Source organism: Sinomicrobium soli, from assembly GCF_003285545.1.
In the GTDB taxonomy this organism is placed as follows: domain Bacteria; phylum Bacteroidota; class Bacteroidia; order Flavobacteriales; family Flavobacteriaceae; genus Sinomicrobium.
On sequence record NZ_QLNV01000005.1, the window covers coordinates 115,343 to 346,028 of the forward strand.

Sequence of the window (230,686 nt, forward strand, 5' to 3'; positions counted from 1 at the left end):
GGCTATTTCGGCCGGGACATCGTGCTGCTCAATATAGCCTGTGCTTTTTACAATATAGGAGTGAATATCCCTGTGCTGCTCTTTGCCGGGGCGTATAACAAGAAGCGCATTGACCTGGATAAGAGTGTTTTTATGAATTACCAGGGAGCAGGTGCCGCACAATTTATTCTTATATTGCCCCTGATCGTCATCCCCGTATTGTTGTTGTGGCTGTTTACTGCGCTGGTATCTTCCGAAGTGGCCGTATATGTCATTGCTTCTCTCGGGCTTGCGGGGATCATGGCGAGAAAAGTTATCCTCAAATACCTGGTCCGTCTTTATGTGGGACGCAAATATATTGCGCTTGACGGTTTCAGGGAAAAGGAAAGTTAAACCGTTCTAAACTGTAGATGCATGATAGCGATACACCAGCTGACCAAAAAATATAAGGCCGTTCCGGTACTGGATATCGGTGAACTTTACATTCCTTCGGGCGAGAGTGTGGGCCTGGTGGGAAATAACGGTGCCGGGAAGACCACCTTGTTCAGCCTGCTGCTCGACCTGGTGAAACCAACCTCCGGATATGTGGTAAATCACGGGGTGGTGGTCCATAAGAGCGAAGCCTGGAAACCCCTGACCTCGGCCTTTATCGACGAGAGTTTCCTGATAGGCTATCTCACGCCTGAAGAATATTTCTATTTTACCGGGGAACTGAGAGGGTGGAACCGGGCCGATACGGATACGTTTCTCGGAAAGTACAAGGCCTTTTTCAACGGGGAGATCCTGGGCCGTAAAAAATACCTGAGAGACCTTTCCAAGGGAAACCAGAAAAAGGTGGGGATTGTAGCTGCGTTTATCGGCAACCCTAAAGTGGTGATCCTCGACGAGCCCTTTGCCAATCTGGACCCGTCTACCCAGATCCGTCTTAAAGACCTTATCAGGGGCATGGCAGAAGACCCGGAAGTGACCGTCCTGGTCTCCAGTCATGACCTGCTTCATGTGACCGATGTATGCCGGCGTATTGTTCTCCTGGACAGGGGATCGGTGGTCAGGGACCTGCAGACCACTCCCGAGACCCTGAGGGAGCTGGAACATTTTTTTTCCGGCGCGCCGGTGGTTCGGGATTATGGGGATAACGAACTCATTTAAACCGGGTAATGTTCTTTTTAATCGAAAAAGAAATGTATTTTTACCCGTGCAAATTACAGCTTGTTGCCGGTGAAATCCTTTGTTAACATATCCTGTACCGTTTTTGTTGTGGGCATATTGCCTTTGTGTATGCTTATGGGGTGCTCGACACAGAAAGATGCTTTTCTGAACAGGAATTTTCACGCGCTTACGGCCAGGTACAACATCCTGCACAACGGTACTGAAGCCCTGAAGGAAGGCAGGGAGGGGCTTGTTACCGGTTACACCGATGACTTCTGGGAAATATTACCCGTAGAACGTATGGAGGTGGTGGAAGAGCAATCGCTCGGAGGAGGAGCCGGAAACCCGAATTTTGAGAGGGCCGAAGAGAAGGCGGCCAAAGCCGTACAGAAACACGGGATGAATATCCGGGGGAGGGAACGCAATCCGCAGATGGACGAAGCCTACCTGCTGTTGGGGATTTCCAGGTATTACGACCAGCGCTTTATCCCGGCCATGGAAGCTTTTAACTATTTGCTGGACCGGTATCCCGACAGTAAGCGGTATGCCGAAACCAGGATATGGCGTGAAAAAACGAACATACGTCTTGAAAGTGAAGAGCTCGCTATTGAAAACCTCAAGGACCTGTTGTATCACCTCGAGCTTAAAGACCAGGATTATGCCGATGCCAGTGCAGCCATGGCGCAGGCCTATATCAATCTCGGGCATCGGGACAGCGCGGTACAGCGGCTTAAAATCGCGACCGGACTTACCCGGAAACAGGAGGAAAAAGGAAGATATCAGTTCATTACCGGCCAGTTATACGACATGGCCGGAGCCAGAGACAGTGCCAATATCGCCTACGACAAGGTAATCGCCCTGAACCGCAGGGTACCCCGGTCGTATCATATTCACGCCATACTCCGCAAAATGAGAAATACCCCTGCAGAAACGGAGGAGGAAGCTGTGGCCCGGAGGGAAATTCTGGAGAAGATGGAAAAAAACAGGGAGAATCGTCCCTACCTGGATGTGGTATATCACTATATCGCAGATTTCCATGCCGGGAATGACTCGCTTTTACTGGCGGAAGCATATCTCAACAGGTCGCTCGGGGCCAATACAGGCGACCGGAAGTTAAGGGCTACCTGCTACGAGCAGCTGGCGGAGATGAATTTCGACAGGCATAATTATAAGGATGCGGGGGCCTATTACGACAGTACACTGACACAGCTTACAAACGATCTGCGAAAAATCAGGGCGATTACCCGTAAAAGGGAGAACCTCGAAGATGTGATCAGGTATGAGGATATCGTACAGGTAAACGACAGCATACTGTACCTGGCCGGTCTGCCGGAAGCGGAGAGGGTAGCTTATTTCGAGACGTATATTGAAGGCCTGAAGGCCGAGGAAGAAAAAAAGAGGGAAGCGGGAGAAGAAGCCGGGGATACCGGTTTTTTTGACCCGTTTGACGAAACGGCAAACCGGGTACGGGGAAACGAAGGGGGGAAGTTTTATTTTTACAATACGATAGCCCTGGGGCAGGGAGAAACCGCCTTTCGGCGTATATGGGGCAACAGGGAACTGGCAGACAACTGGAGATGGTCGCGCCGGCAGGTATCGCAGAAGGAAGAAGTCGCGGCGCACAGTGAAACGCAGCTCATGGTAACCCCCGAGCAGCGCTACGATACCGGTTTTTATCTCGACCGGATCCCGACTGAGCCACGTGTACTGGACAGTCTGAAAAAAGACCGGGATTTTGCCAACTATCAGCTGGGGCTCATATACAAGGAAAAGTTTAAGGAATACCCGCTCGCCGCCGGAAAGCTCGAACGCGTACTGGAAAGTACTCCCGAGGAAAAACTGGTATTGCCGTCGAAATATCACCTGTACCGCCTGTACGAGTTGCTCGGCGATGCCCGTGTGGGCAGGATGCGGGAAGACATCACAAAAAACCATGCAGGATCGCGGTATGCGGAGATCCTCAATAATCCCGAAGCCGTACTGGCCGGGGAAAGTGATGATCCCGAGACGTATTTTACCGCGTTGCACCGGAAATTCGAAGACCAGCAGTACGAGACCGTATTGCAGGATACGGAAAAATATATCAGGGCACACAGCGGGGAAGAGATCATCCCCAGAATGGAAATGCTCAGGGCTGCGTGCCTGGGAAGGCTGTACGGCGTGGAGCGTTTCAGGGGAGCACTCAGCACCATTGCGCTGGATTACCCCAACGAGGAGATCGGGGAGGAAGCCCGGAAAAAACTGGAAGAGACCGCCGCACTGGAAAAAGATACCCCCGGAGAAGAGACAGGCCGGTGGAAACTGATATTCCCGCTGGAAAGGAACAAGTATGTCGAGATCCGCGAACTCGCGGAAACCATCGATTTTTTTTCGCTGAAATATCCGTACTACCAGAACCTCACGATCTCACGTGATGTTTATGACCAGGATACGGTGTTGCTGGTGATACACGGGCTCAGAAACCGCAAGGATGCCCTGGTATACGAGCAGCTTATCGATACCGACGACCAGTGTAAGGTGGAGGTGCCACATTTTCTCGTGCTGAGCCCTGACTACCGGACCATACAGGTGCACAAAAAGCTGGATAATTTTACAAAAGATAAAATATCCGGTAATACAGAAACGTTTAATAATTAAAATACCCCGGAATGTTTTCAGAAACCAAAAGAGGAAAGGTCATTACCGAAACCTTTCCGCAGGCTAACCGAATTGAAAAAGACACCAGTATTACCGGTGATATTGTCTCTGCCACGGATATACGTATCGATGGCAGGGTAGAAGGCAATATAAAGTCTTCCGGACGGATAGTGATCGGTAAGGACGGCATTATCAACGGCAAGATAGAGTGTGTCAATGCCGATATCGAAGGCCGTTTTACGGGTGAGCTCAACGTTGCCGAACAGCTTTCGCTGAAAACGTCGGCCTTTATCCAGGGCGAGGTGGTGGCGGGGAAGCTGTCGGTAGAACCCGGGGCCACGTTTAATGCCAGCTGTACGATGAAAGGAGGCGACGTCAAATTGCTGGAAGAAGAAAAATCCGGGCAGGGGAAATCCGGGAAAACAGCCTGATACGGCCTGGGTATAATCGCTATTGATGAAAAGACTTTTTTTCGCCTTTTTCAAGACGCTCCTTGCTTTTACCGCAGTGTTGTTCGGGGTTCAATATGCCGTGATGAACTACGGTGCCGCATCCGGAAATTTCCATATTTCTCCCTTTGCCATTTACGGCTTTCATTTTCTGAGCACCCTCCTGATCTATGCTCTCCTGCTGTATGTAAGCCGGACCGCCCGTGACCGCACCGGGCATGCCTTTATGGCCGGGAGTGTGGTGAGAATGCTGGCATCGGTGGTGTTCCTGTGGCCGCTGATGGAGAAAGACGCAGATCCTGTTGCGGATATACTGGCTTTTTTTATTCCCTATTTTGTTTTTTTAACGATAGAAGTGTTTTATGTGGTAAAACTCCTTCAGGAGGATGAGAAGTAAAAAAACGACAAAAAATCTTTAGTTGTAAACAGTAAATTGTTAATTAAATTTTTACCTTTGCGCCAAAATTTCGAGACCTGGTATTTTTTACAAAAAGAGATATGGCGTTAGCACGAAAATCAATTACAAATCTGGTTCTTTTAGCTTTTTTGATCGTCTCATCAGCGTTTGCTCAGGAGCATCATGACAATGGTGCGGAAGCAGGGGAAGAGGCTTTTGACCCCACCGGGCTTATCATGCATCACATCAGTGATTCCCATGAATTCCATATTTTCGGAGACATATCCCTGAGTTTGCCGGTGATCCTGTGGACAGAAAACGGGCTGGTGACTTTTATGTCGGGGGAATTTCATCACGACGAAACCGGAAAGGTGGTCGTGGAACGCAACGGGATGAAGTTTGTCCGCTATCACGATGAAATATATTACGCCGGTGAAAACGGAGGGGTGGAATACGATGATGAACACCACCCCGTAAACAGCAGGCCGCTTAATTTTTCCATAACCAAGAATGTTTTTACGCTTTTCCTGGCCTCGGCAATTATGCTGCTGGTGTTTATTCCCGTAGCCGGATCGTATAAGAGAAACAAGGGGGCGCCCAAGGGGCTTGCCGGATTTATGGAGCCTTTGATCCTCTTTGTGCGCAACGACATAGCGATACCCAATATCGGAAAGAAAAAATACGAGAAGTACATGCCCTATTTACTGACCGTATTTTTTTTGATCTGGTTCGGTAACCTTTTCGGGCTTATACCGTTCTTCCCTTTCACCGGAACCCTGACCAACGACATACTGTTTACGGGAGTACTTGCCGTATTCACTTTCCTGATCACTACCTTCAGCGGAAACAAACATTACTGGGGGCATATTTTTGCCACTCCGGGAGTGCCGAAGCCCCTGTTGCTGATCATGATCCCTGTTGAGGTGCTCGGTATGTTTACGAAGCCCTTTGCCCTTATGGTACGTTTGTTTGCAAACATTACCGCGGGGCATATTGTCATCCTTAGCCTTTTCTCCCTGATCTTTATATTCAAGACGGCTGCAGTAGCTCCGGTGTCTATCGCATTTGCCCTGTTCATGTTCGTACTGGAACTCCTGGTAGCGGCATTACAGGCCTATGTATTTACACTGTTGTCTGCACTGTTCATAGGGCAGGCCGTGGAAGACCATCATTAGGAAAAGGATAAAAAACGAGTTTTATTTACTAACTATTATAAATTTTTAACTATGGTTTTAGCTGGAATAGGAGCCGGATTGGCCGCGATCGCTGCGGGAATAGGTATCGGTAAAATCGGTGGTTCTGCCATGGATGCTATCGCACGTCAACCAGAAGCAGCTTCTAAAATTCAGACAGCTATGATTATTGCTGCGGCACTTATCGAAGGTGTTGCCCTGTTTGCAGTGGTTGTAGCCCTGATGAAAGGTTAATTAAAGGAAAACACACTCCGTAACGGTTGGTTGCGGGGTGGTTTTTTGATTGTTTGTAAAGAAAAGACATTAAATATCCGATAAAATGAACATTACGCATCCTGAAAGTTTGATATTTTGGACGGTTTTAGTTTTTGTCATCCTGCTTGTGCTGCTTAAAAAGTATGCATGGGGGCCTATTCTGGGTGCCGTAAAAGACAGGGAGACCTCTATAAATGACGCCCTTGCCGCTGCAGAGGAAGCCCGTAAGGAAATGCAGAACCTCAAGGCGGATAATGAGCGTATTCTCAAGGAAGCGCGTGCCGAAAGGGATGCACTGCTCAAAGAAGCCCGTGAAATAAAAGAGCAGATCATTGCCGATGCGAAAGGGGAGGCCCAGGAGCAGGGCAACAAGATCATAGCCCAGGCCAAATCGACCATAGAAAGTGAGAAGAAGGCAGCCCTGGCAGAATTGAAAAACCAGGTAGCCGGTCTTTCCCTGGAAATTGCGGAAAAAGTGGTGAAACAGGAGTTCTCCGACAAGGACAAGCAGTTGGAACTGGTAGAAAACATGCTCGGTGAAGCGGGTACCTTAAACTAAGACAAGGATGGCAGGATCGAGAGCAGCGATACGATATGCAAAGGCAGCCCTGGCCCTGGCCGGGGAACAGGATGCCGTAAAGGCCGTATACGGGGATATGGACCTGGTAAAAAACACGGTGTCTGCGAACCGTGATTTACAACTGATGCTGAAAAGCCCCGTAGTTAAGGCAGAGGTGAAGAAAGCGGTATTGGATGAGATATTTGCCGGCCTACATAAAATAACCGGAGACCTGATAAGGGTACTGGTGGTCAATAACCGGGTAGACCTCCTGGCTGGTGTAGCCGGGCAGTACATGGCGCTGTATGACGAACATCACGGGAAACAGCAGGCTGTAGTGACCACTGCGGTACCGCTCACAGACAGGCTTAAGGCCGGGGTGCTGCAGAAAGTGAAAGAACTTACAGGTAAGGAAGCCACCCTCAAAAACGTGATAGACGAGAGTATTATCGGGGGATTTGTACTGCGTATAGGTGACCTGCAGTACAATGCCAGCCTGGCACGCAGATTTTCCGATCTGAAACGAAAAATATCCTATAATTAATCAAGTATAAGTACAATTAAAAATGAGGCCGGAAAGCGGGCCTGCCGAAAAGGCGGAAATGTTCCCGGTCACTAAATACCAAAATAAAGATGGCAGAAGTTAATCCGGCTGAAGTATCAGCAATATTAAAAAAGCAGTTATCAGGGTTTGAGGCAGGAGCTTCCCTGGATGAAGTGGGAACCGTCCTGCAGGTAGGCGACGGTATTGCAAGGATTTACGGACTCTCCAATGCCCAGTACGGGGAATTGGTAGAGTTTGAAAGTGGTCTTGAAGGTATCGTACTTAACCTTGAGGAAGACAATGTAGGTGTGGTATTGCTGGGGCCTTCCAAGGAAATTAGGGAAGGGTCTGTCGCAAAACGTACCCGGCGTATCGCCTCCATCAAGGTAGGTGAAGGCATCGTGGGGCGTGTAGTGGATACTTTGGGGAATCCGATAGACGGGAAAGGAAACATAGAGGGAGACCTCTTTGAAATGCCTCTCGAGCGCAAGGCTCCCGGGGTGATTTTCCGCCAGCCGGTAAACGAACCGCTGCAAACGGGTATCAAGGCAGTAGATGCCATGATACCGGTGGGTAGAGGACAGCGTGAGCTCGTTATCGGTGACCGCCAGACCGGGAAAACCACGGTTTGTATCGATACCATCCTCAATCAGAAAGAATTTTACGACGCGGGAGAGCCCGTATATTGTATATATGTTGCCGTAGGACAAAAAGCTTCTACGGTAGCGGCTATTGCCAAGACCCTTGAAGACAAGGGAGCCCTGGCGTATACTACCATCGTAGCGGCAAATGCTTCCGACCCTGCGCCCATGCAGGTATATGCTCCTTTTGCCGGGGCAGCTATCGGAGAGTATTTCCGCGACACCGGAAGACCTGCGCTCATCGTTTATGACGATCTGTCGAAGCAGGCTGTAGCCTACCGTGAGGTATCGCTGCTGCTCCGTCGCCCGCCCGGGCGTGAGGCTTACCCCGGAGACGTCTTCTTCCTGCACTCCAGGCTGCTGGAGCGTGCGGCCAAGGTTATCGCAGACGATGATATCGCGAAGAACATGAACGATCTTCCGGAGGCGTTAAAACCGGTGGTTAAGGGAGGCGGGTCTCTTACGGCTCTGCCTATTATCGAAACTCAGGCAGGAGACGTATCGGCCTATATCCCGACCAACGTGATCTCTATTACCGACGGACAGATATTCCTGGAATCCGACCTCTTCAACTCGGGGGTAAGACCGGCGATCAACGTGGGTATTTCCGTATCGCGTGTAGGGGGGTCGGCACAGATCAAGTCCATGAAGAAAGTAGCGGGTACGCTGAAACTCGACCAGGCGCAGTTCCGCGAGCTCGAAGCCTTTGCCAAATTCGGTTCCGACCTGGATGCCGCCACGTTGAACGTCATCGAGAAAGGTAAGCGCAACGTGGAGATCCTGAAACAGGCACAGAACGATCCTTATACCGTGGAAGACCAGGTAGCGATCATTTATGCCGGGTCTAAAAACCTGTTGAGAAATGTACCCGTAAACAAGGTGAAGGAGTTTGAAAAGGAATACCTCGAATTCCTGAATGCAAAACACAGGAATGTACTCGACCTCTTAAAGCAGGGAAAACTGACCGATGAAGTTACCGATACACTGACGTCAGTAGCGAAAGAGCTGTCCGGAAAGTATAATTAGTTAGTTCAGAATTCAGCGTCATAAACTCTGAACTCCGAACTCTGAACTCATAACTAAAAAAAATGGCAAACTTAAAAGAAATACGCGGAAGAATAGCCTCGGTATCCTCTACCATGCAGATCACCAGTGCCATGAAAATGGTGTCTGCTGCAAAGCTTAAAAAAGCCCAGGATGCCATTACGGCCATGCGCCCTTATGCGGAAAAGCTTACCGAGCTTCTCCAGGGGCTCAGTGCGACGCTTGAGGGAGATTCCGGCAGTGTTTATGCAGAACAGAGAGAGGTGCGGAAAGTCCTTGCGGTAGTGGTCACTTCCAATCGCGGACTGTGTGGTGCCTTTAACAGTAACGTGATCAAGGAATCCAGGCAACTGGCCGCTGCTGCCTACAGGGAAAAGCAGGTGGATTTTGTTACCGTGGGAAAAAAGGGAGATGATGTTCTCGGAAAGCTGCATAATGTTATCGGGAACTACAATCATATTTTTGACGACCTCACTTTTGACGGGGTCGCCCTTATTGCCGACAGGCTGATGGAATTGTACAGGGAAGGTACGTATGATAAAATAGTGCTGGTGTACAACCACTTCAAGAATGCAGGGAACCAGGTCGTGAGAACAGAACAGTTCCTGCCGATTACCCCTGTGGAAGGTGACGTGGAACTGGCTACCGACTATATTTTCGAGCCGTCCAGAGAGGAGATTGTGGAGACGCTTATTCCCAAATCCCTGAAAACACAGCTTTACAAGGCCATAAGAGATTCTTTTGCTTCCGAGCACGGAGCCCGAATGACTGCCATGCACAAGGCGACAGATAACGCCACCGAACTCAGGAACCAGCTCAGGCTTACCTATAACAAGGCCAGGCAGGCCGCGATTACCAATGAGATCCTCGAGATCGTCGGCGGAGCGGAAGCCCTGAACAACTAAGCTGACAACAACGGGGAATACCCTGTTCTGTTGAAAAAATATCGTTATAATCAAAGGACTGTCTGAAAAGGCAGTCCTTTTTGTTGGGGTAAACCATCATCCAGCTGACGCTCGTTTGCGACGAGAGTCTTCCAAATATTACTGAAACCGCGATCAATTCTGAAAAGACTATCTTTACAGGAGCCGGAGTCGGATTGTCATTCAGAGCGAAGCGAACCTGCCGGCCGGCAGGCGGGGAATCTCCAACCAAGATCAAAGAATGTTCAATAGCATCACCGAAGGCCCGGACAGGGACTGCGCTCGGGATGACATTTTTTGACTGCAACTAACAACTAAGAACTACAAACTAATAAACTAAAATGAAAAAGATATTTTTTATTCTGCTCTTTTTGTCGGGGGTGTTTTTAGTACAGTGCGGCCGGTCCGGGTACGTGTTATCGTCTCCTCCCGAAGGGGTGGCAGACATGGAAACGGTAGCGGAACACTACACTGCCGGCCGTGGTGAAGGGATACGTGTATTTGTTCCGGCCGGTGTGCCGGACACCGATACCGGGATTTCGCTCGACAGTATATATTACCGGGGGCGGCGGGCAGCGCTGAGAAAGACGGAAAAAGACAGTTATGCGGTTTATATTGCAGATTTCCCCGCCACGGCCAGGCCGGACAGGGTTGTCCATTCCGATCCGCGTAAGGAATCCGGGAACCGGCCGTCTTCCGTATCTTCAGGTATTCCGTTCGACCTTGAAGACAACGAGGCGGTGGTCCGCTACACGGAAAAGGGAAAGGTGAGGTATTTCAGGATTTCCCGGGTACGGCTTGTCGAACCCGGAAGTCACTGATACTCCCCGGTTTCCGGAGGATGTTTCAGGCTTGCACACGGTTAGGCAAAGTCGTTAGTTTTCTATACTTTTACCCTGTAAATCTGTAAACCCTTGGGTGCGCTTCAGAAACTTTTCAAACATACGTTTATTTACGGGTTGGCTACGGTATTGCCCAGGATGCTCAGTTTTATCCTGGTGCCCCTGTACACGCAGTTATTGCCCGATGAGAAGGAATACGGGGAGGTCAGTATTGTCTTTACCTGGATACTGATCTTTAATGTGATCCTGGCCTATGGTATGGAAACGGCCTTTTTCCGCTTCTATAACCAGGAAAGTGACAAGAGAAAAGTAGAAAGTACTTCCACCATTTCCATCCTGATTTCCACGATATTGTTTCTTCTTGTCGCCCTGTCGTTTAGTGACCGGCTGGCGCATTGGGCAGACATAGGCACGGAGTATATTGTCTATACGATCTGGATACTGGCCCTGGATGCGTTTGTGATTATCCCTTTTGCAAGGCTCAGGGCGCTCCAGAAACCGCTGGTATATACTTATATAAAACTGGGGAATGTAGCGGTAAACCTCGGGCTCAATGTGTTTTTCCTGGTTGTGCTTCCCCGGCTGGCCGGTCAGGATGCCCCGGGGGGGCTGTGGTCGCGGATATATGTCGAAGACTTCCAGATCGCCTATATATTTATCTCGAACCTGGTCGCCAGCGGACTTACGTTGCTCGCACTGCTGCCTGCCTATTTCAGGATCAGCTGGCATTTCGACGGCGAACTGTGGCGACGGATGATGCGTTATGCCTGGCCGGTACTTATTGCGGGGATGGCCTATACCGTGAATGAAGCCCTGGACAAGATACTGCTCGACCAGCTGCTGCCGGAATCCATCGCCCGGGGAGAAGTAGGGATCTATTCGGCCTGTTATAAACTGGCGGTTTTCATGACGCTTTACGCCACGGCCTTCCGCCTGGGCGTAGAACCTTTCTTTTTCAGTTATGCCAAAGAAAGGAACGCCCCGGAAACCTATGCCCTGATCACGCAGTACTTTGTGATCTTCGGGGCGTGTATCCTTCTGGGTGTTATTGTGTTTATCGATATCCTCAAGGTTTTTATTCTCCGTAAACCCGTCTATTACGAGGGGCTGGATATCGTTCCCCTGATCATACTGGCCAATCTGTGCCTCGGCATATACCATAATCTCTCGGTCTGGTATAAAGTGACCGACCGCACCCGTTTCGGGGCTTATATCTCCGTTTTCGGGGCCCTGCTTACCCTGGTGCTGAACATGGTCCTTATCCCGGTAATCAGCTACCGGGGGTCGGCCATTGCCACCCTTGTGGCCTATGCGGGCATGATGGTACTTTCCTATATGCTGGGACAAAAGTATTACCCCATACCCTATAATCTCGGGAAAATCCTGTCCTATCTTTTGGTCTCTGTCGGTTTTTCCCTGTTGTCCTTTTATGTTTTTCCGGGTAATTTTTTAATAGGATCGGGGCTACTTTTCGTATTTTTAGCGATGGTTTTTTACCTGGAAAGACAGCAGTTAAAAAAAGTATTCTTCTCCTCCCGTAAACACTGAGGCCCGGGAAGAGCAACGATACGCAGGAAGAATTTGCACCTCCTGGTACGGAAATTGTTAAAAACACATAAAAAAATGACTGTAAAAATAATTAATAACTCCAAACATTCGTTACCCCATTATGAAACCGAAGCTTCTGCCGGTATGGACCTGAGAGCAAATCTCGAAACACCGGTAAGGCTGAAACCCCTGCAGAGGGCACTGATCCCTACGGGACTTTTCCTGGAACTTCCTGCAGGGTATGAGGCCCAGGTACGGCCGCGAAGCGGGCTGGCGCTGAAAAAGGGAATTACCGTACTCAATGCCCCCGGAACGATAGATGCCGATTACAGGGGTGAGGTCAGGGTTATCCTGGTAAACCTGTCGGATGCCGATTTTGTGATAGAAGACGGCGAGCGTATAGCCCAGCTTGTCATCGCCCGGCACGAAAGAGCGGAGTGGGAAGTGGCGGAAGAACTTTCCGGTACAGACCGGGGGACAGGCGGTTTCGGCAGCACAGGCGTGAAATAAAAGCATGCCGGGCCTGTAGGTCCGGATTTATAAACAGGAACGAACGAAAATGATAATAATACCGGGAAGGTTGCATTGCGAAGGCATATGAAAAGCTTTCGTGAATTTCTGCTTTTCCGGCTTGAAAACACAACACACAATGAAAATAATTGTACCGATGGCAGGCCGAGGCTCCCGGCTCCGCCCACACACCCTTACTGTTCCGAAACCCCTGATCCCCATCGCGGGAAAACCTATTGTTCAACGGCTGGTGGAAGATATTGCAGGGGTGTTAAAGCAGGATATCGAAGAAGTGGCTTTTATTATTAAAGACGATTTCGGAAAGGACATCGAGGAAAAGCTGCTTTCCATTGCCGGCAATCTCGGGGCAAAGGGAACCATCTGCTACCAGGACAAACCGCTGGGTACGGGACACGCCATTATGTGTGCGGCAGATTCCCTCTCCGGTCCCTGTGTCATCGCTTATGCAGACACCCTGTTCAAAGCCGATTTCACCCTCGACGAAAGTGCCGATAGTGTGATCTGGGTAAAGCAGGTCGCCAATCCCGAAGCTTACGGTGTGGTGGAACTGGACGGAGACCGGATTTCGGGCCTGGTGGAAAAACCCGAAGTATTTGTTTCCGACCTTGCGGTGATAGGGATCTACTATTTTAAGGATGGTGCCGTATTACGTGAAGAATTGCAGAAGGTTATAGACAACAATATTGTACATGGCGGAGAATACCAGATCAACGACGGTATAAAAGGAATGATGCGGAAAGGCATGAAATTTGTACCCGGGAAAGTCGGGGAGTGGATGGACTGCGGGAACAAGGAGGTTACCGTAGAGACCAATACCCGTATGCTGGGCTTTTTGCATGAAGAAGGGCATGAATTGCTGGTGTCGGATTCCGTATCACTGGAAAATTCCGAGATCATACCGCCCTGCTACATAGGAGAAAATGTAGTGCTGAAAAATGCAAAGATAGGCCCTTTTGTGTCGTTGGGGGAAGGCTGCGTGATAGAGAATGCAGAGATAAGGAACAGCCTGGTCCAGACCAGTGCTACGCTGCGGAATGTGAAGCTGGACAATGCCATGATCGGCAATCATGCCAGGTTCGACGGTACTTTTACCAGTGTGAGCATCGGAGATTACTCCGTTCTCGAATAAAGTACGGTCCGGAGATAAATTTGTGACGTGGGTCATGCAGGGTTTGAAGAGAATCCATAACTTTGATGAAATGAGACGGAAGGTTTTCACGATATGGATTGCAACAGTCGCCTTTTTTCCTGCATGGGGGCAGGAACCTGCCCTGGCCATGGAAAGTGCTGATGTGACTACCGAGGAGTACACCGACGATTTCCAGGAGCATTTTTTTGAGGCCTTGAAACAAAAGGGGATAGAAAATTACCAGCGGGCGGCTGAAGAACTGCTTCGCTGTAAAAAGCTGGATGCCGGTAACGAAGTGGTGGATTATGAATTGGGCCGGGTCTATATAAAACTCCGGCAATACGATCGTGCTGAAGCCCATTTGTTACATGCCGTAGAAAAAAAAGCCGAATTGTGGTACCTCGATGCCCTTTTCGGTCTTTATGAATTACAGGGAGAAATAGATAAGGCTGTTGCCGTGGGGGAGCGGCTTGCCCGTTCCGATAGCCAGTATAAGGAGAACCTGGTCCGGATCTTTATGGATGCCGGGCGCTATGAAGATGCCCTGCTTCTCATAAAAGAACTCAATGCCGAACTGGGCAGGTCGGAACTCAGGGAACGGCAGCAACTGTGGATGGAAACACGTATGAACCCGGGAACTGTGATAAAAACCGGGGAGGAGACCGTGAAAGATACCGCTGCGGAAGGCGGGGTTTCTGAAAGTAAGGACAACCTGGAGGAGACGTACCGCAGGATCGGCGAATATAAAAAGATTTTTAATTTTGGGGAAGTGCTGGCCCTGGCCGAAAGGGCCCTGGAAGATTTTCCTGCCCAGCCTGCCCTCTATTATCACAAGGCCACGGCGCTCAACAGGCTTAAGAAGCACGGGGAGGCCCTGGAGGTCCTGCAGGCTGCCCTGGACTACCTGATTGACGACCGCCAGCTGGAAAATGATATATACCGGGAATTTGTCATAGCCTATAATTCGCTGGGCAATGACCGGAAAGCAGAAGAATATGCCGGGAAAATCAGAAACTGACCTGTGCCCGGCACCAAAGTATGAACTCCAGACGAGTTCTGTAACAGGTTTTTGAACTATATGAGACATTTACGTAAAATAGGCCTGCTGTTGCCTGTAGTATTCATGACGCTGCATTCGTGTAAAACGGCGAATACCGTGACGGGAGGAGAGGCCGTAAGAGACCTTTCTGCAAGGCAGGTCATAAAGAGGCACTACAGGAATGCCCCCGATTTTAAAACCGTGACGGGAAGAATGAAGGTAGACTACAGTAACGGGGATATTTCGCAGGGTGTAAATCTCAGCTTCCGCATCCGGAAAGACGAGGCGATCTGGTTAAGTGCCACAATGAGCCTGGTCAAGGTATATATCACTCCGGACAGGGCGAGTTTTTACAACAAGCTGGACAACACCTATTTTGACGGGGATTTTTCTTACCTGAGCCATTTGCTGGGCACCGAGCTCAATTTCGGGAAAATACAGGACATGCTTTTAGGACAGGCGATGCTCGATCTTACTTCCGGAACCTATACCTCGGCCGTAGTGGAGAATACATACCAGCTCATGCCCGAAGATCAGATGCAGCTTTTCAAGGCGCTCTTTCGCATAGAACCTGCTCATTTTCGCATGGGAAAGCAGTTACTGACAGATCGGTCGGCAAACAGGGCGTTGAGCATCGAATATAAAAAATATCAGGAAGTGGCCGGTGTCGTTTTCCCGGAAGAGATCGATATTCTTGCGCAGGAAAACGACAGGGAGACCAGCATCCGGATAGCATACAGGAATATGGAGCTGAATCGTAAAGTCAGTTTTCCCTATAGTATTCCGAAGGGATACAGGGAGATAAAACTCGAAGATGAGTTGTAAACAGCGTTATACATGGTGACCCGAAGAATAGAACACTTGCTTTTAATGATGGTGCTGGTGCTGTCGTTTTCCCCTATGTACGGGCAGAGTGACGAACAGAAGGAGCTGGAGGCGAAAAGGGCCCGTCTGCAGGAGGAGATCAGGCAGATCAATTCCATGCTGTCGAAACAGCAGAAAGAGCGGCAGAACGTCGTTACGGAGGTAGAAGACCTCAACCAGAAGATCAGGGTCCGACAGGAACTTATCCGGGTGACCAACCGGCAGGCGAACCTGCTCAACCGCCAGGTCAACAACAATATGAAAAAGATAGGGGACCTCCGGGAAGAACTGGAGGCCCTGAAAGAGAATTATGCCGAAACCGTCCGCCAGAGCTACAGGAGTAAATCGAGGCAGAACAGGCTGATGTTCCTGCTGTCTTCACAGGATTTCTTTCAGGCGTACAAGAGGCTGCAGTACATGAAGCAGTATGCCGATTACCGGAAGGAACAGGGAGAGTCCATTAAGGAGAAAACCATTGAACTGCAGGATCTCAACAAGGCCCTTATCGTACAGCGCAAGGAAAAGGAAAATCTCGTGGCCGAAAACAAGAAAGAGCAGACCGCTCTTGAAAAGGAGCGCAGGGAGCAGCAGACACTGATAGCGAGCATCCGAAAAAAGGAATCACAGTATACCTCCCAGATCAATAAAAAACAGGAGGAAACCAGGGCTATCGACCGCCAGATAGAACGGCTGATCCGCGAAGCCATAGCAGAGTCCAATAAGAAGGCAGGGAAGAGTACGAGCAATGTTACCTTTGCCCTTACCCCGGAAGCCAAGGTCATAGCCAATAACTTTGCGGCCAACAAGGGAAAACTGATATGGCCGGTAGCCAAAGGGGTTAAAAGCAAAGGTTACGGAGAGTATTCCGATCCTGTTTACCCGGCGGTGAAGAACTTTAACAACGGGGTTATCATCGCTACCGATAGAGGAGAAAAGGCCAGGGCGGTATTTAACGGGGAGGTATCTGCCATCATAGCGGTTCCCGGGGCCAACAAGGCGGTTCAGGTAAGGCACGGTAACTATATCTCTACCTATTACAACCTCGGAAGGATATACGTTAAAAAAGGACAGAAAGTCTCTGCCAAGGCCGAACTGGGAGAGATCTTTACCAGCCCCTCCTCCGGAAAGACCGAACTGAAGTTTTTCCTGTACCGCGATGCCAACAGGCTCAACCCCGAAGACTGGATTTACAGAATGTAGCTGCCGGCCTGGCCCTATAAAGCCGATTTGAACTGGTCCAGGAAGCGGATATCGTTCTCACTGAGCATCCTGATATCCGGGATCTGGTGCAACAGCAGGGCGATACGGTCGATACCCATACCAAAAGCAAAACCGGAGTATTCCTTGGGGTCTATCCCGCAGTTCTGCAATACGTTGGGGTCTACCATACCACATCCCATGATCTCCAGCCATCCCGTACCCTTGGTCATCTTGTGGTCGGTTTCTGTTTCCAGCCCCCAGTACACATCCACTTCGGCACTCGGTTCGGTAAAGGGGAAGTATGATGGGCGGAGCCTTATCCGTGATTTCCCGAACATTTCGGTGGTAAAATACTGAAGGGTCTGCTTGAGATCGGCAAAAGAAACACCCTTGTCTATATACAAACCTTCCAACTGGTGAAAAAAGCAGTGAGACCTTGCCGAGATAGCTTCGTTCCGGTATACCCGTCCGGGTGAGATGGTCCGGATCGGGGGCTTGTTTTCCTCCATATAACGCACCTGTACCGATGAAGTATGGGTACGCAGGAGAATGTCGGGGTCGGTCTGGATAAAGAAAGTGTCCTGCATATCCCTCGCCGGGTGATATTCCGGCAGGTTAAGCGCGGTAAAATTATGCCAGTCGTCCTCTATTTCAGGCCCTTCAGATACGTTAAAACCAATCCGGGAAAAGATATCTATGATCTGGTTCTTGACAATGGATATGGGGTGCCTGGCCCCTATAGGGGCAGTAGCGGCCGGCCGGGTAAGGTCGCCGTAAATATGTGCTGCCGAGGCGCTGTTCTCCAGGGCTTCCTTCAGCTGGTTTACCTTGTCCTGGGCAGCAACCTTAAGTTGGTTGACCACCTGTCCGAACTCCTTTTTCTGTTCGTTGGGAACACTCTTGAATTCGGCAAAAAAGTCGTTCAAAATGCCTTTTTTACCGAGGTATTTGATTCGGAAGGCTTCTATTTCCGAAGCATTGTCAGAGTTAAATTGTCCTACAAGGGCTATGTGTTCCTTTATCTTCTCTGTCATGGAGCTGTTTGTTGTTTTTAAGACGGGTTCAGGGGCAAATTTACCTTTTTTTGATTATTCAATAAATTCTTTCTCTATAAAATAGTTTACAATAGCTTCTTTCATCAGCACAGACTGCTCTCCGGCCTTGAGGTGGGGTAACTGCTCCCTGGTTCTGTAATGGGGCCATCCGTCGGTATCTACAAAATCAAATTCGTAATAGCCATAAGGTTCCAGGAGCCTGCAGATAGCAATGTGCATCAGGTTTATCTTGTCGTCTTTCCTGAATTTTCTTTTCAGTTGCCCGAGTTCCTGTACCCCTATAAGATAAATGATCGCGTCGAGATCGAGCGTATCTCCGTCAGCAAACTTGTCTGATAGCCTGTGAACCAGGATATTCCATCGCTCTTTTAATTTTTCGTCTCTGGACATATTTAAGGTCTTAAAGGGGCAAAGTTACGAATAGAACTCGTCCTGAGTTCTTCCATAACCTCTAAAATCATACTTTATTTGCATATATTTGGTCGTATTAACAGAAAGTATGAACTATATAGATATCACTATAGGTGTACTGATGGTTTTTGGTGTGGTCCGGGGGCTCTACAAGGGGCTTTTTGTGGAAATTGCATCGCTGGTGGCCCTGGTGCTCGGAATATACTGTGCCATCCACTTTGCCTACGAACTGGGGGACTATCTGGCAGCATACCTGGACTGGGAAGAGCGATATATAAACCTGGCAGCTTTTATACTCATTTTCTGCGGAGTAATCATCGCGGTGTCCCTCGCGGGAAAATTATTGACAAAAATAGCGGATTTTGCCGCCCTGGGACTGCTCAACCGTATTTTGGGAGGGGTGTTTGGCGGCCTGAAAATAGTGGTGATACTCGGGGCCATTATTATTTTTTTCGAAGCTACGGACAATGTGATGAGTTTTGTGAGCGCCCAGAAGAAGCGAAACTCGGTATTGTACGGCCCGGTAAGGGAGCTGGGGGAAACCGTGTTCTTTTATGTGCTGAGAGAGAGCAGGGAAGCCGGTATCCATATTCCGGGTACAACGGAGGGAAAGGAATAGCGAAGGCCAAGCAGGTGACAACGACCTGGTTTTTTCTGTAGCCCTTGTATATTATAGAGAGGTGTAGGAAATTCGGTGTATAATTCCTACTTTGTAAGGATTAATTTTTTAAATTTATGATCCAAAATTTTAAACTCTTATAATATGAAAAAGTGGTACTTAATGGCATTGACTTTTACTTGTTTTGCATTACACCCGGTACCTTCTGAAGCACAGCTTTTGAAAAAACTGAAGAAAAAGCTGGAGAAGAAAGCAGAGGAAGTCGTAGACAGGCAGGTAGACGGGGTGTTGGGGAATGATGACACGGCCGGGGAAGACCATACGGGAGAGGAACGGTCCGGCGACCCCTTCCGGAACCTTCCGAAAACAGTTTATGATTTTGTTCCCGGGGCGGAAATTGTCTTTCAGGATGACTTTTCGGAGGACGTGGAAGGCAATATGGCCTCCAGGTGGACGAGCAACGGAACAGGAGCTGTGGAAACCCTGCCCGGTGTGCCGGGAAAGTGGCTCAGGGTATATCCGGAAAACACCTATAAGATCAAGGACCTGATGCCCATGCCGGAGAACTTTACCCTGGAATTCGACATGCTTACCCGGGCCGATAATTACAAGGACCTGGGAACTCCCGCCTTCGGGTTCGACTACAACAAGGGAGTGAGCAAACACTATTACCTGGCCGACCAGAACCCTGTAAACGCCGATCTCTCATACCAGTTCGGCAAGCTGAACTTTACGAGCAAAGAAGTGGGGAGCAACCGGAAAAGCAGTGAGATGGATTTTCCCATGTCGTATTTTGCAAATGATGTCATGCGAATACAGGTACAGGTCACCGGAAGCCGTATGCGGGTCTTTGCCAATAAATACAAGGTGCTCGATACCGAGATGGTTGATTCCGAATCGAAAAAATATTTCTATTTTGCCTCCGATGGCAATGAACACTCCAGGATTTATATCGGCAACATACGTATAGCAGTTGTCGGAAAATAGCCGTTACAGGACGATCCCGGGCTGAAACAAAAAAACCGCCCCGGTTTTTTCCGGGACGGTTACTGTATATGTGCGGAAAACGGATCAGTCGTGCAGTATTTCCTTGACGAATTCCACTTCCCCTGATTCTACGTCGTAATACCCTCCGGCAATACCGATCTCCCCGGCTTCGAACATCTCCTTGAGAACGGCACTGCGTTTTAGTATTTCATCCATGGTATGTATCACATTGTGATGTGCGACGGCCTCTACAAATTCAGGAGAACCGGTATCTGTTCCGGGCTTTTCCCTGCTGACCTCGTCAACAGAATCCTGCATCTTGCTGAGCAGGGCAGTGATATTGCCCATTTGCACGCCCTTACAGGCGCTGGTTACAGCCCCGCATTTGCTGTGGCCGAGGACTACAATCAGTTTTGAGCCCGCTACTTTACAGGAGTATTCCATGCTGCCCAGGATATCCTCGTTGATGATATTACCGGCTACACGGGCACTGAATATATCGCCGAGCCCCTGGTCGAAAATGAGTTCGGCCGAAGTACGGCTGTCAATACAGCTCAGGATAACGGCAAAGGGAAACTGTCCGTTTTTGGTATCGTTGACCTGGCTGAGCAGGTCGCGGTTCGCCCTGAGGTTCCTGATAAATCGCTGGTTGCCTTCCTTGAGAAAATCCAGTGCCCTTGCAGGAGTTACTGTAGACTGGGTTTCTGCGGTATGTGCTTTCATAGGTGTATAATCGTTATATGTTTTGAAAGTATGACAGGATACTTTGTTATTTGTCATTGATCAATTCTGAAATTACTTCTTTGTGTGAGGTGCTGCCGTTCTTTATTGCTGAAGATGAGATATCGTGTTCCACGATCACCCTGTTCAGCGAATCGTCTTTGGTATCATTATCTATCCGGTATGCATCCTTAAACCCGGTAAGGACCACCTCGATGCCCTTTTCGGGGGCGGTAAATTCCTTGAATTCCTGTATGAGAGACAATATGTCGTGGGCGATGTATACCGTATCGGAGGCATCGATAACGACCCTGGAATTTTCCGGAAGGTGGTTAAGGGTGAGTTTTATCGCCGCTTTGTTCAGGAAAGACACTTCCTGGGCCAGGTCGATACGGATCAGGTCGCCGCTTTCATATTCTTCCTTCCGGAAAAAATAGGCTCTCTTGATGTTCCCTCTCAGGATAAACAGGATACTGATGATCATTCCCAGGGCCACCCCTTTCAGCAGGTCTGCAAAGACTACGGCAATAAAGGTGACGATAAACGGGATAAACTGGTATTTTCCTTTTTCCCAGAAGTGCTTGAAGACTGCGGGTTTGGCCAGTTTATAACCGATAAGCAACAGTACGGCGGCAAGCGTAGCAAGAGGTATCTTATTCAGGATCAAGGGAATGGAAAGCACACAGGCCACCAGCAGTATACCGTGTATAATGGCCGACATCTTGCTTTTTCCCCCGGCATTGATGTTGGTCGATGTCCTGACAATAACCGTAGTGAGGGGAAGTCCGCCTATCAGGCCACAGACCATGTTTCCTATACCCTGGGCCTTGAGCTCCCTGTTGGCACTGGCATACCTCTTGAAAGGATCGATACGTATGGAGGCTTCGAGGTTGAGCAACGATTCTATAGAGGCTACCACGGCAATGGTAATGGCGGCGATCCAGACATCGGGATTGGTAATGGCACCGAAACTGGGCAGGGATATCATTCCCTGGAATTCCTCTACCGAGGTGGGCACCGGCAGGCTTACGAGGTAGTTGGAGGTCGCGGCAAGATCACTTCCCGAAAGGATGAATAGTTCATTGAGCAGCGTTCCGGCAATAACGGCTACCAGTGCCCCGGGTAACAGTTTCAGTTTTTTGAGGGCGCTTATTTTTTCCCAGGCGATCAGGATGGCCAGTGAAACGGCCGTGATGATGATAACCCCGGGTTTCACATCGCCGAAGGAAGCGATAAGGTCTGTAAATATGGCCAGTCCCGACCCTATTTCCACGTCAGACCCCAATGCTTTGGGAACCTGTTTGAGGAATATGATGGCCCCGATCCCGGCAAGCATTCCTTCGATAACATTGGAAGGGAAATAATTGGAAATGGTTCCTGCCTGTATGAATCCGAGGACAATCTGTATAAGCCCCGCCAGAACTACGGCGGTCAGGAAAACTTCAAATGCTCCGAGGTCGGTGATGGCCACGAGTACGATAGCCGTAAGCCCGGCTGCAGGACCGGAAACACTTACGTGCGACTGGCTGAGGTAACCCACGACAATACCTCCCACAATACCGGAAAGAATTCCGGAAAACAGGGGGGCGCCCGATGCCATGGCAATGCCAAGACATAGTGGTAAAGCGACAAGAAAAACTACAAGCCCTGCCGCAAAATCCGATTTCAGATTTGCGAATAACGATATCTTCTCTCTCATGAAAGTATTTTTAAAGTGAAACGGTAATGTGATGCTTGCAGAAAACCCGAAGCATGTAATGGATTCCTCCGGCTCATCACAACGGAACATCGTATTTGCGAAATACCGCTCAGGCTATTCCTTCCGGAGCAGCACGGGCCTTATGTCGCGATACGACAGTGTTTATATGAGCAAATGAAGGAGAGGTAACGGGTCTGTCAGATCGTTGCCCGTTTCTTTACGGCGTTTTACCGGTCGTTTCGGGATAATTCCCGCACATGGCAATAATTGTCGACATGGCATGGAATATCCCTGGATGACGGAGAATAAACCGTAAAAAAGATCACGGAAACAAAAATCCAGGCGTTTCCCGGAAAGATTTAAGAAAATTCAGGGGGCGGACAGAATTTGTCTGCAAGGCAGGAAGCGTGAAGGTTCTCTATGTATACCATAGTGCCTTTTCCCGATATGAATGATGCCAGAAAAGGGGTGTCGTACATGCTTTTGGCAATACGGTCGTCTACGATCTTGATGGTTTCCTTGCTCTCTTCTTCCGCAGCGGAATAGAAGAGGGAAACATCTGCGTCCTTTTCGATCAGGGTAACCACGGTAGGGGTAATTATAAATACCCCGAAGATGATGACCAGGGAAATGGCAACGCTTTTATATGTAGACCTGTTTAGTATCAATGCAAAAACTGTTGTCTTGTTTAACGTATGCAAAATTACAAGTAATTCTTTATTGTTTGTTAAGGAAAAATTAAAATTGGGTTGCCCAGGTATATTTTTTTGAATTTTTCAAAATATTACAGGGGTTTTTATGAGATTAATAATGCTTTCCTGGAATTCCTTCCTGTAGGGCACCATAAGATACCTTCCTGGATTTATAAAACCGGTTAGCGAAAAGGCCATCTTACTTTAGGGAGTAAAGCATGCGTTTATGACGGTGTATCCGGGGCAGATATTGTAAATTTGTAAAAAACGAAACAGGAATGACCAGAGAAAAGACTGCCGTTAAAGCTGTTTTTTTCAGTATAGTGAGCAATGCCGTACTCGCCTTGATCAAGGGGGTCAGCGGCGTAATCGGTAATTCCCACGCCCTTGTTGCCGATGCCATAGAGTCGACTACCGACGTCTTCTCCTCTTTATTGGTTTTACTGGGGCTGAAATATGCAAACAGGCCGGCAGATGAGAATCACCCTTACGGGCACGGCAAGGCCGAGCCCCTGCTTACATTTGTCGTCGTTGGCTTCCTGGTGATCTCCGCCACCTTTATCGCTTACGAAAGTATTAAGAATATAGGGCGGCCTCACGAATTGCCAAGGCCCTTTACCCTGGTCGTGCTGGGAGGGATCATCCTGTGGAAGGAAATATCCTATCGTATAGTGATGCGCAGGAGCCGTGATACGGGAAGCAGTTCGCTCAGGGCGGATGCCTGGCATCACAGGAGTGATGCCATTACTTCCGTGGCGGCATTCCTGGGTATTTCCGTTGCACTTTTTCTCGGGAAGGGATACGAATCTGCAGATGATTGGGCGGCATTGCTGGCTTCCGGGTTCATTATCTACAACAGCTATCTTATTTTCCGCCCTGCACTGGGAGAGGTCATGGACGAACAACTGTACGAAGGGCGTATAAGAAGGGTTCGGGAAATAGCCGGAAATGTGGAAGGGATAATAGGTACCGAAAAATGCTATGTCCGGAAAACGGGGATGAAGTATCATATAGACCTGCACGCCATAGTCAATGCAGAGATCACCGTGAGAGAAGGGCATAAGCTCGCCCACGACCTCAAGGATGCCTTACAGGAGGAAATGCCCGATACCGAACATATTCTTATTCACATAGAGCCCCACGAACGGGGCGGCATTGGGGAGACACAGCCTCTCATGGCAGGGAAAAGGGATTGAGGGGGTCACAATTCCCTGACGCTGTCGGCAGGCAACCATCCGGTCTTGCCGTCGGCCAGTTGTATGTGTTTCCAGTGATTGAGTGTTTCCAGTACCTGTACCTTGGTGCCTGCATGGAGCTCGAAGATGTTTTCGCTGCGGTCATTGGGTTCTGAACGTACGGTGATTTCTTTCGCAAAAACAATGGCATGCCGGGTATGGGTGATCTCGTGGTATTGCGCATAGGCTATATAAATGCTGATAAACATGGCAATGGTCACAATGATGCTGGCCACGAAAAAAATTCTCTTCTGAAGGGGAGAATACTTGTAGTAATACAACAGGAACAGCAGGGCGGCAATAAAAGCAGATACAATGGCCACGATACCCCAGGAGTTGTAGTGAAAACGGTGTATGAGGCGCTCCGTAAATTTTGCAAAACCCGATTTCGGGAGGGTTTCGATGACATCTATGGTCCTGTTCCGGGCAAAGGCGAGGTTGTTCCTGATATCCCGGTCGTCGGGTGAGAGCAGCAAAGCCTTTTCGTAGTAATAGATACTTTCCGGGATACTGCCGAGTTTGTAATACGTGTTTCCGAGATTGTAGTAAAGGGAAGCGGAATGCTTTCCGGCTTCGAGAATGGTCTGGTAATTTTCTGCGGCTTCTTCGTATTCCCCTTCATTGTAAAGCGCAGTGGCCTCGTCGAATAAGGTGTCGGGAGATTTGTCCTGTGCAAATCCGGGCCCGGGGAAATGAACAAGCAGGGCCAATATGGCAATGCCCTTTGTTACGAGGTCTCGTATGGGGTAAAAACCCGGGGTATCATTTGTTTTTCCAGTCGTCATCCCGTTTGCTTTAGATCTGTTTGTCCATTTTGGAGATTACCGTTGCCGCCTTGTCGTAATCCTGTTGCATGGCTACTTCCGATGCGGGGGTGTATCGCGCCAGTTCACAACTTTGCAGCAAACCGATAAACCCGTCTATGTTCTCATTGTCCACTCCCTTTTCCCGGAGTATTTCGGTGATCTTTTCCTTGCTGAATTCGGAGGTCTCAATATGAATTTTTGCCTTGAGGTAATTGTGTAGTGCCCTTTCGAGAGCGATATAGAATTCCTCTTTGCTGCCCAGGGCCTTTTTGGCGGCAGACAGGTATTTCCTGGCCAGCCTGTTGGCCTTTCTTATCTTGTTGCCCTCTACGTCGGCTGCGATTTTCTGCTTTTTCTTAACGATCATTATGGCCATCGGGATAAGCAGGAAGGGAAGTAAGAGCAATATGTAAAACAGGCCGGAGAGGAAGAAGTCTTCTCTCGTTGTGCTTACCAGGGCCGGAGACAGTTTGATAAACCTGAACTGGCTTCCGGTAGCCAGTACCTGTTGCCTGGCAGTACCGCTCTCTGCTGGGGCGGAGGCGGAAGGAAGGGGACCTTCGGTGACGTGGACTGCCTTTGCTTCCGAGGTAAGGGTCTTATAGCTTCCGCTTTGCGGATCGAAATAGGCGAACGACACCTCGGGCACCGTATACTGTCCCTTAAACTGCGGAACTACCGTATAATTGTCCGAAACGCTTCCGGACATACCCGGGAGTGATGTGGATACATTTTCCTTGAATTCGGGAGTGTATACTTCCATGGAACCGGGGAGTTCTACCTTGGGCAGGGAAAAAAGCTTGAAATTTCCTTTTCCACGGACCTCGACCTTCATCTGGAAGGATTCGGAGGCCTTCAGCGTATTTTTGGAAGCGGTGACATTAAAGTCGAACTGGCCGACGGCACCGCTGAATCCGGCAGGCTTTCCGTTTTCGGGAAGGGGTTTTACTTCCAGGGTCCTGTTGCCGGCAGAAACAGTTTTATGGGCCTGCGTATACATCCGCCTGCCGAAAAAATCTCTTTTATTGGTAGGAACATCTATGGTCACGTCAAGAGACAGCGGGGCCAGGGTCAGTTTCCCCTCTTTTTGCGGATAGAGGACTACCTGTTTCAGTACGACATAACGGTAAGGCTTGCCCTTGTAGGTGCCGTTCTTCATCTCGTAGCGGGTAATGTCTATTTCCTGGCTCCAGAAATTGTTGTAACTGGGATTGTCCAGGGCGCGAAAGTCGGAAACATTGGTGTCCGGGCTTATATAGAGTTTGTACACCAGCGTAACAGCTTCGTTGAGATAAGGACTGGCCTTGGAGAGTTCGGCAACCAGATACAGTTTGCCTTCCGTAAGGCCGGCAGGAGTGCCGTTTTCATCATTCTGAGGCACAGATGCCGTGACGTCTACGGTCACCGGCAGGGTTTTGTATACGTTTCCGTCAATTTCTATGGTCGCCTGCTTTATGGTAAACTTACCCTGGCTTATAGGGGCCAGTACGTAGGAGTAGGTCTTGGAAAAACTTCTCTTTCCGTTGACCCAGGAATGGCTGACCGACTGGTTGGGCCCCATGACCACGGTAAAACCGTCGAAGGCCGGGGGAGTAAAGTTGTCCCCGTCCTTGTTCATGGTAAACTCTACCCGGAGCCTTTCGTTGACCCCCAGGGTCTCCTTGCTGACCTTGGCTTCGAACTGTATGCTTTCCTGCTGGGCCAGTCCGCTCCATGAAAAAAGGGTCAGTAAGGATAAAATAACAATATGTTTAGTGATGCTCATAGTTCTATCATCTCATTTAAGTCCGGAAAATACGATACTTTTCCGGGCTACCAGTCTTTTTCCGATGAGGTTCCGGATTTGGTTTCCTTGGCCTTTTTGGCATTGATCTTGTCCTGAACCCTTTTCTCTTCCCTTCCCATAGCTTCCAGTAGCGCCTTTATCTGCTGGGGAGACAGTTCGCTCCTGCCTTCCTGTGGCTGGCCCTGGCCCTCCTGGGGTTCGCCCTGCTGCTCTTCGCCCTGCCCGTCCTGAGGCGATTCTTCATCTCCTTTTTCGTCCTGTTCGCCGGGTTGCTGTTCTTCGTTATCCCCTTCGTTCCCCTGGTCGTCCTGGTCCTTGTTCTGCTGGTCTTTGTTTTCCTCGTTATCGTTGTCTCCTTCCTTGCCCTGGTCCTGCTGGTCCTGGTTCTGGTCACCACCCTGGTCCTTGTCCTGCTGGTCTTTGTCCTGATCCTTGTTGTCATCCCCTCCGCCCTGGTTCTGGTCATTTTTCAGCATTTCTTTTGCCAGGGCAAGATTGTACCTGGTTTCCTCGTCGGCAGGGTTGTTGCGGAGCGCCTCCTTATAGGCCTCTACCGCTTTCTGGTACTCCTTGTTCTTCATAAAGACATTTCCAAGGTTGTGATAGGCCTTGTGCTTTTCTGTTTTACTGCCTGCAATTTCGCCTGCCTGTTTATACCTGGAAAAAGCTTCTCCGAGGTTTTCCCTTCTGTAATACGCGTTCCCGAGATTGTATCGTGCCGCGGCATTATCTGCATTTTTAGAAATGGCTTCCCTGTAATTTACCTCGGCATCTTCAAATGCGTCGGCAGCCAGTTCCGAATTGGCCTTGTATACCAGCTGTTCCGATTCCCGTACCGCCTTGTCTTTTTCCTTGTCCTGTTCCTGTGCGGAGAGGCCGCCGCCGGGGCAGCACAAGCACAACACTACGGTCAGGAAGGCCGGGGCCATGCAACGGCTGATGCTGTAAAAACGACAATATGTATAATAAAAGGTATTCATTTCCGACATGCTTTTAAAACTTAAAACCCTGAACTCATTCTGTTCCGATCGCCATGCGGCGGTTATCCTTCATTCTTTTCGTTAAAAAGGTTAAGCTTCCTCAACCAGGAAGTCTTCCGTTCCAGGAAAAGGAGGTCTAAAATTAAAAATAATAAAGCGGCACCCAAAAACCACTGGAACTGGCTTTTATAGTCGGCAAACTGCTTTGTTTCATATTCCTTCTTATCCATATTTCCGAGATAGTCCTTCATGAAGTCCACCACCCCGGCAGTATTGTTGCCGTTCATATAGGCCCCGTTACTGTTATCTGCGATTTTTTCCAGGGTCTCCTCATTCATGTGAGTGATGACTACTTCGCCCTGTCTGTCTTTCTTATAGGTCTCCGTAATGCCGTTCCTCTTTATCGGTATGGGGCCTCCCTTTGCTGTTCCCACACCTATGGTCACCACGCGTATTCCCTTTTGCTTCAGTTCCTCCAGCGGGGCGTCGATACTGCTTTCGTGGTCTTCCCCGTCCGAAACGATTACCAGTATCTTGTTGGTCTGTTCTTGGTCGTTAAAGTACCCTGCCGCCATATTCATGGCTTCGCCTATTGCCGTGCCCTGGGAAGACAGCATATCGGTATTCATGCCCTGCAGGAACATCTTGGCCGCAGCGTAGTCGGTAGTGATGGGGAGTTGCGGAAAGGCATCCCCGGCATAGGCGATAATCCCTATGCGGTCTCCGGCAAGCTGGTCGATAACGGCGGAAATGAGGCGTTTCGATTTTTCAAGACGGTTCGGGGTAATGTCTTCCGCCAGCATGCTTTTTGAAACGTCGACGGCAAATACGATATCCACACCTTCCCTTTTTACCGTTTCGAGTTTACTCCCGATCTTCGGGTTTACCAGCGCAAAGGTCAGTGCGGCAAAAGCCAGCAGCAACATCAACAGCTTGAGCAGGGGCTTGAACGACGACGTTTCGGGGCTGAGCTTTTTGAGGAGGACTGCATCTGCAAACTGTCGTTGTGCCCTTTTTTTCCATACCTGAAGGAGAACAAAGAGCAATACCACCACAGGGATGATGGCCAGCAGGTAAAAATATGTCTTTTCTTCCAGTACGTACATTTCTGTCAATGATTTTAGGCGTTACACTTTACAGCGTGCCCGCTTCGGTGTAATGCGGATACAAATTACACAAAACTCCTGAATACCGTATAACGCAATAATAATTCCAGGAACAATAATGCCCCGGCCAGTATGACCAGCGGGCGGAACTTTTCGTCGTAATTGTAATATTTGAATTCTTCTATTTCCGTGGTTTCGAGCTGATTGATCTCCTCGTAGATCTCTTCGAGTTTCTTGTTGTCGGTGGCCCGGAAATACCTGCCCCCGGTTTCCCTGGCGATATCCTGGAGCAATTTTTCGTCTATTTCAACTTTCTGCATACCATAGCGAAAGGAACCGTCGGGGTTATACGCTATGGGGGTCATGGCCATACCGTTGGTCCCCAGTCCTATGGTATAGGTCTTTATACCGTACTCCTTGGCCAGTTCGGTAGCGGTAAGGGGCTCTATAACCCCGGTATTGTTTACCCCGTCGGTGAGCAGTATGATCACCTTGCTTTCGGCCTTGCTGTCCTTGAGGCGGTTAACGGCTGTAGCCAGCCCCATGCCGATGGCAGTCCCGTCACGGAGGGTTTCGAAATCAAGGCTTTTCAGGGTGTTCAGCACCAGTGGCTTATCGCTTGTTACGGGAATGGGGGTATAGCTTTCCCCGGCATAGGCTACCAGCCCGATACGATCGTTAGGGCGGTTTTTGATAAATTCGGCAACGACCTCCTTGAGTGCCGTAAGGCGGTTTGGCTTCAGGTCTTTGGCCAGCATGCTCGAAGAAAAATCAAGGGCCATAACAATATCGATACCCCGTGTCATACTGGTTCTGGAGGTGACATCCAGGGTCTGCGGCCTTGCCATGGCGGTAATCAGCAGGGCAATGGCCAGCAGGCGGAATACGAACAGTACGGGTTTGAGTTTCGGCAATAAAGAAGCGTGGGTTTTAAAGCCCTGTGTCGTTGAGATTTTAAGGGGAGCAGCGGCCTTTTTGCGCTTCAGTATATACCATATGATAGCCAGAGGAAGCAGCAAAAGCAACCAGAAACACTGCGGATTTGCAAATTGAATATTCTCCAGCATCTTATTGGTTTTTAAAATCTATGGAATTGATGATCCTTTCCTCGATCTCAGGAGCATACCTGTCGTCCCTGTGGTACACTATGGTAACCTGTTCAAAAGCTCCTTTTTCGTTAAAATTGAGGATCACATAATTGGCCTTTACCGTTTTTTCGCTTCCCGGAACGGCAATAATGTCCATACTTCCGAAGACCTTGATCCCCTTGGCCCCCGAAGGGGTGGTAAATTCTTCCTGCTTTACGAGCATGTTTTTGGCTCCCTGCTGTTCTATGGTGGCTACGGCTCCTTTTATGGCGTCTTCTACCTTAAACTCTACCCCCTGCCTGAAAGTGGTTACACTTGCCGAGATGTGGAAACTGCCCATCAGGCTGCCGTAGGTAAAGGTCTGATTGGCACTTACCGCTTCTTTCATGGCATCGGGAATATCGACTTTCGTTCGCCGGAGTACTCTCGGTGTTTCCATGACTATGGCCGGATAGCCGTATTCGCTGCTCACCCATTCTCCGTGTAGCAATTCCCGGGTAGGATGCCCGAAAACCGTATCTTTTACCTGGTGATATCCGAAATATACGGTAGCGGCCCCTGCCAGGAGTACGACGATACAGCCCGCTGCTATGGCCAGGGTAATACGTCTTTTTTTGCGGCGTTTGCGCTCCAGTTCAGCCCTGTAGGCTTCCTGCTGCAACAGTTCTTCCTCGGTAGGTTCGGGGATGGCTTCCCGGGTACGTACCACCACATGCTCTATAATTTTCCTGTCCTCTTCCGCAACCCGGGTATCCGGCCTGGAACGCGCAAATTTTACCAGGTCGGCCTTCTGAAGAACAGCCTTGAAATTGTCGATCGTGCTTTTTTCCAGTTTCAGCTTCCCTGCCTCCTGCAGCATTTCGAGTTTGGCCACCAGTTCCTCAGTGGTGCTCTCCATGGCGGAAATGTGAATTTCCTCTTCGAGATATTCCCTGACGATATGGGTGAGCTCGGAATAGTATTCCTTGTATTGCGACTGTATGAGATAGCGCGATTCTTCCAGCTTTTTCAGACCGAGCAGGGCGCGGTCGAACGGAGGCAGCAGGGCTTCTTTCTCCTCCTCGGTAAGGGGTTTTTTACGGATAAAGAACCAGTAGACCGCTGCTGCAATGACCAGGGCTCCCAGCAATCCCCACAGCAGGAAACGGATCCACCCGGAATAGCTTCCCGAAACTTCCTGCACGGGTTTGATGTCGTACATTTTTTGCGCAGTGGTATCTACGGCGATGTCATTTACGGTGACCCGGAGTGAATCGGTATAAAACTCCCTGTTGTTGATGACCACCTTTTGCCGGGGTACGGTGTAATGACCGGAATCGAATTGGGTCAGGGCGTATTTGCGAATGAGATCGAACCGGTCTTCGGTGCGAAAGGTATCTATATCGGTAGCTTCCACCATTTCGAGGGGGGTGAAGGTCTGTCCTTCGGGAAATACGACCAGTGCGGTGGTATCTGTCTTTACCCTTATTTCAAAATGCAGTTGTTCGCCGATCTTTATTTGGGTGGTATCGATCACCGAAGATACTTCAGGCGAGGTCTGGGCCTTTATCACAGCGGGAAACAGGAAGAGTAGGAAAGCAAAAGATAAGCCTGCCGCTACAGCGAAAACGCTGTGTCTTTTTTCCGTGTCCCCCGAATTTCTGTTCATAATTTTCAATCTCATTACAGACCTGACGGTCGTTTTATGCTCGTCGTTTAAAATATCCTAACAGTTTCCTGACATAACTTTCATCCACGCGGTTGTGCAGTACACCGGCCCCGCTCCTGGTAAAGGAGTTGTGAAAGTAGTCTACGCGTTCCTTGTAATAGGCCGTATACCCGTTACGCACTTTTTTCGATGCGGTATTTACAGTGACCAGCGCTCCGGTTTCTTCGTCTTCGGCGGTAATCATGCCCAGGTTGGGAAGGGCTTCTTCGTGCCTGTCGTAGACCCTGATCCCGGTGATATCGTGTTTTTTTCCGGCGATCCGGAGCGTGTGGTTGTAATCATCGTCCATAAAATCGGAAAGGATGAATACGATGGCCTTTTTTTTCATTATGTTGGAAAGGAACTTCAGGGCCTCGTTGATATCTGTTTTTTTACGCTCCGACCGGAATTCCAGGAGTTCCCTTATAATGCGCAATACATGCGATCTTCCTTTCTTCGGCGGGATATAGAGCTCTATCTGGTCTGAAAAAAGGATAAGGCCTATCTTGTCATTGTTCTGGGTAGCGGAAAATGCCAGGGTGGCTGCAATTTCCGTGATCACTTCATTCTTGAACTGCGAAGTGGTGCCGAAAAACTGGCTTCCGCTTATATCGGCCATGAGCATCATGGTAAGCTCCCGCTCCTCTTCAAAAACCTTGACAAAAGGTTCGTTGTACCGGGCTGTGACATTCCAGTCTATATTCCTCACATCATCGCCGAACTGGTATTGCCTTACTTCGCTGAAAGTCATACCCCTCCCCTTGAAGGTGGAATGGTATTCCCCTCCAAAGATATGGTCCGACAACCGCCGTGTCTTGATCTCTATTTTCCTTACTTTTTTAAGTAATTCCTTGGTGTCCATACGCTCCGGAAAGAGAGGTTTGCAGTTTCCTGCCCCCGGGAGGGCAATGCATCCTTTTTAATTTTTCGATCTTGATGCCGTGGGTTCAGCGGAGATCAGGGAACTTCCACTTCATTGACGATCTTGTTGATGATATCTACCGAAGTAATGTTTTCCGCCTCTGCTTCATAGGTGATCCCGATCCTGTGGCGCAGTACGTCGTAGACCATGGCCCTTACGTCTTCGGGAACCACGTACCCGCGGCGTTTGATAAAGGCGTAGCATTTGGCGGCAGTGGCCAGGTTTATACTTCCCCGGGGCGAGGCGCCGAAACTTATAAGAGGTTTCAGGTCAGACAATTTGTATTTTTCGGGATAGCGGGTGGCAAAGATGAGATCGAGGATGTACTTCTCTATTTTTTCATCCATATATACTTCGCTTACCGATTGCTGGGCACTTAATATCTGCTCCAGCGATACTACCGGATTTACCTTTTCAAAGCTTCCTTTCAGGTTGGCCCGGATAATGAGCTGTTCTTCGTCCAGCTTGGGATAATCGATAACGGTTTTCAGCATAAACCGGTCTACCTGTGCTTCGGGCAGGGGATAGGTTCCTTCCTGTTCTACGGGGTTCTGTGTGGCCATCACCAGGAATGGCTTATCCAGTCTGAAAGTCTTGTCGCCTATGGTTACCTGCTTTTCCTGCATGGCCTCCAAGAGTGCCGATTGTACCTTCGCAGGCGCCCTGTTGATCTCGTCTGCGAGCACGAAATTCGCAAAAATGGGCCCTTTCTTGATGGAAAAATCATTCTCCTTGATATTGTAGATCATGGTCCCTACTACGTCGGCAGGAAGCAGGTCGGGAGTAAACTGTATCCGGCTGAATGTTCCGTGTACTGCTTGCGACAGCGTGTTTATTGCCAGGGTCTTGGCGAGTCCGGGAACCCCTTCGAGAAGGATGTGCCCCCGACCCAGAAGCCCGATCAGAAGGCGTTCCACCATGTGTTTCTGCCCTACGATAACCTTGTTCATTTCCAGGGTGAGTAAATCGACAAAAGCACTCTCCCGCTGGATTTTTTCATTAATTAAGCCAATATCTGAAGTCTTGTTATCTTCCATCGATTATATGTTTTGCGCCGTGAATATACTAAACCTGACTGTTACGATGCAAATTGAAAAATTAATTTCAAACAGGGTAGTTAATTAATAGTTAAAAAATAGCGCCCGAAGGAAGTAATAACGAACTGTTTATAAAATTTTAGTACAAATTAACGAATATGTGTATTTCGGGCAGGAAAGGGTGGCTTCAAAATAAAATATTACTTTTATGCTGCAAAGGGATGTTGTTACCTTAAAATTAAAGCTATGCATAAAGAAAAGGGAGTGGATAAGGATCTCACCGCATTTATCACGGGGGCAACCAGTGGTATAGGAAGGGCTACGGCCCAGGTATTTGCCCGGCAGGGAATACGCCTGGTGCTTTGCGGGCGGAGGCAGGAACGCCTGGAAAACCTGAAGCTGGAATTGTCGGGATTTACCGATGTACACGTTCTGCAATTTGATGTGAGCAACAGGGACGATGTTTTTGAGGCGGTCAACAGTTTGCCGGAGCGCTTCTCGGAGATCGGGATCCTCATCAATAATGCGGGTAATGCACATGGGCTTGACCCTATACAGGAAGGAGATGTCGATGACTGGGATGCCATGATAGACAGTAATGTAAAAGGGTTGTTGTATGTGTCCAGGGCCATCCTTCCGCAGATGGTGCGCAGAAAGCGCGGGCATGTTATCCATGTGGGGTCTATAGCTGCCAAGGAGGTATATGCCAACGGGGGAGTGTACTGTGCCAGCAAGCACGCCGTAGACGCGATCAGTAAGGGGATGCGTATCGACCTGAATGCCTATGGCATCAGGGTGGGAGCCATTCACCCGGGGATGGTGGAGACGGAATTCAGCAGGGTGCGCTTCAAGGGCGATACGGAACGGGCAGATGCCGTGTACAGCGGTATAGAGGCCCTTACTGCCGAAGATGTTGCCGAGATCATATACTTCATGGTCTCCAGGCCGCCCCATGTGAATATTGCCGATCTGCTGGTGCTCCCCCTGGCCCAGGCTTCCGCCTCGGTAACACACCGGGAATAAACCGGACTTTCATCCTGTTTTACAAAGCTGTAGATAAGAAATTCGCAGCAGTTTAGCTCTGCACTGTCATGATCAATAAACGCCTTTTAGTAAAAAATCTTCTCGCTCATAATGATGAAAACAGTTTTTATGACAAAAAACGGTTTGTCAATATCGGGGAAAAGGAGGGGAAGGCCAAGTTCCTGAAGCACGTCTGTGCGCTGGCCAATTCGAACCCTGTAAACAATTCCTTTATTGTAGTAGGTGTGGAAGATGAAGATAACGAGATCGTGGGGACTGATTTTTTTGACGACAGCAAGATCCAGAACCTGGTCAATGCCTATCTCGATCACGCCCCTCTTATTTCGTACGAAAACGTTCCGTTTCCGCATCTTCCCGAAGGAAAAGTGGTAGGACTGGTAACGATAAGGTCTACGGGTAAGCTGTGCTCGCTGCGGAGAAACATATGGAAGTATTACGGGGGGTCCGTGTTTTTCAGGGAGGGCAGTATGAGCATGCCCAGGGTTTTTGATACCGAACTGAGGGACACCAATTCGGCTGTGGTAGCCGAAATAGAACTTCATGCACAAAATAATATCGAGCTCACCCTGAACGGGGTTATTGACTTTTTGTACCACAGGCACAGAGACCTGGAAGGGCATTACAAGGTGTTTAAGGAGCAGTTTGTAGTATGCTGGGCCGGGATCGTCAAGAAAGTGAACGGAAACAGGAACGGAGGGGAGGAAAAAACGTATTATTCGCGGGTGGATATCGAGTTGATCAACGAACAGGTCAGGTTGTTCTATTCGGCACTCGACGAGGTGGAGATCAGGGTGAACGAACATGTGTTCTCTACTACTGAATTCATACAGCTGGGGCTGAATGACCACCAGAAATACTACCCCCTGGAAACCGTGACCATCACCTTTAATGACAACGGATCATACAAGATAGACAGCACCCTGATCTTTGACCCGCCCGAATACGACCGGAAGGTGCTGTACCATGTGTACAATACCAATAATGTGCTGTTGCAGAAGCTGAAAAAGGGGGTGCCGTTGACGGTGAGGGAACAGAAGGATATGGAAAACCTCCCGGCAACCTATCTCATCTGTGCGCTGAACGGTTTTGACGATGCGCGGGAGAAGCTGGAGCAATACAGGGAAGTGGTAAAAGCTTATGACCGCAAGGTGTACGCGTCGCTGAAGGAATCGCTGAGAGTGCTCAGAAAAGTGAAGTATAATTAAGGGCCGGTCTTGCAGCGGTGGAATGTTTCCCGTAGCCGGAGCACCCTGACTAAAAAAAGAACTATATATTTACTGGTGTGGAGAAAACTTTTGTAGTCGGAGATATACACGGAGGGTACAGGGCTCTTGAACAGGTTTTGAATGCTGTGGAGCGGAAACCGGAGGATACTTTTATTTTTCTCGGAGACTATGCAGACGGGTGGAGTGAGACACCGCAGGTGCTGGATTTCCTGATGGAGTTTCGCGAAAGACAGTCCTGTGTATTTGTCCGGGGAAATCACGATACCCTGTGCAGGGACTGGCTTGTGAAGGGATCGAGCAATGACCTGTGGCTTTTTCACGGCGGAGAGGCTACGGTAGAGGCATATCGCGGAATAGGGGAGGAGACCCGCAAAGCACACGGAGATTTCCTGGAACAGCTTACCGATTATTATATCGATGAAAAGAACAGGTTGTTCCTGCATGCCGGCTTTACCCATACACGGGGGGTGGAACACGAGTATTTTCCGGAGATGTTTTACTGGGACCGCAGCCTGTGGGAAACGGCCCTTGCCCTCGATACTTCGATCCCGGAGGAATCGTACAGGTACCCGGCACGCCTTTCGCACTACGCAGAAATTTTTATCGGGCATACTCCCGTTACCCGTATAGGAGAGAAAACTCCGGTAAATGCCGGAAATGTGTGGAATGTAGATACCGGGGCCGCATTTAAAGGGCCGCTTACCGTAATGGATGCGGGAACCAAGGAGTTCTGGCAGAGTGCCCCTGTCTGGACCTTATACCCTGATGAAGAGGGTCGTAATTAAAGACAGTTTCTCAGATCTTTCGCTCCCTGAACTGTTGTTGCAACAGCTTGTAATCCACTTTTCCCGAAGTCATTTTCAGGTGGTCGAGGATAATGACGGAACGCTGTATTTTCAGGGCTTCATTTTTTATTTTGCCTATCATCTGGATCAGCGTTCTTTTCTTGCCCGGGGGCAGGGCTTCGAAAAACCCGGCCCCTTCCGGGTCACTGTCCAGTACGGCCTGAAGGGCTTCATCCATGGGAGTGCCGTAATCAGAGAGGTCTTCCTCCGTTTCAACGTATATGGCGTCGCCGGTTTTGAGCCCGAGCTGTGCCATTTCCTTTTTGCTCAGGAGTATGAAGAACGAACCGTCTCCCGACGGCATCAGGGAGGTGTGTTTCTTTACCTGCCCGTCAAAACGGCAAATCACTCTCCTGCTTCGGGATAGCTGCTTTGCGGCTTCGTCCGGTACGGGGATAATATACGTCCATATCGGAGAGTCCATCTTTGCAATATGAGAAGAGAAAGAGATCATTTCATGTGATACTCATTTAGGTAAAAAGTGCCTTGAGCTCTGTGGCCTCATCGGGTTTCATCTTTCCCGCGAGCACGAGACTCAGCTGTTTTCTCCTTAAAGCAGCTTCGAAACGCAACTTTTCGAGCTTCGTTTCGGGAGCCAGGGCAGGAACTTCAACGGGTCTTCCGGTTTCGTCAACGGCCACAAAAGTATAAATAGCCTCATTGGCTTTGGTCCTGGAGCCGTTTTCACGGTCTTCTATCCACACATCTATAAATACCTCCATCGAACTTTTAAACGACCTGGAGACGGCGGCCTCTACGGTGACCACACTACCCAGGGGGACGGCCCGGTTGAAGGCTACGTGGTTTACCGAAGCGGTCACCACGATACGTCTGGAATGCCGGCGGGCGGCAATACTTGCTGCACGGTCCATCCTCGCCAGGAGCTCTCCTCCGAACAGGTTGTTCAGGGGGTTTGTCTCGCTGGGAAGGACCAGGTCGGTCATAATGGTTCTGGATGCTCCGGGAGTCTTTGCTTGCATTCGGTCTGTGGCTATAGATTTTATGCAAAGTTACTATAAAAATCAGAATAGCCTGAAAGCATCTGCGCTGTTACATTTTCTCCGACGGTGCGGTCCGGGGAAAAGAAGACATGGAATATTAGTTTTCCGATACGAGCAACCAGGCTTCCGGAGCTTCCTTCTTTATCCTGTTCAGGAAATTGATGGCTTCTCTGGCACTGGTGTAACTGTTAAAGGCTACCTGGTGAAGTCCGTGGCCGGTAGGTTCGAGGCGTTGCGGCTCGTATCCCCTGGCTCTGAGCTCCTCCATTTTCTTGTCGGCATTTTCCTCCACACGAAAGGCTCCGGCTACCACATAGTACAGCGGCTTTCTGGTGGCATTCAGTGTGATGGAAGGCAGGTTTACGGGAGTGGTGTCAAAAAAGGTGGCCTTCTGTATGCTTTGCTGTAACTGCTGCTGTGCCTGCTGCTCGGCAAGCTGTATCTGCTGCTTCTGCGATTCCATGCGTTGCGACTGGTATACGACAGCGCCTGCGGATACCGAAAGTAACAGTATGGCGGCGTATTTGAGGTATGATTTCCTTCTCGAAGGTATCCCGGTAAGGGTACGTACTTCCGCAGACGGGGAGCCGGTCCCTTCGGGTATGGGAAGCCGGGCGATTTCCCGGGCCCCGGTAGAAGCCATTCCGAAAGAGGAGGTGAGGTAATTGATGTCGGTAAACGGTTGGAACTGTATGCTGTTTTCCTTGTTCAGCCATAAAAGACCGATCTGTTTCAGGGAGAGTTTTTCCCCGTTTTCCATACGGTCTTTCCATGCGATCACTCTTTTCCGTACCTCAACAGACGCCTTTTCATACGGAATACCGAGGGAATCGGAAATATGCCTGATCAGCAGGCCGTCGTTGGAAACCAGCTGGGCATTGAATGAAATGGCCTTGGAAGGAGGGAAAAATGTATGATTGTGGATACGCGCCGACCGCAACTGGGTCAGGAATGAACCGAATTCCGGTACGGTAACGCATGAATACCTGTACAATAACTCGCCGATGTAGTGTTCTAACTGCATAAAACAAAGATGGTGATTTTTTTGGTGTGAGAAAAGAAGGGAGGCGGGAAAATTATCAACAGAAAGTAAAAACTTTTTATTTTGAAAGAATAATCTTATATTTGCTTCGTAATCGAGATTTAAACCTGACGGCAGTATGTTATGAAAACCATACCCGATCTGCTTTACGTGCTCGCCCTGCAACACGCCAGGGGAGTAGGAGATATCATGGCCAAAAAGCTTATTGCCCGTTGCGGTAGTGCAAGGGCTGTCTTTGAAGAACGTCCCGACAGGCTTCTGGGGATCAACGGAGTGGGGAGGCGTGTCCTGGAAAATATCCGTAAGAAGGAAAACCTGGAAGCGGCGGAAAAGGAGTTGCGGTTCCTGGAAGATCACGATATCGGCTGCAGTTATTTTGAACAGGATCATTATCCCGAACGGCTCAGGTATTGTGCAGACGGGCCTATACTCCTGTTCCGCTCGGGGAGCGCCGACCTGAACAGCAGGAAGGTGATCAGTATAGTAGGCACGCGCAATATTACCTCTTACGGGAAGCGGTTTTGTGAAAAGCTGGTAAGCGACCTCGCTTCCTTTGACCCTCTTGTCGTAAGCGGTTTTGCCTATGGTGTGGATATTACGGCACATAAAGCGGCCCTTGCCTGCGGCTTGCAGACCGTAGGCTGCCTGGCACATGGGTTAAACCAGATATATCCGCGGGCACATAAGCCCTACGTATCCGGGGTAGAGGCACGCGGCGGGTTTGTGACCGATTTCTGGAGCAGCAGTATGCCGGAACGGGAAAATTTCCTGAAGCGCAACCGCATCATCGCCGGCCTGTCGGAAGCTACGGTAGTCGTGGAATCGGCAGCTAAGGGAGGGGCGCTCGTCACCGCGGGGATCGCCCACTCCTACCATCGGGAGGTCTTTGCCGTACCGGGCCGTACCGAAGACCGCTACAGCGAGGGATGTAACAACCTGATACGTTCGCACAAGGCGCATATACTTACTTCGGCCGAAGATCTTGTATACCTCTTAGGATGGCACCGGGAGCTGTTGCTGGCACGGCAGGAAGCTTCTTTGAAAAACAGCGGGCAGGCCTCTCTTTTTCCGCAACTCGATGCCACGGAGCAGAAGGTATATGCCTTTTTGTCGGAACACGGCAGGGAAATGCTGGACATTATTGCGCTTCGCTGCGAAATTCCCGTGTACCGCCTGTCTCCGGTATTGCTCGCCATGGAGATGAAAGGCGTGGTAAGGCCGTTGCCGGGAAAGCTTTTCGAGGCGGTTTTTTCTGCCTAATATCCTATCTTATCCCGTACCCTCTGCAGTACTTCCCCTGCTACTTTCCGCGCTTTTCCGGCGCCTATGGCCAGGGCTTCGTCTACTTCACCGGGATGTTCCGCATAATAGTGGAAACGTTCGCGTTCCGCAGCAAACTTTTCCGTGATAAGCTCGTAGAGGGCCTGCTTGGCATGGCCGTAACCGTAGCCTCCGCCAAGGTAATTCTGTCTCATGGTGCTCACCTGGGCTTCACTGCCCAGTATGCTATACAGCGCAAATACATTACAGGTATCGGGGTTTTTCGGGGCTTCCATCGGGGTGCTGTCGGTCTCTATGCTCATGATGCGTTTGCGAAGCTGTTTGTCCGGCAGGAAAAGGTTGATGGTATTGCCCCTGGACTTGCTCATTTTCCCACCGTCGGTACCGGGAATGTATTGGGTATTCTCCTGTACCTTTCCTTCGGGGATCACAAAAGTCTCCCCCATTTTACGGTGAAACCTCTGGGCCACGTCCCGGGTTATTTCCAGGTGCTGCATCTGGTCTTTGCCCACGGGAACGATCTCCGCGTCATACAGCAGTATGTCTGCCGCCATAAGCATGGGATAGCTGAACAGGCCGGCATTGACATCTTCCAGCCGGTCGGCCTTATCCTTGAACGAATGCGCAAGGGTAAGCCTCTGGAAGGGAAAAAAGCAACTCAGGTACCAGGCGAGTTCGGCGGTTTGGGGCACATCGCTCTGGCGGTAAAAAACCACTTTTTCGATATCGAGCCCGAAAGCCAGCCAGGTGGCAGCTACGTTTCGGGTGTTCTGCCGCAATTCGTTTCCGTCCTTTATCTGCGTGAGGGAATGCATGTCGGCAATAAAAAGAAAGGAATCGTTGCCGGGTTGTTCCGACATTTGTATGGCCGGCAGTATGGCCCCTAAAATGTTTCCGAGATGAGGTGTTCCCGTGCTTTGTATACCTGTGAGTATTCTTGACATTTAGTTTATTAGTTTGTAGTTCTTAGTTGTTAGTTTGGTTCATAACTCTGAACTGGTTATAGTTGTCATTCCCGGGCATCGGGGGAGGTCGGGACAGGCACTACGGTCCGGATGACACAACTCCCGACCATTTCCGTAAAGCAGGATTGTTATTTTTGCAAAATAAAGGCAAAATAAAAACATTTGCCGCAGATAGGGAAGATAAATTTCGGAAGGGGGGTAAGCAGGGCCTGTAAAAAACCGCTTTTGCGAAACGTAAAAGCGGTAGGTGATTTGAGATGATAATTTTTAAACGGGGAAGCTATCTTTTAAATAGTCCGACAATAAAGAGCACGACAATGGCACCGATAACCCCGGTGATGAGGTCTCCTATTATGCCGGAGCCTATGCTTACTCCCAGGGCCCCGAACAGCCAATGGCCTACAACGCTGCCAAGGATGCCCAGAAGAATGTTAAAGAGGATTCCGAATCCCCCTCCTTTCATGATAGTTCCGGCGAGCCACCCGGCGATGGCTCCGATAATTATTGCGTATAACATAACGGATTGTTTAAAAGTTTTCATCTAAATATATGAATTTTTTTTAAAAGATTAACTTTGGCACATGATGAAATTACTGAAATACCCCTTTATAATTCTCTGGCGGATCTGGTTTTATGTACTTATGTTTTGCACGATTATCGTGTTGTCGCCCGTGTTTCTTGTGCTCACCTCGTCAGACAGGTATTATCACCAGCTTTTCTGGGTGGTGCGCAATATATGGGCCAATGCCATTCTCTATGGTATGGGGTTTATCCCGGACATCAAAAGAGACCAGCAGATGGAAAAGGGAAAGAGTTATGTGCTGATCGCCAACCATACCAGTATGACCGATATCATGCTGATGCTGAGGGCCTCTCCCAACGCGTTTGTGTTTGTGGGAAAGCAGGAACTGGCGAAGATCCCGATCTTTGGTTTCTTCTATAAACGGGCGTGTATCCTGGTAGACCGGAATAATGTAAAAAGCCGTACGGCTGTTTATGAAAGGGCAAAAAAAAGACTGGACAACGGATTGAGTATCTGTATTTTTCCCGAAGGGGGGGTCCCCGATGAAAAGATCCGCCTGGACGAGTTCAAGGACGGGGCGTTCAGGCTGGCCATTGCCTACCAGATCCCCATAGTGCCGATGACCTTTGCCGATAACAAGAAACGCTTTTCCTATACTTTCCTCAGCGGTAGCCCGGGGGTGATGAGGGCAAGGGTACATCCTTTTATAGAGACCAGGGGCCTTACCACAGACGACCGCGCCGCCCTGAAGGCACAGTCCAGGGCGGTTATTTACCGGCAGTTGCGCGATTATGGCAAGGATGGAAAGCCTACGGAAAACCGAAAAACCTGGTAATATACTCCCAGGTCATCACCGGTCGGGAAAATGGCAAATTCCCGCTGCCATATTGATCAGTGAAGAGACCCTCAAAATCGAATTTGGAGCACAAAAAGCAGAAACTCGTCATCTTCAAACCCTTCCCGAATTTTCAGGAGGGCTATCCGTATCTGGGTTTCTACCGTCCTGACAGAGATATCCATTCGCTGGGCTATTTCCTTTTGCTTTAGCCCTTCCAGTTTATTCATTTGCAGTATACGCCTGCATTTCGGGGGCAGGTGTTCCACCAGCTCTTTCAGCCGCTGCATCCGTTGTTCTATAAGGTCTTCATCATCCTTGATCCGCTCCTGTAGGGCACGTTGCTTTAACTCGTCAAAAAAAGTGTCCCGGCGTTTTAGCTGCCGCTGTTCATCGATATAAATATTGTGGGCTATCATATATAAATACCCCTTGGGCGACCGCTCCGTATCCAGTTTATGGCGCTGTGTCCACAAGGTCAGGAAAGCCTGTTGCGCAATGTCTTCAGACTGTTCCTGGTGGTGCGTAAAACTGGTCACATAAGCCAGCAACCGCTGGTAGTAACGTTTAAAAAACTGCTGAAATGCAGGCTCATCGCCCCGGTGTATGGCTTTGGCCAGTGCTATATCATCCATAAGTTTCAGAGTATACCCGTGTAATTCCCTCGTAAAGATTAAAAAAAAATTAAATTGTCGTTACGGGATTTTTGTTTTTTTACCGTATAGGGGGTAGATTAAGTTAATAAGTTATTGAGTTACTGAGTTATTTGGGCAACCTGCCCTTCGGCTCCACTCAGGGAACTGTAACCTGTAACCAAAAACCTGCAACTCAACAAGCCCATGAAAAACCTGATCGCAAAATTTATAACCAACACCATTGTCGACGAGGAGCTGAAAACACTCCGGGAGTGGTTGGCGGACCCAAAGCATCAAAAAACCTTTGAAGCCTACGTCCGCGACTATCATGACCTTAACCTGGCCATGACCCCTGTAGACCTTCAAAAGGCCTACGGCAAACTGCGAAATATGATGGACCAGGAAAAACATAAAGCCAGGCCGGTTAAAAAACTCTGGGCACCGTTGGTAAAATATGCCGCTGCCGCTCTGGTATTGCTGAGCCTTGGTTATTTGTATGAACAGGGACATTTTAGCTCACAGCAGGAGGATATTCTGATCCCTGGGAACGAAGCCGTGACACTACAGTTGGATAACGGTGATATCGAGGTCATAGACCCTGAAAGCTCCGGGAATGTAACCGATACTCATGGCCGTATTATTGGAAAGCAGGATAAAAACAAGATCACTTACGACAAAGCAGCTAACAGCACGGAGGCCTACAATACCCTGAAAGTACCGTACGGCAAACGTTTTGATGTGGTGTTGTCCGACGGTACCACGGTATATTTAAATGCGGGAACCTCTCTAAAATACCCGGTTCAGTTCCCTGAAAAGGGCAACCGGCAGGTCTATATCACCGGGGAAGCCTTTTTTGACGTGGCCAAAGACCCCCAACATCCCTTTGTCGTCAATGCAGACGCCTTACATGTACAGGTATTAGGCACCCGGTTTAACGTGGCGGCCTACCCGGAAGACCCGGCTATCGATGTAGTACTGGTAGAAGGCTCCGTAAGCATGTACTCCCGGGAATACAGTACTGAATCACAAAAAAAGATCCTGTTAAAACCCGGGTATATAGGGGTGTATAAGCCTGCTGAAAATAGCCTTACCACCAAGGAAGTGGTTACCGGGGTGTATACGTCCTGGCTGGATGGCGAGCTTGTATTCCGGAACATGCCGCTTAAAAATATCCTGAAAAGACTGGAAAGACATTATAATATTACCATTACAAATCACAATGCTGCACTCGCTGACAAAGAGTTCAACGCCAGCTTTGGCAGCGAACCTGTTGAAAAAGTACTGGAGTATTTTAAGATATCCTACGGCATAGATTTTAAGATAGAAGACAACAAGGTGATTATCAAATAAAAAACAACCGAGCCTATGAAACACAGCTAACCAGAACACACGTCTCAAAAAAAACCGGGAAATGGTGGAGCATTTCCCGGCGGATAAGATGTGATTAATCAAAGCTAACCACAAACGAATAATTAAAAGTATGAAAAAACTTCTTAATAGTACAAGAAGCCCTTATCTGTATTTAAAATTTGATCTGAAGATGAAAATCAGTGCCATATTCATGCTGGCAGCGCTGTTTACCCTGCAGGCCAATACCTCGTATTCACAGAAAAAGATTTCTCTGGATCTGAGTAATGTGTCTGTAGAACGTCTTCTGGATGAAATTGAAAATCGCACCGACTTTAAATTTGTGTATAAGACCGAAGATGTAGACCTGGCACGTACGGTATCCATCAATGTAAGAAAAGAAAAGATCACTGCGGTGCTGGATCGGGTGTTTAGTTACACTACCACCGCATATAAGATTATAGGATCGCAGATATTATTAACCTCTTCCTTAGGTGTCAAGACACCTGCAATCGGAACAAGCTTACGGGAAGGAACCCAGCAACTCCGGGTAAGCGGAACAATTACCGATCCCAATGGTATGCCCTTGCCCGGAGTTAATATTATCGTCAAAGACGCCAAAAGAGGAACCATGTCGGACCCCGACGGAAAATACGACATCCGGGTAAACCCTTCGGATGTGCTGGTGTTTTCGTATGTCGGGTTTAAGAAGCAGGAACAGGCGGTAAACGGACAGGAAGTTCTCGATGTGGTGATGGAGGAAGATGTGAGTGCCCTGGATGAGGTAGTGGTGAATGCGGGGTATTATAAAACTTCTGAAAGGAATAGAACCGGGAGTATTGCTAGGGTAACTGCTGAAGAAATACAAGATCAACCGGTAACCAGCCCATTAATGGCTTTACAAGGCCGGGTTCCCGGATTGGAGATTTCCCCCTCAAGTGGTACTCCTGGAATAGCTCCCAAGATTAGAATACGTGGAGAAAATAGTCTGAGAGTGCAAAAAGTAGGGGTTGCTTCTATACCTGGATTGGTAGGAGGGGAGGAAGGTGGCCTCCCTTTATATGTTATAGATGGTGTGCCTGTAGCATCTGGTAGGATTCTCTCGGTAGGAGGTGATAATTTCGGAGGTTATAATTTTGCTGGTGGCTATGATCCTTTGGCAGCACTTAATCCTGAAAACATTTCCAGTATAGAAGTTCTTAAAGACGCTGATGCAACAGCAATTTACGGGTCGAGAGGTGCTAATGGTGTAATATTGATTACTACAAAGCAAGGACGGGGTATGATAAGAGAATCTACGGATATCCAATTGAGTTTTTATAGAGGGATAGGCAAATATTCGGGAAGAGCAGACTTATTAAATACTGAAGAGTATTTGATGATGCGTCATGAAGGGTTGGTCAATGATGGGATTGATTTAGAAAGTGCCAGCCCGCTTATAAAAGGATTGCTTTATCCGGACTTGACCTTTTGGGATCAGAATAGCTATACGGATTGGCAAAAGGTATTAATGGGAGGTACAGCGAATATTACCGATATCCAGGGAAATCTTTCCGGTGGGAATGGCACAACTTCCTACCGAGTAGGAGGAGCTTATCATCGGGAAAGTCTTATTACACCGGGAGATTCTTATTTCAGTAGAGCCACAGGGCATATGAGTGTTAATCACATATCTAAAAATAATCGTTTTCGCGCTAATGTTTCTGTAAATTATGGTATTACCAAGCATGATGTAGCCGGGGGAAGTATGGTTTCTCAGGCCATGACACTACCACCTAATGCCCCGGAACTATACGATGAAAATGGAGAATTGAACTGGGAAATACATCCGGATTTGGATCGGGAGACCTGGACCAATCCTCTGGCGAGCACAAAGGTTAATACCACCTCTGATAATCGGAATCTAGTAGCCAATGCAAATATTAGTTATCAATTATTAAAAGGCTTAGACGCTAAAGTGAATCTGGGGTATACGGAACTAAATGGAAGAGAGATTAGAAGAACCCCACTATCCTCAATGGCTCCAAGATTGCGTTATAATTCACAAACAGGTAGTGGTAATCGCCCTAGTGCTCAATTTAACGATAATCATAGGCAAAGTGTCGTTATAGAGCCACAGTTAAATTACCAAAGACGATGGGGAAACCATAGTTTGGAAGCGCTGGTAGGGGGTACTTATCAGCAAAGCAAGGATGCAAGGAAATGGTTACAAGGTTTAGAATATACAAATGATGCGTTTTTGGGGTCATTAATAGGGGCTGGAGTGATTTATGTACTGGTAGATCAAGAAGATGAATATCGTTATGCTGGCGGATATGGGAGAATAGGTTATAGATACAAGAATCGTTATATTCTTAATGTCTCTGGTCGTAGGGATGGTTCTTCCCGCTTTGGACCTGGCAAACGTTTCGGAAATTTTGGCGCTGTTGGTGCGGCCTGGATATTCTCAGATGAACCCTGGTTAAAAGAACATTTTTCTTTGTTAAGTTTTGGTAAACTTCGAGGAAGTTATGGTAGTACAGGAAACGATCAGGTAGGGAATTACAGGTATTTGGATTTATATCAGCTAAATTCCATATCCTACCAAGACCAGCGGGGACTTCTACCTTATGCATTGTTTAACCCGGATTATAGCTGGGAAAGGACTAAGAAACTCGAAGGAGCATTAGAGTTGGGGGTATTGGACAACCGTTTATCACTTCATGTAGCATGGTACCGTAACAGATCTTCAAATCAGCTTATCTCCAGGGTTTTGCCCTATACAACCGGGTTTGACTCGGTTATAGATAATTTTTCGGAAGCGGTCATCGAGAATTTGGGTTGGGAATTCTTAATTCGCGGAGAACCTATTCGTTCTAAAAATTTCCAGTGGGATATTTCTTTTAACCTATCAGTCAATCGTAACAAACTGGTATCATTTCCCGGAATAGAAGATTCTCCTTACAATACAGTATTTAAGGTTGGAGAGTCATTATCCATACAGCGGTTATATACATGGCTAGGTGTAGATGCGGAAACCGGGGAACATCAATTTTTAGATGTCAATGAAGATGGGATCATTAATGATGATGATAGACAATTTAACAATGCTTTAGACCGTGATTTTTATGGAGGTATAAACCAAAACCTCAGATACAAAGGGTTTCAATTGTCTTTTCTTTTTCAGTTTTCAAGGCAAAATGCTCGCTATCTGAGTAATCAGATGCCTGGAAGAATGTTCAATCAACCTGAATTGGTCTTACAACGATGGCAGCAACCTGGAGATGTCACCGATATTCAACGTTTTTCTGCTAGTAGTTTAGGTTCAGATTACACATTTTTATTTCGTCAAAGTAATGCGGATATAGCCGATGCTTCTTTTATACGGTTAAAGACTTTGAACCTGTCCTATAGATTTTCAGATCATGCACTAAAGTATATAGGTGTAAAGCAGCTTCGGTTGTTTATACAAGGGCAAAACCTGTTTACTATTACAGGATATGAAGGTCCCGATCCGGAGACTGGTTATGGTGCACCTCCTATTCGGATGCTGACCAGTGGAATACAAGTAACATTTTAAGGAAGTAGCGATGAAGAAATTTAAATTAAATATAGCTATAGTGTTTTTCAGAAGAAGAAGTTTTGTGCCATTTTGTACTATAATATTCTTAATATCCGGTTGTGAATCTTTGGTAGAGGTAGATATGCCTTCGGTTTCTTTAATGGAAAAAGGGACTGTATTTTCAGATGCTTCTAATGCCGAATTGGCTGTCATTGGATTGTACAGTCAAATGCGTAATAGTTCACACCCGTTTTATGGAGACAGCGATGGTTTGTCGGATTTAGCCGGGCTCTATGCCGATGAATTATTTTATACCGGGATGGATATTGCAAGACTACAATTTCAAGAGAGCTCTTTACAGGCAGATAACAATATGGTATTAAACGTATGGAGTCAATTCTATGAAACCATTTCCTCCGCTAATATGCTTATTGAAAACCTGGAAAATGCTGAAAATATTCCGTTGGATACACGAAATCAATTGATTGGTGAGGCCCTTTTTATCCGTGCATTGAACTTTTTTAATCTGGTTAATCTTTTCGGAGAAGTCCCCTTGGTTTTAACGAGCGATTATCGGGTAAACGCCAATATCCCACGTACATCTCTTGAAGAGGTTTATGAGCAAATTGAGGAAGATTTGTTGCAGGCAAGTGAAATGATGACTTGGGGTTATCCAAATGAAGAACGTGTCAGGGCTACAGATATGACTGCTAAGGCTCTGCTTTCCAGGGTGTATTTATACCAGGAAAAATGGGAAGAAGCAGAAATTATATCTTCGGAAGTTATCAATAACACCGATTATGGTTTGGTAGCTTTGGAAAGTATTACCTTATCTAATAATAGGGAAGCTATTTTGCAATTTTCACCATCAGGACAGTCTATAACTTCTGTAACACCGGAGGGTTTGAATTATGGAGGGAATAGTTCTGTAAATGTTTTACAAGAAGATTTTGCCGAAATTTTTGAGCCAGGAGATGAACGCAAGAGCAATTGGATGAGACAAAATAATTCGCTATTACAAGTCCCCTACAAATATAAAGTTGGTGTTTCAGGTGGCACCTCCCGACTTGAATATACAACAATTTTTCGTTTGGCAGAACAATATCTCATACGTGCGGAGTCCAGAGCAGAGCAGGAAAAACTGGCTGAAGCTGTCTTAGATATAGACGTTGTACGTGGCAGGGCCGGTTTAACTCTTATATCAGAAACGAATCCGGGAATACCCCGGGAGGATTTACTGGATGCTATTATGCAGGAACGAAGGGTGGAATTTTTTTCCGAATGGGGACACAGATGGTTTGATTTAAAGCGTACCGGAAATGCTCTTCAGGTTCTTCAAGTAATAAAACCGGACTTTAATTCAAATAAGCTGTTATGGCCAATTCCACAACAGGAGATAAATAACAACCCCGCCCTCCGAGATCATCAAAATACAGGATATTAATAATTTCAAGTAATTATTTATGAAATTAATTTCGATATACTGTACATTTTTGGTTTTTTTTCTGGTTCTTCAGTCCTGTTTTAGTCAACAAGATACGTTACCAATGGATCCTGATTTGCGTTATGGTAAACTGAATAATGGATTTGCCTATTACATCCGAAAAACAAAAGATGTGTTTCCGGAAGATGGAGTGTATATTCGTTTAGTGGGTAGAGCAGGCGCATGGTTAGAAACTAAAGATCAGCAGCATTTAGCACATCTAATGGAACATATGAATGTGTTGGCTCCTTCTAGCTTGGGTAGTTTTAAGTATTGGTATATGAACTCTATAAAGCATAAGGTAATTACATCTGCTCATAGAATTAGTACTGGTGATGATTTTGTACAGTATGGCATTGGTTTAAGAGAGGTTGAAAAAGGATTGTTGGAAGATGTTTTTCGAAGATACCGGGCCTTGAGTTTTAACGAAAAAATGCTTTTTAATTTAAAAGACTCGGATTTGGTAGATGAATTAGGGCGACGGACAATTTTGGAAGAAATTGAACCGGGGAGTAACTATGGAACAATCTTATCGGGAGAGAAATATCACACTTTAGGGGAACCTGAACAAAAATTCTATGACCCGAATAATATATTGAAAAGTGTATCAAATATTCGAACATTTAAATTGAAGTCTTTAGAAAAATTCTATACAGATTGGTATCGTCCGGATATGCAGGCTTTAATTGTAATTGGTGATATCCCTGATGTAGATTGGGTAGAAGATCGGATCAAATTTTATTTTTCGGATTTAAAACTTCCAAAGAGCAGCGTACAAAGATCACTTTCCAATTGGTATGATTCTTTAGAAGTTTCTTTGCCGGGAACAAACCGGATAGTGTTGACCAAAGATTCAATTAAGAATAATAATCTATTAGCTTTTAACATCATTCGCTCTATCCTTTCACCAACGGAACGAATGGTGACCTATGAACAGTATCGAGAAGCATTGATTGCAGACCTTTATTTATCGGTCTTGGGGGTACGCCTAAATGCATTGACCCGACAATATCGTTCTTCTATTCCCTCTACGGTTCAAGTTCGAATAAAAAATGAACTTCGAGTGGCGTTTCACCGAATAAGTGTTCCATTATTTAAAGATACTGATATTCGAGAGATCACAAATACTTTGGTAAGGGAAATGGAACGGATAAAACGTTTTGGATTTTCTAATGATGAATTGCTTATAGCCAAAGATGTTGTTCAAAAAGAACGTTTAAAACAAATGGTCTATGATGGATTAGGTCTTTTGGTAGATAGTTATAAGGATCATTTTATGAAAGGAGTACCTGCTATGTCGTTAGATGACCAAACTGAGTTTGTTGCCAAATTGTTGACAGATATTGAAGTACCCGACATTAATGCTTATGCCCGATCCTGGTGGGATGAGCCCAATAAGGTGTTATCTGTTACTACATCTGATAAAGCTTCATTAAAAAATATTCCAACCGATCTTGAATTTAATGAACTATTAGAAAGCATCCATAATGAAGATTTAGGTCCCTGGGACATGCCTGTCTCAGTCCCGGAAAAGCTACTACAAAACAGTAAAATTCCAGAGCAGCTAACCGCTGCAACGGCAGAGGAACAAATACCAAATGAAGGGAATGCATATCGTTTGAAATTCTCCAACGGGATATCCGTAATATTAAAACCGCTTCCCAATTCCAAAAACGGGGTGGCCCTGAAGGGATATAGTGCTCATGGAGCTAGTTCTTTTAATAATCCTTCAGATTATGCCAGAGCTACCGAAGCTGCAAATATTATTCAATACAGTGGTGCAGGAGATTGGGACAAATTTCAAATAAATGCTTATCTGAAAGAATATAAAATCGGTTTTTCTATGCGGATAATGAATGAGTCAAGTACGATAAATGCCTCTTCTTCTCCTGATCAGATCGAAGCTATGTTGCAATTAGTATACTTGTACCTAACTAAACCACGCAAGGATGCTTTAGCATTTATGGATTGGAAAACCAAACATGTTAAAAGACCTACTGTGGAAACAAAAAAAATGAAATATAAAAAAATTACGGATTATCCATTATGGGATTTGTTAGGGGTAGAGTCCCCGGGTAAGAGTTTTCATCTTTCCCCAATATCCATAGATTGGAAAAAAGATGATTTAGATGCAATTCATTCGGTCTATCAACAATTGTTTTCCTCAGACGCCATGACATTTGTTATAACAGGTGATTTTGATGTAGACAAAATCAGACCTCTTCTGTCTGTATACTTTGGAAACCTTCCTATGTCGTCCTGCTTCATAAAAGAACAACCTATTACTGAAGTGATCAAAAGACCAATTCAAGGATTGGACAAGACTTTTTTCACCAGTAGGGACAATTATGGGATAAGCTACAATTATGTTGGTAATCTCAAAACAAAAAAAGATGGCCTGCTATTGGAGTTACTTGAGAGATTACTTGATAAAAATATATACTCAACTTCTCAAAAATCTGAATTCTACATAGGCCTGTTTATGAATTTGAGTTATAATTCAGATAGTTATCGTTTTTTCGTGGGCGATAATTACTCAAATAATCGCACCATGCTGGTAGATAGTATTGTACGCTCTTGTGTGAATGATGTTAAGGAAAACTTGTTAGAAGAAGACCAGTTAAATGTATTAAAGCAAGTATATAAGCAAGAACTAACTGCGCTTAAAAATGAAAATAACCCATCGGCATGGGCTGAATACTTGTTGGAGCAGGAACAGGATAGTTTTGGAAAGTACAGCAGGGCTTGGGAGTATTCAGGAATGTTGGACGCTGTTACTTCGCAAGACATCCGGGATGCGGCAAGAACATATCTGTCTGATGACAATATCAGTATTATCAAGGTTTTTCCAAAAGAAGAACAAATTCAATCGAAATAAAATAGAAAATAAATAGTATGAAAAATTTTAGTAAGAAATTTAGTGTTTTTATCATCATGTTATCAATATGTGCTATGGGAATGGCACAAAAGAAAGTACCAGTAAGAGTAGAAAGTAGTAATAAGCTCTTTAATCCTGGACTAGATATGACGAACGAATACGTGAAAAAGCATATGGAAAATCCGGATTGGAATTGGGTGCGTCAGGAATTTACCAGAAAATACCCTGAAATGAATGTAGATAGTTTAACCCATTTTACCCAGGCGGAGTATTATTTAATGACAGGTGATGAAAAAAACAGACTAAAGGAATTAGCCTATTTGGCAAATACCTATGGGCAGACGTGGAAACCTGAACAGTTGACACATTTTGCGGGTATTGTAATCAGGGAAGATATCGGTTTGGAGCCTGATGCTGTAAAATGGACAAAAATGGCATTGGAGAAGGAACCTGACACCCTAATGGGAAAACATTTAGCTGTGACGTATGCTTATATTTTGGCTAAAAAAGGAAATAAGAAGGAGGCTTTGCGCCTAATAGGAAATGCCCTTCATATCTACCCTCCCGATCAACCATATTTAAAGATAGATAGAACGATGGGATATGGTTTACAAAAAAAACGTGCTATGTGTAATTTGTTTGAGGTGGTGGCAAATAGGGCAGTTTGGTTAAATGAAAAACAAAAACGTAATCGTTATAAAGGAAAAGTAAACTTTGAAAAAGATAAGTTTTATTGGAATAATGTAAGAGATGAATACCTGGTAAAAGAGTTTGCACCTAAAGCGGCAGACAGTGTTATGCTTTTGGGGGCCATGTATTATTACGAAAGTATATTAAATGATACTATAGGATGGGTGGCTCCTTTTGTAGAATATTCAGAAAAATATAATAATAGAACGATAATTGATGAAAATAATAATGCTTGGGAAGTACTTACAAAAAGTAAAAAAAGAGAAGAGTTAGAAAAAGCATTAAAATGGAGTGAGACTACTCTACACGAAAAACAATACCAAAAATATACCTATCATACTTATGCCGGACTACTATATAAAATGGGCTATAATGAAAAGGCTATAACATATCAGGAAAAAGCACTTGTTTTGGTTGCTAATAATATTAAGAAAACGCAAGAATATCAAGACATGTTAGATAAAATGCGAAAAGGGAAACCTATTGATTAGTCATTATAATAATTGTCGGAGTAGAAAAATTTAGAGGAGGCCGTCTAAAAAGTTTTAGGCGGTCTTTTTATATTTAGGCTATTTTCTTGCTTTCAACCTACAAGGTGCAAGAGTTGCGTGTTAAAAAGTTAATGAGTTAATAGAAGTTGTGGGATTACGCCCTTAACCCAACCTTTTTAAGATTGTGTGCCATAGCCACAAGCCCTATTTCGGTTTCCACTTTATCCAGTCCTCTGAGCATAAAGCGCTTGAAGCCCATATTCTGCTTTATATTCCCAAAGACAGCCTCCACCTCCCAGCACCTCCTTTTTCGGTGGGCAATGCCCTGTTCTGAGAGCAACAGTGCTTTGGCCTTGGCCTTTAACCGTATTAGCTCATGTTTTCTCTGGATGGTCCGGTTGCCTTTGGTTTTATGACATAAGCCCCTTAGAGGGCAACCCCTACAGTTTTTGGCCCGGTAGAGGTCGTAGATTTGCAGGTAGCCATTGGCCGTCTTTTTTTTACGCTGGCCAACATGCTCCATGGCTTGTCCCATAGGACAGTAATAGGTATCGGTTTCTTTGTTGTAATAGAGCTTGTCAGGGTGGAACGGAGCTTTGTCCACTTTTTCTTTGGCCTGCCTTTGTTCCTTATGGAAGTAGTTGTACTTGACATAGGCATCAATATCCTTATCCTCCAGAGCCTGGTAGTTTTCCTGGCTTCCATAGCCGGCATCGGCCGTTAAGCTTTCCGGGGTTTGGTCATAGCTTTGTTCAACATCTTCTATATGGTCTATCAAGGTGGAGGTGTCGGCCGTGGTCTGGGCCAGGGTGTAGTTCACGATAAACTGGTTGTTGGTCGAGGCCTGTAGGTTGTAACCGGGCTTGAGCTGCCCGTTTTTCATGTGGTCTTCCTTCATCCGCATAAACGTGGCCCCGGGGTCGGTCTTACTCATGCTCCCACGATGCCCTAACTTCTTTTGTTGATCGTTGTATTTGGCGATCTTATCAGGCCAGTTCTTCTTGGCATAGCTCAGTTTTTGCTTGACCTTTTTGTCTACCGCTTTGCCTTCCAAAGCCTGGTTGATCTGATCAACGGTAGCCGATACCTTCTTAGGATCGATAGCCTCGAACTCCGGAGTGTTGGGCAGCTGTTCCTCATCAGCATAGACTTTTTCCACATAGCTCCACAGTTCCCTGAGCTGTTTTTCAATACGCTCGCGGGAGGTCTTGATGCTCTTGGCCCATACAAAGGTGTAACGGTTGGCATTGGCCTCGATCTTGGTCCCGTCCACATAGAGCTCCTTCAGACTTAAATAGCCCTGTTCAGCCAAAAGTACCACTACTTGGTTGAAGATCTTCTTGAACTTGTCCTTTAGCTTGCCACTGCGGAAGTTACTGATGGTATTGTGGTCAGGTTTGGCTCCGCCACTGAGCCATATAAAATGGATGTTTTCATGTAGGGCCTGCTCTATTTTACGCGAAGAATACAGGTTGCGCAAATAGGCATACACTAAAATTTTTAGCAATACTTTGGGATGATAGCTCGATGTACCGCCTCCACGATAGGTCTTTTCCAGGTTGCTCAAGTCTACCGAGTCCAAAATCGTGTTGACAATACGTACAGGATGGTTCTGAGGAACTAGGTCATCATAACTGGGCGGAAGCAGGCTCAACTGCCCTTGGTCGTAGATCTTCCAGGTGACTTTTCGGCTCATGCTTAAATTTACAAACACAGACATATAACAAAAAAAAGAGGCTGCCTTTTTAGACAACCTCCTCTTTTGTTATTAGACCAAAATTACAGAATTTATTCGACCTCTAACAACTCAAAAATTGTTATAGATGGATTTACCGGAGAAGCGGGTATTGGCTCTCCATTGTGAAATAGTGGTGTAATACATCCGGCTTCTAGGTAAGTTACACTGGAAGTTTGCTCCCCTTGCAATTCCGTATCAACAATAACTTTACACGGATTTTGAGTCTGATCGTTACAAGTGGCATCCAATGCCACACAGTCACTTGGGCCGTCATTTGAAGCCTTAACATAAACCGGAGTAGTGAAGTAGGTAGAAGCAACGGCACTACCTACAGCAAAAACCAATACTAGGCTTCCCATAATTACTTTTTGAATTTTCATAATGAATAAGTTTTAAGATTAAACATGGTGCTTACTTTGGATTATCCAGGTGTTCAGCTTAGTCCTGGTCTTTTACCGGTAAAAAATTGTGTATATCATTGTATTTTTTATTCAGTTGTTTAATGTATAATTTTGAAAAAGAGAACTATTTAGAATATCATAAGAGATAAGATATTGGTCTTGAATGGTTATTAGCTTGTTGTTAATGATTTTAAAATCGGAGATTCCTTTGTTTTTGTAAGGAGGTAGATAAAAACTGAGCAAATATTCTCCTTTGGTTAAATCGTAAACATCAACAACACTATTTTTTGTAAATTGATCCTCATCCTCATTTTGAGCAAGTACCCCCGAATTGATATAAAGATATTTACCAGATACAGAACTCATCCTTTGGGTTAGGGCAGGTTGGGAGGTAAGCTCAAAAGAATTTTCAGAGTTAACCTTTTTTACCTGTACATTGGCTTGGCTAATGGTATCTAACGTATTGTATCTTTTCAGAAGATTCAGTTTTTTATCCATTAACATATATTCGTTACGATACTTATACAAATAAATTATTTTATCTAGATCTTTGCTGTAATGGAGCATGCCGTCTACACTAAAAAAGCCTTCCGCTTGTTTTTGCAATAGATTATGGTTATATCTGAAATATGGACTCTCTGCTGTTTCTACCCCTAGTTCATAAGAGTCTTGGGTTTTACTGTAATATCGTACAGCAAATGCATTAGAATCTATAGGAACTGCAGAAGTAAAATATATGCTGTCAGGCATAAAGCGATGAGCTTCCCACTGGTCTACTTTACCTCGTAATAAAGCAGGGGCAATACCATGTGCCATATAAAAGTAGGGAGGCTCTATTTTGGTTCGAAATTGTTGCGAACGTACAACACTGTCCAATCCTTTAATTTTTAATTGTATATGTTGGGTGTCTTTGAGGGAAATATTCATCCTTAGCAAATGACGTATGGCAGTATAGTTACTAAGATAAACTTCATCCTCTGTGAGTCCGGAGATATAATAAGAATTTACCCCCAAATCCAATATAGCTTTTTGGATAATGGTGTTCTCAGGGGTAAAATCCCTGGAGAAACTACCTCTGTATATTTCACGGTTATTTAAGGGAGAGATAGCATATAGGCCTACTAATACTAATAACATACCTAAAGTACACAGGCTTAAAAGGATCATAGATTTTTTATCAGTTTTTTTCATAATTAGGGGTATTCGGTTATTGGGTTAACGAGTTACTGGGTTATTAGGGAGACCTTCGTATATAAATTACTTATGCCAAAGCATAGGAATGTGCATGAGATTGCTCCCTGTTGTACAGGAATATCCCAAACACAGCCAGCAGGGTAAAACCTATATTAAAGAAAAAGTGTTCGGTCCAGCCCATGCTGCTGAGGATGCCCCCGCAGGAACAAGGTACATACGGACTGAAATTCTGTATGATAAAGATGTAACCTGTGAAGGCTAACATCAATGAAAACGAAGCATAGAGTCCTGTAAGGCGCAAACGTGGTACAAAAAGGAATATGGCTACGATAATTTCCAGGATAGGAACACCCCAGGCCAATAATCCGGCAAACTGTGTAATCAACGGAGATTTGGACATCTGTACCTGGAATTTCTGTACATCCATCAGTTTGCTGAATGCGGCATACAGGAACAGGAATATAAACAGGTAACAAATGGTTTCCAGGATGATATTTCTTTTCCTGAGCACAAAACGAGGTAGGGTTAAAACAGCATTTTTCATCTTTTGGGGCGAATTAAAAGGTTGTTTTTATCGTTTCGGGGTCAGGGGTCATGGTTGCCGGCAAAACGCTAAACCTATCCGGGCTTTCGCACAACTCCTAACGCCAAAACTGCTATAGTAAATGGTTGGTTAGTTTCTTTTCTTACGAAGCATACGGGGTAAAATGGTGTACGGGATTTTACCCCTGTGCTTCGGCGGGGAATTCCCCGGATGTCAAAATTCTTTTCATTTTCATCATTTCTTTTCTCCTTTTTGACTATGGTAAAGTTCTGCATATTAGGAGGTTTCCAAGGTGGCCTAAACGAAGTATTTAGGTCGCTGATCGGAAAAAACTATCGCTTAAACAGTAGCTAATCGGAAATTTCTCATATTACATGCCTGGTATTTTCCGGTAGCAACCTGCATAACTACTGCTGTTCGCGATACTCCTTGGGAGTACAGCCAAAATGTTTACGAAAAGCCCGGTAAAAACCCGATTTCGATTCAAATCCGAGCTGCTCGGCGATAGCTATATTGGTGAGATCGGTATTTTGGAGGAGCTCCCGCGCTTTTTCCATCCGGAGTTCGTTGACGTATTCGTTGATGGTTTTGTCGAAGTACGCTTTGAAATCGGTTTTTAGGCGCTGCTGATTTACGCCCAGCAAACGGGCCATTTGCTGTATGGTGGGCAGGTTATCGCCGATAACAAACGTGTATAATTATTTGCAAACAAATATAAACGAAAGCAAGTGGTTAACTACCGGCTAATTGAATATTGGCGTTATAAGTTTGTACTGCCGGATATTTCTAAATTCGGGAGTATTAACTGTTTAACATTAAAAATGTAGTATTATGAACGCCATTAAAAACAAAGTACAGTTGATTGGAAGATTAGGGCAGGAGCCCGAGATTTTTAGTTTTGATAACGGGAGCAAGATCGCCCGGTTCCTTATGGCTATCGATGACGGCTATAAGAATAAAGAAGGCGAAAAAGTAGAGCGCACCTATTGGCACCAGGTAATTGTCAGGGAAAGACTGACCAACATCGTGGAAAAATATCTGGGCAAAGGCAAGGAAGTGGCTGTATCGGGTAAACTAACTAACCGTTCCTGGGAAGACGATGAGGGCCGAAGGTACTTTGTTACCGAAGTCGTTTGTAGTGAGTTATTATTGCTTCGGGGGTAAAAGTTTTTATAAGCGCTCTTTACATTAAAGCAACTAAAGATGACACTGGTAAAAACATTCGGAAGTGCATTACACGGAGTGGATGCCTTCCCCATTACCATAGAAGTAAGCATTTGCAGGGGAGTCGGCTACAGCATGGTTGGCTTGCCTGACAATGCCGTAAAGGAGAGTTTGCAACGGGTAGAAACGGCTATTCGCACCATAGGTTTGCATATGCCGCGGTACCGGATGGTAATCAATCTCGCTCCGGCAGACGTAAAGAAAACAGGCGCAGGCTTTGATCTCCCTATTGCCCTGTGTATACTGGCCGCATCAGGCCAGCTCAAGTATCCGCATCGCTTGGCCAGCCACGTGATCATGGGCGAACTTGCATTGGATGGCACCATTCTACCCGTTCGGGGCACCCTTCCCATGGCCATCCGTGCACGGGCCGATAGCATGGAGGGCATGCTCGTGGCCCGGGAAAATGAGTGTGAAGCCGGGATGGTCAACAAGCTGAAGGTATACGGCCTGAAAAACCTGGAGGAAGCCGTCGATTTCTTTAACAACCCTTCCATAGCGGCAGAGCCTGTAACCGTGTATACCAGAGAAGACTTCCTGGAGCGGCACGACCGTTATGAGGTGGACTACCAGGACATCAAGGGCCAGGAAACGGCGAAAAGGGCGCTACAGGTAGCTGCCGCCGGGGGGCATAATGTATTACTTATCGGTCCGCCGGGAGCGGGAAAAACGATGCTGGCCAATCGCCTTCCTACGATCCTGCCCCCGCTTACCATGAAGGAATCACTCGAAACCACCCGTGTGCACAGCATTGCTAACCTGCCCGGGTGTACCGGGGGACTTGTAGCACAGCGCCCGTTCCGTGCACCTCACCATACGATCAGTAATGTAGCCCTGGTAGGAGGAGGCAGTATACCGCAGCCTGGTGAAATATCCCTGGCGCATAACGGGGTGCTCTTTCTCGATGAGTTGTCAGAGTTTCGTCGGTCGGTACTCGATGTTATGCGGCAGCCACTGGAAGAATGCAAGGTGAGTATCAGCCGTGCCAAAATGAGCCTGGTTTTCCCGGCCGATTTTATGCTGGTGGCGGCCATGAACCCTTATACAGGCCCTGCGGCCCACATAGACCGTTTTATGAACAAGGTCTCCGGGCCACTGCTCGATCGTATAGACATACAGTTAGCGGTAAAACCGGTTCCCTTTTACGAGATGGAAAATATGGAAACAGGACTGTCGTCCCGGGAGATGCGCAAAAAAGTGCTGCAGGCCAGGGCCATACAACAAAAGCGTTTTTCCGATCATCCTCACATAAGCACCAATGCCGGAATGAGCGGCAAATTGGTCCACGAAATATGTAAACTCAAAGAGGCAGGAAAACGCCTGCTCTATAAGCATATGGAGCGATACCAGCTTTCTGCAAGAGCCTATGACCGTATTCTTAAGGTAAGTCGCACCATAGCCGACCTGGCCGGTAGCGATACCATAGAAACACCCCACGTGGCCGAAGCCATTTATTATCGGAAACCGGATGCCATTCAGGGGCATTGATGCAGAATTACAAGCCATTGGTTTGGATTTGTATATATGGCATCGACAACTATCGGGGGGTATTGGCTATTTTTGCTAAATATTCACCCGTCTGCCGGACGGGCAGGTTATAGCTTTCAAAATTTTTACGGGATTTTCCTTTTTTATACGTATAGGAAGTAGCAACCGTAAAAAAACGGACTCTCCACATTATTTAAAACAATGTAAAATGAACACGAGAAAAGCAATATTGACCTTTCTAAGCCTTATGGCAGGCGTTTTTTCCCTTTCCGCTCAGGTCTTAGATCCGGTACACTGGAAATTCACGGCTAAAAAAACAGGAGACAACATCTACGAGGTTTACGCCACCGCAACCTTGGACGACCCCTGGCATATCTATTCGCAATACACCGACGAAGGCGGGCCGGTTCCCACTATATTGACCTTTGAGGATAACCCGGATGTGGTGCTTAAAGGCAAGCCCGACGAGGAAGGTTCCCTTATCGAAAAATACGAAGACGTATTCATGGTAGATACCCGCTACTATGCAGAACAGGTGAGCTTTGTGCAAAAATTGGAAAAACAAGGTATGGGTACCGCCACCCTGAAAGGCAGCGTCACCTTTATGGCTTGTACGGATGAGCAATGCCTGGTTCCGCAGGAAGTAGAGTTTGTGGTGGCACTGGAATAATTTAGCAGGTTTGGAAAAAATATCCGGGCCGGGGCTAAAAGTGTCATTGCCGGCGGAGCTTTGGTAATCTCCGGGCTGGAATTCACCAGGCCTTCGGAGTATGATAGTACTAACCCTTTGTTAAAATGCGATAGAAACAGGAAATCGAATATGTATATGATACACATCAAAAGAATCAAGACCAAAACCAAACCTTGTTCCCATGTTTGATTTACGTTATTTGAGTTAGCTATCCTTCTTTTGATGTAGCACGGGGCCATCGTTCGGCATTTTAACGCCCCGTGCTTTTTATAGGACCGAGCGTTAAGAAAAGGTATAGTGTACCTTTTTAGAGAAGGGGCCAGATGGCGCGCCGGCAACAAAATGATGATTTTGTAGGTAATAGAACAACTCAAGACGAGTTCAGCGCTTGTCCTGGTATTGGTTGTTGTTATTACGGTATTGTCCGGGGTGTTTTTAGAATAGGTCAACGAAAGAAAGTTTTCACGATAATTACGTCACACAAAGAAAACTGTATTATGTTTACATGATATGGTATTCATATATAAAAACTTTACATGAGGACATGAGCCATTTAATTAAGGATATGCCCTGCAATACATTGCCGCCATTACCGGTAGCCCATTCTGCACTGGAGACGGTGCCTGTATTGAGGCAGGTGACCAGGTGGGCAATCGCGTTGGCAGAACTGAAGGGTCTGGCCCATACATTGCCTAACCCGTCAATACTGTTGAATGCGGTGATCCTGAAGGAAAAGCCCGGACAAGTTCGGAGATTGAAAATTTGGTTACCACGCACGACAAACTCTATCAGGCATTATCTGCCCGGGGGATAGCCCGGTACTTTACCTTAGCGATTACATCATCCGGAATAAGAACGACTACTATCGGCTCCTACAGGAGGCACGAACGGGCGATAAATGGGAAGATTGGGTGTTGTTTGCAGAAACACAGGAGCTCATCAAGACCAGGGCAGCGAAACTTTATTATAAGGAGTTGCTGGAATTGATCTTTGAACAACCCTACAGCAAAATCGAATTTGTTACAGAACGGATGGGCGTATCCAGGGTTACGGCAACGAAATATTTGAAGGGCCTGGAGCAGATTGGTGTCTTCTCCTCCAGGAAAGTGTGGAAAGAAACTTTATACATTAATGGGGCACTGTTCGATCTGCTTAAAGGATAATTACGACAAAACGGAACCGGTATTCCGACAGCAATGCCGGTTTTTTTTAGACCGTATCACCGTAGCTACGCACGGTATACGGAGCGTATGTAAACAAACAGCAGCACAAAGAAGTAGAACAATAGATGACTTATTTATAAACATAAACCTATATTTGTAATGAGAACACGCGTTCAAAAACTAAAAAAGATGAATACAACAGCACCTCATTATGGCCGCCGGATAGCATTACTGCGGGGTCTGTTTAAACTGACCCAGGCCCAATTGGGAGAATCGGCCGGTTTTAAGCAACAGGATGTTTCCGATATGGAAGGTAAAGCGGAATTATCGGATGAAGTATTGTTGCGCTTGCTGGAACCAATGGGTGTGAAGCTGGAACGGTTTAAGGAAATGGATGAGAGTGCGATGGGGGCTATGATATTTCATACCCGGGACCAAAGTGTTGGTCATTTCGGTTTTAATAATACGTATAATCTAAACCCCCTTGAAGAACTATTAAAGGCAAAAGAAGAAATCAAAAACCTCTATGAACGCCTGCTCGAAGCTGAGAAGGAGAAGGTTGCCTTTTTACAACGCCAGCTAGACAGCAAATAAACCCGGGCGATCCCGGGATGTTTTAACCGGCTGTTCTTTGGCCTGGTTAGGATGTTTCTCAAAACCATAGCAAGTATACGTCATTGCCAGCCCTTCGGGTGTGGCAATCTCATGGAGGCTGGAAGCATACCCCAAATGGTCTGCGCATATTTTTGGGGAGATCGCCGCCCCCTCGCTTTAGCCTGTCCTGAGCCCAGCCAAAGGGCTCGGCATGGCGATGACGCTTTCCTTATGGAATTTACATATCTGCTGGCAATCGGGCGTCCAGGACTGGCGCTTATTTAAGCAAAGTGGAAACAACCACTGGCGTAACTTCATTGGACCCGGGAACTCCAAAACTCCCAACTCCAAAACTTTTATTTAACCCCATGAATAAGTTTAAAGACAGGACCAAACCATTCTTTCAAACGATACACTATCAACTCACCCGGAAACCCTACCGTTTTTACCTGCCCTATCCGGTACGGTACCATGAAAAATACCTTGGGCCGCCGCTGGCTTTTTTTGTGGGGATCTTTATGGTACTGTATGCCTCGGGCTATGATTTCCGGACGGCCGTGGGGATGCGGGCGTTTTGGGTAGCCGCCATCCCCAGCATACTCGCGGCCTGGCTGATGATACGCTATATCGTAGAGCGTACCTGTATGCTGGACCGGAAACATCCGTGGTATGCCACCTGGTTTCCCCGGCCCTTAAAGCGGGTGGGGTGGCAGTTGTGGCACGGTATCGCCGTTCCCGGCTTTTCCGTGCTGATCTTCTACGCCTTCTACTTTGTGATCCGCCACCGGGCGGAGTTGTTCTGGCGCTACCTCGCGGAAGATTTTCCCTTTGTGCTGCTGCTACTTTCCGGTTTTAACTTTCTGCTTTGGGTGTACTACCGCCTGCAGGCCGTAGAGATTGTAAGGCACTGGAACCTGACCCGGAAACGAAAGGTGGATAAAGCCGCGGCATCCAAACTTCGTCCCGGTGTAGTGGTTATCCCCTATGGCGAGCAGATCAAGGACAGTGTTGCCCTGTTTGAACCAGGCCTGCAGAAAAACAAGACCGGCGTCGTGGGCTTTGACGGCCAGACTGGCGTGGATTTCCGTACGCTGACCGAAATTATGGAAGAAGTACGCGGTTACCACTACTATATGGTACACCGGTCACTGATCGTCAACCGCGGTATCATCAGCGAGCTGCGCAAAACGGATAAAGGGGTGTTTGTGGTACTGGATGCCCCACGGAAAGGGGAGGAGGTACGGGTAAGCAACAGGCGGACGGCGGGATTTTTGGAGTGGTATGAGGAGGTATTGCCTTCGGATAGAGAAGGCTTATGAACCTTGCAGTTTTTTTTCAAAGATTACACAGTGATTTATTTTTCCCGTTCAATTTTTTCCGGATTTTGACGAGTGTCAAATAGACCCCTCAACTTCCGATGGTTATCAGGAGACGCCTTCCTTTCTGGCAGTTGTATACACCCGCCGGTAACCGGGACTAACGGAGGCATTCATAGATAACCATTAAACAATTACCCATCCATCCCGGCCTTACTACATTCATCCTTAGTGAATAAAATAAATCCTTGATTATCAATATGCAGTACGCATACTTTTGCGCCGTTGCCGGGCAGGGTGCCTGGCCGTTAACATCATCTAAACAAATAGTATTATGGAAAAAAAATGTATGAAGTATGCGTTTACCGCAGCGGGGGTAGCTGAATGGCAGGCTGATCTTACCGGGGCTTCCGGACCGGTCCGCAATGCAGAGGCCACCCTGGTGGAACAGGGGCTCCATACCTACCTGCCACAGCGGTTTGACCTGAATGCCCAGCAAGCGGCCTACCTGGATAGCCTCGACCCGGGCATGTGCGGGCTGTGGGCTGCACAACTGGCCTATGCCGTACGCCGCGGTATTCCCGTATCATTGGAGAAACCCGCGGGCAACGGGGGGATAAATACGATGAATACCAAGTTTATCGTAGCGGAAGGCAGTTCGGGCAACCGGCCTGGGCAACCTGGCCTGGCCGCCGGCGGGGAAAGCGGGTATTTCCTGCGGTTTACGATTAGGTATTAGGTTATTAAGTTAATGGGTTACTAAGTACTGCCTAAATAATGTAATAACCGAACTCATCATAACATAGGGCTCCTCCCTTTTGATAAAGGGAGGTGGCACACCGTAAGGTGTGACGGAGGGTTAGAAAGCCCAGGCCATAGGAAAAACACAAAAGACTGGGGTAATCCCCAGGGCCTGGGCTGGGTCAAACTCCCCGAGCCACTAAAGTGGCCCACCCCTCTTCATCTGAAGAAGGGAGCCCTAAAAAAAGTCAAACTCAAAAAAAGAAAACCAATGCAAATAGAACGAAATGCACAATGGTGGAACGACACCGCAAGCGTACACCGGCTGCACAGCAGCTTCGGCATACGCCTTCGCCGGTGGGTGGGAAAGCTGCCGGTGATCCTGTTGACGGATGTGCTGGCAGTGCTGCCGGCCCTGGCGCTCTTCCTGTGGAGCGGCCCGTTACTGCGGTTGTGGGATACCACGGCCGGGGTGCTGGATGCGGGCATCCTCAGTATGCTGCCGCTGGCGCTGCTGGTGGTGGCCCTGGCAAGGATGGCTGCCGCAACGGCCTGTCGATCGATGGTTAAATCCTTAAATGAATTGACGGTATGGCAACGCACCTTATGCCATGGCTGCCTCTGCTTGTCCTATTTCTGGGCGGTGGTCCTGGTGGTCCTGGCTTTATTGTAAAAGATAGCAGACAAGGGGAGGTCAGCGACTTGGCCGCTGTGTACCACTCGGAGGTCGGCGTACGCGAAGCCACCGGCCGTAACGACGGACCGCGAATAGCGGAATACCTGCGGTATTGTGGGCTTCCGGAAAGACATGAATGGTGTGCGGCCTTTGTAAGCTGGTGCCATGGCAGGGCGGGTTACCCGGAGCCGAGGAATGCATGGGCTGCCGCGCTGTTCCCTTCGGGCCGTATCGTCTGGCGTGTGGCTGACCGATTACCCGGAAGCAGGTGGACGGCCACCGGTGATCGGGCAGCTCCGCGCCGGGGCGATGTATTCGGGATTTATAGCGCCCGTAAAAAGCGCATTGCCCATTGCGGCTTTGTGGACGGCTGGGACGGCAAATACTGCCTCACGGTAGAAGGGAATGTAGACGATGCCGTGGTGCGTAAACGGCGTCCCGTCCGTACCGTTGCCCTTATTGCCCGTTGGACGGTTGATTAGACCTGCTATAGAGAACCTTTGTGAATCGCTGTGAAACCTTTGTGTGTCTCTGTGTGTCTCTGTGAAATAAGCTATTACACAAAGTTGCACAGAGGACCGCAGAGAGCTACAGAACAAAATGCTTAACATCAAAAAACTTAAAAAAATGCGAACACCAAAATTAATCACGAACTATGGCCATTTGAGCGATACGGACCTTGCGGCCATGGCCACACGCACGGCAGATGCCCTGCGTACGAATACGAACTTCCCCGAACTGGACCCGGCATTCGAAGCATACGAACCCGTGGCGCTGGATTATGTGGCCAAACAGGCCATCACGGCTAGCGGGCGTGCCAGCGGCGTACAGAAGGAAGAGAAAGATGAGGCCCGGGAGCGGTTGCTGGTGATGATGCGTAAGGTAGCGGGCTATATCAATAACTTTACGGAAGTGAGCTCCGTTCAACTGAGTTCGGGCTTCCTGCCAGTCAGCTCGCCGAAGACCTCCCGGGTGCCACGGGCCTCGGCATGGGCACGCCTGGCGGACTCCAACCGGCCGGGGGAGCTACTGCTGAAATTCGAAGCCATCCGGGAGGCTTACCTGTACGAAATGCAGATTGCCTCCCGGTTGGATGAAGCCGGGGAGCCGGCCTGGGAAGACCTGGACCCGGCGCCGCGGGCCACGGGCAATTTCTATGCGCCGGTCACCGACGGGGTCACCTATTACTTCCGCGTACGCTCGCGCAATAAGAAGGGCGTAAGCCAATGGAGCCCGGTACATGCATTGCGGGCACGGGTAAATAACTGATGCGGCCATGAGATCCTTGTGGATATTTTGGGCAGTCCTGGTCCCGGTAATTACCGGGATCGGGGCCTGTTCCGCCTTAAAAGAGCAGCATACGGAAAGCCGAAGCGCGTCGTCGGCCGGAGCAGTCCTGAGTCGCCGGGACAGCCTCCTGCGGAGGGATACGCTGGTGCAGTGGTACGCTAGGCAGTTCCGCGCCGGTAGCGAATTGCTGACCATCACACCGGTAGGTGATTTTACCTATCATCCCGATTCGGGTTTTTCCGGGCGGGCTGCCAAACTGCTCGTATACCGGCAACAAACAGTAGAAAAGGCCACCCGGCAGGGCCGGCAGGGCATTGAAACAGGCCGGACCACCCGGCAACAAACAGATATGCGTAAAGCAGAAAGCGGCAGTACCGTGAAAAGCCGCAAATCACGGACGGCCTTCCGCTTCCCCCGGTGGTGGAGCATCGGCGTACTCGTGCTGGGGATTATAGCGTTCCGGTATTTCAGGAAGGTGCTGCATACACGGTAATGTTTTATACCGGTACGGTAGCGTCTCTTACCGGAACGTCATGGTTCCGGATCATCGGGAAACCCCGGCCATACGCCGGGGTTTTGTTGTAGACGTCATGAAGATTGCGATGGCAGGAAAGCTGTTTCCTGCCAATGATCATACATGCCTTTCGACCGGTCACGGTAGGGTTTCCGTGAGCCACGGTATCGTTCATACCGGCAAGGTGTTTGTCTCTGGTGGTTGCATACCGGTGTCGGCTGGTTGCGGTACGGTTTCTTTTAGCCGCCTACTCCTTATGGCCGGCCATGATATTGTTTTTACCGGAACTATGTTCGTTTCTTATGGTACTGTGTTCGTCTTGACGGATGATGGTATGGCGCTGACCGGGAATCTCACCGTTTTCAATGGTCAGATGTTCGTCCTGGCCGGGCTCGCGACATACAGCAAAAGTGCTTTTCTCATCATGATATGTCCCTGCTCATGCAGGAATGGAGGGTAGGCCGGCCTGCAAAAAAGGACCGGATATTCCATAGTTGTAAGATGGGGAGCGGTATGGATTATTAAAACAAAACAATAGGTATTCATAAAATTTACTTAATATTGTTTCAGATTCTAAAGGTTCTTTTTATCAAACCAGACCCATGCCAACAGATCGGGCACATCAGGAAAAATTGTTGATCAGGTTGCTCTCCGGAGGCAATGAAAAGGCTTTCGAACAGCTCTTTGATACCTACCGTAATATTTTGTACAAATACAGTTACAGTATGTTAGGGTCTAAACCCCATGCTGAAGAAATCGTACAGGATGTCTTTTTAAAGGTGTGGCAGAAACGGGAAACGTTAAGTCCGGAATTATCCTTTAAATCTTATCTCTTTACCATAACCAGAAACAGGATCATTACCTTTCTTAAAAAGGCGGCTAAAGACCAGGAATTGAGAGAAGTGATCTTTTACAGCAGCCGGAAATTCACTGACAGTACCGATCTGCATATACGTGAAACCGAGGTGGAAAAAATAAAAAAGGAAGCGCTGAACCTGCTACCTCCCCGCAGACGGCAGATCTTTGAAATGTCGCGTTACGAAGGCAAAAGCTATGAGGAAATAGCTAAAGAACTGGGGCTTTCCAAAAACACGGTAAGAAACCAGATGAGCATGGCTCTGGAAACACTTCGCGATTTTCTTTTAAAGCACAAACACATCTCCATTATCCTTTTCCTTTTTTACAAAAACTGGTTGTAAAAATTCCAATATAGCTTTTGGTTTGTTTATCCCTTGTAATCAGTAATATAGATTGTTTTGGAGGTGAATATGTGTTAGGTTTTTGCAATCTCCGGCAAAAAAAATGAAATACGCATGGTACTTTTTTTTGTTTCGGGAGTATTACAGGTACAGCACAGTTAAAATGCGTACATACATATGCCCCTGGTGTAATCCATGTCCTGTGAACTCCGTAAAGCTTAAAAAATGAAGGAATTATTTATCAAATACGTCAACCGGGAATGCACCGAAGAAGAAGTACAACAGATCGTATCCTATTTTCAGCATTCCGAAGATTTTTCAGAGGTCCCCGCTATCGAAGCCATAGCGGAACTGCTGTATAAGTATCCCGATATGGAAGACGCATCGGCAGCGCGTATACGCAAGCAGTTGTTAAAGGCTATGCGAAAAGATCAAAAAGCGCCGCAGAAAAGGAAAACACCTTATTGGAAATATGCCACGGCCGCGGCTGTTGTTATGGGGATGCTGGCCACGGGCTATTTCCTTTCGAATCACCTTTTTACCGGAAACACAGGCCCGGTAATTGTAAACAACAATATCCGGCCCGGTACCGATCGGGCAGTGCTGACTTTGGAAGACGGGTCTGAAGTTTCGCTGCAAAAGGGAACCGTTTATCAGACCAGAAGCGCCAGCAGTAATGGGGAAGAGATTGTTTATCAGGAAGCAGGAAAGCCGGACAGGGCGGAGCCAGCCTTTAATACCCTGACCATTCCCCGAGGCGGCCAGTTTGTGGTAACACTGTCAGACGGTACTACAGTCTGGCTTAATTCGGAGAGCCGGTTAAAATACCCGGTTCGTTTTGCCGATGGCCGTGTCCGCCGGGTAGAACTGGTTTACGGGGAGGCGTATTTTGAGGTATCCCCGAGTACGGCGCATAAAGGTTCGACATTCAAGGTGCTTAACCAAAACCAGGAAGCGGAAGTACTGGGAACGAAATTTAACATCAAGGCCTATAAAGGCGAAAGCCATGTCTACACCACCCTGGTAGAAGGTAAAGTAGCTGTCAGTACCACTGCGGCAAAAGAGATGCTGGCCCCCGGCGAGCAATCTGCGGTACCTGTTTCAGGAAGCAATATCACGATTGGCCCTGTCGATGCGAATAGGGAGATCGCATGGACCAGAGGGGAATTTGTATTACAGCGCAAAACCCTGAAAGAGATCATGACCGTATTATCGCGCTGGTACGACATGGAGGTCACCTTTGCCGACAAGGCCCTGGAAGAAGTGCGCTTTGTAGGGGTGTTGGGTAAAGACCAGAACATTGCGGATATCCTGAATACCATTAAAAGTTTTGGGGTCATTAACGACTATGAGATCCGCGATAAAAACGTAATACTAAAATAAAAGAGAGCGAAGTCCAACCATTTCCACGTGTATCAAACTTCGTCCCTCTTAGCGTGCATCATTAAACCAACGTCTAACTAACACATTGCAAATTTATGGAAATTAAATTAACCAGGGGCCGTAACCACCTACGAAAACGGCTGTTACCATGTATTATGAGAGCATTCATTTTCTTATTCTGCACCACAGTTTTCAGCTTTACCATGGAAAACGGCAGGGCACAGGAAAAAGTGACCATTGATGCCGATAAGGAAGTTACCGTGGACAAGGTGTTTGAAATGATCATTGACCAGACCCAATACCGTTTCATATACCCGGAAAACCTGTTCAGGGATATCCCGAGGGTACAGCTTAAAAAAGGAAGGATCAGGGTAGATAAGCTATTAGCGCAAAGCATTTCAACTGCAGAGTTTAGCATAACCCTGACAGCAGACCATACCATTATTATTAAGCCCAGGCAGGAAGCATACCCCAGCCTGAAAAATATACAGCAAAGAGAACAACAGCGACTGATATCCGGAACGGTTACCGACAGTAACGGAGAACCGTTAGGAGGTGTAAACATTGTAGTCTCCGGCAAAGGGCAGGGTACGATCTCCGGTTTTGACGGTTCCTATTCCCTTACGGCCATCCCGCAGGATACCCTGGTATATTCGTTTGTAGGGTTTAAAACACGGAAAGAAAGCGTAGGGGAGCGGCTTACGCTAAATGTGGTATTGCAGGAGGATGTCATGGCCTTGGGTGAGGTTACGGTCAATGCCGGGTATTATACGGTAAAGGACAGGGAAAGGACGGGGAGTATCAGTAGAGTGACATCTGAAGAAATTGAATTGCAACCTTTGGCCAATCCCGTACAATCTCTTCAAGGTAGGATGGCAGGAGTAGAAATAAATCAGTTTAGTGGTGTGCCAGGTTCTTATACTGGAATACAAATAAGAGGACGTAATAGTTTAGGGCGTGACAGTTTTCCTTTATATATTATAGATGGGGTTCCTGTGTCTTCCGATCCCATATCAACCAGAGGGTTGATGCCTGCAGATCAAGGAATTGATCCCTTACAAACCATTAATTTGAACAATATAGAAAGTATTGAGGTATTAAAAGATGCTGATGCCACTTCTATTTATGGTTCTCGCGGGGCCAATGGTGTGGTACTCATTACCACTAAAAAGGGAAAAGGTGCGGAAGAAACGATTTATGATTTTAACCTATATACCGGGGTAGGTAAGGTATCAAACACCATGGACTTGCTCAATACCGGGCAATATTTGGAAATGCGCCGGGAAGCCTTTGCCAATGACGGTATTACGGAATACCCGGCTATTGCTTACGACATTAATGGCACCTGGGATCAAAATCGTTATACAAACTGGCAAAAGGAATTCATTGGTGGTTCTGCCAATATTACCCATATAAACGGTAGTGTTTCCGGAGGTAGTGCCCGTACTTCTTTTTTGCTGGGAGGCTCTTACCATCAGGAGACGACCGTATTTCCGGGTAATTTTGGGTATCATAAACTTACCGGGAATTTAAACCTGAATCACAGGTCCAATGATGACCGTTTCCAGGCGGTACTCTCCCTTAATTATGGTGTAGACCATAATCGATTATTTGCTGATTTAAATTTAGTTGGACAAGCTATTTGGCTACCTCCAAATGCTCCTCGTATTTATAACGATAGAGGGGAATTAAACTGGGAAAATGAAACGTGGTCCAACCCTTTTGCGGGTCAGCAAAAGGAACAGGAAATTAAGACCGATAATTTTATTGTTAATTCTTCTTTAGAATACTCTTTTTTCTCTGATTTATCTTTAAAAGTTAATTTGGGATATACCGATTTGAATGTAGAAGAAACGGTAAAAATTCCCAAGAGTAGTTATAGGCCCAGAGACCAATCAAGAGTTTCCCATAGTTCTCAACATGGTAATACGAAAAGAAAGTCATGGATTGTTGAACCCCAGTTATTTTACGCAACAACTTTAGGTCATGCAAAACTGGATGTATTAGTGGGGACTACCTTTCAGAAAAATGAATATGTTGCACTATCTCTGAACGGGGAAGGTTACGCTAATGAAAGTTTAATAGGTAATTTGGGTGCAGCAGCTAATGTTTCCGCAAAACAAAACAATTCGGAGTATGCATACACTGCAATTTTTGGTAGAATCGGTTTTAATTGGAACAAAAAGTACTTTATTAACTTGACCGGACGTCGGGATGGTTCAAGTCGGTTTGGTCCCGGAAACCGTTTTGGTAACTTTGGTGCGGTAGGTACTGCATGGATTTTCTCCGAAGAAACTCTTTTTAGGAAGGTCTTACCTTTCATAAACTTCGGAAAGTTACGAGGGAGTTACGGAACCACGGGGAACGATCAAATTCCGGATTATGGCTATTATGCTATTTACCAACCTACTAATGGACCTGGCGGTTTATATCCCACACAGTTGGCCAATCCGGACTATGGCTGGGAGGTCAATAAAAAACTGGAAACGGCCCTGGACATCGGGTTCCTGGAAGACCGGATCCGTACCGGGATAGGATGGTATTATAATCGTTCTTCCAATCAATTGGTAGGTTATCCCTTACCAGATGTCACCGGGTTCTCCTCCGTCCAGGCCAATATGCCGGCTACGGTTCGCAATACGGGCTGGGAACTGGAAGTACATACGCTAAACATTAAATCTGCTAACCTTAGTTGGAATACTTCTTTTAATATCACCTGGCCCAAAAACACCCTTGTAAAGTATGATGATTTAGAACAGTCTTCCTATGCCAATCGATATAGGGTTGGGCAACCGTTAAATATTGTCCTGGCCTATGAGTATACCGGGATAGATCCTGAAACAGGTTTATACCAGGTGCGTGATGTGAATGAAGATGGCAGGTATAATTATGATGACCGTATTATGACCATTCCCTTAGGACGAAAGTACTATGGTGGGTTAAATAACACGTTACAATTCAAAAATTTTCAACTTGATTTTTTGCTGGAGTTTGTGAGACAGAAAGGAGTAGCCAATCGTTTTGTTCATAACTATGCTTCAGGTAGGGGGCCAAACAATTCAGGAAATATAGCTGAAGAACTATGGAATAATCCCAACACTCAAAACTTTACAACACTTCTTTCAAATAATACATTATACGGCTATGCGAAAAGTAGTGATATAGGTTACAATAGTGACGCTTCTTTTATCCGTTTAAAAAACATATCGTTGTCTTATACCTTACCGAAAGCCTTCATTTCGAAAATTGGTATGAAATCCTGTAAACTTTATTTACATGCACAGAACCTAATTACCTGGACCAATTTTATAGGGTTGGATCCGCAATATGCTACCAGGGGGACAGATGTTTTACCAGCCCTTAAAATGATTACCGGGGGTGTACAATTAAAATTTTAACATAATGAAAACCAAATATAGTTTTAAAACGATAGGCATCTTAATTTTTTGTTTCTCTATAGTCGGATGTAAGGACTTTGTAGATATTGAACTGCCTAACTCCATGATTGTTGACGAGATTGTTTTTGAGAACGACGAAACTGCTATTTCAGCAGTACAAGGATTATACTATGGCTTGTTTAATGCTAACAACTTTGCCAGTGGTGGCCCTAATTCCGTAACTGTAATAAGTGGTTTGGTAGCCGATGAAATAGAGTCCGGTTTTACCACTTCCGATACCGATATTGAATTTAATCAAAATGATATAACTATAAATAATTCGGGAAATGGTTATCTGTGGTCTTCGGCCTATAATACAATTTACATGGCGAATGCCATTTTGGAGGGATTAGCAACTTCAAAAGGGGTTACCGAGGAGGTGAAAAAACAATTGCAGGGGGAAGCATTGTTTATTAGGGCTTTTACGCTCTTTCACCTTGTAAATCTTTATGGCAATGTTCCTTTAGTGTTTACTACGGATTACCGGGAGAATGCTTTGATATCAAGGACTTCGGAAACAGAAGTGTATACCCAAATTATAACAGATTTAGAAGAAGCCAGAGGATTTCTGAGTATAGCGTATATAGGAGAGGATCGTACACGACCCAATTACTATACAGCGACAGCTTTATTGGCAAGAGTCTACCTATACATTGAAGAATGGGAAAAAGCCGAGACGATGGCCGAAGAGGTTATTGGTGCCACGGAAATATATGAATTATCAGATGATATAAATCTGGTTTTTTTAAAAAATAGTCATGAAGCTATATGGCAGATAAAACCAGTATTAGCGGGTTCTACGAAGGAGGGGAATTTGTTTATTATTGAATCTTCATCCCCTCGGTTTAAGCTTAGGAAAGCCTTGGTTAATTCTTTTGAAGATGAAGATTTAAGATTAATGAATTGGATTGGAACCTATACAAATGATGAAAATCAACCTATCTTTTATTATCCTTTTAAATACAAAGTAAAGCTGTCTACTGGAACTCCATTAGAATATTCTGTTGTTTTACGATATGCCGAGCAATTCCTGATTCGTGCTGAAGCCCGGGCGCAACAGGAGAAGTTGGATGAAGCTATTGCTGACCTGGACAAAATACGGGAGCGGGCAGGAATACCGCTTATTGTTGATGTACAGCCAGAAATAACCAAGTCGACTTTACTCGATACCATTCTACAAGAACGTCGTAAAGAGTTTTTTACCGAATGGGGTCACCGTTGGCTGGATTTAAAACGGACCAATACCGCAGATGCCGTTTTAGGTACACTAAAACCGACCTGGCAGGCCACAGACATCTTATTCCCAATTCCGGAAACCGAAATCACCAAAAACCCCAACCTTAAACCTAATAATGATGGCTATTAAACTCAATGTGCATATTATGGAAAAAGCCATGCCATTTATTCTTTCCCTGATGGTAGGCTTGTTTCCCCGGACAGAAATCATATCGCAAAACCTGGAAGCTCGTTTGATCTTGGACTCTTTACCCTTAAATCCGGATATTACTTATGGGAAACTCGATAATGGTTTTACCTACTATATTTTTAACAACAAAGCATCAAATAGTGGTGAGGTATTAATGGCATTTGTGGTTAGAGCAGGATCTCGTAATGAAACTTTAAACCAAAATCAAATAGCCCATGCCATAGAACATATTCCCTTTACAGGGACTTTACATCATCCAAATGGAATATGGCAAGATATTGACTTTGTCAATTTGGGGATGAGGGGTAAATACGATACCAATGCTCGCACATTTGGAGATTATACCCAATATGATTTTAACTTTCGGGGAGCTAATAGGAAGGCTTTTATCACTGGAATTACATATTTTAGGGATATTGCCGGTAATCTTTATTTTTCTGGCAAGAATACAGTACAGGTAAAAAACGAAGTGTTGCAAGAATTTCAAAAAGGATATAGAAGCCCATTGGATACTTTAGGATCTGTGCCAATTTTATTTCCCGGTAGAAAAAGCCACTTCAATCTATCTGAACTTATGAAGGATTATACCGTAGAGGATTTCTATGAATTCTATAAGCATTGGTATATACCTGAAAAAATGGGGTTAATTATTGTGGGAGATTTAAAAATGGGTACCAATGTTATCATTGAAGAAATTAAAAATCGGTTTTCTGATTTAGAACCTTCCGATTACACAGGAAATCAACGAAACTATGCTGAAGAATATTTAAAAAATAAAGAGCAATTTATAATTATTGAACATCGAATTCTGCCAAACCCAAAGTTGAAACTTTATCTCAAGCAACCAAAAGAAAGTCAAATAATAAAGAAAATAGACCTAAAAAACAGGATGGTTAAAAATGTAACCGGAGCTCTATTGAAAAGGCGGTTACAACAAATCAAAAAACAATATAACTCTGGAGTAATTGGTATAGATGCTAAATTTCAAAAAGACTATCCCGTATTTGTAATAGATTTGGAAACTACTGATTTGCCTTCGATTCAATCAATGCTAAAATCGGCTATAATAGTATTAAAGCAAGTTAAAGACCATGGCTTTACGAAGAGTGAATTGGTGAGTATCAAAGAAGCGTTAATCAGCGAAATTAAAGCCAAAGACTTTTCGAATAATGAAATCGTATTAGAAGAATGTCTAAGTCATTTTATTACCAGGGAAGCTTTTCCGAAGGATAAAAAGGAATTGCAAATAGATCTGGTTGATAAAATATCCCTTAATGAAGTTAATGGGGAATTTGGGAAAAGATTCGGTCCCGATACATCTACAGACCTGGTGCTTTTAAGTCCCGGTCCTATTAAAGATTTGGATAGTGCTTCCATAAGAAGTTGGATAGATCAAGCCTGGAGAACTAAAGTTTCTCCCTATAAAAATGATAGTTTACCTAAAAAAATAATGGCGGAAACGGATATTGATAAACTTGCCGCTAAACCATATAAAATAAAAGAGGGAGAAGAAGTAACAGAGTTAAAACTAAATAATGGAGTTAAAGTGATATTAAAGCCGTTAAAAAAATCAAAGAGAATTTTTGCACATGGTTTTAGTCCGGGAGGAGCATCTTTATATACATCTGAAGATTATTTTTCTGCTTATAATGCTGCCGGGATTATTTTACATAGTGGGGTAAATAGTATAGACTATTTTAAATTACGGGAATATCAGAAATCTAAATCTATAAATTTAATGCCTTATATAAACCATTCCGAAGAAGGGATAAAAGGCTCATGTGGTAAAGATCAATTTTTAGATTTTATGCAATTAATTTATCTGTATTTGACTCATCCTAATTGTAATGAACAAGCATATAAAGATTGGTTTAATAACGAACGGCAATTTTTAAAAGGACAGGTAACAGCTAAAGAGAGATTTAATGATACCATTGCCCATATTATAGGAGATCATAATACATTGGGTTATTCCACCAGGTTAGCAGGATTGGCCCAAACAGATTTTAAGAAATCCTATCAAATCTACAGGGAGCGGTTTTCAACTGCCGAAGATTTCACTTTTGTTTTTGTTGGGGATTATGATTTAAAAAATGTTATTCCTATCATTAATCTTTATTTAGGGAGCCTGCCAAATTTTAATAAGAGTAATAAGATGAATGCTGAAGTACAGCGAATAGCTATACATGGACCAAAAACTGTTAAAGTTAAGGAAGACTATGATGGAGCATTGGTTGAGATGTGTTTTACCAAAAGTATCCAACACACTGTACAAAATGAAACGAAATTTAAAATACTTGCAACGATATTGAATCGAATAATTTTTAATCGGTTGCGTAGCGATGATAATATATCTTATGACCCTCGTGTAACACATAAATTCTATAGGAATCCCGACTGGATAAAATTATCTATTGTATCTGAGTGTAAAATTGGAGAAGAAGAAACAGTACAAAAAGCTGTTTTTGAAGAATTAGAAGAAATAAAAGATAATGGGATTAAGGAAAAGGACATGAGTTATGCCGTGCATGCTTTAAATCGAATATATTTAATTTATAAAAGGAAGGCAAATCTACGCCTATCAGATTTAGTAGGTCAATACAGAGATGGTGATGAAAGTGATGATATCTTTTCTCTTCGAAACAACGCTTTAAACAATGTTACATCTGGTGACATTCAAAATTTTGCCAATGAAATTCTGGATGAAGCTAACTTAATTACTTTTACCCTGAGTAAGAATTAGATTTTTTAAATGTCTGATGATGTTAATATATTAGAATTGGGGGAAGTAAGTCCCCCAATTCATTAGACAATTAAAAGTCTTCGTCAATAGGAATAGGAGTAGAAGTTGTCATCCTAAACGGTTGCGAACAAACTGTTTCTGAATCCTGTATTTGAAATACGAAAGCAGTATTCTCCGTAACCGTGGATTGAACTTCACAAAGAGGGTCTTGTGAAGAAGAGCTATCACAACCTGCTGTGATATTCCTACACTCCCCGGTCAATTGAATATACTCTGTTTGCAGAGTATCATCCTTTATGGATATGGAAGCAAACGACATTCCAATAGCCATTACAAATACCATTGCTGGTAAAATAAACTTAAAATTTTTCATGATAATAACGTTTAAAAAATTAATAAATCAGTGAGTACAGGCGGTTATTTATACAGGGGCCTATAACCCTGTACTTCTCGCGCGAAAAATGTTGTTGGTATCGTTATGTAAATTCATTGTATACGCTATAGAGTACCAGGTGTTGCCCATATAAGGCCAGCAGGTAATCCCCGATCACATAAAAGCGGGATACCCGTTGTTCCCGGTAGGGGGGTAGGTAAAAGCTAAAGGCATAGTCCTGCCGTACCAGGTCGTAGACATCAATAACAGTCTTGTGTTCAAAGTCTTCCGGCTTTTCGTTTTTAGCTATGAGGTTAGACTGTACATATAAGAAGTTCCCGGAAGTGGCCCCGTTGTTGTTTACCACATACGGTGGGGAGGCCAGTTTTTTGGTTTTGCCGTCGTTAATGGTTCCCGTTTTTATCCGTACCCTGGATATGGTATCTATGGTATGGGCACGGTGCTGTACCGTTAAGGTGGTATCAGTTACGATATACTGGTTGCGGTAGTAGTATACATACACCATTTGGTGCAGGTCCTGGTTGTACAGCATTTTTCCGTTGGTACAGAAAATACCGTCCAATTGCTTTTCCAGTACTTCGGGCACCAGCCTTACATGAGGCTCGGTATCGGTCTCTATACCCAGGCTGCGCTCTTTAGTTTTGTTGCTAAGAGCATCAATAAAGAGGGATGCACTGCCAAAAGGTACGGCCGTAGAGAAAAAAGCTTCGTTATACATAAAGTCACGGGCCGTCCATTCGTTCAGTTTTCCTCTTTTCAACATAGGGGTAACCCCATCCATAAGATAGAAATAGGGAGGGCGTATGGCCACTTCCGTATTCTTCCGGAATTTCATTTCCGGCTCATCCACCCGGAGTTGGATATGGGTGGTGTCCAGGTCAGGTAAACTTACCTTAACAAGGTGTAACGGAGCGGTATAATTACTCAGGTACACCACATCTTTGTCCGTTCCGGCTACATAATAGGAATTGTAATTCAAATCCATAGCCTTCACTTTAATAGCCGGATGCGGTGGCAAGAGCCGGTAAAACCCATTGTCTTTACGGGTTTTTTGCCGGGACCAGGCAAACAGCCCGGCCACGACCAGTATACTGAGTATAAAACAGGAGCTTATGGTAAGGAGCGTTGTTTTCATGTCGCGGTTAGTTATGGTGAGCTTGTAAGGGTTCGGAGTTTCCGGTAACAACACCGGGTTGTTTCCGGGAGAGGAGCAGTATGCCGGTAAGGGCCAGCAGCATAAACACACTGTTAAACACCAGGTGTTCTTCCCAGCCCATTTTTTCGAGGATACCCCCGCAGGAGCAGGGGACAAACGGGCTATAGGTAAGGATGATAAAAATATAGGCCGTAAACATGGTCATCAGGCTAAAGGCGGCGTACAATGCCATAAGCCGCAGGCGGGGCACCACCAGCATCCCGGCAATGACCAGCTCTGCGGCAGGCACTGTCCAAACCAACCATGAACCGATGGACGTTAGTATAGGGGACTGCCCCAGCTGTACCCGGAATTTTTCATATTCCATAAGCTTGGTACAGGCGGCGTACACAAAGAGGAGGATAAACAACAGGCAGATGATGTCTACAATCCAAGGCCTATATCTCAAAATAAAACGCATAATCCTATAGTTTTACGAGACTTATACTGCTAACGGTCCCTTTTGCTACTGTAAAATTAAAGGGGGCATTTGGGGTTTTAAAGGAGAAAACGGTAAAAATCGTGCAACCTCTGCACAGATCTTTCCGTTTTCCCCGCATTGATGTTAAAATATAAACAAGGCCTTACTGTGCCTTGTTTTTTCGGAACTGTTTTAGCGCATACCGGAACGAACTTTCATCGCCATAACCTATTTTATCATAGACCTGGCGTGTCGTGTAGTGATACTGTTGCATAAGGGCCAGCCCATGAGTAACCCGTAGCCTGCTGTAATATTGATGGGGTGTCGTACCGTACTCCCGCTTAAAATGGTTGCGGAGCGTACGTGCTGTTACATGGAAGTGTGCAGCGAGGTATTGGTTGCTTAGTGTGGCATCGCGGTAATGTTCGTTGAGATATACCCTGACCAGCCATTCGGAAGCAAAGGTCACTATCAGGGCGGTGTGGTGGCCGGTGGTTTAAAAGTTCCGTATTCACAGCTAGCCGGGGATTGCTGCACTACAACCTGTTGAACCTTTTCCGTTGATAACTCCTTCCTGCCCGGTTTTTCACTATCCCGAAATAATATGTAATTTTATCTGCGCTTACAACGCGTAGAAACCCATTCCATATGTACCTTATTTTTGACACCGAGACTACCGGACTACCCAAACGATGGGATGCCCCGCTTACCGATACCGATAACTGGCCCCGTTGTATACAGATCGCATGGCAGCTTCACAATGAAATGGGCGACCTGGTGGAACACGGCGATTATCTCGTAAAACCGGAAGGTTTCAACATCCCTTTCGACGCCGAGCGGATACACGGTATTTCCACCGAACTGGCCGAAGAGCAGGGAATAGCGCTCCGGGACATGCTCGAAAAGTTTAATGCCGCACTGGACAAGGCTAAGTTTATAGTAGGGCAGAATGTGGGATTCGATATCAATATCATGGGATGCGAGTTCTACCGCGGGGGGATGGAATCACCGCTGACGTCCATGCCCGTACTGGATACCTGTACGGAAGTTACTGCGGCTTTCTGCCGGATACCCGGCGGAAGGGGCGGGAAATACAAGCTGCCCACCCTTACCGAACTGCACGAAAAGCTGTTCGGAGATGCTTTTGCCGAGGCGCATAACGCTACAGCCGATGTGGAAGCCACGACACGCTGCTTTTTTGAGCTTATCAGGATAGGGGAAGGGTTTACCAAAGAAGAGCTCGATGTGCTTCCGGGGTATTTTGAGCGTTTTAAAGAGCACAATCCGAAGGAAATAGAGCTTATCGGGCTGGAGCACATCAACCTCAAGGCTGCTTCGGAGGCCATCAGGAAAAGGATACGCAAGCAACAGGGAGGGGATATTTCCAGGCAGGAACTCGAAGACAACAAGGCAGAACTGGAGCAGCTGGATTTTGTTCACCTGCACAACCACACGCAGTTTTCGGTACTTCAGGCCACTTCCAGCCTGCCCGACCTGGTCGCGGCCACTGCCCGTGAAAAAATGCCGGCCGTAGCCATTACGGATCACGGTAACATGATGGCGGCTTTTCATTTTGTGAAGGAGATCGGCAATTACAACAAGGCAGCCAGGGCCAGGAACAAGGAGGCTGAGGAAAAGGGAGAGGAACCTGCCGAAGTGGAGATCAAGCCCATAGTGGGCTGTGAGCTTTATGTATGTGAAAACCACCTCGACAAAAGCAGGAAAGACAACGGCTACCAGATCGTTATGCTGGCGAAGAACAAGAAAGGGTATCACAACCTCGCCAAAATGTCGTCTATCGCCTATACCCAGGGGTTTTATTACGTACCGAGAATAGACCGCGAAGTCATAAAAAAATATAAGGACGATATCATTGTGCTCACCGGCAACCTCTATGGCGAAGTGCCGGGGAAAATACTGAACGTAGGTGAAAACCAGGCAGAGGAGGCCCTGCTGTGGTGGAAAGAACAGTTCGGGGACGACCTCTATATTGAGCTTATGAGGCACGGGCAGGAAGACGAGGACCGGGTAAATAATGTCCTCGTTCAGTTTGCCGGGAAACACCATGTCAAAATGGTGGCCACCAATAACACCTTTTATATTACCAAAGAAGATGCCAATGCCCATGATATTCTCCTCTGTGTAAAGGACGGGGAAAAACAGGCCACCCCCATAGGAAGGGGAAGAGGGTACCGTTACGGACTGCCGAACCAGGAATACTACTTCAAATCGGCCGGAGAGATGAAAAGCCTCTTTGCCGACCTGCCGGAGGCCATAGCCAATATCCGGGAAGTGATAGACAAGGTTGAGCCTTTTGAACTCGCCCGCGATGTGTTGCTTCCCAAATTTGAGATCCCGGAAGAATTTCAGCACGAGGAGGATAACAATGACGGTGGAAAAAGAGGGGAGAACGCTTACCTGAGGCACCTTACCTATGAGGGGGCCAAAAGGCGTTATCCCGAAATTACCGAAGAGATCAGGGAGCGGCTCGATTTTGAACTTAGCGTTATTGAGCGTACCGGGTATCCGGGCTACTTTCTCATTGTTCAGGATTTTATAGCCGCAGCACGGGAGATGGGGGTTTCGGTTGGTCCGGGACGGGGATCGGCGGCAGGGTCTGCCGTGGCGTATTGTCTCGGGATCACCAATCTCGACCCGGTGGCCTACGATCTGCTGTTCGAGCGTTTCCTCAATCCCGACCGGGTGTCCATGCCTGACATCGATATCGATTTTGACGATGAAGGGCGCAGCCGGGTCATGGATTATGTGATCGACAAATACGGAGCCAACCAGGTAGCCCAGATCATCACCTACGGTACCATGGCAGCCAAATCATCCATCCGTGATACGGCCAGGGTGCTCGACCTGCCCCTGGGCGATGCCGACAGGATCGCGAAGCTGATCCCCAATATGAAACTGGGCAAGATATTCTCCTTCGACGACAACAAGCTGAAAGCCAGCCTCAGGGCAGAGGAACTACTCCGGGTGAATGAACTGAAAAACCTGGCGGAGGGTTCAGACCTCGAAGCACAGACCATCAACCAGGCCCGGATACTCGAAGGGTCGGTACGGAATACCGGTATCCATGCCTGCGGGGTTATTATTACTCCCGATGATATCACCAATTTTGTCCCGGTATCCATCGCCAAGGATTCCGACCTTTACGTCACCCAGTTCGACAACTCCGTGGTAGAGAATGCCGGGCTGCTCAAGATGGACTTCCTCGGGCTCAAGACACTTACCCTTATCAAGGATACGGTAAAGCTGGTAAAGTATAAACACGACATAGACCTCGATCCCGACGAGTTCCCCCTGGACGACGAGAAGACCTATGAGCTCTTTCAGCGCGGGGAAACGGTAGGGATATTCCAGTACGAATCTCCCGGGATGCAGAAGTACATGAAAGAACTGAAACCCACGGTCTTTGCCGATCTTATCGCCATGAACGCGCTCTATCGTCCGGGTCCGCTGGAATACATTCCCAGTTTTATCAATCGTAAACACGGCAAGGAAGAGATTACCTACGACCTTCCGGCCATGGAAGAGTACCTGCAGGAGACCTACGGGATTACCGTTTACCAGGAGCAGGTGATGCTGCTTTCGCAGAAACTGGCCGGGTTTACCAAGGGTGAAGCCGATGTGTTGCGGAAAGCCATGGGGAAAAAGATCTTTGCCCTGCTGGAGCAGCTGAAGCCGAAATTCCTGGATGGGGGAGAAAATAACGGGCACGACAGGGCCGTACTGGAAAAGATATGGAAAGACTGGGAGGCTTTTGCCAGTTATGCCTTTAACAAGAGCCACTCTACCTGCTACGCCTGGATCGGGTACCAGACGGCCTATCTCAAGGCCAATTATCCGGCAGAATACATGGCGGCGGTACTTTCCAACAACATGAACGATATCAAATCGGTGTCCTTCTTCCTGGAGGAGTGTAAGCGGATGGGGCTGGAAGTGCTCGGCCCCGATGTAAACGAATCCTTTTACAAGTTTACGGTAAACAAGGACAATGCCATCCGTTTCGGAATGGGGGCCGTAAAAGGTGTGGGACGGAGTGCCGTGGAGACCATTGTCGAAAGCCGGGAATCGGGCTCCTATCGTTCCGTATTCGACCTGGCCAAGAAGATAGACCTCAGGGCAGCCAATAAAAAGGCTTTTGAAAACCTGGCGCTCGCGGGAGGGTTCGACTCCTTTTCCGACACCCATCGCGCACAGTACTTTCACGATGAGGGAGACGGGGTAATGTTCCTGGAAAAGGTAATGCGTTATGCTGCGAAATTCCAGGAAAGCAAGAACTCTGCCCAGGTAAGCCTTTTCGGTGAAGCCAGTGAAGTACAGATCCCCGAGCCGGTGGTCCCGCCGTGTGAAGAATGGGGAACCATGGAAAAACTGAAAAGGGAGAAAGAAGTGGTAGGGATTTATATTTCCGGGCATCCCCTGGACGATTTCAGAACGGAAATGCAGTATTTCTGCAACGGGAATATAGGACTGCTCCAGGATATGGCCAGCTATACCAACAGGGAGCTTTCCATAGCCGGGGTCATTGCCGATGTACAGCACCGCACCTCGAAAAACGGCAAGGGCTGGGCCGCTTTTATAGTGGAAGACTATACCGATTCGTATGAGTTTAAGATCTTCGGGGAAGAGTACCTTAAGTTCAGGCATTTCCTGATGGTCAATTCGTTTATCTATATGAAGGTGTTTATCCGGGAGGGGTGGGTAAACAAGGATACGGGACAACGGGGCGACCCGAGGTTGCAGTTCAACAGTATGCAGCTGTTGCAGGACGTGATGGAAAACTATGCCAGAAAGCTGACCATACAGCTCAACCTGGAGGACATCGGGGGAGAGAAGATCCGCTTGTTAAGCGACCTGGTCAATGACCACAAGGGAGATCACGCCCTTTGTTTTACCGTGTATAAAATGGATGAAAAGCTCAAGCTCCACATGCCGAGCCGGAAAAGAAAAATCCGTATCTCCAACGAGTTGCTGGGCGAGTTGAAAAAACAGGAAATCGCTTATAAGCTCAACTGATGGCTGGAAGCCGGGAGTCCGAAGCCGGAAGCACCGCCCGGCAGGTTCACTTCGTTCTGAATGACATTTGAACTGACCAACTAAGAACTAACAAACTAAGAAACTAAGAACTAAGAAACTATTGAAAGACTGGGATGTGATTATTGCCGGTGGCGGCGCTGCGGGATTTTTTGCAGCGGTGCATCTCGGGGCGACGCTGAAGGGGAGGCGTATAGCCATACTCGAACGCAGTGCGGAAGTATTGTCCAAAGTCCGTATTTCCGGTGGTGGCAGGTGCAATGTAACCCATGCCGAATTCGTGCCCCGCGAACTGACGGCCTATTATCCCAGGGGAGGCAAAGAGCTGTTAGGGCCCTTTCATTCGTTTTGCAGCGGAGATACGGCAGCGTTTTTCGAAGCGCGGGGGGTGTCCCTGAAAACCGAAGAAGACGGCCGGATGTTCCCGGTCACCGATACCTCGCAAACCATAGTAGACTGCCTTACGGGAGAAGCGTCGCGTTACGGGGTAAAGGTCCTGACCGGTTATACCATCCGCGATATTCTAAAGACGGAAGGCGGCTTCTCGGTACGGACAAAACAGGGGGATTTTCACTGCGGGAAACTGCTGGTTGCCACGGGAAGCAGTCCTGCCGTCTGGCGGATACTCGGGCAATTGGGGCATCGTATAGTGCCTCCGGTACCTTCCCTTTTTACTTTTCATGTCGGAGATACGCGCATTTCAGGCCTTATGGGGCTTTCTGCCACAGTGAGCCTCAGGTGCGGGAAGATGGACAAAAACATGGTTTTTGAAGGCCCTCTGCTCATTACGCACTGGGGGGTAAGCGGCCCTGCCGTGCTGAAATGTTCTGCCTGGGGTGCGCGGTATTTTCACCACTGTGATTACAAATTTGAGATAGAGATCAACTGGTTGCCGCAGATGTCTTTTGAGGAGGCGCTGGAACAGTTGACAGCGTGGAAGCAGGCATACGGCAGAAAGGAAGTGAGGAATGCTTCCCCTTTCAGCCTGCCCAGAAGGCTGTGGGAACGGCTTGTGGCAGCAGCAGGAGTTGTTGCGGGAACAAAATGGGCAGAAGCCGGGAATGTAATGCTTCGCAATCTTGCCTTTCAACTGACAAAAGGAGTGTTTCAGGTAAGTGGCAAGAGTACGTTTAAGGAGGAATTCGTAACCGCGGGAGGAGTTGACCTGAAAGAGATCGATTTTAAACGTTTTGAGAGTAAGGTGCAGCAAGGTCTGTTTCTCGCCGGGGAAGTACTGGATATCGATGCCGTAACGGGAGGGTTCAATTTTCAGAATGCATGGACCGGCGGATATATGGCGTCCCGTGCCATTGCAGAAGAACTTTCGGACCCGCCGGATTAAAATGGAAACAACTGGTCCCCGTTTGAGCAAAGCGGAAACGGGGACCAGTTGAGTGTATTGGTGTTATTGCTGCTGTTTTTTTTCGAGGAGCGACTGCAGTCGTTGCTGTAGCTCCACATCAGACTGAAGTGCCATGGCAACCTGCTGATACCGGTCGAGGGTGATTCCTTCCTCTTTGATCACATCTTCCATTTCCTTCTGGAATCCGGATTGCAGTTCCTGCATCTTGTTCATGGCAACCCCGAATTTTTCCTTTTCTTCATCACTGGCATCCCCTTCTTTTGCCGGGTCCTGGGAAGCTTCGTATAATTCATTGAAGCGATCGACTTCAAAACCGCTGTCTTCAACCACCTTGACCATTTCCTGCTGGGCCTTGACATTGATCTCCGTAATACCTTCGAAAGCGTCAGCTATCTTCCCCAGTTCATCGTCCGACACCTCTACTTTTTGCTGTTGCTGCGGTTGAGGGGCGGTTTGTGCAAAGGCCACGGCTCCTGTTGCGAGAAAGCAGACCAGCAGCGCTTTTAATTTTCCTGTTAACCTCATTATGTAAGAATTTTTGATATTTATAACGGTGTCGAAGCTACGATAATATGTAAGGAACACAAAAAAAATGAGGGGTTTAACAGGATCTTAACGGGATTAGGATTTTTTTAGGCGGTTGTTTCTTAATAAAAGGCTTTAGCTGTCCAAACCTGCAACCTGCACCCCAAAACCCCGAAAAACACTATCTTTGCACAAAACGGAATGCGCTTATGACCGAATCGGATTTTATGCCCGGGGGCTATGTAAATGATATGCTTTCCGGGGCTTTTACCTGGAAGGCTCCCAGCAATATTGCCCTGGTAAAATACTGGGGAAAACACGGCAATCAGCTGCCGGCCAATCCGTCGGTAAGTTTTACGCTCGATCATTGTGCTACCATCACGACGCTCCGTTTTGAAAAGCGGGACAAGCCTGCGGAAGCATTTGGTATGGAGGTGTTTTTCGAGGGAGTTATCAATGATGGTTTCCGGCCTAAGATCCTCGGGTTTATGGAGCGGATCGAGCCCTACCTGCCTTTTTTGCGCAATTATCACTTTACCGTACATACGTCCAATTCTTTTCCCCACAGCAGTGGGATTGCCTCTTCAGCCAGTGGAATGAGTGCCCTGGCCCTGTGCTTTATGAGCCTGGAGCGGGAATTGTCCGGCGGGATGTCCGAAGCGTTTTTCTATCGCAAGGCCTCCTTTCTCGCCCGCCTGGGGTCGGGGAGTGCTTGCAGGAGTATCGGGGGCGGGCTCATCGTTTGGGGTACGCATAAAGAGATCCCGGGAAGCAGCGACCTCTACGGGATCGGCTACCCGGGAGAAGTTCATCCCGTATTCCGGGGTTACCGGGATACGGTGTTACTGGTAGACCGCGGGAAGAAACAGGTGAGCAGCACCGCCGGGCATGGGTTGATGAAAGGGCATCCTTTTGCAGCACAACGCTTTTTGCAGGCCTCGTCAAATATATCGGAACTTATACCGGTACTCGGGAACGGCGACCTGCGGGCCTTTATCAGGCTGGTGGAAAGCGAGGCGCTTACCCTTCATGCCATGATGATGACCGGGAGTCCGTATTATATGCTGATGCAGCCCGCCACGTTGCAGGTGATCAGGAAAATATGGGAGTTCAGGGAAGAGAGCGGCTGCCCGGCCTGCTTTACGCTCGATGCGGGTGCAAACGTGCATTTGCTCTATCCGGGAGAGGAAAAGAAAAGGGTGATGGAATTTATTAATAGTGAGCTTGTTGCGTATTGTGAAAACGAGCAGTATATTTGCGACCGCGTTGGGGAAGGAGCTTTCTTAATTAATAATGAAGAATGAAAAATGAGGAATGAAAAAAATAACAGGACTGATAGATAATTAAAAAGAAGAGTTTTGATTTTGCTATGGATATTGTGTATCTTTAAATAGATTTAAACTGTCCGGCTTGAAGATGGAGTGTAGGGGAGTTCGAAAATAAAAGGAATGAGAACAATACAATTAAATATACCGGAGAATGTTGACTTGAGTGAGAGAGAAGCCTTAATGCTGCTGGCATCGCAATTATATGAAAGGGGAAAGATGACATTGGGGCAAGCGGCAGAGTTGACCGGGTTGTCTAAGAGGACTTTTATGGAAATTTTAAAGGATTACGGCGTGTCCGTATTCAATTATCCGGTTTCAGAACTTGATAATGACATAAAAAATGCCCGGGATCATAGTTTCTGACACGAGCTGTCTTATTTTATTGGATAAACTCGGAAGGATTGATTTGTTGGAGTCGCTTTTTGGTGAAATTTCGATTACCGGAATTATTGCAGGGGAATTTGGAAAAAAGATTCCCGGATTTATAAAAATTGAAAATCCGAAGGATAAAAATTATCAAAGGATATTGGAAAGCCTTTTAGATCCTGGTGAAGCAAGCGCAATTGCCCTCGCTTTAGAAAGAGAAGAAAGCCTATTGATCATAGATGAACATAAAGGAAGAAGGGAAGCCAGACAATTGAAGTTAAATTATACCGGAACAGTCGGTATTTTGATAGTAGCCAAGGAAAAAGGACTGATCTCTTCGGTTACAGAGATTCTGGACGAAATCCAAAGAACGGATTTCAGGTTGAGTGAGGAATTGATACAAGAAGTAAAAAAGAGAAGCGGTGAATAGTGAATGATGCATCGCTAAAATATATAAAATGAAAGGACCATTATTCTATTCAAAAATACTGCTCTTCGGAGAATACGGGATCATCAGGGATTCCAAAGGCTTGTCCATTCCGTATAATTTTTATAACGGTGCCTTGAAGAAAGGAAGGGAGCTTTCGGAAGAAAGCGAAGCTTCGAACCTGAGCCTGAAACGGTTTTCCGCTTACCTGGAGGACCTGCAGCAAGACCGTCCCGGCCTGGTGACCTTCGATATTGCAAGACTGAAGGGCGATGTGGACGAAGGCATGTATTTTGACAGCAGCATCCCGCAGGGATACGGCGTAGGCAGCAGTGGAGCGCTCGTAGCAGCGATCTATGACAAATATGCCTGTGATAAAATTACCGTTCTCGAAAACCTGACACGCGACAAACTGCTGAAACTGAAAGAGATATTCGGGGCCATGGAATCCTTTTTTCACGGGAAATCCTCCGGCCTGGACCCCCTTAACAGTTACCTGAGCATTCCGATACTGATCAATTCCAAAGACAATATAGAACCCACCGGCATTCCGTCGCAGAAAACCGATGGCAAGGGGGCTGTTTTTCTGCTCGACAGCGGTATCGTGGGCGAAACCGCTCCCATGATACAGATCTTTATGGAAAACATGAAGCAGGAAGGGTTCAGGAAAATGCTGAAAGAGCAGTTTATCAGGCATACCGATGCCTGTGTCGAGGATTTTTTAAGGGGAGATGTCAAGTCGCTCTTCGGAAATATCAAACAGTTGTCCCATGTGGTGTTCGACAACTTTAAACCCATGATACCGGCACAGTTTCACAAACTCTGGAAACACGGTATCGAAAGTAATGAGTATTACCTGAAACTCTGTGGTTCCGGTGGTGGCGGGTATATCCTCGGCTTTACGCAGGATATAGAAAAAGCCAGAAAGGCGCTTAAGGACTACAACCTGGAGGTGGTCTACAACTTTTAATATGCCGGCAGAGCCGGTTGGTCAATGTGTATTGTGACCCGGGAAGATGCTGTTCCGGAGGTTTTTGTCGGACCGAAAATATCATTTATGCGGCTATTGAGGAAGAACAGATTACTGTTGTTAAAGCTTTTAAGTATATTTTCTGTAGTTCGCGGGTATAATGTGCTTGTTATCGCACTGGCACAGTATCTTACCTCCGTGTATATCCTGGCCCCCGAAAAGCCTGTAATACAGGTGTTGCTGGACGGGAACCTGTTTGCCATAGTGGCGGCTTCTGCCCTGGCAATCGCTTCGGGCTATATTATCAATAATTTTTACGACGCAGAAAAAGACCTGATCAACCGCCCCCGGAAAACCATGCTCGACCGCCTGATCAGTCAGCGCACCAAACTTACGGCATATTTTATCCTCAATTTTGCCTCGGTGGTCTTTGCCAGTTATGTGTCGTTCAGGGCCGTGGTCTTTTTCTCGGCCTATATCTTCGGGCTCTGGCTCTATTCCCACAAACTGAAACGCATTCCGCTGCTGGGGAATATCGTTTCCTCCGTACTGGCCATAACGCCTTTCTTTGCCGTATTTGTGTATTACGGGAATTTCGCGACAGTGATCTTTGTGCATGCTGTATTCCTCTTTCTTGTCATCCTGATCAGGGATATGGTCAAGGATCTCGAAAATATCAGCGGGGATATGGCACATGGCTATCACACCGTTCCCATAATGTACGGGGAGAGGGCTTCCAAACAGATCATTACACTGCTGGCATTTTTGACCTGGGTACCCACCTACCTGCTTATAGCCGCTTTTGAGATAGGGCATATGGACCTGTTTTTTTATGCCTGTTTTGTGCTGTTGCTGCTTTTCCTGTTCCTGATGTGGAGGGCCTCGTCGAAAAAAGACTACCTGGTACTGCACAATATCCTGAAATTTATTATCGTAGCCGGTGTTTTCAGCATACTGCTGATCGATGTCGACCTGCTGATCAATAAGTTGATGATGACAGGGTACTTCGCTGCGCTCCATCCTGAATGACAGGAATGTCATCCCGAGCGCAGTCCCTGCCGGCCGGATAGGCGGGGAGGGATCTCCGGGCTTTCGGTGCTGTTGCTGAAGGTTCTTTGATCTGGGGTTGAGATTCCTCCCCGACCGAAAAGGCCGGGACAGGCTCTATCGTCGGAATGACAAGATTAATGTCATTCAGACCGTAGGGAACCTGCCTGCCGGCAGGCAGGGAATCTCCGGTTTTTCGGGTGAAACCTTCAACTTCAACCAGCAACCTTAAACCAGCAATCCAATAACTAATATTATTAAACTATCTTTGCCAAAAATACAGACATGAGCAGGACAGATAAGAACAGGAAGGGAAAAATATCCGGAAGGCAGGGAGGAAAACGCAACGTCAGTTATACCCGGGGGAATGCTCCCATAAAGAAGAAACCGTTGCTGAAGGAGCCGGAAGAAATACGTCTGAACAAGTATATTGCAAACTCGGGGATATGTTCGAGGAGGGATGCGGATATCTATATTGCCGCGGGAAATGTTTCTGTAAACGGGGCACCGGTAACGGAGCTGGGCTATAAGGTAAAACTCACGGATGAGGTGCGTTTCGACGGAAAGGTCATACGCCCCGAGAAAAAGGAATACGTACTTCTCAACAAGCCCAAGGGGTTTATCACGACCACCAGGGACGAGAAGGGTAGGCGTACGGTGATGGACCTCGTGGCTGCAGCTTCCCGTACCAGGCTCCTTCCCGTAGGGCGCCTGGACCGGAATACCACCGGACTGTTGCTGTTTACCAACGACGGCGAACTCGCCAAGAAACTGACCCACCCCAAACACGGGGTGCGCAAGATATATCATGTGGAGCTGGATAGCAACCTCAAGCACGAAGACCTGCTGAAGATCCGGGAGGGCCTGGTGCTCGACGACGGCCCGGTGAGTGTGGATGAGGTGAGCTATATAGACAATGCCCCGAAAAAGGAGGTGGGGATTAAGATCCACAGTGGCAGAAACCGTATTGTCCGCCGTATATTCGAACACCTGGGGTACAAGGTGGTAAAACTCGATCGTGTGATATTTGCGGGACTGACCAAGAAAGATCTGCCGCGGGGGCACTGGAGGCACCTTACCGCCCAGGAAGTGATCAATCTCAGGATGCTGTGATCCTGTCGGCGGGGTAGCGCCGGTACACCGGCAAATTTATGCCACTCAGGCTTTTGAGGTGAACGACTTGAGACACACGAACCCGAATCCCAGGAAAAGCATGAGGTGAAAGGGGAACAGCCCGTAATCGTTCAGGGCAATGGCGCTGTACATCCCGAACAGGAAATAGGTTGCAAGTATAGCTTCCAGGGCAATGCCCGGAGATATTCCCTTTTGCAGGTATTTGTTCCCTTTCCAGCTGTCTTTGAGGTTTTTGACATTGAATTTCGGGGTGCGTACAAATTCGCTTCGCTTGCCTATATGCCCTTCCAGTACCGCCACGGAATTGTGGAGGGAAAAGCCCATGGCTACCGAAAAAAAGGTAAAAAACATCCTGATGTATCCCATGAAATTACCGAATCCGCCACCCTGTATGTTCTTGTAGGTAAACCAGTAGCACACAAACAGGATGAGGGTACTGGCTATAAAGAAACTGGTGACCTCGAACACCCAGCCGAGGTGCCCGTAGGTATTCTTGATGTACAGCAACGGGATACTGAGCAATGCCACGACAAAAACACATAGGAACATGGAGCTGTTGAGCAGGTGCAGTACGGCGTGGAGTTTTGTCTTAAACGGAATATCCCCGGCGGCGATAACCCTGGTAACGCTTTTTCGGAAGTTCTCGGCACCGCCCTTGTTCCACCGGAATTGCTGGGAACGTGCGGCGCTTATAACTACCGGGAGTTCGGCAGGTGTTTCCACCTCTTCCAGGTATTTGAATTTCCAGTGTTTCAGTTGTGCCCTGTAGCTGAGATCGAGATCTTCGGTAAGGGTGTCTCCTTCCCAGTTTCCGGCATCTATGATACAGGTTTTACGCCATATTCCGGCCGTTCCGTTAAAATTGATGAAGTGCCCCCTGCTGTTTCTCCCCACCTGTTCCAGAGTAAAATGGGCGTCGAGGGCAAAGGCCTGTATTTTGGTCAGAAGGGAGTAGTCCCGGTTCAGGTGGCCCCAACGCGTCTGTACCACGCCTATTTCCGGGTCCCTGAAGTAGACCACCGTTTTTTTCAGCCAGTCACTTTCCGGCAGAAAATCGGCATCGAAAATGGCTATAAAATCCCCTTTGGCAATGTCGAGTCCTTCTTTAAGTGCCCCGGCCTTGAACCCATGCCGGTTTTTCCTTCTTATATGTTTGATGTCCAGCCCGGTATCCTGCAATAATTCGATGTGGCGTGCCGTTGCGGTTACGGATTCGTCGGTGGAGTCGTCCAGTACCTGTATTTCAAGTCTGTTCCTGGGGTATGCTATGCGTGCTATATTGTCCAGCAACCGCTCTACTACGTATTCTTCATTGTAAATGGGGAGCTGTATGGTGACCGAAGGGACTTCTTCCGGGTTGGTCAGGTCGAATTTCGGGTCCGGATCATTTTTTTTCCTGTGACCGAGATAGTTAAAAAGCAGGTTGAGTTGTGCCAGGCTGTACAGAAAGATCAGCAACAACGCCAGACAGTATATGCCGATTATAAGGTATGAAAGTATTAATATCATCTAAGTGACTTTGAAATGCATTTTGGTTCTGCTCCGGTTTTCCGGCGGCAAATATAACTTCTTTTATATTTTGAAAAGGCTGTTGTGGGTTATTAAGTTATTGGGTTATTAGGTTATTGAGTTGTTGTCTGAATAACTTAATAACCCAATAACCAGCACCTGAATTTCCGGGCCTGAAGCCCGGAAATTCAGGTGGTTACCTTTAATGCGATGAATCAGGCAAAAAAGGAAACCCCGTCAACACTGACGGGGTTTTGTAATAGATGGTAATGCCTGCATTACTGTGGCTTATTAGTCTACGGTTTCTTTAACCTTTTCTTCTGCCTTTTTGGCCGCTTCTTTCGTTTTCTCCTTGGCTTTTTTGCCAGCCTCTTTTACATCTTCTGCGGTTTCTTCTGCAGCTTCCTTGGTGTCGCCCCAGGCTTCTTCCGTAGCGTCTTTGGTGTCATCCCAGGCGTCTTCGACCTTATCTCCGGCCTCATCCATGCCTTCTTCTATTTTATCTCCCGCATCTTCGGCCTTCTTGTTGGTGTCCCGGCAGGATGTGAGGGAAATGGCAAAAAGAGCTAACAAAACCAAACTTAATGATACTTTTTTCATAATCTGAGTTTTTAATAATTAGTAAATTGAAAAACCGGAAAACAAAGGGCTTTACGGCCTTTCTCTAATCTATACGTTAATACATATACGAACAAACTCAAGTATTTGGATTACGGCGCCTGTGTTTTTTTTGATATAATTGTAGTTTATTTCTCCTTTTCCCGCTCTCGTGCTCTCCTGTTCGACAAGCTGATTGAATATTTTCAGGAACTGCTCCTGGTTCGAAATGGTACTGACCCCCCCGAGCTTTACCAGCTCCCTGGCTTCCCTGAACTTTTCGAAATGCGGACCGATAATGACGGGAATGCCAAAAACGGCTGGCTCCAGGATGTTGTGTAAACCGGTATTTCCCACGGCACCACCTACATAGGCCATATCTGCATAGTGATATATCCTGGTGAGCAGACCGATGGTATCTATAATGAGGACCCGGGTTTCGGGCAGGGTATTGTGGTCCATTTCGGAATAGAGCACAGCCTTTTTCGGAATGTTCCTTTGCAATGCTGCGTTATGGGCAGTCTTGATATTATGCGGGGCGATGACGAATTTCACTGTTTCCGGGGCGTGCGCTATCAGCGGGAGCAGGAGTGCTTCGTCTTCAGGCCAGGTACTGCCGGCTACAAAACAGAGGTGGTCGCCCTTGAAGTGCTCCATAAAACCGAGGGTGTTGTCGCGGTGAAGTATTTCGGCCACCCGGTCCATCCTTGTGTCACCGCTTACGGTAACCTGGTCTATACCAATGTTTTTCAGGAGGGCAGCGGAGTTTTCGTCCTGAACGAAAAAGTGCCGGAAGGTATGGAGAGATTGCCGCATAAAAGCCCCGTAGGGTTTGAAAAATAACTGGTTTTTCCGGAATATCCCTGAAATGAGTATGGCCGGGATATGTCTTTTCCGAAGGCCTTCGAGGTAATTGGGCCAGAATTCGTACTTTACGAAAATGGCCAGTTCCGGGTGTGCCAGGGAGAGGAAAGTATTTACATTTTTTCTGGTATCGAGAGGAAGATAGGTGATAATATCGGCTGCACGGCTGTTTTTCTTTACCTCATAACCCGAAGGAGAAAAGAAGGTGACCAGTATCTTGTGACCGGGGCAGGCGGCTTTAACCCTTTCTATGACCGGCAGCCCCTGCTCAAATTCTCCCAGGGATGCCGTGTGGAACCAGATCACCCTGTCTTCCGCACTAATGTGCTGTTTCAGGGTGCTGAATACCGTTTTGCGCCCTTTTACAAAGAGCCCGATCTTGTGGTGGAACGGCGCGATGACCCTGAGAATGAGGCCCACGAGGGCAGTAAGCGTGTTGTATAAGAATGACAGCATGATCAAAAAAGGTAATTTTACAGTGCGGAATACGCCCTGTACCAGACTGCTAAAATACATTTCTTTTGTCAAAAGCGGATGAGGGTAACTTCAACAATATCACAGAAGGGTCGGAGATTTCTCCGCTTCGGTCGAAATGACAATTTTCCAGACTGAGAAACTGTCTAAAAGCCGACAGCCGATTACTCCGGGCTCCGGGCTTCGTACTCCTGACTTCTACACGACAATAAAATCACCGGGTTTCATTGGCTGGCGTTGCAAGATTTTGTATTATTGTTGGGTTTTCCGGTAAAAGAACCGCCCCGTAACAAGGCGGCCCCAGGGCCGGGAAACAGGCAATCATAAACAACAGCTACAGTGAGAAAAATACAGATGGTGGACCTTAAGGGTCAATACGAATTTATCAGGGATACCGTAGATCGTTCTATCGCAGAAGTCATGGATACTACGGCATTCATAAACGGTCCGCAGGTACATTCGTTTCAGAAGGAGTTGGAGGAATACCTCGGGGTGAAGCACGTTATCCCCTGTGCCAACGGAACAGATGCCCTGCAGATCGCCATGATGGGACTGGGACTGGAACCCGGGGACGAAGTGATCACGGCCGATTTTACTTTTGCAGCCACCGTGGAGGTCATTGCCCTGTTGAGGCTTACTCCCGTGCTGGTGGATGTGGACCCGGTTACCTTCAATATCGATCCGGAAGCCATCCGGAAGGCGATAACTCCCAGAACAAAGGCCATAGTGCCGGTTCACCTTTTCGGGCAGTGTGCCGATATGGACGCCATCACGGACATCGCCAGGGAACACAAATTATACGTGATAGAAGACAATGCACAGGGCATAGGAGCGGTGTATACCTTTAAGGACGGGCGTAAGGTAAAGACGGGAGCCATAGGCGATATCGCCTCCACCTCGTTCTTTCCTTCCAAAAACCTGGGGTGTTACGGCGACGGCGGCGCCATATTTACCAATAACGACGAACTCGCGCATACCATAAGGGGGATCGTGAATCACGGTATGTATGAACGTTATCATCACGATGTGGTGGGGGTGAATTCACGGCTGGATTCCATTCAGGCAGCGGTACTCAGGGCAAAACTTCCCTTGCTGGATACCTATAACGAAAAGCGAAAGGAAGCGGCCCGCAAGTATAACCGGGCTTTTGAAGGAGTACCGGGAATACAGACCCCTGTACAAACAGGGGGGGAGGACTCGCATGTATATCATCAGTACACCCTTAAGATCGGCGGAGCAGACCGTGACGGGCTGGTGCAATACCTGAACGAAAACGATATTCCTTGCGGGGTGTATTATCCCATACCGCTTCACCGGCAGAAGGCATACCTGGACGAGCGTTACCGGGAAGAAGATTTTGAGGTGACCAATGCCCTGGTGAAAGAGGTGATCTCCCTGCCGATGCATACCGAACTGGATGATGAGCAGATCGCCTATATAGCTGGTAAGGTTAAGGCATATGTAGACCGGGAATCTTAAACTTAATTATAACCAACCTTAAAATTGAAAAAAGGAGGTAGATTACATGACTGAAAAAAAGAAGATATTGGTTACCGGCGGACTGGGATTTATAGGTTCGCATACCGTAGTGGAACTGCAGAACGAAGGGTTTGAGGTCGTTATTGTCGACAACCTTTCCAACTCTTCTGAAGAAGTACTGGACGGGATTACCCGGATTACCGGTAAAACCCCTTGTTTTGAAAAAATGGACCTTCGGGAGAAGGAAAAGGTACAGGATTTTTTTGCGAGGCACCGGGATATCTCCGGGGTTATTCACTTTGCAGCTTCCAAGGCGGTAGGCGAGAGCGTGGAAAAGCCGTTGTTGTATTACGAGAACAACATTAACACCCTGGTATACCTGTTGCAGGAGCTGAGTGCCAGGGAAGGGGCCTGTTTTATTTTCAGCTCTTCCTGTACGGTTTACGGACAGGCCGATGAATTGCCCATTACGGAAAATGCCCCGGTAAAGAAAGCGGAATCACCATACGGAAATACGAAACAGATCGGGGAGGAGATTATTGCGGACACCTGCTCGGTATACCCGGAACTCAAAGCGATTTCCCTGCGTTATTTTAATCCCATAGGGGCACATCCCAGTGCGGAGATAGGGGAACTGCCCCTGGGAGTACCGCAGAACCTGGTGCCCTTTATCACACAGACGGCAGCCGGATTGCGGGATCAGCTTTCGGTATTCGGGGGAGATTATCCTACTGCAGACGGGACCGGGGTGAGGGATTATATTCATGTGGTGGACCTGGCCAAAGCGCATGTGGTGGCATTACAACGCCTGCTGCAAGCTGAAAACGCATCGAATTACGAGGTTTTTAATGTGGGCACCGGAACAGGAAGTTCCGTGCTCGAAGTGATCGGAAGTTTTGAAAGGGTATCCGGAGAGAAGCTCAATTACCGTATCGTAGACCGGAGGCCCGGCGATGTTACCGCAGCCTATGCCGATACGAGCAGGGCAAACACTGAGCTGGGATGGGAAGCCCGGTCTACCCTGGATGAGGCTATCGCCTCGGCCTGGAAATGGGAAAAGAAGATAAGAAAGATCTGAGAAAATGCGGCGAAGTAACTGTTACGGGTATTTCGCCCCTTCTTTTATGTGGAAGTATAAACAGAACGACGTTGTGATACCGGAAGTGACGAATACGGAGGCCCTTTTCGAACAGGTGACGGAAGAAGGGTTATGGGAAAAACTGGTGGTGCAGATCGGCAAGGATTTTCAGTCTGCCGGGATTGCTTTTTATCCGCAGGCCGGTGCAGCCCCGGAAAAACTGGCCCGCGACCTGCACGAAACCCTCTACCTGCTGCTTACAGAACGGTTCAACGATTATCTGAGCCTGTTGTATATTGTCGATGTACCCGAAAAAGAGGTCAAGGCCATAAAGGCCCTGGATACGGTTGATATTTCTGCAGAAGTGTGTTTCCTGGTACTCCGCAGGGAATGGCAGAAAGTATGGCTTAAAAACCGGTTATAGCCGGCAGGGAACAAGTACCGTTGCCCTTAAATGTAACAAAATCGCCCGGAATTTCCGGGGTTCCACAAAAACAGGATGTTACGTTAAGACCTCCCCCCTTTTTTGAAGGGGTGTTAAAATCTTGCTAATGTGAGGTATAAATGTGGTAAAACTTTAACACCATGTATTTGAAATATTGTACTTTTGAAAAAAATTTGTCTTAAGGAGACAGGAAAAAGATAATATGGACAAGTATTCTTTTTTGAATGCTGCGCATACAGCATTTTTTGCTGACTTATACGATCAGTATTTGCAGAATCCGGATAGTGTAGAGCCCAGTTGGAGGGCTTTTTTTCAAGGGTTTGATTTCGGAACGGAAAGTTCCGGAGGCGATATGCCGGTAGCTGCTCGTAACGGAAGCCATCCGGCTGTTGCCACAGATCAGGGCTCCGGGAAAGGTGAAGTACCGGAAGTGGTGGTTAAGGAATTTCAGGTGGTAAAGCTCATCGATGCCTACCGGACACGGGGGCACCTGTTTACAAGAACGAACCCCGTACGCGAGCGCCGCAAGTACCACCCCGCACTGGACAAGGAGAATTTCGGGCTTACGGATGCCGATCTCGATACCACCTTTAAGGCGGGAGAGATCCTCGGGATCGGGAGCAATACCCTTCGGGAGATCATAGAGCACCTCAGGAATATCTATTGCGATTCCATAGGGATAGAATATATGTATATCCGGCAGCCTGAAGAAGTAGAGTGGATACAGAAGAGGCTTAACGTAAACGACAATCACCCGTCGTTCTCTGCCGATGAGAAAAAGCATATCCTTACAAAACTCAATGAAGCCATCTCTTTCGAAAGCTTCCTGCATACCAAGTACGTAGGGCAGAAACGTTTTTCCCTCGAAGGGGGAGAATCCCTGATCCCCGCTCTCGACGCCATAGTGGATAAGGCGGCCGAACTGGGGGTAAGGCAGTTTGTGATGGGAATGGCACACCGCGGACGCCTTAATGTGCTGACCAATATTTTCGGAAAATCGGCCAAGGATATCTTTAATGAATTTGACGGAAAGGATTACGAGATCCCTGCATTTGACGGGGATGTGAAATATCACCTCGGATGGACTTTCGAGCGGAAAAACCGTTCCGGAAAGGAAATACGGATGAATATTGCGCCCAACCCTTCCCACCTGGAAACCGTAGGTGCCGTGGTAGAAGGGATCAGCAGGGCCAAACAGGATAATTATTACGGCGATGATTTTTCGCAGGTATTGCCTATAGTGGTTCATGGAGATGCTGCCATTGCAGGGCAGGGCATCGCTTATGAGGTGGTGCAGATGGCCAAACTCGAAGGATATACCACGGGGGGTACCATTCATATGGTGGTCAATAACCAGATAGGTTTTACCACCAACTACCTGGATGCCCGTTCTTCCATATATTGTACGGATGTGGGAAAGGTAACCCTCTCTCCCGTACTGCACGTCAATGCCGACGATGCGGAAGCTGTGGTGCACGCCTCCCTTTTTGCCCTGGATTTCAGGATGACCTTTAAAAGGGATGTGTTTATAGATCTTCTGGGATACCGTAAATACGGGCATAACGAGGGCGATGAGCCTAAATTTACCCAGCCCAAACTCTACAAGGCCATCGCCAAGCATAGCAATGCCAGGGATATCTATGCCGAGAAGCTGATAGGGGAAGGGGTTATAGACCGGGAGTACGTCAGTAAACTGGAGTCCGATTACAAGGCGATCCTCGAGGAAGAACTGGAAGATTCACGCAAGGAAGTGGCCACCAGGGTTACTCCCTTTATGAAAGACGAATGGGAAGGCTTTGACCTGGTCCGTGAGGACGCAATGTTAAAACCGGTGGATACGGGCTATCCGGAAGAGAAGCTTGCCGGAATAGCAAAGGCCATTACCGAACTGCCGGGAGATAAGAAATTTCTCCGGAAAATTGAACGGCTGATCAAGGAGCGGAACAAGATGTTCTTCGAGACCGATAAACTCGATTGGGCCATGGGAGAACTTCTGGCATACGGAACGCTGCTGGACGAAGGTTTTGACGTGAGAATGAGCGGACAGGATGTGGAAAGGGGTACCTTTTCGCACCGTCATGCCGTGCTGAAAGTGGAAGACAGCGAGGAAGAAGTGGTGTTGCTCAATAACATGAATGACAAACAGGGACATTTTTACGTGTATAACTCCCTGTTGTCAGAATACGGCGTTCTCGGGTTCGATTACGGTTATGCCATGGCCAGCCCGCATACGCTCACCATCTGGGAAGCGCAGTTCGGCGACTTCAGTAACGGCGCCCAGATTATGATCGACCAGTATATTTCCGCTGCCGAAGACAAGTGGAAGTTACAGAACGGCCTCGTAATGCTGTTGCCCCATGGGTATGAAGGACAGGGGGCGGAGCACTCTTCCGCACGTATGGAGCGGTATCTGCAGCTATGTGCCAAAGACAATATGTATGTGGCAGACTGTACCACCCCGGCAAACTTTTACCACCTGCTCAGGAGACAGATGAAGGTAAACTTCAGAAAACCCCTGATCGTCTTTACGCCAAAGAGTCTTTTAAGGCATCCTAAAGCCGTTTCCAGTGTCAGGGACCTGGTGGAAGGCGCCTTCCAGCCGCTGATCGACGATACGGAGGTGAAACCCGAAGCCGTTAAAACACTGGTGTTCTGTACCGGTAAATTCTATTACGACCTGCTTCAGGCCAGGGAAGATAAGGGAAGAGAAAAGGATGTCGCCCTGGTAAGGCTGGAGCAGCTTTTTCCCCTGCCTTCCGATGAGATCAGGGAAGTGCTTGAAAAATACGGCAAGGCCGATGATGTGGTATGGGCACAGGAAGAACCCCGGAATATGGGAGCCTGGAGCCACCTGCTGATGCACTTTGAAGAGGCCAGGAGTTTCAGGGTCTGCTCCAGGAGATTCTATTCTTCTCCCGCCGCAGGTAGTGCCGTAAGGTCACAGAAACGCCACCAGGAAGTCATAGAATATGTTTTCGATAAGGAAAAGGATAACAATATCAGGGATTACAGGGCCAAGAACAGCTACGGCCACGGGCACTGAGATGTTTCCTCAATATCATAACCAAAAGAGAATACGACCAATAAAATTATAGCACAATGATTTTAGAAATGAAAGTTCCTTCGCCGGGGGAATCTATTACAGAAGTAGAAATAGCCGAATGGCTGGTGGCTGACGGAGATTATGTGGAAAAGGACCAGGCCATTGCGGAAGTGGATTCGGATAAAGCCACACTGGAACTCCCTGCCGAAGCCAGCGGAACCATTACGCTGAAAGCGGAAGAAGGCGATGCGGTAGCCGTAGGAGAAGTAGTATGCCTGATAGATACCAGCGCTTCCAAGCCCGACGGAGGATCGGCAGATAAAAAGGAAGAGAAGAAAGACACGGAAGTTAAGGAAGAAAAGAAAGAAGCGCCCAAAGAAGAGGCAAAGCAAGCCGAAAAGAAAGAAACCTATGCTTCGGGAACAGCTTCTCCTGCAGCCAGGAAAATACTGGAGGAGAAAGGAGTTGCTGCCGGTGAGGTAAAAGGAACCGGGAAAGACGGGCGTATTACCAAGGACGATGCGGTAAAAGCGGTGCCCTCTATGGGGACCCCGGGCCCCGGAAGCAGGGGACAGGAGCGTAAGAAACTTTCGATGTTGCGCAGGAAGGTGGCCGAACGCCTGGTTTCTGCCAAGAATGAGACGGCCATGCTTACCACGTTTAACGAGGTGAATATGACGCCGGTCTTTAAACTGAGAAACCAGTTTAAGGAAGAATTCAAATCGAAGCACGGCGTAGGGCTCGGGTTTATGAGTTTCTTTACCAAGGCCGTGGTCCGCGCATTGAAGGAGTACCCGGATGTCAATTCCATGATAGACGGAGACTACAAGATCACCTATGACTTCTGCGATATCTCTGTGGCCGTGTCCGGCCCGAAGGGACTTATGGTGCCGGTAGTGCGGAATGCGGAAAACCTGAGCTTCAGGGGGATCGAGGCAGAGATCAAACGCCTGGCCATCCGCGCACGTGATGGACAGATTACCGTAGATGAAATGACCGGGGGGACCTTTACGATATCCAACGGGGGCGTGTTCGGGAGCATGTTGTCCACACCGATCATCAACCCGCCGCAATCCGGTATCCTCGGAATGCACAATATTATAGAACGACCGATTGCCGTAGACGGAAAGGTGGAGATACACCCCATGATGTATGTGGCGCTGTCTTATGACCACAGGATCATAGACGGCCGGGAGTCCGTAGGTTTCCTGGTCGCTATCAAGGAAGCCCTGGAAAGTCCGGAGGAATTACTCATGGACGGAAATGCCGGAAAAGCATTGGAATTGTAATAGAGAAATAAAGGCGAAGACTTTTGATAAAAAACCGGATTTCCGAGAGGTATCCGGTTTTTTTATTGACTGTCATCCCGACTGCGGTCGAACTTGTCATCCCGACGATAGAGCCTGTCCCGGCCTTTTCGGTCGGGGAGGAATCTCTTTTGATCTGTTATGCTGTTGAAGTTCTTTTGGTCTGGGATCGAAATTCCCTGCCGGCCGGACAGGCGGGTTCGCTCCGCTCAGAATGACAGTGGATTACAGTTCAGATATTGCTTTGGCTGCGGCTTCGACGGTTTTTTTACTGTTTCCTGCAAAAATGCTTTTGCCCACGATGATTACCGGTCTTTTGAGGAACGTGTAATGCTCGATAATAAGATCTTTGTAATCCTGCTCAGTTAAATTTTCCGCTCCGAGATCCCTTTCCTTGTAAAGTTTTGCCCTTCTGCTGAAGAGACTTTCGTAGGAGCCGGCCAGGGCTTTCATTTCTTCCAGCTGTTTTACCGTAACCGGTTCGGATTTTATGTCCTGAAAGACAAAGGTTTCCGGAAGTTCCAGCTGTTTTATGATGCGTTTGCAGGTATCGCAGGTGCTCAGATGATATATTTTGTTCATAGTGTTATGTTTATTGTACAGTGAACGGTAGTGAAGTGTTTTTTCCGGGTATGACGTACCGTCTAAGCGGGCGACAGGATGGCCAGATACTGCTTTATTTCGCCGATCGGGATCTCGACGGTTTTACCTCCTTCCGCATAGGAGCTGATGTCGTAGGCATTGTAGTGAAGGATGATGTTGTCTTTGGTAAAACCGATGTTCTCGGGAAGCTGGTAGGTGTCGTTCTCAAACCAGAACCCCGTGCTGTTGATGTTGCTGCCTTCGGGAATCTTTTCCTGTTTCCTGAATTTCTGCTCGGCCACCTTCAGAAAAGCCTCCTTGTCGGTAAATAACTCGTCGTTGTCGTATGTCTTTCCGCTCGCGGGATCGATATTGATGTATGTGAGGCTGCTGTATCCGTGGGCCCCCCCGGTATACATAAAGGAAGAGAAAGCAAGGCTGTGCAGTTTTGTGCCCCTATAAAGAACTTCTCCCTGGATTTCTGCCTCATATCCGAAGGCAAAATCAGGCTGCATTTCCTTGTCCCTGAGGTATTCGTTCTTGAAATTCTCTACGGCATCCTCTACGGTCTTTTCTTTTTTGCTGTCCGGATCTATAATAAAGGTGCTTATGATCTTGTCTTCTATAATGGCATTGATCTTTTCTGCAATATCCGTAGAAGATGTGGCCACCGGAAAATTTACCTTGACCTTTGCGCATTGATCGTTCTCGCAATTTCCGGTATCGGTGGCAATTTTATGCGTGGAATAGGACAGTTCTTCCGTTTTTTCACATCCTGTAATAAGCAAAAAGACAAGTACCGGAGCCAGTTTGAATACGGGAGACAGTGCTTTCAGTTTCATGGTATCTTATATTTGTTTTTTAAATGCGGTTGCATCCGGAAGGACATAATGAAAAAGGATCGGGACACGTGTCATTTCCCGATATCGGCCTTGCCGGAAATCATAAGCTAAAGATACTTCTTTATTGTGAACGGGAAAAAGTAAAAGCTATTTTTGTATGCCGGGCCGGGGGAATGCCGCATGTGAAGGGACGGACAGGAAAAGTGATCCCAGGATCGTATATCCGGCCTTACCGGAGGCCGTAAGATAGCTCATTAATCGTATATTTGTCTTTAATTTTCAGAAAATTCCATTTCACACTATTTGACACAACACATTTATGAAGCGAACAATTGAAGATTTTATGGGGTTGGTGGAGCAGCGCAATGCTCACGAACCGGAATTCATGCAGGCGGTAAGGGAAGTTGCCGAAACACTTATTCCTTTTATCAAGGAGCATGAACTTTATTACGGCAAAAACATTCTGTTGAGAATGGCAGAGCCTGAAAGGGTGATCATGTTTCGCGTACCCTGGATGGACGATCACGGGGAAATACAGGTCAACCGCGGATACCGCATTGAGATGAATTCGGCCATAGGGCCGTACAAGGGCGGGCTGAGGTTCCACCCTTCGGTAAACCTCAGTATTCTCAAGTTCCTGGCTTTTGAACAGGTCTTCAAGAACAGTCTTACGACCCTCCCGATGGGAGGGGGAAAAGGAGGCTCCGATTTTGATCCGAAAGGCAAATCTGACAATGAGGTCATGCGGTTCTGCCATGCTTTTATGGCGGAGTTATACCGGCATATCGGTTCGAATACCGATGTACCGGCGGGCGACATAGGTGTAGGTGGCCGGGAGATCGGGTACCTGTTCGGGCAGTACAAGAAACTCAAAAATGAATTTACCGGGGTGCTTACGGGAAAAGGACTTTCCTTCGGCGGGTCCCTGATCCGTCCGGAAGCCACGGGTTACGGGACAGTCTACTTCGCCCAGAGTATGCTGGAAACCCGCGGAGAAGGATTTGAAGGAAAAAAGGTGGTGATATCGGGTTCCGGAAATGTAGCCCAGTATGCTGCCGAGAAAGCCCTGGCACTTGGGGCAAAAGTCCTTACACTGTCTGATTCTTCGGGTTATGTTTTTGACGCTGACGGGATAGACGAAGAAAAACTGGATTTTGTCATGGAGCTTAAAAATGTAAGAAGGGGAAGGATACGCGAATATGTGGACAAATTCCCCGGAGCGCGCTATGTGGCAGAGAAAACCCCGTGGGGAGAGCAGTGTGATATAGCCCTGCCCTGTGCCACACAGAACGAACTCAACGGAAAAGACGCCGAAACCCTGGTAAAAAACGGTTGTACCTGTGTGGCGGAAGGTGCCAATATGCCTTCTACCCCCGAAGCGATGGATGTTTTTCACCAGGCCCGCATCCTCTATGCGCCCGGTAAGGCTTCAAATGCCGGGGGAGTTGCCGTTTCCGGACTGGAAATGTCCCAGAATTCGCTCAGGATGAACTGGTCGCGCGAAGAGGTGGATGAGAAACTGAAGCAAATCATGCTGGATATTCACGATGCGTGTATACGGCACGGAAGAGTGGACGATCAATATACCGATTATGTCAAGGGAGCAAACATTGCCGGTTTTGTCAAGGTCGCCGATGCCATGCTGGCCCAGGGAGTTGTATAAGCCTGATATTCAACGATAGTAAAAAGAGCTGTCCTGTAAATCCGGACAGCTCTTTTTTTGGTGACTGTTTTCTTTCGGATAATACCCCGGGTGCGGGGAAATGTGATTTTTACGCCTTAAAATAACTTTAGAGGGCTGTTAATCAGCGATTTTTATAAGTGTATATTCACGATTCGAGATGTTTTTATGGCATTTTATCGCAAAAAGAGGTTGTTTTGTCTATAAATTAGCTATTTTTATGCATCAAAAAGAAAGGTGGTTTTATGCAGATCTTTCCTAAGGAAATAATCGACAGTACGGTAGAAGCCCATCATTTTAAGCTGCGTAACCGCAGTAAGATGATCTATGGCCTGGTGCTGTTGGGCATTCTGGGATTTCTTTTGTCGCTTCCGTTCATATATGTGGATGTGTATACGACTTCGAGGGGGATTATCAAGCCGGAAGTGGAACGTGCCCAGCTGACCCTGATCAATTCGGGGAAAGTCACTTATAAGAATATGGGGAATAACCAGCGGGTAGAGAAAGGAGATACCCTTCTTGTGCTCAACAACGAGCAGATAGATGATAAATTATCACTTTACCGTCAGCAGATCAGGGACAACCGCAGTTTTGTACACGACCTTTCACTGCTGTCCGAAGGAGGGGACATTGCCCCTTCCAGGCTGAGTTCTCCGAAATATAAGGCCGGTTATATAGAGTACAGGCAAAAGATCAGTGAGCTGGAAACCAGGCTGGAAACCACGCGAAAGGATTTTGAACGGCATAAGAGGCTGCACGACCGCCGTGTGATCTCCAATGCCGAGTTTGAGGCCAAAAAACTGGAATACGATATGGCCGGAAGCGATCTGCAGAGTTACAGGACACAGCAGCAATACCAGTGGCAATCGGAACAGACTTCCCTTGCGAATACGCTTAAGGAACTGGGGTCTGATTACAACCAGTACGCATCCAATAACCGTAATTATGTGCTTACTGCCCCGGTATCCGGAACATTATTGCGCGTGGCCGGTATAGAAGAGGGGGGGTATATCAATTCCGGGGTAAATATCGGGGAGATCTCACCGGATACCGGATTGCTTATCGAGTGCTATATAACGCCGTCCGATATCGGCCTGGTACGGGAATCGCAGGCGGTAACCTATCAGATAGATGCCTTTAATTACAACCAGTGGGGCTTTGCTACCGGGCAAATTGTAAGTATAGGGAACGACATAGAAAATATTGATGAAGAAACCGCGGTCTTTAAGGTACGGTGCAGCATCAATGAGAAATACCTCCAATTAAAAAACGGATTCAGGGGAAACCTCGGTAAAGGGATGACCCTGACTGCAAATTTCAAACTTACCGAGAGATCGCTTTTTGATCTCCTGTACGATAAAGTGGATGATTGGCTTAATCCATCCAGGGCTTTGACAAACAACTGAATTACACCCCGCTTGTATTTTAACGTCTAAACCCCGTTGGATAATGAAGAATTTAAAAAATCTCGAGCGTTTGCAGCAATTGCATCAGCTGATCGCCAGAGAAGCTACAGGATCACCGACACAGCTGGCCCGGTTAATGCAGATCAGTGAGAGAAAGGTGTACCAGTTGATTGAACAGTTAAAGGATATAGAAGCTCCGGTTTCCTATAGCAGGGTTCATAAAACCTATTTTTACGAAGACGACTTTGATCTCAAGGTTACTGTTTCGGTAAGAGTGCTCAGGGATAACGAACTTACCGAGATCTTCGGAGGAAGTTATTTTCTCTCCAACGGAGCCCTGAAGTACAACATATTACTTTGATGGGGTCCTGCCGTCTCTTTTAAGATATTTTGTTTTGGGTTATTAAGTTACTGGGTTAATGAGTTATTGGGTTATTTGGTTTTTACCTGAATAACCCAATAACCTAATAACTTAATATGCTGATAACCAGTTACCGGGTTAATGAGTTATTGGTTATTTGGTTTATGCGTGTTGCCTGAATAACTTAGTAACCGAATAACTTAATAACCTGCTACCCCAATAACCCCTTCCGGAAGTCTGTGACTTTTGCAGAATATGGTTTCCTTTCCCGTCCGGCAGACATGAAATACCGGTTTAATGGATACAAAAGCGAAAAACTGCAAGGTTTGTGCAGTGGGTGCTGTTACCTTAGCGGAACAAAACACAGGGGCTTCCCGGTGTTTTGAATCTTGCAGGTAACCTGTTAGAGTTACTGCAAGGCTTGTCCCGAAAAATGTAAACTTTTGTATAACTTAAATTAAAACAATCATGAAAAATCTGGAAAACTACGGTGTACAGGAACTGAACGCAAAAGAAATGAACGAAACCAACGGCGGACTTCTCGGAGGTCTGGACGGGGTTCTCGACCTGGTCGGGGGAGTAGTTAACACTGTTGTAGGTGTTGTAGGCAGCGTTGTTAACGTTGTTACCGGTCTTCTCGGAAGCCTTCTCGGAGGGTTATAAACCAGTAAACGGTATAAAAGAACCGGCCGCTTTTACAGATGGCCGGTTTTTTTTCGTAAAAACGCCAAACTGCAAGGTTTGTGCAGTGAACACTCCTAAATTAGTGGTCGCTTAGCATTGATGCCATTTCAGTGCGTATTCTTCCAGACACCCGACGCCCCCACCCGGTACATCTATGATGTCCGGCGGTCAGATCAACCAAAAGTAATAACGCAAATATTTGTCTAACCTAATTTTATTTTATCATGAAAAATCTGGAAAACTATGGAGTTCAGGAACTGAACGCAAAAGAAATGAACGAAACCAACGGCGGACTTCTCGGAGGTTTGGACGGAGTTCTTGGCCTGGTTACGGGAATTATAGGTACCGTAACGGGAGTTGTAGGCACTGTAGTGGGCCTCGTGAGCGGCTTGCTTGGCGGACTCCTCGGAGATCTGTAAAATAACACAGAAAAAAGGGTGTTGGAAACAATACCCTTTTTTTACATGACCCGGCAGGCTGCCGTATGCCAGGCAGGTACGGGAAACAGGAGTGCCGGCCCCGAATGCCGCTATCCTGGTTTTTTGTCTATGGGCCTCAGCCTGTTGTGCCGTATACGGAACTTGCAGTTTTGTCTTTTATTAACTAAAAATGAATTATACTATGAAAAATCTGGAAAACTACGGAGTTAAAGAAATGAAAGCCACAGAAATGGAAACAACCAATGGCGGATTGTCCATAGGGATCGGAATAGGCGGGGTCAGCGAATTCCTGACAGGAGCTCTCGGGCTTGTGCTGGGAGCTGTAGGCGGAGCCGTTACACTGGTTTCCAACCTGTTGAACAGTATTTCCGTGTCTGCCTCTGCAGAGTAATAAATATACCATTATGCTTTTAAAAGCTGTTTCCTCACCGGGGAAGCAGCTTTTTTATTAGGCGCGTAAATGGGTTGAAACGACATGCTTTTTACAATTACCGGGTGTGCAGATGTGGCCTGATAGACCAATTAACCATTCACTGCATGTTTTTTGCAGTAAATTTGAGTACTTTGCCCTCCCAAATCCGGATAACCGATATGGCAAAGAAGAGTACGATAATAAAACAACACGATATTACGGATTGTGGCGCGGCATGCCTGGCTTCCGTATCGGCACATTACAACCTGAAGATCCCCATTGCCCGTATACGACAATATGCCAGTACCGACAAGAAGGGAACCAATGTATTGGGGCTTATAGAGGCCGCCCGGAAACTGGGTTTTGAAGCCAAGGGGGTGCGGGGCGAGACCGACAGCCTTTTCAAGATCCCCAAGCCGGCGATTGCTCATGTGGTGGTAAGGGAAGTGCTGCATCACTATGTGGTGATCTATGAAGTGACCAGGAAGCACGTTCTTATCATGGACCCCGGCGATGGAAAAATGCACAGGAAGACCCATGAGGAGTTTGAGAAAGAGTGGACCGGGGTACTGGTACTGCTCATGCCTGATGACGGATTTTCAGAGGGTAATGAAAAAGTCTCTTCGCTGAAGAGGTTCTGGTTCCTGCTCCGCCCGCACAAGTTTGTATTGCTTCAGGCTTTTTTCGGGGCCCTTGTGGTTACCCTGCTCGGTTTTTCAACATCGATTTACCTGGGGAAGATCACCGATTACGTGCTTACCGGGGGCAATACCCGGCTGCTCAATCTTCTCAGTGTGGTCATGCTTGTATTGCTGCTGCTGCAGATCCTGGTCAGCGTATTCAAGGATACTTTTCTTATCAAGACCGGGCAGCAGATCGATGCCCGTCTTATCCTGGGGTATTACAAACATCTGCTGAAACTGCCGCAGCAGTTTTTCGACACCATGAGGGTGGGGGAGATCATCTCCAGGATCAACGATGCGGTAAAGATACGTACCTTTATAAACGGAGTTGCCCTGAGCCTTACGGTGAACGTGCTTATTCTTCTTTTTTCCTTCGGGCTGATGTTTTTCTATTACTGGAAACTGGCCCTTATCATGCTGGCCATCATCCCCCTGTATATTGGAATATACCTGATTACCAACAGGCTGAATAAAAAGGCGGAAAGAAAAGTGATGGAACGTGCTGCCGATCTGGAAAGCCAGCTGGTGGAATCGCTCAATGCCGTGGGTACGATAAAGCGGTTCGGGCTGGAATCTTTTGCCAATATAAAGACCGAGGCGCGCTTTATCAACCTTTTGAACGTAGGGTATAAGTCTGCCCTGAATACGGTTTTTTCGGCTACTTCTTCCACCTTCGTATCGCAACTCTTTACCATCATTTTGCTCTGGAGCGGGTCGTACTTTGTCATAGGGCGGGAGATCACTCCCGGAGAACTGCTCTCTTTCTATGCGATTATCGGGTATTTTACAGGTCCGGTAGCCCAGCTTGTGGAAGCCAACAAGCAGATACAGAATGCCTGGATCGCTGCCGACCGCTTGTTTGAGATCATGGACCTGGAACGGGAGGAACAGGAAGACAAAATAAAATTGACCGGGGAAAAAACAGGGGATATAGCCTTCAGGAACGTGTTTTTCAGGTACGGAACGCGGGTAGAGGTCTTTAAGGATTTTTCACTGGACATCCCCAAGGGAAAGATCACCGCGGTAATAGGGGAGAGCGGCTCGGGAAAATCTACGCTTATTTCACTGCTGCAGAACATATACCCCATACAACGGGGAAAGATCACGATCGGTGAATACGATCTGAAATATATCGAAAATACCAGCCTCAGGGATATCGTGGGTGTAGTTCCGCAAAAAATAGATCTTTTCGGGGGCAATGTGGTCGAGAATATTGCCGTGGGAGAATTTCAGCCCGATATGGAGAAGATCATGGAGATCTGTAAAAATATAGGCATACTCTCCTTTGTTGAAAACCTGCCCAATGGTTTTGCTACCCATCTGGGGGAAAACGGGGCGGCGCTTTCCGGAGGACAGAAGCAGCGTATAGCCATTGCGAGGGCGTTGTACAAGGAACCGGAGATCCTTGTGCTCGACGAAGCCACTTCTTCCCTCGACAGTACCTCCGAAAGTTTTGTACAGAAAACGATAGCCAGCCTCCGGGAGAGGGACAAGACCATTATCGTTATCGCACACCGGCTGAGTACGGTGGTCCATGCAGATAAGATCGTCGTACTGGACAAAGGTGAGGTTATAGAGGAAGGAGATCACCGGCAGCTATACGGCAGCAAGGGCCATTATTACAAACTGTGGCAGCAGCAGATGCCTGATTTTGCAATGTAGGTTCCGGGATTGGGTTAAATTCGTTAGGTTTGTACGGAAATCCTCCGGAATAATCTTGTCTCACATGCTTGTCACTACAAGAGCCATAGTTATATCGGCTGTAAAATACGGCGATAACAGTCTTATTGCAAGGTGCTTTACGGAGCGCCACGGCGTGCAGTCGTACCTGCTTCGCGGGGTGTTGTCTGCGCGGAAAGGGAAGCTTAGAAAAGCCCATTTTCTGCCGCTTACCCAGCTCGAGATCACCGCCGGTCACAGGGGCAAAGGAGCGTTGGAACATATCCGGGAGGCCCGGGTATATTATCCGTATGCCACCGTACATACCGATGTGGTTAAAAATACCATAGTGTTGTTCCTTGCCGAGGTGCTGAACCAGAGTGTACGGGAAGAAGAACAGAACGCCCCGATGTTCCGCTATATCGGGGAGGGATTGCAATGGCTGGATGCCACGGGTGCCAACCCCAATTTTCACATTCTCTTTTTGCTCGGCCTGACCAGGTTCCTGGGGTTTTATCCCGATACTACGGCAACTCACCTGCCCTACTTCGACCTGCTGGAAGGAGGATTTTCTGCTCATGCAGGATACGGACCGGTGGTATACGGAGAAACCCTCGACTGTTTTCGCAGGTTTGTAAATACGGATTTTGAGGAGCTCGGCCAGATCAGGATGACCAAGCAGCACCGGCGGGAACTGCTGGATGCTATGGTGACCTATTTTGAACTGCATCTTACCGGCTTCAGGAAGCCGAGGTCGCTGGAAGTGCTCCACGAGGTATTCGGAGGGTAATGGGATTGAAGGTTACAATTGCAGGTTCAAAAGAGACAGAACAAAGGTGGCTGAGTGCCCGGGCGCAGCTACGGGTGTATCGAAGCCACAGGCTCCAACATTTACCCCATATCGCCCTTTACAATTCGCTGAAAATGATTAATTTCGCAATCTTAAAAAGCGACAAGGAGATTAATATATGAAATTTACCGAGTATAAAGGACTTGAACTGCCCCGCTTGGCAGAGGAAACCCTGGAATATTGGGAGGCGAATCATATTTTTGAGAAAAGCATAAGCTCACGGGAAGGGCAGAAACCCTTTGTTTTTTACGAGGGGCCGCCATCGGCCAACGGGCTGCCCGGGATACACCACGTTATGGCGCGGGCGATCAAGGATATTTTCTGCCGCTATAAGACCCAGAAAGGGTACCAGGTAAAGCGGAAAGCGGGATGGGATACCCACGGGCTCCCGGTTGAGCTCGGGGTGGAAAAGGAACTCGGGATCACCAAGGAAGATATCGGCAGGAAAATATCGGTAGAAGACTATAACAAGGCCTGTAAGGAGGCTGTAATGCGCTATACCGGTATATGGAACGACCTTACCCGGAAAATGGGGTACTGGGTGGATATGGAACATCCGTATATCACCTATAAGTCCAAGTACATGGAAAGTGTATGGTGGCTGTTAAAGCAGATCTACGACAAGGACCTCATATACAAGGGATATACCATACAGCCCTATTCGCCCAAGGCCGGAACCGGGCTGAGCTCGCATGAGCTGAACCAGCCGGGATGCTACAGGGATGTAACCGACACCACGGTAGTCGCACAGTTCCTGGCACGTGAAGAGCGCCTGCCCGCATTCCTGAAAGGATACGGCCCCGTTCACCTGCTGGCATGGACCACCACTCCCTGGACCCTGCCTTCCAATACGGCGCTTACCGTGGGCCCCGCGATAGATTACGTACTGGTAAAAACATTCAACCAATATACCTTTGAACCCGTAAATGTGGTGCTGGCCGGAAACCTGGTGAGCAATATCTTTTCCGGGAAATACTATGCTGCGGAAAGCGACGGGGATTTTGAGGCTTATACGCCGGAACAGAAGAAAATACCTTACCGTATCCTTGCCGGAGGTAAGGGAAAAGACCTGGAAGGGATCACGTACGAACAGCTGCTGCCTTATGCACTGCCTTACGAACATCCCGAAAATGCCTTCCGGGTGATTTCGGGAGATTTTGTGACTACCGAAGACGGTACGGGGATCGTACATACCGCACCGACCTTCGGGGCTGACGATGCGAAAGTGGCCCGGGAAGCTTCTCCCGAAGTACCGCCCATGCTGGTGCTCGATGAAAATGACAATCCCGTTCCGCTGGTAGACCTGCAGGGACGTTTCAGAAAGGAACTGCCGGAAGTGGGTGGGAAATACGTTAAAAACGAATATTACAACGATGGCGAAGCGCCGGAAAGATCGGTAGACGTGGAGATCGCCATCAGGCTCAAGGAAGAGAACAAGGCCTTTAAGGTGGAGAAGTACGTGCACAGCTATCCGCATTGCTGGAGAACCGATAAACCCGTCCTGTACTATCCGCTCGACTCCTGGTTTATCAGGGTAACAGCAGTCAAGGACCGCATGTACGACCTCAATACCGGCATCAACTGGAAGCCCAGGGCTACCGGTGAGGGGCGTTTCGGTAACTGGCTGCAGAATGCCAACGACTGGAACCTGTCCCGCTCCCGGTTCTGGGGGATACCCTTGCCGATATGGCGTACGGAAGACGGCCGTGAAGAAAAGATCATAGGTTCTGTGGAAGAACTTAAGGCGGAAATGGCAAAAGCCGTGGAAGCCGGCATCATGGAGCAGGATATTTTCGCTGATTTTGTTCCCGGTGACATGAGTGAAGAGAATTACGACAAGGTAGACCTGCATAAAAATGTGGTAGACCGTATCGTGCTGGTCTCCCCGTCAGGAAAGCCCATGAAACGGGAATCGGACCTGATAGACGTGTGGTTCGACAGTGGTTCCATGCCTTATGCACAATGGCATTACCCGTTTGAGCACCGCGATATGATAGACAGCGGGGCTGCATTCCCGGCCGATTATATCGCCGAGGGGGTCGACCAGACCAGGGGGTGGTTCTACACCCTCCACGCCATAGGGACGATGGTGTTCGATTCGGTGGCCTATCGCAATGTGGTGTCTAACGGACTGGTGCTCGACAAGAACGGGCACAAGATGTCCAAAAGGCTGGGCAATGCCGTAGACCCTTTTATAACCCTGAAAGAGCACGGGCCCGATGCCACACGCTGGTATATGATCAGTAATGCCAATCCGTGGGATAACCTGAAGTTCGACAGCGAAGGGATTACCGAAGTGAGGAGAAAATTTTTCGGCACGCTCTATAACACCTACTCGTTCTTCAGCTTGTATGCCAATATAGACGGGTTTACCTATGCCGAACCGGATATTCCGCTGGAAGAACGCCCGGAAATAGACCGCTGGATACTTTCCGAACTCCATACCCTGATAAAGAAAGTGGATGATTTTTATGCCGATTACGAACCTACCAGGGCCGCCAGGGCCATTTCCGACTTTACCCAGGAATACCTGAGCAACTGGTTCGTAAGGCTTAGCAGGAGGCGTTTCTGGAAAGGAGAATACGGAAAAGATAAGATTTCGGCATATCAGACGTTATACACTTGCCTGGAAGTGATCGCCAGGCTGGGCGCTCCTATAGCCCCGTTCTATATGGACAGGCTGTACCGCGACCTGGTAGCCGTGACCGGCCGGGAGAATGCCGAAAGTGTGCACCTGGCGGATTTTCCGGAATCTGACCCGGGAATGGTAAACAAATCCCTGGAGCGGAAGATGGAGAAAGCACAGGTCATATCGTCCCTGGTATTATCACTCCGCAAAAAGGAAAACATACGGGTGAGACAACCCTTGCAGAAGATCATGATCCCGGTACTGGATGAAGTGTCCAGGGAAGAAATACTGGCCGTGGCAGACCTGATAAAATCGGAAGTGAATGTCAAGGAAGTAGAACTGCTTGACGATGCTTCCGGAGTGCTGGTAAAACAGGTAAAACCCAACTTTAAAAAGCTGGGACCGCGGTTTGGTAAAGATATGAAGTTGGTTTCCAGTGCCGTACAGCATTTTTCTCAGGAAGAGATCAAAAAAATAGAGCAAAACGGCAGTATAGAAGTGGAAATTAACGGAAAAAACATTACTTTAGTTAGCGATGAAGTGGAGGTTTCTTCACAGGATATCGAAGGGTGGCTGGTAGCGACGTCGGAAGGGCTGACGGTAGCGCTGGACGTTACGATAACCGGGGAACTGCGCAACGAAGGTGTGGCGAGAGAACTGGTAAACAGGATCCAGAATCTCAGGAAGGATTCCGGGTTTGATGTAACCGACAGGATCGATGTGAAGCTTCAGAGGGATGGTTTTGTAGAACAGGCTGTGACGAGTAATATGGATTACATCAGGGCAGAAACCCTAACGGCAAAACTCGATTTTGAAGATCATCTGGAAAACGGTACCGAGGTTTCTTTTGACGATGTGAACACCAAATTGTATATTAAAAAACATTAATGCTATGAATTCAGATGTTAAGGTGAGATATTCCGATAAGGAACTGGAGGAGTTCAGGGAATTGATAGAGGCCAAAATAGAAAAGGCCCAGAAAGACCTGGATCTTATCAGGAGCGCATATATGAATGACGGAAACAACGGTACGGACGATACCTCTCCTACATTCAAGGCTTTTGAGGAAGGGTCGGAAACCATGAGTAAGGAAGCCAATACGCAGCTGGCCATCAGGCAGGAAAAGTTTATCCGCGACCTGAAGAATGCCCTGGTGCGTATCGAGAACAAGACCTATGGTATATGCCGTGTTACCGGAAAGCTTATCAATAAGGAGCGTCTGCGGCTCGTGCCGCATGCCACGCTGAGTATTGAGGCCAAGAACATGCAGAAAAGCTGATCGTTTCCGTGTGCCGGAATGATCCCAGAGCCGTGCAACATATAAAACCTGTCGCTGTTTCCCGTGGTGACAGGTTTTCTTTTAGGGCGCAGGGAAAAGAAAACAAATGACACCTGGCCGCCTTGGGCGGTCGTATTTTGAAAGCGAAAACATGTCACTGAAAAAAGCTGTATTTATTATATTTCTGGTCGTTCTCGTAGACCAGATCAGTAAGATCTATATCAAGACCCATTTTGTGCTGGGCGAGTCCGTAACCGTATTCAGCTGGTTTAAAATTCTTTTTATAGAGAATGAAGGCGCAGCCTGGGGTACGAAACTCAGTGACATTATCCCCTTTATCTCTGATGAAGCCGGTAAAATGGCGCTGACCGTTTTCCGGTTGCTGGCCATTTGCGGCATCGGCTACTGGCTTAACGATGCCGTGAAAAAAAACGGTTCGAAGGTACTGGTCATTTCGATTGCGCTGATTTTTGCCGGGGCTTTCGGCAATATTGTGGATTCTGTTTTTTACGGCGTCGTTTTCGACCATAGCTACCACCAGGTGGCTACGGTATTTGCTGATGAACCCTACGGGAGCCTTTTCCACGGAAAGGTGGTAGACATGCTTTACTTTCCGATGATAGACACTACGTGGCCCGATTGGGTGCCGGGAGTGGGCGGTAAGAATTTCCGCTTTTTCGAACCGGTGTTCAACCTGGCTGATTCTGCTATCAGTATAGGGGTGGGTATCCTGCTGGTCTTCCATAAAAAGGCTTTCCCGAAACCGGAGGAGGCTCAGGAAAAGGAATAGACTTTTTCAGGAGTAATGCAGTAGTCCAGTGTGATATCGTTCGGGTCCGTATCGCCTATGGCCGGCTCGGCCCCGTAAAAGGACAGTCCTATCTTAAGGGTGTCTCTGCGGCATTCCGCAAGGAAACGGTCATAATACCCTTTGCCGTATCCCACCCGGTTTCCGGACACGTCAAAAGCGAGGAGGGGCACAAATACCACATCGATATCGGAGGGCGCCACCCGTAGCCCGTTTTCAGGCTCGGGAATACCCCACCGGTTAGGGCGTATCACCGTACTGTCCGTGAGCAGGTAATGGGTCATGGAGCCATCTTCCAGATTGCTTTTTGGCAGTACGACCTCTTTATCTTTTCCCTGAAGAATATTCAATATAAACGAGGTCTCTATTTCCCGGTGCTTTTCGATAGGGAGGAAAATATGATAATACGTACCTTCCCATATCGGCAGGGATATTATTCTGTTGGCTATGGCGAGACTTTTTTCATCGGCAATTACGCTTGTTATTTCCTTGCGCAGGCTCTTGTATTTTATTCTCAGTTCATTTTTTTCCATGAAATTTCGGATATATGATGATAAAATCCGGGCGCCAGGTTTCCGGCCGGTACGGTTGCTATTTTCCGGTTAACGGTAATTCGGCTGCTTTTTCTGTTGCCCCGGGGCATGATTTTTGGCGCTTTTTTCACCGGTTACCTTTTTCATTTGTCCGGGAGGGATTTTTCCGTTCGCATTGGTATGTACCCTGTGTACACTACAGGAAGTAATAAATACGGCTATGAGTAAAAGTCCGAATATCAATTTTACATTTTTCATAATACGTTGTTTTAGGTGTCTTGTCTTTAGATCATACAAATATACCTTAAAAACCATGCCATGTTTTCTGCCGGAAAGAAAACCTGGACAGGCAGGGGGGCAGATCCTTAAAAAGTGATGTGTAAATTTACTAATTTCGCTATATGAGCACTACTTCTGTGGAAATACTACTCCAGACACTTCCGGACAGCCCCGGCGTATATCAGTTTTACGACAAAGACGGAAGAATATTGTATGTCGGAAAGGCCAAGAACCTCAAAAAAAGGGTGTCCTCCTATTTTCATAAACATCACGATTACGGCAAGACCCGGGTGCTGGTAAAAAAGATCGCGGATATCAGGCATATCGTGGTACCTACGGAGACTGATGCCCTGTTGCTGGAAAACAACCTGATCAAAAAATACCAGCCGAGATACAATGTGCTGCTCAAGGACGACAAGTCCTACCCCTGGATCTGTATTAAAAAGGAACGTTTTCCCCGTATATTCTCCACCCGGAGGGTGGTACGCGACGGTTCGGAGTACTTCGGACCGTATACGAACATGAAGACCATCCGTACCCTGCTCGAACTCATAAAGGGGCTCTACCCGCTGCGTACCTGTAATTACGACCTTTCCAAAGCCAAGGTCGACTCCGGTAAATACAAGGTATGCCTGGAGTATCACCTGGGAAACTGCAAGGGCCCCTGCGAAGACTATCAGTCGGAAGAGGAGTACAATGCGCAGGTCAGGGCGATCCGCGAGATCATCAAGGGGAATTTCAAGGATTCCCTGCAGGGTTTCAGAAAGCAGATGAAGGTTTATGCCGCAGAAATGCGGTTTGAGGATGCCCAGAAGATGAAAGAGCGTATAGAGGTCCTTGAAAATTACCAGGCCAAATCCACCATAGTAAACCCCAGGATCAGCAATGTAGACGTATTTTCCATAGTCTCGGATGACAGCTATGGTTATGTCAATTTTCTGCAGCTGTCTTACGGGGCCATCATACGTGCCCATACCGTGGAGATGAAGAAAAAGCTGGATGAATCTGACAGGGAACTGCTGGAACTTGCCATTACCGAGATCAGGCAGCGGTTTCATTCGCTTTCCCGTGAGGTTTATGTGCCTTTTGACGTAGAGGTCCCTGAGGGCATCAAAGTGACCATTCCGAAGCTGGGAGATAAAAAACGCCTTCTGGAACTGTCGGAACGCAATGCGAAGTTCTACCGGCAGGAGCGGTTCAAACAGGTGAAGATCACCGATCCCGACCGTCATGTGAAGCGTATTATGGAACAGATGAAGAAAGATCTCCGGCTGAAGGAAGAACCCAGACATATCGAATGCTTCGATAACTCGAATATCCAGGGCACTCATCCTGTAGCAGCCTGCGTGGTGTTTAAGGACGGAAAACCCAGCAAGAAAGACTACCGCCATTTCAATATCAGGACGGTCGAGGGACCCGATGATTTTGCTTCTATGGAAGAAGTGGTCTTCCGGCGCTATAAAAGGTTGCTTACGGAAGGGGAGCCCCTGCCGCAACTGATCGTGATCGACGGGGGTAAGGGGCAATTGTCCTCTGCCCTGAAGAGCCTGGAGGTTCTCGGCCTGAGGGGAAAGATCGCTATTATCGGGATCGCCAAGAGGCTGGAGGAGATCTATTATCCCGGAGATTCCGTGCCTATGTATCTCGACAAGAAATCGGAAACCCTGAAGATCATCCAGCACCTCAGGAATGAAGCGCACCGTTTCGGGATTACCTTTCACAGGAATAAGCGCAGTAACGCCGCCATAGACAGTGAGCTGACCAATATAGAGGGAATCGGGGAAAAAACGGCGGAAGAGCTGCTGAAAGCATTCCGCTCGGTACGAAGAGTAAAGGAAGCCGGGATAGAGGAAATATCCGGGGTGGTCGGCCTGTCTAAGGCCCGCAGGATCCACGATTACTTTCATCCCGGTACCGGTGAAAAAGGAAAGTAAAAGTTTTCCGTAGACTTCTTGCCCGGTCCGGGGTTATTTGGTAATTTCATCACATCCTTTCACCTAATACCTCCGGCGCGATGAAAAAACATATATTCCTGTTTCTGTGGTGTTGTATCCTTACAGTACCGGGGCATGCTCAGCAAGACCCGGATGAGGATGTCAGGGTAGGTCTTGTGCTCAGCGGAGGAGGGGCCAAGGGGCTGGCACATATAGGGGTGCTGAAGGCTATTGAGGAAGCCGGGGTGCGCATCGATTATATCGGGGGTACCAGTATGGGGGGGATTATAGGAGCGTTGTATGCCTCCGGGTACAGGGCGGAACAGCTCGATTCCATTTTTCATGTGGTCGATTTTAGCGAGCTGATCCAGGATAATCTTCCCAGGTCGGCCAGGACATTTTACGAAAAGGAAAATTATGAACGTTATGCGCTGACACTTCCCTTTGACAGGTTCCGGGTGTCTTTTCCAAGGGCTTTATCCAAAGGACAGAATATATACAACCTCCTGGTAAAACTGCTGTATCACGTCAATGACGTGGAAGACTTCAGCAAGCTTCCCATCCCGTTTTTCTGTATCGCCACCAATGTGGAGACGGGGGAGGCCGTGAAACTCGATAAGGGGTATCTCCCGGAGGCCATCCTGGCCAGCGGGGCCTTTCCTTCCCTCTTCAACCCGGTGGATATAGACGGGAATGTGCTCATTGATGGCGGGGTCGTAAACAATTACCCGATCAGGGAACTGAGAAAACTGGGAGCTGACAAGATTATAGGTGTGGATGTTCAGGATCCGCTGGCAGACAGGGACCAGTTGAGTTCTGCCATGGATATTCTTTTCCAGATCAATAATTACCGCACGGTGAACGATATGAAGCTGAAAAGGGAGGAAACCGATGTTTATATCAAACCCGATATCAAAGGGTTTTCTGTGGTGTCATTTGACAAGGGGCCGGTGATCATCGCCAACGGTGAAGAGGCCGGACGCGAGCATATAGCTGAACTGGAAGCCCTGGCGGCGAAGCAGAGAAAGAGGGAAGAACCGTTTCGCACCCCGGTCAGGGACAGTATAGATATCGACGGGCTGGTGCTGCAGGGAAATGAAAAATATTCCAGGGCCTATATCAAGGGAAAACTGAGGTTTACCACTTCCGGAAGGGTGTCTTTTCAGAAATTTGACCAGGGACTGGCAAACCTGGCGGCGACCAATAATTTCGAAAGCATACGGTACAGGTTCCTTAAAGACGGAGATCAGGAGGGCCGTACCATGTATATGACGCTGAAAGAGAACAGGAACAGCATGTTGCTCCGTTTCGGGTTGCACTACGATGCGCTTTATAAAAGTGCCGCCCTGGTAAACCTGACCAAAAAGCAATTCCTCTTTGATGATGATGTGTTGTCCGTGGACCTGGTTCTGGGGGATAATTTCAGGTATAATCTCGATTATTATATCGATAAGGGATTTTACTGGAGTTTCGGGGTCCACTCTTCGTACAACCGGTTCGATGCCGATGTTGCCCTCGAAAATTTACCGGAAGGGGAAAGTGAGCAATGGGCGGGGATCAACCAGATCGGGGTCAACTTCTCCGACCTGACCAACCAGATCTATCTGCAAACGGTGTTCAGGGAAGAGTTTTCGGTGGGTGCAGGGCTGGAACACAAGCGCCTGAAAATGGAGTCGAAGACGGTTTCGGACGGTAGTAACAGGAGAGAAACCATCTTTGACAACAGCGATTATTTCAGCCTTTATGGCTTTATGAAGCTGGACACCTACGACAACCGGTATTTTCCTAAGAGGGGACTGTATTTCAACAGTGATTTTCACTTCTATTTCGCCTCGTCTGATTACCACGATAATTTCAGCGAGTTTTCCATAGGAAAGGCGAGTGCCGGCATAGCGACTCCGCTGGTGGGCCGTTATCTCTCTCTCAATGTCTCTACCGGGGCGGGCACCGTTTTCGGGGAGACGTATGCCGATGGCCTGAGCTTTATTCTCGGGGGTTATGGCAATGACCTGATCAACAATTTTACCCCTTTCCTGGGGTATGACTTTATGAGTTTCGGGGGCAACAGTTATATCAAGGCGGCGGCAACCCTGGACCTTGAATTTATCAGAAAAAACCACCTGAATTTTACGGCTAATATGGCCAATACGGGAGAAGACATTTTTGCGCATGGCGACTGGCTCGACAAGCCTGCCTATACCGGCTACGCCGTAGGATACGGACTGGAAACCTTCCTGGGCCCCATAGAATTGAAATACTCCTGGTCGCCGGAACGGGGCAAGGGAAGATGGTTCTTTAATCTCGGGTTCTGGTTTTAGTTTTTTAGTTCTTAGTTCGTAGTTGTTAGTTTTTACTCAAACCAATTAATAACTAAACAACTACTCGAAGCCTATAAACTTCTTGTACGAACAAAAACTCAATGCCTCTCTTAGGTATAGCCCTGCTTCCCCTTCCGCTATTTATTACTGCAACGAACAGGGAAGGAAGAAAGAGGCACAACAACATGATATACTAAGGAAGCCCCTCATAGAGGGGTTTGCATGTACCCACTTTCTGTCAATAGTAGCGGTCTGCGAAGCCGGAGCTCCCCGCAGAGCCCGGAACACTTCGCTGAACAGGTTTTTAAAGGGATATCAGGCTGGAGCGTGAAAAACTAACACAGTAAACGAATGCTTTTCATGTTAACTATTTTTTTATATACTGTGCAAAACATTCTTCCGGTTTTTGAAAGCAGTTTTGTTTGAAGTCTTCTATATCAGTATTAAATTCCGTAGCTATAACTTTGTATATTCTATTGTCAATTTTAATACTTATGGCATTTGAAGACACAGATTTTATATGTTGTGTTATTTTATGAAAAACTAAAATATCTTGTACTTCTTTGTACTCACTATATTCACGGATTCTTAAATAACTTGTGTTTAAAGTATTGTTTTTACCAATAAGTTTATCACCAATTAGAAGGCCGGAATCTCTATCAAAATACACATAAGTATCCCATTTATTATGACTTATATTTGTTTTAGAATGTATAACATAAGCTTCTGTACCATTAAAAATTTCGTTAGGCAATACTTCGCTTCCGGGAGATATAACTGTGGTGGGAAAGCAACCTTCTTTAAAGGAATCAGGCAAAGTGTTTGTTACTTTTTTTTCTCCGTTAGGAAGTAGAGTGGTTGTTTTTCCGTTAGCTGTTAATTGTTTTGTTAATACGGTACTTCCATCAGGTTTAATAAATCTGGTAATATAAGCAGCTTGACTTTTTTGTGTATCAACAAAGCCAATATCTTGTTCAATAAATGTTTGTTGTTTGGCAGATTGGCCTTTTATTTCATATTCATGGGAGATAGCCCTTACCTCTTTTTTACTTACAATATTGCTCAGTTTTTCTTTTCCTCCTATAGCCGTTATATATTTATTGTATATTTCTTCTACTGTCGGGACTGTTTTTTGTTGCGAAAAAGTGAATAATAAACCACCTAAAAAACCGATAATGACGATGCTTGTTTTTTTCATGATGTTTAGTTTATTTGTCTTATAAACATACCTGTTTGGTATTTGTTTTTTTGTCCTCCAAAAATGGTGTATTCCAAATTAGAAGATTCTTTAAACCAATCTCCTTCGGTAGTATTATCCCAAATATCTTCTTCTTTATCTATCTTTATAATACCCACTCTCTGGTATTCAGTAGAGCCGTCTTCATTTAATATACGTTCGAGAACTTCAAACTCGTCACCCTCTTTAATACCTTCTTTTTTACCAACTTTTGCTGCAATAGGATTTCCACTATATAGTGGAAATTTTGTACGTAAATCCGGATATTTTATTTGTAATTTATTTATACAAGCATCTAGGGTATTGTTTATTGCCAAGGCATCTTGATTAAGGCCAAGTTCATCAGGTTTAATAAATCCTTCTTTTGATATTTTCATTCCATGTTTGGCGGCTTCACGTATCGTTACTTTTGAATTTTTTTCTGTTACCACATTTCCCATATATTTTAATTTAAAAATATTCGAATTGTCAAAAGCCACTTTTCGGGAGGGATTTATGTTGTTTTTATCCATCCAATAATCAGTATAAAAAGTGGAAGCAGTAGCATCATCCCAAATTAAACGGTATAAATATGCCTTGATAGTAATATTAGCATGAATGGTGTTACTAAGAGAAGGTCTTGTATTAGTGATATTTTCAAAATCAAAAACAGCAACAAAGGTGTTGTTTATCGATTCTTCTCCGGCATCTTTTAGCATTGCTTTTCCTCGTGCCGTGTGCATTGCTATTTTTATATCTAAATCAGATGCGCTGTATGTTCCTCTATTGCTAACCAAATCCATATTGAAGCTGCCGTCACTCCCCCTGTTAAACCACTTAGCCACCAATTGCTTTGCTACATTGTTTTTATTTAGGTAGTTTTCTATGTTTTCGGCTTGATTTGAGGCTCCTGCATTTCCTGAAATTTGATAAGCCCCTATATTATGGTCATTAAATTTATCTGATAATTTTTTATTGCCAAAAACATACTTGGTATAGTAGTAATATTCATTTAAAGTGTCGGCAATCATTAGTGTATATAATGAACTACGCTCGTATTTTATATTGGATGATTCGTCTTTGGCAATATTGTCTGTTTGAGCTGTTAAAGACGCATAATCTACCGACTTGTAATTTCCATTTGTGTGGTTGCCATTTTTAAAAGAAATATATTTTCTTTCCCGAAAATTACTTTGATATATTTCATTTTTATAATGTTGTAATATGACTTTTCGTTGTTGTCTGTCAAATTCCTTTTGACTTATGCTTTTTTGTTGAGCAAATGATAAAAATGTAGTTAATATAAAAGGTATTAAAAAAAAACTTTTCATAATCTTAATTTATTATAACATCAGTCCTCTTTATACTGTGCAAAACACACTTCCGGCTTTTGAAAGCAGTTTTGTTTGAAGTCTTCTGCATTAATATTGAACTGGATACCCTGTAATTACAACCTCCATTGTTTTCTTACCGTCAGCATTATAAAAGACGGTTTTATGCGGTATAAGAATACCATTTACTTCTTTATAATCTTTATATTCCGGAATAGTGGTGTAGTTTGCATTTTTATTGCAACACAAGGTTGTAAATTATAAGGAATCAGAAAATACCTAGCTCAGGGTATTTTTTAGAGATAACATAGAAATTCAGGTAATATATCCCGCTCTGCGAATAAATGCCTTTCACATCCCCTCGATATTTCCTGTCACTCACATAATAAACTGCGAAGTCAGAGACGTTCGCATTATTCCGCAGTCTGTCAAACCCACTAAGAACTATCAACTAAGAACTAAAAAACTAACCCCTCTCGTCCTTATAGGCCAGTAACCGGAGCGCATTGATGACTACCAGCAGGGTGGAACCTTCGTGCAGGGCCACGGTAGGGCCGATTCCGGTAAAGCCGATAATGGCGGAAGGGACCAGGAACAGTACCATGCCCAGGCTGATCCAGAGGTTCTGCCGGATGATCCTTTTTGAGGTCCGGCTCAGTCCTATGATAAAGGGAAGTTTTTCCAGCCTGTCGTTCATCAGGGCGATGTCTGCGGTTTCCAGGGCCACATCCGAACCTGCGGCACCCATGGCTATGCCCACGGTACTGTGGGCCATGGCCGGGGCGTCATTTACACCGTCGCCAACCATGGCTATGCGGGATTCTTCCCTTCGCAGTTTTTTAATGGCTTCGACCTTGTCTTCGGGAAGCAGGTCGCCGTATGCATCGGTAAGGCCGATCTGCGCAGCGATGGAATCTGCCACCTTCTGGTGGTCTCCGGTAAGCATGATCATTTTCCGGATGCCGTTTTTCCTCAGTTGTGCAAGGGTCTTTCCGGCCGATTCCCTGGGGGTGTCCATAAGGGTGAGGATGCCCGTAAAAACGCCTCCCTTGTTCACGATCATGGTAGTATGACCCTCTTCCTGGAAGGTAGTGACCTTTTTCAGGACCGGGCCGGGGATAGTCATTCCGGGATCTTCCCCGAACAGGGCGGGATTTCCTATATAGACGGTCTCTCCTGCATATATTGCCTTGATCCCCTTGCCCTGTATGGCTTCGATACCGGAGGCTTCCGGGGTGTTCTTTATGATATCCGGGGCCAGTTCTTCAGTAATACCGGATACTATGGCACGGGCCAGGAGGTGATCGCTCTGTTTTTCTACGGCGAGAAGACAGGACAGAAAACCGGTCCGGTCTGCTCCGTCGAGCGTGACGAGGTTTGTAATCCGGGGTTCTCCCCGGGTGAGGGTGCCGGTCTTGTCGAAAGCGATGGCAGACAGGCTTCCCAGGTTTTCGAGAGCCTTTCCCCCCTTGATGAGCACGCCCGACCGGGCGGCTCTTGCAACCCCGCTCAGTACGGCGCTGGGCGTGGAAATGGCCAGGGCACAGGGGCTGGCGGCAACAAGTACTGTCATGGCCCGGTAGAAGCTGGCGGAGAAAGGTTCGTCTATCACCAGGAAGGCGAAACACAGCAGTATGACAAGGACAATGACAGAAGGCACGAATACCCTTTCGAACTTTTTGGTAAACTGTTGTGTGGGCGACTGTTTTGACTCCGCTTCGCTGACCATAGCTACCAGGCGGGAAATCGTCGAATCTTCGGAGCGCTTCAGGACTTTTACTTCCAGTGCCCCGTTACCGTTTACCGTGCCAGTAAAAACCTTATTGGCCCCCGGGATACCGGCGAAATCCGGGAGCTGTTCACCGTCTTCGGTAGGAAATTTGTCTGCCGGAATGCTTTCGCCGGTGATCGCTGCCTGGTCAACGCTGCTTTTTCCCCGGATGACAAGGCCGTCTGCCGGTATTTTGTTATGGGGTTTTACGAGTATGATATCACCTGTTTCCAGTTGTTCAACGGGAATGTCTTCTGTTTTTCCGTTTCTTTTTACCAAAGCGGTTTTGGGTGTCAGGTTGCCCAGCGCCCTGATGGAGTTTCGCGCCTTGTTCATGGCATAATGCTCCAGGGAGTGCCCCAGGCTGAAGAGAAAGAGCAGTAAGGCCCCTTCGGTCCACTTGCCGAGAACAGCCGCTCCTGCTGCTGCGACGAGCATCAGGAAATCTATTTCAAATCCGCCCTGGCGGATCTTTTCAACAGCTTCTGTCAAAGCAAAATACCCGCCGAAAAAATAGGCGGCAATACAAAGGTACAGGATATACCCGCTTTGGGGGGTGATTTTATCGAGCAGGTAGGCCGTGAGCAGAAGTGCCCCGCAGATCAGGGAAAAGACGAGTTCTGTGTTTTTACCGAATATGCCCGTGTGCTCGTGATGGCATCCGGCGTTGTGGGTATGTGGTTGCATCGCATTATCATTTTCCGGCCCGGCTTGTACCGGGTTGTGATTTACAAGGTAAAATTAGGAGATAAAAGATGTAACCCGGTTGCAAAGGCAGATGCGACGGTATTCCGGAATGCAGAAAGTGGATTCCGGTTCTTCAGGAGCCATTTCCCCGGCAGGAAGGACAAAGCCCTTTGATGATAACAGCCACACTGCTTACGGAATGATCTTCGGGAAATTGTTGCAGGGACATCCGGGTCTGCCCGAGGCAATAGGTAGCGCTGCATTTCTCGCATATGAAATGCGGATGAGTGTGGGTATGCTCTTCTGCGGCACAGTACGGGCTGCACAAGGCGTATTTTACCGCATCACTGTCGGTGTCTATGGCGTGTATGATACCGTGTTTTTCAAAAGTCTTAAGGGTGCGGTATATGGTAGCCTTATCTACGGTATCCAGTAATATCTGCAGTTCGGAAAGACTTTTGGCATTGTGGTCCTTACACAGTTGTTTCAGGGTGAGAATTCTCGCCGGGGTGGCCTTTACGCCCTTTTTTTCTATGAAAGAGATCCATTTTTCGAACAAGACAGTATCTTTTCTATAAGATTACAGCCATTGATCCCAGGGGATTCTGCTGAGTATCAGGATAAGTCCGAGGGTATAGAAAAAGGCGATTTTCCCGAATTTTCCCTTGGCGCTTTCCATTTTTTTGTGTTTAGACCAGCCGATGGTAATGAGTATGATGGCCAGGATATTGGTAAAGGGGTGCTCTACGAGTAAAAGTCTTGCCAGCGGATTGCTCATCACTCCTCCGGGCCCGAGCTCCGACCACAGGGAGAAGCGTTCGGAGGTAAAATAGAGCACGATGCCCAACAGCAGTTGTATATGTGTAAAAATAAGTGCGAAAAGGCTTATTCTCAGATCTTTGCCCATGATGTAGGGTTTGCTGTTAAAATAGCCCATGATCGCATTGACAACAGCCACGACCAGCATGACCAGTGCAAGGTATGCCCAATAGGAATGCAAGGTTTGAATAATGCCCATGTTTTAGTTTTTAAGTTTTACCAAAAGTAGTGAATTTCGCGGAGATGGGGGGTGCTATGGGAAGGGAGGGAGGTCTAAATGTTTTGTTAAATACAGTGGTGTCTGACAGGGGGTAAATAAAAAACCCCGCTGCTTCCGGCGGGGTTTTTATAAACTTTGACGTTGCGATTAGTTAAACTTATACCTAACGCCTACTTGCAGTTGCCAGGTTTCGTTAAAGTTATAATTGTAATCGTAAGATCGTGTTGGGTAATCACCACTAACTGTTGGGAAAGAGAAGGTGGGCTCATTGCTATCATTTACTCCTTCATAAGTCAGGATAGCACTATTATTGGATATATTATTTGTTTTTCTAACACCCCATTCGCTGTTGATGAGGTTTCCAACATTAATAAAGTCCAGGCTGATTTGCAAGGTATTTGTAGACTCACCAATATTGAAGTAATACTCCCGCAATAATCTAAGGTCAAATTTGTGAACCCAGGGCGCACGGGCTGCATAGGCTTCAGCATATTTACCTTTGTTATTTTTCAGGTATCTATCCTGTTCCATAAAATTGAAAAAGGCATCTTCATCCTCCTGGCTAACGAAGTTAATGTCTCCTCTTCCGCTTGGAATATAGATTAAATCTGCTCCGATACCATCTCCGTTCATATCGTTAGTATAGATATAGCTGTTTCCGTAAGGAGAATATCCGGAATAGAACAAACTAACAAATGTAGATGATTTTAAGAAGTCATTAGACCATGGTAATCTGTAGGATGCAGAAGCGATAACTCTGCTTGGCACCACATATTGTGAACGTTGAAGTACCGGCAGGTGAGGTCCGTCTACCTGAATGAGTCCGGTATAGGCAGAACCCGCGTTACTACCGGGCATACCTGAAATCTCTTTAGATTCGGTATAGGTATAGGAAGCCATTAAATTCAAGTCTTCTACCGGCTCTGCATTTAAAGTAATGTTTCCTATTGCACCCCAACCTTTACTGGTGTTTGATAGCATATATGCAGCTCTGTCCTGGTAAGAAATATCGGAACTTGCAGGATAAATATACCGGTTATCGGGCCCGTTGAAACGCTCCCATGAACCGTCTGGCTCCATAAGGTTGTAGTTCTTAAGCATCACACCGTTTAAAGTTTTGGTGTAAATACCTTCTAAAGTAACTGCGAACGGGAATTCAGTCGGGATTTGATAGTCAAAAGCCAAAGAAGTTTTCCATACCTGTGGCATTTTGAAATTAGGGTCCACACCGTTTATGTCACGTGGCAAAGCACCATCTTCGGGGGTAATGGTATTAGGTAATCCCAATCTGTCTATCATCTCGTTTACATCTGTGATCATTGGTCCTGCCAATTCTTCCAAGACAGGATTTGAAATGGCCACTCCGTTTTCATCATAGGTAGTTGTAGCGGCATAGCTTCCTTGTACCATACCGGAGTTGGTTGGCATATTGGTGAAGAATACCAAAGGCAATCTTCCGGAGAAGATACCGGTTCCACCTCGGAGTTTCATAGACTGGTCTCCTTTTACATCCCAGATAAATCCGGCCCTTGGCGAGAACTGAACATTGGCTTTTGGCCAGCGACCTGTGTCTATATGTCTGCCTCCGAAATCTAAATCATAGATGGCATTGTTTCTAAGAAGGTTATCCTCGTATTTCAAATAATCTGCACGAAGTCCTACAGAGAGTTTAAATTTGCTGTTAATATCCCATTCATCTTGCAGATAAGCTCCAAACTGGTTGAAAGCAACCTCTGCAGTTGGATTCGCTTCTCCATCATAACCGTAAGTTAAAGCAAAATCCCTTGGAGCGGCTTGATTAAGGAAATCATCCAGGCTGGCGTATCGGTAATATCCCGTACCGTTTCTCATATAAGAGTTGTTTGCCATCTGATGCTCATAACTCAAACCTGCGGTAATTTTGTGGTTGTCTGCGTAATAAGTAAGGTTGTCGATAAAGGTCAACGTATTGTTGTTTACGGCATTATTCCAGGTAAACAACTCATAACCAGCAGAAATATAAGGCTCTAAAATCTGATTCCCTTCGTCGTCTAACCCGTTCATGATATCGATGAAGGGGAAAGGAGAAGAGTTTGTGCCACGGGCATCTTCTATTTTAGAATAGGTGGCCAAAAACTGATTCGAAAGCTTGTCTGAGAATCTACTGTTTAAATCGAAGGATATGGAGTTCACAATATTATTCATCGAATAAGTAGAGTTGGAGAACGCCATGGAGTATTGTGAGATACGATCCGCGTTTCTGTTTCGGTATCCGGCATCTGTGGAGTTTCCGTTAGTGGCATTCCACCCCTCGTTTTTAGTATAGTTGTAACGCACGCTCAATTTGTGGGCGTCACTGATATTCCAATCCAGACGAATCAACAGTTTTTTATTGGTTTCGTCTGCAGGATAGCTGTCATAGGATCCGGGATCGTAACCGTAATTAGACATCAAATGGTCTTTTACGGCCTGCATGTCGGCAATACTGGCACGTGAACGCATTAAATCCAGGTTCGCAACTCCGTTTTCAGAGGGTCTCCAGTTCACTACTTGTCCCGGTATTTTTACAGTCTCAGCATTGACAAAAAAGAATAGTTTATCCTTTACAATAGGCCCTCCAAAAGTGGCGCCGATAGTAGTTGTAGAGGCTTCCGGACGTTCTCCAAAGTCGGTGTCACCAATTCTGTTACCGCGCATGTCCTGGTTGGTATACAAGGTGTAGGCAGAACCTCTGAAGGTGTTGGTTCCTGACTTTGTAATTGCATTGATCCCTCCACCGATAAAGTTGGTCTGACGTACATCAAATGGAGAAACCACCACTTGAACTTCTTCAATAGCGTCTAATGAAATAGGATTTCCACCACCCGGCAAGCTGGAACTCAAACCAAAGTTGTTGTTGAAGTTAGCACCATCTACGGTAAAGTTGGTTGAACGCCCATCTCCACCAGACATACTCATACCGTTGGCATACGGAGAAACGCGGGCCATGTCTGAAATGCTCCTGCTGATAGTTGGCAGCGCATTCATTTGCTCGTTGGAAATGTTCGTCGCAGCTCCGGTCTTTTGGGCTGAAAATTTTCCTCTTTTTGCAGTGACGAGCACCTGGTCCAACTCCATGCTTTCCTGAGTCAAAACCACATTGTGGACAAAGGATACACCTAATCCAATGGTTATGTTTTTGGTTACATTGGTGCCATAACCCATGTAGGATACCTCTACGGTGTATGGTCCGCCAACACGCATTCCGGGCAGTGTATAACGACCATCTTCACTGGTAACGGCCCCATAAGTGGTCCCGGAAGGGGTATGCGTTGCAACAACGGATGCACCCATCAGTGGACTGAGATCATCTGTAACCTGTCCGTTAATACTGGACGTAGTTACCTGCGCAATAGCAGCAGTAGACGCAAGAAGAGCGAGGACTACTGTAAAAAACCCATTGTAAATTGTCTTCATCTGTGTGTATTATATAAAGATTTAGCTATGCAAAATTGGTATATATCCGGGAACCGGGCATTAAATCAATGTTAAATAAATTAACATTCCGCGATTTTAACGATATTCATAAAAGTAGCCATAAAATGAGCAGGTTTACTTGTGGAATGCTTAAATTTTACACGGATTTATTAACAGAAATTTGTGATAAAATGTTATGTTTATAACAAAAACACCCACGGCATTACCAAACGGAAGCCGTGGGTGGGATAAGGTGTTTAAAACCGTATTACAGTTATTGTTGTTTTCTGGCGAACTGTTGCAGCAATCGGGAGGTAGAACTGTCGTGTACGGCATTCTCCGGGTGCTCCATGTCTTTGAGAATGGTGCTGGCCAGTTGTTTTCCGAGCTCCACGCCCCATTGGTCATAGCTGAAAATGTTCCAGATCACACCCTGTACGAATATCTTGTGTTCGTAAAGGGCGATAAGCGCCCCGAGGCTTTCGGGAGTGAGCTGGTCTATGAGTATGGTATTGGTAGGCTTATTGCCTTCAAAGACCTTGAACGGAAGCAGGCGGTCGATCTCCTCCTGTGCGGTTCCCCTGGCTTTGAATTCGGCAATGACCTCTTCTCGGGTTTTTCCGTTGAGCAGGGCTTCGGTCTGCGCAAAGAAGTTGGCCATAAGCTTATTGTGGTGGCCGGTATCTCCGTGCAGTGACCTTGCATAGCCGATGAAATCTGCAGGAATTAGCTTGGTGCCCTGGTGGATAAGCTGGAAGAAGGCGTGCTGCGAATTGGTTCCGGGTTCTCCCCAGATCAGGGTCCCTGTCTGGTAGCCTACCCGGTTGCCGGCACGGTCTACACTCTTTCCGTTACTTTCCATGATCCCTTGCTGCAGGTATGCGGAAAAACGGCTGAGGTATTGTGTATACGGTATGATAGCCTCGCTTTCGGCCCCGTAAAAGTTGTTGTACCACACACTGATCAGGGCCAGTATGACGGGAATGTTGTCTTCAAAGCCGGCGGTCCTGAAATGCTCGTCCATTTTCCGGGCACCTTCGAGCAGTTTTTCGAAATTGTCATACCCTACGGCAAGGGCTATGGACAGCCCTACGGCGCTCCATAGGGAGAAGCGCCCGCCTACCCAGTCCCACATGGGAAATACGTTCTCATCCGCAATACCGAATTCCGCTATTTTGGGCAGGTTGGTCGATACGGCTACAAAATGCCTGGCGATATCCTGTTCGGCAGCATGCTTTAAAAACCAGTTTTTTACAGTGGTGGCATTGCTCAGGGTTTCCTGGGTAGTAAAGGTTTTGGACACCACGACAAACAGTGTGGTTTCGGGATCCAGGCCTTTGAGGGTTTCGTAGACATGATCGCCGTCTACGTTACTTACAAAATGTACCCGGAGCCGGTTTTTATAGAAACTCAGGGCCTCGGTTACCATGGCGGGGCCCAGGTCGGAACCTCCGATACCTATATTGACTACGTCGGTAAATGCTTTCCCGGTATATCCTTTCTTTTCTCCGGAAATGACCGCTTCGGTAAAAGCCTTTATCTTTTTCTTTACATCGTATATTTCAGGAATGATATTCGCACCGTCTACCCTGATATCGGCATCTCCGGCAGCCCGAAGGGCGGTGTGGAGCACAGCCCTGTTCTCGGTCTCATTGATAAGGTCTCCGGAAAAATATTTTTGTATGGCATCCTTCAGCTGTACTTCTTCGGCAAGAGATAAAAGCAGGCCCATGGTTTCTTCCGTAATACGGTTTTTGGAGTAATCCACAAAAAAATCGTTCCATTGCACGGTAAACCTGGAAGCTCTTCCGGGGTCGGTAGCGAAGAGGGTCTTCATTTTTGTGTCATGGGTTTCCTGATAGTGATCCGCCAGTTTTTTCCAGGCCTGGGCCCGGGTCGGGTTTGTCTTTTGTAATGGCATTGTGTTTTTCGTTTATTTCTTTTTCTGCAGGGACCCGGTTTTTTCGAAGTTTCGGGGCTTTTTCTTTCGGACCCCTGCAATATGCAATAATTTTATCGGGTATGGCGAAGGACCTATTCTGCGGAAGTGACGAATTCTTCCTGGTCTTCCTCAAAAATGATATCGTCCAGCCTTGATTTAAGCGGCCGGATATATGTGAGGTAGCCTTCCTTGAGTTCTTTTTCGATAGGCTCGGCAGAAGGCAGGTCCTGTTTGTAAGGGTCTACCTGCTTCCCGTTTTTCCAGAAGCGGTAGCACACGTGCGGGCCGGTAGCCAGTCCTGTGCTTCCTACATAGCCGATCACTTCCCCCTGTTTTACATACTGCCCCACCCTGGCGGCTCTTTTCGACATGTGGAGGTATTGCGTTTCGTAAGTGCTGTTGTGCCTTATCTTTACGTAATTCCCGTTTCCGGAGGTGTATCCCGATATGGTAACGGTACCGTTGGCCGTGGCCTTTATGGGAGTGCCGTGCGGGGCTGCATAATCTGTTCCGAGATGTGCTTTCCAGCGTTTCTGAACCGGATGAAAACGCCGTGGATTGTAACGGGAGGAGATCCTGCTGTACTCCAGCGGGGCTTTCAGGAACGCCCTGCGGAGGGTATTGGCCTTTTCGTCGTAGTAATCGCTGACCTTGTTTACGGAGTCGGTCTGGAATTTAAAGGAATAAAAAGGTTTTTTGTTGTGCTCGAAATAGGCCGCCTTGATATTTCCTATGCCCGCATAGATGGTATCGTCGATATATTTTTCCTCAAAAATGATCTTGAACCGGTCGCCGCGCCGGAGCCTGAAAAAATCCACGGTCCAGGCGTAGATGTTGGAGAGTTCGTAAGCGACCTGGTAGTCCAGTTCCTGGTTCATAATGGCTTCCGAGAGCGAACTGGTGATAACCCCCGAGGCTTCCCTCTCCACTACGGTTACCGGTTTCTTGTCTTTATAGGTCTGTATGGAATCGGCAAAGTTGATCACCACATAATCTACCTTGTTGGGCTGGTAGATAAAGCATTGCGGGGTTTGTGTGGAGTCCTTGCTGAAGAGCAGGGTGTAGGGTTTGCCGACGCGAAGCCCCCTTACGATATCATAGGTGTCTTTGGCGGCTTCGGCGATCTGGTATACCTTGCCGTAATCCAGATTGTTTTTGGCGAGGATCTCTCCGAAGCTGTCTCCCGATTTTATGGTGTCCCTGCGAACGATATAATCATTGAGGTTGAATCCGAATTCCGTGATCTCAATAGGTTTTGAAACTTCCCTCTCCGCAGTTTCCGCATTTTTTTCCTCTTCCTTTTCCTTTTTGCAGGCCGTAAAAGTAACGGCCAGTGCAAGCAAAGCGACTTTTTTCAGCATTAGTTTCTTGTGTTTTCCGGATTAAACCTGTGTGCTACCCATTCTTTTCCCCAGTCCTCTTTTTCATCTTCGTCCCAAATTTCAGGAAAAAAGATGACTTTTTGAAATCCGGGAGGTAAATATTCTCTCCAATTGGTTCCTCCTGAGGCTTCTATAGTGGTGTTGTCTTTCCTCAGATACCGGTAGGCCGACCCCAAATGTACGAGCGGCCAGTTTACATTGGCATTGGTATCGAGGGATTTCATGCTCTCTGTCAGTTCGGGCCTGTTCCGTTCTTCGGGCGGAAGCTGAAGGTATTTATCGTATATGGTGGCATTTTTAACCATATGGGATATCCTCATGAATCTGGGGGTATAGCGATATTCGAACTGCTTGAGTGTCAATGTCTTTTCTCCCGTGTCTTTGTCGGTAGCCCCCTTTTTCCAGTAGATGTTCTCATAGAGCACTTCTGCAGGGGTATCAGAAGAAAAACGGTCTCTTACGGAGTGATGCACAAGGTTTTCCATGGGAGTGGCATACAGTTCTATCATTCTGTACTGGGCCGACTGGAAACCGCTTGCCGGAAGCAGCGACATGCGGAACTGCATGAACTGTTCCGGGTCCATACCGTGGATCATGACTTCGAAAGAGGTGATAAGTGCCTTGAAATAGCGGTTGATACGGTCTATCTTGCGTATAAAAAAATCTGCGGTTTGCAGTTTGTCGTCTATGATCTGTTTTTGCTCGTGAATGATCAGCTTGAAGTAGAGCTCGGTGATCTGGTGGTACATGATGAAGATCTCCTCATCGGGAAAATGCGTCCGGGGGATCTGCAGGCTGAGTAATGTGTCCAGTTGTACATAGTCCCAATAGGTGAGATAGCGCTGATGCAGCAGTCCGTCGAGATAGGCCCCCAGGTCCTGTCCGGAATTTTTATACTTTTCTTCTAACTGGTGAATTCTTTCCGCAATTTCCGGTTTTATCTCCATGATGTTAATCTGCTACTACTTTGAACTGGTGTTTCAGCCCTTTGAATGCCTCGAGGTCTGCCTTGATAGACCCGACCCTCAGATCGGCCTTTATGCGCAGGGGAAGCTTGTTGTCGTCGTCAGAAACCCAGAGGGTGAGGCTTTCCTTTTCCTTGAAAACCCTTCCTGCCTGAACGTAAGGGCGAAACTTGATACACGAAATTTTGCCAAATTTAGTCTTTAATACTTCTTTGCCCAAGAACTTGAGCTTAAATTTAAAGGTCTTGTCGTCGTCGTAAAGCAGGTCCAGTTCTTTTTCAAGGCCCTCCTGCATATCTTCAGACTTATAGTGGTTGCGCAGATAGTACACTGCCGACAGCAGGTCCTGTATATCGTTGTTTACCGGTATAGTGGTTGTTTTCTGATGTTTTTTGTTGTGCACCACGGCCTGTCCGGAGGCGTAATCAAAATCTATCTGCAGGTCTTTGGTATACCCCCCTTCATCGATCTGGCGGATAAAGCGGTAAGGGCGCCCGCTGTCTTTATCGAAATAACTTTCATAATTGTCATCCACCTTAAAGAATAACCGGGCAAGCCCCGTAGTGCGCCCCGTGCCGATAACGTGAAATACCTGTTTCCCCTCAAAGTGCTCTTCCTTGACCTCCAGGGTGGCATAGCTCGCATTGAAGATGCCGTAATGTACACGATACTGCAACCATTCGCCGGCAGCAAAGGCATTGTTATGTGTCGCGTCGCGTTGTGCATGGGCAGTGCTCAGGAGGCAACAGGTTATGAAGGTTAAGATACATGTTCTCATACTACGGGTCGTAATTGATATGTAAAAATAATAAAAAGCAATGATTATGCCAGATAAACAGCGGGTTATTAATTTAACCCGGAAGCCGTGAAAAAATTGTCCGGACGGTGTTTTTTGCCGGGGGGACCGGGAGATGGAGCGTTATGGGTGTCTGTGTATGATGCTTACGCAGGGGCGAAGAAAAACCGTATAAAAAACGAAAGGCCCGGAAAACTCCGGGCCTTTCAATTAACCAACCAAAACTTTAAATTATGAAAACTTTACTTAAAGTTACAAAAGGGCACCACCCCTTTTGCTGATACAAATATATGTCAGAAAAATACAATTGGAAATGCTTTTAAGAAACTTTAACGCAAAGGAGGGTGAAACAATATTTTTTGTTAACGAACTTTGGTGTATCTGCAAAGAAAAACGACAAGGGTTAAAAGGTTGTTATACGCCGTCAATCCCAGTGTTATAAGGGGTTTAGCTACGAAAACGTTGTAGTTGCCCCCGGAAAAACCAATCGTTAATGAAACGTTTTAGCGAAAAACGGGTTTTGAACTCCAAAAATAACATTTCCGGGAAAAAGAACAGGGAATACCGGCTGTTTTTTTGGGTTATGCGATAGTCTTTTATGACGGTCGCTGTGTTGCTTTTTTATACCTTTGGCTTATGTTTTTTCCTGAAAAATTAGATAAGAAACTGCAGGACCGCGAAGAGCGCAATGCATTCCGGACTTTACCCGTGGCTTCGGGGGGAGCGGATTTTTACTCTAATGACTATCTCGGGCTTTCGGGGGATGCGTCCCTGTTTTACGGGGCGGCAGACCTTGTGGAGCAATGCGGGCAGCCCCGGAATGGCGCTACGGGATCGCGCCTTTTGTCGGGTAATCATTCGTGGTACGGAAGGGCAGAACGGAAGCTTGCCGGGTTTCACCAGGCGGAAGCTGCGCTGGTGTTTAATTCGGGATATGATGCCAATGTCGGTTTGTTTTCCAGTGTGCTCCAGCGGGGAGATGTGGTGCTGTACGACGAGCTGATTCACGCGAGTATACGCGATGGCATACGTATGGGGCAGGGAAAGGGATTCCGGTTCAGGCACAATGACATTGCAGACCTGGAATCGCATCTCCGCAGGATCAGGGAAAAAGAAGGACAGCAGGCTACGGGACATTTGTATATTGTAACGGAGTCGGTCTTTTCTATGGACGGGGATATTCCCGACCTGGAAATGATGACGGAGGTTGCCGAAAAATATGGTGCATTTCTTATCGTAGACGAGGCTCATGCGGTAGGGGTCTTCGGGAATGGCGGGGAAGGAATGGTGCAGGCTCTCGGGTTGCAGGACAGGGTATTTGCAAGGATAGTGACCTTCGGCAAGGCTGTGGGTTGTCACGGTGCCGCCGTGCTGGGACCGGCCAGGCTAAAGGATTATCTGGTCAATTTTGCCCGGAGTCTTATCTATACTACGGCCATGCCTCCTCATGCCCTGGCGGCCGTAATGGTAGCCTATGATAAGCTGGCAACGCCTGTAAGGGCTGAATTGCTGTACAATATCGGTTTCTTCAGGAAACAACTGGAAACGTTCCGGTTGCTGCCCCGTTTTATAGAAAGCCGTTCCGCCATACATTGTTGTGTAATTCCCGGGAACGACAAGGTAAAGCTGGTGTCGCAGGTGTTGGGAGAACAGGGTTTTTCGGTAAAGCCCATACTTTCGCCTACAGTGCCCGAAGGCCAGGAAAGATTGCGGTTCTGCCTTCACAGTTATAATACGGAAAAAGAGATCTCGGCCGTACTGCATTTGCTTTCCGGCTGGTATGAAAAATGGAGTATATGAAAAAGAAATTCTTTATTACCGGGATATCCACCGAAGTGGGCAAGACCGTGGTGTCTGCGATGGTGGTCGAAGCTCTTGGGGCAGATTACTGGAAGCCCGTACAGGCGGGAGATCTGGATGAATCCGATACCCATAAGGTGTCCGGACTTATTTCCAATACGAAAACAAAAATGCACCCTAATGCTTACGCACTGCACACTCCCATGAGCCCGCATGCGGCTGCCGGTATAGACGGGGTGCATATAGAAGCCGGAACGATATCAGAACCCCGGACAGATAATCACTTGGTGATTGAAGGTGCCGGAGGGCTGCTGGTGCCGTTAAATGAAAAGGAGACCATTGCCGATCTTATCAGGCCGGATTACAGGGTATTGCTGGTTTCGAGGAACTACCTCGGGAGCATCAACCATACGTTGCTGACTGTCGAAGCCCTGAAGCGGAGGAATGCGAGGATTGCGGGGATCATTATCAGCGGAGCGGAAAACCCTTCGACGGAATCGGTCATTGAGAAAATGGGAGGGGTGCATATTGTATTCCGTATCCGGGAAGAGGAACATTTTGACCGTGAGGTGGTGCGTAGATACGCCACCCGGCTCTTACCCGTACTGGAGGGGCTTTGAGTTTGTGGTTTTTTAGTTCTTAGTTGTTAGTTCGTAGTTTGGGCCGTGGGACCATTGTCATGCTTGGCTTAAGTCGGTAGATCTCGGCTTCTCCTATTCGTTTGATAAGGCGGTATCTGCTGTCGAGGATATTCCTGAAATAAATGTTTTGGGCGGCATTGTCTTTCATAAAGGGGATCTTTCCTCTTTCGGTGATGATGAGTTCGGGACTTATTTCCGAGCAGATATATTTGAGTTCTTCAACACTGTTGAGGCGGGGGTTATCAAAAAAAGGATAAAGCTGTTCGCGGTTGAGGTTGGTGGGGTGGGTGACTGATTTTGTAGGGGGGAGCTCATCCGTCAGCCAGTACCCGATATGATTTTCCAGGAAAAAGACCGACCGTACGTCCCCTATGTTTTTTTCGATATATTCCGAAACCTCAATGCCCTCCCCGTTATAGGGCGACTTTCCGTCCAATACCCTGTTGCCCACATGGTAGTATTCCCGCAGGGGCTCGAATTGTATCAGGAGCATGACCGTAAGGGCAATGAAAGGGGTGGCCTTTACAGTGTTGAACCAGGAAAAATGGCTTACGATAATGGCCAGGGGAAGGATAAGGAAGGGATATAGCTGTATGAGGTAATGACTGTTTACCTCTCCCGATTGTATAAAGGAGAACATGACCCCGAAAATGGACAACAGGATATAGGTGTAGTTCCTGCAGCGTTTCGGGAAACACTTCTTTTTGTGATTGAGCAGGATCAGGACAGCGGTAATAAAAATAAAGGGAAGCAGGTCTACAAAGGCATTTATATTGTTGGCAGGGTCCGGAGTATCGTAGTGCAGGGGGGCGAGGATCACGGATTCCCACCATATGCCTAAAAGCCCGTTGAGATAGTAGGGAACAGCAGTACAAAGCACCGGGATAATGACCCCGAGACCGTAGTAGCAGCCTGTTTTCAGAGCACTTGCGAATCCTTTGTCCCGGTACTCGAAAAAGATGATGCCCAGCCCGGTAAACAATATGGGGTAGGCCAGGTTCAGCTTTATCATGGCGGCGATACCGAACAGAAACCCGGCAAAGAAAAGGTGCCTGTTCCCGGTAGCCTTGACAATCAGCCAGAAGCCGGGTACGGAGAAGAGCATCGAAAGGTGTTCGGTCATCACTCCCTGTATGTTTCCGAAGAGACTGGACAGGAAGACGTAAAGCATTCCGCACCAGAACCCCGTTTTTCGCCCTGACAGGCGGTCGCCGATCTTATAGAGGAAGAGGGAGGTTATGGCAATGGCGATAGTACCGGCCAGGCGGATGGCGATAAAGCTCTTTCCGAAAACCGTGATCACGGCGGCAAAGAAGAGAAAGGCGAGCGGGGGTTTAAGGTCCCAGAGATAGGTATACGGGAGATGGCCTTCCGCCCAGGATTGTCCCATCAGGATAAATGTGCTTTCATCCCGGTCTATATAGTCCCGGAAAAAGAAGGGAAACCGTATAAACAGAGCCACTCCCAGAAAAATAAGGAAGATATGCAGTGGTTTTATCCTGTGATAATTAAGGGATATCCCTTGCTTAAATAGGCTCAAAGCTGGTCTGGTTTAACTACAATTCTCATCTTTGCAAGATAATATAAAAACGGTTTTACATGAAAAATATTTCAGCACGCGATAAAAAGCATTTGTGGCACCCGCTTACACAGCATAAACTGCACCCCGACACCATTGCCATAACCCGTGCGAAAGGGGCCCTGCTTTATGATGAAGAGGGAAGGGAATACATCGATGGTATAGCTTCCTGGTATACCTGTATGTACGGCCATTGCCACCCTTATATTGCGGAAGCGGCACACCGGCAGATGACACAACTGGACCAGGTGGTGTTCAGCGGTTTTACTCATGAGCCGGCAGTAAGGCTTTCGGAAGCCCTGATGGAAATATTACCGGAAAACCAGCAGAAACTGTTTTTTTCCGACAACGGTTCCACCGCATCCGATGTAGCGATCAAAATGGCCTTGCAGTACCATTTCAACCAGGGGAGGAAGCGGGATGTACTGGTCGCTTTCGAAGAAGGGTTTCACGGCGATACTTTCGGGGCGATGTCGGTTTCGGGATTGTCGGTGTATAACGGCCCTTTTTCGGATTTCTTCCTAAATGTGGAGCGTATACCGGTACCGGACGGGAACAATAACCGGGAAGTGGCCGGGAAGTTCGAAAGGATACTCCGTGCGGGGAATGTGGCCGGATTTATTTACGAGCCGCTGGTGCAGGGCGCTGCGGCCATGAAAATGCACGATGCGGAAGGGCTGAATACCCTGATAGGATTGTGCAGGAAGTATGACGTTATTGCCATAGCAGATGAAGTGATGACGGGTTTCGGAAAGACCGGAAGGAATTTTGCATCGGAGTATATGGACCACCTTCCGGATATCATCAGCATGTCGAAAGCACTTACGGCAGGGATGGTGCCCATGGCGCTGACCAGCTGTACCCGGGAGGTGTACGATGCCTTTTACAGTGACGATATAGGCAAGGGCCTTTTTCACGGGCATACGTATTCGGCAAACCCTGTGGCCTGTACCGTAGCCCTGTCGGGAATAGAGCTCCTGAAATCGGGGGAAATGCAGGAGAATATCAGAAGGGTCTCCGCATCACATCGTCGTTTTGACGAAGATATCAGGAAACATCCCAAAGTGGCCCGGACAAGACAACTCGGGGTCATTTATGCGATGGATCTTGAGGTGAGCACGGAGCGTTACGGGGGGCTCAGGGACAAATTGTTCCGGTTCTTTATGGAGAAGGGAGTGTATCTGCGGCCTCTCGGGAATACCATTTATATTCTCGCGCCTTATGTGGTGACGGACGAACAGTTGCAGAAAGTTTATGAAGTTATTAAAGCGGCGCTCGATGAGCTGTTGTGATGCGGGTTATTTTAAGCGTGTTAACTCAGACAGTTTTTTACCTTTGCCTTAAAAAGTCATGGCAGAACCCATAGCCATAACAGCTATAGCATCGGTTTCCCCGCTGGGGGCGGAGGAGCGTGATATCTGGACATCTTATACGAGTCCGGAACATTGTATTGCAGAAAGGACCTTTGGTACGGATACTGCCCTTGTCGCTTCCCTGCCGGAAGAGGTACGCGGTGCTATAGACGAGTTAAGAAATGAAGACCTGAAATACAGGGGCCTGGACGATTCGGTACTTTTTGCTCTTTATGTTTCCCGAAAGGCCATAGCCCTGTCCGGCTGGGGCAGGGGGAGCACTTTCGGAATCAATATCGGCTCTTCGAGAGGGGCTACGGGCCTGTTTGAAACCTACCACAAGGATTTTCTCGAAAGGGGTAAGGCCCATACGCTTTCGTCGCCTACCACCACCTTGGGAAATATATCGTCCTGGATCGCTCATGACCTGCAGAGCGATGGCCCGGAAATATCGCATTCCATTACCTGTGCCACGGCCCTGCACGCGGTACTCAACGGGGTCGCATGGCTGCGGGGCGGGATGGCCGGTAAATTCCTGGTAGGGGGTAGTGAAGCGCCGCTGACCCCCTTTACCATAGCGCAGATGAAAGCCCTTAAGGTGTATGCCAGGGAAATGCCTGAAGATGGCTACCCCTGCCGGGCACTGGATACGGACAAGCAGCAGAACAGCATGGTGCTCGGGGAAGGGGCGGCCGTAGCCTGCCTGGAAAGGGGGATGAAGGATCATGCGCTGGCGTATATAGAAGGGGTGGGATATGCCACCGAGATGCTGCGCCACAATACCTCCATTACCGAGGATGCGGACTGTTTTCAGCGATCCATGAAAATGGCTTTGGGAACCATACGCCCTGAAGAAGTGGATGTGGTCGTAATGCATGCTCCCGGTACGATCAGGGGAGATGCTTCGGAGCGGAATGCCATAAAAAGGGTGTTCGGGGAAAAACTTCCGGCACTTACCACTAATAAATGGAAGGTGGGGCACAGTTTCGGGGCGTCCGGCATGCTGAGCCTGGAATTTGCCGTCCTGATGCTGAAAAACAGGCAATTTGTAAAGGTGCCGTTCGACCACGGGCAGGAGGCGCCGCAACACATCCGCAAAATTATGGTCAATGCAGTCGGGTTCGGCGGAAATGCCGTAAGTATACTTCTCGGGCTGTCCGGATGATAAAAAAGGGAAAGCCCATTTCTAAAAAAACAGGCTTTCCCTTTTTGGATATATGATGATTATTATGGCCTATTTAAGACTCGCCTTGAGGTATTCCCGGTTCATGCGGGCGATGTTCTCAAGTGATATTCCCTTGGGGCACTCTATTTCACAGGCCCCGGTATTGGTACAGTTTCCGAAACCTTCCAGGTCCATTTGCTTTACCATGTTCAGTACCCTTTCGGTAGCCTCTATGCGACCCTGCGGGAGCAGGGCGAACTGGGAGACTTTTGCAGAGGTAAACAGCATGGCGCTGGCATTCTTGCAGGCGGCAACACAGGCCCCGCAGCCTATGCAGGTAGCGGCATCAAAGGCCTTGTCTGCCTTGTGTTTTTCGACCGGGATCCCGTTGGCATCCTGGGTGTTTCCGGAAGTATTCACCGAAATATACCCTCCTGCGTGCTGTATCCTGTCAAAAGAGGTGCGATCTACCACGAGGTCCTTGATCACGGGGAATGCTTTTGCCCGGAACGGCTCTATAAAGATGGTATCCCCGTCACTGAATTTACGCATGTGCAGCTGGCAGGTGGTAATTCCCCTTCCGGGGCCGTGAGGTTCGCCGTTGATCTGAAGTGAACACATGCCGCATATTCCCTCTCGGCAATCGTGGTCGAAAGCCACAGGCTCCTTGCCTTCATTGATAAGCTGGTCATTGAGAATGTCCAGCATCTCGAGAAAAGAGCTGTCGGGTGAAATGTTCTCTACCTGGTATGTTTCCATGGCACCTTTGGCATCTGCATTTTTCTGGCGCCATATTTTTAGTGTGAGATTCATTTGTTATTTCATTATGCGTTATACGATACCAATAAATTATTATTTATAGGAACGGGTTTTCAATTCCACGTTTTCAAATTTCAGGTCTTCCTTGTGCAGGACGGCCTCCGAGGGTTTCCCGGTGTATTCCCACGCGGCTACATAGGTGTAATGCTCGTCGTCCCTTCTGGCTTCTCCTTCTTCGGTCTGGTATTCTTCCCTGTAATGTCCGCCGCAGGATTCGTTTCTTTCCAGGGCGTCCCTGGCAAAGAGTTCGCCGAGTTCCAGGAAATCCGCAACACGGCCTGCCTTTTCCAGCTCCTGGTTAAATTCTCCGGCAGTGCCGGGTACGCGAACTTCCTTCCAGAATTGTTCCCGGAGTTCGGCGATCTCGTGGATGGCTTCGTTCAGCCCCTGGGCATTTCTGGCCATTCCCACCTTGTTCCACATGATATGGCCCAGTTGTTTGTGGAAATAGTCTACGGAGTGCTTCCCGTTATTGTTGATCAGCTTATCGATGCTGTCGGTCACATTCTTTTCTGCCTGTTCGAACTCGGGAGTATCTGTCGGGATGGGCCCCGTACGGATATCGTCGGCCAGGTAGTCTCCTATGGTATAGGGGAGTACAAAATACCCGTCTGCCAGTCCCTGCATCAGTGCGGATGCACCGAGCCGGTTGGCACCGTGATCGGAAAAATTGGCCTCTCCTATGGAGTAGAGCCCGGGCACTGTGGTCATGAGGTTGTAATCTACCCATATGCCTCCCATGGTGTAGTGTACCGCAGGGTATATCTTCATGGGAGTTTTATAAGGGTTGTCGTCGGTGATCTGCCGGTACATGTCGAAGAGGTTTCCGTATTTGGAAGCGATGACCTCTTCGCCCAGTTCGACAATCTTTTCTTTTGAAGGGTTATGTACACCCTTTATATGGGCCTGTTCCTTCCCGTATCTTTCGATGGCCGAGGAAAAATCGAGGAAAACCCCCTCGTTGGTACTGTTGTTTACGACGCCGTAACCGGCATCACAGCGTTCCTTGGCTGCCCTGGACGCGACATCTCGCGGCACCAGGTTACCAAAAGAAGGGTAGCGTCTTTCCAGGTAATAGTCGCGATCTTCTTCGGCTATGTCGGTAGGTTTTAGTTTTCCTTCCCGAACGGCCTGTGCATCTTCTATTTTTTTCGGCACCCATATTCTCCCGTCATTACGCAGTGATTCCGACATCAGGGTCAGTTTGGACTGCTGGTCTCCGTGTACGGGGATACAGGTAGGGTGTATCTGGGTATAGCAGGGGTTTGCAAAGTAAGCACCCCTTTTGTGTATCTTCCAGGCGGCGGTGGCATTGGACCCCATGGCATTGGTGGAGAGGAAGAATACGTTTCCGTAACCACCCGTTGCAATAACTACGGCGTGTGCGGAGTGTCTTTCGATCTCCCCCGTGATCAGGTTGCGGGCAATAATACCTCTTGCCTTGCCGTCTACAAGCACTACGTCGAGCATCTCGTGACGGTTGTACATGGTTATTTTTCCCTTGGCGATCTGCCTGTTCATGGCCGAATAGGCCCCCAGCAGCAACTGCTGCCCGGTCTGCCCTTTGGCATAGAAGGTACGGGATACCAGTACCCCGCCGAAAGAGCGGTTGTCCAGGAGCCCGCCATAGTCACGCGCAAAGGGAACCCCCTGGGCCACACACTGGTCTATGATGTTTCCGGAAACTTCGGCCAGACGGTATACGTTGGCTTCCCTGGAGCGGTAATCACCCCCTTTTATGGTGTCGTAAAACAGGCGGTAAATCGAATCGCCGTCTCCCTGGTAATTTTTTGCGGCATTGATCCCTCCCTGGGCGGCAATGGAGTGCGCTCTCCTGGGAGAATCCTGGTAGCAGAATGCCTTGACGTTATACCCCAGTTCCGCAAGAGTGGCAGCGGCAGAACCTCCGGCCAGTCCCGTTCCTACGATAATAACATCTATCTTACGCTTGTTGGCCGGGTTTACCAGTCTTATATTGTTCTTGTGATTGGTCCACTTATCGGCTAAAGGGCCTTCTGGTATTCTGGAGTCTAAAGTAGCCATAATCGCGAATTATAATGAGTTGAAATAATGGAAAAGCGCTATAAAGATAAATCCCAGCGGAATCAGTATGGCATAGGCTTTTCCGAGTTTTTTAACCGCGGGGGTATACTTGTTGTTGAAGCCCACCGACTGAAAGGCGGAACTGAAACCGTGCATCAGGTGCAGGGCCAGAAAGACAAATGCCAGACAGTACAACCCCACTCTTACGGGATTGTGGAACTTCACTACCATCTCGCCGTAGTACCTCCCCGGATCTTCGTGCAGGGCGTGGACGTATTTGTGCGCTATTTCGGGAAACCAGAAATCGTAAAAATGCAGTCCGAGGAATGCCAGGATCACAATTCCGCTGTAGATCATGTTTCTGGACATCCATGAGGCATTGGCCCCTCCGCTGTATTTGACATACTTGACGTTTCTCGCACTGTTGTTCCTGGCTTCCAGTATAAAGCCCATGACAAAGTGAAATACCACTCCTATGATCAGTATGGGTTGCATGAGAAACTGGATAAACGGATCGGTGCCCATAAAATGAGACAGCTCGTTAAAAGTGTCTGCACTGAATACCGAAGTAAAGTTGATCAGGAAATGTTGCAGAAGGAACACTAATAAAAAAAACGCAGAAAGAGCCATCGCTACTTTTCTCGCAATGGAAGATTTTATGATCCCGCTCATTGGTCTTGTAGTTTTTTAACCTGACAAAAATACTGCGGAAGAAGGTTCTGGACAAACTTTGTTTCTCCTTTTCCCGGGAATTTAGAATGAGTATAAAGAAGATAACGGAATATGTATCGAGGAGGAGAATGCTACGGGCCAGCTGGTGTCAGCTGCCAAACCCGTCAAAATATTTTAATATCCCTTCTTTTTTCAGGGTTCTTTCAAATGCGATCAGTTCCTTTTCCGTCAGATTCCTGGCAGGTGTTCTCAGTGGTCCGCAGTCGATACCCGTAATTTTCATAAGGGGTTTTCCCCCGATGACCCCTCCGCCGTAACGGATAAGGATACGGATGAATCTCGCCGACAGTTCCTGCCATTTCCTGGCTTCTTCCAGGTCGTTTCCGGCGAATGCTTCCAGTATGGGACGATATAGTGCGGAGGCGTAATTATAAGTGCTTCCCACGGCTCCTTCCGCCCCGAGTGAGAGCCCGGCCAGCAGCGTTTCGTCCTGTCCGTGAAGAATGTCCCATTTCCGGTGTTTCCCGCGCATGCACACAAACATGTTCATCAGGTTGGCATGGGTGAATTTGATCCCTTTCAGGTTGGGTATTTCTGCTTCGGCCTGTTCTAAAAAATCGGGCATCGACAGATCGACACCGGAGATATCCGGGATGTGATAATAGTAAAAGGGAAGATCGGGTGCCGCTGCCGCAACTGTCTTGCAGTAGGCGACGAGGTCCGGTATCCCGGCCGGCTTGAGGAAGAGCGGCCCCATGGCCCCGATGGCATCGGCCCCGTGTGCCGCTGCATGTCCGGTAAGAGTGATGGCATCTTTGTAGGAAGTAGCCCCCACGTGTACCATGAATTTGAAATTTGGTGACCTGTGCAGGGCCCAGGCTTCGGTGAGCAACTTTCGTTCGTCCACGGTAAGCAACATGCCTTCTCCTGTGGTGCCACCTACGAAAACGCCGGAGATATTGTTGTTTTTCAACCGCTCGGCATAGGGGGATACCGCAGAAAGGTTGAGTTTACAATCAGGCGTAAAAGGGGTGTATGGGGCTGCGATCAGCCCCTTTATTTTGTTGTGATCCATGATATGTGTTTTTGTTTTTCCGGTAAAACGGCGGTGACCGTTTCGGTAGAAAATTAATTGTCGGTTCGGTCTTCGGTATCTTCAGCCTTTTTCATGAAATCGAGATAGAGGGAAAGGTGCCCTTTTATGGCTTGGGAATATCCGGCCCTGTCGCCGTTTCTGATAAAGAGATAGAGATCTTCGTGGGTTACCAGTTTTCCCTGCTTTTTGAGTGTTTCGTTGATAGGTTTGAACAGGGAGTCATAGTGCGTTTTGGCAAATTCGAAAATGATATGGACAATATTCTGGAACTGGGTGATAAAAGGATTGCCGGCAATTTCGTATATCCTCTGGTGAAAGGCCTTTTCAAGTTCTACGGGCCAGTGGTTGTCTTCGTAGGTCTGCCCCTGTTCCACGATCTTTTTCAGGTCGTCGATATCGTCTGCGGTGCAGTTGTTGAATATAAAATCGACGATGCCTATTTCGAGCGCTATCCGCATCTCCATAATATCCTGTATCGTACGGATACTGAAAAGGTAGGGGTTGGTCACTTTTTCCAGGCCGGTGAGCAGGGGGGGTTCTACGACGGTAATCCCCTTTTTTGTCCGCGATTGGATAATGCCCAGCATGCGGAGGCGGCTCATGGCTTCCCGTATTACATTACGGCTTATACCCATGTTTTCGGAGAGAAGGGTTTCGTTGGGAAGGGTATCGCCGGGAGTGAGCCTGTTGTCCCGGATGTATTCCAGCAGCTTTTCTTCCACCTGGTCGACCAGGGTGGTTGTTGAGAATTTCAGCGGAGTTTTTGCCTTGAGATTTATTCCTTCATTATTCATTTTTCTGTTTTTAAGTTCTTCTCGTATCCGGGGTCTCGTAAAAAATATGCTCCTAAAATACGGGTTATATATCGATTGAATAAAAGTATAAATGTTATTTGTACTACAAATATACGGAAAGCATAAATTTTAACAAATATAAATTATTATATACTGTCAGTTTTCATTGTAATCCCGGTTTTTCCTGATACTGTGTATGTTTAGTCCTGTAATATCTTTTTGATACCCGGGAATGGCAAGGCTGCACAGGTAACTGAGCACAAAGCAGGAAACAAATCCCGTAGCTGCAAACAGCAGGGGATGCATATGGGTAAAGATGGTGAGCAGATACTGTATGACCGCGCTCAGCACCAGGCCGGACACAGCCCCGGGGCCATTGGCCTTACGGGTCACGATCCCGAGCAGGAACAATGCGCCCAGCCCGCCTGCAAACCATCCTATAAACAACTGGAACTGGTCCCAGAGCGATTTTATGTTCCACGATGCCATTAAAAGGGCAAAGGCAATGCCCAGTATGCCGAAAACAAGGGTAGCCCAGCGCGCTGCGGACAATGTGCGGCCGGTATTCCTTTTTTTCATCCTGAAATAGAAATCGGTGATAAATGCGGTGGATACCGAATTCATGCTGCTGCTCAGGCTCGACATGGCTGCCGACAGCACCCCGGCAATAAGCAGCCCTGAGATCCCGGCCGGAAGCTGTGTGACGATATACCACGGAAATATGGCATCGTTGTTGGGAAGCGAAATATTCATATCGCCGGGATTTTCGCGATAAAACAGGAAAAGCAGGGTGCCTATGCTGAAAAAGACAAGTGTTGCGGGAATGGCCATCAGGGCAAAGGTCCAGGCGCTTTGCGACGCTTCCTTTTCACCGGATGTAGTGAGATACCGCTGTACCATGGTCTGATCTGTTCCGCTGGCGATAAGATTGGAGAAGATCCCTCCGAGAACGACTACCCAGATCGTGGGTTCCCTGAAATCGAGGGCCCAGTCCAGTATTCTGAGTTTATCATACTCACGGGCGATCTCTATTTCCTGTGCCATTCCGAGGTCCAGTTGCAGGGCAATGACAACGATGCTCAGTATGGCACCTCCCAGCAGGACCACAACCTGCAGTACGTCGGTCCAGATTACGGCTTCAATACCTCCCATCATGGTGTAAATGACGCTTACCGTACCCATTGAAAGAATGCACAACTCTATATTGATACCTGTTACCAGGTTTATGGCCAGGGCGGGCAGCAGCAATACGATACCAACCCGGCCCAGCTGGAGTAGTATAAACGAGAGGCTTCCCATTAAGCGGGTGGCCAGGTTGAACCTTTTCTCCAGGTATTCATAGGCCGTAGTGATATTCAGCCTCCGGTAGAAGGGGATAAACAGGAATACGATAACAGGAGCCGTAAGCAGGGGGGTCATCTGGAAAAAGAAATAGGTCCAGTCTTCTGCATAGGTCTTGGCCGGAACAGCCATAAAGGTAATGGCACTGAGACTGGTACCGAACAGGCTGAGCCCTGCGGCCCACCAGGGGATACGCCCGCCCCCCTTGAAATAGTCGTCGGTAGACCTCTGTCTTTTCGAATACCTGACCCCGATCAGTATCATGACAGCGAAGTACAGGATAATGACCGTATAATTCAGCCACCCGAAGGTTTTGCCGTGTGGCGCCATGCTGCCTTTCCAGATGTTCCTGGTACGGACTCCGGGATGTATTTCCCCGCCGGGGATCAGGAAGCTGCCGTTGAGGGCTGCAATATTTGTCGTAACGGGCATATCGCCAGGGAAAGTGCCTGCTATGGTCCAGGTATCGGTGATGGTATTGTAGGCGAGTATGTCTTTTGAAAACCCCCGGTGCTGTTCAAAAACCGAACCGAGGCTTTTTTTAAGGGCCTTCCGGTGTATACTGTCGGTAGCCCGGCGTATTCTTCTTTCCAGGGATTCCCGTTCCAGGAAATCCTTTCCGTCGTCACCACCGAAAACCAGGATGGTTGCAGATCCCTTTTTTACTGCAGGGGCCGCCATAACACTATGCGGTTTTCCGCTACCGGTTGTTATATTTCCCAGGAGTGACCATGTTTTGAGTACGGGATCGTAACGGTATCCGTCATACAATATGGCAGTTTGCTCCGGCCCCTGCGTTCTTCCCCCGAACAGAAAAAAGCTGTCTGTTTTGCCGTTGCTCTGCGTTGCTGCCGCAGGGTAGTTCCTGGGCGGTCCGGGACATCCGGGAAGTGTTGCCCATGTTCCGTCTTCACCGAGCTCCAGCAGTACGTTTTTATTGTTCCTGATACCGTGTACCAGTACGGAACCCTGACAGACATCTCCGGCAACGGCCTTAAACCCTTCCGGGAGATCCTTCAGGGGAGTGATTTGCATGTTTTGTGTTACCGGGTCCCACTCCAGTGCAATAACCTCAGGCACTATACCATTGCTGTTATCGCCTCCTATACACAGTAATCTGTTGTTCTGCACTACGGCGGCCCCGTATCCCATTCCGGAGGGGAGCCTGTACACCGTATCTTTCCATTGACGGTGGCCATCGGGTTGCAATTCGCATACGTAGATCTGGTCCCACCATTTTTTTTCTCCTCCTTTCCAGGGCATTTTCCCGGGAAAATTGGCACCGCCTGCAATGAGCAGGGTCCCGTTGGACACTCCGGAATAGCTACCTGCCAGTCCGGGCTGCCTGTCCGTACCCTGCCCGGTGAGCCCGGGGTTTCCGGGAAGGGTATCCCAGAGTTCCCATTTTACATTCTGTTGTGCGGTCAGTACGGTAGTGTACAACACCAGAAAAAGAAAGGGGATAAGTGTTCTGTGGTACGGACTAATCATCGGTACCGATCTTCAGGGTGTGAAAAATGATCTGTTCGTAGGGATTTGCCGTTCCTCCTTCATAGAGCAATGCTACCGTATTGTTTTTGAGTACAGTCATGCTGGAATAGGCTGATGGTCCGGGGAAAACGGTTCGGATAAACGGCCAGGTCTTACCTTCGTCAAGGCTCATCCGGAGGCTCATGTTCCGCCGTCCGCCGGAGGTGGCCGGGTTGAGGAAGAGGAGAATGCCGGGCTGTTCCCCGCCGGGCCACCGGTATCTCAGTATACTGGCCTGGCATACGGGCTCCACCAGTTCGTCAACGGTATAGGGGGCCGTCCAGGAAAGACCGCCGTCGTAACTGATGGCGTGGGTGCGCTTATTTTTCCCGAAATAGGATCGCATGTTCATCAGCAAGGTGCCGTTTCCGTCTGCGAGTTCTACCACTTGGCATTCGTTTACTTTCGGCCGGATCGTACCACCCAGTTTCCAGGTGTCGCCGTGATCGTCGCTATAGATCACATGAGACCCGTATTCGAACGGCCCGTTCCGTACCTTGCCGCCGGGATCGTCGTAGCTGTGATCTGAAGGAATGATGAGTCTTCCCTTACACGGCCCGTGTTTTACCTGGATACCGATGCCGGGTCCGGTTGCGTACCATCCCCACTCCTTCTTTTTAGTAGTGGGAGTGATCTCTTTCGGTGCCGACCAGCTTTTGCCGTCGTCACTGCTTTTCATGGCCCAGACGGTTCTTGTGGATTCCGATTTTTTGTGAATGATATCCGTCTCATGGTCATCGCCAAGGTTGTGGGTGAGCAGGAGGTGGATATCGCCGGTTTGCTCGTCGACCACCGGGCAGGGATTCCCGCAGGTATTGCTGCCATCATCCCAGATCACGACCTGCTCGCTCCATGTTTTTCCGTTATCTTCGGAGCGCCTGAGCAGGATATCGATATTTCCGGCATCACCTCCGTCGTCCTTTCGTCCTTCACAGAAGGCCAGTAGCGTGCCTTTGCCGGTGGTGACCAGGGCAGGGATACGGTAAGTGTCGTAGTCACTGGTTCCCGATATGAATAAAGCAGAAGAATCCAGTGTTCTGACACTTTGGGCGCAGAGCGCGGGAATTTCTATCAGTAGTATTAACAAGACAAGATGAACTTTATGATTCATGATTTAAGGGTTTGTTTTTTGTATGAATTCCGGAATGATTAAGGAAGCCTGTTCTCTTAAACGAATTACCGTTTCATGTCCGGCTCCCTGGTAAGGCCATCGGAGTCTGGTGGAAACAGGTCCCCAATTACCTATTGCAGCCATTAATTTATCTGCTCCCTGGTTGGAAAGACCATGTTTAGTGATCAGGGGGGTGATACATGCATGGATAAAGGTCTGTATACGCTTTTCCAGTTGAAGCGCCAGATCGGCATTTTGGATAGCATTATTGTACCATTGCTGGGCAACATAGGGATTAAGGCAAGCTACGTTGGAATATGTTCCATGCATGCCTCTCCTGATTCCCGTGGCCATAAAGTGACCAGGGATAAATACTGAAATATAAGAGGTGAGGACATTCATTTCTTCATACCACTGTTCGTTACCGCCACTTGTCTTGCATCCTGCAATCGGGATTTTGTTTTCGATGATTTTCCTGTAGTCTTCTGGAAGCAGGAATTTTTTGGAATGGGGAGGATTGTACAGGACTATTCTGACAGGGGCCGCTTCTCCGGTTACAGTGTCAAGAAAACTTTTAATCTCCGGGGTCGAAGGAGGAAACCAATCGGGGAGTATCACCTGGATAGCGGTGGGATTTAGTGTTTTTGCCCTCTTTATCCTTTCAAGAGAGATTACAGGGCTCATATGGCTGCACCCTATTTGGAAAGGAATATTCTTTTTCAGGCATTTTTCCGATAGTATTAATTGTATCCGATCGAACTCCGATTCGGTCTGGTTGTAAAACTCTCCGGCAGTGCCATTGGAATAGATTCCATTGGATTTTGCATCTATCAGGAGGTCAATCTCTTCTTCAAGGGCATACCAGTCTATGCCATTGTCTTTGTTAACGGGGAGTAATAATGTAGCCCAGTTGCCGAAGATATCATGTTGTCTTTTGTGTTGCATGCCTGTTTATTCCGTTACTTTCCGATCAGATCACTTAAAGCGATTTTCTGGAAAACCATATCTGCTTTGCTGCCTTCATAGAGTATACCTATGGTCTCTTCATCTACGGAGGTAAGACAGGAATACCCTCTTCCCTTTCCTTTGTCCAGCAACAGCCAGTACGCTTCCGGCCAGGTCTGCCCGTCGTCAAAGCTTACCTTTATGGTCATGTGGTCGCGGGCTGTTCTGGAATTGGGGTTGGAGAACAGCAAGATACTCTTCTTTTCTCCTCCTTCAAAATATTCGTGTTTGTGGATGCTGGCCATACAGGCGGGCTCTATAAGGGCTCCCCGTGATGTGGGGTGTTCCGACCAGGTTTCCCCGAGGTCGGCAGTGACCGAGATCACCCTTCCGTTTGTTCCGGAGGTGTTTCCCTTGTTTTTACCATCGCGTGCATTGAGCATGAGGGTACCGTCGGAAAGCTGTACGACCATGTTTTCCGTAGTGCCGTGGCTGGCCATGTTGCTGGTAGTCCAGGTGCTCCCGTCCCTGCTCCAGGTGATATTGGAAAAGCTTTTGCCCTGGCTGTCCCTTCCCTGGGTCGGGAATACAAGGGTGCCGTCTTCGAGGGTAATTCCCTGTCCGGGAGCCGGGGCCCATAACCACCAGGATTCCTTTTTACACATTTCGGTAAGGTTTGTGGCACGGGCCCAGGTCTGTCCGTCATCAGTGCTTTTGGTGATGAGAAACTGGGAAGTTTCCTTTACGCCGAACCCGGGTTGTGACCCCCTGTTTTTCCACTGGTGGTTCCAGTCTTCGGAAGCTTCGGTAAGCCCTTCTACCCATTGTCCGCCGGAATTGATCACTCCATGCATCCAGAGCCCGGCTACAAATATTGTATTGGTATTTTGATCTACCAGGACACAGGCATCACTGACGCCGTTAAACTTTTCGGGGAGGCCGCCCCATGCCCCCTGGTCCAGCACGATTTGCATGGGTTCCCAGCTTTGACCGCCATCGGTGCTTCTGCTCAGCCCGATATCTATATTGCCCTGCAGGTCCCTGCTTTTGTCCCGGCGAACATCGTATATGGCCAGCAGGGTACCGTTTGCCGTGGTAGCCAGACCGGGAATGCGATAGGTGTTTACCCCGTCGTCTCCCGGTTTTCTCAGCGCTGTTCCCAGTCTGAGGGCTCCTTCGGGCGATTTGATATCCGGGGTTACGGCACTGTCGTTGACCGTAACCGACTCACAGGAAGCATCTATCCTGTGCAGGAGATTTGCTTCGTCCCTGAGCTTTACGGACAACCTGAAAAAGGCAGCTTTGTTCTTTACCTCGAGCTGGTCTGTGAACGTAATTTCGGAAGCGGGTTCCATCGTTTCGCCAAACTGGAGGTTTGCATTCGGTTTTGATGCATCTGTTCCCGTATAGATAAGCCTGAGCGACTCGATATCCCGGATATCGGTGGTGCCGTCGAGGGTTATTTTGACATTGCTGATTGTAAAAGAAGACAAACTGTTGGGGTGTAGTTTTATGTTCAGCAAAGTGTTATCTTCCATCTTGGTGAGGACGGGCACCTTGTCCTGGTAAGTAGTGGCTGTTATCTCTTGTTGTCGGTGCGGTAAATCCGGCGACTGTTTTTCCTTTTTACAGGCGAAAAAAGGCATACAGAGGACCAGTATGAAGAATATGGGTCTGATTGTAATAGCGGTGGTTTGCATGAATTTAGGATTGGCTTAAAGAGATTAATTTTTAAACATGATATTGTACAGAAAATGTTTCCTATGGTTGTGTTTATGGCGACTGGATTTTCCTTTCCGGAAATTCCGGATTGGGAATGGCGAAACGGGCATTTGCTTTTTTAAGGTGTTTCATTAAAAGGGCTTTTAATTTTTCGGTGATCTCCGGCATTTCAGAGCTGAGATCTGTGCTTTCTCCGATGTCGTTTGCCAGATCGTACAGTTCGGTCTGCTTATCCTCATAGAAATATATTAATTTATAGTCTCCCTGGCGAATTGCAGAACACGGCTTGGTGCCTTCATAAGATTTCGGAGGATGGTAATACGGAAAATGCCAGTAAAGAGATTTCCGTTTCAGTGCCGGTATTTTTCCGGTCCATAAGGGCAACAGGCTTTTACCGTCCGTATTTTCCGGATCGGGTTGCTCCATCAGTTCACATAGTGTTGGCATGATATCCCACTGGATAACCGGTTCTGACGATTCCGTGTTTTTGTCGATCACACCGGGCCATTTTACCATAAATGGTTCCCGGATTCCTCCTTCGTACAGATTCCATTTGTTGCCCCGTAAGGGAGCATTATCGGTATATTTGGGATGTCCTCCGTTGTCTGAGGTGAAAATGACCACGGTATTTTTTTCCAGGCCGTAATGTTTCAAAGCTTTCAGTATCTGGCCGTAATAATAATCCATCGTTTCTACAAAAGCAGCGTATTTGATCCTGTCTTCCGATGCTCCCGGCATGCGTTTTCTATATTTTTCGATCAGCCAGGAATTATTAGGTATAACGGGAGTATGTACATAATAGCTGGAGAAGAACATAAAGAAAGGCTGCTGTTCCTGTTGCTGTTTTTTGAGGAAACCTATGGCTTTTTGTACCAGCGTATCTATAGGAAATTCTCCTTCTTTCAGTTGTGCGGGTATCCTGTTCCTCTCATCGTACGGATGAGACCCGTAATGGTCGCTTCCTGTGGCAAACCCCTGTTGTAAGGGGCCGTGAGTATTGCTCCATTTCAGGTATTTCCCATTGTGTTTTGCAATATGCCATTTTCCGAAATATGCCGTATTGTAACCAGCCTTCTCTGCTATTTCTCCCAGTGTTATTTCTTCCAGGGGAAGTTCTAATGTCCTCTTTGGAGGAAGCAGGGGTTTGTCTGAGATACGTGCTTCGGTAGCGACAAATTCAAAGTGAAGCCGGGCGGGGCTTTTTCCCGTAATGATCGATGCCCGTGATGCCGAACAGATAGGAGCAGGGGCATAGGCATTCGTATATTTTATCCCTTCCGAGGCCAGTTGGTTCATGGAAGGGGTGTCGTGGTCATTATTACCGAAACATCCTATGTCCGACCATCCCAGGTCGTCTGCATACAGGATGAGGATGTTGGGACGGGATTGTTTTTCAGAGGTTGAACATCCGAATGCTGTTATTGCCGAAACACTGAACAGGAAGATTATCTTTTTCACAGAGAGATGCTTTACGGGATCGAAATTAATGAGGAGTAGCCTTTTGCCATCCGGCTTTAAGTACATGACTCAATCGATCTACCTGTTCCGAAAACCTGTTATTGTTAGCCAGGTTCCTTGTTTCGCGAGGGTCATTGCGATGATTGTAGAGTTCTCTTGCTTTTACCTCTCTTGTCCTGAAATCCAGCCATTCCGTATACCGGTAATTTCGCGTTCTTACGGAGTACCCCATAATTTCTGGTTCGTCCTTGTAAAACCACGGTCGGGGAAACTGGCTGAAGACTGCTTTTTTCCATTTCTTGTCTGGGTGGCTGAGCAGTGGGCCCATACTAATTCCTTCTACACCTTCGGGAGCGGGTAATCCTGCCAGTTCTGCCAATGTGGGATAGAGGTCAACGAGTTCTACAAGGGCATCTGTGTGTTCTCCATGTTGTTTTTGTCCCGGGACGGAGAGGATCAAAGGCACCCGGGTATCCAGTTCAAAATTGGTGGTTTTGCTCCAGAGGTTGTGTTCGCCCAAATGGTAACCGTGGTCACTCCACAATACGATTATGGTATTTTCCATGAGGTGGAGCTGCTCCAACCTGTCGAGAAGTTTTCCTATTTGAGCATCTATAAAGGAAGTACTCGCATAGTATCCGTGAATGAGCTCCCTTATCTTTTGCCGGGGAATCGGGCCTGATTCCGGAATATCGGTATACCCTCTCAATTCTTTAGATGAATGCAATGCTACTTCCGGAGTACCGTCGGGTGTGTCGGGATTAGCCGGTAGCGGCAGGGATTCCCTGTCGTACATAGACCAGTATTTTTGCGGGGCACTGAAAGGCAGATGCGGCCTTCGGAATCCCACGGCCAGGAAAAACGGTTTATCTTTTATGGTATTGAGGATATTCACTGCTGCCCGCGACACTTTTCCGTCTACATAGGCGCTGTCTTCTACATTGGCATTTTCGGTAGCTGCTGCTTTCCATGAACCCTTTTTATTGGTGTTGATGTCAAGCACGTATTTTGGGCCGGCTTTCCCAGTAACAGCCAGGGTCTCCGGTACTGACCAGGAAACCAGGTCCTGTGCCTGTTCCGGGTCGTGATATATCTTGCCTACGCATTCGGTATGGTACCCGTGCTGTTTAAAATATTGTGGTAGGGTAACCACGTCAGGTAAAGCTTTACGGAAATGAGTGTTCAGATTCCATACTTTTGTACGGTCTGGCCGGCGTCCTGTCATAAGGGAGGCCCTGGAAGGGGCACATACAGCCTGCTGGCAATAAGCATTATCGAAAACAATGCCCCGGGCTGCCAGCCTGTCAATGTTCGGAGTAATTGCTACAGAGTTTCCATAGCACCCCAGATTGGGACGCAAATCATCTACGGCGATAAAAAGTATGTTAGGTTTATTCTTTACTGCTCTCTTTTGAGCATTGCACGTAATACTCAATATCAGGGTAAGAATAAGAAACAATAGAAGATTGTTTTTGTACATTTTTTTCATGATAAACACTTTGAATAGAAGCAGGCACTGTGCCTGATTTTAATAACCTTCGGTCTGTTTGATATTGAAGTTTCTGCTCAACACGTCCTGTGCGACGGGAAACAGTAATATGTTGCCTTCATTTTCACCTTCTCTTCCGATTAAGGAAGGGATGATTTGAAACGACTGACCGAAACGCTGTATGTCGTACCAGGATTTGCCTTCGAGTACAAACTCCAGGATGCGTTCCTTCAGTATGGCATTATCAATTTCCGAAGTTCCCAACCCTGTGTAGTAGTTGTCTACATTATAGGCGCGTTTGGCTATTTTATTCAGATAAGTTATTGCTTCGCCGGTATTGTCCAGTGCATTCTCAATTTCCGCCTTGAAGAGAATGGCTTCGGCAAAACGATAGATAATAAGATCCGAAGTGGACAGCCTTGTACCGGAAACTTCTTCACCTATATACTTGTTGATCCAGGTAGTCACACTTCCGTTTTGGGCGGTGGCACTTTTCCAGGTAACGTCCGTTCTGGAATCCACACTTGCCGGATTCAAAACATTATTTAAAAAATAATCCGAAAGATCGAGCCATTGGGGGTTTGGAGCTACGGGGATCGTATTGTGAAGGTCCGAAGGCACTACGTTTAATGAAGGAAGTGTAATATATGAGGGGTGAGTACCCGTTTGACTCCTCCCGGAACTACCATTCCTGTTCCCATTACCGACTTCGAGGTCTGAATAGAAAACAGAGAGAATGATCTCGGAACTGTTTTCATCCCTGAAGACGGTTTCAAAATCAGGTTCCAAAGTATATCCGGCAGCCAGAACCTCGTCGATAGCGGTTTGAGCTTCCTGGAGGTAGGAGTCGCCTCCTCCTTCAATTTTGGCTATCCATAAATAGATGTCAGCCTTTAACATATTGGCAGCATTGGATCCTATATAATTGACAGAGGCTTCATCCCCTAACAGATTAAGAGCCTCGCTTATATCTTGTTTGACAAGTTCAAGGATTTCAGCTTTAGGACTTCTGGAGGGTTCCAGTTCTTGTCCGGTAGATTCAAAACCTTCGGTAACTAATGGAGCATCTCCCCATAGCTTGACAATCTGAAAATAGGCGAAAGCCCGTACAAAATGAGCTTGCCCGAGAGTATGGTCTTTTTCCGACGGATCAGAGAAGGGGATTTCGGCCCCTTTAGACAGGAGTAGGTTAGCATCATTGATCAACAGGTAGAGATCACTCCAGTTTGTGCCTGAAGAGGTCGGGTTTAACTGGTTTTCCCATATTTCATTCCATTCTGTGGCACTGGAAGCACCTTGTCCGTAATGCCCTGACCTGAATTCTCCCCATATCACAGTTTTCATGTCAAAGGTAGATCTGAACTGGTTGTACATACCGTAAAGAGCAGACCGGACATCATCTTCGTTTTGCCAAAAAGATTCACTGGAGATGTTGCTTACGGGTTTGAGGTCTACGGTGTCCTCGCATCCTGTTAGGAATAGGATTGACAGGGAAATAATTAAGGTGACAAGATTTATTTTTGTTTTCATGTTTTTCTTTTTTTGACGTTAGATCAAAGCCCTATTCTGGCGCCGATAGTGAATGTTCTGAAGGGAGGATATTGGCCATCCTGATGTCCTATGGTACCGCCCCTTTCAGGGTTCGGCCCTTTGTACTTTGTGAAGTAATACAGATTATTGCCGGTAACATAGAGCTCCAACCGGCTGAGTTTGTTTTTGAGAACATCCGCCGGAACTTTATACGTTAGGCTTATGTTTCTCAAGCTGAGGTAGTCGCCCTTTACAGCGTAAAAATCACTTTTTCTCAGGTTGTCCTGATGATTTTGGTCGTGGAAATCCGATCTGGGCTGATTGGTATGTGCCGCATCACCCGGTTGCTGCCATGCGTTCAGTACACTGGTTGTTGTGGCAACTCTTCTGGTCTTATTCCCGTCCATCCACGCATGTACCATGTCTACAACAGTATGTCCCAATGCGTAGTCCATAAAAATATCCAGGGTGAAATTTTTATAGGATAAGGTATTGGTTATTCCACCTGTAGTAGTGGGAATCGAATTTCCTATTACAAACTGGTCAAGATTGGTAATGCTTCCGTCACCGTCGCGGTCTACCCATTCAAAGTCCCCCGCAAATTTTGTGCCCCTGCCAACTAATTGACCAGTTTGTGGATCATATCCGTTAGCGGATTGATCATAACGGGCATTGGCTGCCTGCTCCGGAGTGTCGATGAGGTAATCTACCTTATACCCGGTGATAGCTCCGAGGCTTTCTCCTTCTGCAATACCGCCTACACCTGAACCGTCGGGAAGTATGATGCCATTGATCCTGTTTTTATCGATACCTTCCCGATATGGTAATTTTTTCACCTTATTGGTATTGTAAGCAAAATTGAGGTTGGAAGTCCAGGAAAAATTTTCCGTGGCTATATTTGTCGATGTAATTCCGAATTCAATTCCCTGATACTCGACGGTTCCTATGTTTTGTTCTACAGAATTAAAACCGGACTCCCGGGGAAGCTGGACCGTAAACAGCAGATCGTCTGTTCTCCTTTTGTATATATCCGCAGATACCTGAATTCTGCTTTGGTCTAAAAGCCCGATTTCGATCCCGAGGTCGGTTTGCGTGGTTTTTTCCCAGGTTAACGCTGAGTTGGGCATAGCTGTTGCCGAAGTACCGGCATTTCCTCCATAGCGATATGCTGCCTGATAGACCCCCTGAGCTACAAACCTGCCTATATCATTATTTCCGGTGACACCATAACTCGCTCTTACTTTTAAGAAATCGAGCAGTTTTCCCTGGGAAAAAAAATTCTCTTTAGATATAATCCAGCCAAGTGATACACTTGGGAAATACCCGAAACGGTTACCTTTGCCAAATTTGGAAGAGCCATCTCGTCTTAAAGAAGCAGAAAACAGATACTTGAGATCGTAATTGTAATTCAGCCGGAAGAATTGGCTTACCAGTCTTTCCTTGGTTAGAGAGGTACTGGCGTCCTGTTTTGTGGGAGCTGCATTTAAGGTGGGGATATTGTCAGTAGCTCCTCCGTTTGCAGCCAGGGCCGCATTGTCGGTTTTCATGTACAGATCGGTAAAACCAAGCAGGAAATCAAAATTATGTTTCTCTGCAAGGATCTTTTTATAAGTCAGGAGTAATTCCGATTGTGTTGTTGTATAGGTATTCCGGTCTGCAGTAGCATTTCTGAGTTGGTTGAACTGATGTGCCTTTTCAAAATAGTCATAAGCATTTAACCGCACCTGAAGAAAAGTGCTACCTTTTATTACAAAATCATCTATGGGTTCCCAGCTCGCATTAACCCCGAAGGTGCCAAAAGTTCTCTGTGTCTTTGCATCTCGTGTTTCCACTATGAATTGCGGATTGGCCAATGTGGCATTGGTTCCCCAACCCGGTGAGCCATCGGGGAATCTCGATCTCAGGGTGGGAGCATTATGAACTCCGCGAGTAAAGATCGCCGCTTCATTTGGAAAACTATTTGTCTTACTGTAAGAGAAATCTGTTTTTGTGCCTATTTTTATACGTTCGTTGACCTTGAAATCCAGATTAACCCGCCCGTTTAAACGTTGGTATTTGGTTCCGATAGCAATACCTTCCTGGTCGGTATATCCCAGTCCTGCCGCATATTTTATATTTTCATTACCTCCGGTAGCCGACAGGTTATAGTTTGACTGGAGTGCATCGCGATAAAGGTGACCGGGAAGATCAGCATCCTGAAAGGTGATGGTTTCTCCTGTTAGGGGATCGACCATACTCTGCCATCCGTCCGGAACCGCTTCGCCTGATTGCAGTAGTCTTGGAGTCCATGTGCTGGCTTCGTCGTTTCCGATACCTGTAGGTTGAGCACCATCAAGCCATCCTTCTGTGTTACCGTAGCGGGAGGTTGCGATTCTCGGTCGCCACCACTCCAGATATTCCCGGGCAGACAGTAGATCGTACTGCCGGTTAAAACTTTGTATTCCGGTAGTTACGTTCAGGTCGAGTCTTGATTTACCATCCTTCCCCCGTTTGGTGGTTACGAGGATTACTCCATTAGAGGCCCTGGAACCATAGATGGAAGTGGCTGAAGCATCTTTCAACACATCTATCGATTCGATATCTTCAGCATTGAGGTCGTTAAGAGTTCTTTGAAACCCATCGACCAGGACGAGAGGGGCATTGCTCTTGTTTATGGACGATCCTCCCCTGATCCTTATCTGAAGCTCCTGTCCGGGCTGGCCTCCAATGGTTTTGACAGACACACCGGGTAGACGGCCCTGCAATTTGGAGCTAACAGTATTGGTGGGAACGTCGGCCAGTTTTTCACCTTTTACCGTGCTTATTGCCGAAGTGACCGTTGCTTTTGACTGGGTTCCATACCCTACTACAACCACCTCATCAAGCGCTTGGGCATCGGTTTGCAGTGTGATCTCAAGATCACGGTCTTCGGTAACGACCACTTCCTGTGAAAGAAAGCCGATGTAGGAGACTACCAGAGTTGCCGTGGGCGTTACGTTTAGTTCGAACCTTCCGTCAAAATCGGTAGACGTACCGTTGGAGGTTCCTTTTATCATTACAGTGGCTCCCGGGAGAAGATTTCCTTCATTATCCGTTACAGTCCCAGACGCGGTAAAGGTATTCTGGGCCAGTATCCCTTGTACTGATAGAAGAACAGCCAGAACAACCGCATATTGCCAGATGAATATCCTGTTTCTGCCCTTGTAGTTTTGGTCGGTGTTTTGTCGTTTCATGAGTTATTCGTTACGAATTATCATTTAAATACTATTTGTAGTACAAATATAAATAAAGAGTTTTTTAACCTGCAAGGATTTTTTCATAAAAATTTGTCCTGTGTTGCATATATGTCAAAATAAGAAGTGTTATTTTGTTGTTGTGATACTATTGTCGGGTGTTTTTTTGATATGGGCTTGTTTAAGGTAACCGCCTGTCGGGTATGAGAAGAAAGGAGAACCGGTATTATTGCCTGGTTTTATGGCTTAAATTCATAGTTTTGTATGGAGGCGATAATGTCTTAAAATCTTCAAATAGTAAATTTCAGTATGAAATACCATCCCATAGATCCGGCCCTTTTTGTGAAAAACCGGGCAAAGTTTACGGCTAAGATGAAGCCGGGCAGTATAGCCGTTTTTAACAGTAATGATATCTATCCCATAGGGGCCGACAGTACCATGCCTTTTGAACAGGCCAGGGACCTTTTTTATCTTTCCGGGGCCGACCAGGAGGAGACCATTCTACTGCTTTTTCCGGATGCCATTGAACCCAAACACAGGGAGATATTGTTTGTACGGGAAACCAACGAACACATAGCGATATGGGAAGGGGCCAAACTGACGAAGGAAAAGGGTTATGAAGTGAGTGGCATAAAAACGGTGTATTGGTTAAAAGATTTCGAAAAGATATTTTTCGGTTTGATGACGGAGGCCGATACCGTGTATTTCAATACGAATGAACACTACCGGCAATCGGTGGAAACCCAGACCCGGGAAGACCGTTTTATAAAATGGTGCAAGGAAAAATTCCCGGCGCACAAATGGGAGAAGAGCAATCCCATACTCCAGAATATCAGGGGGACCAAGGAACCCCGGGAAATCGCATTGATCGGGCAGGCCTGCAAGATTACCGGAAAGGGGTTCAGGAGGGTTCTGGAATTTGTTAAGCCCGGCGTTTGGGAATACGAGATAGAGGCCGAATACATGCATGAGTTCCTGCGGAACCGCTCCAGGGGATTTGCCTATACGCCCATAGTGGGATCGGGTTTCAGCGCCTGTGTGCTGCACTATATAGAGAATAACCAGCAGTGTAAGGATGGCGATATGCTGTTGATGGATGTAGGTGCCGAATATGCCAACTATGCCAGCGACATGACGCGTACCATCCCGGTAAACGGGCGTTTTACCGCCCGGCAGAAGGAAGTGTATAGCGCCGTATTACGCGTCAAGAAAGAAGCGACCAAAATGCTGGTTCCCGGAACGCTGTGGGGGGAGTACCACCAGGAAGTAGGGAAGATCATGACCTCGGAGTTGCTCGGACTGGGGCTGCTGGACAAGGCCGATGTGCAGAACGAGAACCCGGACTGGCCGGCGTATAAAAAATACTTTATGCACGGTACATCACACCACATGGGCCTGGACACCCACGATTACGGTCCGCTGAAAACCCCGATGCAGGCCAATATGGTGTTTACCGTAGAACCGGGGATTTACCTGCCCGGAGAAAACATGGGAATACGCCTGGAAGACGATGTGGTGATACAGGAACAGGGAGAACCGCTGAACCTGATGCAGGATATCCCGCTTGAAATAGAAGAGATCGAGGAGTATATGAATAAATAAGCTTTTGTTATAAAGGTAAAAAACGGAGCAGGGGGCCGGTCATGAAGCCGGCCTTTTTTAAATTTTTTCTACCGCAAAACAAAAAAAATCCGTAATATTGCCCCTCGAAACGGAAAAGGCACCTTAAAGGCCGTTACCGGATGACATTACGGGGATGTAGCTCAGTTGGCTAGAGCGTTTGACTGGCAGTCAAAAGGTCGTGGGTTCGAATCCCATCTTCTCCACATAGCGGGATTTCCTTGTGAAATTCCGCTTTTTTTTCATAAACAAGCAATCCTTTTTCTTTCATTTTCAGATGGTTATGACTAAGTAAGTTTAGCATTGTAGGTGTTCGATAGATGCCATTTTTATAGTATAAGTTATTATCGAACACCGTTTTGACAAACTCTCTTTTCTTTAAAGTATCTGCTGAAGTGTAGATATAAGCCATATCCGTTAGAAGGTCAATGTTGTTATTTAGGAGATCAAATACCTGGCTTTGATTATTGGTTGTCCGATTTATAGAATTCTCCAATTTTTCGTATGGTTGACAGTATTTTTAAAAAACGGATGATCAATTCTTCTTCCCTCACATGCGACATTTTCAGAATCTGATCATTTACCTCTTTCCTTAAACCTCCGGAAAGCGAGATCCCTCTTTTGCAATTTTGAAGCAACGAGCCGATATTAGTCAACTCCGGAATGTTAAAAAACTGTTTCCCAAAGGTATTCCTGTTAAAAAAGAGTGAAACGGAATATACTCCGCCCGATTTTGAGGAGAAATAGTTTTTCGAACTCTTCATGAGATGGGGAATATTGGACCCCAGGATAAAGACATCACCCGGTTTAAACCGGACCATATCATTTCCATGGTACAGGATCCCCTCCCCTTTTTTTATCGCGGTAATCTGGAATTCCGGATGATAATGGAGGTGGTCATAGAAATGCGGCCCCTTATCGATCTGAACCCTCAATGAAGATTGTTGTGATTTTGGGATTTTAAAGGGGATCGCATGTATTTGTATTGAGTCGACCATGATATTCACAAAAACATAGAACACCCCAAATTTAATATCTAAAATATTTGCTTTTATGCTGATATTGCGATTGTAGTATTTTTGTAGTACGATGTCATGGAGGAATATCCGCAAACTCAGAAAGATCATCGTGATCCCCGAAACACGAAAAAACCCCCATAAAACCGGTGTTTATGAGGGTTTTTGTTTGAGCTGACCATTCCGGAAGGGAATGGCCGGCAGTACTGTGCCCTGTAACCCTTTTTTCTTAATCTTTCAGTCCGAACATGGATTTCGCATCGTTATAACTCACCTTGCTCCAGTCGGTATTTTTGCCATGGTCCCGTCCCGATGAGCCGGAAAGCGCTCGTTCCGCCGGAATAAACACCATACGTATTTGAAAACTGGGCACTCCGCCGGTACCACTGGTTCTCTCAATATAAACCGTAACACGGTTGTTTGTAGCAACATCCCAACCTGTGAGACTGTATTCACTGTTGTTTTGATTGAGCACTGCAGGGAGTTGGGAGACCGGCATTGCATCATTTTCCCTGATGTATACGAGCATGGTGCCATTTCCGTTCATTAAAAAGTCAGATATTGATGTTGCACCGGTAAAGGTCCTGAAATTAGCCAGGTGACTGCTGTTAAGTGTCCAGTATCTATGGCCATTTCCTGATGTGCTGCTGAACTTAGACCCGCTCCCCCCCTGGTATGAAGTATACCACGGTGAAGATATGACATTCGCCGTACCGGGATCTCCCTTGTCCCCCTTCGGTCCCCTCAGGTTCACGCCGGTCCCCCAGCCGTTATTTGTCTTTGGCCCGTATAATAAGGCGGTTGTCGTCAGGAAATAGAAATCACCCGCTTTCCCCGTGGCAGATGTGGGTACTGTTGTCCCGCTCAGGATCTGGCTTCCGTCCTGTCCGTCCTGTCCATCCTGTCCGTCTTCACCTTTCAGATCAATGGCACTTCCCCAGTCCTGCCCGTTTTTTGGTCCGAAAAGCATACTGTTTTGCAGGTTGATATAAAAATCACCTTCCATACCGTCTGAGGCCGTAGGCGGCTGATTGCCGTACAGTAACATATTGCCATCGGTTCCGGGAATACCTTGTGCCCCGGTTTCTCCTTTTTCTCCCTGTGGTCCTTCCGGCCCCGTGTCGCCATCACAGGACGAGAGACTAAATATCAGGCACAATGCCCCTGTCAGGCTGTAAAAAAATGTTTTCATGATTGTTGTTTTAGTTATATAAGTTGATTGATAACCGGGAGCAGATTAATTCCCGGTTTTTTTCACCACGACAATATCCCCGGCATATCCGTTGAATTCCTGATCGGACAACCTGACCGTTTCGCCATTTTTCCAATACGTAGCCGATCTCTGTTCCATATATTCTACCCCGGCGACATATACTTCACCATCCAGAACAAAGATGCTGTTTGCTTCCGCGCGGTATGAACCGTCTGTCAGGTCTGTAGCCTCCCCGTTTTTCCAGTACCGGGCTACGGAAACCGTTCCCGACCCGGAAGGGCGCCGTATTTTCTCCCAGCCCGTGACGTATACATCGTTGTCCTCTATAAATATGTCCCTCGCTTCAGACTCCTGGTCCCCGGTGCCCAAAACAATGCTCTCTCCGTTCTTCCAGTATTTGGCAATGGTTTTATTACCCTTCCATTCATACCCGGAAATATACACATCACCGTTGTCGGTCACGTTTATGGATGTCACTTCCCCCGGGCCTCCCTGCAGGGAGACTCCCGTGCCGTTTTTCCAGTACATCAATGCGCCATCCAGCATTCCCGCCATGTACACATCATTTCCCTTTACTGCTATGGGGCCACCTGCGGTTGCACCGACGGCTCCGCTCGCTACCGTAACCGGTTCCCCGTTTTTCCAGTACACTACAGAAATGACAGAACCCGACTCGTTTTTAATCCCTCCTGTATAAACATCGCCATTTGTCACGCAGATATCAAGTGCCTTGGCATAACCATCGGAACCTGTTAATTCTTCATGGCTGTCATCTGCCCAGTAGAAAGCTGCGGCACGGCTGGAAGAATATATTCGTTCACCTGCAGCATATATATTATCGTTCGCGACGTCCATGCTGTAGTATATCATGGAACCAGGTGTTTCATGGCTGAATGCCACGGCTTCCCCGTTTTTCCAATAGAGAGGTCGATAGTCGTGTAAACCTGAAGTCCCTTCCTGTCCGAGGACATAAATATCCACATCAGCAGGCTTTTCCTCAATGGTAATGGTTAAGGGGGCACTGTCTTTATAACCCGTTTTCCTTGCCTGTACGGTTTTCGTGCCTGTTTCGTCAAACACGTGCTGATAACCGGCTGTTCTCTCACCGTCGATGTAAAGATCGGCATCGGAGACAGATTGTCCTCCGGCGGTTACTTCAAATAGTACCGTCGAACCGGTTTCTACGGTGGTCCCGGCTGTAGTAAGTTCCAACTGCTGTTGATCTTCGTTTCCAAGGGTATCATCAGGATCGTCTTCACTACAGGAAAGCATGATCATGGCCGCGGTTAAAAGGGCCAATAGGATAATAGGTGTTTTTTTCATGATTATTTCTATGGTATTCGTTAAACGAACAGAACCGTATAAAAGACAACTGCCATACTAAGGTGCAGCAGAAACTATGGTTCCCGTTACCTTAACAGGCTCACCGTTCTGTCCCGATTTGAATGTTCCTTCAAACTTTAAGGTGTACGATGCGCCCGTACCCGATGCTCCGGCAAAAGTGATATCATGTTCCTTATAGTGTTCTATCGTCATATCGATTTCTCCTGCCGGAGTATATTTATGCTCGCTTCCCCATTCACCGAAAACCAGGCCGGGACCACTTCCCTCAAGGCCTGGTTTATTATTTTCGTCGAGGGTAAAACCTACTCCCACCTGAAATTTTCCGGCATCGAGGAGCGTCCCTGCCAATACCTTGCTGCCGGTCTCATCACTGTATTCCACCAACGAGAACGGCCAGAAAACCCCGCCCTGCGATTTGGCAACTCCACCGGTATAGGTTTTTCCACCGTCTATGACGATGTGATACGTGTGCTCATCTGCCCCCGTATCCGTTTTTTCATTTTTATCATCGCTGCCGGAGCAAGCCACAACGAGACATAGAGTGACGATATACATGGCTGCATGTACTACTGTTTTTCCCATAATTGTAATTTTTATTCCGGTTGCCCGGTTATGTTAATTTCTGTTATTCTCCTTCTTTTTCACAGACCTTTAAACCACTTCGCGTATTTTTCACCCAGCAAGGGAATGGGCTTTTGTTTCGCATTCATGGCATTCATAAGTCCTGCAATCCACATATAGAGCAATAGAAAACTGCCGAGAATGGCAATAATCCATCCGAGGATGGGAATAATATTTACAACGCTCAGTATCAGCCCTGTGACTGCCAATCCTGCAGATTGCCTGATATGATAGGAGGTAAGCGGTACCCTTTTTTCCCTGTTTGTGATAAAAGCTATAATCAGGCCGACGATGGTCATATAGGCGATAATAGCCATGGTCTTTTCCTTCTTGTCCGTTTCCTGTGGCATAATCCTGAATTTTACAATCCTTTTTTATAGTCCCTGGTGTCCAGTGTATAACCGGAAGGCGACAGTTCCAGGCATTCCATGGTAACGTGCTGTTTTTTGCCCGTTTTCTCTGTGATTTCCATATACATGATCAGACTGTCCGGATCAAACAGACCTTTTAACTCCCCGGGTAAGATCTGCTGGCTTTTTTCTCTGTCAAAGAGGTTAAGCTGCACCCCTTTTATCTGTGTGTAATAAAAAATGATGACATTTTTGTGGTCCTCCAGCTGTTTACCCTTGCAGGAGTGCCCTGCAATGATTTTGTCGGGAAGGCTGGTAATATTGTAATCCAGCAGGTTTGCGTCATTCGGAATGTCGTCTTCCCCTTCGCCGTCATACCGGGTAGATGTCGTGCTTGCCATTTTATTGCCGTTAACACTTATAAACGAATGCATAGCCCCGGCTTTTGAGTCTGATATGGTAAACATCTCCATGCCCTGCCGGTTCATTTCCATTCCGGTATAGGAAACGTCAGGGGCCAGGTAATAATTAAGTACGACGTCTGCACCCGTTTTCTCTCCTGAAACCTTCATCACATACCGGTGTGTAAAAGTATAGGTGTCAGCGTATGTAACATCCCTGTGGGCGTTAGCGCCCTGTCGTGGTTTCTTCTTTCTCTCCGGTTTGCCATCGACGGCATCGTCAATACCTTCTCCCACTTTTTCGGAGATCTTCTGGTCGGTCTTGTTCAGTATTGTCCGTTCCACAGCTTTGCCTGCGCGCTCTCCTATTTTTTTTAGCAATTGCGCATGAGCAGGCAGTATAAGCCCTATGGCGATGACCGTGAAGACTGTTTTTTTGATCAGATCCATAATTTTGTTTTTTGCAGCGGCGCAGTATATTGCACCGCTGCCGTTTGAATTGCCGTGCTTGTCACAGCGAGAAATTATACGCTGCACGTACTGCAAGGAACCCCATACCCGAGCCTCCTTGTGACAGCCCCTGATAACGGGCTGACAGGTCGATATCCCCTAACATATACCCGATTCCTGCAGCATAGCCAAATGAAGTTTCCGAAGCCGATCCGCCAAAGCTGCCCCAACCGGTTGTTTCCGTCTCCAGTTTTACCTTATTGCTGGAGAACCCTATTTGAGGCTCTACATACAGGTTGCCGAAATGATGCCGGTATACGGCAAAAACCGGGATAATCCCCAGAGAACCGCTCAGGTTTTCGTCGTATTCATCTTTGAGTCCGAACCGGATATACCCCAGGGTAAGACCTATCTGTCCGTTCTCACTGATGCCGTACAAGCCTTTGACGGTGGCACCAAATCCCATGTTATAGACTTCTCCGAAATCTCCTGTGGGAAGGGCTATATCCACACCGGCATTGATGTTGATATCGCCTTTCTGGGCGTATATGCCCGTTGAAAAAGCAGCAGTACACAAACATGCAAATAGTAATTTTTTCATTTTTACTGTCATTTAAATGATTTTTGGTTTTGTGGTACAAGATTAAGGCTTGTAAAGACAGGGGGCAATAGGGAATGAGTATAGGGGCTGTTCCGTTTAGTGCGTATAAAAAAGGACGGATAATCAGGAAAAACCTGCAAATACTCTCTCAAATCCCTTAAAAACTAATTGAAGTTGCCCTGAAGTATGTATTTTGGATTATCTTCGGGTTTTAGCTATTTCTTAAACCGGGCAGGTGATGAAATTTTATACCATGGTCATGAAAGACCAATCCGTAGCCGCTTTCACCATTTCAGACTCTATGGGGGTGTTTTTTTGCGGTGCCATAACCCTGCTCTTGTTTATCATCTTCGTGGTATATCTCAAAACATCTGAAAGGATCTACCTGTACTACAGCCTGTTTCTGCTCTTCAGCCTGTTCTACGGGTTTGCGATGCTTCGGGATATAAGCGGGTTCGACAACCTGGTTTTAAATTATCTCCGGGGGAAAACCCGGTATATAGAGCCGTTTACCATACTTTCCTTTTCGTGTTATATCTTTTTCGCCATAGCCCTGGTCAATATCAGGCGCCAAAACAGGATATTGTCAAGGCAATTACATGTTTTTGGTATGGTTGCAGTAATATATTCGCTGCTTTATTTTGTATTTTATCCCTATATAGCATCTCATCACCTGTTTATATTTGTGGGTACCCGGATCCTTATTTTCTCCCTGTGTTCTTATTTTCTGTACCGTATCTACAGGAAAATCCAGTCGCCGGTAAAAGGGTTTTTTATTGCCGGGAGCCTTTTTTATCTTGTGGGTTCCGTGATAGCCTCCGTGCGGTATAGTGACCTGGAAGTGCCTTTCCGTGCATTTTACGATCTTTCCTCCACGTCGTATTTTCAACTGGGGATTTTATTTCAGGCTCTTTTTTTCGCGTTGGCCCTGGGCGAACGGGTTGTGTTTCTTCACCAGGAACACGACAGGGGACAAAGAGTGCTGATCGAGCAGCTTTCTGTACAGGAACGTGTAGTCAGTGAGGCAAACAGGCAGCTGGAGGAGGAAATACAGCTGCGGGTGAATGAAATTATAGCGATCAAGGAGGATCTCCAGGAACAGGAGCGAAAACGACTGGCTGCTGAGTATGAACGGAACCTGATCCGGTCTGAAATACAGGCAAAACAGGCACAAATCAATCCGCATTTTATTTTTAATAACCTCAATGCTATCAAATACCTGATCTTACAGCAGGAAAGCGGGAAAGCCATCAAATACCTCGTGAGGTTCAGCCGGTTTATAAGAGCGGTTCTGGACCGGGCAGAAGAAGATATAATCCCCCTGGAAAGAGAGTTGATGATGGTTTATGACTATCTGGAACTTGAAAAAAAACGGTTTAATGACGACTTTACATTCCGGATTGAAAACCACATTGACAATTCCGGGTGTTATATCCCCCCGCTGTTGTTGTTGCCCTTTATAGAAAATGCCATCTGGCATGGGCTTCTCACCAGTGAAAAAGAGGAAAAACAATTGCTTATCACTGTCGGAAATACGTGTCCGGGGATCAAAATTACCATCGAAGACAATGGAGTAGGACGCGACAGGATATTATCGGGGACTTCAGGGAAAACACAGGGTTCCATGGGAATCCCGCTGACCCGGGAAAGAATAAGGCTGTTTAACCACAATAATAACGACAAAAAGATAACGCTAAACATCGTAGACCTGAAAGACGAATACAATAACGCTTTGGGTACACGGGTAGAACTGCTCCTGGATTTTTACGAGAAACCGGAATAAATTAAAAAACGATTTGAAAGAACAGGTGGATATAAAATACAAAAGAAAATGCTTTTGGGTTGGGTGTTTAAGGAATGCTATTCTCTGCTTCCTGTTTACTCCCATCGTATCAGCGCAATCCGAAATAGACAGTTTGTACGATAAACTCGCGGCCGAACATGAGGATTCGGCACGCGTAGTGGTTATGATTGAATTGTCCCGGGAGCTGCATCGCATGTCCCGAAACGATGACGAAGATCTCCGCGTAGCTATAGAGGCTATGGAAACCGCAGAAACACAGTCTCCCGTGCTGTATGCCCGTGCCGTGGATAATCTGGGATTGCTCTACCGCTTTTATCAGCAATACCGGGAAGCTATTACGCTACATGCCAGGGCGTATGAATTGATAGCTGATCTGGAGGGGCATGCTGTCGACAAGATGCGGTATGCCAACAATGCAGGAGTTGCCTGCCGGTATAACTCCGACTACGATATGGCTGTTACCTATCACATGAAAGCACTTCACCTTGCCGAAAAGGAAAACAATACACGGAATATCGAGATCGCCTGTAACGGGATAGGGAATACGCTTATAGCCATCCCGGGTAAGGAAGAAGAGGGGCTTGCCTACCTGGAGAAAGCACTGGGCATGGCAAAGCAGGTGGGAAACCAGCGGGGGATAGCAATTCAGAACCTGACGATCGGAGGATATTACGATCAGTTGGGGCAGCACGATAAAGCGCGGGCCTACTTCGGTGAAATATTGAAAATTAACGAAACGCGGAAAGATGCCAAAGGGAGGGCCATGGGGCTAAAGGCATTGGGAGAAAGCTATCTGGCGGAAGGCACAGACCTGGAGAAATCAGCACGTTATTTCAATGACGCCCTAACTGTTTTCAAAGAGATAGGCGACCGGCAGCAACAGGCGTATACCTTACTCGAATTAGGCGATTTGAATTCGAGAAAAATGAATTATGCCCGGAGCCTTGCTTTATTTGACCAGGTCAATGAAATTGCAGAAGACCTGAATGACAAGGCGCTTCTGCAATCAACCTCAGAAAAAACATCAAGGATATATGAGGCCCTGCACAATTACCCCCTCGCTTTGGCCCATTATAAAAAAGCGAGGGATTACCAGGACAGTATTAACCTCACGAACCAGATGGTACAGATCTCTGCGATAAGCCGGCGGTACGACCTGGATAAAAAGGAATCGGAAATAGCACTGTTAAAAAAAGAGCAGTCCATCCAGGAAATGCAGCTCGAAAGGCACAGTAGCAGGCTTAAGAGCCGGGGGATTATCATCGTGCTGCTCATTGCTCTGTTTGTAGCATTGCTTATAGTGCTCTTCCTGCAGAAAAAAAACCGCAATGCGAGAAAGAAAACAGAAGAATTGCTGATTGAGGCGGAAAGTGAACGTCTTAAGGCGGTATATGAAAAAAACCTTGCAGAAGCCGAGATCCTGGCGAGCCAGATGCGGATCAACCCTCACTTTCTGTTCAACTGCCTGAATTCGATCAAAAACCTTATTCAGCATAACAGGAATAAGCAGGCCATAAAATATCTCGTTATGCTTGCCCGGTTTTCGCGACTGGTATTGGAAACGGCAAGTAAACCGGTGCATTCCCTCAGTGAGGAACTGGACCTGATAAAATATTATATCGAACTGGAAAAAAACAGGTTCGACGACAGTTTTTCCTACACCATCGATAATCCTTTGGAAGAACAGGGGGAGCAAATCTGCCTGCCGAGCCTTCTTCTGCAGCCCTTTGTGGAAAATGCGATATGGCATGGGCTACTGCCGGGCAACAAGGAGGTCAAGATCCTTTCGATCGCTGTTGAAGGTACGGAATATGAGACAAAGATCAGGATAGATGATACCGGGGTAGGGAGGTTTTTTGCTTCGCGAACCGGAAAGCAACACAAGAGCCGGGGAACAGAGATCAATGACAAACGGATCAGTTTATTCAATAAAAACCATCCGAATACCATATATTACGAGTATATAGATAAAAAAGATGACCTGGGCAATGCGCTGGGTACAACTGTTATTATCCATATTAAAACCACCTGTCAATCATGAGAATTGCTATCCTGGACGATGAATTACACTGTGTTGAAAGCCTGGTATTACACATCCGGAGCCTGTTTCCGGAACTACCTATTGTGTATAAAAGTACAAAAGCGACCGAGGCTCTGGAAGCCTTACAACGCTTAGACATCGACCTGCTTTTTCTCGATGTGGAAATGCCGCAGATGAACGGTTTCGATTTTCTGGAACAGTTTGATGAGCTGACATTCGACGTGATCTTTACCACGGCCTATAGCCAGTATGCCGTAAAAGCATTCAGGGCACAGGCTGTTAATTATCTTTTAAAGCCTGTAGACGAAGACGAACTCAGGGATGCCATTTCCCAATGTATGGAGAAGCAGAATACCCCGGGCGATCCGTCACAGGAAATAGCACGTTTATTAAAACACCTGAAAGACGGGGAGGTACTGAAGAACAAAATAGCCATTCCCACGGCAGAAGGCCTGGAGTTCATAGAAATACCCAGTATTGTTTATTGTCAGAGTCAGAGTAACTATACGACGATCTACACTGATGACGGCCGGTCGCTGGTTATTAGCCGGACACTGAAGGAAGTAGAAAAATCCCTGAAAAAATTTCTGTTTGCCCGGGTACATCAGTCCTACCTGGTCAATCCGAATTACATGGAAAAATACAGCAGAAATGATGGGGGATATCTGGTCATGACCAATAAGAAGAGGATCCCCATCAGTAACTCGAAACGGAATGTCATTATCGATATTTTTGAGAGTCTGAGAAGGTCATAGTGTTTTTTCCGTTTTTAAGCGATAGGGTCAAAACTCCTTTTTGCCAAATTCGCTGTCAATAAACCGGGATTTGTTATTGCCTGTCTTTAGGATATACGACAGATTGAGTACCACCATATCAACTTCATATATATAATTTGTAGTGGTGTAAAACTGGCCCGACGTGGAAGTGCTTATCCGCTGTTCGTTGGTTTTTAATAACCCCAGGTCCATGTTAAGCCACTGAAGTGTGGCCTTTAGCCGGTTGTCAAGAAACGATTTCTGAAATGTCAGATTCGGGGAATAAAACCGGGAATCCTCACCTTGTGCGGTCACCCTGTCTGATAAGTAATTGAAATTAAACTGGACTGAAGCTGTTTCCCCGAACTCATACGTAGAATTTATGTTCAGCGAATACATCGTAGAGGTAGTGTTAACGGGCCTGCCGTCAAAGGTCCCTTTTAATTTATAGTGATTGAGGTTTCCGCCAATAAAGTTACTCCATTTTTCCGTAATGTTGAATTGAGAACCCATTTCGAGCCCCCAGGTTTTGGCATTTCCCACATTGGAATAAATTCTGTTTAAAATAGTGTCGTTGTATACGGTGTTTACCCTGTTCACCACGTTTTTAACATGCCGGTAATATCCGGTAGCATAGATACTATTTCCACAATGAAGATCCTTGCTGATGCCGATCTCTGCAAGGTCGATAAATTCGGGTTTGAGTGTGGGGTCTCCCTGCTCTAAGGTCTCCGAATGTTCTCTTTCCGGAAAAGGGTTCATCTTAAATGTCGTAGTTCTCTCAATACGTCTGCTGTACGCTGCTCTGAGGTCCGTACTTTCGTTAAAGCTATACTGAAGGCTTGCCGATGGAAATAGTTTTACGAAGTCGTAACTGTAGGTAGTATCGATCGTACCTGTCTTATCTTTCAGGTCGTATTCCCGGTTCATGGCTTCCAGCCGTACACCTGCGCTATACTGCCATTTTTTTCTGGTGTTCCCAAGCTGTACATAACCGGAGTGGATGTTTCTTTTAAGGTCTGCATCACTCGAAAATTCCGGGACAAGTTCAAACTCACCGGTGTTGTTGTTCTGCCGTTCATACACAAAATCCCCGGTGTGATCCAGACCTCTGTACTGATAACCGATTTCCAGGGTTCCGAATGATAAAGGCTTAAAATCGTAATCCAGTTGCAGTCTTGTTCCATGTAGCGGGTTGTCATTGGTATTGTATTCATCCTGGTAAACCACGGAGGCGTCCGGATATCCCAGATTCTGATTTACCGTGGGGCCGCCAAGCAGGGTGTATTCATACAGCAGCGACCCCGACAATCTGGATTCATTATTAAAAATGTGGTTATAATCAAGGCTTCCTAAAATGAAATCTCCTTTCCTGGTACGCAGATTATGGTTGAAATACCGGAAGGTATATATTCTGCTTCCTTCTTCTGCAGGCGTAATGGCATGATTGTCATAATACACAATATCTGCCAACCGGTCTTTGGTACGTTTACCTCCGTAAAAGCCTAATGAGAAGCTATTGCTTTCGTTCGGATTGTAATCTGCCGTAAGGCGACCATTATAGCTGATTTCGTCAAAACTCCGTTCCCCGGTAGAGGGAAAACGTGTTAAGGTGTCGTTGTTTACGGTATATACATCACCTTCGCGTCGTCCGCCAAGATCGTTTTTTTGATAACTGGCTCCAACGGATATATTCCATCGATCATTCCTCATATTATACGTAAGATCTCCGCCATAGCGCCTGTGAAGGTCTTCATTCCCGTAGGTTTCGATCGAAGGGAAGCCCCCTTTAATATTGACCTGCGCAAAAGAACCGTTCAGGACTTCTTTCCTGGTATAAATATTTATTATCCCCGCTTTTCCCTCCGGATCGTACTTGGCGGAAGGGGCCGTGATGACTTCAACTCTTTCTATGGCATTGGCAGGAAGCTGACTTATAAATGCCACAGGGTCGCCCTGTAAAGGTTTCCCGTTGAATAAAACCACAAAACCGGTGGTACCGCGTACACTTATTTCCCCCTGGCCATTAATACTGACTGCAGGAAGGTTTCGGATGACATCCGACCCGGAACCGCCCTGTGTACTGTTGAACTGACTGGTTTCAAATACCTGCCGGTCAATTTTACTGATCATTGATTTTTTGTCAGCCTGAACAACTACTTCCGAAAGCCGGTTTCCCGGTATTAACCGGATAGTCCCGAGATCTTTGCTGCCCTTCTGTTTGTCAATAACAATGTGATTAATATACCTGGTTTCAAATCCGATAAATGACGCCTTTAAAAAGAATTTTCCCTTTTTCAGGCCGTCAATTTCAAAGATTCCCTCATAGTCAGTGATCACACCACCTGCCAGTGTACTGTCTGCTTGCTGATAAACGGCAACAGTAGCATATTCCAGGGGGGTACCGGCATCATCTATAACCTTACCTTTGATTTGTGATCTGGCATGTATACTGTAAAAAAGAATAAGAAACAACAGGTACCGGGGGTTAAAACTTTTCATGGAAGTGCTTTATAATTAAAACGCCATCAAAAGTACATCTTCACGGTTCCGGAAAATGGTGTAAATGAAAAATAAATGGTTGTTTTAGTGTTCCGGATCTGTTTTTCTGTATTTAAACGGGGTCAATCCGGTATGTCGTTTAAAGTATCTGATAAAATTGGAGGTATCCTGAAAACTTAATTTACAAGCAATGTCAGCTACCGCAAGATCTGTATAAACAAGTAAGTATTTGACCTCTTTTATAATATGGCGTGCAATAACCTCGGAAGCTGTCTGGTTAAATAATTTTTTACATAGGTTATTCAGATTTTGGGGGGTCATATTCAATGTTTCTGCATAGTGCCTGACATTGACCTTAAGGTCGGCAGAGATCATATTTAAAAACAGCAAGCCTGTATTCTGAGGATTGCCATTCAGGCGATTCGCATAATCGGTTAAACTCATTAGTATGACATTGAAAATACCTTCAAAGATTGCTGTTTTAGGGTGAGATCCTTCAAATTCATGACACAATGCCCTGAAAAGGTTTTCCAGTTGTCCTGCTTTTTCAGAAGGGATTCTTAGTTCGTTAATCCCGTTCAATTGAAGAAGCCTGGTATTTATAGATTTATCTTTGGTCGTTTCCAGGTAAGATTCCTTTATAATTATTACATAACCCCGGGGAGCAGTATTTATCTCCCAATGATGTACCTGGTTTTTATGGATAAAAAAAAGTACCGGGGGATCGATCTTGTAGTTTTTCAGATCGAGGAAATGATGTCCCTCTCCGCCTGTAAAAAAAACGATCTCCAGGTACTTATTGTGTTTATGGGGTTTGGTGTAACGTTTATTTACATCGAATTTTGCTACTTTAATGGCAGCCAAAGAACTGGTTTTATCAACAACAGGGATGTCTTCTTTCATAATCATTGCCAATGGATCCCTTCAAAAGTAATAAATGAATTTTGTTTTGGCCAGGGTTGTTATGGTGTTCACAGTTGGCAGGCGAATTGTTTGTATCTCTTTATCGTTTTTCCGGTAAAATGCGTAGAGGCAGGTAGCCTTCCCGGATAAACCGGAATTTTAATGTATAAACAAACCTACCAAACAAAAAAAATTAGTAGTATTGCCTGCACATACCAATAAACAAGCTATGAAATTTGCGATTGACCACAAAAGCCCCGTGCCCTTACACGCCCAGGTGGAGGCCCTGTTGCGGGAACTCATAGAGCGGGAGGAATATCAGAACGGCAAGACCCTTCCGAGCGAGGTCGAGCTCTCCAGAAAACTCGCTATTTCACGTACTACGGTCCGGCAGGCCATAAAGAAGCTGGTTTTCGAGGGGTTGCTGGTACGAAAAAAAAGGGCGGGTACCAAGGTAGCCCCTAAACCGGTAAGCTCGAAATCAAATAACTGGCTCAGTTTTTCACAGGAGATGAAACTCCGGGGCATCCCGATCAGGAATTTCGAGCTGCATATCAGTTGGGTGGCTGCAGATGAAGCGCTCGCCGGTTTTTTTGAAATCAGAAAGGGAAGTAAAGTGCTGAAAATGGAACGGGTACGCGGAAAGCCGGAAGAGCCGTTTGTGTATTTTGCTTCCTATTTCCACCCCCGTGTAGAACTTACAGGAGACGAAGATTTCAAAAAGCCCCTGTACGAAATGCTGGAACAGGAGCATTCCGTAATTGCTACACTTTCCAAAGAGGAGATCAGTGCAACCGCTGCAGATGCTTTTATTGCCGAAAAACTTCAGATCCCACAGGGATTCCCGGTGTTATTCAGAAAACGTCATGTCTTTGACCAGGGAGAAAGGCCCATCGAATATAATCTGGGGTACTATAAGGCAGACAGCTTTATTTATACCGTGGAGAGCACACGATAACCGGATTGCCTTTGCGGTTTCTTCCGGGCTTTAGGTAGTGCCAGGACACTTCCGGTCGTCCGTATTTTTGATTTTTTATTGAGATTCCGATCGTTTTTCGATAAGAGGACAGAGAATATTGAAAACATTCACACTCATAATTGCAGAAAACAAAAAATAATAAATATGTTTGTACATATTAACATTATTAAAAGAATGGTCCCTTGCCGGATTTTCGAATGAATCAAAAGAACACTTTATTTTCAGATGATGAAAAACCCAATCTTATATCAGAAAATAGTATATATACTTACGGGGAGCTTTATTCTGTCAGGAATGCTATCCGGCTGTAACAGTTATAACTCTGGGAATATGCAGAACAAGGCATTGTCACCGATCTCCGGGAGTGTCGCCGTGCCCCTGTGGAGTATCGGAACCGATGACGGTTCAGGGGCCGACCTGGCCCTGGGTCCCTCAGACTATAAAAAATTCCTGAGTGAGGATTTCGGTTATGAAGATCGCTATTATCTCATAGGGAAATCGGAAGCTTCTGACGATTTTCCATATGTATTGCCGGGGCCCGATGATACCTGGGGGGGTACATGGCGAACTGCCGGGTGGCGGACCCACGAGATCAATATACTTTTCGGCGTGGAGGAACTCCCGGCCAAGGGAGAGTGGTTCCTCGTTGTAGACCTCGTAGATTCCGCCCCTTCCGGATCACTTTTTAAAGTCAGTATCAACGACCAGCACGAAAAATTTTCGCTCCGCGGGATTTCAGACAGTACTGTTACCCGGGTGCCGGATACCAAAACCGAACGGGTGTTGAGAATCCCGGTCAGGGAAGGGGAAGTGCGCAGCGGGGGTAATAAGGTGACACTGACCATCCTGGAAGGAAGCTGGGTGGTTTTTGACCATATCCGCCTGGAAGGTCCGTCCGGAGCCACTGTACTCGTCCCGGATGAGATCTTTATTCGCGCTGTGGAACCGGCTGCCTATGAGTTAAAGGAGGAATCAGGCAGGTATCAGCCCCTTCTTCTGGATGTGGAACACCTGTCCGGGACCCCTACCGTAGAGGTGGAACTGGACCACCGGCGTATTTTTCAGAAACAGCTGGATACGGCGGGATACCGGCTGGAAGTCCCGATGCCGGCAGTGTCTTCTGCCCGGCAAAGTGAATACCGTATCCTGGTCAATGGTGAGGAGATCGAGTCCGGAAGTATTTCCCGGGAACCCCAACCCCTGCAAACACCCGCAGACTATGTAGACACCCGGATGGGCACCGCCCATTCCAGGTGGATGATCGCCCCCGGCCCGTGGATGCCGTTCAGTATGGTGAAGCTTAGCCCTGATAACCAGAACAGGGGATGGCAGGCAGGTTACCAGCCTTCTTTCGAAAGTTTGGGGACTTTCAGTCATATTCACGAGTGGACCATGGCCGGTCTCGGAATGATGCCTACCAACGGGGGCCTCCGGATTGAAGTTGGTGATGAGGCGGATCCGGATTCCGGGTATCGTTCCCGGATCGACAAATCATCGGAGGAAGCCCCGCTCGGACATTACAAGGTACATCTTACGGATTCCGATATCCTGGCCGAAGTTACCGCCACTACCCGTGGTGCCTTCCACCGCTATACCTTCCCGGAGGATAAGGACGGAAGGGTAATGATAGACCTCCATATAGAGGCCGAATACGATTACAGCCTGGAAGCTGTCGAAATGACACAGGTGAGTGATTACCGTATCGAAGGAAAAAGCCACCAGTTATCTCCCCGGGTATGGAGCAGTGATGCGGATCAGGAATACACGGTGAACTTTGTGATCGAATTCGACCGCCCGATTAAAAAACTCGGGGGGTGGATCAATGATTCCATTGTCAGAAATCCCGGAATTGCGGGAACAGGCCTGAAGGATGCCGGGATGTTTGCGGAGTTTGATACCCGTGAGCACAATGTAGTACAGGCCCGTATCGGGATTTCCCTGGTGAGTATTGACAATGCGGCTGAAAACCTGGAAACGGAGATCTCTCAGCCGTTTAAATGGAATTATGAAGCGGTGGTGGCACACCAGAAAAAAGTGTGGAACGAATATCTTTCCCGGGTCCGTATCACCACTGATGACTACCGGGAGAAAAAAAGGTTTTACACCAATTTTTACCGTTCGCTATGCCGCAATATATGGAGCGATGTCAATGGTGAATGGGTGGCTGCGGATGAGAGGGTCCGGCAGCTTGCGAACCCGGAACATGTGGTCCTGGGCTGTGATGCATTCTGGAATACCTTCTGGAACCTCAACCAGTTCTGGAATATGGTTACCCCCGAATGGTCGTCTAAATGGGTCAACTCCCAGCTTGCGATGTACGATGCCAACGGCTGGCTGTCCAAGGGCCCGGCAGGAATGGAATATATTCCCGTAATGGTGGCCGAGCACGAAATTCCGCTTATAGTATCGGCTTACCAGATGGGGATCCGGGATTTTGATACCGAGAAAGCCTTTGAAGCTGTAAAGAAGATGCAGACTACCCCTGCCGGACCTGTAGCCGGAGGGTATGCAGGGAACAGGGATCTGGAGGCTTACCTTAAATATAACTATGTTCCTCATGACAAGGGACGTTTCTCCAATACCCTGGAATACTCGTATGACGACTGGACAGTGGCCCAGTTTGCCAAAGCCCTCGGAAAAAAAGAGGATTATGAGATATTCCTGGAACGCGGAAGCTGGTGGAGAAATGCCTTTAACCCCGAAACCGGCTATGCCCAGCTACGCGATAGTGAGGGAAATTTCGAAGAACCGTTCGATCCCTTTCAGTCCGGCAGGAACAAGGAATATGTGGAAGGGAATGCCTGGCAGCTCAGCTATTTTGTCCCCCAGGATATTCCGGCCATGGCACAGATCACCGGTAAAGACAGTTTCGTGGAACGTCTCGACTGGGGGTTCCGGGCCAGTGAGCCCTGGCGGTATAATGCGCCAAATGACCAGTACTGGGATTACCCGGTCGTTCAGGGAAATCAGCAGTCCATGCATTTTGCGTTCCTTTTCAACTGGGTGGACCATCCCTGGTTGACCCAGAAATGGAGCCGTTCGATCCTGGATAAATATTACGGTTATGATGAGGGAAATGCCTATCTCGGTGATGAAGACCAGGGACAGATGAGCGCCTGGTTCGTCATGGCATCTCTCGGGCTTTTTCAGACGGACGGGGGAACCCGGGAAGCACCCATCTACGAAATATCCAGTCCGCTATACGGGAAAACCGTCATCGACCTCGGCGAACGCTACGGGCGTGGCAAGCAGTTTGTCATTGAAGCCAGAAATGTATCCAGGGTCAATAAATACGTACAGTCGGCCATACTCAACGGTAAAGCGCTGACTTCATTCTGGTTCCCTTCCGGAGAATTGCTGAAAGGAGGGACCCTGATTCTTGAAATGGGCCCCGAACCGAATCGTGAATGGGGAAGAGGAAAGCTTCCCGAATAATCCTGAAACAATAGTTCAAATGAAATACACAGTTCTGATATCATTGCCGCTGTTCCTCTGTTTTTTCTCATGTGGCGGGGAGAAACAAAAGACAAACGGTGAAAAGGGAACGGCAACCGAAAGCACTTATAAAGACCCGAAACTCGGTCTTGTCAGGGAAAAGGCACTGCAGCTGGCAAGGAACGGGTTTAATGCCGGAGACGGATATATGGAAGTGTGGATAAGGGATTACAACACTTTTATAAACCTGGCGGCCGAAGTCAATGACAGGGAATTGCTAAAAGAAAACCTCAGGGTGTTTTTCCGGTTGCAGGGAGAAGACGGAAACATTGTAGACGGCTTTATTCCCAAAAGCAAGGCTGTTGTTTCCGATGGTGGATAATATGAAAAAGGCAGGGGCCTCTACCATAGGGCTTACCCTGTATCCTCCCTATCCCGAAGGGACTTTTTTAAATGAGGGAATGCACCCGTACGGTTATCAGAACGGGGGCGACTGGACCTGGTTTGGCGGTCGCATGATCATTGCCCTTTTTGAGAACGGCTTCAGGAAAGCGGCCTTTGAGCATCTCCGGCCTATGCTGGACAGGGTGATTGCCAACGATGGTTTTTACGAGTGGTATACCCCGGATAATTCCCCCAGGGGCTCAGCTTCTTTTAAGGGCTCGGCGGGGGTCTTGTACGATGCTATCGAACTGTTTCTTGACGATCCGGAACCCAAACGTCCGTAAACGGTTTCCTGTTTAAAGGATACCAATTAATTATGCAATGAGTTTCTCTTATCCCAGGTTCTGATTTTCCCGGTCTGCAATAATGCCGGGCCTATCCGGGGTTTACCCTCTCTTCCCGCCCATCAGTGTTTTCAGCCGGTCTTTGTCGATGACCGGGTTGGCTCCTTCGTTCTCCGCAACCAGGGCCCCCATGGCACAGGCGGTGTCTATGGCCTGCTGCGGGCCGGAGCTGTGGTGGAACAGGTGGGTGAGCAGGGTGGCGAGAAAGGAGTCGCCCGCCCCTACGGTATCCTTTACCGTGATGTTGTACCCGCTGTTGTAGAACCACTTTCCGCTCTGCCAGAGTACAGCCCCGTGCCTGCCCTTGGTAACACATATCGACGGTGTTCCCGTTTTGCGGGAGATATAGGTGATGTTCTGCTCCAGGGAATAATACGGGGAGCCCAGGGCTTCGGCGATCTCGTAGAGCTCGTCGTCGTTGAATTTTATAAAATCGGCCTTGGCCATAAGTCCGGTGATGGTTTCTGCAGTGTAATGAGGGCTCCGCAGGTTGACATCAAAAACCTTGAATACGGGAGCTGAGAGAAGATGGTGCAGGGTGCTTTCGGAGATACTGTCGCGGCAGGCCAGGCTTCCGTAAACCAGGAGGTCGGAAGAGGATACCAGCCGTATGGCCGTTTCGGTAAGCGGGATACTGTCCCACGCCGAAGGATAGGTAATGTCGTAAGTGGCAGACCCCCGGTCGTTCAGGCTTACCTGTACCGTTCCGGTAGGACATTCTGCAATGGTGCTGATACCCGTAGTGCCTACTCCGTGTTTTTCGAGAAAGGCCTTTATCTCACTCCCGTCGGTATCCTCGCCGATAGCGCTTATCATATTTACATCACATCCCAGCGACTGCATGCGCAGGGCTGCATTGAGCGGCGCCCCTCCGATATTCCGGTAACCGGGAAAACAGTCCCACAAAACCTCTCCGTATGATATGACCCTGAGTTTCTTTTCCTTGTTCATCTTCACGATTTTATAATGCCAAAATTCATATATTTCATCAAATTACCTCCAGATACTCCTCAACTGATATACTTCGCTTTCAGTCCGGAGACTTCCTCCCTTTACCTTGATCCCGATATCTTTATTATTGCTGTCGACATTAATATTGACAGGCATAAAGTAGACCCCCTTATTTGCAAAAAGTTCTATCCCGGTTCTATCCACATATAAGGTGAGTTCCAATTGGTTGTTGGTCAATGGTAAATGCATATCAACTCCGTCGATACTTAAAGTTTCGTCTTTTACATTGTAAATCACATCCACACCTTTGATCGAAAATATAATTTGTTCAGAAGTAATAGAAGAAAAGCGGGTATGAATTTCCAGAAAGTCATCTTTGATTTTTTTCAGGAGAAAGGACTCCCCGTCACGAAGCTGACGATTTTCAAATACGTGATGCTTCTTTCTCAATTTCTTCAACTCTTCAACCGGCTGGCGGGCAATTTTCAGTCCCTCTTCTGTTTCAAGCAGCTTTATTTCCATGGGTATGCTCATGGACTGGTTAAAATTATTGCCATGTCCGGTAGTTTTGGTACGCCACCAACCCATTTCTATTCTGCGACCCTTGGGCTCATTATTGAAGGTCTGCGCAGCATAAAAATCCCTGCCATGCTGTCCGTTGAGCCTTTCAGATTCAGGAGTAAATTTTTCACCGTCAAACGTACCAATGGCATACTCGCTGTTTGCCCCCGTTAAAATCCATTTCTTTACCCCGGGCTTTCCCTCCACCTGCAGCTCATAGAATTCCGGGCATTCGAATAAATAGGTGTCACTGTCTGTTCCTCCCTTTACCACATCGGTTGTTTCCCAGTCCTTTAGGTTTGATGATGTTAAAAAGTACATGGAATGCTGTTTGCCCTCGAGCTCCACATAAAGCACCATTACCCACTTTTGTGACGGTTCATGCCAGATCACCTTGGGGTCCCTGTTCCCATCGGTAATCTTCGGGACTACCGGGGTCTCCGCCTTTTTGAATTTCCGGCCATCGGTACTGTATGCCAGTCCCTGTACCCACGATCCTTCAGCAGTATAAAACAAAACCATCGGGGGATCTGAACCATCACCCATTCCGCTGGTATTATTCTTATCCACTACTGCACTCCCGCTAAACATCGTTCCGTAACTATCCGGGTATAACGCTTCTCCGATTTCTCTCCAGTGTACCAGATCTTTACTTACTGCATGTCCCCAATGCATATTGCCCCATTCTGTACCATATGGGTTATGCTGGAAAAACAAATGATATTCACCGTTGTAATACACCAGGCCATTAGGGTCGTTATTCCATCCCCTTTTGGGTGAAAAATGAAACCGGGCCCTATTCTTCTCCCGGTACAAGGTTTTTTTATCTATCTCCTTATCAGATTGTTTTATCAAAGAGAGCGCCCGGGACATATCTGTCCCTGTATGTACATCAAGGCTTAGGGTTTTACCCCTCCACGCGCTGACATCCAGGTACGCATACCAATCCGGGTCCTGATCAGTCAATTCTATATCAAAAGACCGCAGCTGTTTGTCGCCGTCACGTAAGACCATTTTTTTTCGTTCTTCCCCGTTTTTTACAGGAAGCAACAGCCATTTTTTATCGATTTGAACATTCAGGAGATTATCCCGTGATGATTTGTCCTGGCTATCTTGGGCCTTACCCAGGATGGGCATGGCCGTTACGAATATTCCTATCAGGAATTTTTTCATCTGAAAATTAAGATCTAAAATCATTCTACCCTATACTTTAACATTTTACAATTACTACCGATCTAATATCCGAAATTTTGTTGATACAGCCCCTGACTGAAATTGATCTGGGCCAGTGGAATGGGGCAGAATTCTTCCTTGCCGTGGTCGAACCCGGCATCCTGGTAATAGGTTCTTTTTTCCTTTTCCCCGGTGTAATAGGTATTCAGGGTTTCGGTAGCGGTCCCCCAGCGCACCAGGTCAAAGAACCGGCTTCCTTCCATGGCGAATTCCAGCCTGCGTTCCCAGCGCAGGGCCTGACGCGCAAAATCCTGTGTCCAGTTGCAGTTTACCCCGTCTTCATACCGGCTTACCCGCGTATTGTCTGCATAGCCGGAGGTAAGTGTGGTACTGGCTGCGGCGCGTTCCCTGATGGTATTGATGAGTGGAAGTGCTTCCGAGTGCTGCCCGAGTTCAATAAGGGCCTCGGCCCTCATGAGCATTACATCGGCATAGCGGATCAGTATCCTGTTTTTGGAATTTCCGTAAAAAGGGTCAATATTTACAAAACAGCTGCAATCGGGCGGAACATTTTCTTTTAGCGAGGCATAATGACCGTAGGTACCGGGCGAGCGGTTCCAGCTTTCCTTATAAATATAGTCGGGGTGGTACTTATAGGGCAGCCCGGGAATGGCTACGGTATGATAGAGCCTCGGGTCTACCTCGTAGTTGTCCAGCTGGTTGTAGTCCAGGTCGGCATCGTTGAAGGTGTCGAACATCGGGAGGCCGTCTGCCCCGGTCTTAAAGGCGTTGACCAGGTTCTGGCTGGGTTTGTGAAAGTCACAGCACCCGAGTCCCTGAGGAGTAGACAGTACATCGCTGTAGTTCAGCCGGCCGTGCAGGGTTCCGTCGTTGTCGGAATACTGTATGGCAAATACGGATTCCGGGCCGTTCTCATAGCTTCCGGGCATAAAGTTGAAACCGAGATCGGCTTCCAGCGTATACGCCCCCATCACCTGGTCTGTTGCTGCAATGACCTTTTGCAGGGTTTCCGTGTTGATGTTTACCACATTGTAATTGTCGTCCTGTTCATAAGCCTGGTATAAGCGGGTTTTGGCCAGGTATGCATTGGCGGCATAGCTGTTTACCCGTCCCACCTCTTCCTGGCTTGAGGGCAGATGTGCTGCGGCATACGCGAAATCCGAAGCTATGGCTTCCCAGAGTTCGTTGTCGGTAAGGTCGCGGTTCGAAATATCGCCGTATTCGCCGGTAGCGATCTCATCGGTAATATAGGGCACGTATTTAAACATGATCTTGAGTGTAAAATAGAAATGTGCCCGGATAAAATGCATTTCTCCCAGCCGGGTTTCCTTCGGGGGAAATTCGCTTTCATCGATCCGGTTCAGGGCATTTATGGCCTTGTTGGCCCTCGAGATCCCTACATAGCAATCGTACCAGAACCTGTCCAGTTCATCAAAGTCGGTACGGATGTTGTTTGAGATCTCGAAAAAGTGAAATGTCTGGATATCATTGGTGCCGCTCCCGCCTTTGTATGCATCGTCCGATCTTACATTTCCGTAAGGCCAGAGACTGAAAGGAGTGTCGTAGTGATCGTTGCCCAGAGCGGCATAGGCCGAGGTTATGAAGGTCTCCACATTTTCGGGGGTAACGAGGTCCTCTTCCGCCACAACCCCTTTGGGATCGGCTTCAAGGAAGTCCCCGCACGACCATGTTGTCAGTACAACAAGGTAGCAGAAGGTATATACAATCTTTTTCATGATCATTGTTTTTGTGTTAAAGAGAAAGGTTTAGCCCGAGGGTAAAGGTGAGCGGCAGCGGGTATCCGAACCCCGGTGCTTCGGGATCTACACCGGTAAAACCGGATGAGGTAATGGTCCACAGGTTTTGCGCATTGGCATATAGCCGGAACGTGGCGATACCGTACTTTTCGAGAATATTTTCCGGCAGGGAATACCCCAGTTGCAGCACCCGGAGTTTCAGGTAGCTGCCGTTTTCCACGTAATAGGAGGAGAACCTGGATTCGGCATTGCTGTCTATGGTGGTCAGTGCGGGGATGTCAGATCCCGGGTTTTCGGGAGACCACGCATGGAGCAGCCGGGTACCCTTGTTAGACCCTACGTCGTCCACGCTCCAGAAGTCGGTCTGGTACTTGGTCTGATTGATGATGTCGACATTTCCCACGCCTTGCCAGAAAGCGGACAGGTCGAAATTTCCGTATTCGAGGGAAATATTAAACCCGTAAGAAAAACCGGGGTTCGGATTTCCTATCCAGGCCCTGTCCTTGTCATCGATGATCCCGTCATCGTTCAGGTCGCTGTACCGGATGCGCCCCAGGCCCTTTCCTTCCTGAACGGCAGAGTTCTCCACTTCCTGGGCCGTCCTGAAGAGGCCGTCGGCCACATATCCGTACATGGAGTTGATGGGGCGCCCCAGGATATTGTCGTCCTGTCCGTCACCGCCGTAATTATTCCTCACCTCTTCGGGGAGGCCGGTGATCTTGTTTTTGTTGGCGGCAATATTCCCCGAAATGTCGTATTGCAGTCCCCATTCCGTACTGTTCCGGTATTGCAGGGCCAGTTCGATGCCTTCGTTTTCCATGGTGGCGCCGTTTACCCAGCGGTCTCCGCCTTCTCCTATAACCCCGAGATAGGGAGGAAGCACCAGGATGTCTTTCGTCACCTTTTTATAGAGGTCGACACTTCCGGAAAGGGACTGGTTCAGGAAACCGAAATCCAGCCCTATATTGGTCTGTGTGGTGGTTTCCCATTTCAGGTCGTCATTCCCGGTCTGGATGGCAATAAACCCGGACGGCAGCAGGCCGTTCCCGTTTCCTGCGAGGTCATAGGCCGTTCCGTAGGAGGTGTTCCAGGTAGGGTCTTCCCCGGCGTAATTGGCCCGGTACAGTGAGTAGATCGCTTCATTGCTTATTTCCTGGTTCCCGGTCTGCCCCCATCCGAGCCGGAGTTTCAGGTCGGAAAAGAAAGGCAGGGATTTTCCGGCAAAGGCCTCGTTGCTTATTCTCCATCCGGCAGAAAAAGCGGGAAACGTACCGAAGCGGTTGTTTTTCCCGAACCTCGAAGAACCGTCGTGGCGCAGGGTAGCTGAAAACAGGTACCTGGCATCGTAGTCATAGGAAATTTTTCCGAAATAGGACAGCAGGCTGTATGCAGTGGCCGATCCTCCGTTATAGGCTTCCCCCGTACCGGCATCGGGATACATATAATCGGGGGTTTCGATGAGGAAATCTTCTTTTCGCTGCCAGGTGTTTTCGTAGTCTTCCCTGAACATCTCCATTCCAGCCAGGAAATTCAGGGTATGTTTGTCGAGGGCCAGATCGTACTGGGCAGTATTGGTCCAGGTCCATTTTACGGTAGTGGCTTTATCTATGTTTACGGCATTTTTATCGTTTTTCAGGTAACCGGATACATAGCTGCGCTGCAGGGTACGCTGGTAATAGTCGTTGTAGTCTATGCCGTAGCTCGTTTTTAACAGCAGGTTTTCTACCGGCTTCAGCTCGGCATAGGCATTGCCAAAGAGCCTGAGGTATTTGTACCCGTTGTCCTTGTTGTATTCCAGGAGCCTGACTGGGTTCTGGCGGTCGTTCATCCCACCGACGGGTCCACCCCATCCCCGACCGTCTACAGTGCGTACGGGGAGAACGGGAAGTGCCCTTAATGCAGGGTCCAGCACCCCGGGGTCCTGTACTTCACTGGTCCTGTTCAGGGTGAAGTTCTCCCCTATCTTCAGCTTGCCGTCCAGGAAGTTGTACGAGGAGTTCATACGGGCGGATAACCTTTTGAATTCGGTGGTCTTTATGATACCCTTATTGTCGTAATAGCCGAGAGAGAACATGTAGTTCCCTTTTTCGGAGCCGTTGGACACGGACAGGTCCAGGGAATTGGCAATTCCCTGTTGCGATATCTCGTCGTACCAGTTGGTGTTTGCCGATTTCAGGGTTTTTTCGCCATCCAGGTATTCGGGTATGAGTATATTGTGCAGGGTAGGGGTGCCGTCGACAACTCCCCAGTCGAACTGGTAGCTCAGGTTGTTGGTATTGGGCTCTATCCCGTCGTTGATATTGGCCTGCCATAAGACCCTTCCGTACTCCCTGGCATTGAGTACCTCCTGCCTGTTGGCATAACTGGAAAAGGAGGAATAGTAGTTGAAGTTTACCCTCATTTTTCCCGTCTTTCCCTGCTTGGTCGTGATAATGATGACCCCGTTGGAGGCCCTGGAACCGTATATACTTGCCGAAGAGGCATCCTTAAGGACCTGTATGGATGCTATGTCGTTGGGGTTGAGTTCGTGCATTCCGGATTTGGTGGGAACTCCGTCGATAACATAGAGCGGATCGGTATTGTTGAGGGTCCCCACTCCCCGGATGGTAATGGAGGTATTGCCCCCGCTCGGAGAACCGTCGGTGGAAATGTTCACGCCGGGGATACGTCCCTGTAATGCCTTTATGGGGTTGGGTTCTGTCTGTTTGCTCATTTCTTCTATATCCACTACAGACACTGCCCCGGTGATATCCGCTTTTCGCTGTGTGGAATACCCTACAACCACGACTTCATCAAGGAGCTTGCTGTCGGGTTCCAGTACAATGTCGATACGCGTTTCCCCGTCTGCCGGGATCGTTATGGTCTTAAATCCTACATAACTGATCTCCAGTTCGTTTCCCGGGGAGACCCCGATGCTGTAGTTTCCGTCAAAATCGGTGACAGTACCCCTGGTAGTGCCCTTGACAAGAATGGAAGCCCCGGGCAGGGGAAGTCCGTCCTCCGAGGAGGTCACCGTACCGTTTACGGTGATCTCCTGTGCAAACAGGTAGCCTTGTGCCAGTAACAGAAGGCATAATAAGAATTGTTTCATAATTTAGTTTATTAGTTTGTAGTTCTTAGTTGCAGGTTGCAATCATCAATGTCATTCAGAATGCAGGGAAGAATATCCGACCCAGCACGAAGGAATTTTAGCAGCATAACAAAAGTCCCGGAGATTCCTCCTTCGTCGGAATGACAACTTCCGACTCCGGACTTTGGACTTCCGACTCCCTGGTTAATTGAATTTCAGCTGGTGAATGGTGATGTTCTTTAAAGTGGTTTCAGGATCTGTCGATCGGATGTCGAAATGATCAAAAGGGCTTTTGAGGAAGAATATTTCCGTCATTGCCGCAGTGCCGCTGTCGTAAAATACCTCGATGGAAGTCTTGTCGAGTACAATACGTACATCGAGGGTGCCTGAGGAAGTAAAACGGGGGGCAGTAGAGGCTTTTTCAGCGAATTTTTCCGAAAAATCCGTTTGTCCTGCCCTGGTCCTGTCTGTAAAAAATTCCTTTTTGACACTGTTCAGCCCGAATGAAAGGGTATCTCCCTCCGTGTTATACAAGCGGAATTCCACGATACTGTTGCCCGTTTTTTCCAGGGAGAGCAAAATTTCGGTGCTGTTGAGCCCGCCGCCGTTTTCACTCTTGTATACAAAAGGCGCGGAGAGGGAAACATCTTGCTCTTCAGTAATTTTGTTGCGAAAGCTTTCCAGTTCCCTGACGGGAGAAGAAGCCAGCAGGAAGAGGCCTCCGTCCCTGATAAGCCTGAGTTCCCTGGGTACCGTCATGGCACTTCGCCAGGTGGTAGTGGGTACCTGCTGGGCGTATTCCCAGTTAGACATCCAGCCGATAAAGAGTTTTCTCCCGTCACTGTCGGGGATACCGGACCAGGTAACCCCGGCATAGTTGTCCTTTCCGTAGTCTATCCAGAAGGCTTTTCGTTTGTCCAGCGCCGTTTTAAAACCAGGGTCGAGGGTAAAGGAAGTGCCGTTAAAATCTCCCACAAAATACTGGGTTGCCGACCCTCCGTTGGGGCCACCCGGGTTCAGGCTCTGTATCAGTACCCATTTGGTTTCCCCCGTACCTTCAATGGTCATGGGGAAGAAATCGGGGCATTCCCATACGCCGCCGTGCGCCCCGGTATCCATCCCGAAATCAGAGAGGAATTCCCAGTTTTTCAGATTGCCGGAACGATAGAATTTGGCCCGATCCTGGGCTGCAAGAACCATGACCCATTGGTCGTGAATGGTATCGCGTACTATTTTGGGGTCGCGGAAGTCGCGTATCCCGGGGTTTCCGACCACGGGGTTTCCGTCGTATTTGGTCCAGGTCATGCCTTTGTCCGTACTGTAGGCAATACCCTGTGTTTCCACGTCTGTCTGCCCGTTTTTCTCTTTTTCCGGGTCGTGAATGGTGTACATGGCTACTACCGGAGGGTGGTTGCCGGTACCGAAACCGGAAGTGTTCTCTTCGTCGACCACGGCACTGCCCGAGAAAATATATCCTTCTTCACCGGGGTAAAGTGCTATGGGGAGTTCTTCCCAGTGGAGCAGGTCCCTGCTCACGGCATGCCCCCAGTGCATCGGCCCCCATACCGCAGCATCGGGATAGTGCTGGAAGAAAAGGTGGTAATAGCCGTCGTAGTAGAACATCCCGTTAGGGTCGTTCATCCAGTTCTTTTCCGGGGTAAAATGGAAATGAGGCCGGTAGTGTTTATTTTCTTCAGAAGCTATTGTGTCATTTACAGGGACTTCCCCGGTTTCCTTTTTCCCGTCTTTCCGTCCGCAGGCCATAAAGACGAGCAGGAATGCGGGCAATATTACGGTTTTTGTGATTACAGTATTTTTCATAAGGATTAAAATAGATGGATTAAAGCGTTGTTTTTTGAATATGATCCGGTCAGGTACTCCGCCTTCGGGGCATTTTTAACCGGGCCTGTATATCCTCCAGGGAAATCCCTTTGGTCTCGGGCATGACCAGCCAGACAAAGAGGAGTTGTATCAGCATCATGACCGTAAAGAACATGAATACCGGCCAGGCACCTATGGCGCCGAACAGCATGGGAATGAGCGAGGGGATTATGGCAGCGAGTACCCAGTGTACCGACGACCCGAAAGCCTGCCCGGAAGACCTCAGGTGGTTGGGAAAAATTTCGGAGATATAGACCCATATCACGGCGCCTTGCCCTATGGCATGTGAAGCAATGAACAGGAACAGGGACAACGGAACCGAATACCCTCCCCAGCCGAAGTAAAAAGCTGCCGTTACCATGGAAAGGGAGATAATATACCCGAACGACCCGTATAGCAGCAATGTCTTCCTGCCCAGCCGGTCTATAAGCATGACCCCGAGGAGCGTAAAGAGCAGGTTTACCAGCCCTATACCCACACTGCTCAACAGGGCAGTGTTCTGGGCCAGCCCGGCTTCTTCGAATATCCGGGGAGCGTAATAGAGAAAGGCATTGATCCCCGAGAGCTGGTTGAACATGGCGATGAGAAAGGCCAGGATAAGCGGGAACCGGTATTTTTTTATAAAAATGGTTTCCCCTGTGCGGTTTGCTCCTGAACCCTGGCGGATCTCTTCTATCAGCTGTTCAGGATCTTTACCGGGGTTGATGACCTTGAGTACGGCCCGTGCCGATTCTACCTGTTTTCTGGAGATCAGCCATCTCGGGCTTTTGGGAAGGTTGAATGCAAAAACAAGGTAGATCAGGGCAGGAAAAGCTTCTACTCCCATCATCCACCGCCAGGAATCCGGCCCCGTATTGCGGAGCAGGTAATTGGAGATAAAGGCGATGAGTATTCCGAGTACGATATTGAACTGGTACAGCGATACCAGTCGGCCCCGGCTTTTTGCAGGTGCAATTTCCGATACGTATGCGGGAGCGGCAATGGTCGATGCACCTACCCCCAGCCCGCCGATAAACCGGAAGAAGGCAAAGGTATAAGGGTCATTTGCCAGTGCAGACCCGAGAGAAGAAAGCAGGTATAATCCCCCTATTATGATAAGAGTGTTTTTCCGGCCTATCCTGTTGGTCGGAATGCCGCCGAACAGGGCACCCACCACCGTACCCCATAAGGCCATGGCCATCACCACGGAACCGTGAAAGGCATCGGAAGACTTCCACAGCAATTGCAATTGTTTGTCGGCGCCCGAGATTACCACGGTGTCGAACCCGAACAGAAAACCGGCCAGTGCGGCCGTAACAGACCAGAGAATAATTTTGTTCATCTCATATTTAATTGTGACGAATGCTAAACTATTCTTAAAAAAACCGATATATGTTTAGTAATGTTTCAAATAATTCATTTATATAATTTTTATTGCTCTTATTTTTTAATTTATTACAAATCAGGGGCTTTGTTTTTTGTAAAATCATTACGATAACGATATAGTTACACTCAGGTAACAGCAAATTACACTGAGGTTACATGATTTTTATCCCGTGTTTAAGCCGGTACCTGCCATATTCCGCCATACCGGTCAGGTATTGCTTTTGTATTCCTTGGGTGTGATCCCGTATTTGTTCTTAAAGGAGGTGGAAAAATAATTGGGAGATGAAAAACCACAGGCATAGGCTATTTCGGCAATATTAAGCGAGGTGTCCCGGAGCATTTCCCTGGATTTTTCGAGCCTGATGCCGCTGATATACTCATTGACACTCGCACCGGACATGGCTTTTATCTTGCGGTAAAGCTGAACGCGGGACAGATTGAGCTTTTGGGCCAGTTCTTCTACGGTAAACCCGGGGTTATCTATGTGTTGTGTAATGATGGTGTCGAGCCTGGTACGGAATTCCTCTCCGGTGATCTTCCTGATCTTGTCCTGCTGCAGGGTGATTTTCTGACTCTGGAGTTCCAGCAGCTTTTTCTTTTTGCTTATGATATAGGTCGAGTAAATCCCGTAAATGGCCAGGGCCAGGATGAGCACCAGAAAGAAGGTGAGTATTTTGATGAGGTTGGCCTGGGTAGCATATTTTTCTTCCTGTTCGGAAAGTTTTTGCAGCTGGTGTTCTATACTGGCCTGCTGGCGGTCTATCTTGTCCAGCTGATTTTTCATGATATCGGCGTTGACCGCATCGATCACGGTAGTGTTCAGCAGGTGGTTTTTGGGAACAGGGTCTTTTTTCAGGATCCGGAGGGCGAGTTTTATGGCTTCATTCCCGCCGGTAGGATAGAAAATGGTGGCCTGTAATACCCCTTCCTGTACCAGTTGTATGCCCCCGTTTTCGGTATTGAGCCCGTCCACTCCTATAAATTTTATACTGTTCTCTATACCGTTTTCCCTGGCCACCTCCCAGGCACTCAGGGCCATGCGATCGTTGTGACAGAAGATGTAATCGATCTTTTTTTCCTGCTTCAGTACATCTCTCAGCGGTGCTTTTACCGATCCGCTTTCCCAGTCCCCGTCTATGGCAGCCACAATCTCAAGTTTTTCAAAGCGGTTGACGATCTGGCTAAACCCCAGGCTTCTCTCGTAGGCCGGGGAAGACCCTTTAAGCCCTTTGATTTCCACGATCCTGATCTTCCCTTCGTGATGGGGGACAACCGATGCAATGTACCGCCCTGCATTTCTGCCCACTTCAATATTATCTGCCCCGATATAGGCCGTATAGCTTTCGTTCCCGATTTTCCGGTCGATGACAATAACCGGGATACCGGCCTTTACGGACTTTTCCACAACCGCAGTAAGGGGGCGCGACTGTATGGGCGATACGATAATGATGTCTGTCCCGTTCCGGATGAGAGATTCGATATCCGAAATCTGTTTTTCCACATCGTCACGGGCATCCAGTACGGTAAGGGCTACATCGTCGTGTAAAGACGCTTCCAGCTGCATCGACTTGTTCATTTGCTTTCGCCAGTCGTCTGTAGTCATGGCCTGGGAAAAACCGATTTTTACAGGGCCCTTGTCCCCGGTGCCGCTGCAGGACAAGAAAAATGCCGTCAGCCAGAAACCGATGAAAATAAAAAAAAGACGGTTGATATCGTGTTTGCAATGAATCAGCATTAGTTTAAACAAGCTCTTACTTTAAAAATTGTCCCGGACCGACAGGGTGAAATATTTTGCCCAATTTATAAAATTACCACCACTTTGGGCCGTATTTATTTACTTTTGCGCCGAATACCCCGGATGTAAAAGCTTTTCGGGGATTCATGCCTTTCCCAGCCTGTTACGGGAAGTACACCGATCACTTGCCGGTAGTAGGGTATTCAGAGCGATAAATATTTAAGTGTTTTAAATACAATTATAAAAAATAAATCCTATATTTACCTGTATCATAATCGGAAAAAAATGAAAAGAGTCTCTGGTTTTTTCAGCATGTTGCCGAACCCTTGTGGCGGAATGCAGGTAATACGGGTGAATTATGCGAATATCGTATGTGCCGTTATACTGCTTGTCGGCGGGATTACGGGGAATGCCCAGCCCGCGGATAAAAACGGGTATAAGAGCCCGCTGGTCCTGCAAAGGGCAGATCCGTTTGTGACCAAAGCCGGCGGGATGTATTACTTTATCGCCACCGTACCGGAGTACGACCGTATCGAGATTCGCAAATCTGAAACCATTAACGGTATAGCAGCGGCGGAACCGGTGGTGATATGGCGCAAGCACGATAAGGGCCCGATGGGAAACCATATCTGGGCGCCCGAACTTCACCGTATTGACGGAAAGTGGTATGTGTATTTCGCAGCGGGATCGGCTGAGGAAAAATGGAAAATACGCATGTATGCACTGTCTAATGCCGCTGACGACCCTACGGAGGGCCGGTGGAAGGAAGAAGGGCAGATCGTGAGCAGGAGAGACCAGTTTGCACTGGATGCCACTACCTTTGAACTCGGTGGCCAGCGGTATATGATATGGTCGGACAGGGCATCAGACGAGGTGGTGAATACCGGTTTGTATATTGCGGAAATGACCAGCCCCGTCACGCTGGCCGAACAGCAGGTCGTTATTTCCCGGCCGGAGCATGACTGGGAGATAAAGGGGCACCGGGTCAATGAGGCGCCGGCGGTACTCGTGCGTAACGGAAAGGTATTCGTGAGCTTTTCTGCCAGTGCTACCGATGCCAATTATGCCATAGGCCTGCTCTGGGCAGACCGGAATGCTGACCTTCTCGATCCGGCTTCGTGGCACAAACTTCCCGAACCGGTATTTTTCAGCAATCCGGAGTTCAGGCGTTTCGGCCCCGGGCACAACAGTTTTACGGTGGGAGAAGACGACAGGACCGATGTGATGATATACCATGCCCGCAACTATAAGGAGATTGACGGCGAACCCCTGTATGACCCCAACCGGCATACGCATGCCCGCGTATTGAAGTGGACGGAAGAAGGCATGCCTTTTTTCGGACAGGACAGCAGCGACCGCGAAATGGATATGGAATGAGAGGGAAATCTTTAAAATCAGCATCATAACGTTATATATTTATATCTCATGAGAACAGTAATGATAGTTACAGTCCTTCTGGTGTCTGTTTGCTTTTCCTGCCGGGAGAAGGAGGAAACCGGGCAGGGTGCCGGTACTGATTTGTCCGGCTATCCGATAGAAATGGCAGATGTCAAAAATGTCAGGCTGACGGATAATTTCTGGCTTCCCGTTATTGAAAGGGTTCAAAAAAAGACCATATCCTATGCTATTGAAAAGTGCAGGGAGGAAGGGCGTTTTGACAATTTTCTTATTGCAGGCGGGAAAATGCAGGGCAAGGCCAGGGGAGTGATGCCTTTTGACGATTCGGATGTGTACAAGATTATCGAAGGGGCCTCCACCTCTCTCCTGAGTGCCCCTGACCCCGGCCTGGAAAGCCTTCTGGACTCGCTGATACGCATTGTTGGTACCGGGCAGGAAAAAGACGGCTACCTGACTACCTGGAGGACCATTGATCCCGGAAAACCGACGGCAGATTGGGTAAAGGTGGTAGAGGGGAAAAGATGGGAATCGCTCGATATGAGCCACGAACTGTATAATGCAGGACATCTTTATGAGGCTGCGGCGATGCATTACAGGGCTACCGGAAAAACGGATTTTCTGGATATCGCTCTTAAAAATGCCGACCTGGTTGTGGAAACTTTCGGAGACGGGCCGGGAAAGATCAGTTCGGTCCCGGGCCACCAGATCATAGAAACCGGGCTTATAAAACTCTACAGGATTACCGGAAAGAAAAAATACCTCACCCAGGCAAAGTATTTCCTGGATCACAGGGGTGATCCTGAAAACCATACGCTTTACGGGGCCTATGCCCAGGACCATATCCCGGTAGTCAGGCAGAAAGAGGCGGTAGGGCATGCGGTCAGGGCAGTATATATGTATGCTGCGATGACCGATATTGCGGTGCTGGAAAAGGATTCGGGGTATTACAGGGCTACGGTTGACGTCTGGAATAATATCAATAACAAGAAAAAATACCTGACAGGAGGTATAGGAAGTAAACACGAAGGCGAAGCTTTCGGTGAGAACTACGAATTGCCCAACCTTACCGCCTATAATGAAACCTGTGCTGCCATTGGCGACGTGTACTGGAACCAGCGTATGTTCAATGCCACCGGCGATGTAAAATACTATGATATTATTGAACGGTCGCTGTATAACGGGCTGATATCCGGGCTTTCCCTGGACGGAACCCACTTTTTCTATCCGAATCCGCTGGAATCTGATGGAGAGTATCCTTTTAACCAGGGGGCGGTTACCAGAAAGGAATGGTTCGATTGTTCCTGTTGCCCCACTAACCTGATCAGGTTTTTACCTTCGCTCCCGGAAATGATCTATGCAAAAAAGGGTGACCATATGCTCTATGTTAATCTATACGCTTCCAACGAGGCCGAAATTGATCTCAACGGGGAGAAGTTCATACTGTCTCAGCAAACGGACTACCCGTGGAAAGGACAGGTGAATATCTCGGTAAGATCAGCTTCAGAGACCCCGGTCACATTGATGCTCAGGGTGCCGGAATGGTGCCGGAACACTATCTTGTCCGGAAACCTGTACGAATATGAAGATAAAAGGGAATTACTTCCGGAATTATGGGTAAACGGCGAAAAAACCGGCTATAACTTATCAGGAGGATATATTGCCCTGAAGAAACAGTGGAAGCCCGGTGAAGAGATACGCCTGAATTTCCCGATGGAGGTCCGAAAGGTCAGGACAAACGATCTGGTTGCGGAAGATCAGAACAAGACAGCCCTGGAATACGGCCCTGTGGTCTATGCTTTTGAAGAGGCCGATAACCCGTCGGTGATGGATAACCTGGATATTGCCCAGAAATTCGAAACCGTATATGACCCGGACCTGTTGGGCGGGGTGAATATTTTGAAGGGTACCGATAACGGTAGCGTAGCGATCCCGTATTTTACCTGGTCCAACAGGGGAGCGGGCAAAATGAAGGTCTGGGTAAACGACTAATTGTGCTCCAGGAACCGGTACATCTCTGCGCCGGCAAGCAGGAAGGCACCGACCCCGAAATTGGCAGTCGAACCGGCGTCTACCACCTGTCCGGGGATAGCCTTTTCGCCGATGGGCTGTACATAGCCTACCCTCCCGTCGGGCTGAAGGGCGGTTTTGCTGAGGTAATTCCAGCCTGCTTCTGCAGCCTTTGTATAGCGCTTCTCCCGTAGCACTCCGTTATTGATGCCCCATAGCAGGCCGTAGGTGAAAAATGCCGTGCCGCTGCTTTCCCTTCCGGGAGCATGACCGGGATCGAGAAGGCTGCGCGTCCAGTAACCTTCTTCCTGCTGGCATTGCACAATGGCTGCGGCCATATCCTTAAAGCGGCGTTTGTACAGGGAATAGTGAGGGTGGTCTTTTGGCATGTCCTGTAATACTTTTGCCAGGCCGGCAAATACCCACCCGTCACCGCGGGCCCAGAAGTCCTTTTGCCCGTTTACACTCCGGTGGGCGGGATAGACGTATTTGGCATCGCGGTAATAGAGCGAGGCCTCCTCGTCATACATGATGCTGTCGGCATATTGAAGGTAATCGTGAAGTTTCTCCAGGTATTGCGGGTTCCCAGTCACCCTGTAGAGTTTGGTCATCACGGGCATCACCATATACAGTCCGTCGGCCCACCACCAGTAATCGTTGTTTGGCGTGCTCATCTGGTATTCCATGACTTCCCTGGCGCGTGCTATCTTATGGGGTTCCGGATCGAGCCGGTAGAGATCGATATAGGTCTGAAAACAGATCTGCCAGTCACCGAACAGCACATACTGGTCGGTTTCCCCGTAGGAGTATTTCCATGCTGATTTTTTATCCGACCGGGCGCCCTGCCATTGATTGTGCCGGGCCCAGGCTTCGGAATAGTCCCGGTACTGTTTTTTTCCGGTGAGTCTATACAGTTCCATATTCCCGGTATGGTATGCGGCATGGTCCCAGAAAGCCCGTACCTGTGGCGGATTGTGGTTTTGCCAGTAGGTATTGGCCAGGTGTAATTTCGAAAGGACTTCCTCCCCGGCAGGCTGGGCGGAAAGTGTAAAAACGGATAAGGCCGAAAAAAGCAATAGGAGGTTTCGCCTGATATTCTTTGTAAAGATCATGATATTCTGTTTTATGGCTTATTCGATACTGATTTCCAATATTCTGACGGGAGTTGCCTCTGTTCCGGCCATACCCTCCCCGTCTATCTGTTCTACCTGCTGCACAAAGAGGTGCAACTGTTTTTTCAGTTTCCAGAGCTCCCCGTCGTATAACGGTTCCCACTGGCCTACGGGGCCCGGGGTCAGGTCGGAGATGGTCCACTTTCCGTTGCCGCCCAGCTCATAGCGGGCCAGGGATACCCTGTTTTCCCTTTCTTCATCACGGAAGAGCAGCAGCAGGTGTTTCCGGTGGCCCCGGTCATCGACCAGCAGTTGCGGACGGGAGACGGGAATCCTTTTGGTGCCCCCTCCGCCAAGGTCAAAAGGCGTACGCCTGAAGGTAGCCGTCAGGTTTTTCCACTGTTTTTCTTCCTTGTAAATCACCTGGTACTGTGGAGTTCCGTTACTTTTCCAGTAGGTGGCGATATAAGGTACCCCGCGTTGGTCTACAGTCATGGCGGTCTGATTTATAAGTCCGCTGCCCTGGGGTATTTTCCAGGCGTATTCTGCCGTATTTTTCGTAACGGGCAACTCATAAGGTTTTCCTTCGGAAGTTTTCCAGTGCAACCCGCCGTCGTGCGAACGGGCATAGCACAGATCGTGATTGGTAGCCACATCATAGGTTTCCCGCCATACCCATGACAGGTGAATGGTCCCGCGGTGATCTACACTGGCCTGCCAGTAGGCGCTACGTTGGCCTTCTCCGTCTATGAGATTGGAATGCAACTGTTCCCATTGCCTTTTTTCCCGGTCGTAACGATTAATGACAAGGTTTCCGCGGCCGGAGGCTCCCGACCGGTAAAAAAACAGGAGATCCCCGCCGGGAAGCCGGTAAAATTCGGGATAGGTCACCCTGTCTTCTTCCTTCCCCGTCATCGGTATTTCCTCTCCCAGTTCCAGTCCGAATGGTACCCTGCTCCTGGCATACCTCAGGCGGGTATTGTGATGGTCCCAGGCTACGTGCAGATATCCTTCCCCATCCACGGCAATACTGATGGTGTTGTGCGCATCGGCAGCATGGCCCCTGTAGGGAGTTCGTACGGTATCCCATTCCGTATCGCCCAGCCTTCGCCTGCCCAGGACGAGCGCACCTTCGGGATCGTAATAAGCGGTAAACTGTTGTTCTTTATGCGTGGTCAGGGCGTTTTTCCGGAAGACGACCGTATTCACCGAATTATTGGCCCAGCCTTTCCCCACTTCGGTTTCCCTGATCTGCTGCTGTGCGGCAACGACGGAAGAGATCAGCAGGAAGAGGGTCAGGATAATCCCGGGATATCCGAAGGCCGCCGGTATGTTACGGGTTGGTCTCAACAGCTTGTTATTCATGGTTTTTTTGCCCTTTGTACGGTTACCTTCCGGGCGTAATAAAAGGTATCTGTTTCGGGCCCCGGCATTCCGGAAGACCCTTCCATCTGCAGATTGATGATCAGCCACAGGGGTTTGCCGGTAAAATTGGCACGGTGTGCCCCTGTTTTCTTTCCGTCGATAAAGTATTCGATGGTGAGCATGGTGTCGTCAACGCGCTTCAGGACAGCGGTATAGGTATGCCAGGTTTCCATGGCATCCGGAATGTTCTTTTTAATGGTGGAAACCTCTCCGGGCGTGATAAAGGTATTCTGCCAGTTATAGGTATCTCCCTTGAACTCGAGGATGTCACTTTCCGGGGGCCAGCCGTTTACCGCTGTCAGCCAGAAAGCGGGCCAGGTGCCCCTGGCAACGGGTGCCCTGAATTCACCCGACACCTTGTACAGGGGATATTCCCTGCTGACGGTAATATGGTGTTTGGAATGAATGGCTGCAGAATGATATTTTATACGCTGGTGGGGAGGACTGCTGCTTTTTCCTTCATCTTCCGTAACCAGGGTTGCCCTGATCTGTAAAACATGCTTGTCCAGGGTCAATTGCCTGCGGTTTTCCGGTCCGGCATACATCCGGGCAGATCCGTTGTGGTCGCTTCCCCAGGGATACTGGTAGTTCCAGGCTTTTTCAAAGGCCTCGTAACCGGCAAAGGAAGTGCTGTCCACTATGGTCTCCCACTCCGGTTCGCGATGGGTTTTCGGATAAAAGGCATGATCCCTGGCAACTTTTTTTCCACTCCATACTCTTTTTTGGGTCCAGTCTTCGGGAGGGTCGGTCCAGAACGGCGTATCGGGTGGCAGCCCCAGCACCAGGTAGGCTTCCGTACACAGGTACAGGCTCCCGGTAGAGAGGTAGCCTTCGGCCACTTCGGGATCACGCCCGTAAAATCCGAGGGTGAGCCATCCCTTTTCATCAAACATATCGGGGGCCCTATGATGCCTTTTTAATACGGCATAAAGGGCAGAACGTACCCCGGCGGGGGTGATCGCATCGGGTAATTTCTGTAAAAGCGCTATCTGTGCAAGCGCCTGAAAGGCACCGTACCGGTAAGGCAGGGAGCGCCCGATGGGCGGATAGGTGCCGTCGGGCGAAATAAGCCGTTCCTGTATGGCGGCATACCGCTGCGCCCTTTCGATGAGCAGGCGATAGTCGTTGTTTGTCTTTTCCTTCAGCACAGCACCTATATCCAGCAGCATGGGGTGGATGACGTAACTGTTGTAGTAATCCCAGTGAAAGTCGGGACCGTCACCGTATATACCATCACCGAGGTACCACTCCCGGTGCTTGTTCAGGGCATATTCGATACGTACCATGTCTGCCTGCCCCTCGAATTTGAGCAGGGCGGCTTCCACCATGGCGGTAAACAACAGCCAGTTGCTGTATGCCGGAGAAATGCTCCGGGTCGATTTAAGGGCTTTTAACACATTGGCCTGTGTCTGTTTGTCGAGACGTTCCCATAATTGCCCGGGAGCGCGGAGCAGTCCCTGGGCAAAAAAGGCAGCATCTACAAGCGGCTGTCCCCCTTCGGTAAAATTCATAAAGTCGGCTGCCTCCGGATCTGTGGCATTACGGATGGCCTTCAGGGCCATACGGATGTATTTTTCACGGAGTTTCCCTTCGGGAGTATTGTCAGGTCCCAGTTCCAGCCACGGGGCCACCCCGGAAAGGGTACGGCCGAAAGCCTCGAGATAGGTCACCTTTTTCCGGTCTCCCCACGGATGGGGCGTAACCTCTACCGGCATGGTCTCTTTCAGCCGGTTTTTGCTCAGGGATTCCAGGACGGGACCGGCAATCCTGACCAGGTGTTCCGTAAAGTATTCCCTGATTTTTTCGGGATCCCGTTCTTCAGCCGGGGCTTGCGCTTTCAGGAAAAACCCCTGTAAAAGACAGAAGATAAGTAGCGGGAGTACATTTTTTTTCATAAAGATCATTGGTTGGCATTATTACATATTGATGTAAAAATAGGAAATATAGACTGTTTAAACGGGCTGTTCGCGCTTTTAAGGTGTTAAATATACATTTATCCCCTGTATTGTCCGAATTTGTTACCCTTTGAAGATTATTTTCTCTTGTATACTCTCTTCCTGGGGGCAATGTGTACCGTTTTTCCGGGGCAGAAAAAGAAAAAGCTACCGGAATCTTCCCGGTAGCTCACCTTTAATAAACCAACCCTAAACCCGGGACTAACCCGCCAGGCTTGCGCCCTGAATGGTCTGCAGGTCACCGTTAAGTTCCTGGGGGTGTACCTGTACCTGTTCTTTTTCCGCCTTGTTTACCATGCCGAGTACCTTATCCAGAAGATCGGTCTCGTTCTTGAAGAGTGATTTCTTCAGGGTTTGCATTTCAATTTCCATATTGTGCCTTACCTTTTTCTTCAACTCTTCGGTAAAAGAAAGGTTAAAGATCTTTTCGTAAAGAAACTTGTGGTTGGAAAGTGAGAAATCCCCGTTTCCTATACAAATGTATATTTCATTCACATCGTCAATAAGGAAGTATTCGTCGGAAATAGGAGAGATCAGTTTCTTCACCTGGTCGTTTTCTGAAAAATACCGGACAATGTCCTTGATGTATTTTTCGTCTGCGGTCAATTCTCTTTTTTTAAATCCAAACATAACTTTTCAGAATTATGAAGAAGCGGGCGTTTCTGAAAACGGTTTTTCTGATTATCGCAAACTTCTTCCGTTCTGTTTATTAAGACACGGAAAATCTCAAAAAGTCACATATGGGAGTTAATTAATTGCGTTTTTGTGTTTAAGTATTTGATTTTAAGTCTTAAACCCTGAGTATTGCAATGCGTTTTTTACCACGGCTTGTCCCGGTATGCCGAGATCTACGGGTATATATGGAGCAGTTCCGGAAAAATAATCCGTGAATCCGTGGCCAATAAACTTTCGGATTTTTATTTCAGATTTTCATAGGGAGGAACTTTCTCCGCGTTCTTTTTCCTGGAGAATGATGATGTTCCGGTCTGTAAAATTCTTTATGGGAAAAACGATTTTTTTGTCTCCTGTGTCCAGCACCAGGTTTATACTGTCGATGCGTTCGATAACCCCTTCGATGTCATCGACACGGACTTTCATCCCGGTTTCAAAGTTTTTCCGGGTATAAAAGCTGAGCAGCAGCCGGGAGATCACATCCTTTGAGCCCAGGCCGAGGGCAATGGTGAAGGCCGCGAGAAGGGCACCGAACAGGATAAGCACATTATTGGTAATGATGTCGGTATGTATGCCGAGCTGATTCAGGGCCATGATACCGGCAATAAGCAGTATGGTATAGAAAGCCAGGCCCCCTATGAATTTCGAGCCGCTCATATCAAAAGACCGCAGCATGCCCTGAACGGCATTGCGCACCAGGTCTGCCACAACAATCCCGAGGATGAGCAGGGCTATTCCGGTGAAAAGCCGCGGAAGGTAGGTGATGAGCTGGGCCGCCACCTCCGAAACGGCGTGGAGATTGAGCATTTCTGCCCCGGCAATGACCAGTATGAGGATAACCAGGAACCTGACAAAAAAGAGGATGATTTTCCTGAGATCGATGCGATAGGAAGATTTTGAGAGAAAATCCGTTTCATTGAGCTTTTCGGAGAGTGTGTTTATTCCGGAGAGCTTCAGCAGGCTTCCGGCGATAAAAAGAACAGATCTGTAAATGAGCCATCCGAGTAAAAGCAACAGTACCGTCCATAATACTTTCGGAAGCATATCGAGAAACTGCCCCGAGAGCCTGCTCAGAACATCGAGATCAAGAGGGTTTTGCATAATGGTAATTTTAGTAGTTTTTTATCACTGTTTCTTGTCGGATTTGTTCCTGGGATTAAAAAATTCATTTACGGTGAGCGGATATTTTACCGCCACCAGGTCGGCCATGTCCAGGGAGAGCTTTATCAAGGCCACATCGTCCATGACCTTTTCCCTGAGCGAATCGGGAAGCTCCTCATTGTGAATAATTTTTTTAAACGGGTTTTCCATGGGGTTAGTTGATTTCGTTATGCAATTCCAGTAAGCGGTGCTTGGCTCTTTTCAGCCGCATTTTGGCAGCGCTCTCCCCGATGTTGAGGGCGGAACTGATGTCCCTGATAGAAAAATCGTCCTGATACTTCATCAGCAGGATCATTTTATCGTCAGGACTGATCATATCCAGAATCTTCATAAGGGCAGCTTCTTTAAGTCCGAAAATAGCATCGTCTTCGATCTCGGCAGCTTCGTCCTTAAAATCATCGGTAGGGACGAAAGTCTGCCTGTATTTGTTCAGGTTGCGTTGCACATAGTTGACACAAAAATTATAGACAAAGGCATAGAGCCATGTCGAAAACCGGGATTCGCCCCGGAATGTCCTCAGCTTTACAAAAAGCTGTACAAAAATGTCATGGGTCAGGTCCTGTGCCTCCTCCACAGACCTCGTAAAGGAAAGGCATTTGTGATATACCCTGTGCGAGTACCTGTCATACAGCATGCCGTACCAATACGTGTCATTCGTCTCCGTTGTCCTGGAGACAAGCATTTCATCGCTGATGCTTTCTACATCTGTTTTCTGATGATCTTTTTCCATGATAAGGCCAGGAGCGAACCTTTGTTTTGATTAGACACATTAGTAACCCGAAAGGTCACATGATTTATACAAAAATATTCAAATTTTTATAAGAACTCCGTCTTTCCTGCTGAATTTGAGTGTTTTAATGTGGTAATAGCGGAGAATCACCCCCAGATGATTTATGAACGGGTAAGATGAGCGCCTGCCGGGGTAAGGGAAGCAGGCAATATAAGGGTTTTTCGGTATACGGGAGGCAGGACGGGTGCCTTCCGAATCCCTATATTCCCTGACCCTGCACGGTTTTTAAGAGTATTTGACAGATAATTAAGAACCGGCTGTAGCAGTTCGCATTAAATTTGTTTTGTGAATTTGATAAAAAAACACCACCTAAACAAAAGTACGTTTAAATTATCACACAAAACATTAACAAATTCAATCTGTTCTATATGAAAAAAAATTTAATAACCACCATTACTTTATTGATTGAACACAGAAGGAAGATTCCTTTAAAAGCCTGTGGCATATTTGCGGTGCTGATGCTTTTTATGATGAACAGTTGTAAAAAAGTTGATAATAAAGATAGACATAAGAAAACCGTAATAAACTCAGAGGACGGAATAATGACGTCTGCAGAGGGCAGCAGAAAGATCAGCGGTATCTATCCTCATCTTACCGTATATGCCCATAAAAGGATGGCGGGAAATTACGATTCCGGACAGGAAACGGGAATCGGGGCCCTGGCCGTTTGGAATGATAAGCTGTATATGGTCAGTTATGCCGCACATAAACCTGAAGGGAGCGAACACAATCTGCATATTGTCGACAAGGATAAGAACATGGAGATTTTTAAGGGCAGTATCGGCGGAACCCCGGCTGCCCGAATGGTGCACAAGGAGACCAATCAGTTGTTTATCGGCCCTTATGCCATAGATAGTACAGGCAAGGTGAGGGTGATTCCCTATTCCGACATGAAAGGAAGGCTTACCGCTGTGGCGAGGCACCTGAAAGATCCGGAGAACATGGTCTATTATTACGACATGGAGGGCATGTTGTACGAAGTCGACGTACATACTCTGAAAGTGAATAAGCTGTTCCACGACCCGCTTCCGGGGTGGCATGGAAAAGGGGGGTATACCAGTCAGGGCAAACTGGTGCTGTCTAATAATGGAGAGCGGCTGGCCAAGGGAAAGATGGTGCAGAAGAAAGACGGCACTGACTCTGTCAGTTACCGGTGGAAGGATACGTGGAAAGTGCCCCGGGAAGGGGTTTTCGGAAAGGACAGGCTGGGCATACTTGCAGAATTTGACGGTGAGAATTTCAGCATTGTGGAGAGAAAGCAGTATACCGATGTGACCACCAGACACGGGATCTATGCGGAACCTGGGGATGAGTCTCCCCTTTGGGCCGTCGGGTGGGATAAGAAATCATTGCGGCTCACGGTGATGGACCAGGGAGTATGGAGTACTTTTTTATTGCCCAAAGCGGCGTATAATAACGACCCCTCCCATGGATGGTTTACGGAATGGCCACGGATAAGAGCCATAGGAAAAGACAGGATGATGATGGATATGCATGGTATGTTCTTTGACTTTCCTGAATCCTTCTCGGTTATGAAGACCGCGGGGATACGTCCCATAAGTTCACATTTGAGATACATCCCGGATTTCCTCGAATGGAACGGACAAATCGTCCTGGCCACGGATGAGACTTCTGTACAGGGTAACCCGCTTTCCGGGCAGCCGCAGTCCAATCTCTGGTTTGGCAGCTATGAGGAATTGTCCGGTTGGGGCCCTTCATCCGCTTACGGTTCTGTGTGGCTTGAAGAAACCGTAGAGGCCGGCACACCCTCCCTGCCATTTCTCTTTGCCGGATTCGGCCACAGGATGATCTACCTGAAAAATCACGGAAAGACCCCTGTGACGGTTACGGCAGAGATCGATGCCGGGGGAGACCAGGACTGGAAAACCTTAAAAACATTTGCACTGGAAGGAAATGGCTCGGCATGGTATATTTTCGGGGATGACGAAAAAGGAGAGTGGATCCGCCTGATCTCCGACCAGGCCTCGGCACTCACAGCGTCATTTCACTTTACGGACGACAATTTTCACGATCCCGCCGACGGGGCGTCCCTTTTTGAAGGGCTGGCCGATGCAGATTACGACGGCGAGGTGAGTCACGCTAAACTTTACAGCAACAGGAACAACTTTAACCTCGGGGTATATGCAGGGAGGATAGAGAGCGGTAAATTTAAAGGAACTACGGATCTTGAATTTACCAAGGGAGATTTCGAATTTGTGGATGGTACGCCCGAGAAAGGATCGGAAGAAGTCCTGAAGGAAAAGAGCATATGGACCGAAGACGAAGCCTCGGTAATATTAAAGGCAAAAGACTACCAGCTGCGGCTTCCCAAAAATCCCCGGTACGACAGCAAAAAATTTCCTTCCGGTACGGTCAGGTCCATACGCGAAGTAGAGTCGGAAAGGGAACTCGCCAATATTGCCGGAACCTTTTATGAAGTTCCGCTGTATTTTATCGACCAGGAACCCCTGTATAAAATGATGCGTCCCGTATCCACCCATAACAAGCAGATCTCCGATTTTAATACCTGGAACGGCTTACTGGTGATGAGCGGTGTTCGTGCCGATGCCGAAGCTTCGGAGCATATCTATAAATCTCCCGACGGAAAGACTGCTTTGTGGTTCGGGGGGATCGATGACCTGTGGAGCCTCGGAAAACCCCGTGGAGAAGGAGGGCCCTGGAAAGATGCCGAGGTCAGGGCAGGTGAGCTTTCGGATAACTACCTGATGAAAGGATACGATGATAAGACCCTGTACCTTACCGCAGACAGGGACGTGAAGATTTCCCTGATGGTCCACTTTGAACACTACCTGAAAGAACCTGTACTGTACAAGACCTTTGAAGTTAAAAAGGGTGAGAAACTGGAATACGAGTTTCCGGAAGGCTTTAGCGCCCATTGGGTGCAGGTCAAAGCGGATAAAGACTGTAAGGCAACGGCCTGGTTTGTATACCGGTAAGCAGAAGAAGGACCGGAGATCTGCAGGCATTAGTGAATGACAGAAATCGTATGGTTGCCGGGGAAGTAATAAATTAGAGGATAAACATTTTAATAAATACCATTCATCTTATGAGAAAAATAATATTAACCACCATTACCTTATTCACTGAAAACAGGAAAAAGATACCGCGGGAGGTATGTAGCATCCTTGCGATACTAATGTTCTTTACGGGATATTCTTCAGTAATTTATTCCCAGTCACTGGTAACGATTTCGGGAACAGTGGTCGACGAGGGAGGAGTACCCATGCCAGGGGTCAACGTGATACAGTTGAACAGTACCCGGGGAGCCACTACAGATTTTGATGGAAACTTCAAAATAGAAGTGGATGAAGGAAGCATTGTGGAATTCAGCTATATAGGATACGAGACCTTTGTCATTGAAAAGGCAGCTGCCACCATGAGTGAGATGAATATCATTATGAAACCGAATGCTTCGAAACTGGATGAAGTAGTTGTTATCGGATATGGGGAACAAAAACGATCGGACGTTACAGGTTCGGTATCCAGTATTAAAGCTGATGATATTGTGGAATCCGGTAACACTGACGTATTGGGAGCTATTCAGGGTAAGATTGCCGGGGTTCGGATCAATGCCCAGTCCGGAGAGCCCGGAGCAGCGATGGATATTCAGATCCGTGGGGCGAGTTCACTTTACGGTTCATCATCTCCTCTCTTTGTTATCGATGGGGTTCCTTACGATATGAATGCCGATGAGGTGGCTAATGCCGAAGAGACCAATATTGGGCATGCTGTAAACCCGCTGTCGGATCTCGATCCCAACAGTATCGAATCCATGGAGGTGTTAAAAGATGCTTCTGCCACAGCAATTTACGGATCAAGGGGGGCTAATGGAGTGGTTATCATCACTACGAAGTCCGGAACTCCCGGAAAGTCGAGGATCAACTACCATGGATATACGAGTTTTTCCGAGGCCGCAACTACACTGGATCTGTTAAACGGAGACGACTGGATTGACTACCAACGGATAGTACGTCCCGAATCACCACTGTTCTATGAGATAGTAGACGGTAATATAGATACGAACAGCCCCATAGACCCCTATGCCTATAAACAAACAGACTGGCAGAAGGAAGCCTTCCGGAACGCTATAACCCAGAGTCATTCCATTTCGATAAGCGGAGGAAACAAGCAGACCACATGGGCAGGAGGAGTTTCCTATCTGGACAAAGAAGGTGTAATCCGAAGGAATGATTACGAACGGCTCAACGCGAGGCTCAAAGTTGATCACAAACACACGGATAAGTTGAGGGTAGGTATAAATCTCAATGGGTCTACCGAAACCAATGAAGGAGCGACGAATACGGGTCTGGCCAATTCCGCTAATGGTATCGTACAGCGAATTATCATGTCGAGACCTGTACAGTACTACGACCCGTCTACTGACGACGAACTCACCGGATTTATCACTCCGCTTTCCATGATCGATAATGCAGAGAAAAGCACCAATACCATTAGAATGACGGGAAATGTGTATGCGGAATATAGCTTTTTGCCGGAACTTAAACTAAAGGTCGATGCAGGGGGAAGGCTTTCCAGTTCCAAAGGGAAGATGTTTTACGGTTCCAATACGATTTGGGGCAATCTGAATAATGGTATTGCCAGTTTGCAGGAACGGAGGTCTGGCTCCTGGAACTTTATCACCCAGCTAAGTTATAACAAACGGTTCAATCGTATCCATAAAATTGATGCCACAGGTGTCTTTGAAGCCGGTCATTATAATTATGAGTACCAGAGTATGCGAAGTACTGATTTTATGGACGAATCTACCGGTATCGACGACATCAGTAAAGGGGCGCTGGTTTCAAGTGTGCGCTCCTCACGGTGGTCTTCAAACCGGGTTTCCTGGCTCGGCAGGGTGAATTACTCGCTGCTCTGGCGGTATTTGTTTACCGTGAGTTTCCGTGTGGACGGTTCCGATAAATTCGGCCCCGGAAACCGTTATGGGTATTTCCCTTCATTTGCTTTTGCCTGGCAGGCGCACAAAGAAGATTTTTTGAAGTCTGTAGACGCATTAACGGAGTTGAAGCTCAGATTGAGCTACGGGGAAACAGGGAATGAGAGAATTCCTGCCTACCGCTATTTTTCGGAAATGGAGAATACGTTCTACGCCTCCGGAGGAAGTTCTCTTTTCGGAATGTCGCCCGGGTCCCTGGCCAATCCCGACCTGAAATGGGAAACCACAAGACAGTTTAATACAGGGGTAGATATCGGACTGTTTAAAAATCGCCTGAATATAACCGCGGATTACTATATTAAACAGACCCACGATATGTTGCTGCCAGCCTCTATAGCCTCAGAAACCGGGTACACCCAGCAGTGGAGAAATATGGGGCGCTTAGACAATACCGGGGTTGAACTGTCAATAAACTCTGTGAATGTCAATACTAAAGACTGGAATTGGACGACCAATTTTAATATCAGTGCCAATAGGAATACTATCAAGGATTTGGGTGATATAGATTATATACCGGTAATTATGACTAACGGTACCATTGCCAACCTGGGGCGGGTACAGGTCGGTCATTCTCTCGGAACCGGTTACGGTTTTGTCTGGGACGGAATCTACCAGATCGACGACTTTATCTGGCAGGAGGACAGCAACCCTGAAATCCCGCACGAATCGAGAAATTACGAACTCAAGGATGGAGTACCGTCGGTGGCGGGTGCTACGGTACAACCGGGAGGGCATAAGTTTAAGGACCTCAACGGAGACGGCGTAGTAGACGATGACAATGACCGGACCTTTATATCGCGCAGTTTGCCCAAACATGTAGGTGGGTTTTCAAGCAATTTGTCTTATAAGAATTTTGATTTTAATTTCTTTTTTGAATGGTCGTACGGAGGGGATATGATCAATTTGGGGAAACGGCTGGTTGAAGGTCCCGGAGGTGGGGTATGGAACCTGTCCCAGGATTTTTACGACAATAGGTGGACCCCGGAAAATCAGGGTAATACCCATCCGGATTTTCTGATCAATAACCCGACGTCGAGCATGATGTCGAGCTACTATGTAGAGGATGCTTCTTATCTCAGGCTGTCAAGTGTGACGCTATCCTATACACTACCCGATCGGTGGCTGGACAAAACCGGGTTCAGCAATGTTAAGGTATATGTAAAAGGAACCAATCTCCATGTATGGACCAATTACTCCAGTTTTGACCCCGATGTGAGGTGGAACAATAATTTGTTACCCGGAGTCGACCGTTTTGCCTATCCCAGACCACGTTCCTACATCGTTGGATTAATGTTCTCCTTATAGTGCTCACCATAAAAACAGATAAGATGAAAAACCATAAAAGTCTCATAATATTAAGTGCTTTATTTTTTACATTCCTGCTGTCAGGATGTGATGATTTTCTGGATTCGCAACCTTATTCCTTTACTTCGAGAGAGAATTTCTACACTACGGAGGCTGAAGCTGAAATTGCGCTTGTAGGATGCTACAACAGTATTAATGGGGGAGGGGATACATTCGGTCAATTTTTACCATATATCCTTAGCGGTACCACCGATGAATGTATTGCCCGCGATGGGATCACCAATCAGGTAACCCCATTTGGGTTAGCCTCCTATATCAGCTCCGATCAGAAACTCGCTAGTGTCTGGTCTACGTTCTACGAAGGGATCAACCGTGCCAATCATTTATTGGCTCAATTAAACGAAATAGAAGATATGAGTGATGAGCGAAGGGAAGAAGTGAGAGCAGAGGCCAGGTTTCTGAGAGGAATTTACCATATGTATCTTACTATGATGTTCGGAGGTGTTCCGGTGAAGACCGAACCCGATCCGGAAAGCGGTCCGAGAAATTCTACAGAAGAGGTATTCGCACAGATTGTGGAAGATCTTCGATTTGCTTACGAAACCTTGCCCGAGACAGCAGGGATCTCCGGAGCAGCTACCAAGTGGGCTGCTGCTGGATATCTGGCAAAAGTATATGCCTATATGGGTAGTGCCAAAAAATCGGGAATGGGTAACGAGCTCGATTTTGATCTCAACAGCTTCGACTGGGTGGATGCAAATGAGGCCTATGCCAATTTATTGACGCTTACCACAGATATCGTAGATAACAGCGGTTACCAACTTACTGAAAATTATGCCTATCTCTTCCGGGAAACCACCAGGGGAGCACAAAGCGAAGAGTTTCTCTTTGCGGCTGAGGCCAGCAGTTCGGCGACAAATATGATCACCAACCGGTATGGCAATGCGTGGTTGCCCTATGGGCCTCCCGCCATTGGAGGAAATAATTCCCGCTGGTTTGGCCCGTTGTCTGAGCTGTTCGACAAGTATCATCCCACACATTTGACCGACATGAGAAGAGCGAATAATATTACCCGCAATATGACCGCAAACTCAGAGGTGGAGGAGATAGAAGGAGGACGATATTACGTACCGAGAATAGCTACAGGTCCAAACGATGGTTGGCTTACTCCCGGCAAGTGGAGACAGCGCGATCCGGCCCAGAAAGATATTCCGCAATGGGCAAGTGATGCGCCATATCCTCTGATCCGTTTTGCCGATATACTGCTGTTGCATGCCGAAGCCTTGTATGAAAATAATGATGAACCCGCGGCAAGAGCAGTGCTAACCCGAATAAGAGAACGTGCTGCAGGAGAAGATATTGATGTAGCGGTTTTGGACGATGAGTATTACAAGGCTGATTTCCTGGAAGAATTGTTAGACGAACGTTCCCGCGAACTGTGTTACGAATCGCAAAGAAGGTTCGACCTGGCGCGTTTCGGAGCGTATGATGAAGTGATCCGGTCGCTTCAGAAAGATCGTGGAGTGTTCAATCCCACAGTGGGTACGCTGCAATTAAACTGGGCTCCTTACCGTATGTGGTTTCCCATTCCCCTTGCGGAACTTGATCTTAATCCGGAACTGGAACAAAATCCGGGGTACTGAAAAAACGGTGACCGAATATCTGAATATGATGTATAGAATTAAAATAATGTTACTGATTGTTATCTGTATGATAAATATCCCGGTCGTACTGGCCTGGCCTGTTTATCTCCACTTTGGAACCGGAGAAACACAGGGGGTAAAGGTCAAGGGTAAAGAGTATCGTATTACTCTGGAACAGATTGAATACATTACCGTTCCCAATAACAGGAAACCGGCATCCATAGGAGCTCGGACATTGCAGGAAGCCAAAGTGACCCTATCCGTGAACGGGGAGACCATTACCCTGACCCAACGTCCTTATCAGCTTCCCGTAGACTTTATGGGGCTACGGCTTTATGTGGAAAATACTCGGGACTGGGTTAAAAAGGCCGGTAAGTTTCAGGCGGTTAAACATTTTCCAAAGGACGCCAAGATTGCATTGACGGCAACCGGAGAACCATGGGGGCCTGATACCATGCGTTTTCCCGTTTTGGAATACCGCTGGAGATCTTCTAATTACAACAATACCTGGAGTTCGCTGGTTCCCGGGAAGAATGTGTATTACCATCGGGGCGAAGATTTCGGCCTCGCGCCGGATCGCTATCACATCCAGGCAATTCTTGACGGTGTGGTACAGGCTACCCCGCTGCCCGATGGCGATGGGGCCAGTAATGAAATTATCGTGAAACACAGTGATGACTTTAGTTACAGGGTATCACATGTAAATACGGGAACGGTAAAGGAGAATATATTGAAAGGGAAGTCTGTAAAGACCGGTCAGTTGCTGGCACAGGGCGGACGTACCTACAAAGGAAAAGAAAAAATGAACAATCCACATTTACACATCAACTTTATCTATAGGGGAGAGGCCGTGAGCACCTATCCTTACCTCGTGGAGGCTTATATGCGTGAGTATCCGGACAATGTACTCGCCGTTGCCGGTGGAATTCAATATGCCTCGGAAGGGAAAGAAGTAAATCTCGATGCAAGCCGTTCTGTAGTCCGTGAAGGGCATAGCATACAGCAATACATATGGGAGTTGCCGAACGGAAAAACCCTTAAAGGAGAAAAACAGAAGATAGTTTTTGACAAAGCGGGGAGCTATCCGGTGACACTGCGTATACAAACTGATGCAGGAGATGAAGATACTGACAACCTGCAGGTATATGTCTTGAATGAAAAAAGGGAATTTAATGATTTTCTGGGCTATTTCTACACCAACCCCATGCGTCTCAGGGTGAAGGAGGAATTCACATTGTGGAGGCCCTGGAGAAAGGGGTGGGCCAACAAGCCACTTTCCGTAGATTTTGGCGACGGAACAAAACTAAAAAAAGCAGGACTTGTTACCCATCATGTTTACAAAAAACCAGGTATCTATACCATTACACTAACCGCCCGTAAACCCTCGGAACGACCGGCTACCGTAAAACTAAAGGTGATGGTCGATAAGTAAGGGAGGGCACAGGTACGGTCTATAAAAACTTAAAACAATACCGGAACAGCCATAGTTTCAGTATGGTTTAAGGGGGTAAAGACGTATTGTCCTGATCCTTTAGAAAGAAATAATTCTCAATGGTTTTACAAGTGATATAAAACAGAAACTATGTGTAAAATAAAATTAACCAACCAAACCATTTCGTTGTTTCTGGCTCTCTTATTGATGTCTGTAACGACAAACTCATGCAATAATGAAGAATTGCGTTTAACCTCAGAAAATAGTGTTAGTGAAGAATACGAACCCGAGGAATATACGGGGTTGTTAGGGCAATTCGATTTTACCTCGGGAGGAGGCCGGGAAAGAGCTTCGGAAGTCAAGTCCGGAATTACCATTTCGCGCATGGCCATTGGAAACCTGGAATCTGAATACTTCAACGATGCCCTGGCGCTTAGTGATTGGGTATCTTTAAATGTAGGGGCGGGCAAATGGCTCGGTTTTGAGATCAACAGTGCACACGGTTATGAGTACGAGGTGGATAGTGTTTTGGTGATAATGCGGCGCTCTGACAATACCCCGGATAGGATCCGCCTGAGCTACGGCGATGACAAACAAAACACCACCCAGATCCAGGGAGTGATCACGGAAGTAGGTTCGTCTGTATATGAGACTTACCCTCTGGAAGTGAACGCCAGTCAGAAACCGGATCAAAGCACCCCTTATTACGCCATTGGAGTACAGGCCGGGAGCAGGGAAACTGTTGTAGAGTTCGACCGGATAGCAATTTACGGTAAGGTCAATGAAGTGTTGTTGCCTACTTCCGGCGATTATATTATTCATTTCGATCAGCCGCAACAGATTATTGAAGGTCTGGGAGTGGAGTTGCAAAGCGACAGAATGGGACCTGATTATGTGAATAGCGATCCGGTAAACGGTGTGCCTTATGAACTGACGAGTGCTGAAAAACAGCGCCTGGCTGAAAAGATGACCGGATTTCGATACATTCGTCTCGCGATGGGGCTCTGGTTCCGGGGAACAACACCTGACAACAAGAATATAGTGGAACGGTACCCCGGCCAGTTACAGTCCATCAAAGATCTGATCACTGATGCCGGTATAGAGGGAATCTCCATGGAATACTGGTCGCCGGCTCCTTACTGGAAGTCTACAGACAGCTACCTCCTCGGTTCCCTAAAGAGCTTTGATTCTGTTTTTCTCTCCGATTTTGGCGATGCCGTGGTCGGTGATATCAGTTACCTGACGGGTAACGGGCTGACCATTTCTACCTGGGGGCTTCAGAACGAACCTTTTAACGACGGGCTGGGGTATTCGCAATGCGATTATATCGATGGGGAAAGCTATTACAAGGCGTTTAAAGCGGTGGCGCCCAAGGTGAGGGCGGCCCTTCCGAATACCGAGATTATAGTGGATAGTCATAATGGGAACCTCAGCCGGTCTTCCTCCTATATCCGGGGGGATGCTCAAACTTTAAACCTCGTAGATTCCTGGGTATACCACCGGGGCGGTGCATCCTCGGATCTCCAGATTGAAGGGCAATCGCGTTTTTTGCCAAACAATATGGGGAAGCCCATCTACCAGAATGAGTATTCGTACCACGCCGAGCACGTAGAGCAACGGTCGAAAGAATGGCGTATGGTCAACATTGCACAGTCTGTAATGAACTGGATGACATTCCTCAACTCTCCCAAGTGGTATTGGCTTCATATCCTGAAACCCACCAACGACCCGAACCGGGAAGGTTTCGGGCTCGGCGTCTATCGTCCCTTAAACGATAATAATTTCAACAATCACCCTGATGTGGCCCAGGGTACCTTTAAACTCAGCCAGCACTACAACGGAATAGCCGGTTTTCTGGAGCATATGCCCTGGGATTCCCGACGTTACGAAGTAGAAGAGGATGAGGTGCTGTACAACCAGCGCATTATGGCCTGGAAAAGACCGGACGGCAAATTCGTTTTTGCCCTGACCAACCGCAGTAGCAGGCCATTCGAGTTTAATATTGCCATGGATCAGCCCCGCAGCTTTACGGGATACCGATACGACAAAGACACCTTAAACCAGACACTGCCTTCGCAATCCGGAAGCGATCACACGATAACCTTGGAACCGTGGAGTATTGAATTCTGGGTCGAGGATTGACAATGGTGACATCATCTAAAGAACATTGAGAAACAAAAAATACTGAAGATATATTGATTTTAATTATGCTAAACCAGGATAAAATATCTGATGTCACATCAATAAGACCAGCCATGGAGAGTAAAATTTCATGGATAACTCAAAGAAGAAAAATGCCGGGAGTATTATTTATTCTCCTTATAGCTTTTACACAAATGCTTTCAATGCTATCTTATAGCAACAATGAAGAATTGTGTTTAAATGCCGAAAATAGCGTTAGCGGTGAGTGTGCATTGAAAGAATACACCGGATTATTAGGACAGTTTGATTTTACCTCAGGAAAAAGCCGGGTTAAACCTTCGAATGTCAAATCAGGAATTACCATTTCAAAAATAGCGATCGGCAACCTTAAATCTGTGTATACGGATGATGCCCTGAGTCTCAGTAATTGGACTGGCTTAAATGTGGGTGCAGGTAAATGGATCGGTTTTGAGATTAACAGCGTATATGGTTTTTCTTACGAGATAGATAGCGTGACGGTAGTGATGCGGCGTTCAGACAATACCCCGGACAGAATTCGCCTGAGTTATGGCGATGACAAACAAAATTCCACTCAACACCGGGGAGTGATTACCAAGGTAGGATCTTCAACATTTAACACCTTCTCTCTGGGGGTCAACGCTGATAAAAAACCGGATCAAAACACACCCTATTACGCCATAGGAGTGCAGGCAGGAAGCAGGCAGACTATTGTCGAGTTTGACAAGATCTCAGTTTATGGCCGGATCACTGAGGTTCCGTTACCTACTTCCGGAAGCTATACGCTCCGTTTCGACCAACCCCAACAACTTATTAAGGGATTAGGTGTAGAATTACAAAGCGACCGTTTTGGCCCTGATTATGTGAACTCCGATCCTGTCGGTGGAGTACCGTACGAATTGGTCGACGCTGAAAAAAATCGTTTTGCCAAGGAAATGTTATCGGGGTTTCGCTATATACGACTGGCTATGGGACTATGGTTCAGAGGTCAGACCCGGGATGGGAAAAATATAGTCGAACGATATCCCGGTCAGGCAGAAGGAATAAGCGACTTGATCCGGCGATCCGGTATAGAGGGTGTTTCCGCTGAATACTGGTCACCTGCATCTTTCTGGAAAGAAAGCGGAAAACTACAAGGAGGGGGACCATTAAAGAGTCTGTACCCTGAGTTTTTAGACCGTTTCGGGGATGCTGTCGTACAGGATTTACAATATCTGTCGGATCATGGCATACCGGTTAAAATGTGGGGATTACAGAATGAACCCAACAATGTGACCAATTATGCTCAAACCACATATAGTAATGAGGAGTATTATGAGACCTTCAGGAAGGTAGCGCCTAAAGTCAGAAAAGCGTATCCGGACGTTCTGATTCATGTGAATAGCCAGAGGGGACAGTACGGGGTTGGCTCAGAATTAATTAAAAAGGACAAGGAGGCATTACAATATGTAGATGGCTGGTCCTGGCATAGGGCATATCACGTGCCGAATGCCACTTCAGACGACTTGATAGACCATCGGAAATCAATTAATCGCGGTACGGAAGGCAAACCAGTATTTAATAATGAGTTTGAATATTTTAAAAAGAAAAATCAAATGGATACCTCACCGGAATGGCGGATGGTAAATACCCCCCAGGTGATTATGAACTGGATGACTTTTGCAGACTCGCCTACATTTTTTTGGTTACATGCCTTAAAGCCCATGAGCGATGGTAATAGCGAAGGCTTTGCATTGGGAGTATGGCGTGGTGAGCAGGAGAGTGATGCTGAAAGATTTCCCGACCTGCAAAAGGGGCATTTTCAATATAATTGGTGGAATTGGAATGGCATAGCCGGTTTCCTGAAACATATGCCCTGGGATTCCCGACGTTACGAAGTGGAGGAGGACGAGGTGCTGTACAACCAGCGTATTATGGCCTGGAAACGCCCGGACGGTAAATTCGTTTTTGCCCTGACCAACCGCAGCAACCGGCCATTCGAGTTTAATATCGCCATGGACCAGATCAGAAGTTTTACGGGACACCGATACGACAAAGACACCCTGAACCAGACGCTCCCTTCGCAATCCGGAAGCGATCATAAGATAACCCTCGAACCTTGGAGTATTGAGTTCTGGGTCGAGGATTGATAAGGATGACCAGATCACTATCAACAATGTAATTCTGATGATCTTTCCAGATAAATTAAGTCAAATTAAACACATATGCAATATGAAAAAATTTATAACATTCAATAAATATAATTACACCGGCTACCTGTTTGCGCTTATGGTGATTTGCTTTTCTTCTTGTGGGGAGGAAGATGAAGGGGTGGGCGAGCGACTCGAACAATCGATGGGGCTTTATACCACATCTGCTTCACTGAATCTTGGCGATGAAATTACCATAGCTCCTAAATTTGCGCCGGGTGTGACACCCAAACGAACTTATGAATGGACGGCAGATAATCCGGATATCGTAAGTATGGTCGTGGACGAAAATTATGCGGTTACCCTTACTGCATTGTCTGAAGGAACTACAAATCTTACTATTACCTCTGCCGACGGTGTTTTGAGCAGGAGCTGTCCCGTTCGCATCTTTGACGGGAAGGCAGGAATAAATGTCAGCTTTGGACCGGGAAGCAACGGCTCTTTTTCAGACGGCTGGAACTTGCTTTCAAGTATTTTGGATGGAGGTATGATCTCTAATCTGAAAACCAGTACAGGGTATGGTACTGGCATCGCGATAAATGTAACAGGACGGTTTAATCAAACCGGATCAACCGGTGAAAGTGAAACAGATACCGAACTGGAGATGCCAGAGCATGTTTCTTCCGGTTACTTTTTAGGGAACTCATGGACGGTTTTCCAAGGCGTGATAACCGAACAAAGTACGCTAACATTGGAAGGCCTGGACAGTGACAAGCGCTATAATTTTTATTTTTTCGGATCTCGTGCTGCATACACAGACTACCGGTCCGCAAGATATTCGGTCAGGGGGGCAAACGAAGGTGCGGATGACCTCAACGGATCGGGTAACAGCTCGGAGTTAGCGTATGTCACCGGAATACAACCCAATGAAAATGGAGAGATTTTTATTACCATCCAGGCGTCGGAAGAAAACTCTTCCAAACAGGGATTTTATTATCTCAATGCAATGCGTTTTGCGGTAGCGGAAGAAGTGAAATAAAATAAATATCCATATTTTTAATAAAGCATAAAAAAATATCAACATGCGTATACTGCTGAAGATTACTGTTTTTATTTTGAGCTGTGTCGGTTCAGCTTATGCTCAGAACGCTTCGAGGCCGAACATTGTGTTTATCGCTATTGACGACATGAACGACTGGACTGGTTTTCTAAGGGGGCATGAGCAGGCCCTGACGCCGAATATGGACGGCCTGGCGGCCAAAGGGGTCAGTTTTGTCAATGCGCATTGTGCCGCTCCGGCCTGCTCGCCCAGCCGAAATGCGATCATGCTCGGGATTCAGCCCTATCATTCCGGGCTTTACCCGTTTTACGACAAATATTCCAAAGTTGATTCCGCGGTCAGAAACCGGTACGTTTCTCTACCGGCCCTGCTCAAGGCACATGGTTATCACACCTATGCTTCGGGGAAAATCCACCATGGCAATGAAACCTATATGCGGGACGAGGGCAGGGAAGAGTGGACGGAACACAACTTCGAAAAGATCCGAAAGTTACCCGATCTGGTGTACGACCGTGATGCGGGGTATATGGTCGGAGACAACAGGAAGCTGGCCTTTTGTCCCTTCAGCTCACCGAAGGAATACGACCAGGATTATCAGACGGCGCTCTACGGTGTCAAACAGCTGGAACGGCATCACGACAAGCCGTTTTTTCTGGCTCTTGGCTTTAAGAAACCGCATTTGCCCTTTGTCGCGCCCCGCGAGTATTTCGATATGTATCCCGACAGCATTACAGAACCTGCGATAAAAGCGGATGATTTCAAGGATATTCCGTGGGCCGGGCGAACCAATATCTCCCTGAAAGACGAGGTGCAATTTCGAAAAGACCAGGCCTGGAGCAAGGTGCGAAGGGCCTATCTTGCCTGTATTTCGTATACCGATGCCAATATCGGTAAGGTGTTGGATGCTCTCGGGGAAAGCGCGTATAAAGACAATACCATAGTGGTGTTATGGTCTGATCACGGTTATCACCTTGGGGAGAAGCAGAGCTTCCGGAAATTTAGTCTCTGGGAAGAGGCGACCCGGTCGCCGCTGATCATTTATGACCCGCGGAAAAAGAGCGGGCAGAACAGGGTTTGTAAAGAGGCGATTTCCCTTACCGATCTGTACCGCACTGTCGCCGGGCTTACGGCTACTCCCATACCGGAATACGCCGACGGGACCAGTCTTGTGCCCTGGCTGGACGATCCGCTCCGGAAGAGGGAACAGCCGGCCATCATCACCTGGGGACGCGGTAATTATGCGGTACGGACTAAAGATTGGCGTTATATCCGTTATTTTGATCATTCCGAAGAATTGTACGATCACCGCAGTGACCCCAATGAGTGGAACAACCTCGCAAAAGACCCGAACCACCAGGCGAAGCTTAAGGAACTGGCCGGTTGGTTGCCCACCCGGGAAGCCCCCCTGGTCAGGTCGGGCATAACCCTGCACAATGTGGTGGATGCTGATAAACCCGACCTGACCCGTGGTAAGAAACGGTGGGAAAAGTTGCGTACGGAGCTCCGGCTTATTTTGGAGTTTAAATCCCGGTTATCGGGTAAAAGTCAAGAATAGTCATGATATCATTTCTCGTTTCGGTTGCTGTACTGGTTGCCGGTTATTTTATTTACGGAACGCTTGTGGAAAAGGTCTTCGGGATAAAGACCGACAGGGAGACCCCTGCGGTAAAACTTCGGGATGATGTGGATTTTGTACCGCTGCCGACATGGAAAGTCTTTCTGATACAATTCCTGAACATCGCGGGACTGGGACCTATTTTCGGAGCTATTTCCGGGGCGATGTTCGGCCCGTCGGCCTTTATCTGGATCGTGTTCGGGAGTATATTTGCCGGAGGCGTACACGACTACCTTTCCGGGATGTTGTCGGTACGGCACAACGGGCTGAGCATAAGTGAAATAGTAGGGGTGTACCTCGGGAAACACCTGAAACAGCTGATGCGGGTCTTTACCATCGTACTGCTTATTTTTGTAGGGACCGTTTTCCTGGTAGGCCCCGCGAAGATCATCGCGGAAATGTTTGAAAGTGGGTGGAGTGCAGGGGTATGGATGTTAATCATCCTGGTGTATTACCTGCTCTCCACCTTGTTGCCGATTGACAAGATGATCAGTAAAATATATCCCGTATTCGGGATGGCCATGCTTGTCATGGCTTTGGGACTTTTGACAGCGCTTTTTTCAGGAGAATACCATATTCCGGAAATAAGTGCACATACGTTGCGCAACATGACGACAAATCCTGGGGAAACCCCGCTGTTTCCCATCATGTTTGTCACCATTGCCTGCGGGGCCATTTCGGGATTTCACGCTACCCAGTCGCCTTTAATGTCGAGATGCCTGAAGAATGAAAGAGAAGGAAAGAAGGTTTTTTTCGGGGCGATGATCACCGAAGGTGTGGTCGCCCTGATCTGGGCCGCAGCAGCCATGGCCTTTTTCGGGGGAATAAGGGAGTTGAATCTCTCCATGAGTGATCATGAAAACAATGCGGCCTGGGCTGCTAACGCCATCGCCAATGGAATGTTGGGAAAAGTAGGAGGAATACTGGCACTCATAGGCCTGGTGGCCGCCCCGATTACCTCGGGAGATACCGCATTCCGGTCTGCCCGGATCATTTTTGCGGACATTTTTAACTATGACCAGAAACCGCTGAAAAAGCGACTTTTGGTGAGTATTCCGTTATTTGTTATAGCTTTGGTGCTCAGTAGGATAGAATTCGGGATCATCTGGAGGTATTTTGCCTGGAGCAATCAGACCCTGGCCATGGTCGTGTTGTGGACGGTTACGGCATACCTGATGAGCAAGGGTAACAAATGGTATATAATCAGTTTTATTCCTGCAGTTTTTATGACCATGGTATGTACGACATACATATTACTGGCCTCCGAAGGCTTTCAACTGGACAATACCCTGTCTTACGGACTCGGGTGCGGTATCACATTGTTGATCTCGGGGCTCTTCTGGAATTATACCCGGAGAAAACGGATGGAATACGCAGCGGGTGAGATATTGGAATAAAGACGATTCAAGAAAACAGTGATCATGGGAATTTCCATATTCGACATGAGCAATTACACTCCCGGAGGAGTCATGAACTCCCGGCTTTTGGCCAGGGGGATGCTTTTGTTGCTGCTATGCGGCATGCTCATGGGCTTTCAGAAGCGCAATGGGAAAATGGGAGAAACAGAAGGTCCGGAATTTTCCTATATCACTTCCGAACAGGGACTGGATTCCGACGAATGTAATTTTGTCTTCGAGGATAGTGAAGGCTTTGTATGGATAGGTACCGATGGGGGGCTGTTCCGTTACGACGGGTATGAATTGCTGAATTTTGAGCATATAGTCGGCAGTTCTGACCATAAGATCGGGAGGAACAGGTACTTCGGAATGACCGAAGGGCCTGATAAGGTGTTGTGGATCGCATCGTCACAGGGCGTTTTTTCGTATTGTAAAAAAACAGCGTCCATAGCGCTTATTCTCAAGGGAGAAAAGATATTTAACCGAACGATCTCAGGAGTCAGGATTATTATTGCCTGTGACACCTATGGAAAAATATGGATGGGAGGCACCAAGGGGGTCTTTGTATATGACCCTGAACAAAAAGGTTTTAAGCACTATAATGCCGTAGATGGTAAATGGATGCACGGAATAAGGGATATCCTTGTCAGTGCTTCCGGCGAGGTCTGGATCGCTACCTGGGGCGACGGATTATTCCGGTATCAGCGGAAGGCTGATAAATTTGAGGCACTTAAAATTTTTACACACGGTCCGCTCAAAAGGCAACATAATACCTTAAGCGCCCTGTATGAAGATGAAGAGGGATATTTATGGGTAGGTACCTGGGGCGATGGTCTTTATAAGCTGGACATTACGAATCCGGAGTGCCCGGAAATCCTCAACTGGTATTATATCTATGGCGACAGGGGAGAATCAGTTTTACCCAGTTATATCATTTATGACATATCCGAAGATCTCCTGGGACGTATCTGGGTCGGGACACCTTTCGGGATCAGCATACTCGAAAAAACATTAGCGGGACAAGATTATGCCATCAAAAATTATAACTACAGTGAAGAAAATAAAAGGTTGAACAACAATGAGGTAAAAAGTATAACAAGGAGTCGTTCGGGGCTGATGTGGCTGGCTACCTACGGAGGGGGAATAAATAAGGCGGACCTGAGGAAAGACCGTTTCCCGCTTTATCATATCGTGACTACAGACCCTTTCCGGAAAAGCCAGTCGGTATATGCCTTTACCAGGGACCCGGGCGATCGGCTGCTCCTGGGGATATACAGCCTCGGATTCGGTGTTTACGATATGGATACCCATGTTTTTACTCCGTATACGGAAATTCCCGAATACCGGTCGTTAACAGATCTTGAGATCAATACCGTAAAAAATTTTACCTGGGATAAAAACGGTTATCTGTGGCTTGGCACGAGATATAAGGGACTGATCAGGTATGATCCAGACCAGCAGGATTATCTTGCCGTAAACAGGGATAAGGATGGCAAGACCCTTTTCAAGGAGGTCTTCCAGGTAAGGACAGACCTGAAAAATAACCTGTGGAGCCTTACGAATAAGGGCCTTTTTCATATCGTCCAGGAAGATGATGCCGAAGATTGCCGGGCGCTGTCCTTTGCTCCCCTGCAGGCAGACTCTCTGAAACCCATAACATCGGATTTTTCGGATTTTGTCATCGACCGGGGTGGGTATTTTTACCTGGCGACGGTCGACGGAGATCTCTGGAAATCCACAGCGAGCATTTATGAACCTGCGGAAGAACTTTGTTTTGAGAAAGTATCCAGGCCTGTAGAAAAGAACAAGTCGATCAACGCCTTGTTTGTAGACAGCAGACAACAACTATGGGTAGGGACCAACAACGGCCTGGAGATATACGACAAGAATGCCCAATCCTATAACACACATCTGCTGAGCGGGATCAATAACCTGTCGGTACACTCCATGGAAGAAGATGACCGGGGGAATCTGTTGGTCACCTCCAATAAGGGGGTTATCTATATGAATGTAACTTCTGACGAGCTCGATCATAAGATGTTTACGACCCGGAATGGACTTCAGGCCAATTTTTTTATCAAGGATGCCATTTATAAGGATCCGGAAGGGGGCATGTATATTGGCGGCCATCGCGGGTTTAACTATATACAACCCCTGGAGATCAAGGAGGAATTCAATCCGCCTGCCCTGACTTTTACCCGTCTCCAGAATTCCGGCAGGACATATTTCAGTGCGGAGCGCTTTTCGAAGGACGAGCCTTTCAGTATCCCCTATGACGATAATATCATATCCATCTCGTTTACTTCCCTCGACCTGAGAGCCCCTGAAAACCTGTATTATGCCTACAGGCTGAAAGGACTGGAAGAAGACTGGAAATACGTTTCGTTCAATAACAGGACAGCGACCTATATCAACCTGCCTCCGGGAAACTATACTTTTGAGGTAAAAGGCACGAACGGCAGTGGTCAATGGTCTCGGAATGCCATAACATTACCTGTTTATGTAGAAACGGCACCCTATCTCACCTGGTGGGCGTATGTGTTATACATCCTGGTATTCCTCAGTGTAATGACCTTGATATTTATACTTTACCTGAGGAAGACCAAGGCAAAGGAAGCCCTGAAAATAGAAAATATCGAACGGGTGAAATCGGAACGGCTGACGCAATTTAAATTGCAGTTCTTTACCAATCTGTCCCACGAGCTCCTGACGCCGCTTTCCATTTTGATGATCCTTTCCGACCGGGACGACAAGGAGGGAAAAAAGGATTCGGAAGATAAAAAGATACTGAAACGCAATGTGCAGAAGCTCAACAGTCATATCAAGCAGATGCTGCATTTCAGAAAGGCAGAAACGGGAAACATGGAGATCCGTGTACAGCGGTGCGACATTTCCAGGCTTATGGCGGATATAGGAGAGAACTACAAGCTGCTGGCCAGGGAGCGAGACCTCACATTCAACATGAATGTTGAAGAAGACATTACAGCGTATGCCGACGCCGATAAACTGGAAATATGTGTCAACAACTTGTTGTCCAACGCCTTTAAATACACCGCTTCCCCGGGAACGGTAACCCTTCGGGTCGGTACTGCCGGTTATAACGGCAACCGGAACCTTGTGGTTGAAGTGTCCGATACGGGGAAAGGGATACCCGAAAAAGAGCTCAAACAGATATTTGACCGGTATTACCGCCTTCCGTCTTTTGAAAAGGGAAAAGAAGGCCTGGGAATCGGGCTTTCCCTGGTACGACACATGGTACATATACAGCAGGGACGCATAGAAGTGGAAAGCGAGGTAGATAAAGGAACCTGCTTTAAAATGGAACTCCCCATAGGTAAGGAAAGGACGGTCTTTTCAGCTTCCCGGGAAGGAGAAAACCTCTTGGCGGACGCTGCGATCGGGATTCCCGAAGAGGAAAAATTAAAAGATATAGTCGAAGAGGTGGAATATTCGGGAAAGAGAATACTCTTGGTGGAAGATAATGAAGATTACCTGAAGCTGGTGGAAAACCATCTCGGCGGTTTTTATCAGGTCATCAGCTGTACCGATGGTAAAAAGGCCCTGGATATTGCCCACAGGGAAGACATAGACCTGATCGTTTCAGACCTCCGTATTCCCGGAATGAACGGGGCCGACTTCTGTAAGGCAGTGAAAAGTCATGTGAATACCAGCCATATTCCTTTTATCATCATTACGGCAAATACTAAAGACCAGGCTCGCATACAGGGATACGGGGCCGGCGCAGATTCCTATTTTATCAAACCGCTAAGCCTGAATGTTCTTATTTACAGGATCGAATCGCTATTGGAGAAAAAGGAGAAGGCCTATCAGAAATTTAACCGCGGACAATACCTCGAACCCGAAAACATTGTCTCCACTAAAATAGATGAAGATTTTCTCGATAAGGCCCGGCAGGTGGTGGAAGATCATATGTCCGAAGTAGATTTTTCCGTAAAGAAATTCTGTGAGGAAATGGGCATGAGCAACTCCATGTTTTACCGGAAGATCAAGGGCATCTTGAACCTGACTCCGAATGAATTTATCAAAAATGTCAGGCTGCGGCGTGCAGCACAATTGCTGGCGGATGAAAGTATACATATTTCCGAAGTAGCCTATATGACCGGGTTTAACGACCTGAGTTATTTCGGGGTGTGTTTTAAAAAGCAATACGGGGTCTCCCCGAGCAGTTATCAGAAAAGTAAACACCACAATCATCCCGAATGACAACAATCCTTCGCTTTTTTTTAACAGATAGTCTCCTTATCCGGCTTTTGAAGCAGGTTTTCGTTTTTTGAATCTATATCAAGAGTTTTTGAATGATTTTTCAGTATGCAGGCAGCAGGCACGGGTTATTTTTGGGGCAGTAACTATTTAATTTTGCTGTAATTATTATGAACAGGATCACTTTCAGACTGATGGTATTGTTTTCTTTGATCGCCATCGGGGGGTATGCCCAGAAAAACAAGGAAGACTGGGACAACAACAAGGTATTACATATCAATACGGAAAAACCCCGTTCCACTTTTATGATATACCCCGACCGGGCCTCGGCGGCTTCCTTTAAAAAAGAGGCTTCTCCCTTTTATAAAAGCCTGGATGGCCGCTGGAAATTCAAGTGGTCTGAAAACCCCGCTTCCCGGCCTGAAGATTTTTATAAAGATACGTTTGACAGTGGAGATTGGGACAGCATCCCCGTTCCGTCGAACTGGCAGATGCACGGGTACGGGATACCGGTATATGCCAATATTATCTACCCTTTCGATATCTCCGAACTAAAGGCTCCGAGAGATTTTAACCCGGTAGGATCGTATAAAAGGGAATTTACCGTTCCCGAAAACTGGGATAACCGCAAGGTCTACCTGCATTTTGCCGGGGTGGAATCCGCTTTTTACCTGTGGATCAACGGAAAGAAAGTAGGGTATAGCCAGGGAAGCCGCACACCGGCAGAATTTGAGATCGGTGAGTATCTTAAAAAAGGCACCAATACCCTGGCGGTGGAAGTGTACCGCTGGAGCGATGCTTCTTATCTCGAAGGGCAGGATTTCTGGCGTTTGAGTGGGATATACCGGGAGGTGTACCTGTGGAGCACCCCGGAAGGCCATATCAGGGATTTCCAGGTACATGCCACCCTCGGGGAGCAGTTCAGGAACGGACTGCTTTCGCTCGAAGGAGAGCTAAAAAGCAGTTCCCGGGGAGGAGAGGTAAAGATCGATTACGCACTGTACGATGCACAGGGAAATAAAATTGCGGATGATTCGCAATCCCTGGAACAGGAAAAGGGAAATACGGCATTTGCATTCCCCGAAAAGGAGGTCCCGGAAGTCCGTCACTGGAATGCCGAGAACCCCTACCTGTACGATCTGTACATCACCCTTAGAGATGCACAGGACGGAATTCTGGAGGTCATCCCCCAGAAAGTAGGTTTCCGGAAAGTGGAGATCCGCGGCGGGCGCTTTTACGTCAATAACCGCCAGGTATTGCTCAAGGGAGCCAACCGCCATGAACACGACCCCGAAACCGGCCATACCATTAGCCGGAAGAGCATGATAAAGGATATCGTACTCCTGAAACAGAACAACTTCAATGCGGTGCGTACCAGCCATTATCCCAACGATCCGGAATGGTATGCGCTTTGTGACCGGTACGGTATTTACCTTATCGACGAAGGGAATATAGAGACCCACGGTTTCGGGAATGACGACGATAACCTGCTGAGTAATGACCCGGGCTGGAGACAGTCTTACCTCGATCGTGTACAGCGCATGGTCCATCGCGACAAGAACCATCCTTCGGTCATTATCTGGTCGATGGGTAACGAAAGCGGTGACGGTCCGAATGTAAAGGCGTGTTACGAATGGGTCAAAGCCTTCGATCCCTCGCGTCCCTTTCACTACCAAGGGACCAGCAAAAATAAGGGCGTGACCAATGCGGACATGATCTCGCGAATGTACTCGGGTATCGAAAGCAGTGAGAAGACGATAGACCAGTACGACGAGGTTCCCTATCTGCTCTGTGAGTACGCCCATGCCATGGGTAACAGCAGCGGGAATCTTAAGGAGTACTGGGAGCTGATCTACGGGGACAACAATTTTTTCGGGGCTTTCGTGTGGGACTGGATGGATCAGGGGCTCAGACAACCTGTACCCGCCCGGTATGCCGCGACCTCGGCAAAGGATTACTTTTACGCCTATGGCGGCTGGTGGGAAGATACCCATCCGGCAAACATCCTCAATTACGGCAATTTCTGTATGAACGGGGTACTGGCGGCAGATCATACGCCTCATCCGGGGATGTCGGCCTTTAAGTACTGGCAGCGGTATGTGCATATTACTCCGGTGAATACCGGGGAAGGAGTCTTTGAGGTCAGGAACTGGTACGATTTTTCAAACCTGAAAGACAAGGTATACCTGGAGTGGGAAGTGGTCAGGAATGGTAAACCCGTAGCACGCGGTAGTATACCCGAACTCGATATAGAAGCGAGGCAAAGCGGACAGATTGTGGTACCGTATCCCG

Annotated in this window: 183 protein-coding genes and 1 tRNA gene (2 of these 184 cut by a window edge); 100 read left to right on the forward strand and 84 right to left on the reverse strand. The window is 47.5% G+C overall.

Translation table 11 applies throughout. The features are described from left to right. The 18 genes from DN748_RS07930 to DN748_RS08015 form a co-directional block, all read left to right on the forward strand. Positions 1-372: the 3' end of a DUF5687 family protein gene (locus tag DN748_RS07930; protein ID WP_112371252.1), read on the forward strand. 1,113 nt of this gene lie to the left of the window's left edge; 372 of the gene's 1,485 nt are visible here — the last part of the coding sequence; the start codon falls outside the window, past its left edge; the stop codon is at positions 370-372. A 21-nt stretch (positions 373-393) separates the two neighbouring features. After that, positions 394-1,128 (forward strand): ABC transporter ATP-binding protein, encoded by a 735-nt coding sequence (locus DN748_RS07935; RefSeq protein WP_112371253.1) that lies wholly within the window; start codon positions 394-396, stop codon positions 1,126-1,128. 69 nt (positions 1,129-1,197) lie between these two features. Continuing rightward, a complete protein-coding gene (gene porW / locus DN748_RS07940; protein WP_236636814.1) occupies positions 1,198-3,765 on the forward strand; it encodes a type IX secretion system periplasmic lipoprotein PorW/SprE in 2,568 nt (855 codons plus the stop codon). An 11-nt stretch (positions 3,766-3,776) separates the two neighbouring features. After that, positions 3,777-4,196, forward strand: coding sequence for a bactofilin family protein (locus tag DN748_RS07945; protein WP_112371254.1), 420 nt, complete (start codon positions 3,777-3,779; stop codon positions 4,194-4,196). Positions 4,197-4,221: 25 nt separating this feature from the next. After that, a complete protein-coding gene (locus tag DN748_RS07950; protein ID WP_112371255.1) occupies positions 4,222-4,611 on the forward strand; it encodes a hypothetical protein in 390 nt (129 codons plus the stop codon). Positions 4,612-4,712: 101 nt separating this feature from the next. Further along, entirely contained in the window at positions 4,713-5,786 is a 1,074-nt protein-coding gene (gene atpB, locus DN748_RS07955) for a F0F1 ATP synthase subunit A (RefSeq protein WP_112371256.1), read from the forward strand. A gap of 51 nt (positions 5,787-5,837) precedes the next feature. Then, a complete protein-coding gene (atpE, locus tag DN748_RS07960) occupies positions 5,838-6,038 on the forward strand; it encodes an ATP synthase F0 subunit C (RefSeq protein ID WP_112371257.1) in 201 nt (66 codons plus the stop codon). Between the two features lie 85 nt (positions 6,039-6,123). Then, positions 6,124-6,618: a F0F1 ATP synthase subunit B gene (locus DN748_RS07965; protein WP_112371258.1), complete on the forward strand. Its 495-nt coding sequence runs from the start codon at positions 6,124-6,126 to the stop codon at positions 6,616-6,618. A gap of 7 nt (positions 6,619-6,625) precedes the next feature. Further along, positions 6,626-7,162 carry an ATP synthase F1 subunit delta gene (atpH, locus tag DN748_RS07970; RefSeq protein ID WP_112371259.1) on the forward strand — a complete coding sequence of 179 codons (537 nt, stop codon included), beginning with the start codon at positions 6,626-6,628 and terminating at the stop codon, positions 7,160-7,162. Between the two features lie 89 nt (positions 7,163-7,251). Then, positions 7,252-8,829 carry a F0F1 ATP synthase subunit alpha gene (atpA, locus tag DN748_RS07975; protein WP_112371260.1) on the forward strand — a complete coding sequence of 526 codons (1,578 nt, stop codon included), beginning with the start codon at positions 7,252-7,254 and terminating at the stop codon, positions 8,827-8,829. A gap of 62 nt (positions 8,830-8,891) precedes the next feature. Further along, positions 8,892-9,752 carry an ATP synthase F1 subunit gamma gene (gene atpG / locus DN748_RS07980; RefSeq protein ID WP_112371261.1) on the forward strand — a complete coding sequence of 287 codons (861 nt, stop codon included), beginning with the start codon at positions 8,892-8,894 and terminating at the stop codon, positions 9,750-9,752. Between the two features lie 359 nt (positions 9,753-10,111). Next, the gene (locus DN748_RS07985; protein ID WP_112371262.1) at positions 10,112-10,591 is read left to right on the forward strand and encodes a hypothetical protein; all 480 of its coding nucleotides are present in this window, start codon (positions 10,112-10,114) and stop codon (positions 10,589-10,591) included. A 93-nt stretch (positions 10,592-10,684) separates the two neighbouring features. Continuing rightward, positions 10,685-12,160: an oligosaccharide flippase family protein gene (locus DN748_RS07990; RefSeq protein ID WP_112371263.1), complete on the forward strand. Its 1,476-nt coding sequence runs from the start codon at positions 10,685-10,687 to the stop codon at positions 12,158-12,160. A gap of 75 nt (positions 12,161-12,235) precedes the next feature. Next, complete coding sequence (gene dut, locus DN748_RS07995; RefSeq protein WP_112371264.1) at positions 12,236-12,670, forward strand: dUTP diphosphatase; 435 nt, start codon at positions 12,236-12,238, stop codon at positions 12,668-12,670. 139 nt (positions 12,671-12,809) lie between these two features. Next, on the forward strand, positions 12,810-13,820 hold the full coding sequence (locus tag DN748_RS08000; RefSeq protein ID WP_112371265.1) for a sugar nucleotidyltransferase: 1,011 nt from the start codon (positions 12,810-12,812) through the stop codon (positions 13,818-13,820). Between the two features lie 70 nt (positions 13,821-13,890). Beyond that, complete coding sequence (locus tag DN748_RS08005; RefSeq protein WP_146746573.1) at positions 13,891-14,838, forward strand: tetratricopeptide repeat protein; 948 nt, start codon at positions 13,891-13,893, stop codon at positions 14,836-14,838. 60 nt (positions 14,839-14,898) lie between these two features. Next, positions 14,899-15,684, forward strand: a complete 786-nt coding sequence (locus tag DN748_RS08010; protein ID WP_112371267.1) for a DUF4292 domain-containing protein — start codon at positions 14,899-14,901, stop codon at positions 15,682-15,684. Between the two features lie 12 nt (positions 15,685-15,696). Next, entirely contained in the window at positions 15,697-16,923 is a 1,227-nt protein-coding gene (locus DN748_RS08015; protein ID WP_112371268.1) for a murein hydrolase activator EnvC family protein, read from the forward strand. A 14-nt stretch (positions 16,924-16,937) separates the two neighbouring features. Here the strand turns inward: DN748_RS08015 and pheS are convergent, their stop codons facing one another. Both pheS and DN748_RS08025 read right to left on the reverse strand, forming a co-directional pair. Continuing rightward, positions 16,938-17,957 (reverse strand): phenylalanine--tRNA ligase subunit alpha, encoded by a 1,020-nt coding sequence (gene pheS / locus DN748_RS08020; RefSeq protein WP_112371269.1) that lies wholly within the window; start codon positions 17,955-17,957, stop codon positions 16,938-16,940. A gap of 54 nt (positions 17,958-18,011) precedes the next feature. Then, positions 18,012-18,368 carry a hypothetical protein gene (locus tag DN748_RS08025; RefSeq protein WP_112371270.1) on the reverse strand — a complete coding sequence of 119 codons (357 nt, stop codon included), beginning with the start codon at positions 18,366-18,368 and terminating at the stop codon, positions 18,012-18,014. A gap of 109 nt (positions 18,369-18,477) precedes the next feature. On the opposite strand from DN748_RS08025, the gene DN748_RS08030 reads away from it, so the two are divergent. Both DN748_RS08030 and DN748_RS08035 read left to right on the forward strand, forming a co-directional pair. Continuing rightward, the gene (locus tag DN748_RS08030) at positions 18,478-19,008 is read left to right on the forward strand and encodes a CvpA family protein (RefSeq protein ID WP_112371271.1); all 531 of its coding nucleotides are present in this window, start codon (positions 18,478-18,480) and stop codon (positions 19,006-19,008) included. Between the two features lie 144 nt (positions 19,009-19,152). Continuing rightward, positions 19,153-19,995, forward strand: coding sequence for a hypothetical protein (locus DN748_RS08035; protein WP_146746574.1), 843 nt, complete (start codon positions 19,153-19,155; stop codon positions 19,993-19,995). Between the two features lie 84 nt (positions 19,996-20,079). Here the strand turns inward: DN748_RS08035 and DN748_RS08040 are convergent, their stop codons facing one another. From DN748_RS08040 to DN748_RS08050, 3 genes are all read right to left on the reverse strand, one after another. Further along, positions 20,080-20,718, reverse strand: a complete 639-nt coding sequence (locus DN748_RS08040) for a carbonic anhydrase family protein (RefSeq protein ID WP_112371273.1) — start codon at positions 20,716-20,718, stop codon at positions 20,080-20,082. A 46-nt stretch (positions 20,719-20,764) separates the two neighbouring features. Beyond that, positions 20,765-22,414, reverse strand: coding sequence for a SulP family inorganic anion transporter (locus DN748_RS08045; protein ID WP_112371274.1), 1,650 nt, complete (start codon positions 22,412-22,414; stop codon positions 20,765-20,767). 359 nt (positions 22,415-22,773) lie between these two features. Further along, a complete protein-coding gene (locus DN748_RS08050) occupies positions 22,774-23,082 on the reverse strand; it encodes a hypothetical protein (RefSeq protein WP_112371275.1) in 309 nt (102 codons plus the stop codon). A gap of 302 nt (positions 23,083-23,384) precedes the next feature. Between DN748_RS08050 and DN748_RS08055 the strand changes: the two genes are divergently transcribed. Next, positions 23,385-24,302 (forward strand): cation diffusion facilitator family transporter, encoded by a 918-nt coding sequence (locus DN748_RS08055; protein ID WP_112371276.1) that lies wholly within the window; start codon positions 23,385-23,387, stop codon positions 24,300-24,302. Positions 24,303-24,307: 5 nt separating this feature from the next. Here the strand turns inward: DN748_RS08055 and DN748_RS08060 are convergent, their stop codons facing one another. From DN748_RS08060 to DN748_RS08095, 8 genes are all read right to left on the reverse strand, one after another. Further along, a complete protein-coding gene (locus tag DN748_RS08060; protein ID WP_112371277.1) occupies positions 24,308-25,126 on the reverse strand; it encodes a tetratricopeptide repeat protein in 819 nt (272 codons plus the stop codon). 10 nt (positions 25,127-25,136) lie between these two features. Next, a complete protein-coding gene (locus tag DN748_RS08065; RefSeq protein WP_112371278.1) occupies positions 25,137-26,912 on the reverse strand; it encodes a BatD family protein in 1,776 nt (591 codons plus the stop codon). 47 nt (positions 26,913-26,959) lie between these two features. Next, a complete protein-coding gene (locus DN748_RS08070) occupies positions 26,960-27,913 on the reverse strand; it encodes a tetratricopeptide repeat protein (RefSeq protein ID WP_236636816.1) in 954 nt (317 codons plus the stop codon). Between the two features lie 62 nt (positions 27,914-27,975). Then, positions 27,976-29,019 carry a VWA domain-containing protein gene (locus tag DN748_RS08075; RefSeq protein WP_112371279.1) on the reverse strand — a complete coding sequence of 348 codons (1,044 nt, stop codon included), beginning with the start codon at positions 29,017-29,019 and terminating at the stop codon, positions 27,976-27,978. Between the two features lie 65 nt (positions 29,020-29,084). Beyond that, positions 29,085-30,086: a vWA domain-containing protein gene (locus DN748_RS08080; RefSeq protein WP_112371280.1), complete on the reverse strand. Its 1,002-nt coding sequence runs from the start codon at positions 30,084-30,086 to the stop codon at positions 29,085-29,087. Between the two features lies 1 nt (position 30,087). Then, complete coding sequence (locus DN748_RS08085) at positions 30,088-31,755, reverse strand: hypothetical protein (RefSeq protein ID WP_236636817.1); 1,668 nt, start codon at positions 31,753-31,755, stop codon at positions 30,088-30,090. 34 nt (positions 31,756-31,789) lie between these two features. Then, positions 31,790-32,656, reverse strand: coding sequence for a DUF58 domain-containing protein (locus DN748_RS08090; protein ID WP_112371281.1), 867 nt, complete (start codon positions 32,654-32,656; stop codon positions 31,790-31,792). 95 nt (positions 32,657-32,751) lie between these two features. Beyond that, positions 32,752-33,753 (reverse strand): AAA family ATPase, encoded by a 1,002-nt coding sequence (locus tag DN748_RS08095; protein ID WP_112371282.1) that lies wholly within the window; start codon positions 33,751-33,753, stop codon positions 32,752-32,754. A gap of 246 nt (positions 33,754-33,999) precedes the next feature. On the opposite strand from DN748_RS08095, the gene DN748_RS08100 reads away from it, so the two are divergent. The 3 genes from DN748_RS08100 to DN748_RS08110 all read left to right on the forward strand — a co-directional run bounded on the left by DN748_RS08100 (position 34,000) and on the right by DN748_RS08110 (position 36,808). Beyond that, positions 34,000-34,776: an SDR family NAD(P)-dependent oxidoreductase gene (locus DN748_RS08100; protein ID WP_112371283.1), complete on the forward strand. Its 777-nt coding sequence runs from the start codon at positions 34,000-34,002 to the stop codon at positions 34,774-34,776. Positions 34,777-34,844: 68 nt separating this feature from the next. Then, positions 34,845-36,002, forward strand: coding sequence for an ATP-binding protein (locus DN748_RS08105; protein WP_112371284.1), 1,158 nt, complete (start codon positions 34,845-34,847; stop codon positions 36,000-36,002). A 77-nt stretch (positions 36,003-36,079) separates the two neighbouring features. Next, a complete protein-coding gene (locus DN748_RS08110) occupies positions 36,080-36,808 on the forward strand; it encodes a metallophosphoesterase (RefSeq protein ID WP_112371285.1) in 729 nt (242 codons plus the stop codon). Between the two features lie 10 nt (positions 36,809-36,818). Here the strand turns inward: DN748_RS08110 and DN748_RS08115 are convergent, their stop codons facing one another. The 3 genes from DN748_RS08115 to DN748_RS08125 form a co-directional block, all read right to left on the reverse strand. Then, the gene (locus DN748_RS08115) at positions 36,819-37,322 is read right to left on the reverse strand and encodes a YdeI/OmpD-associated family protein (protein WP_112371286.1); all 504 of its coding nucleotides are present in this window, start codon (positions 37,320-37,322) and stop codon (positions 36,819-36,821) included. Positions 37,323-37,338: 16 nt separating this feature from the next. After that, on the reverse strand, positions 37,339-37,848 hold the full coding sequence (locus tag DN748_RS08120; RefSeq protein ID WP_112371287.1) for an acyl-CoA thioesterase: 510 nt from the start codon (positions 37,846-37,848) through the stop codon (positions 37,339-37,341). 118 nt (positions 37,849-37,966) lie between these two features. Beyond that, positions 37,967-38,893: an HU domain-containing protein gene (locus tag DN748_RS08125; protein WP_112371288.1), complete on the reverse strand. Its 927-nt coding sequence runs from the start codon at positions 38,891-38,893 to the stop codon at positions 37,967-37,969. A 141-nt stretch (positions 38,894-39,034) separates the two neighbouring features. On the opposite strand from DN748_RS08125, the gene dprA reads away from it, so the two are divergent. Continuing rightward, positions 39,035-40,171, forward strand: coding sequence for a DNA-processing protein DprA (gene dprA, locus DN748_RS08130; protein WP_112371289.1), 1,137 nt, complete (start codon positions 39,035-39,037; stop codon positions 40,169-40,171). On the opposite strand, the gene trpS is transcribed toward dprA, so the two are convergent. Both trpS and DN748_RS08140 read right to left on the reverse strand, forming a co-directional pair. Further along, on the reverse strand, positions 40,168-41,136 hold the full coding sequence (gene trpS, locus DN748_RS08135; protein ID WP_112371290.1) for a tryptophan--tRNA ligase: 969 nt from the start codon (positions 41,134-41,136) through the stop codon (positions 40,168-40,170). The two genes, dprA and trpS, sit on opposite strands and share 4 nt — an antisense overlap. A gap of 301 nt (positions 41,137-41,437) precedes the next feature. Next, positions 41,438-41,674: a GlsB/YeaQ/YmgE family stress response membrane protein gene (locus tag DN748_RS08140; protein ID WP_112371428.1), complete on the reverse strand. Its 237-nt coding sequence runs from the start codon at positions 41,672-41,674 to the stop codon at positions 41,438-41,440. 64 nt (positions 41,675-41,738) lie between these two features. On the opposite strand from DN748_RS08140, the gene DN748_RS08145 reads away from it, so the two are divergent. Then, entirely contained in the window at positions 41,739-42,515 is a 777-nt protein-coding gene (locus tag DN748_RS08145; RefSeq protein WP_112371291.1) for a lysophospholipid acyltransferase family protein, read from the forward strand. Between the two features lie 71 nt (positions 42,516-42,586). Here the strand turns inward: DN748_RS08145 and DN748_RS08150 are convergent, their stop codons facing one another. Next, positions 42,587-43,150, reverse strand: a complete 564-nt coding sequence (locus tag DN748_RS08150; protein ID WP_112371292.1) for an RNA polymerase sigma factor — start codon at positions 43,148-43,150, stop codon at positions 42,587-42,589. A 204-nt stretch (positions 43,151-43,354) separates the two neighbouring features. On the opposite strand from DN748_RS08150, the gene DN748_RS08155 reads away from it, so the two are divergent. From DN748_RS08155 to DN748_RS08175, 5 genes are all read left to right on the forward strand, one after another. Then, positions 43,355-44,500 carry a FecR family protein gene (locus DN748_RS08155; RefSeq protein ID WP_112371293.1) on the forward strand — a complete coding sequence of 382 codons (1,146 nt, stop codon included), beginning with the start codon at positions 43,355-43,357 and terminating at the stop codon, positions 44,498-44,500. Between the two features lie 130 nt (positions 44,501-44,630). Then, on the forward strand, positions 44,631-48,056 hold the full coding sequence (locus DN748_RS08160; RefSeq protein WP_112371294.1) for a TonB-dependent receptor: 3,426 nt from the start codon (positions 44,631-44,633) through the stop codon (positions 48,054-48,056). Positions 48,057-48,066: 10 nt separating this feature from the next. Then, positions 48,067-49,482, forward strand: coding sequence for a RagB/SusD family nutrient uptake outer membrane protein (locus DN748_RS08165; protein WP_112371295.1), 1,416 nt, complete (start codon positions 48,067-48,069; stop codon positions 49,480-49,482). 103 nt (positions 49,483-49,585) lie between these two features. After that, positions 49,586-52,399 carry a M16 family metallopeptidase gene (locus DN748_RS08170; protein WP_161554505.1) on the forward strand — a complete coding sequence of 938 codons (2,814 nt, stop codon included), beginning with the start codon at positions 49,586-49,588 and terminating at the stop codon, positions 52,397-52,399. A gap of 17 nt (positions 52,400-52,416) precedes the next feature. Then, entirely contained in the window at positions 52,417-53,580 is a 1,164-nt protein-coding gene (locus DN748_RS08175) for a hypothetical protein (RefSeq protein WP_112371297.1), read from the forward strand. A gap of 154 nt (positions 53,581-53,734) precedes the next feature. Here the strand turns inward: DN748_RS08175 and DN748_RS08180 are convergent, their stop codons facing one another. The 5 genes from DN748_RS08180 to DN748_RS08205 all read right to left on the reverse strand — a co-directional run bounded on the left by DN748_RS08180 (position 53,735) and on the right by DN748_RS08205 (position 58,101). Further along, the gene (locus DN748_RS08180) at positions 53,735-55,276 is read right to left on the reverse strand and encodes an IS1182 family transposase (RefSeq protein WP_112371429.1); all 1,542 of its coding nucleotides are present in this window, start codon (positions 55,274-55,276) and stop codon (positions 53,735-53,737) included. 92 nt (positions 55,277-55,368) lie between these two features. Beyond that, positions 55,369-55,698, reverse strand: a complete 330-nt coding sequence (locus DN748_RS08185; protein ID WP_112371298.1) for a DUF6520 family protein — start codon at positions 55,696-55,698, stop codon at positions 55,369-55,371. A 111-nt stretch (positions 55,699-55,809) separates the two neighbouring features. Then, on the reverse strand, positions 55,810-56,910 hold the full coding sequence (locus DN748_RS08190) for a hypothetical protein (protein ID WP_146746575.1): 1,101 nt from the start codon (positions 56,908-56,910) through the stop codon (positions 55,810-55,812). 70 nt (positions 56,911-56,980) lie between these two features. Next, the gene (locus DN748_RS08195; protein WP_201741443.1) at positions 56,981-57,457 is read right to left on the reverse strand and encodes a MauE/DoxX family redox-associated membrane protein; all 477 of its coding nucleotides are present in this window, start codon (positions 57,455-57,457) and stop codon (positions 56,981-56,983) included. Between the two features lie 407 nt (positions 57,458-57,864). Then, positions 57,865-58,101 (reverse strand): helix-turn-helix domain-containing protein, encoded by a 237-nt coding sequence (locus tag DN748_RS08205; protein ID WP_161554506.1) that lies wholly within the window; start codon positions 58,099-58,101, stop codon positions 57,865-57,867. 187 nt (positions 58,102-58,288) lie between these two features. Here DN748_RS08205 and DN748_RS08210 point away from each other — a divergent pair, with 187 nt between their 5' ends. The 11 genes from DN748_RS08210 (at position 58,289) to DN748_RS08260 (ending at position 67,133) form a co-directional block, all read left to right on the forward strand. Continuing rightward, positions 58,289-58,621 carry a single-stranded DNA-binding protein gene (locus tag DN748_RS08210; RefSeq protein ID WP_112371302.1) on the forward strand — a complete coding sequence of 111 codons (333 nt, stop codon included), beginning with the start codon at positions 58,289-58,291 and terminating at the stop codon, positions 58,619-58,621. Between the two features lie 39 nt (positions 58,622-58,660). After that, the gene (locus tag DN748_RS08215) at positions 58,661-60,169 is read left to right on the forward strand and encodes a YifB family Mg chelatase-like AAA ATPase (protein WP_112371303.1); all 1,509 of its coding nucleotides are present in this window, start codon (positions 58,661-58,663) and stop codon (positions 60,167-60,169) included. 208 nt (positions 60,170-60,377) lie between these two features. Continuing rightward, a complete protein-coding gene (locus tag DN748_RS08220; RefSeq protein WP_112371304.1) occupies positions 60,378-60,839 on the forward strand; it encodes a protein-disulfide reductase DsbD domain-containing protein in 462 nt (153 codons plus the stop codon). Between the two features lie 932 nt (positions 60,840-61,771). Continuing rightward, on the forward strand, positions 61,772-62,023 hold the full coding sequence (locus DN748_RS19225; RefSeq protein WP_201741444.1) for a Fic family protein: 252 nt from the start codon (positions 61,772-61,774) through the stop codon (positions 62,021-62,023). A gap of 189 nt (positions 62,024-62,212) precedes the next feature. Continuing rightward, positions 62,213-62,617 carry a helix-turn-helix domain-containing protein gene (locus DN748_RS08230; RefSeq protein ID WP_146746576.1) on the forward strand — a complete coding sequence of 135 codons (405 nt, stop codon included), beginning with the start codon at positions 62,213-62,215 and terminating at the stop codon, positions 62,615-62,617. A gap of 368 nt (positions 62,618-62,985) precedes the next feature. Further along, the gene (locus tag DN748_RS08235) at positions 62,986-63,936 is read left to right on the forward strand and encodes a LytTR family transcriptional regulator DNA-binding domain-containing protein (RefSeq protein ID WP_112371306.1); all 951 of its coding nucleotides are present in this window, start codon (positions 62,986-62,988) and stop codon (positions 63,934-63,936) included. 331 nt (positions 63,937-64,267) lie between these two features. Further along, a complete protein-coding gene (locus DN748_RS08240) occupies positions 64,268-64,672 on the forward strand; it encodes a hypothetical protein (RefSeq protein WP_112371307.1) in 405 nt (134 codons plus the stop codon). A 273-nt stretch (positions 64,673-64,945) separates the two neighbouring features. Continuing rightward, positions 64,946-65,347, forward strand: coding sequence for a hypothetical protein (locus DN748_RS08245; RefSeq protein ID WP_112371308.1), 402 nt, complete (start codon positions 64,946-64,948; stop codon positions 65,345-65,347). A gap of 38 nt (positions 65,348-65,385) precedes the next feature. After that, entirely contained in the window at positions 65,386-65,832 is a 447-nt protein-coding gene (locus DN748_RS08250; RefSeq protein ID WP_201741445.1) for a CHAP domain-containing protein, read from the forward strand. Positions 65,833-65,977: 145 nt separating this feature from the next. Then, positions 65,978-66,619: a hypothetical protein gene (locus DN748_RS08255; RefSeq protein ID WP_146746577.1), complete on the forward strand. Its 642-nt coding sequence runs from the start codon at positions 65,978-65,980 to the stop codon at positions 66,617-66,619. 7 nt (positions 66,620-66,626) lie between these two features. Further along, the gene (locus DN748_RS08260) at positions 66,627-67,133 is read left to right on the forward strand and encodes a hypothetical protein (RefSeq protein WP_112371311.1); all 507 of its coding nucleotides are present in this window, start codon (positions 66,627-66,629) and stop codon (positions 67,131-67,133) included. Between the two features lie 4 nt (positions 67,134-67,137). Here DN748_RS08260 and DN748_RS18965 read toward each other — a convergent pair whose 3' ends face one another. Then, positions 67,138-67,329 (reverse strand): hypothetical protein, encoded by a 192-nt coding sequence (locus DN748_RS18965; protein WP_146746578.1) that lies wholly within the window; start codon positions 67,327-67,329, stop codon positions 67,138-67,140. Between the two features lie 427 nt (positions 67,330-67,756). Here DN748_RS18965 and DN748_RS08270 point away from each other — a divergent pair, with 427 nt between their 5' ends. The 5 genes from DN748_RS08270 (at position 67,757) to DN748_RS08290 (ending at position 77,342) form a co-directional block, all read left to right on the forward strand. Then, on the forward strand, positions 67,757-68,353 hold the full coding sequence (locus DN748_RS08270) for an RNA polymerase sigma factor (RefSeq protein ID WP_112371313.1): 597 nt from the start codon (positions 67,757-67,759) through the stop codon (positions 68,351-68,353). 225 nt (positions 68,354-68,578) lie between these two features. Continuing rightward, positions 68,579-69,736, forward strand: coding sequence for a FecR family protein (locus tag DN748_RS08275; RefSeq protein WP_112371314.1), 1,158 nt, complete (start codon positions 68,579-68,581; stop codon positions 69,734-69,736). Positions 69,737-69,891: 155 nt separating this feature from the next. Continuing rightward, on the forward strand, positions 69,892-73,134 hold the full coding sequence (locus tag DN748_RS08280; protein WP_236636818.1) for a SusC/RagA family TonB-linked outer membrane protein: 3,243 nt from the start codon (positions 69,892-69,894) through the stop codon (positions 73,132-73,134). Positions 73,135-73,138: 4 nt separating this feature from the next. After that, positions 73,139-74,539, forward strand: coding sequence for a RagB/SusD family nutrient uptake outer membrane protein (locus tag DN748_RS08285; protein ID WP_112371315.1), 1,401 nt, complete (start codon positions 73,139-73,141; stop codon positions 74,537-74,539). A 16-nt stretch (positions 74,540-74,555) separates the two neighbouring features. Then, entirely contained in the window at positions 74,556-77,342 is a 2,787-nt protein-coding gene (locus DN748_RS08290) for a M16 family metallopeptidase (RefSeq protein WP_161554507.1), read from the forward strand. A 70-nt stretch (positions 77,343-77,412) separates the two neighbouring features. Here the strand turns inward: DN748_RS08290 and DN748_RS08295 are convergent, their stop codons facing one another. From DN748_RS08295 to DN748_RS08310, 4 genes are all read right to left on the reverse strand, one after another. Next, positions 77,413-77,715 (reverse strand): DUF6520 family protein, encoded by a 303-nt coding sequence (locus tag DN748_RS08295; protein WP_112371317.1) that lies wholly within the window; start codon positions 77,713-77,715, stop codon positions 77,413-77,415. Positions 77,716-77,818: 103 nt separating this feature from the next. Further along, positions 77,819-78,871 (reverse strand): hypothetical protein, encoded by a 1,053-nt coding sequence (locus DN748_RS08300; RefSeq protein ID WP_112371318.1) that lies wholly within the window; start codon positions 78,869-78,871, stop codon positions 77,819-77,821. A gap of 7 nt (positions 78,872-78,878) precedes the next feature. Next, a complete protein-coding gene (locus DN748_RS08305; protein WP_112371319.1) occupies positions 78,879-79,352 on the reverse strand; it encodes a MauE/DoxX family redox-associated membrane protein in 474 nt (157 codons plus the stop codon). 163 nt (positions 79,353-79,515) lie between these two features. Continuing rightward, positions 79,516-79,821, reverse strand: coding sequence for a helix-turn-helix domain-containing protein (locus tag DN748_RS08310; RefSeq protein WP_161554508.1), 306 nt, complete (start codon positions 79,819-79,821; stop codon positions 79,516-79,518). 179 nt (positions 79,822-80,000) lie between these two features. On the opposite strand from DN748_RS08310, the gene dnaE reads away from it, so the two are divergent. Further along, entirely contained in the window at positions 80,001-84,383 is a 4,383-nt protein-coding gene (dnaE, locus tag DN748_RS08315; protein ID WP_112371321.1) for a DNA polymerase III subunit alpha, read from the forward strand. A 121-nt stretch (positions 84,384-84,504) separates the two neighbouring features. Then, positions 84,505-85,743, forward strand: a complete 1,239-nt coding sequence (locus DN748_RS08320; protein ID WP_112371322.1) for a BaiN/RdsA family NAD(P)/FAD-dependent oxidoreductase — start codon at positions 84,505-84,507, stop codon at positions 85,741-85,743. Between the two features lie 63 nt (positions 85,744-85,806). On the opposite strand, the gene DN748_RS08325 is transcribed toward DN748_RS08320, so the two are convergent. Next, positions 85,807-86,289, reverse strand: a complete 483-nt coding sequence (locus DN748_RS08325) for a DUF4168 domain-containing protein (protein ID WP_112371323.1) — start codon at positions 86,287-86,289, stop codon at positions 85,807-85,809. 209 nt (positions 86,290-86,498) lie between these two features. Between DN748_RS08325 and DN748_RS08330 the strand changes: the two genes are divergently transcribed. The 6 genes from DN748_RS08330 (at position 86,499) to DN748_RS08355 (ending at position 91,540) form a co-directional block, all read left to right on the forward strand. Next, entirely contained in the window at positions 86,499-87,593 is a 1,095-nt protein-coding gene (locus DN748_RS08330; protein ID WP_112371324.1) for a diphosphomevalonate decarboxylase, read from the forward strand. A 144-nt stretch (positions 87,594-87,737) separates the two neighbouring features. Then, complete coding sequence (locus tag DN748_RS08335) at positions 87,738-87,980, forward strand: UPF0175 family protein (protein ID WP_112371325.1); 243 nt, start codon at positions 87,738-87,740, stop codon at positions 87,978-87,980. After that, entirely contained in the window at positions 87,958-88,413 is a 456-nt protein-coding gene (locus DN748_RS08340; RefSeq protein ID WP_112371326.1) for a DUF3368 domain-containing protein, read from the forward strand. The genes DN748_RS08335 and DN748_RS08340 overlap by 23 nt, the downstream gene beginning before the upstream one ends. A gap of 28 nt (positions 88,414-88,441) precedes the next feature. After that, positions 88,442-89,380, forward strand: coding sequence for a mevalonate kinase family protein (locus DN748_RS08345; protein ID WP_112371327.1), 939 nt, complete (start codon positions 88,442-88,444; stop codon positions 89,378-89,380). 87 nt (positions 89,381-89,467) lie between these two features. Further along, positions 89,468-90,409: a geranylgeranylglycerol-phosphate geranylgeranyltransferase gene (locus tag DN748_RS08350; protein ID WP_112371432.1), complete on the forward strand. Its 942-nt coding sequence runs from the start codon at positions 89,468-89,470 to the stop codon at positions 90,407-90,409. A 303-nt stretch (positions 90,410-90,712) separates the two neighbouring features. Further along, the gene (locus DN748_RS08355) at positions 90,713-91,540 is read left to right on the forward strand and encodes a pseudouridine synthase (RefSeq protein WP_112371328.1); all 828 of its coding nucleotides are present in this window, start codon (positions 90,713-90,715) and stop codon (positions 91,538-91,540) included. A gap of 45 nt (positions 91,541-91,585) precedes the next feature. On the opposite strand, the gene DN748_RS08360 is transcribed toward DN748_RS08355, so the two are convergent. From DN748_RS08360 to DN748_RS08370, 3 genes are all read right to left on the reverse strand, one after another. Further along, the gene (locus DN748_RS08360; protein WP_112371329.1) at positions 91,586-93,070 is read right to left on the reverse strand and encodes a cellulose synthase family protein; all 1,485 of its coding nucleotides are present in this window, start codon (positions 93,068-93,070) and stop codon (positions 91,586-91,588) included. A 291-nt stretch (positions 93,071-93,361) separates the two neighbouring features. Then, entirely contained in the window at positions 93,362-93,670 is a 309-nt protein-coding gene (locus DN748_RS08365; RefSeq protein ID WP_201741446.1) for a hypothetical protein, read from the reverse strand. A 69-nt stretch (positions 93,671-93,739) separates the two neighbouring features. Then, positions 93,740-94,987, reverse strand: coding sequence for a 3-deoxy-D-manno-octulosonic acid transferase (locus DN748_RS08370; protein ID WP_112371433.1), 1,248 nt, complete (start codon positions 94,985-94,987; stop codon positions 93,740-93,742). 357 nt (positions 94,988-95,344) lie between these two features. Here DN748_RS08370 and DN748_RS08375 point away from each other — a divergent pair, with 357 nt between their 5' ends. The 5 genes from DN748_RS08375 to odhB all read left to right on the forward strand — a co-directional run bounded on the left by DN748_RS08375 (position 95,345) and on the right by odhB (position 102,339). After that, positions 95,345-96,484 (forward strand): DegT/DnrJ/EryC1/StrS family aminotransferase, encoded by a 1,140-nt coding sequence (locus DN748_RS08375; protein WP_112371330.1) that lies wholly within the window; start codon positions 95,345-95,347, stop codon positions 96,482-96,484. Between the two features lie 46 nt (positions 96,485-96,530). Further along, complete coding sequence (gene galE, locus DN748_RS08380) at positions 96,531-97,562, forward strand: UDP-glucose 4-epimerase GalE (RefSeq protein WP_112371331.1); 1,032 nt, start codon at positions 96,531-96,533, stop codon at positions 97,560-97,562. Positions 97,563-97,608: 46 nt separating this feature from the next. Next, positions 97,609-97,986, forward strand: a complete 378-nt coding sequence (locus tag DN748_RS08385) for a hypothetical protein (RefSeq protein ID WP_112371434.1) — start codon at positions 97,609-97,611, stop codon at positions 97,984-97,986. Between the two features lie 223 nt (positions 97,987-98,209). Continuing rightward, positions 98,210-101,050 carry a 2-oxoglutarate dehydrogenase E1 component gene (locus tag DN748_RS08390; RefSeq protein ID WP_112371332.1) on the forward strand — a complete coding sequence of 947 codons (2,841 nt, stop codon included), beginning with the start codon at positions 98,210-98,212 and terminating at the stop codon, positions 101,048-101,050. Positions 101,051-101,106: 56 nt separating this feature from the next. After that, positions 101,107-102,339, forward strand: coding sequence for a 2-oxoglutarate dehydrogenase complex dihydrolipoyllysine-residue succinyltransferase (gene odhB / locus DN748_RS08395; RefSeq protein ID WP_112371333.1), 1,233 nt, complete (start codon positions 101,107-101,109; stop codon positions 102,337-102,339). Between the two features lie 243 nt (positions 102,340-102,582). Here the strand turns inward: odhB and DN748_RS08405 are convergent, their stop codons facing one another. Together DN748_RS08405 and DN748_RS08410 are read right to left on the reverse strand one after the other, a co-directional pair. Then, positions 102,583-102,939, reverse strand: a complete 357-nt coding sequence (locus DN748_RS08405; RefSeq protein WP_112371335.1) for an arsenate reductase family protein — start codon at positions 102,937-102,939, stop codon at positions 102,583-102,585. A 62-nt stretch (positions 102,940-103,001) separates the two neighbouring features. Continuing rightward, the gene (locus DN748_RS08410; RefSeq protein ID WP_112371336.1) at positions 103,002-103,781 is read right to left on the reverse strand and encodes a DUF3298 and DUF4163 domain-containing protein; all 780 of its coding nucleotides are present in this window, start codon (positions 103,779-103,781) and stop codon (positions 103,002-103,004) included. A gap of 319 nt (positions 103,782-104,100) precedes the next feature. Between DN748_RS08410 and gdhA the strand changes: the two genes are divergently transcribed. The 11 genes from gdhA to DN748_RS08465 all read left to right on the forward strand — a co-directional run bounded on the left by gdhA (position 104,101) and on the right by DN748_RS08465 (position 116,655). Further along, positions 104,101-105,444, forward strand: a complete 1,344-nt coding sequence (gdhA, locus tag DN748_RS08415) for an NADP-specific glutamate dehydrogenase (protein WP_112371337.1) — start codon at positions 104,101-104,103, stop codon at positions 105,442-105,444. Positions 105,445-105,707: 263 nt separating this feature from the next. After that, positions 105,708-106,868, forward strand: coding sequence for an HlyD family secretion protein (locus tag DN748_RS08420; protein WP_112371338.1), 1,161 nt, complete (start codon positions 105,708-105,710; stop codon positions 106,866-106,868). Between the two features lie 43 nt (positions 106,869-106,911). Next, positions 106,912-107,229, forward strand: a complete 318-nt coding sequence (locus DN748_RS08425) for a DNA-binding protein (RefSeq protein WP_112371339.1) — start codon at positions 106,912-106,914, stop codon at positions 107,227-107,229. A 468-nt stretch (positions 107,230-107,697) separates the two neighbouring features. Beyond that, positions 107,698-107,892, forward strand: coding sequence for a hypothetical protein (locus tag DN748_RS08430; RefSeq protein ID WP_112371340.1), 195 nt, complete (start codon positions 107,698-107,700; stop codon positions 107,890-107,892). 245 nt (positions 107,893-108,137) lie between these two features. Beyond that, positions 108,138-108,332, forward strand: coding sequence for a hypothetical protein (locus DN748_RS08435; protein WP_201741447.1), 195 nt, complete (start codon positions 108,138-108,140; stop codon positions 108,330-108,332). A gap of 202 nt (positions 108,333-108,534) precedes the next feature. Continuing rightward, on the forward strand, positions 108,535-108,744 hold the full coding sequence (locus DN748_RS08440; protein ID WP_112371342.1) for a hypothetical protein: 210 nt from the start codon (positions 108,535-108,537) through the stop codon (positions 108,742-108,744). A 200-nt stretch (positions 108,745-108,944) separates the two neighbouring features. Beyond that, a complete protein-coding gene (locus DN748_RS08445; RefSeq protein WP_112371435.1) occupies positions 108,945-111,110 on the forward strand; it encodes a peptidase domain-containing ABC transporter in 2,166 nt (721 codons plus the stop codon). Positions 111,111-111,174: 64 nt separating this feature from the next. Further along, positions 111,175-111,897, forward strand: a complete 723-nt coding sequence (gene recO, locus DN748_RS08450) for a DNA repair protein RecO (RefSeq protein ID WP_112371343.1) — start codon at positions 111,175-111,177, stop codon at positions 111,895-111,897. A gap of 178 nt (positions 111,898-112,075) precedes the next feature. Beyond that, positions 112,076-115,474, forward strand: a complete 3,399-nt coding sequence (gene ileS, locus DN748_RS08455; protein WP_112371344.1) for an isoleucine--tRNA ligase — start codon at positions 112,076-112,078, stop codon at positions 115,472-115,474. A 4-nt stretch (positions 115,475-115,478) separates the two neighbouring features. Continuing rightward, entirely contained in the window at positions 115,479-115,865 is a 387-nt protein-coding gene (locus DN748_RS08460; RefSeq protein ID WP_112371345.1) for a TraR/DksA family transcriptional regulator, read from the forward strand. Between the two features lie 151 nt (positions 115,866-116,016). After that, positions 116,017-116,655, forward strand: coding sequence for a lipoprotein signal peptidase (locus DN748_RS08465; RefSeq protein ID WP_112371436.1), 639 nt, complete (start codon positions 116,017-116,019; stop codon positions 116,653-116,655). On the opposite strand, the gene DN748_RS08470 is transcribed toward DN748_RS08465, so the two are convergent. Together DN748_RS08470 and DN748_RS08475 are read right to left on the reverse strand one after the other, a co-directional pair. Then, positions 116,640-117,206 (reverse strand): 5-formyltetrahydrofolate cyclo-ligase, encoded by a 567-nt coding sequence (locus tag DN748_RS08470; RefSeq protein ID WP_112371346.1) that lies wholly within the window; start codon positions 117,204-117,206, stop codon positions 116,640-116,642. The two genes, DN748_RS08465 and DN748_RS08470, sit on opposite strands and share 16 nt — an antisense overlap. A gap of 69 nt (positions 117,207-117,275) precedes the next feature. After that, positions 117,276-117,464: a hypothetical protein gene (locus DN748_RS08475; protein ID WP_112371347.1), complete on the reverse strand. Its 189-nt coding sequence runs from the start codon at positions 117,462-117,464 to the stop codon at positions 117,276-117,278. A 143-nt stretch (positions 117,465-117,607) separates the two neighbouring features. Between DN748_RS08475 and uvrC the strand changes: the two genes are divergently transcribed. After that, positions 117,608-119,419 (forward strand): excinuclease ABC subunit UvrC, encoded by a 1,812-nt coding sequence (uvrC, locus tag DN748_RS08480; RefSeq protein WP_112371348.1) that lies wholly within the window; start codon positions 117,608-117,610, stop codon positions 119,417-119,419. Between the two features lie 80 nt (positions 119,420-119,499). Then, on the forward strand, positions 119,500-121,737 hold the full coding sequence (locus DN748_RS08485) for a patatin-like phospholipase family protein (protein WP_112371349.1): 2,238 nt from the start codon (positions 119,500-119,502) through the stop codon (positions 121,735-121,737). A 367-nt stretch (positions 121,738-122,104) separates the two neighbouring features. Here the strand turns inward: DN748_RS08485 and DN748_RS08495 are convergent, their stop codons facing one another. The 10 genes from DN748_RS08495 to DN748_RS08540 all read right to left on the reverse strand — a co-directional run bounded on the left by DN748_RS08495 (position 122,105) and on the right by DN748_RS08540 (position 136,283). Then, positions 122,105-122,935: a hypothetical protein gene (locus DN748_RS08495; protein WP_112371351.1), complete on the reverse strand. Its 831-nt coding sequence runs from the start codon at positions 122,933-122,935 to the stop codon at positions 122,105-122,107. A gap of 5 nt (positions 122,936-122,940) precedes the next feature. Then, complete coding sequence (locus DN748_RS08500) at positions 122,941-124,284, reverse strand: hypothetical protein (protein WP_112371352.1); 1,344 nt, start codon at positions 124,282-124,284, stop codon at positions 122,941-122,943. A 466-nt stretch (positions 124,285-124,750) separates the two neighbouring features. Then, positions 124,751-126,742 carry a heavy metal translocating P-type ATPase gene (locus DN748_RS08505; protein WP_112371353.1) on the reverse strand — a complete coding sequence of 664 codons (1,992 nt, stop codon included), beginning with the start codon at positions 126,740-126,742 and terminating at the stop codon, positions 124,751-124,753. 133 nt (positions 126,743-126,875) lie between these two features. After that, positions 126,876-127,301 (reverse strand): Fur family transcriptional regulator, encoded by a 426-nt coding sequence (locus tag DN748_RS08510; protein ID WP_112371354.1) that lies wholly within the window; start codon positions 127,299-127,301, stop codon positions 126,876-126,878. 21 nt (positions 127,302-127,322) lie between these two features. Beyond that, a complete protein-coding gene (locus tag DN748_RS08515) occupies positions 127,323-127,760 on the reverse strand; it encodes a hypothetical protein (protein WP_112371355.1) in 438 nt (145 codons plus the stop codon). Positions 127,761-127,928: 168 nt separating this feature from the next. Next, positions 127,929-131,216 (reverse strand): TonB-dependent receptor, encoded by a 3,288-nt coding sequence (locus tag DN748_RS08520; RefSeq protein ID WP_112371356.1) that lies wholly within the window; start codon positions 131,214-131,216, stop codon positions 127,929-127,931. Between the two features lie 274 nt (positions 131,217-131,490). Continuing rightward, positions 131,491-133,137, reverse strand: coding sequence for a glucose-6-phosphate isomerase (gene pgi, locus DN748_RS08525; RefSeq protein ID WP_112371357.1), 1,647 nt, complete (start codon positions 133,135-133,137; stop codon positions 131,491-131,493). Positions 133,138-133,250: 113 nt separating this feature from the next. After that, positions 133,251-134,519 (reverse strand): M23 family metallopeptidase, encoded by a 1,269-nt coding sequence (locus DN748_RS08530; RefSeq protein ID WP_112371358.1) that lies wholly within the window; start codon positions 134,517-134,519, stop codon positions 133,251-133,253. Further along, complete coding sequence (locus DN748_RS08535) at positions 134,519-135,487, reverse strand: tryptophan 2,3-dioxygenase family protein (RefSeq protein ID WP_112371359.1); 969 nt, start codon at positions 135,485-135,487, stop codon at positions 134,519-134,521. The genes DN748_RS08530 and DN748_RS08535 overlap by 1 nt, the downstream gene beginning before the upstream one ends. Positions 135,488-135,491: 4 nt before the next feature. Beyond that, the gene (locus DN748_RS08540) at positions 135,492-136,283 is read right to left on the reverse strand and encodes a DUF3108 domain-containing protein (RefSeq protein WP_112371360.1); all 792 of its coding nucleotides are present in this window, start codon (positions 136,281-136,283) and stop codon (positions 135,492-135,494) included. 654 nt (positions 136,284-136,937) lie between these two features. On the opposite strand from DN748_RS08540, the gene DN748_RS08545 reads away from it, so the two are divergent. After that, positions 136,938-138,101: an aminotransferase class I/II-fold pyridoxal phosphate-dependent enzyme gene (locus DN748_RS08545; RefSeq protein WP_112371437.1), complete on the forward strand. Its 1,164-nt coding sequence runs from the start codon at positions 136,938-136,940 to the stop codon at positions 138,099-138,101. Then, entirely contained in the window at positions 138,098-138,721 is a 624-nt protein-coding gene (gene bioD, locus DN748_RS08550; RefSeq protein WP_112371361.1) for a dethiobiotin synthase, read from the forward strand. Before DN748_RS08545 ends, bioD begins: the two co-directional genes overlap by 4 nt. A 19-nt stretch (positions 138,722-138,740) precedes the next feature. On the opposite strand, the gene DN748_RS08555 is transcribed toward bioD, so the two are convergent. Further along, positions 138,741-140,282: an ArnT family glycosyltransferase gene (locus DN748_RS08555; RefSeq protein WP_112371362.1), complete on the reverse strand. Its 1,542-nt coding sequence runs from the start codon at positions 140,280-140,282 to the stop codon at positions 138,741-138,743. A 59-nt stretch (positions 140,283-140,341) separates the two neighbouring features. Between DN748_RS08555 and bioA the strand changes: the two genes are divergently transcribed. Continuing rightward, positions 140,342-141,613 (forward strand): adenosylmethionine--8-amino-7-oxononanoate transaminase, encoded by a 1,272-nt coding sequence (gene bioA, locus DN748_RS08560; RefSeq protein WP_112371363.1) that lies wholly within the window; start codon positions 140,342-140,344, stop codon positions 141,611-141,613. A 58-nt stretch (positions 141,614-141,671) separates the two neighbouring features. Then, positions 141,672-142,838, forward strand: coding sequence for a beta-ketoacyl synthase N-terminal-like domain-containing protein (locus DN748_RS08565; RefSeq protein WP_112371364.1), 1,167 nt, complete (start codon positions 141,672-141,674; stop codon positions 142,836-142,838). Between the two features lie 69 nt (positions 142,839-142,907). On the opposite strand, the gene DN748_RS08570 is transcribed toward DN748_RS08565, so the two are convergent. The 13 genes from DN748_RS08570 to DN748_RS08630 all read right to left on the reverse strand — a co-directional run bounded on the left by DN748_RS08570 (position 142,908) and on the right by DN748_RS08630 (position 162,600). Next, positions 142,908-143,651, reverse strand: coding sequence for a succinate dehydrogenase/fumarate reductase iron-sulfur subunit (locus DN748_RS08570; protein ID WP_112371365.1), 744 nt, complete (start codon positions 143,649-143,651; stop codon positions 142,908-142,910). A gap of 39 nt (positions 143,652-143,690) precedes the next feature. Further along, positions 143,691-145,700: a fumarate reductase/succinate dehydrogenase flavoprotein subunit gene (locus DN748_RS08575; protein ID WP_112371366.1), complete on the reverse strand. Its 2,010-nt coding sequence runs from the start codon at positions 145,698-145,700 to the stop codon at positions 143,691-143,693. A 9-nt stretch (positions 145,701-145,709) separates the two neighbouring features. Then, positions 145,710-146,372 carry a succinate dehydrogenase cytochrome b subunit gene (locus DN748_RS08580; protein WP_112371367.1) on the reverse strand — a complete coding sequence of 221 codons (663 nt, stop codon included), beginning with the start codon at positions 146,370-146,372 and terminating at the stop codon, positions 145,710-145,712. A 148-nt stretch (positions 146,373-146,520) separates the two neighbouring features. Continuing rightward, on the reverse strand, positions 146,521-147,447 hold the full coding sequence (locus tag DN748_RS08585; RefSeq protein ID WP_112371368.1) for a dihydrodipicolinate synthase family protein: 927 nt from the start codon (positions 147,445-147,447) through the stop codon (positions 146,521-146,523). 53 nt (positions 147,448-147,500) lie between these two features. Beyond that, positions 147,501-148,262, reverse strand: a complete 762-nt coding sequence (locus tag DN748_RS08590) for a FadR/GntR family transcriptional regulator (protein ID WP_112371369.1) — start codon at positions 148,260-148,262, stop codon at positions 147,501-147,503. A 156-nt stretch (positions 148,263-148,418) separates the two neighbouring features. Next, on the reverse strand, positions 148,419-151,094 hold the full coding sequence (locus DN748_RS08595) for a sodium:solute symporter family protein (RefSeq protein WP_112371370.1): 2,676 nt from the start codon (positions 151,092-151,094) through the stop codon (positions 148,419-148,421). Next, positions 151,087-152,244 carry a sialidase family protein gene (locus DN748_RS08600; RefSeq protein ID WP_112371371.1) on the reverse strand — a complete coding sequence of 386 codons (1,158 nt, stop codon included), beginning with the start codon at positions 152,242-152,244 and terminating at the stop codon, positions 151,087-151,089. The genes DN748_RS08595 and DN748_RS08600 overlap by 8 nt, the downstream gene beginning before the upstream one ends. A 3-nt stretch (positions 152,245-152,247) precedes the next feature. Beyond that, positions 152,248-153,189 (reverse strand): dihydrodipicolinate synthase family protein, encoded by a 942-nt coding sequence (locus DN748_RS08605; protein WP_112371372.1) that lies wholly within the window; start codon positions 153,187-153,189, stop codon positions 152,248-152,250. Positions 153,190-153,203: 14 nt separating this feature from the next. Next, on the reverse strand, positions 153,204-154,889 hold the full coding sequence (locus tag DN748_RS08610; RefSeq protein ID WP_317047414.1) for a sialidase family protein: 1,686 nt from the start codon (positions 154,887-154,889) through the stop codon (positions 153,204-153,206). Positions 154,890-154,962: 73 nt separating this feature from the next. Continuing rightward, on the reverse strand, positions 154,963-156,369 hold the full coding sequence (locus tag DN748_RS08615) for a sulfatase (RefSeq protein ID WP_201741448.1): 1,407 nt from the start codon (positions 156,367-156,369) through the stop codon (positions 154,963-154,965). A 25-nt stretch (positions 156,370-156,394) separates the two neighbouring features. Continuing rightward, positions 156,395-157,858, reverse strand: a complete 1,464-nt coding sequence (locus DN748_RS08620; RefSeq protein WP_112371439.1) for a sulfatase — start codon at positions 157,856-157,858, stop codon at positions 156,395-156,397. A gap of 39 nt (positions 157,859-157,897) precedes the next feature. Continuing rightward, positions 157,898-159,388: a RagB/SusD family nutrient uptake outer membrane protein gene (locus DN748_RS08625; RefSeq protein ID WP_112371374.1), complete on the reverse strand. Its 1,491-nt coding sequence runs from the start codon at positions 159,386-159,388 to the stop codon at positions 157,898-157,900. Positions 159,389-159,411: 23 nt separating this feature from the next. Beyond that, positions 159,412-162,600: a SusC/RagA family TonB-linked outer membrane protein gene (locus DN748_RS08630; protein ID WP_112371375.1), complete on the reverse strand. Its 3,189-nt coding sequence runs from the start codon at positions 162,598-162,600 to the stop codon at positions 159,412-159,414. Between the two features lie 309 nt (positions 162,601-162,909). Here DN748_RS08630 and DN748_RS08635 point away from each other — a divergent pair, with 309 nt between their 5' ends. Both DN748_RS08635 and DN748_RS08640 read left to right on the forward strand, forming a co-directional pair. After that, complete coding sequence (locus tag DN748_RS08635; RefSeq protein WP_112371376.1) at positions 162,910-164,202, forward strand: aminopeptidase P family protein; 1,293 nt, start codon at positions 162,910-162,912, stop codon at positions 164,200-164,202. A gap of 150 nt (positions 164,203-164,352) precedes the next feature. Continuing rightward, a tRNA-Ala gene (locus DN748_RS08640) sits at positions 164,353-164,426 on the forward strand. Between the two features lie 258 nt (positions 164,427-164,684). On the opposite strand, the gene DN748_RS08645 is transcribed toward DN748_RS08640, so the two are convergent. The 7 genes from DN748_RS08645 to DN748_RS08675 form a co-directional block, all read right to left on the reverse strand. Continuing rightward, positions 164,685-165,155, reverse strand: a complete 471-nt coding sequence (locus DN748_RS08645; RefSeq protein WP_161554509.1) for an AraC family ligand binding domain-containing protein — start codon at positions 165,153-165,155, stop codon at positions 164,685-164,687. Between the two features lie 310 nt (positions 165,156-165,465). After that, positions 165,466-166,428: a collagen-like domain-containing protein gene (locus tag DN748_RS08650; protein ID WP_112371378.1), complete on the reverse strand. Its 963-nt coding sequence runs from the start codon at positions 166,426-166,428 to the stop codon at positions 165,466-165,468. A 45-nt stretch (positions 166,429-166,473) separates the two neighbouring features. Beyond that, positions 166,474-167,772, reverse strand: coding sequence for a hypothetical protein (locus DN748_RS08655; RefSeq protein ID WP_146746579.1), 1,299 nt, complete (start codon positions 167,770-167,772; stop codon positions 166,474-166,476). Between the two features lie 57 nt (positions 167,773-167,829). Further along, complete coding sequence (locus tag DN748_RS08660) at positions 167,830-168,375, reverse strand: hypothetical protein (RefSeq protein ID WP_112371380.1); 546 nt, start codon at positions 168,373-168,375, stop codon at positions 167,830-167,832. Positions 168,376-168,434: 59 nt separating this feature from the next. Then, a complete protein-coding gene (locus DN748_RS08665; protein ID WP_112371381.1) occupies positions 168,435-168,764 on the reverse strand; it encodes a DUF4870 domain-containing protein in 330 nt (109 codons plus the stop codon). Between the two features lie 11 nt (positions 168,765-168,775). Then, positions 168,776-169,615, reverse strand: coding sequence for a hypothetical protein (locus DN748_RS08670; RefSeq protein ID WP_112371382.1), 840 nt, complete (start codon positions 169,613-169,615; stop codon positions 168,776-168,778). Between the two features lie 61 nt (positions 169,616-169,676). Continuing rightward, positions 169,677-170,216 carry an outer membrane beta-barrel protein gene (locus DN748_RS08675; protein ID WP_161554510.1) on the reverse strand — a complete coding sequence of 180 codons (540 nt, stop codon included), beginning with the start codon at positions 170,214-170,216 and terminating at the stop codon, positions 169,677-169,679. Between the two features lie 238 nt (positions 170,217-170,454). Here DN748_RS08675 and DN748_RS08680 point away from each other — a divergent pair, with 238 nt between their 5' ends. From DN748_RS08680 to DN748_RS08690, 3 genes are all read left to right on the forward strand, one after another. After that, entirely contained in the window at positions 170,455-171,999 is a 1,545-nt protein-coding gene (locus DN748_RS08680; RefSeq protein WP_112371384.1) for a histidine kinase, read from the forward strand. Between the two features lie 133 nt (positions 172,000-172,132). Then, the gene (locus DN748_RS08685) at positions 172,133-174,061 is read left to right on the forward strand and encodes a histidine kinase (protein WP_146746580.1); all 1,929 of its coding nucleotides are present in this window, start codon (positions 172,133-172,135) and stop codon (positions 174,059-174,061) included. Continuing rightward, entirely contained in the window at positions 174,058-174,816 is a 759-nt protein-coding gene (locus DN748_RS08690; RefSeq protein ID WP_112371386.1) for a LytR/AlgR family response regulator transcription factor, read from the forward strand. The genes DN748_RS08685 and DN748_RS08690 overlap by 4 nt, the downstream gene beginning before the upstream one ends. A gap of 27 nt (positions 174,817-174,843) precedes the next feature. Here the strand turns inward: DN748_RS08690 and DN748_RS08695 are convergent, their stop codons facing one another. Together DN748_RS08695 and DN748_RS08700 are read right to left on the reverse strand one after the other, a co-directional pair. After that, positions 174,844-177,318: a TonB-dependent receptor domain-containing protein gene (locus tag DN748_RS08695; protein WP_112371387.1), complete on the reverse strand. Its 2,475-nt coding sequence runs from the start codon at positions 177,316-177,318 to the stop codon at positions 174,844-174,846. An 84-nt stretch (positions 177,319-177,402) separates the two neighbouring features. Continuing rightward, complete coding sequence (locus tag DN748_RS08700) at positions 177,403-178,110, reverse strand: helix-turn-helix domain-containing protein (RefSeq protein WP_236636822.1); 708 nt, start codon at positions 178,108-178,110, stop codon at positions 177,403-177,405. Between DN748_RS08700 and DN748_RS19320 the strand changes: the two genes are divergently transcribed. The 5 genes from DN748_RS19320 (at position 178,018) to DN748_RS19235 (ending at position 183,363) form a co-directional block, all read left to right on the forward strand. Continuing rightward, complete coding sequence (locus DN748_RS19320; protein ID WP_236636823.1) at positions 178,018-178,371, forward strand: hypothetical protein; 354 nt, start codon at positions 178,018-178,020, stop codon at positions 178,369-178,371. The genes DN748_RS08700 and DN748_RS19320 overlap by 93 nt on opposite strands. A gap of 79 nt (positions 178,372-178,450) precedes the next feature. After that, positions 178,451-179,179 (forward strand): GntR family transcriptional regulator, encoded by a 729-nt coding sequence (locus DN748_RS08705; protein WP_112371441.1) that lies wholly within the window; start codon positions 178,451-178,453, stop codon positions 179,177-179,179. A gap of 351 nt (positions 179,180-179,530) precedes the next feature. After that, complete coding sequence (locus tag DN748_RS08710; RefSeq protein ID WP_112371388.1) at positions 179,531-182,635, forward strand: GH92 family glycosyl hydrolase; 3,105 nt, start codon at positions 179,531-179,533, stop codon at positions 182,633-182,635. A 19-nt stretch (positions 182,636-182,654) separates the two neighbouring features. Beyond that, positions 182,655-183,017 (forward strand): hypothetical protein, encoded by a 363-nt coding sequence (locus DN748_RS19230; RefSeq protein WP_201741449.1) that lies wholly within the window; start codon positions 182,655-182,657, stop codon positions 183,015-183,017. A gap of 1 nt (position 183,018) precedes the next feature. Continuing rightward, positions 183,019-183,363 carry a glucosidase family protein gene (locus tag DN748_RS19235; protein WP_201741450.1) on the forward strand — a complete coding sequence of 115 codons (345 nt, stop codon included), beginning with the start codon at positions 183,019-183,021 and terminating at the stop codon, positions 183,361-183,363. A gap of 102 nt (positions 183,364-183,465) precedes the next feature. On the opposite strand, the gene DN748_RS08720 is transcribed toward DN748_RS19235, so the two are convergent. The 7 genes from DN748_RS08720 to DN748_RS08750 all read right to left on the reverse strand — a co-directional run bounded on the left by DN748_RS08720 (position 183,466) and on the right by DN748_RS08750 (position 195,937). Next, the gene (locus DN748_RS08720; protein WP_112371389.1) at positions 183,466-184,374 is read right to left on the reverse strand and encodes a carbohydrate kinase family protein; all 909 of its coding nucleotides are present in this window, start codon (positions 184,372-184,374) and stop codon (positions 183,466-183,468) included. A 42-nt stretch (positions 184,375-184,416) separates the two neighbouring features. Then, on the reverse strand, positions 184,417-186,108 hold the full coding sequence (locus DN748_RS08725) for a DUF4980 domain-containing protein (RefSeq protein ID WP_161554511.1): 1,692 nt from the start codon (positions 186,106-186,108) through the stop codon (positions 184,417-184,419). 62 nt (positions 186,109-186,170) lie between these two features. Next, positions 186,171-187,865, reverse strand: a complete 1,695-nt coding sequence (locus DN748_RS08730; RefSeq protein ID WP_112371442.1) for a RagB/SusD family nutrient uptake outer membrane protein — start codon at positions 187,863-187,865, stop codon at positions 186,171-186,173. Positions 187,866-187,881: 16 nt separating this feature from the next. Then, on the reverse strand, positions 187,882-190,977 hold the full coding sequence (locus tag DN748_RS08735) for a SusC/RagA family TonB-linked outer membrane protein (RefSeq protein WP_112371391.1): 3,096 nt from the start codon (positions 190,975-190,977) through the stop codon (positions 187,882-187,884). A 183-nt stretch (positions 190,978-191,160) separates the two neighbouring features. Continuing rightward, the gene (locus tag DN748_RS08740) at positions 191,161-192,777 is read right to left on the reverse strand and encodes a glycoside hydrolase family 32 protein (protein ID WP_236636819.1); all 1,617 of its coding nucleotides are present in this window, start codon (positions 192,775-192,777) and stop codon (positions 191,161-191,163) included. 49 nt (positions 192,778-192,826) lie between these two features. Then, a complete protein-coding gene (locus DN748_RS08745) occupies positions 192,827-194,158 on the reverse strand; it encodes a sugar porter family MFS transporter (RefSeq protein WP_112371392.1) in 1,332 nt (443 codons plus the stop codon). Between the two features lie 252 nt (positions 194,159-194,410). Then, the gene (locus tag DN748_RS08750) at positions 194,411-195,937 is read right to left on the reverse strand and encodes an AraC family transcriptional regulator (protein ID WP_112371393.1); all 1,527 of its coding nucleotides are present in this window, start codon (positions 195,935-195,937) and stop codon (positions 194,411-194,413) included. Positions 195,938-196,222: 285 nt separating this feature from the next. On the opposite strand from DN748_RS08750, the gene DN748_RS08755 reads away from it, so the two are divergent. Together DN748_RS08755 and DN748_RS08760 are read left to right on the forward strand one after the other, a co-directional pair. Then, positions 196,223-197,314: a glycoside hydrolase family 43 protein gene (locus tag DN748_RS08755; protein ID WP_236636820.1), complete on the forward strand. Its 1,092-nt coding sequence runs from the start codon at positions 196,223-196,225 to the stop codon at positions 197,312-197,314. A gap of 48 nt (positions 197,315-197,362) precedes the next feature. Next, positions 197,363-199,324, forward strand: coding sequence for a glycoside hydrolase family 127 protein (locus DN748_RS08760; protein WP_112371394.1), 1,962 nt, complete (start codon positions 197,363-197,365; stop codon positions 199,322-199,324). Here the strand turns inward: DN748_RS08760 and DN748_RS08765 are convergent. From DN748_RS08765 to DN748_RS08795, 7 genes are all read right to left on the reverse strand, one after another. Beyond that, the gene (locus DN748_RS08765) at positions 199,321-200,454 is read right to left on the reverse strand and encodes a glycoside hydrolase family 88/105 protein (RefSeq protein WP_112371395.1); all 1,134 of its coding nucleotides are present in this window, start codon (positions 200,452-200,454) and stop codon (positions 199,321-199,323) included. The two genes, DN748_RS08760 and DN748_RS08765, sit on opposite strands and share 4 nt — an antisense overlap. A gap of 18 nt (positions 200,455-200,472) precedes the next feature. Further along, the gene (locus tag DN748_RS08770; RefSeq protein ID WP_112371396.1) at positions 200,473-201,819 is read right to left on the reverse strand and encodes a BNR repeat-containing protein; all 1,347 of its coding nucleotides are present in this window, start codon (positions 201,817-201,819) and stop codon (positions 200,473-200,475) included. Continuing rightward, positions 201,816-203,774 carry a DUF2264 domain-containing protein gene (locus DN748_RS08775; RefSeq protein ID WP_112371445.1) on the reverse strand — a complete coding sequence of 653 codons (1,959 nt, stop codon included), beginning with the start codon at positions 203,772-203,774 and terminating at the stop codon, positions 201,816-201,818. The genes DN748_RS08770 and DN748_RS08775 overlap by 4 nt, the downstream gene beginning before the upstream one ends. 261 nt (positions 203,775-204,035) lie before the next feature. Then, the gene (locus tag DN748_RS08780; RefSeq protein WP_112371397.1) at positions 204,036-204,464 is read right to left on the reverse strand and encodes a hypothetical protein; all 429 of its coding nucleotides are present in this window, start codon (positions 204,462-204,464) and stop codon (positions 204,036-204,038) included. Positions 204,465-204,764: 300 nt separating this feature from the next. After that, on the reverse strand, positions 204,765-205,607 hold the full coding sequence (locus tag DN748_RS08785; protein WP_112371398.1) for a mechanosensitive ion channel family protein: 843 nt from the start codon (positions 205,605-205,607) through the stop codon (positions 204,765-204,767). A 24-nt stretch (positions 205,608-205,631) separates the two neighbouring features. Then, positions 205,632-205,817, reverse strand: a complete 186-nt coding sequence (locus DN748_RS08790; protein WP_112371399.1) for a hypothetical protein — start codon at positions 205,815-205,817, stop codon at positions 205,632-205,634. 4 nt (positions 205,818-205,821) lie between these two features. Further along, a complete protein-coding gene (locus DN748_RS08795; protein ID WP_112371400.1) occupies positions 205,822-206,397 on the reverse strand; it encodes an RNA polymerase sigma factor in 576 nt (191 codons plus the stop codon). Between the two features lie 602 nt (positions 206,398-206,999). On the opposite strand from DN748_RS08795, the gene DN748_RS08800 reads away from it, so the two are divergent. From DN748_RS08800 to lacZ, 11 genes are all read left to right on the forward strand, one after another. Beyond that, positions 207,000-209,414, forward strand: coding sequence for a hypothetical protein (locus DN748_RS08800; RefSeq protein WP_146746581.1), 2,415 nt, complete (start codon positions 207,000-207,002; stop codon positions 209,412-209,414). A 110-nt stretch (positions 209,415-209,524) separates the two neighbouring features. Then, positions 209,525-212,737, forward strand: a complete 3,213-nt coding sequence (locus DN748_RS08805) for a SusC/RagA family TonB-linked outer membrane protein (protein ID WP_112371402.1) — start codon at positions 209,525-209,527, stop codon at positions 212,735-212,737. Positions 212,738-212,760: 23 nt separating this feature from the next. Continuing rightward, positions 212,761-214,380, forward strand: a complete 1,620-nt coding sequence (locus tag DN748_RS08810; protein ID WP_112371403.1) for a RagB/SusD family nutrient uptake outer membrane protein — start codon at positions 212,761-212,763, stop codon at positions 214,378-214,380. A gap of 46 nt (positions 214,381-214,426) precedes the next feature. After that, on the forward strand, positions 214,427-215,812 hold the full coding sequence (locus DN748_RS08815; RefSeq protein ID WP_161554512.1) for a PKD domain-containing protein: 1,386 nt from the start codon (positions 214,427-214,429) through the stop codon (positions 215,810-215,812). A 243-nt stretch (positions 215,813-216,055) separates the two neighbouring features. Next, entirely contained in the window at positions 216,056-217,954 is a 1,899-nt protein-coding gene (locus DN748_RS08820) for a glycoside hydrolase (RefSeq protein ID WP_112371405.1), read from the forward strand. Between the two features lie 113 nt (positions 217,955-218,067). Continuing rightward, positions 218,068-220,101 carry a glycoside hydrolase gene (locus DN748_RS08825; RefSeq protein WP_146746583.1) on the forward strand — a complete coding sequence of 678 codons (2,034 nt, stop codon included), beginning with the start codon at positions 218,068-218,070 and terminating at the stop codon, positions 220,099-220,101. Positions 220,102-220,183: 82 nt separating this feature from the next. After that, a complete protein-coding gene (locus DN748_RS08830; RefSeq protein WP_161554513.1) occupies positions 220,184-221,140 on the forward strand; it encodes a pilus assembly protein N-terminal domain-containing protein in 957 nt (318 codons plus the stop codon). Positions 221,141-221,183: 43 nt separating this feature from the next. Continuing rightward, positions 221,184-222,716 carry a sulfatase gene (locus tag DN748_RS08835; protein WP_112371408.1) on the forward strand — a complete coding sequence of 511 codons (1,533 nt, stop codon included), beginning with the start codon at positions 221,184-221,186 and terminating at the stop codon, positions 222,714-222,716. A gap of 2 nt (positions 222,717-222,718) precedes the next feature. Next, complete coding sequence (locus tag DN748_RS08840; protein WP_112371409.1) at positions 222,719-224,173, forward strand: carbon starvation CstA family protein; 1,455 nt, start codon at positions 222,719-222,721, stop codon at positions 224,171-224,173. A 24-nt stretch (positions 224,174-224,197) separates the two neighbouring features. After that, the gene (locus DN748_RS08845) at positions 224,198-228,397 is read left to right on the forward strand and encodes a hybrid sensor histidine kinase/response regulator transcription factor (protein ID WP_112371410.1); all 4,200 of its coding nucleotides are present in this window, start codon (positions 224,198-224,200) and stop codon (positions 228,395-228,397) included. A 167-nt stretch (positions 228,398-228,564) separates the two neighbouring features. Further along, a protein-coding gene (lacZ, locus tag DN748_RS08850) for a beta-galactosidase, LacZ type (RefSeq protein ID WP_112371411.1) crosses the window boundary here: on the forward strand, positions 228,565-230,686 show its 5' portion. Its footprint extends 1,052 nt past the window's final position; only the first 2,122 of its 3,174 coding nucleotides appear in the window; the start codon lies at positions 228,565-228,567; the stop codon falls past the right edge of the window.

What these genes read in the sequence shown, in the direction of transcription:
- DN748_RS07935 (WP_112371253.1), top strand. Translation starts at nt 394, where the DNA reads ATGATAGCGATACACCAGCTGACCAAAAAATATAAGGCCGTTCCGGTA.
- DN748_RS07945 (WP_112371254.1), top strand. Translation starts at nt 3,777, where the DNA reads ATGTTTTCAGAAACCAAAAGAGGAAAGGTCATTACCGAAACCTTTCCG.
- DN748_RS07950 (WP_112371255.1), top strand. Translation starts at nt 4,222, where the DNA reads ATGAAAAGACTTTTTTTCGCCTTTTTCAAGACGCTCCTTGCTTTTACC.
- atpB (WP_112371256.1), top strand. Translation starts at nt 4,713, where the DNA reads ATGGCGTTAGCACGAAAATCAATTACAAATCTGGTTCTTTTAGCTTTT.
- atpE (WP_112371257.1), top strand. Translation starts at nt 5,838, where the DNA reads ATGGTTTTAGCTGGAATAGGAGCCGGATTGGCCGCGATCGCTGCGGGA.
- DN748_RS07965 (WP_112371258.1), top strand. Translation starts at nt 6,124, where the DNA reads ATGAACATTACGCATCCTGAAAGTTTGATATTTTGGACGGTTTTAGTT.
- atpH (WP_112371259.1), top strand. Translation starts at nt 6,626, where the DNA reads ATGGCAGGATCGAGAGCAGCGATACGATATGCAAAGGCAGCCCTGGCC.
- atpA (WP_112371260.1), top strand. Translation starts at nt 7,252, where the DNA reads ATGGCAGAAGTTAATCCGGCTGAAGTATCAGCAATATTAAAAAAGCAG.
- atpG (WP_112371261.1), top strand. Translation starts at nt 8,892, where the DNA reads ATGGCAAACTTAAAAGAAATACGCGGAAGAATAGCCTCGGTATCCTCT.
- DN748_RS07985 (WP_112371262.1), top strand. Translation starts at nt 10,112, where the DNA reads ATGAAAAAGATATTTTTTATTCTGCTCTTTTTGTCGGGGGTGTTTTTA.
- dut (WP_112371264.1), top strand. Translation starts at nt 12,236, where the DNA reads ATGACTGTAAAAATAATTAATAACTCCAAACATTCGTTACCCCATTAT.
- DN748_RS08000 (WP_112371265.1), top strand. Translation starts at nt 12,810, where the DNA reads ATGAAAATAATTGTACCGATGGCAGGCCGAGGCTCCCGGCTCCGCCCA.
- DN748_RS08005 (WP_146746573.1), top strand. Translation starts at nt 13,891, where the DNA reads ATGAGACGGAAGGTTTTCACGATATGGATTGCAACAGTCGCCTTTTTT.
- DN748_RS08010 (WP_112371267.1), top strand. Translation starts at nt 14,899, where the DNA reads ATGAGACATTTACGTAAAATAGGCCTGCTGTTGCCTGTAGTATTCATG.
- DN748_RS08015 (WP_112371268.1), top strand. Translation starts at nt 15,697, where the DNA reads ATGGTGACCCGAAGAATAGAACACTTGCTTTTAATGATGGTGCTGGTG.
- pheS (WP_112371269.1), bottom strand. Translation starts at nt 17,957, where the DNA reads ATGACAGAGAAGATAAAGGAACACATAGCCCTTGTAGGACAATTTAAC.
- DN748_RS08025 (WP_112371270.1), bottom strand. Translation starts at nt 18,368, where the DNA reads ATGTCCAGAGACGAAAAATTAAAAGAGCGATGGAATATCCTGGTTCAC.
- DN748_RS08030 (WP_112371271.1), top strand. Translation starts at nt 18,478, where the DNA reads ATGAACTATATAGATATCACTATAGGTGTACTGATGGTTTTTGGTGTG.
- DN748_RS08035 (WP_146746574.1), top strand. Translation starts at nt 19,153, where the DNA reads ATGAAAAAGTGGTACTTAATGGCATTGACTTTTACTTGTTTTGCATTA.
- DN748_RS08040 (WP_112371273.1), bottom strand. Translation starts at nt 20,718, where the DNA reads ATGAAAGCACATACCGCAGAAACCCAGTCTACAGTAACTCCTGCAAGG.
- DN748_RS08045 (WP_112371274.1), bottom strand. Translation starts at nt 22,414, where the DNA reads ATGAGAGAGAAGATATCGTTATTCGCAAATCTGAAATCGGATTTTGCG.
- DN748_RS08055 (WP_112371276.1), top strand. Translation starts at nt 23,385, where the DNA reads ATGACCAGAGAAAAGACTGCCGTTAAAGCTGTTTTTTTCAGTATAGTG.
- DN748_RS08060 (WP_112371277.1), bottom strand. Translation starts at nt 25,126, where the DNA reads ATGACGACTGGAAAAACAAATGATACCCCGGGTTTTTACCCCATACGA.
- DN748_RS08065 (WP_112371278.1), bottom strand. Translation starts at nt 26,912, where the DNA reads ATGAGCATCACTAAACATATTGTTATTTTATCCTTACTGACCCTTTTT.
- DN748_RS08070 (WP_236636816.1), bottom strand. Translation starts at nt 27,913, where the DNA reads ATGAATACCTTTTATTATACATATTGTCGTTTTTACAGCATCAGCCGT.
- DN748_RS08075 (WP_112371279.1), bottom strand. Translation starts at nt 29,019, where the DNA reads ATGTACGTACTGGAAGAAAAGACATATTTTTACCTGCTGGCCATCATC.
- DN748_RS08080 (WP_112371280.1), bottom strand. Translation starts at nt 30,086, where the DNA reads ATGCTGGAGAATATTCAATTTGCAAATCCGCAGTGTTTCTGGTTGCTT.
- DN748_RS08085 (WP_236636817.1), bottom strand. Translation starts at nt 31,755, where the DNA reads ATGAACAGAAATTCGGGGGACACGGAAAAAAGACACAGCGTTTTCGCT.
- DN748_RS08090 (WP_112371281.1), bottom strand. Translation starts at nt 32,656, where the DNA reads ATGGACACCAAGGAATTACTTAAAAAAGTAAGGAAAATAGAGATCAAG.
- DN748_RS08095 (WP_112371282.1), bottom strand. Translation starts at nt 33,753, where the DNA reads ATGGAAGATAACAAGACTTCAGATATTGGCTTAATTAATGAAAAAATC.
- DN748_RS08100 (WP_112371283.1), top strand. Translation starts at nt 34,000, where the DNA reads ATGCATAAAGAAAAGGGAGTGGATAAGGATCTCACCGCATTTATCACG.
- DN748_RS08105 (WP_112371284.1), top strand. Translation starts at nt 34,845, where the DNA reads ATGATCAATAAACGCCTTTTAGTAAAAAATCTTCTCGCTCATAATGAT.
- DN748_RS08115 (WP_112371286.1), bottom strand. Translation starts at nt 37,322, where the DNA reads ATGATCTCTTTCTCTTCTCATATTGCAAAGATGGACTCTCCGATATGG.
- DN748_RS08120 (WP_112371287.1), bottom strand. Translation starts at nt 37,848, where the DNA reads ATGCAAGCAAAGACTCCCGGAGCATCCAGAACCATTATGACCGACCTG.
- DN748_RS08125 (WP_112371288.1), bottom strand. Translation starts at nt 38,893, where the DNA reads ATGCAGTTAGAACACTACATCGGCGAGTTATTGTACAGGTATTCATGC.
- dprA (WP_112371289.1), top strand. Translation starts at nt 39,035, where the DNA reads ATGAAAACCATACCCGATCTGCTTTACGTGCTCGCCCTGCAACACGCC.
- trpS (WP_112371290.1), bottom strand. Translation starts at nt 41,136, where the DNA reads ATGTCAAGAATACTCACAGGTATACAAAGCACGGGAACACCTCATCTC.
- DN748_RS08140 (WP_112371428.1), bottom strand. Translation starts at nt 41,674, where the DNA reads ATGTTATACGCAATAATTATCGGAGCCATCGCCGGGTGGCTCGCCGGA.
- DN748_RS08145 (WP_112371291.1), top strand. Translation starts at nt 41,739, where the DNA reads ATGATGAAATTACTGAAATACCCCTTTATAATTCTCTGGCGGATCTGG.
- DN748_RS08150 (WP_112371292.1), bottom strand. Translation starts at nt 43,150, where the DNA reads ATGGATGATATAGCACTGGCCAAAGCCATACACCGGGGCGATGAGCCT.
- DN748_RS08155 (WP_112371293.1), top strand. Translation starts at nt 43,355, where the DNA reads ATGAAAAACCTGATCGCAAAATTTATAACCAACACCATTGTCGACGAG.
- DN748_RS08160 (WP_112371294.1), top strand. Translation starts at nt 44,631, where the DNA reads ATGAAAAAACTTCTTAATAGTACAAGAAGCCCTTATCTGTATTTAAAA.
- DN748_RS08165 (WP_112371295.1), top strand. Translation starts at nt 48,067, where the DNA reads ATGAAGAAATTTAAATTAAATATAGCTATAGTGTTTTTCAGAAGAAGA.
- DN748_RS08170 (WP_161554505.1), top strand. Translation starts at nt 49,586, where the DNA reads ATGGATCCTGATTTGCGTTATGGTAAACTGAATAATGGATTTGCCTAT.
- DN748_RS08175 (WP_112371297.1), top strand. Translation starts at nt 52,417, where the DNA reads ATGAAAAATTTTAGTAAGAAATTTAGTGTTTTTATCATCATGTTATCA.
- DN748_RS08180 (WP_112371429.1), bottom strand. Translation starts at nt 55,276, where the DNA reads ATGAGCCGAAAAGTCACCTGGAAGATCTACGACCAAGGGCAGTTGAGC.
- DN748_RS08185 (WP_112371298.1), bottom strand. Translation starts at nt 55,698, where the DNA reads ATGAAAATTCAAAAAGTAATTATGGGAAGCCTAGTATTGGTTTTTGCT.
- DN748_RS08190 (WP_146746575.1), bottom strand. Translation starts at nt 56,910, where the DNA reads ATGAAAAAAACTGATAAAAAATCTATGATCCTTTTAAGCCTGTGTACT.
- DN748_RS08195 (WP_201741443.1), bottom strand. Translation starts at nt 57,457, where the DNA reads ATGAAAAATGCTGTTTTAACCCTACCTCGTTTTGTGCTCAGGAAAAGA.
- DN748_RS08210 (WP_112371302.1), top strand. Translation starts at nt 58,289, where the DNA reads ATGAACGCCATTAAAAACAAAGTACAGTTGATTGGAAGATTAGGGCAG.
- DN748_RS08215 (WP_112371303.1), top strand. Translation starts at nt 58,661, where the DNA reads ATGACACTGGTAAAAACATTCGGAAGTGCATTACACGGAGTGGATGCC.
- DN748_RS08220 (WP_112371304.1), top strand. Translation starts at nt 60,378, where the DNA reads ATGAACACGAGAAAAGCAATATTGACCTTTCTAAGCCTTATGGCAGGC.
- DN748_RS08230 (WP_146746576.1), top strand. Translation starts at nt 62,213, where the DNA reads ATGAATACAACAGCACCTCATTATGGCCGCCGGATAGCATTACTGCGG.
- DN748_RS08235 (WP_112371306.1), top strand. Translation starts at nt 62,986, where the DNA reads ATGAATAAGTTTAAAGACAGGACCAAACCATTCTTTCAAACGATACAC.
- DN748_RS08240 (WP_112371307.1), top strand. Translation starts at nt 64,268, where the DNA reads ATGGAAAAAAAATGTATGAAGTATGCGTTTACCGCAGCGGGGGTAGCT.
- DN748_RS08245 (WP_112371308.1), top strand. Translation starts at nt 64,946, where the DNA reads ATGCAAATAGAACGAAATGCACAATGGTGGAACGACACCGCAAGCGTA.
- DN748_RS08255 (WP_146746577.1), top strand. Translation starts at nt 65,978, where the DNA reads ATGCGAACACCAAAATTAATCACGAACTATGGCCATTTGAGCGATACG.
- DN748_RS08260 (WP_112371311.1), top strand. Translation starts at nt 66,627, where the DNA reads ATGAGATCCTTGTGGATATTTTGGGCAGTCCTGGTCCCGGTAATTACC.
- DN748_RS18965 (WP_146746578.1), bottom strand. Translation starts at nt 67,329, where the DNA reads ATGAACGATACCGTGGCTCACGGAAACCCTACCGTGACCGGTCGAAAG.
- DN748_RS08270 (WP_112371313.1), top strand. Translation starts at nt 67,757, where the DNA reads ATGCCAACAGATCGGGCACATCAGGAAAAATTGTTGATCAGGTTGCTC.
- DN748_RS08275 (WP_112371314.1), top strand. Translation starts at nt 68,579, where the DNA reads ATGAAGGAATTATTTATCAAATACGTCAACCGGGAATGCACCGAAGAA.
- DN748_RS08280 (WP_236636818.1), top strand. Translation starts at nt 69,892, where the DNA reads ATGAGAGCATTCATTTTCTTATTCTGCACCACAGTTTTCAGCTTTACC.
- DN748_RS08285 (WP_112371315.1), top strand. Translation starts at nt 73,139, where the DNA reads ATGAAAACCAAATATAGTTTTAAAACGATAGGCATCTTAATTTTTTGT.
- DN748_RS08290 (WP_161554507.1), top strand. Translation starts at nt 74,556, where the DNA reads ATGGAAAAAGCCATGCCATTTATTCTTTCCCTGATGGTAGGCTTGTTT.
- DN748_RS08295 (WP_112371317.1), bottom strand. Translation starts at nt 77,715, where the DNA reads ATGAAAAATTTTAAGTTTATTTTACCAGCAATGGTATTTGTAATGGCT.
- DN748_RS08300 (WP_112371318.1), bottom strand. Translation starts at nt 78,871, where the DNA reads ATGAAAACAACGCTCCTTACCATAAGCTCCTGTTTTATACTCAGTATA.
- DN748_RS08305 (WP_112371319.1), bottom strand. Translation starts at nt 79,352, where the DNA reads ATGCGTTTTATTTTGAGATATAGGCCTTGGATTGTAGACATCATCTGC.
- dnaE (WP_112371321.1), top strand. Translation starts at nt 80,001, where the DNA reads ATGTACCTTATTTTTGACACCGAGACTACCGGACTACCCAAACGATGG.
- DN748_RS08325 (WP_112371323.1), bottom strand. Translation starts at nt 86,289, where the DNA reads ATGAGGTTAACAGGAAAATTAAAAGCGCTGCTGGTCTGCTTTCTCGCA.
- DN748_RS08330 (WP_112371324.1), top strand. Translation starts at nt 86,499, where the DNA reads ATGACCGAATCGGATTTTATGCCCGGGGGCTATGTAAATGATATGCTT.
- DN748_RS08335 (WP_112371325.1), top strand. Translation starts at nt 87,738, where the DNA reads ATGAGAACAATACAATTAAATATACCGGAGAATGTTGACTTGAGTGAG.
- DN748_RS08340 (WP_112371326.1), top strand. Translation starts at nt 87,958, where the DNA reads ATGCCCGGGATCATAGTTTCTGACACGAGCTGTCTTATTTTATTGGAT.
- DN748_RS08345 (WP_112371327.1), top strand. Translation starts at nt 88,442, where the DNA reads ATGAAAGGACCATTATTCTATTCAAAAATACTGCTCTTCGGAGAATAC.
- DN748_RS08350 (WP_112371432.1), top strand. Translation starts at nt 89,468, where the DNA reads ATGCGGCTATTGAGGAAGAACAGATTACTGTTGTTAAAGCTTTTAAGT.
- DN748_RS08355 (WP_112371328.1), top strand. Translation starts at nt 90,713, where the DNA reads ATGAGCAGGACAGATAAGAACAGGAAGGGAAAAATATCCGGAAGGCAG.
- DN748_RS08360 (WP_112371329.1), bottom strand. Translation starts at nt 93,070, where the DNA reads ATGATATTAATACTTTCATACCTTATAATCGGCATATACTGTCTGGCG.
- DN748_RS08365 (WP_201741446.1), bottom strand. Translation starts at nt 93,670, where the DNA reads ATGAAAAAAGTATCATTAAGTTTGGTTTTGTTAGCTCTTTTTGCCATT.
- DN748_RS08370 (WP_112371433.1), bottom strand. Translation starts at nt 94,987, where the DNA reads ATGCTGTCATTCTTATACAACACGCTTACTGCCCTCGTGGGCCTCATT.
- galE (WP_112371331.1), top strand. Translation starts at nt 96,531, where the DNA reads ATGACTGAAAAAAAGAAGATATTGGTTACCGGCGGACTGGGATTTATA.
- DN748_RS08385 (WP_112371434.1), top strand. Translation starts at nt 97,609, where the DNA reads ATGTGGAAGTATAAACAGAACGACGTTGTGATACCGGAAGTGACGAAT.
- DN748_RS08390 (WP_112371332.1), top strand. Translation starts at nt 98,210, where the DNA reads ATGGACAAGTATTCTTTTTTGAATGCTGCGCATACAGCATTTTTTGCT.
- odhB (WP_112371333.1), top strand. Translation starts at nt 101,107, where the DNA reads ATGATTTTAGAAATGAAAGTTCCTTCGCCGGGGGAATCTATTACAGAA.
- DN748_RS08405 (WP_112371335.1), bottom strand. Translation starts at nt 102,939, where the DNA reads ATGAACAAAATATATCATCTGAGCACCTGCGATACCTGCAAACGCATC.
- DN748_RS08410 (WP_112371336.1), bottom strand. Translation starts at nt 103,781, where the DNA reads ATGAAACTGAAAGCACTGTCTCCCGTATTCAAACTGGCTCCGGTACTT.
- gdhA (WP_112371337.1), top strand. Translation starts at nt 104,101, where the DNA reads ATGAAGCGAACAATTGAAGATTTTATGGGGTTGGTGGAGCAGCGCAAT.
- DN748_RS08420 (WP_112371338.1), top strand. Translation starts at nt 105,708, where the DNA reads ATGCAGATCTTTCCTAAGGAAATAATCGACAGTACGGTAGAAGCCCAT.
- DN748_RS08425 (WP_112371339.1), top strand. Translation starts at nt 106,912, where the DNA reads ATGAAGAATTTAAAAAATCTCGAGCGTTTGCAGCAATTGCATCAGCTG.
- DN748_RS08430 (WP_112371340.1), top strand. Translation starts at nt 107,698, where the DNA reads ATGAAAAATCTGGAAAACTACGGTGTACAGGAACTGAACGCAAAAGAA.
- DN748_RS08435 (WP_201741447.1), top strand. Translation starts at nt 108,138, where the DNA reads ATGAAAAATCTGGAAAACTATGGAGTTCAGGAACTGAACGCAAAAGAA.
- DN748_RS08440 (WP_112371342.1), top strand. Translation starts at nt 108,535, where the DNA reads ATGAAAAATCTGGAAAACTACGGAGTTAAAGAAATGAAAGCCACAGAA.
- DN748_RS08445 (WP_112371435.1), top strand. Translation starts at nt 108,945, where the DNA reads ATGGCAAAGAAGAGTACGATAATAAAACAACACGATATTACGGATTGT.
- recO (WP_112371343.1), top strand. Translation starts at nt 111,175, where the DNA reads ATGCTTGTCACTACAAGAGCCATAGTTATATCGGCTGTAAAATACGGC.
- ileS (WP_112371344.1), top strand. Translation starts at nt 112,076, where the DNA reads ATGAAATTTACCGAGTATAAAGGACTTGAACTGCCCCGCTTGGCAGAG.
- DN748_RS08460 (WP_112371345.1), top strand. Translation starts at nt 115,479, where the DNA reads ATGAATTCAGATGTTAAGGTGAGATATTCCGATAAGGAACTGGAGGAG.
- DN748_RS08465 (WP_112371436.1), top strand. Translation starts at nt 116,017, where the DNA reads ATGTCACTGAAAAAAGCTGTATTTATTATATTTCTGGTCGTTCTCGTA.
- DN748_RS08470 (WP_112371346.1), bottom strand. Translation starts at nt 117,206, where the DNA reads ATGGAAAAAAATGAACTGAGAATAAAATACAAGAGCCTGCGCAAGGAA.
- DN748_RS08475 (WP_112371347.1), bottom strand. Translation starts at nt 117,464, where the DNA reads ATGAAAAATGTAAAATTGATATTCGGACTTTTACTCATAGCCGTATTT.
- uvrC (WP_112371348.1), top strand. Translation starts at nt 117,608, where the DNA reads ATGAGCACTACTTCTGTGGAAATACTACTCCAGACACTTCCGGACAGC.
- DN748_RS08485 (WP_112371349.1), top strand. Translation starts at nt 119,500, where the DNA reads ATGAAAAAACATATATTCCTGTTTCTGTGGTGTTGTATCCTTACAGTA.
- DN748_RS08495 (WP_112371351.1), bottom strand. Translation starts at nt 122,935, where the DNA reads ATGAAAAAAACAAGCATCGTCATTATCGGTTTTTTAGGTGGTTTATTA.
- DN748_RS08500 (WP_112371352.1), bottom strand. Translation starts at nt 124,284, where the DNA reads ATGAAAAGTTTTTTTTTAATACCTTTTATATTAACTACATTTTTATCA.
- DN748_RS08505 (WP_112371353.1), bottom strand. Translation starts at nt 126,742, where the DNA reads ATGCAACCACATACCCACAACGCCGGATGCCATCACGAGCACACGGGC.
- DN748_RS08515 (WP_112371355.1), bottom strand. Translation starts at nt 127,760, where the DNA reads ATGGGCATTATTCAAACCTTGCATTCCTATTGGGCATACCTTGCACTG.
- DN748_RS08520 (WP_112371356.1), bottom strand. Translation starts at nt 131,216, where the DNA reads ATGAAGACAATTTACAATGGGTTTTTTACAGTAGTCCTCGCTCTTCTT.
- pgi (WP_112371357.1), bottom strand. Translation starts at nt 133,137, where the DNA reads ATGCCATTACAAAAGACAAACCCGACCCGGGCCCAGGCCTGGAAAAAA.
- DN748_RS08530 (WP_112371358.1), bottom strand. Translation starts at nt 134,519, where the DNA reads ATGCTGAAAAAAGTCGCTTTGCTTGCACTGGCCGTTACTTTTACGGCC.
- DN748_RS08535 (WP_112371359.1), bottom strand. Translation starts at nt 135,487, where the DNA reads ATGGAGATAAAACCGGAAATTGCGGAAAGAATTCACCAGTTAGAAGAA.
- DN748_RS08540 (WP_112371360.1), bottom strand. Translation starts at nt 136,283, where the DNA reads ATGAGAACATGTATCTTAACCTTCATAACCTGTTGCCTCCTGAGCACT.
- DN748_RS08545 (WP_112371437.1), top strand. Translation starts at nt 136,938, where the DNA reads ATGTTTTTTCCTGAAAAATTAGATAAGAAACTGCAGGACCGCGAAGAG.
- bioD (WP_112371361.1), top strand. Translation starts at nt 138,098, where the DNA reads ATGAAAAAGAAATTCTTTATTACCGGGATATCCACCGAAGTGGGCAAG.
- bioA (WP_112371363.1), top strand. Translation starts at nt 140,342, where the DNA reads ATGAAAAATATTTCAGCACGCGATAAAAAGCATTTGTGGCACCCGCTT.
- DN748_RS08565 (WP_112371364.1), top strand. Translation starts at nt 141,672, where the DNA reads ATGGCAGAACCCATAGCCATAACAGCTATAGCATCGGTTTCCCCGCTG.
- DN748_RS08570 (WP_112371365.1), bottom strand. Translation starts at nt 143,651, where the DNA reads ATGAATCTCACACTAAAAATATGGCGCCAGAAAAATGCAGATGCCAAA.
- DN748_RS08575 (WP_112371366.1), bottom strand. Translation starts at nt 145,700, where the DNA reads ATGGCTACTTTAGACTCCAGAATACCAGAAGGCCCTTTAGCCGATAAG.
- DN748_RS08580 (WP_112371367.1), bottom strand. Translation starts at nt 146,372, where the DNA reads ATGAGCGGGATCATAAAATCTTCCATTGCGAGAAAAGTAGCGATGGCT.
- DN748_RS08585 (WP_112371368.1), bottom strand. Translation starts at nt 147,447, where the DNA reads ATGGATCACAACAAAATAAAGGGGCTGATCGCAGCCCCATACACCCCT.
- DN748_RS08590 (WP_112371369.1), bottom strand. Translation starts at nt 148,262, where the DNA reads ATGAATAATGAAGGAATAAATCTCAAGGCAAAAACTCCGCTGAAATTC.
- DN748_RS08595 (WP_112371370.1), bottom strand. Translation starts at nt 151,094, where the DNA reads ATGATTAGTCCGTACCACAGAACACTTATCCCCTTTCTTTTTCTGGTG.
- DN748_RS08600 (WP_112371371.1), bottom strand. Translation starts at nt 152,244, where the DNA reads ATGAATCATAAAGTTCATCTTGTCTTGTTAATACTACTGATAGAAATT.
- DN748_RS08605 (WP_112371372.1), bottom strand. Translation starts at nt 153,189, where the DNA reads ATGCAACACAAAAGACAACATGATATCTTCGGCAACTGGGCTACATTA.
- DN748_RS08610 (WP_317047414.1), bottom strand. Translation starts at nt 154,889, where the DNA reads ATGCAAACCACCGCTATTACAATCAGACCCATATTCTTCATACTGGTC.
- DN748_RS08620 (WP_112371439.1), bottom strand. Translation starts at nt 157,858, where the DNA reads ATGAAAAAAATGTACAAAAACAATCTTCTATTGTTTCTTATTCTTACC.
- DN748_RS08625 (WP_112371374.1), bottom strand. Translation starts at nt 159,388, where the DNA reads ATGAAAACAAAAATAAATCTTGTCACCTTAATTATTTCCCTGTCAATC.
- DN748_RS08630 (WP_112371375.1), bottom strand. Translation starts at nt 162,600, where the DNA reads ATGAAACGACAAAACACCGACCAAAACTACAAGGGCAGAAACAGGATA.
- DN748_RS08635 (WP_112371376.1), top strand. Translation starts at nt 162,910, where the DNA reads ATGAAATACCATCCCATAGATCCGGCCCTTTTTGTGAAAAACCGGGCA.
- DN748_RS08650 (WP_112371378.1), bottom strand. Translation starts at nt 166,428, where the DNA reads ATGAAAACATTTTTTTACAGCCTGACAGGGGCATTGTGCCTGATATTT.
- DN748_RS08655 (WP_146746579.1), bottom strand. Translation starts at nt 167,772, where the DNA reads ATGAAAAAAACACCTATTATCCTATTGGCCCTTTTAACCGCGGCCATG.
- DN748_RS08660 (WP_112371380.1), bottom strand. Translation starts at nt 168,375, where the DNA reads ATGGGAAAAACAGTAGTACATGCAGCCATGTATATCGTCACTCTATGT.
- DN748_RS08665 (WP_112371381.1), bottom strand. Translation starts at nt 168,764, where the DNA reads ATGCCACAGGAAACGGACAAGAAGGAAAAGACCATGGCTATTATCGCC.
- DN748_RS08670 (WP_112371382.1), bottom strand. Translation starts at nt 169,615, where the DNA reads ATGGATCTGATCAAAAAAACAGTCTTCACGGTCATCGCCATAGGGCTT.
- DN748_RS08675 (WP_161554510.1), bottom strand. Translation starts at nt 170,216, where the DNA reads ATGAAAAAATTACTATTTGCATGTTTGTGTACTGCTGCTTTTTCAACG.
- DN748_RS08680 (WP_112371384.1), top strand. Translation starts at nt 170,455, where the DNA reads ATGAAATTTTATACCATGGTCATGAAAGACCAATCCGTAGCCGCTTTC.
- DN748_RS08690 (WP_112371386.1), top strand. Translation starts at nt 174,058, where the DNA reads ATGAGAATTGCTATCCTGGACGATGAATTACACTGTGTTGAAAGCCTG.
- DN748_RS08695 (WP_112371387.1), bottom strand. Translation starts at nt 177,318, where the DNA reads ATGAAAAGTTTTAACCCCCGGTACCTGTTGTTTCTTATTCTTTTTTAC.
- DN748_RS19320 (WP_236636823.1), top strand. Translation starts at nt 178,018, where the DNA reads ATGGATAAAAAAAAGTACCGGGGGATCGATCTTGTAGTTTTTCAGATC.
- DN748_RS08705 (WP_112371441.1), top strand. Translation starts at nt 178,451, where the DNA reads ATGAAATTTGCGATTGACCACAAAAGCCCCGTGCCCTTACACGCCCAG.
- DN748_RS08710 (WP_112371388.1), top strand. Translation starts at nt 179,531, where the DNA reads ATGCAGAACAAGGCATTGTCACCGATCTCCGGGAGTGTCGCCGTGCCC.
- DN748_RS19230 (WP_201741449.1), top strand. Translation starts at nt 182,655, where the DNA reads ATGAAATACACAGTTCTGATATCATTGCCGCTGTTCCTCTGTTTTTTC.
- DN748_RS19235 (WP_201741450.1), top strand. Translation starts at nt 183,019, where the DNA reads ATGAAAAAGGCAGGGGCCTCTACCATAGGGCTTACCCTGTATCCTCCC.
- DN748_RS08720 (WP_112371389.1), bottom strand. Translation starts at nt 184,374, where the DNA reads ATGAACAAGGAAAAGAAACTCAGGGTCATATCATACGGAGAGGTTTTG.
- DN748_RS08725 (WP_161554511.1), bottom strand. Translation starts at nt 186,108, where the DNA reads ATGAAAAAATTCCTGATAGGAATATTCGTAACGGCCATGCCCATCCTG.
- DN748_RS08730 (WP_112371442.1), bottom strand. Translation starts at nt 187,865, where the DNA reads ATGAAAAAGATTGTATATACCTTCTGCTACCTTGTTGTACTGACAACA.
- DN748_RS08735 (WP_112371391.1), bottom strand. Translation starts at nt 190,977, where the DNA reads ATGAAACAATTCTTATTATGCCTTCTGTTACTGGCACAAGGCTACCTG.
- DN748_RS08740 (WP_236636819.1), bottom strand. Translation starts at nt 192,777, where the DNA reads ATGAAAAATACTGTAATCACAAAAACCGTAATATTGCCCGCATTCCTG.
- DN748_RS08745 (WP_112371392.1), bottom strand. Translation starts at nt 194,158, where the DNA reads ATGAACAAAATTATTCTCTGGTCTGTTACGGCCGCACTGGCCGGTTTT.
- DN748_RS08750 (WP_112371393.1), bottom strand. Translation starts at nt 195,937, where the DNA reads ATGCTGATTCATTGCAAACACGATATCAACCGTCTTTTTTTTATTTTC.
- DN748_RS08755 (WP_236636820.1), top strand. Translation starts at nt 196,223, where the DNA reads ATGAAAAGAGTCTCTGGTTTTTTCAGCATGTTGCCGAACCCTTGTGGC.
- DN748_RS08760 (WP_112371394.1), top strand. Translation starts at nt 197,363, where the DNA reads ATGAGAACAGTAATGATAGTTACAGTCCTTCTGGTGTCTGTTTGCTTT.
- DN748_RS08765 (WP_112371395.1), bottom strand. Translation starts at nt 200,454, where the DNA reads ATGATCTTTACAAAGAATATCAGGCGAAACCTCCTATTGCTTTTTTCG.
- DN748_RS08770 (WP_112371396.1), bottom strand. Translation starts at nt 201,819, where the DNA reads ATGAATAACAAGCTGTTGAGACCAACCCGTAACATACCGGCGGCCTTC.
- DN748_RS08775 (WP_112371445.1), bottom strand. Translation starts at nt 203,774, where the DNA reads ATGAAAAAAAATGTACTCCCGCTACTTATCTTCTGTCTTTTACAGGGG.
- DN748_RS08780 (WP_112371397.1), bottom strand. Translation starts at nt 204,464, where the DNA reads ATGTTTGGATTTAAAAAAAGAGAATTGACCGCAGACGAAAAATACATC.
- DN748_RS08785 (WP_112371398.1), bottom strand. Translation starts at nt 205,607, where the DNA reads ATGCAAAACCCTCTTGATCTCGATGTTCTGAGCAGGCTCTCGGGGCAG.
- DN748_RS08790 (WP_112371399.1), bottom strand. Translation starts at nt 205,817, where the DNA reads ATGGAAAACCCGTTTAAAAAAATTATTCACAATGAGGAGCTTCCCGAT.
- DN748_RS08795 (WP_112371400.1), bottom strand. Translation starts at nt 206,397, where the DNA reads ATGGAAAAAGATCATCAGAAAACAGATGTAGAAAGCATCAGCGATGAA.
- DN748_RS08800 (WP_146746581.1), top strand. Translation starts at nt 207,000, where the DNA reads ATGACGTCTGCAGAGGGCAGCAGAAAGATCAGCGGTATCTATCCTCAT.
- DN748_RS08805 (WP_112371402.1), top strand. Translation starts at nt 209,525, where the DNA reads ATGAGAAAAATAATATTAACCACCATTACCTTATTCACTGAAAACAGG.
- DN748_RS08810 (WP_112371403.1), top strand. Translation starts at nt 212,761, where the DNA reads ATGAAAAACCATAAAAGTCTCATAATATTAAGTGCTTTATTTTTTACA.
- DN748_RS08815 (WP_161554512.1), top strand. Translation starts at nt 214,427, where the DNA reads ATGTTACTGATTGTTATCTGTATGATAAATATCCCGGTCGTACTGGCC.
- DN748_RS08825 (WP_146746583.1), top strand. Translation starts at nt 218,068, where the DNA reads ATGGAGAGTAAAATTTCATGGATAACTCAAAGAAGAAAAATGCCGGGA.
- DN748_RS08830 (WP_161554513.1), top strand. Translation starts at nt 220,184, where the DNA reads ATGAAAAAATTTATAACATTCAATAAATATAATTACACCGGCTACCTG.
- DN748_RS08835 (WP_112371408.1), top strand. Translation starts at nt 221,184, where the DNA reads ATGCGTATACTGCTGAAGATTACTGTTTTTATTTTGAGCTGTGTCGGT.
- DN748_RS08840 (WP_112371409.1), top strand. Translation starts at nt 222,719, where the DNA reads ATGATATCATTTCTCGTTTCGGTTGCTGTACTGGTTGCCGGTTATTTT.
- DN748_RS08845 (WP_112371410.1), top strand. Translation starts at nt 224,198, where the DNA reads ATGGGAATTTCCATATTCGACATGAGCAATTACACTCCCGGAGGAGTC.